Below are 173,100 nucleotides of genomic sequence, written 5' to 3'. Positions count from 1 at the left end.
CCGGATTCGCCGGCGGGGCTTTTTCAGATCCAGGCATCGTCACCGACGATGACGCCGCCATCGTCAAATAACGCGACGGACAACAACTTTGCCGGTCGGTGGTGGCGTTCTGTGATCGCTTGGGGCTAGTGCTGCTGTTCGTTAGTTCGTCGGGGGTCTTCTTTTGGACCCGCGTGGAGGCTGCTGGCAATGTTGAAGGCGTCTTCGGGGGCTTGTGTAGTGGTGCGGTCTGGGAAGTAGGCGTCGTCATGACTGGCGCGGTATGGAGCGAACGCCGGCGCGTGTGATTCGGACGTCGGTTCTCTCCCCGCGGTGAACCAAGCGGTTTACACCACTACCCTCTTGAGCGCGCCCGAGCAGGCCCCGGGATCTTGGCGTCCTGTACGAACGGTGAGGTCCAGGACCGTACGGCACTGTGCGCGCTCGCACGGGCCTGGACCTCAGCTTTGGCCGGACGCTGGCAGCTAGTGCAGCACTCCGCAGGCGACCGGGTCGGTTACCTCGGCGGGGAGGGTGGGGTCAAGCTCGCTCGCACCCTCGGGATCGCTGAGGTTGTACGTTCCGTTGCCGTCGTAGTCGTTTCCATGGATCACGACGACGCCTTCACCGTCGCGGATGGCCTCGGCGATGTCCGCAGCGGTGCCGGCGCCTCCTTGGTAGCCGGTTCCGGCCACGTCCGTGAAGCCGATGTTGGTCCGGAGGTACTTATAGGTACCGTTCTCTGAGACGGGGAACCGGGTAACGGCCAGGGCACTGGCCGGTGTGGTGTCTCCGCTGGTGGTCAGGGACACCACAATGGGGCCGTAGGCCGGAGTGCCTTCGACGGTGTTCAGCCGCCCGTCACCGTTGCTGTCGTTCATCGCCAGCGTGGGGCACTCGTTCATGGCATCCTCTCCGAAGTGGATGTGCTGGGCGTGCGGAGCATCGGGCGTCAAACCCCGCGCGCGGATTCCGATCGCCCTGATCGTCTCGCCGCGAACGACGGCGATGGCCTTACCCGACGCTCCGGAGTCGTTGAGCTCCGTGAGGTGGGCGGTCAGCACCACGTTACCGCGCACCGATGTCGGGACATGCGCGGACGCCGGCGCAGCGCCCAACGACACGGCGATCAGCGCGGCTGCACTCGCGCCGAGCACCAGTTTGCTGTTCTTCTTCACGATTGACTCCTATGTGTCCTCGCCCATCGGGACGATCCCGACGATTAATGCGACAGCGTTGATACGTAGCCCTCAGCCAAATGCATTGGCCTCGCACGCACGCCTGCGGCGCAGAGTATCCGCAAATTGAGCTTCCTGATAGTGGTGGTTGCCGACTTTTTCCGCTGGTTGCACATGCCCTTTGCCGCTCCTCGTTGCACGGGGTCTTGCCCCACCCTGTTCCGTGTCGGCCCGCGGTATCTCTGTGTGACGTCGCCATTTATCCGGACTTCGTCACTCGAATGCTCAGCGTTATCTCAGGGCGCGCGAGGTCGCTCGGAACATTCCGAGATCGCGCGCGACTTGCGCTGCTGTCTCTCCACCTTCTATGAGTCGGCGGGCATTGCGGATTCGGCTGTCAACGATGAGCTGCGGCCTCCCACCGCGATCCTTGCCGGCATTGCGGCGCTTCGTGATGGAGTCGATCACACGTTCTCGTTTGATTTCGTGTTCCATCTGTCCGAGTGCCGCCATGATCGTGAACAGCATGAACCCTATTGGTGTCGCTGTGTCGACGTCGCCGCCGCCTAGGTTGAGTACGCGGAGGCCAGATCCGCGGCCGTAGAGTTCCTCGACGAACGCGAGCATGTTCTGTGTCGATCGGCCCAGCCGGTCCAGGGTCGTGATAACGAGGGTGTAGCCGTTTTGGAGTGCGTCGAGCGCACGGTCGAACTGGGGCCGTGACGCTCGAACACCGGAGATGCCGTGGTCGACGTAGAGGTCGTCACGCCGGACGCCAGCGGCGAGGATGTCGATCTGTTGCCGGTCGGTGGACTGCTGTCACGTGGACACTCGCGCATAGCCGATCAGTTTCGTCATTTCTGCTCCCAGGGCGTCTCATAACCAATGGCGAGCATCACAGTTCAAGCATGCGGCTATGCGACGTAGTTATGAGAATCGGCGCATCGCAAGATTCCGACGATTCTGAGGAAGCTCAGGTCGCGGCGGTGAGACGTCTTATATCGCTAGGGTTTCGAGACAGCCGTTTCGTGGAATGGCGGAGTTTTCCAGGGCAGGGCAGTTGTCGCGACCGCAGTTGATGCCACGGTCGCGTTTACGCCGGCACGACAGTGTGCTTATGGGCCGAGAAATATTTCCGTCGTGAGGGGGGTGTTCGATTAACTGGCTGCGGCCGGTGGCCACTATGCGATCGCGGACATCGCAGGATCGAATAGGCCGCTTTTTGGCCTCCGGGCGAGGCACATCAAGGGCGACTTCTTGGCAGGTTCCTCTGACGAGTCAGACTACGGTGCTGACCAACGGGTGATAGCGGCAGCTAGCATAATTCTGCCGCATCACCGTGGGTCAGCATCCGCAGCCTGACAGGTGTTGTTCGTATCGGGCTAGATGAAGCTGTGTCGCGCGAGGCAGTCGAGGTAGTAGACGAAGGCTTCGTCGTTTACGTCGCCAGTTTTCATCGAGTAGTAATTTTGGTCAGTTTCTGTTCCAGTCTCTCTGTATCCGGTCAGCGCGGTCATGTACGTCGTTAGGTGGTCAGACATCCCATAAACCTTGGCACCAGTGACGAGGCCGTCTTCTTGCTCGAGCACGATGGAGGTGCGTTGGCCCACCAAATGTTGAGTGTTTAGAAGGTTGTATGCCAGCCAAGACGCGTCTCCAAGAGGCGCCGTTCCAAGATCGTCAGTGTCACTGCCCGAAGTTTCTTGAAGGAAGAGTCCCCGCCAGCTTTCATCGTACGTATCAGGACCAACATCTTTCATTTCCTTCTCTTCTGCGCTGTACAGGCGGGATAGGACGTCCGGATGAGTGATCGTGTAGAGCGAGTAGATCAAGTCCTCGCGGACTTCTCCATCGTTCGAATAGTCAGTGCGTGTAATGGCCTCGAGCGGGATTTCATATGCACAAAAACCCTGTTTCAAGTGTTCTTCAACGGCGTCCGTTGTCCATCGCTGAGGATTGGTCTTCTTCCACCGTGCCAGGAGGTCTGAACGGTCGTCAGCTTCGTGATTGTCCATCAATTGGGTAGTCCGAAAAAGGCGTGCATTGCGGGGGTGCGGTTGCTCGGGTGGAAGTGTGCGAATTTTCCGCGACCGCCCGAATCGCGCTCAGGTCCGACTACGGCCAGGCCGTTTTTGATTCCTTTCGCAACTGCGAGCGCGCCGGCCTCGCTGCGAGACCACGTGTCTTTCCCCCCGCGGCCCCATGTGATGGCCGCGGAAAGCGACATACCATTTGCAAGCACGAGTTTGCCGTTTAGAATCATTGCGCGGAAATGTTGGTAGCTTGATCCCTTTTTATTGAGGGCATCGATTGCGTTAGTGGCTGCGATCCACGTAACACCAGCGACGATGACAACTGCAGATGCCACCAGGAGTGTTTTCAAGATCTCTAGAGCGATAGGTATTCCCAGAACCAGTACTGGCACGAAGGCGGCATAGCCCACGTCATCGGCATATGATTCTGTCTCACCAGTGGCCAGGTCTGTCATGGTGAACGAGGTGGCTTCGTCGTTCAACTCTTGTATCTGGATGGAGTAGTTGGCGTTGTAGTCGGTGTCGATGCTCCCTAGAGAAAAAAGAGCGCTACTGTCCTCAAACGACAACGTTGTCAGCGCCGTGACAGGTTCGCCAGATCCCAAATCCGATGTCGTCTCGACTGAGATTTTAGTGAGCGAGGCGTCCACGTCTTCCAGTGTCAATCCTGCGTCGTTGAAAGCGGATTCAAGCTTTTCCTCGTCAACCATCCCGCTGCCTGAAGCTTCTACCGGGGCAGAGCTGGTCTCTGCGAACGCGGGCGAGTAAGCGAATCCAGAGAGCAGCAGCGCCGCTACGACTCCGATGGCGATCTTTTTCATTGATTGTCTTCCTTTGATTGGTGAGCGATCAGTGCGGACAGGGTGGAATCGGGTTTAGCTACGCCGAGCAAGCTTTTCAAGATTTGATTCGAGGTCATTGCTGCAGCCGCTGACGTCCCGGTGACAAGCTGCCGGGCCCCCGTGCGGTCGACCGCGGGAATGTCTTCACCGGGTGCGAAGTAATTCACATGGTCAATAGCCGAGAAGCTTGATGGATGGCCCGCGGCATCTAATGAGCCGACGGAAATAACTCCCGGGTATCGGGCGGGGTAGCCCGCCCCCATCCCTTGGTTGTTTCCAGCAGCCGCGACCACCACGATTCCCGATTCAACGGCGCGTTTCACCGAGTCACGTAAGGCCCGGGTGTCCGTCCCGATCGCGATGCTGACGTTAATGACGTCCACCTGGTCCCGGATAGCTTGCTCTATAGCGTCCGCAACGTCCTCCGCCGACGCGGTTCCTGCAGTGAAGACGGAGTAACTAATCCAAGTGACTCGATGGGCCCACGCAGGACAGCTATCCTCATCGATTCCTGCTGCGATCGATGCGACTAAAGTGCCGTGCCCTTGGTCGTCGGCGTCAGTATCGAAAACATGAAAACAGCTAAAGTCGACGTTTTCATCGTTGAGGCCGCTATCGACGAGAGCGATCGCGACCGTGTCTCGAACCGCCGGCGTGATCGATGCCGATGAGCAACCTATCAACAGAAGGGCTGTGACGACAATGATTGACGTCGAAAGGAACGCGGGGCGTCTGCGGGGACCCCCTCGGAGAGAGGTCAAAACATGCGTTGCGTTGACTTCACGCGCGGAACAATTACCCCGGGCAGCGGTTCATTAAATGGCTGGTCTCGCAGGCGATACGATCCACCCGCCCATTTTCGAAACATCATTTTCCCCCCGATGCTCACGAACCAGATGTCGTGTGAAACTCAGATTGGCGGAGATAACTCGCGGCGTCAACTCCATCCGGAAATAGTCAACGGAATTTTCATGTGGGCGACGATTAAGCGGCTATTTGAGTTCCGTCCTCGCCCAGCATGGGCATCTCTCTTTTTTCGATGTCGGTGAGTACTGAGTATTTGAGGACTTGAGCACCCACTCAATCGTGCGGTTCAGCACCTACCGGTATCAGTCCCTCGACCGTGCGCGACAGTCTGTCATTTACAGCCATGCCGACTTCTACAGATCCGACCATCTCGTCATTCAGTGGGCGAAACCCTGACGCCCGACGAGCGGGTCCAACTACTCCAAATCGTCAAAGGGACGGGGACGAGCAGCTCCGACTGAGAAGGTTCCACTGCGCGCTTGTGGGCACGCCGAGGGGCGCCGTCCCTTGGTTCGTCAGCTCGCGGAGGATCTCGATGTCGCTCCTGGCACCGTCGCTAAGGCGTACAAAGTGCTTGAATCCGAGGGCTACCTCACTGCCCGCACTGGCGGAGTAACCCGGGTCAGCCGGAGCACAACGACGTCGCTCCCAGTGCTGGAAGCCCCTCGCCAACTTGCCAAGACCAGCACCCGTGCAGGCACTAGCCTGGACGGCACCATCCGCATCCTCCGTGCGATCTCGCACGAAGAATACTCCGAACCGGGACTGACCTGATGCGCTCTCAAGGCTGCCCGCACCCATGGAGATCCCCTCTACTCTCGAGTCTTCCACACATAGAAATGCCTGTTCCAGGTCGACCAGGCTGCCCCAGTTCTCACGACTGTGGTGTCTCATAACTGACCTGTTTCGTATCGCACGAGATACAAGACCCTGACTGCCCTTTGACGCAACGCAGAGAACCGGGTCGATGCGCCAAACAGCGATCACAGAACGCCGCCACTAAGCGCTAACACTCAATCAATTCCCAGATTAATCTCGACACATCCTTGACATTCATTCTTGTGGGCGTGACCCTGCTGGCGATTGGTTAGGGCTATGCCGGGTGCGTAGAGGCGATAGATTCCATTCGGAAGGACAATCCGAACGATGGAACGCACGAGTTGCCTCCCACGCGTGTCTCACTCTCATGCCTGATGTCGGTGCTATTTCGGAGGTGATTAGCATCGCTGGTCGCCGCGCTGCTTCATGTTGCGCCTTGACCAGTCCGCTTTTGCGGAGTCGGCCCAAATCCGGCAGGCTCAGCCTTGGCACTTGAATGTCAAGTTGTTGTCGAGGGGGACAAATGCGCATTGTGGGTATTGAGCTAGAGGGTTTTCGCGGATATCTGACATCGAGTTACGTGTCGATCGATACGTTGACTGTGTTTGCCGGCAAGAATGACGCTGGAAAGAGCAGCATCCTGGAAGCTATGAGGCTGTTCCTGGACAAGGGAAAGCCGGACGTCTCTGACTATTCGGTTCATGGGCATGGAACGATTCGCATCACGTGCACATTCGCTGACCTTCCCCCTGAGCTGGTCATCGACCAGACTGCGGTGACGACCCTCCAGGATGAGAAACTCCTCGACGCTAACGGCCACTTGGTGATTAGCAAGACCTGGACCAGGGGGCGAGCCAACCCCGAGATTTTGGCGCATGCTCTACACCCGGTCGTCGATGGCGGCCCAACGCTTATCGGCCTGAAGCACGCGCAACTCAAATCCCTCGCCTCGACTCTTGATGTTGTCGCGGAGCTGGAGGATCGACGCGTGAACCTGAACTATAGGCAGGCGATCTGGCGCGCCTGGGAAGCCAAGGGGCTCTCGTCGCTGCAACCGACGATCATCCCGTTGAACTCAGAGGACGGGAAGCACGTTGCCAGCGCTCTGGAGAGTGTCTTTCCCCTGTTCCACCTCTTTCAAGCTGACCGGCTGGGGGCGGAGTCCGATGAGGTTGCCCAAGACCCAGCCAAGCTCATAGTCAAGGCCGTGCTCGATCGCCATACGGCTGAACTCACGAAGCTTACGAGCGATGTTAAGGCTGAGATTTCAGAACTTCTCCTGGAAGTCGTTGGGAAATTGGAGGAATTCGCACCAAATCTTGCGGCCAAGCTGATTCCGGCCAACCTAGACCCCGTATGGCAGAAGGCATTCTCGTCCCTACAATTTGTCGACGAGAACGATGTTCCCCTTGCGAAGCGTGGCAGCGGGACACGCAGACTGGTTCTCTTGAGCTTCTTTCGGGCGGAAGTTGAGCGAGGATATGAAGAAACGGATGAGTGGCGACGGGGCGTCATCATCGCAGTGGAGGAGCCCGAGACGGCTCTCCACCCGGATCTTCAGCGCGAAACTGTTTCCGCTCTAATTGAAGTTGCGGGGCTCGCAAACAGGCAGGTTTTGATGACGACGCACAGCTCGAACTTGGTGAGGAACATACCGATCGCAGCCGTGCGTTTCGTCGAGGAGCAGCAGGGGAAGCGCGTGTGGAGTTCCAGTGACACATCCAGCGAGCGGTTCGTTCTCCAGCAATTGAACAAGGCGATGGGGACTTTCGCGGATCACAATGTGCGTTGCTTCTTCATCGTTGAGGGCAAGAACGATATCGGCGGTCTACTGGCACTGAGCGATGCGCTACAAGCCGCCCGTCCCACTGAATATCCAGATCTTCGCCAAATGGAAACTGACGGTGAGCTTTGCTTCATACCTATCGGCGGCTGCGGCGCCGCTGCTCTTTGGGAGAGCCGCCTGTCGCCGTTTAGTAGGCCTGAGGTTCACCTTCTTGATTCCGATCGCTTGGTTGAAGGGTCGGCTCTGAAACCCGAGATATCCAAGTACCTAGCGCGCTACAACACCGACGATCACCTGTCGTCACACATGTTTGTTCTGACCCGGCGAGAGATGGAAAACTACCTCACTATTGAGGCGATCGAAGATGCTTTCAAGGGTGCAAACCCAATGTTCCCGAAACTATTCCGGGAAGCTGTCGAAGGCCACGACTGGGGATATGTCGACGTGCCGGAGACCGTCGCAAGAGTGCTTCACTCTCTCAATTCGGAGGTCGAATGGTCACTCGCTTCTGACAAGAAGCGCAGCGAGAAGGAGTCTGACGTGAAGAGGAAACTAGTCCCATGTTTCGGGCACCCGTCTGTGGCGGAGGCTCTTTTGGCCCTCGGTGCCGAGCGAGATCTTCTTTTGGCCGTTGCGACGGTGGCGGATGTGGCAGCGTGAATCCGGGGGCTTCGGCCACTACCCGCAACCAACAACTCCTTCTTGTAGCCAATGGATTCTTTGGAGCTCTTGCAGCGGAGGGCGTTGTCGAGTTCAACCCATCGATCATGGACTTTGAATTTGCGTTCGGGAAAGCCTGGCGAGCCTGGCGTTGCGCGAGCGTCTCGGAATTCCCGACGTTCGCACTGGGGAAGAATCGGTTTCGCGACGTTTTGTTCCGCGTCAGTCGATCCAGTTCTCCTTTTGCCACCTATCGTGACGGTATCGAAATGACGCCGAGTGGGCTCACGCCCCGCGAATACCTCGCAATCTGGGCGCCTGAAGTTACACCAGAAGACTGGATCGCGTTGGCCCAGCTGTATCTGTCAGGACGAGAAAGCAACAGGTGAATCTCAGCTTGATTTTGGGGCTGAGAGATGCTTTCGCCGTGAGGGAGAGCTCGGCCGACCAGGCAGGTTCGACCCAACTGTGAGGAAATCAAGAACTTGACATAATCCACACTATCGGCTAGTCGATTCAATCTCTCGGCTGTTGGACGAGCTATCCAAAGTGTAGATAGTGGCCCATTGCTAGCGCCGTGGCGCCGGTCAGGCGCAGGTCGACACCCCTGTCGATGGTCTCTCCGATGCGATTTATACCATGCATCTCACGCTGTATATGTACCCGCGACGCCCCTGACAGACCCCTTGGGTCAATCTGCGGGCGTGGCAACATTTTGGCAACGTTTGAACGAGATTGCTCCGTTTTCTAACATGGCCAAGTGATTGAAGAACCGCGTAATCATGCGAGTCTGAGGCTGGAGCCGCCGTTTGATTGGGGGTGCTTTAGGTTTCAAATCCCACCGGTACGTTCCTGTGGTGCGTGGGATCATCGATGATGCTGTTTATGGGCCTTATGGCTCATAACCATGTGTCTCGCGATTGACTTTCGTCGCCGTGAATTCGAGTGATCGATGGCGGCGACGGAACTTCGACTATGGGTCATCAGCAGTGACCGGGATGGACGGCAGAGCGTTCATTTCTGAAACCCCGCATAAACCCCGCATAAACCCCGCAGATTGGAATCCGTAGGGGCCTTAGAGTGTGATCACTTACCCAGCGTTTAACTGATATCCATGACTGTATGAGACCTCCGTGGCCCCGCTGAGGCTGGTTCACGATAATCGTGGTTTTGCGGGTAATAAACCGGCAACTACTGATCGGGATGGCGGGTGGACGCACGTATGTAAGCCTGCGCGATTCGCGCCGCCCAGTTCAGATGACCCTTGGCCCTGGGATGGTACGCGTGCACGACGAGGGAAGACTTGACGCACACACTTATATTCAACGTTTATTGCCACGAGACCCGCCGAGATGGGCCGAGGTGTTGAGATAATGGTGACGACATCTCACCCAAGAAGGTCCTGATCAGATCGAGAGAAGTCGAGATCAACCGAGGTATTAGTCCGCACTTCGTCTGGCCAAGAAAGCGCCCGGCGCAAACCGTCGGTCCCGGGTTCAAGTCCCGGCCGCCCTACTGTAAATTTGATCTGATCAGTGTTTTGGCTCTGTAAAGAGCAAGGCTTGAGTTGAAGATTGCCTCACCCTCAGGTCGCCTGCAGCTTACCCGGACGGGTGCACGGCATCGTGGCCCTCTGCAAGGCGGTCGGGCCGTACATTACATGGTGACAATTCCCATATCACTTTAGGCAGTCACAGTCACATAAACTTATTTGACAACGAGGGGAATTTCGGCGCAGAAAACGTGAGTGACTCTCTTGCCTCGGATGCGATCGTATGTCTCCGGCAGGTTCAGATCGACGTTGTCGGGGGGACAGCGGACGAGTGGTCAATGCGGCTGCTGGATGGCCGTCATCAAATGGTGACCGTTCGAGCATCGTCCAGGCCGCCATCGTTGAGCGCGTTGCACCGAGATCTAGCGGCCCATGCGAACGCGCGGCTCCTCATCGTCGTGCAACAGGCGACAGCATCCCTGCGGGCCCAAGCGCAATCGGGGCTTGTGGATCTCGTTGAAGTTGACAGCGGCGCCGTGACAATCGGCAGGCGAGACTGGGCAGACACACCAGCTCCGACTCAGGTCGCTAAACGTCGCTCTCGGCCGGCCTGGGGGCGCTGGGGTGTGATGCGTTCCCTGTGTTTGCTTGATCGCCCAGTCGACCAATCCGAGCTGGCGCTGCAAACGGGAATCGCGCAGTCGGCTGTGTCGCTGGCCCTGCATCGTCTGGATGGGGTTGCCCGAACGACGTTGAGCTGGGTTTCTATGGGCAGGGAGAAGCTTCTCCAGACATGGATTTCCGAGTATCCAGGACCAGGCGGCGTATCGACGCACTGGTACGGCCTCGATGCTCCCTTGGAGCAGGTCCAGGTGGCTGCGACGCTAGCAGCAGATTTGGAGGTGGACTGTCTGTTTTCAGGCGATGCCGCCGCTGACGTTTACGCACCGTGGCGGTTGCCGCAGAAGGCGTAGATGTATGTCGCTGAGATGATCGATTTCACCGTGGTCGGGCTTACTCCAGCACCACCGAGCGAAGCGACGCTGACCGTTGTGATTCCAGCTGATTTCACGATCTGGACGACCGCCCGCATCCTCTCGCTGCCCTCCCAATGCGTTGACCCACTTATCGCCTACTGGGATCTCGCTCATTCAGGGGGGCCCGATGCGAACGAGGCTGCAGACATGATCCTGCGCAAAATTCGATCGGCCTGGGATGCCTGACATCACACTGATCTCGACGTCGAACGCGTCGAACCTGGGCTACCGGGCGCTGGCTGACCTCGCCGCCGCGGCGGGGGACATGGACTACAGAGTCATCGGCGGTCACATGGTCCAGATTCTTCTGCACGTGTATCCACGCCAGCAGCGGCGCTGCGCGGAACCGCAGACGCCGATGCCGGCATCGAGCTTCCCGGCTGGAACCGAAGGACCTTGCGGATCTCGCTTCCCTGCTCGAAGTGGCCTACGCCCACCGCGGTAGCGGAATTCCTTGGGGCCTCGGAGACCCTCATCGTTTTGCACGCGGTGCGCGAATGGACACGGCCCGGGAGCTGTATGCACTGCTCGACAAGATTGAACACGGGCACAACGTCGTTAGTACGTCTGGAGTGAATCCGACCCGACTCGCTGCGCTAATCCGCACCCTGATCGCACAGCCACCCAGACAGCGATAATCGTCTCCGCCCGCAAACGCATCTGGACTGGTGGGCCTACCCGCGTAAAGACTTGACGCACACAGTTTTATTCAACTTTCAACAGACCCTTCAACGCGTCACAGACCAGAAAGAACGTGTCGGTCACACCACGGTTTTTGATGTCGGTCAGCACAGACATCCAGGACTTGGCACTCTCACGCCGGTACCGCCCCTCAACCCGAGAATGTCCTTATCGCCGCCCAGGGTCACGCTGATGGCCGCGTAGATGGGCCGGTCGGTGATCCGACCGCCGTCGCGGATCTTGACCGCGATCGCGTCCATGAAGATGGCTGAGTAGACGCGGGCTCCAACGGGCGCTGCTGCCATTCCAGGACCTCTTCCAGGACCCCGTCGGTGATCTTCGAGATCGTCTCCGGCGAGAGGTCGGTGCCGATCGTACTGACCAGGTGCTGCTGAATATCGCGGATTGTCATCCCGCCGGCATACAGCGAAATGATCATGTCATCGAGGCCGCCGAGGCGGCGTTGCCCCTTCGGCACCAGGCGTGGGATGAAGCTCCCGCTCCGGTCCCGGGGAATGTCCAGATCGAGTTCACCGACCTCAGCGTCGACCATTTTAGGTGTGAAGCCGTTACGAGAATTTGGGTAGAACCGCGCCTCAGGGTCGCCCTTCTCGTAGCCGAGGTGATCGGTCAGCTCGACCTGCAGCCCCCGCTCGAGGGCCGCCTTGATCAGGCCGGGTACGAACCCGCCCTCGCCCGTGAGCTGGATCTCGCCGGCATCGATCTTCGAGAACAACGAATCCAAAGCGCCGCTTTCGCGGAGCTCATCGATCGCTTTCGCCGCCTGCAGCTGAGACGGAGATCGTGGTGCCTTGTTCAACATACTTCGCTTCGTCATCACCATGAGTATCACTCCTTCGAGTAGTCGATCCGCAACCCCTTACACAGACCATCTGACACCCTCGGGGCGGCCAATGATCAGTGTAATTCTCAGCGGCTCGGCTATCCCGATTGACCATGCGGTGTTCACGACCTTGCTCGACAACTCCGTGGCAGGCACATACAAGGGCTATGAGCAGGCGCTTGAGATGGCGAGCATCAAGTACACCGACCTCGTCCGCCTATCGGAGAAGGGTGACATCCCGATCCCCTTGTTCTTCGCACCGTTGCCCCTTGTCCAGGTTCAGGTAGCTGCGAAGACGCAGAAACTTCTCGCCGGCGTCAGTAAGGATACGTTCTCGATTGGGTCCCGCGCGAAGGTGAATCTTCGGGACGTGGAGCTGATCGTCAAGGACCTGATTCGGAAACAGGAACTGCTCAGGAAACACGACCAATCGCTCGCGAGGAATAAAATTGTGGATCTTCTACGCAAACCTGACCCCTCGCCCGATACGGACGCGGCAAGGCTCATGCACGCCCTCGACCTCTCCCACGACAGCATCAGGGCGTGCCGAAAAAGAGAGGACGCGCTCGAGTTGATGATCGAGCGCATTGAAGCCAACCAAGTCCTCGTGTCCCGAAGTGTCCAGCACTACATGCCACAGCGCCTTACGCATGTGAGCTTCAGCGGCATGACGATCAGTGATAGCAAGGTCCCTTTCATCTTCCTCGCCGGAGGCGACCAAAGCGACCAGCAGGAACCTGTCGGCCGAACGGTGTTTACGCTCGCGCTGATGACGGTGCTGATTGCCCGCAGAATCTTTGCGCCGATGACCTGGGACGGGGGCAGCGCGGAGACCGAACTTGGAGACGAATATGACGTTGCCGGCGCGATGCTCATGCCAAAAGAGCGGCTCATGACGATCCGTCCCTCCTCACTCGATGATACGAAGAGGGCTTCCGATGAGTTCAAGGTCACGGCAAGCGCGGTGACTTTACGCGCGATGCGGCTCGGGATCGTTAGCAGGGACATCGCCCGGTCCCACCTAGAAGAGCTGCGAGTCGAATTCCTTGAGCGCCCTAAGGGGGGTCCTCTGGGCCAGATTCTGCCCGAGAACGCTGTGCGAAAGTACGGCGGGCGGGAGCTCTCTAAACGAATGCTGCGTGCCCTGGACTCGACGAGCATCTCACCGGGTGAGTTTTGTCGGGCCGTATGCTTGAACCGGCTCAAGCCGAACCGAATCGACAATCTCAGGAGGGTTGTCGCTTGAAGGGCTTCGGGCAGAGGTACGTGATCGACACGAACGTGCTTGGCCAGCTGAGGAGGCACCGACGGGCGAGCGCCTTCTTCAGGGAGAACGCGGTGATTCCGAGCGAGGTTCTGCGCGAAGCGCAAGGTTTTCCAGACATCGACGCGCTACGGAAGAACCGGCTTCCGACAACGCCTAAGGTCCTCAACTGGCTTGTCACGGTCATGGCAACCATTCCCGCTGCTGACACGAATCTGGTTAATCTCTACGCGAACCTCGGCGGTGCCGACCCCTTCGTCGTTGCGTGCGCCCTGAACGGCCAAGACGTGGACAGTGTGTATCTGGATGCACCCGAGTGGATTGTCGTAACTGGAGACGCCGCGGTGAGGGACAAGGCCGAGGAATTTGGACTGAAAGTATTCAGCAGCGGGGAGTTCGCCGCGATTGTCGACTCCGCAGAAGGAGGATAGGTCGAATTGAACCTAATAGCTTTCGCTGCCGTCGTGCCCGCGATTTGGGGTACGACATGGTGACCTGGATCGAGCGTACGTGATACCGGTGCCGGCAACGCGGACGTGGACGGGCTCTTGAGCTCCGCTCGGCGAGTAGGGTGGCTGGCAGAGCGGCTCGAGGTTGCTCAGTAGTAGCTGGCGCTGATTTCAGGGGGTTGGACGATGGCACGTGTGATTGAACGAGTGACTTGTCGACAGATATTTCAGGTCATCTGGACCGCGTTACGTGCACGAGCAGTTCCGTCCTTCACAACGTCTCGTGCTCGTTAGACATGCGTGATGCGCTACCGACCGTTGAAGATGTGCGTGCTATCTATTTCAAGGCGCAACGCAAGAAGAACATCATTCCGCAGCATGCGAACCTTACGCCGAGGTATAACCGAAAGATCCTAGAGCTTATTGAGAGTATCTCATTGGGGACAGACCCGATAGCGGATGCCGACAAGCAAACCGAGCTCGACAAGCTCTTACAAGTGAAGAAGGAATACGAGACTCAAGTTTTCGCTGGAATGCGGGATGCTCTCGAAGCCAGAATTCTCCGTGCTCCGACAGCCATTAGGCTTCGGTATCGCCAAATCGGTGACCGTGTCGTCACGGTTTTCAACAAGAACCGACCGACGCTAATGCTTCTGGATAGATTTTCGGCCTTGCACTTGTCGAGGGCATTTGGCATAAGGCCCGTGGGTCGCGATCAATGCGTGCGCGTCCTGACAAATACATTTCTAATTTCTTCTGGCGGGTCTGAGGCGCGCCAGGGCGTCCTAAAGCGAGACATTCAGGCGTTCTATGGGTCCATTGATCATGAACTCCTATTAGCCAAAGTTGATGGCCACGCGGGAGTCCCACGATTTGTGAAGCAACACGTCCGCGCCGTCGTGACTGCCTATGCGCGGCTGCACGGCGCATCTCGTGGCATACCGGACGGTGTCCCTTCTTCCGCGGCTCTCGCAGAAATCTATCTAGAGAACTTCGATTCAGCGATACGAGGGAATCCGGAAGTCGCGCTTTATGTGCGTTATGTAGATGACATCGTCATCGTTACTGAACCAGAGCGACTAACGGAAATTTCTGGGCAAATCGACAAACTGCTCAGCAAGGTCAAGCTCACGAAAAACGAGTCAAAATCGCAACAGCTAGTCCACCCAATGCTGCCTGAAACGTCCATTGACTACTTGGGATACAAGTTCGTCTTCGCGGAGGTGACCTCAAAGCTGACTATAATCGACCTCTCGGATGCCAAATTCAAACGATATGCAGAAGCGTTTGGTCGGATGTCGGCTTTTGCCGACGCGGTTGAATGCTGGTCATCATTGGACTCAGTCGACACGTATCTCGCGATGTTCGAGTATCTTTTTCGCCCGCACGCAACAGCGGACGTCGGGCACGGAATGCGAATCGTAACGGGCTTGGCCTACAGCGGGAGATTCTTGCGTATAGATAACAAGCAGCACTCGAATTTCGGCGATTTGCTGACATTCGCGCGGAAAGAAGTCGGAAAGCGATGGGGGCCAATGAATAAGGCTTTAGCGACGGGCCAGGTCCCGCAATGTGGGTGCTGCGGTAGGGATATACCCCGGTGGACCGAACTTGAGGCCGTTATCGCTGGGGCGGGCGTGGGATTTGAAGTGATGGGGTCTGCGGCCTTACCGCATGTAGATGAAGGGCTTCGGATCAAGGTAGGGAGGCTCCTGTGGAGCTAGCTCGAACCACCATGTCGCCCTTGCGCGCATTGGTGACGGAGTGCGTTCCGTACGAACTTCCCCTTGAAATGGCCGACCACTGGCTCTATGAGTGGATGGACGAACGCGCAACGACTGTTAGTCCAAAGGAGCTGCGGTTGCACGCAAGGAATCGCTTTGACCTGCTCTTGCTTGCATTGATCGGTGACGTCAATTTCGTGGGCCCGATTCGATATGGAGAGGTTGTCGACGCCCGCATCGCGGAATTCTCTCCATCCTGGCGCGCGCCTGCTTCATTCCGCGTCCGGAGAGACCGTTCGCGGACACGCGAACTCGACTTGTTGTCCATGCGATCGCAGTTGAACGTTGCGTTCCTCTACTACAGGCAGAAGGACCTGCTCCTTCACTACGCAAATAGGGATCGAGCTTCACTTCGCCATCCAGCGCGAGTGAACGAGTACGGTAAGCATCCTTTAAACAAATTCCGGCTTGGCAAGAGCTCGCAAGTAGTATCCGTTGAAACATCCTCACGTCGCTTAGGTTCTTACAACTCCTACTTTGTCTATGACAAGTACGCCTTTGTTGGTGAGTACTACGACTCACGGGAATGGCACGCCCTGGAAGCCAGATGGAGTTTCTTGCGGAGATTGGACGTCGCGAACTGTTTCCGTAGCATTTACACACACTCCGCATCGTGGAGCACGGGCACCGATTTCTTCAGCAAACAACACCTGTCAGGCAGCGGGGTAAAAGACCTGGGGCAGGTGCTCGACAAGACGATGCAGGCGGCAAACTGGGGCGAAACCCACGGAATATGCGTCGGCCCTGAATTTTCACGCATATTCGCTGAGATTGTCTTTCAACACCTCGGTATCGAAATTGAATCTCAACTCCGGAAACTGGAGATCGGCCGAAAAACATACGAGATTCTTCGATACGTAGACGACTACTTTGTCTTTGCAGCCGATGCGGTCACTCTTGACCGAGTTTCCAAAGTCGTCGAGACAACCCTCTCCGAACATAAGTTTGCAATTAATCCCGCTAAGACTCGCGACTATAAGACTCCATTTACCACCGCGATCTCCGTGAAAAAGGCCAATCTGAAAGCCTTCCTGAGAACGGCTCTGCCGTATGAGGGCGACCTCCCATCACTGGATGCTCGAGAGATCAGTGTGCATCTCAAAGCATTGCTGGTTGGCACTGAGGATGAATCTGCCACGGTTGGAACGTCGCTGAGTCAGATCGAGAAGAGACTGCTTAAGTTCGTGACCAAGCGGGCTCCGAGATGCGACACCAAAGAAGATGCTTTGGAGCTCTCGGCTTACATCTGGAGTTTCGTCCACGACATGCTTTTCCAGTACTTGTCTCATCCATCGGTGGCTTCGGCTATGAAAGTCGTCAAGGCGTTGAGAATGTACTTCCAGGCACCCGAACTTCTCGGAATTTCCGATAGTGAGAGGCCCGCGCTACAGTTTCGCGCTAATGAGTACGTCCATTTTGCAATTAACAAAGCTATAGAGCGACTTATCGAGGTCGAGAATGCTGACATCGAAATATGTCACTTCCTTTCCCTGGCCGGGGCATGTGAGATCCAGATTGCTCCTTCGTCAAAATTGACTAGCCTGCTGATGGAGAAGATCAATCGACCCGTTCCGAGGCCAAAGGGCAACCAAGCACTTACGTTTCTCTTACTGTCCACTGTGAAGTTCTATCTGAGTGATAAAAATTGTCCGGAACTTCTGCGTAAGGAAATAGTTGGTCGGTGTTTCGTCACAGGACGCGAGATTCTGAGCAGAGGGTATCTACCCGGCGCAGCTGTGAAACGGCACGCAATCCAGGAGACGTTTGTTCTTGCAATTTCTACGTGTCCATTTTTCAGCTTGGAAGAGAAGTTGAGGGTTCTGGACCAGCCGTGGCTGCTGGATCTCATTCAAGAGGCGTTCTTCGAAAAGGGCAAAACCTACAAGTCGAGCACTCGATTTCTGAGGCGATGCCTCCGCGAGATTGACGTGGCCCAGGACGACAGTGGAGCAGTACGGCCTTCAGTCTTCAGATGGACGAACGATCAATTCGACATTCTGCTCTACGAAAAACAGCCGCAGTTCATATACTGAGGCCTGTGCGCGTGTCAGACTTTCACTGCGTGCAGTGAAGTCCCATTCGATGCGGGCGGTTGGTCCGCGTGAAGTGCTCAGGCACTTTGACTCACACAATGAAAAATGGGGGAAGCGAACTCGTTCGGCTCGCCCGGTGTCTGGGGTGCCTCAGAATTTCGATCGTACGTACCGGTTCTGAGGTTCCAGACGCTCTTATCCGCAATGGCTTCCGCCAACCCGATGCATTTTGGAATGCGGCCGCTCGCTCTAATTCGGTATCCTGACCCGGGCATCGGACCCTAGCTGTGCCTCGTTTCACGGAGCCAGGAGCGCGATATTCGACACCAGCTTGGCTTCGACTTTCACGCCCTAGCGACTGCCCCCGATTACAGATTCAATTGCCACGCCTCTTGCAGATCGAGGCGGACACCTCCGAGCAATAAGGGAGCGGCGCGCGGTGACGGTGTCGATGCGGGTGATAAGTGCCGGCGACGACTACAAGTTCGGGCAGGGTTCGGCTGGCGCTGTAGGTCACGTCCCGCTGTGTAATTCATCGTCACCGTGCGGGTCAGCTGTTTTGATTATGCAGCACTGAGCTCGGGGATGGGAATCACCCCCGTGAGGGCGCTGGCGTCGGGGCTGGTGAGGGCGGTGTTGAAGGCGTCCAGCTGGCGCATGGAGTCCTCGGAGAGGTAGCGGCGGGACTCGGCCTCCCACTCGTCGTGCTGCTCGACGAGGACAGCTCCTGCGAGGCGGAGCACGGCCGCAGGGTTAGGGAACACGCCGACGACATCGGTGCGGCGTTTGATCTCCTTATTCAATCGTTCGATCGGGTTTGTCGACCAGATCTGACGCCAGTGCTTGGGCGGGAACCCGCAGAACGCAAGGATATCGGCGCGGGCATCGTGGAGCATCTTGGCGACTTTGGGGTGGGTGCCCTCGAGCATCCGGGTGACCTCATCGAACTGGGCCTGGATGTGCTTCGCGTCGGGCTGGGCGAAGATGGTGCGGATCACGGCGGCGACCATGTCCTGGCTGGCGCGCGGCACGATGGAGAGCACATTTCGCATGAAGTGCACCCGGCAACGCTGCCAGGCCGCGCCTTGGAACACGGTGCTGATGGCCTTCTTCAGTCCGGTGTGGGCGTCGGAGATGACGAGCTTGACGCCGTCGAGGCCGCGGGCTTTCAGGGCCCGGAGGAACTCGGTCCAGAAGGGCTCGTTTTCGCTGTCGCCGACGTCGAAGCCGAGGACTTCACGGCGGCCGTCGGCGGCGACGCCGATGGCGACGACCATCGCTTGGGAGATGACCCGGTGATTGACGCGGGCCTTGCAATACGTGGCGTCGAGAAAGACGTAGGGATAGCCGGTCGCGCCGAGGTCACGGTCACGGAAGGTGGTGACTTCACCGTCAAGATCCGCGCAAATCCGGGACACTTCGGACTTGGAGATGCCGGTATCGGCACCGAGGGCCTTGACTAAGTCGTCGACCTTCCGGGTCGAGACTCCGTGGAGGTAAGCCTCCATAACGACGGCGAACAGGGCCTGGTCAACGCGCCGGCGCCGCTCGAGGAGGGCGGGGAAGAACGACCCCTGACGGAGCTTCGGAATCTTGAGATTGAGGTCGCCGGCGGTGGTCGTCAAGACCCTCGGTCGAGTCCCGTTCCGCTGCGCGGTGCGGTCATCGGAACGTTCAAATCGGTCGGCGCCGATGTGCGCGGTGGCCTCGGCGTCGATGAGTTCTTGGTAGAGCGTTTCGGTCACCATTCGGATTCGATCGGTGACGTCGGTGAGCTTGAGTTCCGCGAGGAGCGCGAGCAGGGCAGACTGGTCTAAAGCCATCGTGTGATGTGTCTTTCTGTGAGTTCTTTGATCGGTACTCACTGACCATCGCACGATGGTTTCTTTCGTTGTGAATTCAACGATTCAGATGCCGGGAAATACACTCAAGGGGACGCAACCGGGCGCCGAAGTCTGTGGATGCCGTCGCAACCTTCTCGATTGCCGCATAGAGTGCCGTCTGAGCCGATTCTTTGGAAGCCATATCCACGTGCCTTTCATTCAACCCACGCCCAATGCGCCAGTACCCCGAACCTTAGCGCTGACCGAGACCCCAAGGAACATGGCATCCTCGTGAGGCCACAAGCCGGTTGGACGTGATTACCGCGCTGATCGTCGATTCCGTCAGCACCCGACCGGGCCCGGAATAGTCGACGTGTAGGGCCAGGGGCGGCCGAATCCCACTTGACGCACGTCGGCAACTCTCGCCGAATTTCAAGACTTGTTTTTGGCGTTTATTCGCACTGTCGAGCCCTAGAGCGTGGAATTCCGAGCGCACTTTCAGACCGGTGCAGAGCGAAGCGGCGCACCTTCGTCACGATGGCGGAGGTGACCGCGGTGACGGTATCGATGCGGGTAATGAGTGCCAGCGACGAGTACAAGTACCTGCTGCGCATGGTCGCCGCTGGTGGCGGTCAACGCCTGCGGTCGCTGACTGGCTACTACGCCGAGGTTGGTACGCCGCCGGGTCGGTGGATGGGCGGTGGGCCCCGGGGCATCGGCGGCGGACTAGTTGCCGAGGGCGACGTAGTCACGGAAGCGCAGCTGCAACTGCCACTGCTCATCGGATTGGGCCGTGACCCGGTCACCGACGAATCTCTTGGACGTGCCTACCTGGCATATCGCACCGCTGCCGACCGCGCCTTGGACGGGCCACAGGCCGACGGTGGCGGACTTACCGAGCGGGCCGCGGCATCCGCTTTGGAACAGCCGAACGAGAATTGCCGTCGGGCCGTTGCCGGCTATGATTTTACGTTTTCGATTCCGAAGTCGGCGAGCATCCTTTGAGGTGTTAGCGACGCGGCCACGCAGGAGCGCGTTGTGCAGGCGCACCATGCAGCGGTGGCCGAGGTACTGGCGTACATGGAGCGGGAGGTCGCGGCGACGCGCACCGGCACGACGGCGCAGGGCGGTGCCGTGGCGCAGGCCGATGTGACCGGACTGAGCGCGACAGCCTTCGATCACTTCGACAGCCAAGCCGGCGACCCGCACCTGCCTACGCACGTCGTGATCAGCAATAAGGTACAGACCGTGCTCGACGGCAAGTGGCGCTCCCTCGACGGGCGGCCGATGCACGAGGCCGTGGTGGCGCTCTCCGAACTGTACGAGGCCTTGTTTGCCGACGAGCTCACGCGATCGCTCGGCGTGCAGTGGGAGAGGCGGGAGCGGGAGCGGGGCGAGAGATTGCCTCCTCGCCGAGGCGATCGGCCTTGTTCCGGAAGCGCTCGTAGCGGCTTTCTCGACCCGGGCTCGGCAAATCGAGGTCGAGACGGTGAAGCAGGTGCACCCGCTGGAGGATCTCGACACGAGCTGGCGGGCACAGCAGGGGACCGAACCATATGTCAGGTCGAGTCGCGAGTACTGGCCCCAGATATCGCTGCTTTTCTTGCGCGAATTATGCTCCGATAGTGTTGCTACATGATTGATGACCGCATTCAAGCCCTAGTGAGAGATTTGGGCATCGTCCTCGATGATGAAACCACCGAGGCCCTCGAGCGCGAGATCCGACGCCAGCTCGTAAATCTCCAAACTACTGAGTTGAATCGTGAGCAGGCAGATCGTCGCGTTGCGCTCACGGAAGCTTTGGTCCGGATCCAACACGAGGGGGGTGCGCGGCTGGCGTCGACCGAACTGGTGACGCTTTCGCCCGGGGCCCTCGCCGAACTGGTAAAGCTGGCGGCTGGGCATACCGCGAGCGAGCAGAGTCCCGAGGAACGCATGCGTAAAGGAGTGCAAGTGGCGGCGACTCAGGCGCGCAAAGACTTTCGGAACTCGCGCACGCTCCCTCTTGCTGGGTTCGGTGCGTTGGTCGCCTTCGTCTGGGCACAGCGAGAGTCGTTTGGGATCGACCTGACCGGATCTGGTCAGGCTGTATTCGGTTGGGGAGCTCTAGTCGTGGTCGTCCTCGCGCTGGAAATCTACCTGTTCTCTTGGACAAGCCAACAGCATGACGCGAGGAGGCTCCGCTCGCTGTACCTCCCAGATGTTCAGGCGGGGGTACTTCAGGACTTCATCGATCGGCCAACGTTCATGCTGGGCGAATTCAGAGAAGGACTGGGGCACGCAGTCAACATTCGGGCGGGCAACTTAAGCGCGTCGCGTTTATTCAGCACGGTTGATCTTGAATCCGCACTTCATGATGCCTCGGAGATGGCCATCGAACGTTTCCTGAAGCTGGGCGTCATCGAACCTGTGGAGTCTTGGTCCGGTCTCGAGTACCGGTCCACGGGGAAGTTCTCCACCAACAAGAGTTGCTGAGAGCCAATTTCTTGAAGCTGGCACTCCGGTCCAGCGGATGGTCGACTAGACGCGCGCTACGACCCGGTGAAATTGGTTCTTTGCCTTCTGTAGCGCAGTCAGACTGTCGCGGGACCGAGATTTCCGCTCCCCCTGTCAGCGCCAACGGACTACTTTTCAAAAAGCGTCGACACCCCCAATGCCCGGTCTTCGTCGCGGATCGCGGCCCAACTAGTTGTGCAGTTTCACATGACGAGATGCCCGAGTGGGACGCTCTTGAGACCGAAATCACAAGGAGCATATCGTCGTTGCACTTCGAGACGGGCTTGAACGATTGGGTTGGAGTGCGGCGCGCACTGGGCGGCACAACCGAGCGGATGCGCCCGAACTCATCGACGTGCACCGCTTCGTAAACGAGTGGGAGAAGACCGCCTCCCTCGGACTACGCCAGGGAAATACCGACGTGATCGACCGTTATGCCGCGCATGCCCGCCTGCGCGATGGCAGCACCGAGGCGATGGCGGATGCTGCCTACGAGGCGTGGCGTGCGGACATCCGATCGGGTAAGTCGACCGTGCTGATCAGCGACTCGAACGAGGCTGTCGCGGCGCTGAATGTGCGCGCTCGCACGGAGCTGATTCTGGAGGGCCAGGTCGACGCGCTGCGCGAAGTCTCGCTGCACGATGGAACCCGTGCCGCCGTGGGTGACACGGTCATCACCCGCCGCAACGATCGGCGGCTGTATGCGTCGCGAAGCTGGGTGCGGAACGGCGACCGTTGGAACGTGATCGGCGTGCACCGGAATGGTTCGGTCGAGGTGCGGCGGCAGGGACGCCGCTGGGGGAGCACGGTGCTGCTGCCCGGGTCATACGTCGCTGAGCACGTCGAGCTGGGCTATGCGGTCACCTCGCACCGGGCGCAGGGAATCACGACCGACACCGCGCACGTTGTCGTCGCGCCGACCATGCCGCGCGAGAACTTGTACGTCGCGATGACGCGGGGTCGCGAGGCGAACACCGCCTACGTGGCTGTCGACCGGCCCGATGTTGACCACGTGGGGCCGCGGCCGGGTGACGCGGCGGACGTGACGGCGCGCAGCATCCTCTATGGCATTCTGCAGCACGTCGGCATCGCCGCGGTCGTGTAGCGGGATACCGGAGCCGGTCGTACGCGTCGCGCGCCACGTCTCGTCGCCGGTCTAATCCCTCGTGCGCTCAGGCCGATGGACGCGGCCATGCACCAGGCCTTGGTCGAGCGCGCCGACCTGATCGAGTCGCGAGCGGCCGCCGTGCTCGACCAGGCGGTGCTCGCGGGGGAGCCGTGGACTCAAACCCTCGGCGCCGCGCCCCGCGGGTCGGCCGCCGCCGCGTGGCACCAAAGCGGATGCACCGTCGCGGCCTACCGAGACCGATACGACATCACTGGTGCGAAGCCGCTCGGAGCTGCTCCGGAGACAACGGCACAGAGGCTCGACGCCGACCGTGCCTTTGTTGCGCTCAGGGCGGTCCAGCGCCTGGCGGAATACCGTCACGCCTTCGACGCTCGTACCCGGATACCCAGTGAAAGCCTCCATTTGCCTGCAGATATCCGCTTCTAGGTGTCGGTCGGTCTTTATAGGATGCACGTTCGGAAAATGGGCGACGTTCGAGTATCCGTGGAAACATATTGACACAGCCTCTTCGTCTCGTGGGCGAAAGTGAGCCATAGGAGTCCAGGTCTTGGCCCTCGCTGTCTTATTCGAGACGCGCAGTGCCCATATGTCAGTCAAGACCTGCTTTGAGGTTGGCTCTTGCCTGATGGGTGGCGACGGATCGTCGCTCATAAAGTGCCTCGAACGTGGGGTGCAATATGGATGGCCCTCGACCAGCAGGGCGGTAACGTTTGAAAGAGACTGCTTTGGGGGCGTAAAGAATGACGAGTGGACTGGTGCTCATTCTCGATTGCGCCGTAAATCCCGAGCTCCTTTCTTCTGAGCATTGGGCACAGGGTCCTCTTTGCCTGACCGCGACGGTACGTGGTGAACTGATCACTGCCGATGCTCCGACACGGCGAACGTTTTTCCAGGAGTCGGCTGGACGTGCTCTCTACGGAGGCAGAGATTCCTCTGGTCTGGGCGGGCGCTGGCACCGCGCTTGCCAATTCCCGACAGGCATCGATGGCGCCACAGTAGTCGGGATGGAAGTCCTTGAGGCAATTGTGGGACAGCCGGCTGCTCGCGGAGAACGTTGCGCGGCGGAACTTATCCTGCACATCACTCTCTCTAGTGCGGGAAGCCTGGCCGTCCTCAACGGGCTCCATCACTCGATTCGCACCCGCGCAGGAAGAGCGGCATTGGTGCAGCAGTTCGAGAATTTCATCGGCAGCCGCCATCTCGAGAAACTCCCACAGATCTCACCAGCCACGGCGATCAGTCTTTCTCCTGATGACCGGATGTATAGCGTCTACTTCGGCGAGGTAGCTGGTGACGGGCCTGATGCAAGAATGGCGCTGGAATTGGCGACGCTGACACCATCCACCACGCGCGAGGCCAGCGAGCAGGAGTTGGATTCCGCGCAGTCCGACCTTCTGCGCTCTTCGACGGATTGGATCGGGCTGATAAGGCGCGACGGGGCTGCTTTCTTGGCTAAGGAGAAGTCAAATTTCTCGCCAACCATGATGTTCTATGCGCGAACGATATACACGGATACCCTCGCACTCGGTCGTCTGCAGTCTCGATTGCTAGGCATTCTCTCGAGTCGGTTGTCAGAGGCGGCACTCGTTCCTGTTCTCCCGCTTCACAAAGTTCAATCGCTCGAGCACGACATCGTTATCTTCCGCGCGGCCTATGTCACGCGCTCAATTTCAGGGTCGCAGACAGCAAACGACATCATGTACGCCTATCAGGACCAACATGACCTCAACGAGGCGCTCAGCGAACTTCATTTCAACACTGTCGAACTCGCTCGGGCAGCTACCCTGAAAGCCGCAGCACTTGCCCAATTTTCTGCAGCCAGAACAAACGCCGCGCTGGGAGTGTTGACCGTGGTCGGCCTACCCCTTGGTGTTGCCCTCACGATTTGGAGTTCATTTGACGGCGGACTGTGGCAGCTGGGCACTGCGTTCCTCGGCGCCCTGGGCTCGTCGGGATTGGCACTGGTTTCTATGCCTGGTTTGCGAGACATGTTTCGCGCACTATTTGTGAGTGAGGAATGACGCTCCTCGTCTGGTGCACGGCCGCACTCATCGCGTACACAATAAAGGGATTCTCGGGATTCGGGCCAGCGCTCGTGGTGGTCCCTGTGCTTTCGGTCCTATATTCACCGGCTACAGCGCTTGGCACCTCGGCGTTGGTCGATGCTGTAGTCGGCGCATGCTTTATCGCTTATCTGGGCCTCAGTATGGCTCAACTCAAAATGCTGCGCCGAATGCTCGCCAGTCTGGTAATCGGGACTGTGATTGGCTCCATGTTAGTGGCGTACATTCCACGACAAATCTTGCTCATTTTGGTAGGACTATCCGTGCTTGGGTTGGCGATCCAGCTTCTTCGAACGGGCAAACCGGGTTTCACGGTTTCAGGGCGACAAATGCCATTGCAACTCAGTTGCTTCCTGGCGGGACTGTCGGGCGGCCTCGTGGGGGTGAGTGGTCCGTTTATGGTCGCAGGCACCGCGCGGTTCGAAAAGGCCGAGATGCGCCGCCTTCTCGTGGCGGTGTTCCTAGTCGAGGGAATTGTGAGAATTGCCACCTACGCGTTCATGGGCACGATTGAAATGCAATCGCTAGAGCTCGGAGCAATAGCCCTGCCTGCAATCGTCCTGGGCATGGTTTTGGGCATTTGGCTGCATACACGCGTATCTGAGAAGCGGTTCATAACGGTCATCGCTTGGTTTCTGATGGCAGTGGCGATTCAGCCTCTTGCCTCAGCCCTGTCCTAATCGAATTAGAGAAACAAGGTAACTCGCTTGAAAATGTCCCCCCAATACAGTGACTCTGGTACGCATTCAATGTTGAACTTCTTCACGGGTGCGTTGGACGTGGCGTACATGGGGTCCTCTCCGCTGGCCTTAGGGTATCTCTACGGACTGCCCATGAAAATAGTTGGCGTAGCCAACTCGCATCAGAATTCTCTAGCCGTCGTGCGCACCCATAGACCAATCAACCCGAACCCAAAACTGGGTACAGTTCTGGGGTCTGACGGTCAGGTCTTGTCTCACAAGTTCGGTATGACGCTTCCCGAGGGGGAACGTCCCATGATGATCAATCTTTCACCTGAAGAGTGCATCGGCGCTCTCAGATCAGGCATGCTGGACTATGTCAGCTTGTGGGAGCCGTTCGTCAGTCGCGCTGTGGCAGCTGGAGGAACAGTCGTCTTCACCGATCAAGATCTAGATTTCAAGCTTTACAGCTACGTGGCATGCACTCAACGGGCGCTGGACGAGAAGCACACGGAGATCGCGGCCATGTCGCAAGCGAATCTTGAAGCGGCGGGCCGCCTCGTTGCAAAACCATCGGCATACTCAGCGCGACTCAGAATGGTCTTCGGAAGTGAGGTCGACGCGCGGTCTTATGAGAGAGTAATTGGCGAGGGGTACCTTTGGCCCACGGCAGACCTACTTTCGGCGACACGCCTTCCCTCGGAAGTTGAGCAGTCTTTGATAGCCGTAGCGGATATCCACCAAAAGCTCCAGGCGACACACTTTTCTCGTGCACCCATCTCGCAACTCCTGCCCGGCTCATCGCGGCCCCCAAAATCCGGGTCCGAAACTCTCCAGCTCGGGTATTCGAATTCGCTGATGTGCGCAACCTTTCACGTGGCTGATTATGACGGCCTCTTTTTATCGCAGGGGCTTCAAGTTCAAGTGGGGAAACGGCGAATCGCCGATAGGATCGCCCGTCTAAGTGCCGATGTTCAGGAGGACCTCCGGCTTTGCCATGAGCTTCTCGCTCGCGACCCAGAACTCGTTATTCAAAAACTCGGCCGGATGAATGAGCAGATTTTTCGCGAATTGCTCAAGAACATTTCGGGTGAGGAACCAAAATCGGCCGGCGCAGCGATCGAGTCCTTGCGCCTACGTAAGGCTGCTCCGCCAGATATCCTTAGCTGGGCGGACTCTGTGCGTTCGATACGGAATGTAGCAACGCACCAGATCGAGACGCTCAACGTCGACGAGGCGCAAAATGTCTTCAACATCATGTTGAATATTGTTGAGTGGTACGACAGGCAATCGTCGGAAGTTTCGTTGCCGGTTAAGCGATGCAGGCGTTGCCATCTAGACCTACACGAAGATTGGATCGCATGCCCACAATGCGGCACGACGACCAGTGCTGACTGCTCGCAATGCAATAGTCCGTTGAGTCCAGGATGGAAGGTCTGCCCTAGTTGCGGTTGCATTATTCCGTAGCTCCAAGGCTTGGGAATTTGCTAGTTCTACGCAGCGCCGTTGTCGAGTCGCTGGGCCTCACCTCGGACCTCGCCGGTCCGCGCGAAGAAAGCCTGCCCAACATGGTGAAGCACTACCTCGTGATGCTCGACCCATATTGCTTGTCAACATCCAGGATGCCATCAGCCGGGCTGGCAAGTCAGCCGTGCAAGCGAGGCAGGCTGAGTCATATCGTGCAGTCAATCTTGGCGTCGATGTGGGGATGGGGGAGGTCGACGCATTGAAGCTCGATATGCAGAAAGCGACCGATAATCTGACTTCCCTTATTGGCGATATTGCCGCGCTGCCGCAGATTTTTTTCGGCACTCAGGAACCGGGGGACGGAGTCGATGGCGACATCTGGTTCAAGACTGAGGCGTAGGGGTCTCGTCGATAGGACCTCAGGCAGGCGGAGTATTTGATGCGCTGAGAGACACTGGGCCCGCTGAGAGGGAGCACAAGCGCGAAGCCCCCGCGGTGTGGGGGTACTTCCGCCAAGGGGCGTCCAGTTTTACAGTGTTTCTAGCCAACTCTATTGCGCGCTGTCGCTCGTTGCGATGGCATGACTTTTAGTCCTTTCAGGTTCTTGTTGCCGAACATCTGAAAGGCCGCGCCGTGTTCGAATTCATTTTGGCCGCCACCACCCGCAGCTACTTTTTCTTGCGCCGGTTCATGCCGACCTCCGTTGCGATCGACGCGATCAACACGCGGCGCGGGCTGAAGTGGGGCGTGCCGGCGATGCTACTCGCAATTCCGTATGCGCTTGCAGCTAGCTATTGCCGATCGCAGGTCGACGCCGGTGGGCCCGGTTGGCTGAACCTGCTCGTGATCTCGTGTCTCTGGAACACCCTCAAGTTTCTTTTGATCGGGCCCATCAGCCTGCTGAAGTTGATCGCGGTGCACGTTCGTGAAGCCGTAGCCCGCCGTCGCATGACGCGGGCGCTGCCCGCCGACGGCGTGGAGTGCTTCGACGGGCCGACGCTCGTGTCGGGGCGCGGAAGGCGGTGGCGGAGCATCCGTCTGGTGATGATGAGGTGGAGAAGCGGCGTCAGTATGTGGCGGCGAACCGCGACCGGATCCGCGAGCTGAATCGTCTCTGGCGGTCGGAACACCTCGACCGGGCCCGGGAGCTCAATCGTGATTCGATGCGTCGGGCCGCGGCTCGTCGGCAACGCGAGGCCGAGGTGCGGGCGCGGGGGAGGGAGTGGGCGAAGCGCTGGCGGGTGGAGCATCCGGAGCGCCGGCGGGAGTATCAGCAGCGGTGGGTGGCCGAGAATCGCGAGAAGGTGCGCGAGTACTACAACCGCTACTACGAAGCCCACCGTGACGAGGTGAACGCTCGAGCCGCGGCCAGGCGGGATGCTGACCCCGAGCGTACGAAGCAGATCACGCGGCATTGGGCCGAGCGCAACAAGGAGCGCCGGGCCGACTTGCAGCGCAGCCGACGCAGCGATCCGGAGATGTACCAGTCCGAGCTGGAGGCCAACGCTGACGCGCGACGTCTCAAGCGCAGCCGGAGTCGGGCCGGCCTTCCGCCGAATCGTATTCACGTGGCGACCGCCGCTGAGCGCCGGGCCACTGACCGCGACGCCGACGCCTACTTCAACGGCCCATCGCGGCCCGAACAGCTGCGGCAGTCCACAGCCTTCACTGAAGCGCTGACCGAGCACATGCTCAAGAACGGCGCCCGCTTGCGCGACGTCGCGGCAGCTGTGCGGAGTACGAAAGCTGAGGTACACCGGGAAGAGCGGCAGCAGCAGCTGGATGAGCCTATGAAGGCCATCGTGGTGCATTGTCACCAAGACAGGTGGCGGTTGAACGCCAAGGCAGAGATGGAGAACCGAGCGCGGGCACATCGGGGGGATGCCGCGGGTGCTGGCCGAGTCGTTGGTGGTACAGCTAGCGCTGCAGGACGTCATCGAGCGCGTGCCCACGAGCAGGTTGACCAAAGTGGATGCTTGGACCGCCGCCCGCATCGCGGGCCCGAACGACGCAACCTCGCTCAAATCTCGCGACGTGGTCGACCAATCGGTTCATCAACGGGCGCTCCCGTAGTCGATGGCGACGAAAGGTCCGAGCAAAACCGGCCCCTTCCGACTGCCGGTGCTGGACTCGGTGGAACCCACGCCAGACGATGGATTGAGCTCGTGAGGCATCTATGCGCTCTGGACTCCCAAGACCGACCTCTGATGCGTTACCCCTCGCGTTCACGGCGCTCTCCCGGCCGTAAACAGACACACAATCATGGGTACGCTCGATGAAGCGCGTTTGCAGAACTTGTTGACGTGCCGCTCGGCGGGCACTGTCCCGTCGTGCTCGGCCTGAACGTGAAGGAAACACCGTGTCTGATCACGCAAGAATCAAGGGGCACACCGTGACCCGCACCGTGCACATCGAAGCCTCACGCGCGAGCGTCTGGAAGGCGCTGACCGATCCCGAGGTGATGGTCAAGTGGTTTGGTGACGGTGTGGAGTTCGCCGCGCTCGAGCCCGGTGCAACGGGCAGCATCCACTGGGATGATTACGGCAGCTTTCCGATCGAAATCACCGAGGTCGTCCCCGACGGCTCATTCGGCTTCCGTTGGTCGGGAATCCCCGCCGAACAGCTCGACGAGTACGCGACGCACGTGCGCTTCACCATCGCCGATGCCGGTACCGGCACGGATGTCACGGTGATCGAATCGGGCTTCGACACACTTCCCGGCGGCACCCGATACCGTCGCGAACGTCTTGAGCAGAACCGAGAGGGCTGGGACGTCGAACTCGATGAGCTCGTGATTTTACTCGAGGGTGTCACTGAGTAGTCCATGATTTGTCCCTGCCAGGGAGGTTGTTTCACGGGAAAAGCGGCGGCCCCGATTGCGAGGTCGCCGTCAGGCCGGGATTAGAAGGGTTTGGTGGGGAGGTATTTTCCGTCGAGGGTGATTATGGCGCGTGAACCGCCTTCGGGGTCGTCGACCTTCTTGATGTCGAGTTTGAAGTTGATGGCACTCATGATGCCGTCTCCGAATTCTTCGTGGATCAGGGCCTTGAGGGTGGTGCCATAGACCTGGAGAATTTCGTAGAACCGGTAAACGGTGGGGTCGGTCGGGATGCCGCTGGGGATGCTGCCGCGCATCGGAATGGTCTGCAGCAGCATTGCGGCGTCAGCGCCTAGACCCAACCGTTCAGCGATGGTTTCCGCAGCGTTTTTGGGTAGCGGATGCTGGCCGAGCAGGGCGGCGGTGACGAAGACAACGCTCAGACCCGTGCCATCGGTCAGTTCCTGCCAAGAGAGGTCCTTGCGCATCTTGGCGTCGATGATGGCGGCGGTCAGTTCCTCGCGCGGAGCCTGGGTGTTCTGGGAATGAATCATGGTGTTTTCCATTTCTGTGGTGATATGAGGTGGTTAGGCAGCCATGCCGGATAGGGCCGGCGTGGCAAAGTACTGCGGATTGTCCGCGAGTGGGATAAAACGGCCGGTGCCACCGTTCAGGGTGTCGATGGAGCCGGTTTCGATGTCGTAAACCCAGCCGTGGAGGGTCACCCGGTTCTGGTCCAGGGCTAAGGCGACGGAGGGATAACTCAAGGATGACGGAAACTAGCTATAGTGTCTAAGACCTTTTTATGATGGAATCGATAAGTAATTCCTATAGTTGGAGAGTTATGACGTTGCGACACTTTCGTTACCTGGCCGCGGTTGCGGAACACCACAACTTCACCCGCGCGGCCGAGGCGCTTCACGTCTCCCAACCGACGCTGTCGCAACAGATCAAGCAACTGGAGAATTCGTTGCACGTTCAGCTCTTGGACCGGTCCGGACGGACCGTGCGGCTGACAGACGCCGGCGAGACCTTCCTGCGCTATACCCAACGTGCCCTTCGGGAACTTGACGCCGGAACCCGGGCTATCCACGACGTGCAGGACCTGAGCCGTGGATCGCTCCGGCTGGCGATGACGCCCACGTTCACCGCATACCTAATCGGTCCACTGGTCGAACGCTTTGGTAGCCGCTATCCCGGCATCACCTTGAGCCTGCAGAAGATGACCCAGGACCGCATGGAGGTGGCGCTGGGCGAGGACACCCTCGACCTCGGCATCGCATTTGCCGAGGTGCGTTCGTCCGAGATCGAGGCCCAGGCCTTGTTCGTCGAAACCCTCGGGTTGGTTGTTGGCAACAACCATCCCCGCGCCGGACAGCAGGCACCTCTGACCCTGCGGGAGTTGGAACAGGAGCAACTTGTGCTGCTCAGTAGCGACTTTGCGACCCGGCGCCACCTCGACCGGTATTTGCGGGACCACGACATTGCCCCGCGCATCGCGATCGAAGTGGACTCCGTCAGCGCGATCATGGAAATCGTTCGCCGCGGCCAGCTCGCCACCATGCTGCCCGAAGCGATAGCCCACGAACAGCACGGGCTCAACCCGGTTGCCGTACTGCCTGCCATTCCCCACCGCACCGCCGCCCTGCTCAGACGAAAGGGCGCGTACACGAGCGCAGCCAGCCGGGCGTTCACCGAAGTGATATCGACGTGGAGCTAGACGCCTGACCCTGCCGCGACCAACGTAGCCACCCTCAAAAGACACCGATACGTCACAGAGAAAACCAACGCGGGCGCTGGGCGGCGCGAATCATCATCGCGGGGCATGCGCAGATCCGATACCGCCATGCGCGGCCTCGATGGGCGCCCGAGGGCAGCTAGAGATGGTGGCGCCGGGAACATTTCCGCGGTCGCCGTCGTTGTCGTGACTATGACAACTATCGGAATCATCGGTGCAGGAAACATTGGCAGCCAGGTCGCGCGCAAGGCGATCGAGAGCGGTTATGACGTAGTAATCAGCAATTCACGCGCTCCGGAGACGCTCGCCGACCTCGTCGCCGAGCTCGGCCCGAAGGCGACCGCTGGCACTGCAGTGCAGGCAGCTCAAGCTGCCGACGTCGCGGTCGTGACTATACCGCTGAAAGCCTATGAGAACGTGCCTGTACAACAGCTCGCCGGAAAGATCGTCATCGACACCAATAACTACTACTTTGAACGCGACGGACACATTGCGGCCCTCGACAACGGCGAGACGACCGTGACGGGCATGCTGCAGAAGCACTTGCCGACCTCACGGGTAGCAAAGGGCTTCAATCACATCACGGCCGCCGACATCACCGCAGACTCGTTGCCCGCCGGCGACCCGACGCGGCGCGCGCTGGCCACGTCGTCCGACTTTCCGGATGCCTCCGCCTTCGTTACGAAGCTCTACGACGAATTCGGCTACGACACCGTGAACATCGGCGCTCTCGCAGAGAGCTGGCGCGTCGAGCGCGACCGCCCGGCGTATGGCATCCGTCAGACCGCTGCCGAGCTTGAGGCCAACCTGGCGAAGGCAACGCGCATCGTCTGATCCCCTCAATACGCATCTGATTCACCCGATGGGTGCAGTTCTTCTGCTGAAGCTGCACGCGTCGTTGCTCTCTTGCGGCTGGAACCTGTTGCAGGTGCACTCGTTCTCCTGATCAACGCGAGCTCTGATCGAGTGAGAGGATGCTCGTGAAGCTCACCTCGGCAGGTCGATCGCGTTCATGTTGGGGGCACTGGCCTAGGGTGGACGCATGGACGCTGACATCAACTTCTACTTTGACCCGGTCTGCCCCTTCGCCTGGATGACCAGCAAGTGGGTGCGACAGGTGCAAGCGCAGCGCGACTACACCGTGGACTGGCGGTTCATCTCGTTACGCCTGATCAATGCCGAGGTCGACTACGACGCGCACTTCCCTCCGGAGTACGAAGCTGGCCACACCGCCGGGCTCCGGCTTTTGCGGGTAGCCGCCCGGGCGCGAGCCGAGCACGGCCGCGAGGCGATGGCGCCACTGTACGCAGCGTTCGGGGCCCACATCTTCGACACCGCTCCCAGCCCGGACGACCATCGGACCGAGGCCGACCAGCGTGAGCTCCGCGGCACGCGTGCGTTTGTGGAGCCGATCCTCGCCGAGGCGGGCCTGCCGCTCGAACTGGCGGCAGCTCTCGACGATGAATCATGGGACCTAGAGATTCAGCAGGAGACGAACGAGGCACTCTCTCTGACGGGAAAAGACGTTGGCACGCCCATCATCCACTTCGAGCCACCCACCGGTGTGGCCTTCTTCGGACCGGTGATCAGCCGGCTGCCACCCGAGGACTCGGCGGTCGAGTTGTGGGACCACGTTGTCGGGCTGTCACGCTTCTCGGGTTTCGCCGAGCTCAAGCGCAGCCTGCGCGAGCAGCCACAGCTGGCCGCATTTGGAGTCGACGTGAACACGGTCGGTAAGCAAGAAGACTGGCACGGCGGCAGCCGGCGGCAGAAGAAGTGACGCCCTCCATTAGGGTAAATGCATGAATGAGACAAGCACCCTCAGCCACCAGGAGTCCGTCATCGTCGAGGCGTCAGCCGCGTTTCTCTATGACATGGTCTCTGACATCGCCCGCACCGGCGAATGGAGCCCGGTCTGTACGTCATGCTGGTGGGACGACGAAGCCGAGGCCGGTCGGGTCGGTGCCTGGTTCACCGGACACAACGAGCTGCCACACCGAACCTGGGAAACCCGGTCTCAGGTGGTGACGGCCGAGCATGGTCGCGAATTCGCCTGGATAGTGGGCGGCAGCTTCGTGCGATGGGGCTTCAGCTTCACCGCTGCAGAGACCGGAACGATGCTCACCGAGTCGTGGGAGTTTTTGCCAGACGGGATCGCCATGTTCACAGAGAAGTATGGCGACGACGCCCACATTCAAATCACCGACCGCACCCAGCAAGCCCTCGACGGCATTCCAAAAACTCTCGCCGCGATCAAGCGGATCGCCGAGGCCACCACCGCCGCAGGGCAACAAACCCAGTCATAACCGAGCCGCTCGGCGAGGGGCCGTCTCTGAAGCGGTGTTTCCAACTTTGCCACAGTCCGCAGGTATCGCGCGCGGCGGGCAGACACCTGAGACGGTCGATTTCTGCGTTGGTCATTGCCGCGTAGCTGCATAACCCGTCGCGGTAGCTGCCTTCTCAGCCGCACCGCGCTGGCTGCACTGTTCACAGGGAGTAACACCAGGGCGGTCTGGGCGCCGCGCCCGGGCCGCTACCAGCTCGGCAAAACCGATACCACGTGCGTGGAATCGGGTTACCATCAGGGTGCAGCTCGCCCCTGCTCGTGATCCCGCTCAATCTGTATTTGTCTCAAGGTTGGTTACCTCTCGCGGCGAAACTGTCAAAGTCACTACGGTGTCCCTTCTGAAGAAGGTATTTTGCGAGGAGCGTGTCAGGGTGACGAACGTTGATCGAAATAGAAAGCCGAACAGACTCTCGGTGCTGGCAGTCGTTCTTTCAAGCACTGCACTGGCCGTCTCCGTTCCAGCCGGTTTCACCTCTGTGTTGGAGCTGATCCATGCGCAATCGCCGTGGGTGATCGCTGCGCACGAAGAGAGAGCAATTGCATTTGTCAGATCGTTGCATAATTCCGATGACGCTGGAGTGAGGCGAACTCTTGCATATACGGAGTCCGGCTCAGTGGCAGAACGCCTAGCCCAGATCCAAATCGATCTCTACCGAGGTTTTATCGGGGAGCGAGCCTCGTATGACTTCCGCGAGTCTGCAGGGAGCGTTCTGGCGTGCTCAGCCGATGACAAAGACGATGAATGCGAAAAGTTTGGCGATTTCGAATTCAATTCTGAAAACGAAATTCGTGATCTCGCGATCAGTTCGATTCCCATAGCCGCTCTACTTCTCGAGGGAAGATCGACTGTCGAGCCCTACGAATCCAACCTTTCGGTCACTCTGGCGGGCGCCAGGATCAGTGCGAGTAACGACAACCCACGTGTGTGGGTTGGGCTTCGCATTGAGAACGCGGGCGCATCGAACGTAGTTCTGAATCTTCAAGGTGCCTTCTGTCAGGATGCGCTTGGCGAACAGACAGCCGGGGCACTTACGGCACCGCCAGCCCTTGGACCCGCACGACGCGCGTGGGCATATTTCACCGCACCGTGCGATGTCGGAGGATGGGTCGGCATCCCGACGACGCGCGATGGAGGGCCTGAAACTATTTCCTGGGTGAGGCTCGGCTAGATGCGATGACCATTCGTGTGGCATACCTCGCGCCGCAAGAGTGGTGTCGCTACACTGGCCGGCACACCTGACAGGGGAACCATCATCGAGAACGCTTCGGACCCGACTGACCGTCATCCGGGTAAGGCCCAGGCAGAGCCAGAGTCGAACAGCTCAAAAAATTCTGGCGCTGATGCCTTTAAAGTTAGTGGGCTGCGGGGAGTCCACAATGATATTAACTTCGCTCTACGTGCCGATTTCTCGCATTTTCATCCTGATTCTTGCACGACACGACGAATGAGATCGACTCGGAGCTGCGCGGTGATGCGAAGGACCTCATTCACATCGTTAACGACCTGCTCGAATCGGCGGAAATCGGCGGCGCTGCGGTGCAGCACGCTGTCGTCGTCGATCTGGTCGCTGCCGTTGCTGCCGCCGCGCGCTCGATGGCGCTCATTGCCGTCGATAAACGCGTCACCATCGAACTGAATGCGCCGCAGCCCGCGCCCGTGCGGGTGCCAGCATCCAGCATCACCCGGTGCATGGTGGCCCTGCTGGATAACGCTGTGCGGTTCGCTCCCCGCGACTCGGTCATCACGGTGGGGGTAGCCGTGACCAAGAAGACGGTGGCGGTCACCGTGCGCGATCACGGTCCGGGCGTCCACGGCATCGACCCCGCCCGAATTTTTGATCGGTTTGCCCACTCCGCCCCGCCGGATGCCGGTGGCGACGAGTCCCGCACCGGGTGTGGAATTGGCCTCTCCCTCGTGCGCGAAATCGTCGTACGCTACGGCGGATCCGTGCACGTCGTCGATAGCACTGCCGCGGGCATAGCAATCTGCCTGACCGTTCCCCGGGCGAAGCCGGCGTGATCCGCGCTGCGACCGAACGTCGTTCGTGGAACCAAAGACCATGAATTCGTGCATTTCCTCAACGTCGACCTCGGCGTGCCCCTGTGGGTGACAACGGCCGCCTTCGCCATCGCGTTGGTTGCCGTGACGAACTTCGTCTTCCACCTCAACGCTGGTGCTTCTGGATCGCCGACATCCTGACCCGACCGTTGGGCGCATCCACTGGCGACCTGCTCTCCCCTCCCCTCGCCGCCGGCGGTTTGGGGCTCGGACCCACGGAAACCCGCGTGCTCTTTTTGTCGGTGATCCTCGTCCTGATGATGGTGCTCACCCGCCGTACACGCACCACAGAATCACCTCTGCCGGCCACGGTCTAATCACCGCGCGCAGCAGCGGATGCCTGGCCCGTGCGGACCGAAACAGCGTGGAGTCGTGCCCTGTCTGGCTGAGGTGTCCGGGTTTCGTTGGCATCTATGCTTGGCGGAAGTACAGCCGGGCGGTGAGCTTGAGAAAGTGACACAACAACCGAATGTTGGGAGGGGTGACGACCATGCCGATGTGGTTTCAAGCTCTTTTTTGGGGAACACTTGCAGGCGGGGCACTGGTTCTTGGCGCTGCAATATCGTGGTGGTGGAGCATTCCCTCCAAGGTTGTTTCCCTGGTCATGTCTTTCGGCGCGGGAGTGCTCATTTCCGCCCTAGCCTTTGATTTGGTTGACGAAGCGGCCCGGGTGGGGGCCTCTGGCCCACAGCGGCCGGTTTCCTGGCGGGTGCATTGGTCTACGTCGCCGCGAACGCGCTGCTCACCCGGCAGGGAGCCAAACACCGCAAGCGCTCCGGGGGCAAGCAGCCCTCGGAACAGGACAGCCCCGGTAGCGGGACTGCCATTGCAGTGGGAGCCCTGCTCGACGGTATTCCCGAATCCGTCGTCCTCGGGCTCGGACTCGTCGCATTCATCACCGCGACGGCCGCCGGTGCCATTCTGGCCATGCTCGCCGACACCATGATTCCCGAGGCGTTCGAAGAGCATCACACCCTCACTGGACTCGTCGCCGCTCTGGGATTTCTTACCGCCTTCACGATCAGTCAGTCAGGTGTTTAGGCCCGCTGGATTTCTGCAAACGCGGCAGCGTCGGTGTCACGTCCGGCCAGCGCGAGACCAATTTTAGGATTTCATGGATTTCCTTCTAGCGCTGGGCACAGTGGCGACTTAGGCTGTGCGCATGGCAGCAGGTCCTATTCCTGCCGGGTTAGACGGAAAAGCGTCGGACACGATGTTGGCCCTTGGCCGTTTCTTTACCCGGTGGGAACACACAGATGACGGTCGGGCGGTATTTCGCGAAGGCGGCCGTAAGGGAGACGTGTTCTACCGTGACCGGTGGAGCCACGACAAGGTTGTTCGATCGACCCACGGAGTGAACTGCACCGGTAGCTGCTCCTGGAAGGTGTACGTCAAGGACGGCATCATTACCTGGGAAGCCCAGCAGACCGACTATCCCAGTGTCGGCCCGGACAGTCCCGAATACGAACCGCGTGGCTGCCCGCGCGGCGCCGCGTTCAGCTGGTACACCTACTCGCCAACTCGGGTGCGGTAACCGTACGCCCGCGGTGTGCTCGTCGAGATGTATCGCGAGGCGAAATCTCGTCTCAATGACCCCGTCTTGGCCTGGGCCGATGTTGTCAACGATCCAGAGCGCCGCCGCCGTTACCAGGAGGCACGCGGCAAGGGCGGTCTGATTCGCATTCCGTGGTCGGAAGCTGTCGAGATCACCGCTGCGGCTCACGTGCACACGATTAAGGCGTACGGTCCCGACCGCTGCTCGGGGTTTTCGCCGATCCCGGCCATGTCGATGGTCTCGCACGCCGTGGGAAACCGATTCATCCAGCTCATCGGCGGCGTCATGACGTCGTTCTACGATTGGTATGCCGACCTGCCGGTGGCGAGCCCACAGGTGTTTGGTGACCAGACGGATGTTCCGGAATCGGGGGACTGGTGGGACGCTACCTACCTCATGATGTGGGGTTCGAACGTTCCCGTCACCCGCACACCGGATGCCCACTGGATGACGGAGGTGCGCTACCGCGGCACCAAGGTGGTTGCTATCAGTCCCGACTACGCCGACAACACCAAGTTCGCCGACGAGTGGCTGCCGGCCCAGGCCGGAACCGACGCCGCACTCGCGATGGCGATGGGACACGTCATTCTCAAGGAGTTCTTTGTCGACCGCACGATCCCCTATTTCGAGGGCTATGTGCGCCGGTACACCGACCTGCCGTTTCTCGTTCGGCTCGAACAGCACTCCGACGGGCTCGGTCTGGTGCCGACCAAATTTTTGACCGCCGCTGACCTGCCGGATCAGGCTACGTCCGAGGGGGCGGCATTCAAGACCGTTCTCATGGATGCCGCAACGGGGCAGCCCGTCGTACCCAATGGTTCAATCGGCTTTCGCTACGGAGAGGCCGGGCAGGGCAAGTGGAACCTCGACCTGGAGGGGACCGACCCGGCCTTGACGCTGCTGGGGGTCGCGAACGGCGAGACCGCTAGCATCCGACTGCCCTGCTTTGAAGCGCCCTCCGGTGAGGGCTCGATTCTTACCCGCGGCGTCCCTGTGCGCCGGGTCGCCGGACATCTCGTCACGACCGTGTTTGACCTGATGTTGGCGCAGTACGGCGTGGGACGCCCGGGTCTTCCCGGCGACTGGGCCACGGGCTACGACGACGCTTCGACGCCATACACCCCGGCGTGGCAGGCCGAGATCACCAGTGTTCCGGCCGCGGCGTGCATTCGGGTGGCCCGAGAATTCGCCCGCAACGCCGAGCAGTCCAAGGGCCGTTCCATGATTATCATGGGGGCCGGCATCTGCCAGTGGTTCCATGGCGATGCCACATACCGGGCTGTGCTCTCGATGCTCATGCTGACAGGGTGCATGGGCCGCAATGGCGGCGGTTGGGCGCACTACGTCGGGCAGGAAAAGACCCGTCCGATCACCGGTTGGATCTCACTCGCCAATGCCCTCGACTGGAGCAGGCCGCCGCGCACGATGATCGGCACCGGCTACTGGTACATGCACACCGACCAGTGGCGTTCCGACGGATACAGCGCCGACTCCCTGAAATCCCCGCTGGCCGAGGGACACTTCGACGGCATGCACACCGCCGACACCCTCGCCCAATCGGCCCGGCTGGGGTGGATGCCCTTCTATCCGCAATTCGACCGCAACCCGCTCGACCTGGCCGACGAGGTGCAGGCGGCGATTGAGCGTGGTGAAACAACGGATGCCCCCGCCTACGTCGCAGCGGCCCTCAAGTCCGGCAGGCTGAAGAGCGCCATCGACGATGTCGATGCCCCCGAGAATTGGCCGCGAACCCTGGTGCTCTGGCGCTCAAATCTGTTTGGCTCCTCGGCCAAGGGCAACGAGTACTTTCTGAAGCACCTGTTGGGTACACACCACAATGTGCTGGGCCAGGACCACGTGAATGCGGCACGGCCTCGCGATGTGGTGTGGCATGAGAAAGCACCGGAGGGCAAACTCGATCTACTGGTCTCGGCCGACTTTCGCATGACCTCCACCACGCTGTTGTCCGATATCGTCTTCCCCGCTGCAACCTGGTACGAGAAACACGACCTATCGTCGACCGATATGCATCCGTTTGTGCACGCCTTCACTCCGGCGATCGATCCGCCGTGGGAAGCGAAAACCGATTTTGAGACGTTTCACCTGCTGGCCGAGGAATTCTCCCGGCAGGCCAGAACTCATCTCGGTACGCGTCGTGACCTGGTCAGCGTGCCGTTGCAGCACGACACCCCGGGCGAAGTCGCCCAGCCGGGTGGGGTGGTCAGGGACTGGCGTCAGAGTGATATTCCGGCGGTTCCCGGTCAGAACATGCCGGTCTTTCAGATCGTGGAGCGGGACTACACCCAGATCGCCGAGAAGCTGGCCACTGTCGGCCCCCTGGCGGAAGAACGTGGTTTCACTGTCAAAAACATCACCTACCGTATGGAGCACGAAATTCCGCGACTGGCCCACAGTAACGGTGTGATGCAGGGGGGTGCCGGTAACGGTCGACCAGCCATCGACACCGATGCGAAGTTCGCCCAGGCCATCCTGAGCTTCTCCGGCACTACCAACGGTGAGCTCGCCGTTCAGGGGTTCAAAGAGCTCGAGAAGCAAACTGGAATGCGACTGGTCGACCTGGCCGAAGGGTCAGCGGAGAAGCGCATCACGTTTGCGCAAACCCAAGCTGCCCCGGTACCGGTGATCACGTCGCCGGAGTGGTCGGGATCGGAAACCGGCGGCCGCCGCTACTCGCCGTTCACGATCAATGTGGAACGGCTGAAGCCCTGGCACACGCTGACCGGCCGGATGCACTTCTACCTAGACCACGATTGGATGATGGACCTAGGTGAAGCGCTACCCATCTACCGGCCTCCTCTTGACATGCAACGCCTGTTTGGCGAACCCAAATTCGGCCCGAACGGCGACACCGAGGTGACGGTGCGCTACCTGACCCCACATTCCAAATGGTCGATCCATTCCGAATACCAGGACAACCTGTTCATGCTCTCGCTTTCCCGTGGCGGGCCCACCGTCTGGATGAGTCCGCAAGATGCCGACTCGATCAAGGTCTTCGATAACGACTGGGTCGAATGCGTGAGTATGAACGGGGTTATGGTGGGCCGCGCAATCGTCAGTCACCGGATGCCGCAGGGAGTCGTCTACGTCTACCACGCTCAGGAACGCACGATCGATGTGCCCAAGTCAGAGGCCACCGGTCGACGTGGCGGAATCCACAATTCGGTCAGCCGCTTGCTGGTTAAGCCCACGCACCTCATCGGCGGCTACGCGCAGCTCTCCTACGCGTTCAACTATCTAGGACCGACCGGCAATCAGCGGGACATCGTCTCAACGATTCGTCGGCGATCACAGGAGGTAACGTACTGATGCGAGTGATGGCCCAGATGGGCATGGTGATGAATCTCGACAAGTGCATCGGCTGCCATACGTGCTCGGTCACGTGCAAGCAGGCCTGGACGAACCGCGCCGGTACCGAATACGTCTGGTTCAACAACGTCGAGACCAGGCCCGGCCAGGGATACCCGCGACGCTACGAAGATCAAGAGAAATGGCGTGGCGGCTGGCAGCTGAACAAGAAGGGCCGCCTGGTGCTCAAGAGCGGCGGCCGCGTCAAGAAGCTCTTCGGACTATTCGCAAGCCCAGTTCAGCCGGAGCTGAAGGATTACTACGAACCGTGGACCTACGACTACAAGACTCTCATCGACGCCCCGCTGGGCGATGATTTTCCGGTGGCCCGCCCGAAGTCGCTGATCACCGGCAAAGACACCAAAATTACCTGGTCGGCGAACTGGGATGATGACCTCGCCGGTGCCCCCGAGATGGGACACCTTGATCCCATCGTCGAAAAAGTGCGCAAGGAATCCGAAGACAAGATCAAATTCGCCTTCGAGCAGACCTTTATGTTCTATTTGCCGCGCATCTGCGAGCACTGCCTCAACCCCTCCTGCATGGCGTCCTGCCCGTCGGGAGCCATCTACAAGCGGGTCGAAGACGGCATTGTGCTTGTCGACCAAGACAAATGCCGCGGCTGGCGCCAGTGCATCACCGGATGCCCGTACAAGAAGATCTATTTCAACCACAAAACGGGTAAAGCCGAAAAGTGCACCTTCTGTTACCCGCGGGTGGAGATTGGTCTGCCAACGGTGTGTTCGGAAACCTGCGTCGGACGACTGCGTTACCTGGGCCTTTTCCTCTATGACGCCGACCGGGTCACCGACGCAGCCGCCGTCACCGACGTGAAAGACCTGTACCAGTCGCAAATGGATGTACTGCTCGACCCGAACGATCCCGACGTGGCGGCCGCGGCATCCGCTCAGGGAATTCCCCTCGACTGGCTGGACGCGGCCAGACGTTCGCCGGTGTACGCGCTCGCCAAGGTATACAAGGTCGCCCTGCCACTGCACCCCGAATACCGCACCATGCCCATGGTCTGGTACGTGCCGCCACTCTCACCCATCGTGGACCTGCTCACCGAACAAGGACACGACGGAGAAGACCGCGGCAATCTGTTCGGCGCTATCGACGCACTGCGCATTCCCGTTGAATATCTGGCCGAGCTCTTTACCGCCGGGGACACCGACATGATCACCGACGTGCTGCGCAAACTCGCCGCCATGCGCGCATACATGCGCGGAATCACCATGGGGGAGGAACCCGACCCCTCCATCCCCGAAGCCGTGGGAATGACTCCGGAGAGCATGTACGAGATGTATCGACTGATGGCCATCGCCAAGTACGAGGAACGCTACGTCATTCCGAAGGCCCACGTCGAACAGGCCCACGATCTCGAGGAGATGGGCTGTTCCGTTGATTTCGAGGGCGGACCCGGCATGTACGAAGACTCCCCGTTCGGTGAGGCCAGCGGACGGCCGACACCGGTTGCCGTGGAAAACTTCTATGCGCTCAAGGACCGGCAGACCTCCGACACCCCGGCCGGAGAACGCAGCATGCGCAACCGGGTCAATCTTCTCAACTGGGATGGCAACGGCGTCCCCGAAGGGCTCTTTCCCGACACCAGAGACCGGCCGCGCGCGGCGGCGCCCTCACCAGCTGACCTAGACCGTCGAGGGCCGGTCGTGGATTCGAGCGGCGATTCGACGGGAAGCACGACGGTATCTCCATGAAGCGTGATCACCGGGTTTTGTACCAGGCGGCTTCCTGGTGCCTGTCCTACCCTGATACCGAGTTCATCGGCCGCATCGGTCTCATGCGCGCTGCGCTCGCCGAACAGGGTCGACATACGCCGCAACTCACCGCGTTCCTGAGCCACGTGGCGGGAACAGACCTACAGACGTTGCAGCGCGGGTACGTCGACACCTTTGATCTCAGCAAACATCATCCGCTCTATCTGTCGTACTGGACCGATGGTGACACCCGGCGCCGCGGAAACGTTCTGGCGGCCTTTAAACAGGTTTACCGTGACAGTGACTTTCTGACCAACACGCACGGTGAACTGCCGGATTTTCTTCCCCTGGTGCTGGAGTTCGCGGCCATCGTTGACCCGGAAGCCGGCCGAGGGCTGCTGTTGAAATACCGCCCGAGCTTGGAACTGCTCAGGCTCGCCCTGGCCGAACACCGGTCACCATACGCCGAGGTGCTGACTGGCGTGTGCGCAACCTTGCCGGGGGCGTCACCGTTAGACCGTGAAGCGGTGCAGCGGATGGCCGGCTACGGACCACCCGCAGAATCGGTCGGCCTCGAGCCCTACGACCCACGCCTGTTGCCGTTGCGAGGAGCCTGAAAATGGACCTGTTGCTCTGGGGTGTGCTGCCGTATGTGATGGTGGCAATTCTGATTGGTGGGTCGATCTGGCGGTACCGTTACGACCAGTTTGGATGGACAACGCGATCGTCGCAACTGTACGAATCCAGGCTGCTGCGCATCGGATCACCGATCTTCCATTTTGGGATACTGGCCGTGGTTGCCGGCCATTTCTTCGGTCTCGTCATCCCGATGAGCTGGACGTTGTTCGTGGGAATGAGCCAAGAGTTTTACCATCTCAACGCCCTGCTGGTCGGCGGAATAGCGGGAATCGGAACGCTCGGCGGAATCGTTATTCTAATTTACCGACGGCGCAAGACCGGCCCGGTCTTCATGGCCACAACGAAGAACGACAAGATTATGTACGTCGTGCTCACGGCGGCGATCGTGTTCGGACTGTGGACGACACTCGCCAGCGTGTTCGAAGGCGAGAACGGCCACAACTATCGGGAGACGGTCGCGCCGTGGTTCCGATCGCTGTTCCTGTTTCAACCAGACATCGCCGCGATGGCTGCCGCACCATTTTCCTTCCACATCCACACCCTTGTTGGCATGCTTCTCTTCACCATCTGGCCGTTCACCCGGCTCGTGCACGCCTTCACCGCACCGTTGCACTATCTGTTCCGGCCATACGTTGTCTATCGTTCACGCGACAAGGTGCCGGGCGCAGTGAGACCGGTTCGACGTGGCTGGGCGCCGATCGGAACCGAGGACAGAGCGCGGGATAAACGATAGGCATGGCTACCGTTACGCTGCGGGAACGGGGCCGACGCAGTAAAGGGTTCAATCTCACTCTGGCGACCCTGGCATCAGTGGTGTGTTTCTGGGCCTGGACGAGCGTTGCCCCACTCGGGGTGCGCTACAGCCTGCAACTAGATTTGTCATCGACGCAGGCATCCGTTTTGGTGGCCATGCCCGTTTTTGTTGGTTCCATCGGTCGTATCCCGGTGGGAGTGCTCACGGATCGGTTCGGGGGTCGGATCATGTTCACCCTGGTGCTGCTCGCCACCGTTCCGGCGATTCTGCTCGTGGCACTCGCTGGAATGCTCGGGGTCTATTGGATCCTCGTACTGTGCGCGCTGCTACTCGGCATTGCCGGCACGGTCTTCGCCGTCGGGATTCCGTTTGTGAGCAACTGGTATCCGGTATCGCGGCGCGGCTTTGCGACGGGTGTTTTCGGTGCCGGTATGGGAGGCACTGCCCTCTCGGCCTTCTTCACGCCGCGGTTCGTGGACTGGTTCGGTTACCTCCCCACCCACCTGATTCTGGCGCTGCTGTTGATCGCGACCGCCGTGCTTGTGTGGACCTGCATGGGAAATGCACCACGTTGGGTTTCCAGTGCCCGGCCCTTCATACCGAAGCTCGTCGCGGCGGCGAAGCTCGGCGTGACCTGGCAGATGTGCTTTCTCTATGCGCTGGTTTTCGGCGGGTTCGTTGCGTTCTCCACGTATCTGCCGACCTATCTGCGGGACATCTACGACTTCGACCTGACCTCAGCTGGCACCCGAACCGCGGGATTCGCCGTCGCTGCGGTGCTGCTGCGCCCGGTCGGTGGAATTCTCGCCGATCGATTCGGTCCCAAACCGGTCGTTGTCGTTTCACTAGTCGCCGTCGCGGTGCTGGCCTGGGCGGTGAATCTGCGTCCAGACGGGGAGATTCCGGCTGGGCTGACGTTTGTTGCTATGGCGTCGGCCCTCGGGTTGGGAGCTGGGGGAGTCTTCGCGTGGCTGGGACGCAACGCGCCGCCAGACCAGGTCGGAGCAATCAGCGGTATTGTCAGTGCTGCCGGAGGTCTCGGGGGGTATTTCCCGCCGCTCGTGATGGGGATAACCTACAATGCGGCGGACAACAGCTACGCGATTGGCCTGCTGCTGTTGGCCGGAACGGCCGTCGTGGCCTTGGTCTTCACCATCGTCGCCGTGCACGAGAACCCTAGGCAGATCGCAGGGCCTAGAAGCTGATCACGCACCATCCGCGCCGTGCACAGGTTTCAGGCCGACTGCGCTTCCAAGGTGATCACGGCGAGAAATCCTCTCCCGAGAACTTCTGGTGCCGGATCGTGACCGCGAACTGCATCGAATTTTCGTAGCTCCGCGCTATCGACCTCTGCCTGACTGGCATCGACAGCTGCGCTGGTGACGACGGCACTGCCCTGCAGCAGGAGGGCGAATTGATCATGGAAGACCGGCTGGGCGCGGCGTTTGGACAACTCAACAATAGATATATACGCCTTGAAGCTTCCGCGTCGCGCCATCACGTTGAGGTCTGTTGTGTCGCCGGCGGGCAGTGCGGCGCTACTGGCGCTGTCACCCGAAAATCGAAATGGACGATATTTCTCCATGGGATGCTCCACGCCGTCGACGGTCACGACCAGAAGCTCTCCCTCGATCACGGTCAGGAGGCGTTCGACTCCCGCGTAAACGGAAAAATCACCCGCTTCGGTGACATCGGCAATGCTGATTCGCCAGTCGAAGTCAGCCGCTCCAACCGGGCTAGACACGAGCTCGCGGGTTCGACCGCCGCCGTTGCGCCAGGGGGTGGTTGGTATCTCGTGGTAGCGAATAATGTCCATGGTTTCTCAGAACAGGCTAGCAGTGTAAATTCTGACCACGTCCGTGCCCGGTGGCCTCACGTCCACGTTCAACACGATGCTCATCACGGTGGCCCTGGTTAGTGTCGGTTTCGGCCTCGATTTAACACGATTGCTGTGCAATACCGTTTTTGTGGGTATGGTGTGCCCGGCTGAACCATTCGAGATGGCATCTCGGGCCAATTCACGTACCACTCCATTACGCACCATCTCAGAGCAGTGCACCGAGAGAAGGAAGCAATCATGAACAGTACTATTTGGCATAAGGTCGGGCCCGTCGTCGGGGCGGTGGTGCTTAGCGTCCTCGCGTTGACCGGATGCTCGCAGGGTACGACGACGACGACGACGACGACGCCGGCGGCAGACACGTCGAGCTCGTCGAGCGAAGTCGCCGAACCGGCCGTCGACGCGACACTCGTGACCGCCGACAGTGGCCTCGGCACGATCGTCGTCGACAACGCCGGTATGACGCTGTACGTGTTCGACAAGGATGTCGCCGACTCGGGTACGAGTACCTGTGAGGGTGAGTGTCTGGTCAAGTGGCCGCCTGTTGTCGCGGAGTCGGATACGCCAACCGTTGACGGCGTCACCGGCACGGTCGGTGTGATCACTCGATCCGACAGCACCAAGCAGGTCACTCTCAACGGGCTTCCGCTGTATTACTGGGCGGGCGATGCTGCGACCGGTGACACTACCGGTCAAGGCGTTGGGGGCGTTTGGTGGGTAGTCGCACCCAACGGCGACAAAGTCGCCGGCTAGCGCGGGTATAGCAGCCAAGGCAACTCCACCATCGCGATCTTTCACACAGCACCGCGCCCATCGGCAGAACAAAGCCGATGGGCGCGGTGCTGTACCCGGCCGCCACCGGGCAGAATAGACAAGTGTATGTACTGGTTCGGCAAACAAACGGTGGCGACCTGCTGGTTGACACACTCGATGCCGCCGGCCTCCCCATCGAGACACCCGTCCGCCTCACCCCGACTGAGTTTCGATCGTTCGTAACATCGCACGAACCAACCACCCGGGCATCCGCCGCGCCCCGCTGGGTCTGGGAAGATACGGCGCGCATCTATCCGGTGCTGCTCACGGCGGGAATTCGAGTGCAGCGCTGCCAGGACTTGCGCTTGTGCCATGTGATCCTGAAGAATTCGGCGCTAACCGCCACGAGTGAGCTGGCCTTGGCCTCGCCCAACCGATGGGACGGCGCTCCGGTGGTGCACCTGGCCGAGCCGCAAGCCACACTGTTCGATTTTCACGCCGATCGTGATCTGCACCTCGAACGACCCGGCGATAGCGGCGTCGGTGCAAACGGTAGCGGCCGAAGCGTCGGGGAGGGCGCTGAGGGAGCGGTTGGTGAGACCGCTGGTGGTAGTAGCTCTGCCGCCCTCCTCACAGCAGTCAATTCAAGTACTGGGCAGGAATTTCAGCGCCAGCTGAGAGCGGTCGCTGGCTCCGCCGAACCCGGGCGACTACGGCTGCTGCTCGCCGCGGAGTCTGCGGGAGCGCTCGTGGCGGCGGAGATGCGACACGCGGGGTTGCCCTGGAGCGCAGACGTTCACGATCAGCTCCTGACCCGGGAACTCGGAGCGCGAGTCGCACCCGGTGTACGTCCGGAGCGGCTGGAACTGCTGGCCCGACGCATCCGCTTGGAGCTCAACGATTCTGCCCTCAACCCCGATTCGCCGCAGGAATTGTTCAAGGCGCTGCAGCGCGCCGGCCTCGCGGTCACGTCGACGCGAGGGTGGGAGCTGAAGAAGCTAAAGCATCCAGTGATCGAGCCCCTGTTGCAGTACAAAAAGCTGTCCAGGCTGTTCAGCGCCAATGGCTGGTCCTGGATGGAATCGTGGGTTGTGAATGGCCGTTTCCACCCCGATTATGTGCCGGGCGGCGTCGTGACCGGCCGCTGGGCTACAAGCGGCGGGGGAGCGCTTCAGCTGCCCAAGCACATCCGCGGCGCAGTCGTCGCCGACGACGGGTGGAAGCTCGTCGTCGCCGATGCCGCTCAGCTGGAACCGCGCATCCTCGCGGCGCTGTCGCAGGACGAACGCATGGCCACGGCCGGTCGCGGAACCGACCTCTATGCCGGCATCGTCGCGAGCGGAGTTGTGGAAACCCGCGACCATGCCAAGGTCGCCATGCTGGGGGCCATGTATGGTGCCACGACCGGGGAGAGTGGCCGGTTGATGCCGCGCCTGGCGCGTGCCTACCCGCGAGCGATTGCTCTGACCGAATCGGCGGCGCGGGCCGGAGAGCGTGGCGAGGTGGTGACGACCCGACTCGGGCGCTCGTCACCGGTACCAGGGCCGAGCTGGCATGAGGCGCAAGCGCGGGCTTACGATCCAGCGGCCACGGCGGCCGATGAACGCCGAGCCCGCAGCCAGGCTAGGGACTGGGGCCGCTTCACCCGCAACTTCATCGTGCAGGGCAGCGCTGCCGACTGGGCGCTGTGCTGGATGGCCGAAATTCGCCGCGAGCTCACCGCCCTGTCCATTCCTGATCCGTCCAACAGTGGTGCGGCCAGGCAAGCGGATGCCGTCACCGGGCGAGCCCGTGCGCCCTTTGACGCCTCGCCACATCTGGTCTTCTTCCTGCACGATGAGGTGATTGTGCACACGCCGGCGGAGCAGGCCGATGTCGTGGCGCAGATCATCGTGACAGCGGCCGAAACGGCCGGGCGCCTGCTCTTCGGTGCCTTTCCCGTCGACTTCATGTTGACCGTGGCGACGATCGACAACTACGCGCAGGCCAAATAGTCTCGAACGGCAGACGCGAAAATGCGGGGCCTGCCTGGTTCCTGCGCGGGAATTCTTGGTAAGACCAGCTCGGTATCGGCGATGATACATGCGGCGGCAGCAACGAGAGCGAGCCCGCTGCTTGTCAATCCGCAGGGAGCTGGGGCATAATGGCGCTATCGGCAATGGGCTCAGTTCGTTGCCGAACAATTTCATATTCGTCATCGCGCTCACAGCTTTGTGTTGGGAGTTCGATCGTTCCGAGGTCGTTGGGGAAGACGCACCTAGAGGAACGGAGAAACACGATGGATGTACTGTCAAGCCGTCGCGCGCCGATCGCGCGGGGGGTGCTTTTTGTGCACTCGTCCCCGCGGGCGGTGTGCGCGCACGTCGAGTGGGCGGCGGGGCGCGCGCTCGGCCAGGCGGTCAACTTCGACTGGTCTGAGCAACCGGCATTGCCCGGATCTCAGCGTGCCGAATTCTATTGGGAGGGCCCCCCGGGTACCGGCGCGACCCTCGCCTCGGCCATGCACGGGTGGGAACACCTGCGGTTCGAGGTCACCGAAGACGCCGGGCCGGGAACGGATGGCGGTCGCTGGCTGCACACGCCCGACCTGGGTATCTTTTACGCCCAGACCGATACTGTGGGCAATGTTGTCGTGCCGGAAGACCGCATCCGTTATGCCATGGAGGTAGCCGGTGCCAACGCGATCGAACTGCACCAGGAACTTCGGGTGGCACTTGGACAGTCCTGGGACGACGAACTCGAGCCGTTTCGGCAGGCCAGTGATCTCAACGCGGTGGTCTGGCTGCACCAGGTCGGCTGACCAGCATGGGCTGCCAAACGTGCTAATAGCCAGAGAGGATGACCCCGTCCGGACCGGACGGGGTCATTCTCTGTTTGCGAAAATTAGACCGAACGGAACGCGACAACGGCGTTGTGGCCGCCGAACCCGAACGAATTGCTCAGGGCGAGTAGGTCTCCGGCGGGCAGCGTGCGCGGAGTCGTGACAACGTCAAGCAGAATCTCCGGGTCCTGCGATGTGAGGTTAATGGTCGGCGGTGCGGTGCGCTCCGCGAGAGCCTTGACCGTGAAGAACGCTTCGAGGGCGCCGGCTCCGCCGAGCAGGTGGCCGGTAGAGGCCTTGGTCGCCGACACCGGGATGCCATCGAGCAGGTCTCCGAAAACACGCTTGAGGGCCTTGTATTCGGCGATATCACCGACCGGGGTGCTCGTGGCGTGGACGTTGATATGGGAAACGTCGCCCAGGGACGCGCCGGCATTCTCAATGGTTGAGTTCATCGCTCGTGCGGCGGCGCTTCCTTCGGGATCAGGCGCGGTCACGTGGTGCGCATCACTGTTGACGACACCACCGACCAGTTCGGCGTAGATGTGAGCGCCGCGAGCCTTGGCGTGTTCTTCGGTCTCGATCACGAGAGCAGCAGCGCCCTCGCCGAGCACGAATCCGTCGCGCGTTACGTCATAGGGGCGGCTCGCGGTCGCCGGGTCGTCATTACGCGTCGACAGGGCGTGCATCGCGGCGAAGGAGGCGATGGGCAGCGGGTGGATGGCCGCTTCGGAGCCGCCCGCGATGACGATGTCCGCGAGCCCGGCCTGCAAGCGGTTGTAGGCGTTGACCAGGGCTTCGGTGCTCGAGGCGCAGGCAGAGACCACCGTGGTTATGCCGGCACGGGCGTGCAGGTCCATTCCAATGGCAGCTCCCGGTCCGTTCGGCATGAGCATGGGGACGGTCATCGGAAGTACGCGGCGCGGGCCGCGTTCACGCAGGGTATCCCAGGCGTCGAGTAGCGTCCAGACTCCACCGATTCCGGTGGCCCAGTCCACGGCGAGGCGTTCAGGTTCAACCTCGGGAGCACCGGCATCCGCCCAGGCTTCACGCCCGGCTATTAATGCGAACTGGCTCGACGGGTCGAGGCGTTTGACCTCGAAGCGCTGCAGAACGTCCACGGCCTTGACACGAGCCTGTGCGGCGAAAGTTACGGGAATCGCTGTTTCAGCGACCCACGCCTGCTCGAGGGTGGTGGTGCCCGATTCTCCGGCCAGAAGGGCCGTCCAGGTGTCGACCGCCGTGCCGCCCAGGGGCGTAGTGGCACCGATGCCGGTGATAACGATTTTCTTGGTCATAAGTCAACTCTCCATGGAACGACAAACGTGTGGGCCGGCGCGATCTGCCACCAGCCCAATGAACAGGTCGGCCGAAGATCCGGCCGACCCGGTTCAGAACGGACCTAGTCCTGTGCCTTCACGATAAACTCGACGGCATCGCCGACGGTCTTGAGGTTCTTGACCTCTTCGTCAGGGATTTTCACGTCGAACTTCTCTTCTGCGTTGACGACAATAGTCATCATCGAGATGGAGTCGATGTCCAAGTCATCGGTGAACGACTTGCCAAGTTCAACCGTGTCGGTTGCAATTCCGGTCTCGTCGGTGATGAGCTCGGCCAGGCCGGTCAGAACTTCTTCGGTGGACAATGCCATGTTTTTCTCCTTGAGGGGTGTCTCGGTTGACCGAGAACTAGTTTAGGGGGTGGGTTGGTTAGGGCAGCACAACGACTTGCGCGCCGAAGACAAGTCCCGCACCAAAGCCGATCTGCAGTGCGAGGCCGCCGCTAAGCTCCGGGTGTTCCTCGAGCAGGCGGTGGGTGGCCAGGGGAATGGACGCCGAAGAGGTGTTACCGGTCGTGGCAACATCGCGCGCGATGACCACAGATTCTGGCAGCTTGAGCTGCTTGGCGAACTCATCGATGATGCGCATGTTGGCCTGGTGCGGAATAAACGCGGCCAGGTCGGCGCTTTCGATTCCCGCGACCTCGAGGGCCTTCTTGGCCACCTTTGCCATGTCCCAGACGGCCCAGCGGAAGACCGCAGGACCTTCCTGGCGCAGGGTGGGCCAGGCGACTTCCCCGCGGCGGTATTCCTGCATCGTGTGGTTCATCTGGATGGTCTCCGCCTTCGATCCATCAGAGCCCCAGACCGTGGTGGAGATGCCGGGGTACTCGCTCGGGCCGATAACCACGGCACCGGCGCCGTCACCGAGCAGAAAAGAGATGCTCCGATCGGTAGGGTCGACCAAGTCGGAGAGCTTTTCCGCGCCGATGACGAGTGCATAGTGCGCAGCACCGGTGCGAATCAGCGCGTCGGCCTGCGCCACGGCGTAGGCATAACCCGCGCACGCCGCGTTGATGTCGTAGGCTGCGGCCGGATTGGTCCCGACCCGGTCGGCAACAATGGCAGCAACCGAGGGCGTCTGTCGAATGTTGCTGATCGTAGCGACGATGACGGCGTCGATAAGAGCCGGATCGATGCCGCTACGCTCAATGGCCTCGCGGGCGGCGTCCGTTGCCAAGTCGATGGCGTTGATGTCCTGGCTGGCCCGGGTGCGGGTGATGATACCGGTGCGCTGCTGAATCCACTCGTCGGAGGAATCGATCGCTTCGACCAGTTCGTCGTTGGGTACAACGAGGTCACCGCGGGCCGCGCCGACCGACAGGATGCGGGTGTACTGCGGTCCGTGGGACTGCTTCAGTGTTGGCACAGTCACTTTTGTTGGGTTTGGCATTGTCTCTTTCATTACATTCAGTACTGCTGGTCGATCATGGCCCAGGCGGCGGGCAGGTCGTCCGGGGTCTTGATGGCGACGGTTGGGACGCCTTTCAGAGCTCGTTTCGCAAGGCCCACGAGCGCGCCAGCGGGCGCGACCTCGATGATTCCGGTGACCCCCGCAGCAGCGAAAGCCTCCATGCACGTGTCCCACCGTACCGGCGAGGACACCTGACCGACGAGTAGGTCCACAAAACGGATGCCGTCGCTCACCCGGCTCCCATCGCGGTTGGTCCAGATCGAGAGGGTCGGGTTGCTGGGGTGCAACGCGTTGGCGACCACGGTCATCCGGGGGGTGGCTGGCTGCATATACCGGGTGTGGAATGCGCCAGCGACCTGCAAGGGGATGACTCTAGCCCGGTGCGGGGGAGTCTCGGCCAAAGCGGCGAGGGCGTCGAGGGCGCCAGCGACGACGATCTGGCCGCTGCCGTTAAAATTGGCCGGTTCGAGTCCGAGCTCGGCGACTCGGGCGAGCAGTTCAGTTTCGTCGGCACCGATCACGGCGCTCATGCCGGTGGGTACGAGCGCGGATGCTGCCTGCATAGCCAGGCCGCGTTCGCGCACGAAGCGCACAGCTTCGGCGTTGGTCAGGATGCCGGCGCCGGCCGCTGCGGTCAGCTCTCCGACCGAATGTCCGGCGATACCGGCAATGCGGTCACGTCGTCCATCGCTGAACAGAGCCTCGAGGGTGAGGATTCCGGCGGCGACGATAAGCGGCTGAGCAATAGCGGTGTCGCGAATCGTATCGGCGTCGCTGACCGTGCCGTGGGCGACTAGGTCAAGTCCGACCTCGTCAGAAATTTGTTGGAGACCGGCGTTGAAGGCTGGTCGTGCCAGCCAGGGTTCAAGGAATCCGGGGGTTTGGGAGCCCTGACCCGGGCAGACGACAACGATCACTTGATTAGTCTTCCAATCTGACGAGGGGAATGGGTGTGTAAATCGCACTAAGTATCCGGGAAACCTTTGTTCGTAACGGCACATTCGTGCCGTGCACACGCGCGACCGTCAGCGGCGACGGGTGGAAGCGTCGTGATCGCTGATCGAGCCGATGATGAGCGCCGACTGCAGGATGAGCGCCTCGCGGGCTCCCGTGGCGTCGTAGCCGATCACTTCGGAGACGCGTTTGAGACGATAGCGCACCGTGTTGGGGTGCACGAACAGTTCCCGGGCAGTCGCTTCGAGCGAGCGACCGTTATCGAGGTAGCACCACAGGGTGGTGAGTAACTCGGTGGAATGTGCCTGGAGCGGCCGATAGATGCGATGGATGAGTGTGGCTCGCGCGAGCGGATCGCCGGCCAGAGCGCGCTCGGGCAGCAGATCGTCGGCCTGCACCGGGCGAGGTGCATTCCGCCACGAGCGGGCTACGGCGAAACCTGCCAAGGCCGCCTTGGCACTTTTTGACGCGTCGACGAGGTTGGGAACCTCGTGACCGAGCACGAGATGCCCGGGTCCGAAGATCGGCTCCAGCGCCATGGCAATCTCCATGAAGGTCAACGCTGCCGCTGTGCCGACGTCTTCGCTGTTGACCGGCGCCGGGCGCGCCCGGCCGATCACGAGTACGAGACGGTTGCCCTGCACGCCAATGAGCACGTCGGCCGCCATATGGCGGGCGGCACGGCGTAACTGGTCGACGTCGAGCATGTGCGGCGTTGTGCCGACCAGCACACAGACTTCACCGTGACCGTGCCAACCGAGGGCCGCGATGCGGCTGGGCAATTCGTCGTCATATTCTCCGCTGAGAATGGAGTCGACGACGAGAGCTTCTAGCCGCGCGTCCCAGAGTCCGCGGGCCTCGGCGGCGCGCGCGTAGACATCCGCTGCCCCAAACGCGATCTCCCGCGAGTACAGCAAAATGGCTTCGCGCAGGGATTCCCCGCCGTCTTTGACCCGCTCCTCGACTACCTCGACGGTCACGCGGATCAGTTGTAGCGTTTGTTGCAGGCTCACCGAGCGCAGCAGCTCGCGCGGGGCGGCGCCGAAGACGTCGGCGGCGATCCACGGCGTTGACCGGGGGTCGTCGAACCACGAGATGAAACTCGTGATGCCGGCCTGGGCGACCAGGCCGACCGCAGACCGCCGTCCTGGCGGCATATCGCCATACCAGGACAGCGTGTCTTCGAGTCGTTTGAGCGTCTGGGTTGACAACTCACCGGAGATGGTGCGCAGCCAGTTAAGAGTCTGCTCTTTCGTCTTGGGCGCCGGTGCCACGGTTTCTTAGCTCTCGCCCCCGGCAGAGCCGGTGGTGCCCGCGCTCACATCGTGCAGGCGATACTTGGCGATTGCCTGGCCGGCCAGGCTCCGGTCGACCTCGCCGCGACGGGCGAGCAGCTCGAGGGTGCGCACCACCATTGACGGGCCGTCGATCTTGAAGAACCGGCGAGCGGCGGGCCGGGTGTCCGAGAAACCGAAGCTGTCAGCGCCGAGCGTTGCGAAGTCGCTCGGAACGAACTGCCGAATCTGGTCTGGCACGGCGTGCATGAAGTCTGACACGGCCACAAACGGGCCGCTGGCACCGGCGAGCTTCGTGGTGACGTACGGAATGCGCGGCTCGTCGTCGGGATTGAGAAAGTTGTGCTCCTCGGCGGCGAGGCCCTCGCGGCGCAGCTCGGTCCACGACGTGACCGACCAGACGTCGGCCGAAACGCCCCAGTCGTCGGCGAGCAGCTTGGCAGCTTCCAGCGCCCACGGCACGGCAACACCGGAGGCGAGCAACTGCGCCTTCGGTCCGTTCACGGTCGACTCGCTCACGCGGTGAATACCGTGCAGGATGCCATCCACGTCGACGCCTTCGGGCTCAACCGGTTGCACGGCCGGCTCGTTGTAGACGGTGATGTAATACATGACGTTCGGGTCGATGTGGGCGCCGCCGTACATCCGCTCGAGGCCGGCGCGCACGATGTGGCCGATCTCGTAGCCGTAGGCGGGGTCGTAGGAGACCACGGCCGGGTTGGTCGAGGCCAGCAGCGGCGAGTGTCCATCGGCGTGCTGCAGACCTTCTCCGGTCAACGTCGTGCGTCCGGCTGTTGCACCGATGATGAAGCCGCGGGTCATCTGGTCGCCGGCCGCCCAGAGGGCGTCCCCCGTGCGCTGGAAGCCGAACATGGAGTAGAAGACATACACCGGAATGAGCGGTTCACTGTGGGTGGCATACGAGGTGCCGACGTTGGTGAATGCTGCGGCAGCGCCGGCCTCGTTGATGCCAACGTGCAGAATCTGGCCCTGAGGGCTCTCCTTGTAAGACAGTAGCTGGGCATGGTCAACGGACGTGTAGTGCTGACCATTGGGGTTGTAAATCTTGGCGGTGGGGAAGAACGCGTCGATACCGAAGGTACGTGCCTCGTCCGGGATGATCGGAACGATGCGATTGCCGAAGTCCTTCGCTCGCACGAGCTCCTTGAGGAGCCGAACGAATGACATCGTCGTAGCGATCTCCTGCGTACCGGAACCCTTCTTGGAAACCTTGTAGGTCTCGTCGCCCGGCAGGTTCAGTTTGGCGTGCGTGGTGCGGCGCTCCGGCAGGTAGCCGCCCAGCGCACGCCGGCGCTCGTGCATGTACTCGATCGCCTCGTCCTTGGCGCCGGGGGTGTAGTAGGGCGGAAGGTACGGGTTTTCCTCGAGCTGGGCATCCGTAATCGGCACGTGCATGCTGTCTCGGAACGACTTGAGGTTCTCGAGGGTCATTTTCTTCATCTGGTGGGTCGCGTTGCGGCCCTCGAAGCTCGGACCGAGGCCGTACCCTTTGACCGTCTTTGCCAGGATGACGGTCGGCTGGCCCGTATGCTCCGATGCGGCCTTGAACGCCGCGTAGACCTTGCGGTAGTCGTGGCCGCCGCGTTTGAGGTTCCAGACCTCGTCGTCACTCAAGTGTTCGACCAGCTTGAGTGCGCGCGGGTCGCGTCCGAAGAAGTTCTCGCGCACGTAGGCGCCGCTCTCCGCCTTGTAGGTCTGGTAGTCACCGTCGGGCGTGACGTTCATCAGGTTGATCAGCGCGCCGTCGACGTCGTTCTTGAGCAAGTTGTCCCACTCGCGACCCCAGACCACCTTGATGACGTTCCAGCCGGCACCGCGGAAGAAGCTTTCGAGTTCCTGAATGATCTTGCCGTTACCGCGCACGGGGCCGTCAAGGCGCTGCAGGTTGCAGTTGATGACGAAATTAAGGTTGTCGAGGCCCTCGTTGGCGGCGACCTGCAGCTGGCCACGGCTCTCCACCTCGTCCATTTCACCGTCGCCGAGGAACGCCCAGACCTGCTGGTCGCTGGCATCCTTGATGCCACGGTTGGTCAGGTAACGATTCAGCTGCGCCTGGTAAATCGCGTTGATCGGACCAAGACCCATCGACACGGTCGGGAACTGCCAAAAATCGGGCATGAGGCGTGGGTGCGGGTACGAGGAGATGCCATCGGGGGCGTGTGACTTTTCCTGACGGAATCCATCCAGCTGGTTCTCGGTCAACCGGCCCTCGAGATAGGCACGGGCGTAGGTGCCGGGGGAGGCGTGTCCCTGAATGAAGATTTGGTCGCCACCGCCCGGATGATCCTGGCCACGAAAGAAGTGGTTGAAACCGACCTCATACAGGGCAGCGGATGACGCATAAGTCGCGATATGACCGCCGACGGCGATACCGGGGCGCTGCGCTCGGTGCACCAGAACGGCAGCGTTCCAGCGGATCCAGGCGCGATAGCGGCGTTCGATGTCCTCGTCGCCGGGAAATTCGGGTTCGTTTTCGGGAGCGATGGTGTTGATATAGTCCGTCGTCGGTACCATCGGCACGCCGAGATGCAATTCCTTCGAGCGTTTCAACAAAGTGAGCATGATCTCGCGCCCGCGCTGGTGGCCGTGTTCGGCAACGAGCGAATCGAGGGATTGTGACCATTCGGCCGTTTCCTCCGGATCGGAGTCGGCGTTGTTCGTCGAATACGGGTCCTGGTCGTTGACCGTCACAGTCGACCTCTCTCTGTGGTTGATGCAGCCTGTCGTTGATGCAGCCTGGGGTTGATGCAGCGATGATGCCCCGCGGCGTGAAGACAACGGTGGCAAGTGCCGTACAAGAGCAAGTTCGAGTGCAACCGGCGGCACCCCGTAAGCCTACTGATTTCGCCACTCGTGCGCGTACGGGAATAGACGCAGGGCAAAACAGGGGTGCTGTGCGTGCGAGCAGGCTGCGGGGCTAGAGTGTGTCACCGGCCGTACGTTGCGTGTTGCACCGAGGAAAGGATCGCTTATGGCTCTCGAAAATGACACCCAGGCACCCGATTTCAAGCTCATTAATCAGTTCGGCGAGACCGTTCAGCTGAGCCAGTATCGGGGGATCAAGTCCGTCGCCTTGGTGTTCTTTCCACTGGCTTTCTCTGGCATCTGTAGTGGCGAACTGTGCGAGCTGCGCGATAACCTGGCCCTGTTCGAAGACGGTGGGGTGGAACTCATCGGCATCTCGGTTGACTCCCGACATGCCCTGCGCGTCTTCGGTGAGCAAGAAAAATACACCTTCGACCTCGTGGCCGATTTTTGGCCCCACGGCGCGGTCGCGAAAGAATACGGCGTCTTTTTGGAAGACAAGGGTTTTGCTAACCGCGCAACCTTCCTCATCGACCCGAGCGGCATCATCCGTGCCAGTTTCATCACCGCGCCGGGCGAAGCCCGATCGCTCGACGCCTACCGGGCGGCGCTCGGACTGCTCGAGCCCGTTCTCTGAGTCTTTCCCAATCCCAGCCGTCCCTGAAGCCGTTCAGCCTGACCTATACTGAACAGACCCGGTGACTACGCGTCGTCGTCGGGGCCTTTAGCTCAGTTGGTAGAGCGCCACGTTTACACCGTGGATGTCATCGGTTCGAGCCCGGTAGGGCCCACAGAGTTTTCTCGACAGCATGTGATCGTGAGGTCAAATGAGACGAACGATGCAGGTGCGTCTGGGTTGGGTTCGTGCTCAGTGAATGACCGGGTGGCCTTCGGCGCCGCGGCCCTGCAATTGTCGCTCTCGTTTGAGAGCCACACCAGCATCTGCGACCCCTTTCTGCAGGTGCTGCCGGTCAACGCCGCAGCGGTATGCACACTCGGTGCGCCGTTTGGATCCGAGACGGTCTGCGCGAGCAACTCGATGGCCGCCCATTTTGATGAACTGCAATTCGACCTCGGTGAGGGACCGTCCTGGGCAGCGTTGGCCACCCGTCGAGCAGTTCTCGTCGACAATTTTCCTACGTCCAGAGGTACGACCTGGCCTGCGCTGATGAAAGCATCTGAACACAGCGGTGTGCACGCCGTGTACGCCTTCCCGCTCATTCTCGGGTCGCTCGAAATCGGCGCCGTTTCCCTGCATTCGAACCGTTCCGGTGGGCTGTCTCCCGCGCAAATTCTCGATGCTGAAGTGCTCGTAAACCTTACGGCTGTACAGGTTTTGCGTCGGTCCCTCACGTTTCAAACACTGAAGACGAATCTGGAAGATAATGAAGGATATTCGAGGCGTGTCGTTCACCAAGCGACCGGAATGGTTCTGGCTCAGCTCAATCTTTCCGCGGCAGACGCGCTTCTGATAATTCATGGACATGCTTTTGCTCATGGAAGAACTGTTCGGGAAGTCGCCTCAGATGTAGTGACACGTCGACTGGATTTTGCGTCGATTTCCGAGTCTTAGAATGGAAATATGGTGACAAAAAGTCGGGAAGGTCAACTCGTTGAGGCCTTCGTTACCCTGGCCGACACGCTCGTCGCCGGCTATGACATTGTCGACCTTCTGCACACGCTTGTCGAAAAATGCGCGGCCCTGCTAGACGCTTCGGCAGCGGGAATTATCCTGTCGGACGGCGACGGTGAACTCGAAGTTGTGGCGTCGACCAATGAACGCAGCCGCTTGGTCGAAATTTTGCAGTTGCGTTCGGGAAGCGGACCGTGCGTCGAGAGCTTCATAACCGGCCTGGCCGTAGCCATTCCCGACATTGAGCGCACGGGTGAGAAGTGGCCGAAGTTTCGCAGAGGAGCCCTCGACCAGGGCTTCGCGTCAATGCACGCCGTGCCACTACGCTTGCGCGCAACGACCATTGGTTCACTCAATCTCTTCTGGGATCGCACCGGCGGGTTGAGTGCGTCAGACACCAACACGGTGCAGGCGTTAGCGGATGTCGCCACCATCGGCATTCTGCAGGAGCGCGCGATTCGCGAAAGCGACATCGTGCGCCAACAACTTCAGCATGCGCTGAGCAGCCGGGTGCTGATCGAGCAGGCCAAGGGTGTGGTCGCGTACACCCACGGCGTACACATGGGGGACGCCTTCGACAGAATTCGTGAATATGCTCGCAATAACGGCCTCCCACTGGCCGAAGTGGCCAATCGCATCGTCAGTCGGGCCCTTACCCTCTGACCTGTCAACGCTCGACCCGGTTAGTTGGGAACTGACCGTGATTTACCGCCCAACCTAACAACACGGGCTTATACTCACTGTGGCCGCCCCGGACCCTGGCAGTACACGCACCAAACGTGAGCTTGCGAGGGAAATCATGAAACGTATATTTCATCCCGGTGGGTCAGTAATTACCGGCAGCGATCTCGCTGATGCCGTATTGCTCTACGCCGAGGCGCTCTGCAATCGTCGACAAGTCGACGTCATCGATATTCCGGTCATGGGCGACGACGGTCGACTGCTGCGCGCCCAGTTTCTGATCGGCACAGCGAGTCAGCTGGTCAGCGTCACGGCCGATACCCTGTCCCCAGAACTGGTCGAGCCAGAAACCACCGATTTTCTGCACCGCAAGGCCCAAACCGGCGCGATGATCCCGGCCGCCTGGACCCGCGAGGAGTCGGCCGCCGCACAGTTCGACGACTTCGACTACTAACCTCACCTTTCACGCTGGCACGGCATATCGGGTTACGTCGTGCCAGCGCGAGTTCGCCGCCGGGCGCCCGGTCTCCCGGTAGGCTGAACGGGTGTCATACTCGCTCGCCGACGTTACTCGCGTCGCCCACACCCTGTGGCCGCTGGACGGTGCCGAAGCATGGGATGCGCCGGGGCTTGTCAGCGGAGATCCTGCCCGGCCGATTCGAAGCATCCACTTGGCCGTCGATGCCGTAGCCGACACCGTCGATGAGGCCATCGAGGCTGGCACCGATCTGCTCGTGACGCACCATCCATTGCTGCTGCGCGGTGTCACGACCGTGGCGGAAGATGGTTACAAGGGTGCCCTGCTCAGTCGGCTGATTCGCGCAAACTGTGCCCTGCTCGCCGCGCACACCAACGCCGACGTCGTTGCAGAGGGCGTGTCCGACGTCATCGCCACCCGACTCGGACTGATCGACACGCAGCCCATCACCAGCAACGCTGCTCCGGGCACCGGCGTCGGACGAGTCGGTCGCCTAGCCGCGCCGACGACGCTCGGACACCTCGCCCACACCATGCTGGCACTGCTGCCAGCCACGGCGTCGGGAGTTCGGGTTGCCGGGGACTATTGCGCTGTGATCAGCACGGTCGCGCTGTGCGGTGGCGCTGGGGATTCCCTGTTGCGGCATCCGTTGGTGCGCTCGGCCGACGTCTACATCACCTCCGACCTGCGCCACCACCCCGCGCAGGAAGCGCGCGAGCAGGCGCTGTGCGGTGGCGGCCCGGCCCTCGTGGACGTCGCCCACTGGGCCAGCGAATGGCTCTGGCTCGAACCGGCCGCCGAACAGCTGCGCAAGGCCCTGCCGGGGGTGTCGGTCACGGTGAGCGAACTGAACACCGACCCGTGGGATTTTGCCATCGTGCGCTAGTCGTCAATTTTTCTTTTTTCGTCAATACAATTCAATTCCAGCGTTAGGTCAGGACATCGTGAAGGCATCACCACTCCAGCAGAAAGAACTTCTGCGGCTTCAGGCCCTCGACATCAAGGTTCTTCAGCTCAGTCATCAGTCAAAGTCGCTCGTCGAGCACACTGAATTGGCCGCTCTCAACCGGGAGGCTGAGGCCAGCCGCATGAAGCTGCTCGGCCGGTCGGGCGAGCTCGACGACGTGCGCACCGAATTGGGACGCATTGAGAGCGACGTCGAGGTCGTCGAGAAACGCATTGCTCGCGACACCGATCGCCTGCAGCAGACCTCGTCGATCAAAGATATTCAGGCCCTCGACTCCGAGGTCGCCTCGCTCAAGAAGCGCCTGTTCGATCTCGAGGAGATTGAGATTGCCGTTTTGGAGCGCCAGGAGGAGCACGAAGCTGCCGTTGCCGTGGTGGAGCAGGAACGCGACGCCATTGCCGTGCGGGTCGCCGCGACCGAGTCGGCACGCGATGAGGTGCTGGTTGACCTCACCCGTCAGCTCGGCGAGCTGACCCGGGATCGCGCCACGATTGCGGCCACCATCTCCGACGACCTCGCTGCCCTGTATGAGCGTCTGCGTATCAGCGGCCATGGCAACGCCGCTGCTCTGCTGCGCGCGCGTACGTGCAGCGGATGCACGATGACGTTGACCGGAAGCGACCTCGCCGACGTGCGTCAGGCGCCCGAAGACGAGGTCATCTTCTGCCCCGACTGTGGCGCAGTGCTGGTACGCACCGAAGAGTCCGGCATCTAGCGCCGGTTCGGCGTCGACCTGCCCGCCCGGTAAGCTTGAATCTCGGAATGGGTCGGCAAGACGGTCGCGTCATTCGTGAGATCTTCGGATCAAGCGGATGCCGAGGAACGTCCGGGCTCCACAGAGCAGGATGGTGGGTAACACCCACCCGGGGTAACCCGCGAGACAGTGCCACAGAAAGTAGACCGCCACTTGCGTCGCGCCTTCGGGAACGGCGTCGGTGGTAAGGGTGAAACGGTGGTGTAAGAGACCACCAGAGGCCAGGGTGACCTGGTCGGCTTGGTAAACCTCGTCCGGAGCAAGGTCAGACAGAAAGCGTTGAGGCGGCTCGCCGAGCTTTCGGGTAGACCGCTAGAGGGCTGCGGCAACGTAGTCACGAGATAGATGGCCGTCGACGGTGTGCAAACACCTGAACAGAACCCGGCGTACTAGCCGGCCCATTCCCTCACCAATGAATGCGCCCGAATTCGACGCGAAGTTTCTGGCCTCGCGCCGGGTTCACGGCCTCGAGCCAGGAGAGACGCCCTAACAGGTGGGAGCGAAAATCCGGATGTGCACCCTGGTTCTGTGAATCAGGACCGTTTACGACGCAATTGTGCAGGATCGCCTTCAACTCGTCGATGTCCCGGCGAGACATATTCGTATGCTTGTTCACGACAACGCCGGTCACGGTCTGTTTTAGGCTCGCTCCGCGCACCCGGGTCTTGTGTGAGTTCAGCGTGTGGCCCTCGGACGTGACAATACGGTCCACGCCGCGGACGAAGGCATCGGCTCGCCGGGCGAGCGCCCCGCCGCCGCTAAAAGCAAGGTCGTCGGCGTACCGTGTGTATACGGCGCCCGCGGCGGACGACCAGCCTTCCAATCGAGCGTCGAGACGACGGATGGCGAGATTTGCGAGCATGGGCGAAGATGGTGCGCCTTGAGGTAGATGAGTGGCGGCTAGCGCCTTGCGCAGCGCGAACCGTTCGTCGAGATTTCCACCCGGGGGCATGGCGGCGATGACACGCGGGGGAGCGGCCGTGGTGCACAGCCCGGTGATCGTGTAGGCAACGGTCTCGGGTATCCCCGCCCGGCGCAGTGTCCCGTAGACGCGGGCGCCGCTTACTCTCGCGAAGAAGGACGTGAGGTCGGCGGAGATCACGACGTTCTTGCCGGTGTGGCGTGAGGCGCCTGTTACAGCGCTGCGGCCGGGTACGAACCCGTGCGCCGCATCGTGGGTCGGGATGAATCCGAGGACGCCGACCAATAGCTTCCGCTGTGTGGCTCGAAGTCGAGAGCCAGGAATCTCCAGTAGCCGCGGCGTGCGTCCCGGGCGGAGTCGCCACTCGTAGCGATAGTGCTGAAGCGCTCCCGCTGGTGCCCGCCGATTCCAGTGCTTTGTATCGGCGAACCAATCGAGGTCACCAACCGACAGGTCGAGCAACCGGGCGAGGCCGGACACGGTGTCAAGGAGGGGTGCAGGAGCCGGAGCCTCCCTCCCTCTGCTCTGTGCAACAAGATGATGCGTCACTTGCAGCGGTGCTCCCCGTGCATCGGCCCGATCCACGGCGGCCCGAAAGGCGTCCGACCCGCTAATGACCGTGGTGAGTTCGCGCGAAGCGTCGTGCGGCGGCTCCCGGTAAGCCGCCAGTACGTCGCGCACAAGCGGCCCCAGCCAGCGGCGACGCGCTCCGAGCACAAGACTGCCCGCCGCTGAGAGTCTGGTCGCTGACCAGTCATCCGCCGCCAGGAAGGCTAATGCCAATGCAGTCGCGACTCCTTCCGAAGACGGATGTGGCCTCCGAGCGAGTACGAGCGCGGCTCGGGTTGCTCCCGTCCTCTGCCCGGCCGTCATCGAGTTGCCCCAAAACTAGCGGCAAGCGTGCGATGGCTTTCGGGCGACTCGTCCCTTCGTGCAGGCGCCGTGCTGCGCGGAGCGCAGAGACGCGCCTGCGGCGCTCGTTCACAGATGACCTTCGTGCCCCGGGGTAGCCCCGGAGAAGGCAGCACAACGCGTGTACCACCCGCCTCGCCCGAAAACCATCGCACGTGCGTCACCCTACCAAGCTGACAGGCAGTGATGCACGCCATCACAGGCCTTCGAGGCGCGCCCTAAGGTCCCGTCACCGGGACTGTCGGAGGGGTCAGCTTTCGCAACAGAATAGATAACACGCTCAGAGCCCGGTGGCCACCGCTGACACTGGTACGGCTGACTGCAACCGAGTCCTTCGCTCCGTGAGTTGAGGTCCGCTTTGCTGCAACGGGTTCCACCGACGCTTCGGTGGCGGTTAGAACGGTGTGCTGGCCCAGTCATGGGTGTGGCCTACCTCGCTGTGGCGCGCTTGGCTGGTGCAGCCGAGGAAGCGGCAGATGCCGCCGCGGATCTCGAGCGATTTCTTCAAAACGGCACGACCATCTCGGCGAAGTGGATGCGCTGCTGACTGCCGTCCTCCGCCGCCGATAACTCGCGGCCAGCGCACTTTTTTCCGCCCAAGCGCGAGGCCCTCCGGTGAGCACGCCAGAACTAGCCGGGGAATCGGGCGGCGAGGGCTGCCGCACCGAGGATTCCGGCGTTGTTGCGGTGCACGGCCGGAATGATTCTGGTTTTTAGGCGCAGCAGCGGCAGAAAGTCCTCGTAGTGTTTGGACACCCCGCCGCCCACGATAAACAGGTCGGGGGAGAACAATAGCTCAAGGGTCGTGTAGTACTTCTGCAGGCGTACCGCCCATTTGTCCCAGGTCAGGTTCTCGCGTTCCTTGGCCGAGTATGCCGCCCGAGTCTCATAATCGTGACCATCGATTTGCAGGTGTCCGAGTTCCGTGTTGGGAACCAGCACGCCATCATTGAGCAGCGCCGAACCGATGCCAGTGCCGAGGGTCGTCAGCAGCACGACGCCGGCGACGTCCTTCGCCGCCCCGAACTGCGCTTCGGCGTAACCGGCGGCATCCGCGTCATTGACGAAATGAATGGGAAGGCCTAAGCCCTTTTCAAATAACGCCTCGGCCGGCAGACCGATCCATTTCGACGACACGTTTGCCGCGGACATGGTGTGGCCGTTCTTCACGACGGCGGGAAAACAGACGCCAACCGGTAGATCGCCGACGCCAGCAGAGACGGTGGCGAGCAGGGTGCGCGTTGTCTCGACGATGTCTTGCGGTCGACCACCCTTGGGAGTGGGCAGCTTCACCCGGTCCGAGAGCAGTTCACCGGTCGACAGATCGACCACAGCCCCCTTGATGCCGGTACCACCGATGTCAATGCCGATTGCCGTCGTTGCAGTCATGTACTGAACCTATCTGGTCGAGAGCGAGGTCAGGGCAGGGTCAGAATTTCGGCGCCACGTTCGGTCACCACGAGGGTGTGTTCGAACTGCGCCGTCATGCTGCGGTCGCGGGTCAGAACCGTCCAGTCGTCATCCCAGATGTCCCAGTCGCTCGTGCCGAGGGTGAGCATCGGTTCGATCGTGAAGACCATGCCGACCTCCATCACGGTGTCGTACTGCGGGGCGTCGTAGTGTGGAATGATGAGTCCGGAATGAAAGGCCTCACCGACGCCGTGCCCGGTGTAGTCGCGTATCACGCCATAGTTAAACCGCTTGGCATACGACTCGATCGTGCGACCAATGACGTTGACCTCCCGGCCGGGTGCGACGGCCTTGATGCCGCGGGCGAGGGCCTCCCGCGTGCGCTCGACCAGCAGGGTGACCTCCGCGCTCGCTTCGCCGACGACGAATGTGACGTTGCTATCGCCGTGCACGCCGTTCTTAAATGCGGTGATGTCGATGTTCACGATGTCACCGTTGTCCAGCACCGTGTTGTCGGGGATTCCGTGGCAAATGACCTCGTTTACCGAGCTGCACAGCGATTTCGGGTAGCCGCGGTAGCCGAGCGTCGACGGGTAGGCATCGTGCGCCACCATGAAGTCGTGCCCGATCCGATCGAGCTCCTCGGTGGTCACACCGGGCACGATCGCCGCGCCGACGGCGGCAATGGCCTGGGCAGCGATACGACCGGACTCACGAATGAGCGCGATCTTGTCCGGTGAATAAATATTAGAGCCGGTGTATTCTGCTGGCCCCTTCTTGCCCACGTACTCGGGGCGAACGATATGAGAGGGAACGGAACGCGTCGCTGAGACCGTTCCGGGGACGAGGTGACCGATTGAATCCTTAGGCATAGGATCAAGCTTATGGCCGAGGATAAAGAACACGCATTCTGGTACAACATGCGCACCGGTGAAGTGGAGCACGGCCTGCAGTCGTCGTCGCTCGATCGGGTCGGCCCCTTCACTACCCGTGACGAAGCAACACACGCCCTCGAGAAGCTGCGCGCGAACAGCGCTATGTGGTCAGAGGACGACGCACGAGACGCTCGCTAGAGCATGGACTGAACGGCCCGCTACTCGTAGCTGTGCTCTGGAGCCGGGTAGGCGCCGGAGGCGACATCGGCGGTGAACCGTTGCACGGCCTCCGTCAGTACCGATCTCATGTCGGCGTATTGGCGCACAAACTTGGGCACCCGACCGCTCGTCATTCCGGCGAAATCGGTCCAGACCAGCAACTGACCGTCAACGGACGGTCCGGCACCGACCCCGATAGTGGGGATCGACAGTTGTGCGGTCACGAGGGCAGCGACCGAAGCCGGCACCATTTCGAGCACAACGGCAAAGGCACCGGCCTCCTGCACAGCCAGGGCGTCGGCGATCAGGGCCTCGGCGGCGTCACCGCGGCCCTGAATGATGTGGCCGCCGAGTCCGTGCTCGCTCTGCGGGGTGAAGCCGATATGCCCCATCACCGGAATACCGGCCGACACGATTCGACGAATCTGTTTGTGGCTGCGCTGGCCACCTTCCAACTTGACGGCGTGCGCCTGAGCCTCTTTCATGAATCGCACGGCCGTGGCAAGGGCCTGATCCGGTCCGCTCTCATACGAGCCAAAGGGCATGTCCGCGACGACGAGTGCGCGGGTGACGGCTCGGGCCACGGCACGGGTCAGCGGAATGAGCTCGTCAACGGTGACGGGCAGGGTGGTCTCGTAGCCGTAGACGTTATTTCCGGCGGAATCGCCCACCAGGAGAAAATCGATACCGGCCGCATCGAAAATCTGTGCCGTGAGCATGTCGTAGCTGGTCAGACCCGTAATCGGGATGCCCTGCAGTTTGGCGTTCTGAAAATGTCTGGTGCGCACCCGCTTGGGGCCAGCTGGTGCCTGTCTGGATGAATGCTGAACCGACACGTCGGCGGGAGGGACCGTGGGCTCTGGCGCTGTCAACTCTGGCATGCCACAAGTGTAGTCAGGCAAGGAAACCTGATTGGAGCCAGTAGCCTAGACAGTACCTGTTGGAGCAATGAGAAAGAGCGTGAATGGACAAGCAGCGCGACTTCGTTCTTCGGACCATCGAGGAGCGAGGAATCAAGTTCGTGCGTCTCTGGTTCACCGACGTCGTCGGTACCCTGAAATCGGTTGCGATTGCGCCCGCCGAGGTGGAGGGTGCCTTCAATGAGGGCCTGGGGTTTGACGGTTCGGCCATCGAAGGCCTGACCCGATCCTTCGAAGCGGATGTCCTGGCTCACCCCGACCCCACCACTTTTCAGATTTTGCCCTGGCGCGGTGAGGTCGATCCGACCGCCCGCATGTTCTGCGACATTACGACGCCCGACGGGCAGCCGGCCGTGGCTGACCCGCGCAACGTGCTCAAGCGCACCCTCGCGAAGGCGGCTGACCGCGGCTTCACCTTCTATACCCACCCAGAGGTCGAGTTCTACCTGCTCAAGTCGTCGAAGTTCGGCAAGAACGGGCCGACTCCGGTCGACTCGGCCGGCTACTTCGACAACGTTCCCGGCGGCACAGCGCACGACTTTCGACGCCGCTCCGTGCGCATGCTCGAAGACCTCGGCATCTCGGTAGAGTTCAGCCACCACGAAGCCGGGCCAGGTCAGAACGAAATCGACCTGCGGTACGCCGATGCGCTGACCACGGCGGACAACATTATGACCTTCCGCACGGTGGTTAAAGAAGTGGCCATTGAGCAGGGCGTTTACGCGACTTTCATGCCCAAGCCCATGTCTGAGCACCCTGGTTCGGGGATGCACACCCACCTGTCCCTGTTTGAGGGTGACTCCAACGCGTTCTTCGAAGCCGGCGCTCAATACCAGCTATCCAAAATCGGTCGTCAGTTCATCGCCGGACTGCTCAAACACGCCCCGGAGATCACCGCGGTAACCAACCAGTTTGTTAACTCCTACAAACGGCTGTGGGGCGGCGACGAAGCACCGAGCTTCGTCTGCTGGGGCCACAACAATCGCTCAGCACTCGTGCGAGTGCCGCTGTACAAGCCCAACAAGGGGCAGAGCGCTCGAGTCGAGTACCGGGCGATTGACTCAGCAGCAAACCCGTACCTGGCCTACTCACTGATGCTCGCAGCGGGCCTCAAGGGCATCGAAGAGGGCTACGAGTTGCCGCCAGAAGCCGAAGACAACGTCTGGAGCCTGAGCGATTCCGAGCGCCGTGCCTTGGGTTACACGGCGCTTCCGGCCAGCCTTGACCACGCCATTCAATACATGGAGGAGTCCGAACTCGTAGCGGAGACGCTCGGCGAGCAGGTCTTCAACTATGTGTTGCTCAACAAACGACAAGAGTGGCGCGACTACCGGTCGCAGGTCACCCCGTTCGAGCTGAGAAAGAATCTGGAGATGCTCTAACTCGTTGAGTTAGGTCGACAACCGAAGGAACCACACGCGATGGAGCGCACGCAGTTAACCCTGACCGAGCTCGTGCGGGTTGGATTCGTCGACCTCGCCGAGGTGCGCGGCCGGCTCGACGAGGTCGCCGAGCTCGGGAAGAATAGCCAGCACAGTCGGTCGTCGCCGAACGATTGGGTCACCGATACCCGCACTCTGCTGCCGCTGCTGACCGGGGCGGCGAGTCCGGATGCAGCGCTCCTCGCTTTGGTGGAGCTGCTTCGGCAGGACTCAGCTGAGCTGTTCCACCTGCTCGGCTCACCGGCGGCGACCGCACGCCTGCTCACGGTTCTTGGCGCCTCCAGTGGGCTCGCCGAATTCTTTCTCCGGCATCCGGAGGAGTTGTCCGTTTTGACGGCTCCTCTGGTCGTCTTACCGGACGCCCCCGAGCTCGTCGCCGATCTGCTGGATGCCGTTGGCGCGTGCGATGGATTCTCCCAGCTGGTCGACGATGCCGCCTGGGTCGCCCTGCGGGTTCGCTACCGCCGGCGGCTGGCCCAGCTCGCAGCCTTCGACCTCGAACAAACCGATCCGGTCTCCGGACTTGACGGCATTGCGCGCACACTGTCCGACCTCGCAACGGCGGCGCTCGAAGCAGCCCTCACCGTTGCCCGCACCATGTCAAGCGGTGACACCGTCGGCCGCGGCGTCTTTCCAACCGAGCAGGTACGGGCCACCAAACTGGCCATCATCGGCATGGGCAAAGCCGGCGCCGGTGAACTCAACTACGTCAGTGATGTCGACGTGATCTTCGTCGCCGACGGCGACGACTCGGCCGGGCTCGACAGCTCCCGCGCCGTCGAAATCGCCACCCGGCTGGCCGTGCTGATCATGCGCGGCCTGAACGAGTCGGGCGTCGAGCCCGAGCTCTGGGAGGTGGACCCCAACCTGCGCCCGGAGGGCAAGAGCGGCGCCTTGGTACGGTCGATCGAATCGCACCTGGCCTACTACGATCGCTGGGCCAAGAGCTGGGAATTTCAGGCCCTGCTGAAGGCCCGCACCCTCGCCGGGGACAGTGAGCTCGGCACCCGCTATATCGATGCCGTTACCCCCAAGGTATGGAGCAGCGCGAGCCGGGAAAATTTCGTCGAATCCGTGCAGCGGATGCGAGAACGGGTCACCGATAACATCCCCGATGATGAGGTGGATGTGCAGCTCAAACTCGGCCCCGGAGGCCTGCGCGATATTGAGTTCACCGTGCAGCTGCTGCAACTCGTGCACGGCCAGACCGATCCAGAGGTACGCCAGGCCGGTACCCTGCCAGCACTGACGGCCTTGGCGACGGAGGGTTACGTCGGACGTGCCGAGGCGACCGAATTCGCCCAGGACTACCGCATGCTGCGCCTGATGGAGCATCGGTTGCAGCTGCAGAAGCTGCGGCGCACCCACCTGGTTCCTCGCGATGAGGCGAACCTGCGGGTACTGGCTCGTGCCACCGGCTTGGCGACGAGTGCCGCCGGGCTGACCATCCGCTGGTCAGAGACCAAACAACGCGTGCGCGGCTTGCACGAACGGTTGTTCTATCGCCCCCTGCTGTCGGCCGTGGCGTCGCTGTCCGCCGAGGGGCTGAACCTGACCAGCGCCCAGGCTGAGGCGCGTCTAGCCGCCATCGGCTTTCGCAACACCACGGGTGCGCTCGCGCACATCAGTGCCCTGTCGGGCGGAGTGTCGCGCCGGGCCGCGATCCAGCGTCACCTGCTGCCTGTGCTTTTGCAATGGTTCTCGCAGGGCGCGGATCCCGACTATGGGTTTCTTGCCTTTCGGCGACTCAGCGACAACCTGGGCTCTACTTACTGGTTTCTGCGCATGCTCCGGGACTCGTCTGGCGCCGCTGAACGACTCACTCGCGTGCTATCCGGCAGCCGGTATATCGGCGAACTGCTCGAGAAGATTCCCGAAGCTGTGGCCTGGCTCGAAGACGAGAACGACCTGCAACCGCGGCCGCTCAAGGCGTTGCAGGACGAGGCTAGGGCTGTGCTCGGCCGGCACGAAAGTCCGGATGCTGCCGCCACAATTTTGCGCGCCGCCCGGCGCCGCGAAATGCTCCGGCTGGCCTTCGCCTCGCTCCTCGGTCAGATCAGGCTCGACCAGCTCGGCCAGGGCCTCACCGACGTGAATGCGACCTACATTCAGGGTGTGATCGCCGCCATTCGTGGGGGAGAACTCGTCGATCAGAGCGAGGCTGGGGCATCCGTTTCACCGGATGGAATCGAGTTCGCGGTGATTGGCATGGGCCGGTTCGGCGGCGCAGAGCTTGGTTTCGGCTCCGATGCCGATGTTATGTACGTGTTTCGCCCCGGCACCGTCACCGGTGAAGCCGCCAACGAACGGGCCCGGTTCATCGTGCGGGAACTGAACCGCCTGACCGACGACGCTCGCCTGCCGTTGGATCTGGACATTGGATTGCGTCCAGAGGGTAGCAACGGCGCCGTGGTGCGGTCGTTGGAGTCCTACCAGGCCTATTACCGCCGCTGGTCGCTGACCTGGGAAGCTCAGGCGCTACTGCGCGGACGCGGAGTCGCCGGTGACGCAGCGCTACTGCGCGATTTTGCGGCCGTCGCTGATGAAGTGCGGTATCCGAGCGCAATCAACGAGCAAGCCGTTCGCGAAGTGCGCCGCATTAAGGCCAGGGTGGAGAACGAGCGCCTGCCCCAAGGCGCCGACCCGAACCGGCACCTCAAGCTGGGCCGTGGGTCGCTCAGCGACGTCGAATGGCTCGTACAATTGCTTCAGCTGCAGCACGGCGCAGCTATTCCGGCGTTGCGCACGACATCGACGCTGCACGCGCTGGCGGAGGCGGTTGCAGCGGGTTTGCTATCGGCAGCGGATGCCGCGGTGCTGCGCGCCGCCTGGCTCTTCGCGTCCCGCGCCCGGTCGGCCATCACGCTGTGGACCAATCACACCTCCAACGTGCTTCCGACCGATCGAGCAGCCCTCGAGGGCATAGCACGGGTCATGGAATATCCGCCGGGGTCTGGCAACCAGCTCGAGGATGACTACCTCTCGGTAACCCGGCGGGCCCGCGCGGTGTTTGAGCGCTTGTTCTACGGCCCCATTGAGCGGCCGGGCCCTACGGTCGGCTAAACCGGCCGCCACTCCAGGCACCATGCAACGAAAAGGACCGCATCCGAGGATGCGGTCCTTTTGCACACGTAGGGCTTAAACGCCGTAGTACAGTTCGAACTCAAACGGGTGCGGGCGCTGGGCGAGCGGCTTGATCTCGTTTTCGCGCTTGTATTCGATCCAGGTTTCGATCAGTTCCGGCGTGAACACGTTTCCGGCCAGCAGGAAATCATGGTCGGCTTCGAGGGCCTGCAGTGCTTCCTCGAGCGAGGCAGGAACCTGCGGGATATTCTTGGCTTCTTCGGGCGGCAGCTCGTAGAGGTCCTTGTCGACGGGCTCGTGCGGTTCAATCCGGTTCTTGATTCCGTCGAGGCCAGCCATCAGCTGCGCGGCGAACGCGAGGTAGGGGTTACCAGACGCATCGGGAGCGCGGAACTCGATGCGCTTGGCCTTCGGGTTGGTACCGGTGATCGGAATGCGGATCGCGGCCGAACGGTTTCCGGCCGAGTAGACCAGGTTGACCGGGGCTTCAAAGCCGGGAACGAGGCGGTGGTAGGAGTTGACCGTGGGGTTGGTGAAGGCGAGAACGGCCGGGGCGTGCTTGAGCAGCCCGCCGATGTACCAACGGGCCACGTCGGACAGTCCGCCGTAGCCGGCCTCGTCGTAGAACAACGGCTTGCCGTCGGCCCAGAGCGACTGGTGGGTGTGCATCCCGGAGCCGTTGTCACCGAATAGTGGCTTGGGCATGAAGGTGGCGGTCTTGCCCCAGTCGTGCGCGGTGTTCTTGACGATGTACTTGAACTTCAGCAGGTCGTCGGCCGCGTGCACCATGGTGTCGAACCTGTAGTTGATTTCGCCCTGGCCGCCGGTGCCGACCTCGTGGTGGCTGCGTTCCAGGATGAATCCGGCGTCGATCAGCTTGAGGCAGATGTCGTCGCGCATGTCGGCGTGCTGGTCGACCGGGCTGACTGGAAAGTATCCGCCCTTGAACGGAGTCTTGTTGGCGAGGTTTCCGCCTTCTTCCTTCCGGCCGGAGTTCCAGGCGCCTTCGCCAGAGTCGACGGAATAATAGCTCGTGTGCTGGTTCACTTCGTAGCGCACGTCGTCGAAGATGTAGAACTCGGCTTCGGAGCCGAAGGACGCCGTGTCGCCGATGCCGGTGGATGCGAGGTACTTTTCGGCCTTTTTCGCTACCTGACGCGGGTCCTTGGAGTAAATCTCGCCGTTACGCGGGTTGTAGATGTCGAACAGCATGATGAGGGTGCGCTCGGTGCGGAAGGCGTCGATGTAGGCCGTCGACACGTCGGGGATGAGCTGCATGTCCGATTCGTGGATGGACGCGAAACCGCGAATCGAGGAACCATCGAACATCTGACCGACGGTGAAGAACTCCTCATCGACAGTGGATGCCGGGATGTTGAAGTGCTGCTGCACGCCGGGAAGATCGGTGAAACGGATGTCAAGAAACTTGACGTCCGTATCCTTGATGAATTTGAGCACTTCGGACGAATCGCGGAACATGCGGTTTAACTCCAGACGACGAGGGCGTGGATACGGCCGAATCGGACACATCGGCTTTACTGAGGTTAGTGGCGCTGAGTTACTTATCCGTGACGCTTATGTTTCACACATGTTACGGGGGCATCTGATCGGTAGACTCATCGAGTGTCAGACTCCCACTCCCGCCCGAACACTTTTGGCCAGGTTCCGCCCAGCGCGTGGCCGGGGCAACGCCTTGGATTACCCCAGGTCGGGCCGAGTTCGATCGGTCGGCCTGGGCGACGAATTCTGGGCTTTGCCATCGACTGGGCCATCGCGATCGCGGTGTCGGCGACCTTCTTTCACTATGATCCGTTCGCGAACCTGATCATCTTCGTCATCATGCAGATCGTGTTCATTCCGACGATTGGGGCCAGTATCGGCCACCGCCTCGTTGGCCTGCGGCTGATTTCCATTCACGGTGGTTGGGTTGGTCTGTGGCGGCCCGTCGTGCGTTCGCTTCTGCTGGGAATCGCCTTTCCCGCGCTGGTGTGGGACTCGGATCAGCGCGGTTTTCACGACAAGATCGCCGGAACGGCGCTCATCCGTCGGTAGCTCTGATCTACAACGCAGGGCCGGACGCTTTCGCGTCCGGCCCTGCGTTGTCTGGTCTACGGTTAACCGCGCTGTGGGCGCGCCTTCATCGGGTCAACACCCTTGGGAATAGGCAGTTTCGTACCCATCGAATTCAACCGATTGTTGACGGCGAGAACCTCGGCCTTGGTCAGCGTTGGCTTGATCCGGGTCAACCGGCGGGCGAGCTTGTGTAGCGGCACAGCGTCTTCGTCCGGTCCGACCGAAATGACGGTCACGCCAACGTTGCCGCCGATGCGCACGATCTTGCGCTTTTCCTCGTCGAGCATGCGGGCAGTGCGTGTTTTTGGTCCCTCGCTGATCAGGACGACACCGCCACGCCCAACGGCGCGGTAGACCGCATCTTGGGTCTTGCCGTTGACGGCGACCGGCATTTCACTGCCGACCCACCCACGCTTGAGCGAGCTGCGCAGCACAGCCCCGACGGCGCCGGGCTGACCCTCAATCTGCGAATAGGCGGCCTTCTCGGCGCGCCGCCCCAGAATGATGAGCATCGCCAGAATTCCGGCCAGCACGCCGGCAACGATCCACAGCACCATCGTGAAAACGTTGCTGCCGGGGATGAGCAGGGCCAGAGCCAGGCTGACCAGAACGGGGATGAGGAAGGCCAGAACCAGAATCCACACGATATTCGAGTCATATCGTCTCGTCATCTGGAAAACCTGCCACATTTGCTTCAAGCGGCCGGGCTGTTTCGGTTTTTTGGGGGTCTTTTCCTTGCTGCGTGCCATGGGTATAAGACTACCTAGTCACCCCAATGCCGCGTGACCGAATTCGCATTTGCTCTCGCATCATGACGCGGCCTGGGCAAAGCCGAGCTGGGCATCCGCAAGCTGGCGTAGTTCGGCCGGAATCTCGCGACCGGTAGCGACCATGGACTGGGCCCACAGTCGGCCGGCACGATAGGACGAACGCACCAGCGGACCGGACAATACGCCGAGAAAGCCGATTTCCTTTGCTTCCTCGTTGAGCTCGACGAATTCCTCCGGGCGTACCCAGCGGGCGACGGGCAGGTGCCGGGCGCTCGGCCGCAGGTACTGCGTGATAGTGATGATGTCGGTGCCGGCGTCATAGAGATCGTGCAGAGCCTGGCTGACCTCTGCGCGTTCCTCGCCCATCCCCAAGATGAGATTGGACTTGGTGATCAGGCCAGCGTTGCGTCCCTGAGTGAGCACGTCGAGCGATCGGTCGTAGCGAAAGGCGGGGCGGATACGTTTGAAGATGCGTGGCACAGTCTCCACATTGTGTGCGAACACCTCCGGCTTGGCCGAAAACACCTGCGCGAGATGCTCCGGGTTGCCGGAGAAGTCGGGTACCAGAATCTCAACACCGGTACCGGGACTCTGCTGGTGGATCTGGCGGATGGTTTCGGCGTAGAGCCAGGCTCCTTCATCGGGCAAGTCATCCCTGGCCACACCGGTCACGGTGGCGTAGCGCAGGTTCATCGATACGACCGATTCGCCGACCCGGCGTGGTTCGTCGGTGTCATAGTCGGCGGGTTTGCCGGTGTCGATCTGGCAGAAGTCGCAGCGCCGCGTGCACTGCGAGCCGCCGATCAAGAAGGTCGCCTCGCGGTCCTCCCAGCATTCGAAGATGTTGGGGCAACCCGCCTCCTGGCAGACCGTGTGCAAGTTCTCGCTCTTGACCAGGCTCTGGAGCTTTTGGTATTCCGGTCCCATCTTGGCGACGGTCTTGATCCAGGAGGGCTTGCGTTCAATAGGAGTTTCGGCGTTACGAATTTCCAGGCGCAGGAGTTTGCGGCCTTCGGGTACTGCACTCATGCGTGTGTCCTGACGGGGTTCGAGGTGACGGTAGACGGGCTGGCCGGATTGAGAGCGACCGTGTTACGGAAGGCGGTGGTGATCGGGTCGATCAGTTCGCTCGGGTCGATCGTGCGTCCCAGTACGCGTGACATCGTGGTCACTCCCGCATCGCGTATTCCACAGGCGATGATGTGTTCGTAGGGCTCGAGGGAATTGCTGCAGTTGAGCGCGAAGCCGTGCATGGTGACGCCCTGGGCGACGCGAATTCCGATGGCGGCAATTTTGTCTTCGTGTCCGGCCGATCCGACCCAGACGCCGGAGCGTCCGGGTACCCGAACGGCGTCGATGCCGAAGTCGGTCAGCACCTCGATCAGCGCGCCCTCGAGGGCGCGAACGTAACCGACAACGTCGATCGGTTCTGCCAGGTGCAGGATGGGATAGCCAACCAGTTGCCCGGGTCCGTGCCAGGTGATTTTGCCGCCGCGGTCGACATCAATCACCGGAGTGTCGTCGATGGGGCGTTCCTCCGGCAGGGTGCGTTTACCTGCCGTGTACACGGCGAGATGCTCCAAGAGGAGAACGGTGTCCGGAAGCTCTCTGGCGACGACGGAACGGTGGACTGCGCGTTGGAGCTCTAGGCCCTCAACATACGGCACGGAGTTGGCGCTTAGCCCCGCGACGACAAAGTCGAGCATCTGCACAGTCTAGGGGTCTTGGGCCGCGGGCGCACCAGCGGCATCGGCAGCGGCATCGGCATACACGGCGTGACCGGGCAGCGGATGCCTCGCGCCAGACGAGCGGTCGGCTCCTCCTCCACAGCTGCTCGGTTTCACATCTCTCCACCGATTGGGGGCTGGCGCAGCGTGAGGGCGTCCAGACGGGAGATCATGATCGCGTGAAACGACTCGGCGCACGCTCTCCCAGTTCGACCTTGACATCGCCAAATACCGGCCGGTTGGCCCAGCCAGTCGGGAGCCCGGCAGCAATTGCCGGCTATCGGGTCGTGCGTATGTTGGGGAGTGGGGATCGATCCGAGGTCTACCTCGGATATTCCGGCGGCGGAACGGCCGTGGCCCTCAAGGTCTTTCGCGCCGACGCATCGCCGGAGGGTATCGAGCGAGACATCGCCATACTGACGTCGGCAGCAGCGCCACGGCTCGTTCGCCTGCTCGATGTCGCTCAGTACGACGTTGCTCAGTACAACGTTGCTCAGCACGACGCGGCCTTCTACGACGCGGCAGCATCCGGTGGCGGTAGCCCGTACGACAGGGAGCGGCACGACCCGTATCCGCGCGGTAGAAACCAGCCGGATTCATCCCGGTACCGTGGCGGTGATGATCACGGCAAGGAGCAGGACTTCGCAGCGCATGATGACATGCGAACGTGTCTGGTGCTGGAACGCCTTGGCGGGGGATCGCTGGCACGTTACTTGATAGAACACCCCCGGCTGACTCCGGGTGAAGTGGTGACTATGCTGGCCCCCATCACAATGGCCCTGGATTCGCTGCACTCGGCCGGTTTCGCCCACGGCGGCTTGAGCCAAGCCACGGTATTGCTCGACGCGACCGGGCGACCGGTCGTTACCGGCCTGGGTTCGGCGCGATGGCTCAACGATGCTCCGCGAGAGCGGATGCTGCTACTTCAGGCCGACTACGCCAGACTCACCATCATTCTGCAAGGTGCTGTGGACGCCATCGACGAGTCCGACCCGCACAGCCTGAGCGGCACCGGATTCATCCGCCAGTTTCAGGCCGCCGTGAGCCCGAAGAGCCTCCGCCTCGATGCCAACGGCGGCGCCCCGTTGAGATCGGTGCTGGCGGCCTTAGAACACGAACTCTTCGACTGGGCCGACGCCGCAGCGCTGCGCGGGTTTGAGCCGAGTGTCACAACCGAAGAGGAAACCTCGGCGTCCGCGGGGCGCGGTCGGAGCGTCGATAGCGTGCGGCTGCGCCGAAGCTTGGCCGCGCTGAACAGTCAGGGGGCGCACGGCCAGAGCGCGCACGGCCAAGGGGCGAATGGCCAGAAGGCGCTGGACCCAATGCTGGACGAGCCCCGTTCGAGTGGTGATGTGAAGGACGACGACGGCGACGACGACGTCAGTCTCGAAGTGCGGACGTACTGGCGATCCCGTCACCGCGAGTTGGCCGGCCGGCTGGCCGCTCGGGTGCGAACACCGTTCCGGCGGTTGCACCCGAGAGCCCTCGTGAACGGCCTGCTCGACACCGCACTGGACGCTCACCCGGTCCAGACGTTTGGCCACCTGCTGCGCAAACGAACACACGGGCGTCGCCGCCAGATCCTCATTGCGGGTCTCTCTGGGGCGAGCGTGCTCGTGGTCGCTCTGACCCTGCTTCCGCTCTCCGGACGGGACGGAGGCTCCGATCCAGCCTCCGGTACCATGCAGGCCGGTACGCCAGTACCAGCGACTGATGGTGGATCCGATGCTGCAGCAACGACGGACATCGCAGCCCGTGCCAGGGGTTCAACATCGGCCGATTCTGCGGTATCCGCTACCGAATCCGCAAACCTGGCCGCTGCCATTGCGGGGGATGACCCGGTCGCGGCGGTCGTCGCCCTCCTGGCCAGTCGGGCGAGTTGCCTGGCCGCTGCATCGCTGGTGTGCCTGGTCTCGGTAGATCAGACCGGGTCAGCCGTGCTGGCGCTTGACAGCTACGACGCTCGCCAGCGGCAGCAAGGCGGTTCACAGGCAGCTCTGCCGGACTACGCGGGGTTTGTGGCCACGCTCGCGGAACGCACCGGCAACCTCGCCGTCGTGGCATTGGACCCCGCTCCTACGACTACCGAGCCGACGAATGCCGGGCCAACGGATGCCGGGCCAACGGAGACTGCACCGATGAGCACCGTCGCCAGGGATGAAAAACGCCAGCCGGCCTCGGTCCTTGTGGTCAAGGGCGAGGACGGCTGGCGTCTCCGTGAAATATTCGACTACTGACCGATCCACTCACAACCGGTCAGACCCGGTCAGACCCGGTCGGATCTAGATTCCGAGGTTGCCCTCGAACGCTCCAGCTTCGAGGCGCGCTTTCATCGTGGTGAGGAAGCGGGCTGCGTCAGCACCGTCGATGATGCGGTGGTCGTACGACAGCGCCAGATACACGCTCGAACGAATCGCGATCGAGTCGAGGCCGTCATTGGTCACAACGAGCGGTTTCTTGTAGACAATGCCGGTGCCAAGGATGGCGCTCTGCGGCAGGAAGACCACGGGCGTGTCAAACAGCGCACCGCGCGAACCGGTGTTGGTCAGTGTGAAGGTGCCACCGCTCAACTCGTCGGGCTTGAGCTTGTTGTCTCGGGTGCGGGCAGCAAGGTCGGCGATCTGCGCGGCGAAACCGGCCAGGTCGAGTTCGCCGGCGTTGCGCACGACGGGAGTGAGCAGCCCACGTTCGGTGTCGACGGCGATGCTGATGTTTTCCTGCGCCGGATAGACGATGGTGTCGCCGTCAATCGTGGCGTTGACGATCGGGATGGCACGCAGTGCCTCGGCGGCGGCCAGGGCAAAGAACGGCAAGAACGACAGCTTGTTGCCGGTCTTCTCGTTGAAGGCAACCTTGACGCGGTCGCGCAGCATCGCCACACGGGTGACATCCACCTCGACCACGGTCGTGAGCTGAGCCGACGACTGCATCGAGATGACAGCGCGCTCGGCGACGACCTTGCGCAGTCGAGACATCGGCTGCGTTGTTCCGCGCAGCGGCGAGTTCTCCACGATCGGGGCAGCGGATGCTGCACCAACCGACGAAGCCGCTTGCACGATATCTTCCTTGCGGATGCGTCCGCCCACGCCCGTTCCGCTGACAGTCGACAGATCGACGCCGGCTTCATTGGCGAGCTTGCGCACGATCGGGGTGACGTATCCGCTGGTGCCGGCGTGCGAGCCACGTGTGACGGGAGCAGCTGTCGCGGGCGGTGCGACGGGTGCCGCAGCCGGTGCGGCCACGGGTGCCGGTGCAACCGGTGCAGGTGCGACGGGTGCCGGTGCAACCGGTGCCGGTGCGACGGGTGCCGCAACAGCAACCGGTGCGGCCGCGGGGGCCGGTGCTTCAGCAACGGGCGCGGGTGCAGCAACGGCGGCTGCTTCAACGACCGGAGCAGCGACTGGCGCAGCTTCCGGCGCCGCGGCAACAGCGCCGCTTCCGTCGCCGATCGTAACCAGCGGCGTTCCGACCTCAACGGTCTCGTCTTCCTGCACCAGGATGGCTTCAATAATGCCGGCGACCGGGGACGGGATTTCCGTGTCCACCTTGTCGGTCGACACTTCGAGCAGCGGCTCGTCGACCTCCACGCGGTCGCCCACGTTTTTGAGCCAGCGGGTGACCGTGCCCTCTGTAACACTCTCTCCGAGTGCCGGGAGGCTGACGGATTCGCTCATGCGCATGTCTCCTTCAAAACCGTTTGTTTGTCTAAAAGTGGAATAAGAGTGGCGGCAGACTACATCGCGTGCAGTGGCTTGCCGGCGAGAGCAAGGAATGCCTCACCCAGGGCTTCGTTCTGCGTCGGGTGAGCGTGCACGAACGGAGCGATGTCCTCCGGGTACGCTTCCCAGTTCACGACGAGCTGGCCTTCACCGATGAGCTCTCCAACGCGCGCACCGATCATGTGGATGCCCACGATGGGACCATCCTTGACCCGAACGAGCTTGACCGATCCGGCAGTACCGAGAATCGAGCTCTTGCCGTTTCCGCCGAGGTTGTACTCGTACGTCGAGATCTGGTCGGCGCCAAACTTGTCGCCGGCCTTGGCTTCGCTGTAGCCGACGGACGCAACTTCGGGATCGCAGTAGGTGACCTTGGGAATGTTGATGTCTTCGACGATGATCGGGTTGAGTCCGGCGATCTCTTCGGCGACGAAGATTCCCTGTTGGAAACCGCGGTGAGCGAGCTGCAGGCCGGGAACGATGTCGCCAACGGCGTAGACGCCGGGGATGTTCGTGGCGAGACGCTCGTCGGTGATGACGAAGCCACGATCCATGGTGATGCCGACCTCATCGTAGCCGAGTCCGGCGGTGACTGGGCCACGCCCGACGGCGACGAGCAGCAGGTCAGCCTCAACCGTTGCACCGTTTTCCAAGGTGACGACGACGCCAGAGTCGGACTGCGCAACACTCTGAAAGCGGATGCCGAGGGAATACTCGATACCGCGCTTGCGGAATGCACGCTCCAGCTGCTTCGAGATGGACTCTTCCTCGTTGGGCACGAGGTGCGGCAGGGCTTCGATGATCGTGACTTCGGCGCCAAAGGACTTCCAGACGCTCGCGAACTCGGCGCCGATGACGCCGCCGCCGAGCACGGCGACCTTCTTGGGCACATAATCCAGGGCGAGCGCGGTCTCGCTCGTGATGACGCGGCCGCCGATCTCGAGCCCAGGCAGCGACCGGGAGTAGGAACCGGTTGCGAGGATGACGTTCTTGCCGATGATCAGGTCGTCGCCAACCTGAACGGATGTGGGGGAGACCAGATGGCCTTCGCCCTCGATCACGGTGATGCCGCGGGCCTTGACCAGACCCTGGAGGCCCTTGTATTTGCTGGCGACGATGCCCTCGCGGAACGCGGTGACCGCGGCGATGTCAATACCCTCGAACGCAGTCTTGACGCCGTACTTGGCCGCTTCGCGGCTAACGTCGGCGACTTCGGCCGAGTGCAGGAGAGCCTTGGTCGGAATACAACCGACGTGCAGGCAAGTGCCGCCGAGTTTGCCCTTCTCGATCAGACCAACGGTGAATCCCAGCTGCACGGCACGCAACGCTGCTGCGTATCCACCGCTTCCACCACCGAGAACGACAATGTCAAAATTCTGATCCGACACTCAGCTACTCCCTCGCGCATTACGCTCCATCACGACGACCGATGGAATTGTGCTGATCGGCCGCGTGCTTTGACAAGCTTTTTCTTGCCCTTACGACTGTACTACGGGCGTGAAAAGTCCTCGGCCAGTCGCAGAAGTGTCCGTACAGCTACTCCGGTCGGGCCGGCGGCGGTGAAACCCCATGCGGCTCCCGAGTTCTGCGCCGGTCCGGCGATGTCCAGGTGAGCCCACGGGATCGTCGTTCCAGTTGCATCCGCGCCGATGAATTCGCGCAGAAACACCCCGGCGAGTAGCATGCCGCCGGCGGCACTGCCGATCTTCGCGTTGGCGATGTCGGCAACGTCGGAGTTGAGAGTTGCGCGCAGCTCTTCCGGGAACGGCATTGGCCACGCCGTTTCACCGACGGCCGTGCTGGCCGAGAGCACGCGCTGCACCAGCGCGTCATCGCCCATGGTGCCGAAGTACCGCGTGCCGAGGGCGACGACGGCGGCGCCGGTCAGGGTGGCGACGTCGATAATCGCGTCGGGGTATTCCTCGGCAGCGGCAACGAGACCGTCGGCGAGAACGAGGCGACCCTCGGCATCCGTATTGAGTACCTCGACCGTGCGTCCGCCGCGCATACGCAGCACGTCGTTGGGGCGAATGGCCGAACCTGACGGCATGTTTTCTGCGATGCACATCCAGGCGGTGATGCGCACGGGAAGCTCCAACCGGGCGGCGGCGAGCACGACGGCGAGCACGGTAGCCGCACCGGTCATGTCGTACTTCATACCGACCATGGATGCCGGCGGCTTGAGCGAGAGCCCGCCGGTGTCAAAGGTGATGCCCTTGCCGACGAGCGCAAGGTGCTTGTCGGCCCCTGTCGGTGTGTAGCTGAGCTTGACCAAGCGTGGCGGGCGGGTTGATCCAGCGCCAACGCCGGCGATGCCGCCGAAGCCGTCCGCGGCGAGCTGCTGCTCGTCCCAGACCGTCACGGCAATCGGAAGGCCGGTCGCGGCTTCAATTGCTGCAGCGGCGAGCGATGCGGGGTACAGGTCGAGCGGCGGCATGTTCACCAGATCTTTCACCAGGCGGATTGCCTCGGCGCTCGCGTTGGCTCGATCGAGCGCGGCAGGCGCTGCCGTCGAGGTGTGCACGGCGACGCTCGGCGCCGGCAGTTTGGTTGCGCCGAGGGAACTGTGGCGGTAAGCGGTATACGAATACCCGCCCAGGGCCGCGCCCTCGAGCACGGCTTCCACCTGATCGGTATCGGCTAGCGGAAGAGCGAAAGCCACCGACGCTATGCCGGTCAGCTGACGCACGACCGAACCGGCAGCGTGCCGCAGCGCGTCGGCGTTGATGGTCCGTCCGAGCCCGATGATCGCGATCGCGCGTGGTGAGCCGTCGCCACCCACCAACCGCACAACCTCGTCGCGCGCACCGGTCACGCCGAGCAGCGGAAATTGAGCCGCGATTGTAGTGATCAGCGTGTCGCCTAGGGTGACGTCCGCGACGAGGCGCGCGCCGTCATCCGTTTGTTGAGAAGCGACGATGAGAATCTCGGCGGGGGAGTTGACAGCGGACTCTTCGGATAGGTGCAGGGTAGGAACGGTCATACTTCGATGGTAGCCACGCCGAAGTAGGGGCGGAGCGCGGCCAGACATGCAGGATCGTGTTGTGTTCGCTCTCGGCGCTCGGTGGAAGCCACCCAAATGCGGAACTGCGGATTAGAGTTAAGGGATGTTAGACCCTGCTGAGCTGTACGAACTGACCTCGGATGCCGACGGCGTTCCGGAGGGATTACACCTGGTCGCTGGCTTGACCGGCTTCGCGGATGCCGGTGGTGCGGTCGCGCAATTTACTGACTATCTCCTCACCACGCTCGATCACACCGTCATTGCGTCGTTCGACACTGACGCCTTGCTCGACTTCCGGGCACGACGCCCGATCATCTACTTCGATCAAGACCACCTGACCAACTATCAGCCGCCGACGCTGCGTCTCTACCTGGCCCATGACGAGATCGGGCAGCCTTTCCTCTATCTGGCTGGGTTCGAACCCGACTTTCGTTGGGAGCAATTTACCGCAGCCGTGATGCAGCTAGTGGATCGATTCACGGTTGCCTCGACTACTTGGGTACACGCCATACCGATGCCTGTGCCGCACACGCGCCCGATCGGCGTGACCGTCAGCGGTAATCGATCCGACCTGATCGAGAACCGATCGGTGTGGCGTCCGCACACCCAGGTCGCCGCCAACGTGCTGCACCTGCTGGAGTATCGACTGCAGGAACGCGGCGCGTCAACGGTCGGCTACGTTCTGCTGGTGCCGCACTACCTGGGCGATACCGAATTTCCCGCAGCGGCGCTGAGCGCTCTGGAGAGCACGAGCGCGTCAACCGGATTGATCTTCCCCACCGATCGCCTGCGCGGAGCTAACCGTGAATTCGTCGCGCGCATCGACGATCAGGTGCGGGATAATCCCGAACTGGCCAAGCTCGTTGGCACCCTGGAGCAGCGCTACGATGCCTACATGGAAGGCAGCACGCTGCGGTCGCCGCTGACCGATGAAGACGGCGAGTTGCCCTCGGCCGACGAGATCGCCGCCGAACTCGAGAATTTTCTGGCCCTACGCCGCAGCCGCAGCCGCGACGACGGCGCTTCGGCCTAACAACCGTTGCCAGGCCGAATCAACACACACTCAAGCGCGGTAGGTTTAGACGAGTGAACTCTCGTCGATCCACCCTGATCTTTGTCATCGGGTCGTTCGCGTACCTGTCCGCCGTGCTGCAGCGCACCTCGATGGGAATCGCGGGGGTTGCCGCCACGGAGCGATTCGGCGGGTCTGCCGCGGTGCTCTCGAGCCTCGCCGTCGTGCAGCTCATTGTTTATGCCGGTGCGCAGATTCCGGTCGGCGTGTTGATCGACCGATTCGGTCCGCGCGTGCTCATGATCACCGGCACCGCGCTCATGGTGATCGGGCAAATCACGCTCGCTCTCGTTCCGGACATCACGCTCGCCGTCGTCGGCCGTATCTTGGTCGGGGCCGGCGACGCGACCATTTTCATTTCCATGATCCGGCTGATCAGCTCATGGTTCACCGGTCGCAACGTTCCCCTACTGTCGCAGTGGATGGGCAATATCGGTCAACTCGGGCAGGTGCTCTCCGCGGTGCCGCTGGCCTGGTTGCTGCACGCGAGCGGCTGGACGCCGGCCTTTCTCTCGGCGGCCTCCGTCGCCGTCATCGCATTGATTGTGATCATCATCTTTGTGCAAGACCGACCGGATGATATGACGGAGCAGGTGCGGGCCAACAGCCTTACCATCGCCCTGACCCAGCTTCGGCACAGTTTCAAACGCCCCGGCACCCAACTCGGCTTCTGGTCGCACTATGTGAGCCAATCGGCCGGCACAGTGTTCAGCCTGCTCTGGGGCTATCCGTTCATGGTCTTTGGTCTGGGCTACGAGCCGGCCTTCGCCGCGGCCATGCTGACCGTTCTGGTCGCCGCGGGGCTGGTCTTCGGCCCGATCCTGGGCCTGCTCTCGGCACGTTACCCCCTGCGCCGCAGCAACATTGTGCTCGGAATTGTCGCTGGCATCGCCGCGGCCTGGGCGCTCGTGCTGCTCTGGCCGGGGGTTCCGCCGCTCTGGACCATTGTGCTGCTTCTCGTCGTGCTGGGCATTGGCGGTCCTGGTGCGTTGATCGGCTTCGACTATGCGCGCACCTTCAACCCGCAGCGCAGTCTCGGTTCAGCCAACGGCGTGGTCAATGTTGGTGGGTTCACCGCGAGTTTCGTCATGATGTTCCTGGTCGGGCTACTGCTCGACCTGCAGAACGGATGGCGCGTCGCCGGGGGAGCAGCGAGCGACCTATATGCGCTGGACGCCTTCCGAGTGGCGTTCTCGGTGCAATACCTGGTGATCGGTACCGGCGTCGGTTTTCTGTTGCACGCTCGGCGGCGCACCCGGCGCCAGCTCTCCCACGAAGAGGGAATAGAAGTGGCACCGGTCTGGGTTGCACTATCACGCGCTTGGAAACGGCGTAACGAAAGATAGTAGTGCGTGGCGTGGCTTGTCGTCCAGACAAACCGTGCAATAATTATTTCTAGGACCCGTTCTGGTCTGGGGCATCTCTACACCGTGTGGTACTTACCGTGTTGATATGGGCATCCCCGGGCTTGACATGGGTCCAAGTTCTGCCCAAAAACGCATCTGGCACCGCCACTGGTTGCACAGACGCAGGTACGACTCCGCATGAGAGGTGCTCCAATGGCAACCACAGTTAAGACCGAGGCGACCGACGAGACCGTCACAGCGCCAGAAACTCCAGCAGTCAAGAAGGCCGCCACCAAGGCAGCAGCGGGAGCCGCCGCGACGAAGAAGTCCGCGGCCGCGAGTGCTGCAGCTGACAAGCCAGCCCCGAAGAAGCGTGTGACCAAGGCCAAGGTCGTCAAGAAAGACGACGAGGCCGATGTCGACTCCGGCCCCGCCGACGAGGAAGACGACTCGGACGACGAAGGCGCCAAGCGCACAGTTTCGACGGAGCCGCTGCCCAGCGGTGCTCTCGTGCTGTCGCTCGTCGACGACGACGATGAGGTACCGGTCTACTCCAGCGCCATCACCGGCGCAACGGCCGACCCCGTCAAGGACTACCTGAAGCAGATCGGTAAGGTTGCCCTGCTCAATGCGGCCGAAGAGGTCGAACTGGCCATGCGCATTGAAGCCGGGCTTTTCGCCGAAGACAAGCTGTCGGTCATGACCGATGTCGAGAAAAAGAACGCCCTCGGTCGCGAACTGCAGTGGGTGGCTAAGGATGGTGCACGAGCGAAGAGCCACCTGCTCGGCGCCAACCTTCGCCTGGTCGTCTCGCTCGCCAAGCGCTACACCGGGCGCGGCATGCAGTTTCTCGACCTGATTCAAGAAGGCAACCTGGGACTCATCCGTGCCGTCGAAAAGTTCGACTACACCAAGGGCTTCAAGTTCAGTACCTACGCCACCTGGTGGATTCGCCAGGCAATCACCCGCGCCATGGCCGACCAAGCACGCACCATCCGTATTCCGGTGCACATGGTCGAGGTCATCAACAAACTCGCCCGGGTACAGCGACAGATGCTGCAAGATCTCGGCCGCGAACCCACACCAGAAGAGCTCAGCCGCGAACTCGATATGACGCCCGAAAAAGTCGTCGAAGTGCAGAAGTATGGCCGTGAGCCGATCTCCCTGCACACCCCGCTCGGTGAAGACGGCGACAGCGAATTCGGTGACCTCATCGAAGACACCGAGGCCGTCGTACCAGCGGATGCCGTTGGCTTCACCATGCTGCAGAAGCAGCTCGAGAGCCTGCTCGACTCGCTCTCCGAGCGCGAAGCGGGCGTGATCCGCATGCGTTTCGGCCTGGGCGACGGCATGCCCAAGACGCTGGACCAGATCGGCGACACCTTCGGCGTGACGCGTGAGCGCATTCGCCAGATCGAGTCCAAGACGATGGCCAAGCTGCGCCACCCGTCCCGGTCGCAGTCCCTACGCGACTACCTCGAGTAGAGCATAACGATGGCAGTGACGTTGTCACAGCAGGCACGGCTTGAGACACCGCTCTCGTGAAGTCCGTTAAGTATGCTCCGGCCATTCTGATCGGTCGAGCAGTTCGGGTTCTGGCCCGCTGGCGCAAGCCGGGTGGTGGCTCGGCCATCCCTGGTGTCGTCGTCAATCGCATCGCGCCTCGCTTTTTGGCCGACACTCTCAACGGCTTTCCGCTCGGTCTGGTCATCGTGACCGGTTCGAGCGGCAAGTCGACGACGACGAAAATGCTGGTGGCCGTTCTGCGCGCACACGGTTTGACCGTCTTCACCAACCAGTCGACAGCCAATATCAGCCAGGGACTCACCAGCGCGTTGCTTGAACGGGTCAGTCTGACCGGGTACATTGCCGGTGACGTCGCCGTTCTCGAAATGGACGAGGGTCACGGAGCCTTCATCGCCGGGTCACTGACACCGCGCGTTGTCGCCCTGACCAACGTCATGGTCGACCAGATCGACCGGTTCCACGACTCCGAAATGGTTGCCGGTCTGCTCGCCAAGATCGCGGCGCGTGCCACCGAAACCGTCGTGCTCAACGCCGACGATCGCTACCTCGCCGACCTTGCACACACGCTCGGATCGAGCGTGCGGGTGTCTCGCTACGGCGTCACCGCCGACGTTCTGGCCCAGTACCCGCGCGGGCTCGGCTATGCCGACACCGCCACCGCGCGCTTGCCCAGTGGAATGGGACTCCAACTCACCGGTATGGCTGGGCGCACTGCCGAAGTGGAATTCCCTTCTAGTGGCCGTCACGGCGTTACACTGCCGGCCCGCGGCATCCACTACGCCGTTGACGCTCTTACCGCCCTCGGCGCCGCCGAGGCAACACTGGGGGAGAGCTTCGACCCGGCCGTTGCTTGTGCCGCTCTATCGGCCATGCCGGCTGTCTTTGGTCGGGGTGAGGTCGTCACGGTGGGCGGCAAGATCATCGAGTTCGTGCTCGTGCAGAATCCGTCGAGCTTTCAACTCAATGTGAACAGCCTCGAAGCCGGCACGGAGCAGATCATTGTGATCATCGGTTCCGACGTTCGTGACCCGTCGTATTTCTGGCCGGTCGATACTTCCGGACTCGGGCACGTGCTCATCGCCTCCGGGCTCAAAGCTCACGATATCGCGCTCCAGCTGGCGTACGACAACGTGCGGGTCGACCGCATCGAACCCGACGTTCCGACGGCGCTCGACGCCTTCCTGGCGCTGCCCGATCCCGCTTCCGGGGTGAAAACCATCATCTTCTCGGCCGACGGAATGCGGCGCACGCGCGCCCACCTCGGCCTGGTCTCGAACGCTGAGGAATCGGTATGACCGCTACGTCGATTGAGCGGCCGTTCACGGTCGTCTCGCTGCTGCCCCACCTCCTTGATACCAACGGCGATGCTGGCAATGCGCGTGTGCTCGCGCAACGTGCCCGGTGGGCCGGCCGCGCGGCGCAGGTAGTTGACGTCTCGACCAGGGCCGATCTGCCGGAACACGTTGACGCCGTATCGATCGGATCGGGAACGGATGCTGCGCTGCTCCCGGCGAGGGACGCCCTGCGTACCCTGGTGGAAGAGCTACGAATCTGGTCAAATTCGGGCGTGCCCATTCTCGCCGTCGGAACCGGCTGGGAACTGCTCAGCTGGGGGATCGACCTTGCCGACGGAGCGGTGATCGAGGGCCTCGGGCTCGTCGCCGGTCACGCGGTGCCTCGCGTCAGTCGGGCCACCGACGACATCATCGTGTCCTCGAAATATGGGCGACTGATCGGGTTCGAGAATCATGCCCGCGACTATGTCGGCGCCGAAGCCAGCCCGCTCGGCCGCGTGGTCTACGGGACTGGAAACGGAGATGCTCCCGCCAGCGGACCTCAGATTGAGGGACTGACCATGGGTGAGGTCTTTTGCACCCACCTGCATGGTCCGGTTCTGGCCCGAAACCCCGGGCTGGCCGATTATTTGCTCGAGGCGGCCTTCCGCCGCTCCGGGCTGAGCTACTCTCGCGGCGCCATGGCCACTTCCGTGGATGACACCGCGCAAACCGTACGTAACCAGGTTGCGGTGCGGCTGGGGCAGTCGGCGGAATAGCAGTCAACCAGACACCTGCCGGCTGCGTAGTCGCGGGCAGGTATCTGGCTGCGTGGCCGTTAACGAGAAAACCGCGCAACCCGGCTGGCCTGAGCCAGCCGCGCGCGCGGCATCCGTTCAACGTCAGCTCAGCGTGAACCGAGTCTGACGACCAGCTAGGAGCGCTGGTCTTCGAGCAAACGACTTGACTCGTCGTGCCAGCTCTCGGCAATGCTCGCGAGCTTCTCTTGGTGCTTGCGGCCGTGGTGTGCACAGAACAGCAATTCGCTATTCTTCACGACGACGCGAATATAAGCCTGGGCGCCGCACGCGTCGCAGCGGTCGGCTGCGGTGAGCTGGTGGGGGGCGTTCTGCTTGTTTACAGCACCGTTGTCTACGGCACTATTTTCGGTGGCGATCTGGGACATAATTATCCTCCTCCAGAGTTTATTACGTTAACCCTTTGACTAATGTAAACACGGTCGAGCTGGGTTTGCGCGCTGATTGGGTCGTATTTCGCTCACCGCGTAGCCGAGTAGCCGCGTTGCCAAGTTGCAGCATGCGCAAGACCGGGCGTGACGACCAGGTACCCGGGTCGGGACCGGTATTCTTGATTATTGTGAGTTCCGACTATTCCGCCCGCCACCTGTCAGTCCTCGAGGGACTGGAGGCAGTGCGTAAACGCCCCGGCATGTATATCGGCTCAACGGACTCGCGCGGTTTGATGCACTGCCTGTGGGAGATCATCGACAACTCGGTTGACGAGGCCCTCGGTGGCCACGGCACGAGCATCAATATCGAGCTGCATCCCGACCAGAGCGTAGAGGTGCGCGACACGGCCCGCGGTATTCCCGTCGACATTGAACCCAAGACCGGCTTGACCGGTGTCGAGGTTGTTTTCACCAAACTGCACGCCGGAGGCAAGTTCGGCAGCGGATCTTATGCTGCGTCTGGTGGACTGCACGGGGTGGGAGCCTCCGTCGTCAACGCCCTGTCCGAGCGTCTCGACGTCGAGGTCGATCGCGACGGTAAAACCTGGGCGATGTCCTTTCACCGTGGCGAGCCCGGGTTGTTCGCCGACTCAGGCGAGAAGAGCCCAGACGCTCCGTTCACGCCATTTGAAAACCAGAGCGAGCTGCGGGTGATCGGTAAGGTCAAACGCGGCGTTACCGGAACGCGCATTCGCTATTGGGCCGACCGGCAGATCTTCACCAAAGGAGCGGCGTTTCAGACCGACGAGGTTCTGAACCGCGCTCGTCAGACCGCCTTCCTCGTTCCAGGCCTCGCGATCGAGGTCGCCGACCGGCGCAACGACGAGCCCGTGGTCAGTCTGTTCCAGTTCGAGGGCGGAATCAGCGAATTCGTCGAGCACCTTGCAACGGATGCCCCGATCACCGATACCTGGCGGCTCACCGGAAACGGTACCTTCAGCGAAACCGTGCCGGTGCTCACCGATAAGGGTGCGATGGTGCCTACCGAACTCGTGCGGGATTGCGAGGTAGACATTGCCCTCCGCTGGGGGACAGGCTACGACACCATCGTGCAGAGTTTCGTCAACATTATTGCCACTCCTAAAGGCGGCACCCACCAGGCCGGCTTCGATGCCGGTCTACTCAAGTTTCTGCGCGGTCAGGTTGAACTAAACGCCCGGCGGCTCAAGGCCGGCAGCGACAAGCTCGACAAGGACGACGTGATGGCCGGCCTGACCGCCGTGCTCACGGTGCGCCTGCCCGAACCGCAGTTCGAGGGTCAGACCAAGGAAGTACTCGGCACGCCGGCGGTGCGGGCGATTGTCGCGAATGTCGTCGCCACAGCCATGACCGAGCGCTATGCATCGGTGAAACGCGACGACAAGACGCAGTCGGCGCTGCTACTAGACAAGATCGTCGCTGAAATGAAATCCCGCATCTCGGCCCGCGCGCACAAGGAGACCCAGCGACGCAAGAATGCCCTGGAGAGTTCCTCGCTTCCGGCCAAGCTGGTCGACTGCCGCAGCAACGATGTCTCGACCAGCGAACTGTTCATTGTCGAAGGCGACTCCGCCCTCGGCACCGCCAAGCTCGCCCGCGACAGCGAGCACCAGGCGCTGCTGCCGATTCGCGGCAAGATTCTGAACGTGCAGAAGGCATCCGTTGCCGACATGCTCTCCAACGCAGAGTGTGCCTCGATCATTCAGGTGATCGGCGCTGGCTCCGGCCGAAGCTTTGATCTCTCGGCGGCCCGTTACGGCAAGGTCATTATTATGAGTGATGCCGACGTCGACGGCGCCCACATTCGCACTCTGTTGCTCACCCTGTTCTTTCGCTACATGCGCCCGATGATCACCGAGGGACGGGTGTTCGCCGCTGTACCGCCGCTGCACCGCGTGGTGGTCATGAACCCGGGGAGCAAGCCCAATGAAACCATCTACACCTATTCCGAGAACGAACTGCACGGAGTGCTCAGCGCGCTGGAAAAGAAGAACCGGCGCTACCAGGACCCGATTCAACGCTACAAGGGCCTTGGTGAAATGGATGCCGACCAACTCGCCACCACGACCATGGAACGGGCCCACCGCACCCTGCGCCGGGTTCGTGTCGACGATGCCGAGTCCGCCGGCAAGGTCTTCGAGCTCCTCATGGGCAACGACGTAGCCCCCCGCAAGGAGTTCATCATCGACAGCTCCGACAAACTCTCCAGAGACCGCATCGACGTCTAACTGGACGCCCGATTCGGCTCAGAGGCCGGTCCATCGACTCGCGCCCGGGGCTAATTCAGGCCATCCTTCCGGTCGTCGAAATATTACCGAATGTTTTCGGGCCTTAAGAGTGGCGACGGCGCGTTCTACCTGAATTAGCGACGAGTCGGGCTAGACCCGACCAGCGAACGCGCCCGATGAGCTTAGATTTCGGTGCCGATGGCTCCGATTATTGCCTCGAGCATGACGCCGGAGGCGTCTCGGCGGGAACCCGTCTCGGGGAGTGTGCGGGGAGTGCCATCCGGTCCGACTGCTCGGGCCGGAGCGCGACCGACCCAGGCAACTTGCAGGATGTCTTCGCCCTTGAGAAAGCGCTGGGCGCGCACGCCGCCAGTGGCCCGACCCTTAGCCGGGTATTCGAAGAAGTCGCTCTGCTTGGCACTGCCGGGATCGGTCCCTGGCAACGTTTGGCTGCTGGCGGCAACCGTGGCGACGATGGCCGTCGCAACGTCCTCCACCGAGAGGCTCGTGAAAAACACGACGGTCTCGCCCGGCGTCAGCTTGATGCCGGCCATACCGCCGGCCGCGCGGCCCTGTGGACGCACACCTATCGCGGTGAATCGCAACAGCTGCGCATCCGTCGTGATGAAGACGAGCTCGTCGTCTTCGCCACCCTGCACCGCACCGACTACCTCGTCCTTGGGCTTCAGCGCGATGATTTCGAAGTCCGGCTTATTGGCCCAATCGCCGGGGGTGACCCGCTTGACGACGCCCTGCCGGGTACCGAGTGCGATCGCCCGATCGGAATCGAGTGAGACGATCGCGAGTACGCGCTCCTTCTTGTCTGATAGCAGAAGGTATTCACTGATCCGTACCCCGGCCGCAAGCTGAATGGACGTCGGTGGCATCACGGGCAAATCGACGGGGGAGAAGCGGATGAGCCGCCCCCGGTTGGTCACAGCACCCACTTCGGTGCGGCTCGTCGTGTCCAGCGTTGACAGCACAGCGTCGTGCTTGCTTCGGCGCTGCGGCGGCTGGATTCGCGGCGGCACGGCGTCGTCGACCGCGACGGGATCAACGCGGGCGATGCGCCCGGTGACGCTCAGGAAGATGCGCGTGGGAATATCCTGCACCTCGAGCACGGCTGCCTGGCGTTTGGCGGCGGCGGCCGACAGGCCGGCGATGCTGGGCTTCGCCTCGGTCAGCACCGTGCGACGTGGGGTACCGAATTTCTCGGCGACCGCTCCGAGTTCCTCGGAGACCAAGGTGCGGATGGCGGCCTTGGAGGAGAGCAACTTCTCGAGCTTGGCGATCTCGGCAAGCAACTGGTCCCGTTCGGCCTCGAGCTCGATACGCGAAAATTTGGTGAGGCGGCGCAGCCGCAGTTCGAGAATGTACTCGGCCTGGATTTGACTGAGGTCGAACACATCGATGAGTCTGGCTCGAGCCTGCTCGGTGTCGTCGCTCGCGCGAATCACCTGGATGACCTCGTCAATGTCGAGAATCGCCACGAGCAGACCGAGCACGAGGTGCAGGCGCTCCTTGCGGCGAGCCAGACGGTAGGCCGACCGACGGGTGACGACCTCGATGCGGTGGTTGACGTAAACGTGCAGCAGTTCGAGCAGGCCGAGAGTCTGCGGGGCTCCGTTGACCAGGGCAACGGCGTTGATGTTGAAGGAGTCTTCCAGTGGCGTGTAGCGATACAGCTGCTCAAGCACAGCGTCGGGGCTGAACCCCGTTTTGATACCAATCACCAAGCGCAAACCCTTGGTACGGTCGGTCAGGTCGGTGACGTCCGAGATGCCGCTGAGCTTTTTAGAATTGACGCCGTCCTTGATCTTCTCGATCACCTTTTCCGGGCCAACCAGATAGGGCAGTTCGGTCACGACAAGTCCGGTCTTGCGGGCGCTGATGGCCTCGACCGAGACTCGCGCTCGGGTCTTGAAGCTGCCACGACCGGTGCTGTAGGCATCCTTGATGCCGGCCAGGCCAACGATGGTGCCGCCGGTGGGTAGGTCGGGTCCCGGTACGAACTCCATCACGTCGTCGAGCGTCGCATTCGGGTGCGCCAGCAGGTGCCGGGCAGCGCCGACGACCTCGATCAGGTTATGCGGGGCCATGTTGGTGGCCATGCCCACTGCGATACCGCTCGTGCCGTTGACGAGCAGGTTGGGATAGGCCGCCGGCAGCACGTCGGGCTGGGTCAGCTGATTGTCGTAGTTGGGCACGAAGTCGACGACGTCTTCGTCGAGGTTCTCGGTCATGGCCAGGGCCGGGGCGGCGAGGCGAGCCTCGGTGTACCGCGGCGCGGCCGGTCCGTCGTCGAGCGAGCCAAAGTTGCCGTGGCCGTCGATCAGCGGCACGCGCAGCGAAAAAGACTGCGCCATGCGCACGAGGGCGTCGTAGATGGCGGTGTCACCGTGCGGGTGCAGCTTGCCCATGACCTCGCCGACAACTCGGGCGCTCTTCACATGCCCCCTGTCGGGGCGAAGCCCCATCTCGCTCATCTGGTAGAGGATGCGTCGCTGCACCGGCTTGAGCCCGTCCCGAGCGTCGGGAAGGGCACGCGAGTAGATCACCGAATAGGCATATTCGAGGAAGGACCCCTGCATCTCGACCGACACATCGACATCCTCGATGCGTTCGGTACTGGCTGTGCTGGCGGCTGGTGTGGTGCTGTCTGAGCGGCTCATTGGCGAATTCTGCTTCAAGCGCGCGGCGGCGACCGATCGATCCGGCCATCGCTGCACTACGTCTGGGGCGCTCCCGGGAGCGCTGGAGGGCTCGGGCTTGTCCCTGTGAAAGAATAAGACCCGATGCTCACCATGCTACCGGCCCGCCAATTCAGTGCCCTGCGCCTGGCCGATGTTCTCACCAGTTCCCTTGACGCCATCTCGGCACGTCCCAATGTGCTCGGGCTTCCGCCGGTTCATAAGGGGGTCGTAATTCTGGCCGACGGCCTTGGCGCCAGTTCCATCAGAGCGCGCGCCGGACACGCCCGGTTTTTCTCTGCCCGATTGAACAAGTCGAGCATCATCGACGGTGTCTTTCCGGCCACGACCGCCGCGGGGATCGCAACGTTGACCACCGGAACCCCGCCTGGCCAGCACGGTCTGGTCGGCTATCAGGTGCTCGATCGGGCGCGCGATCGGGTCGTCAACCAGCTCACAGGCTGGGATGACGGCATGCAGCCAGCCAGCTGGCAACGCGCACGCACGGTCTTCGACCGGGCCGCAGACGAGAATGTACCAAGCTTTGCGATCGGCCCCAAACGTTTCGTGGACTCCGGGTTCACCCAGGCGGTGTTACGCGGGGCGCAGTACGTGGCCGCGGACAAAATGGCCGATCGTTTTACGGCCGCGCGCAGCATCCTGAACGACAACCCCACCGCACTGATCTACCTGTATGTGGCTGAACTCGACGTTGCCGCGCACGCGTACGGGTGGGAATCAGATCGCTGGTTGGCCGTGCTCGAAAACCTCGACTCGGAGGTGAGCCGGTTCGCGGAGACGCTCCGCTCCGATGAGGGCCTGCTATTGACAGCCGACCACGGAGTGATCGACGTTCCGAGCACCAGGCACGTGCTCTTCGATACCGAGCCAGCACTCGTGGCTGGGGTGCGTCACGTGGCGGGGGACCCGCGCTGTGTGCAGCTCTACCTCGAGCCGGCGCAGTCCGCGGTCACCGCCGACACGCTAGCGGATGCCTGGCGGCAGTCGGAGTCCGATCGCGCCTGGGTCTACACGCGCGCTGAGGCCGTTGCCGCTGGCCTGTACGGGCGGGTCGCCGACGAGGTACTGCCGCGCATCGGCGACGTCATCGTGGCCGCCCGCAAGGCCATCGCCTACTACGATTCCCGGCCCGCGAACCAGAAAGCTCGGGGCATGATCGGCCAACACGGCTCCCTCACCGATGAGGAAGTGCGTGTACCGCTCATTCGTGCCGGCGCCTTCGCTCGATAACGCAGCCAGGCACAGGTTGCGGTTGGTTAGACCGGGTACTGGCGGCGCTTGACCTGCGGCTTGGGCAGGCGCATCGGCCGCAGCTGCAGCGCGCGCATGGCGGCATACCAGCGGATGCGTTCGGCCTTCTCCTTGCCGAACTTGGCTTCTATTTTCTTGGTCAGGATGAAGCCGAGCGCCACACAGTCGATGACGGCGAGGATGAAGAACGCCCAGAGCGCGAAGATTGCGTAGACATCGATGCCCGGAACCGTCGTGAGCAGGATCACCAGGAACATGATCGGAATCATCAGCTCACCGACGTTGAATCGTGCGTCGACATAGTCACGGGCGTAGCGCTTCTGCGGGCCGCGTTCACGTAGCGGCAGATACTTGTCGACACCGGCAGCCATACCAGCCCGAGCAACATCGCGAGCTGCGGTCGATTTGGCGCGGGCCTGCTTAGCGGCAAGCTTGCGGTCCTCCGGTACGAGCGGACGTTTGTTGGCCGCTTCCTGCTTCTTGCGGGTGGGGGTCGGCTGACCCTTGCCAGCGTTGTTTGTAAGACCGAGGCGCGCTGCGGTCTCGTCTGAACTTTCAATCGACGGCTGAGCGTCGGGGGTTACGGGAGTCTTAGCCACATCAAATCCTTGCAATTGGGTGCCTTAAGATTACCCGTATGACTGGTAACCCACAGACAAATTCCCACCCCACTGGCGCGACGCACGGCTTCGCTCCAGCTTCGCTCATCGAATCGGGTACGCAACAGGCACTCCGCGTTGCGGTCGAACAGGGACTGCCCACGACCATCGCCGACCTCTGCGCGCTGGTGCGCATCCCTTCGGTGTCCTGGGCAGCCTTCGACCGCGCGCAGGTCGTTGCCAGCGCCGATGCGGTCGCGGCTTTGGTGCGCGAACTCGGAGTGTTCGAATCCGTCGACATCGTGCAGGCTGGGATACCAGGCAGCACCGAACTCGGCCAGCCCGCCATTCTCGCGTCGCGCCCGGCCCGCAACGGACGACCGACCGTGCTGCTCTACGCGCACCACGATGTGCAACCTCCCGGAAAGGATGAGGACTGGGAGTCGGACCCGTTCACGCCAACCGTGCGCGGCGACCGGCTCTACGGGCGCGGCGCCGCCGACGACAAGGCCGGGGTGATGGCCCACATCGCATCCATTCGCGCTCTCGTCACCGCCGTCGGGCCGGACTTTGATCTCGGGCTCGCTGTGTTCATCGAGGGAGAGGAAGAGTTTGGCAGCCGCTCCTTCGCTACGTTCCTCGAGGAGAACCGCGAGGCGCTGCGCGGCGACGTCATCGTCGTGGCCGATTCGAACAACTGGGACATCAATACCCCGGCGATCACCACAGCGCTGCGCGGCAATGTCACCCTGCGCTTGACCGTGCGCACACTAGCCCATGCTTCGCACTCCGGTATGTTTGGCGGCGCGGTCCCCGACGCAATGCTCGCCACGATCAAATTGCTCGCGACCCTGTACGACGACGATGGCTCCGTCGCCGTGGCCGGTCTCACCAGCATCGACGTGCCCACCCCTGACTACTCCGAGGAGCAACTGCGTGCCGAGACTGGGCTACTTCCGGGCGTCACTCCGATCGGACACGGGTCTATTCTCAGCCGAATCTGGTCTCAGCCCGCCCTCACCGTCACAGGCATCGATGCTCCAAGCGTCGATAATGCATCGAACACGCTCACCCCAAGCGTGAGCGTTCGGATCAGCACGCGCATCGCTCCCGGCCAGTCCGCGGTGGACGCTGCAGAGGCCATCGAAGCTCACCTGCGCGAGCACGCCCCGTTCGGCGCGTCGCTCGAGATTGACGACGTCGACACCGGCGAACCCTTTCTGGTCGACACCAGCGGCTGGGCCGTGACCGAGGCGCGATCGGCCATGACGGATGCCTGGAGCACGCCGCCCGTTGACATCGGCGTCGGCGGATCAATACCCTTCATCGCCGATCTGGTGCGCGTTTTTCCGGCCGCCCAGATTCTCGTCACCGGGGTCGAGGATCCCGATTCTCGCGCCCACAGCCCGAATGAATCCCTGCATCTGGGAGTGTTCAAACGGGCAATACTGAGCGAAGCATTTCTGCTCGGCAGCCTGAATGAACGCACCGGACACTGATCCTTGAGAACGACGTTCAGCAAAATGTGAGAACGTAGGAATGCCTCGGTCGATTTTCTGGTTGATCCAGATAGACTTATCGCAACCGACACCTGCGTGCGAAGCAGCTACTGCGCGAACCAAGGAGAAGCATGACCGACACCATGACCCACACCGTCGCCGCCACGAAGGAGACTGTTAGTTCCGCTGACGTGGCCACTCCGAGCGCCGCGCACGGCATCGGCCTCACCGAGTTCGCCGCGCTCAAGGTGCGCAGCCTGCTCACCCAAGAAGGCCGCGAAGACCTCCGCCTGCGCGTCGCCGTGCAACCCGGTGGTTGCTCCGGTCTGATCTACCAGCTGTATTTCGACGAGCGCATGCTCGAGGGCGATGCCGTTGTTGATTTCGATGGCGTCGAGGTCGTCGTTGACAAGATGAGCGTTCCCTACCTGGATGGCGCCTCGATCAACTTCGAGGACACGATCGAGAAGCAGGGCTTCACCATCGATAACCCGAACGCCGGCGGCAGCTGCGCGTGTGGAGATTCCTTCCACTAACCACCTGCTCAAGAAAGTTCACGGGGCAGGGGCATCATCATGCGATGATGTCCCTGCCCTTTTTTGTACCAGCACATCTGCGCCGGCGTGGTTTCGGCCGTTTTTTACCGCACGCGATCGGATTTGGCCCACTATCGGCCCGTGGCGCTGCAGAAAAATCTGCGCGGCACGCCCCGCTGGTGCACTTCAGGCCTACTCGCGGAGTAGGCTAGGAATCGATCAAAACACTTCCTGAAAAGTGTCCTCGAATCTCCCGAAAGGTCTCCGGTGCGCTATAACCACCGCCTTCGTTGGGCTGCCATTCCGCTAGCAGCGACGTTAGCCGTTGTGCTGGCCGGATGCACGCAGGCCCAGCTCCACGGTTTCATGCCCGGCTTTAATGAAGAGGGTGAAGCACCGGTAAGCAACCACACCGATGCCATCGCTGCATTGTGGACCACGGGGTGGATCGTTCTCCTCATCGTTGGCCTCATCACGTGGGGCCTGATCATTTGGACCATCGTTGTATACCGGCGACGAAAGGGTCAGACCGGACTCCCGGTTCAGCTGCGCTACAACATGCCGATCGAGATTTTCTACACGGTCGTGCCGTTTATTCTCGTCATCGGGTTCTTTGCTTTCACGGTACGCGACCAGATCGCCATTGAAAGCCGGTTCGAAACCCCCGACGTTCAGATTGAGGTGCAGGCCAAGCAGTGGGCCTGGGACTTCAACTATGTCGACGAAGACGTCTACTCGCCCGGAATTCAGGGTCAGCCGGACCCCGACGGTGCCGCCGGCTCCCTGATCGAATCCGAGTTGCCGGTTCTCGTTCTGCCGGTCAACCAGAAGGTTGAAATCGCACTCGAATCTCGCGACGTTATTCACTCCTTCTGGGTCATCGACTTTTTGTATAAGAAAGACGTCGTTCCCGGCAAGACGAACTACATGTCGGTCATCCCCGAACGCATCGGCACGTTCAAGGGCAAGTGCGCGGAGCTGTGCGGCGAGTATCACTCGCTGATGTTGTTCAACGTCGAGGTTGTCTCGCAGGCTGACTACGACACCTACATTCAGTCTCTGCGAACTGCTGGCAACACCGGTCAACTCGACAACAACTACGACCGCAATCAGAATCAGCCGGGCACCAGCGCCCCGACGGCTCCGGAGGGTAACTAAGCCATGAGCACGACCATCGCAACCGTCGAGTCCCGCCCGGCGAACCCGATCGCTCCGTCCGCGGAGCGCAAGGGCAACATTCTCGTCCGGTGGATCACCTCCACGGACCACAAGGTCATCGGGTACATGTACCTGATCACGTCGTTCATCTACTTCTGCCTCGGCGGCGTCATGGCACTGATCATTCGTGCTCAGCTGTTTGCCCCCGGCCTCGACGTCGTGTCGACCAAGGAGCAGTACAACCAGCTATTCACGATGCACGGCACAATCATGCTGCTGATGTTCGCCACACCGCTGTTTTTCGGCTTCGCCAACGTGCTGATACCGTTGCAAATCGGTGCTCCCGACGTGGCCTTCCCTCGGCTGAACGCCCTCGCATACTGGTTCTTCAACTTCGGTAGCCTCATTGCGGTTGCTGGCTTCCTGACTCCTCAGGGTGCGGCATCCTTTGGTTGGTTCGCGTACCAGCCGCTGGCAAGTACGACATTCTCACCGGGAGTAGGTGGCAACCTGTGGATGGTGGGTCTCGGTCTCTCGGGGTTTGGTACCATTCTCGGCTCGGTCAACTTCATCACGACCATTATCACCATGCGCGCCCCCGGCATGACGATGTGGCGCATGCCGGTATTTACCTGGAATACTCTCATCACTGCGTTGCTCAGCCTGATGGTTTTCCCCGTCCTGGCCGCCGCCATGCTCGCCGCAGCGTCTGACCGTATCTTCGGTTCGCACATCTATGACCCGGCCAACGGTGGTGCGATCCTGTGGCAACACTTGTTCTGGTTCTTTGGGCACCCCGAGGTATACATCATCGCTCTGCCATTCTTCGGCATTGTGTCCGAGGTATTCCCGGTGTTTAGCCGCAAGCCGATGTTCGGGTACAAGACGCTCATTTATGCAACGATTTCTATCGCGGCGCTATCCGTCTCGGTGTGGGCGCACCACATGTACGTCACAGGTTCCGTGCTGCTGCCGTTCTTCTCGCTCATGACCATGCTCATTGCGGTGCCGACCGGGGTGAAGATCTTCAACTGGATCGGTACCATGTGGCGAGGGTCCATTACCTTCGAGACTCCGATGATCTGGGCCATTGGCTTTCTCGTGACCTTCACCTTTGGTGGTCTCACCGGCGTTATTCTTGCTTCGCCGCCGCTCGATTTCCACGTATCAGACACGTATTTCGTCGTGGCTCACTTCCACTACGTTGTCTTCGGTACCGTTGTATTCGCCATGTTCAGTGGGTTCTACTTCTGGTGGCCCAAGTGGACAGGCAAAATGCTCAACGAGAGCCTCGGCAAGTGGCACTTCTGGTTGCTGTTCATCGGTTTTCACACGACGTTCCTGATCCAGCACTGGCTGGGAGTTATGGGTATGCCCCGTCGGTATGCCACGTATTCGCCGGAGGACGGCTTCACCTGGATGAACCAGGTGTCCACCATTGGTGCCATGATCCTGGCCGTGTCGATGATTCCGTTCTTCCTGAACGTGTACATCACGGCCCGCAAAGCGCCCAAGGTCACGGTCAACGACCCATGGGGGTATGGTGCCTCACTGGAATGGGCCACGTCCTGCCCGCCGCCGCGGCACAACTTCACGTCGATTCCGCGCATTCGTTCCGAGCGCCCGGCGTTTGACCTCAATCACCCTGAAGCCGGCCTTCCCATTGGAATTGGCCCGGGCAAAGATGCGCCGGACGCACCAGTCGTCGACATCGACTCGAATCGGGTGAAATAAATGAAGACCAACGTCAATCTGCTCTGGGTACTGGCCGTATTCTTCGCGGTCGTCACGGCTGTTTATGTTGTGTGGAGCTTGGTGGATCCGTTCCACGGGCGAGTTGAATGGGCCGGCACCTTCATGCTTGGCCTATCCACGATTCTGATGGCTTTCGTCGCGTTCTACCTCGACAAGGTGCACGCCGCTCAGGGTGGGGAACTGCCCGAGGACCGTCTCGATGGCAACATCGATGATGGAGACCCTGAGATGGGTTTCTTCAGCCCGTGGAGCTGGTGGCCGATCTTTCTGGCCGCCTCGACCGCGTTGTTGTTCCTGGGACTAGCGGTCGGCTACTGGATCTCCTTCATTGGCGTTGGCCTGGGTCTGGTCGCTCTGACCGGCTGGGTCTACGAGTACTATCGAGGCCTGTTCGCCCGCTAAGTACGAGAACGACCGAAACCGATCTTCCCCCAGGGGTAGGTCGGTATCGGTCGTTAAAGGGCGTTGTGGAGCTGCCAAGGGCCGCGCATGAACCGGGACTAGCGGTCACGCCTCCGTGATGCATGACGCCGTCTCGCGGCGCCGGAACCCGAAGATGTCAAAGTCGATCGTAACGTCCTGCATCAGGGCTGGGTCGAGCACAATGCTCGACGCAGCCCTGTGGTGCGATGAGGGGCCCATTCCGATGAGCGACGCAATCTCGGAGGCCGGGAGGTGCACGGTTCGATCGAGCTGTTGGTGGCTCTCCTGGGCGAACCAGGAAGTCAGACTGGACCGGAGGTGCGCGGCCTTGTCTGCTTGCATCTGCACGGCCAGGCCAGCCTGACGGAGCTCGCGCAGATGGCTGGGCCGAGGTATAACGACGAGCAGCAGCCCTCCGGGACGCAGAACGCGGTGGAACTCCGCGGCGTTGCGGGGTGCGAAAACGTTCAAGATGACGTCCGCGGCTGCACCCTTCAAGGGTAGCGGGGACCAAACATCCGCTACCAGGCCATCAACTCGGTCGTGTGAGCGGATGGTGCGGCTTACGGCAGTGGGGGAGATGTCCATGCCGAGCGCTCGAGCTTCATCGCCGGGCGGTAGAGCGGCGCTCAGGTAGTAACCGGTTCCGCACCCGACGTCGAGGATGCGGTTGGGGTGCTCCTCGGCGATACAAGCCTGGATCGCGCTTTGAAGCGGCTCATACCAACCGGCGGCCAGAAAGCGAGCACGAGCGTCAAGCATAGTAACGCTGTCGCCGATGAATTTTGATGACCCAGTTAGCAGGTTGATGAAACCCCGTTTGTTGACGTCGAAGGAGTGCCCCGTGCGACAACCCAGCCGCAGCTCTGCGGTGTGAGTCAGGGGGAGAAAACAGTTCGGGCACCGAAGCCACTCCGATAACGTCTGGAGTGACATCGATGCCCGATCTGTGCGTGCTATAGAAAGACTGCTACTTATCTGTGATCTCCGACGGACGATCGCTGTCGGTGATCGCAGCAGGATGATCGCCGTGTGCGTGATCGAGCTCGGTCTGCGTGACCGGAGCGATCCGATCTTCGAAGAACCAACGGGTCAGTCCGGCTCGAATCTTCTCTGCCGCACCGATCTTGCCCTGCGCATTTGGACGCAGCATGAGCGGCTTGAAGTCGTTGTAGCTAACCAACTTCCAACGCTCGTACTCGTCGACGGGCTGGTGTACTTCGATGAATTCACCACCGGGCATGCGAACGATTCGGCCGGACTCGTAGCCGTGCAGCACGATCTCGCGGTCCTTCTTCTGCAGGGCGAGGCAGACCCGCTTGGCGATGAAGAAGGCCAGGAACGGGGCGAGTATCGTCGTGGCCTGGATGGTGTGAATGACCCCCTCCATAGTGACGTGGAAGTGCGTCGCGATGATGTCCGACGACGCAGCCGCCCAGAGAGAGGCATAGAACGTGACGCCGGCGGCCCCGATCGCGGTGCGGGTCGGAGCGTTACGCGGGCGATCCAGCAGGTGGTGCTCACGCTTATCTCCGGTGATCCACGCTTCAATAAACGGATAGACCATGACGAGCACAATGAACAGTCCAACTACCGCAAGGACCACGAGGATGTTGAGGGAGTACGTGTGGTTCAGCCACACGAACTCCCACCCCGGCGGGATCAGTCTCAAGGCGCCGTCGGCAAAGCCGATGTACCAGTCCGGCTGGGTACCAGCAGACACCGGTGATGGGTCGTATGGTCCGTAGTTCCAGATTGGGTTGATCGTGAACAACGAGGCGATCAGCATGACAACACCGAACACGATGAAGAAGAACCCACCGGCCTTGGCGGCGTAGACGGGGAGGACCGGGTAACCAACAACGTTCTGGTTGGTATGGCCAGCCGACGGGTACTGGGTGTGCTTGTGTACAACGACGAACAAGAGGTGCATGGCGATCAACGCGACGATGATGGCAGGCAATAGCAAAATGTGCAGCGAATACAAGCGTCCAACGATGTCGGTACCGGGGAACTCGCCGCCGAAGAGTAGGAATGAGGTCCAGGTTCCGATGACCGGAATACCCTTAAGCATTCCATCGATAATGCGTAGGCCGTTACCGGAGAGCAGGTCGTCGGGCAGAGAGTAACCGGTGAAGCCTTCGGCCATCGCGAGGATGAAGAGGATAAAGCCGATCACCCAGTTGAGCTCGCGCGGCTTGCGGAACGCACCGGTGAAGTAGATGCGAAGCATGTGCAGCCCAATGGCGGCCACGAACAGCAGTGCTGCCCAGTGGTGCACCTGGCGCATAAGCAACCCGCCCCGAATATCAAAGGAAATGTCCATCGTCGACGACATGGCCGCTGACATCGGTATTCCCTTGAGCGGAGGGTAGGAGCCTTCGTAGACGACTTCTGCCATCGATGCCTGGAAGAAGAAGGTCAGGAATGATCCGGACAGCAAGATGATGACGAAGCTGTACAGCGCCACCTCACCTAACAGGAACGACCAATGGTCGGGAAAAATTTTGCGGCCAAGTTCTTTGACCGCACCCGAGATACTCGTGCGCTCGTCAATGTAGTTGGCGGCCGCGGCCGTGAAGCCACCGGTCTTCTTCGTCTCGACGGTTTGACCGTTGGAGGGTGCTCGGGTACTTGTGGTTGTCATGCTCGCTCCCAGAAACTCGGGCCGACTGGTTCATTGAAATCGCTCTGTGCGATGAGATAACCTTCAGCGTCCACGGCGATCGGAAGCTGGGGTAGGGCACGCTTGGCTGGCCCGAAGATGACCTTGCAGTGGTCCTCCACATCAAACTGAGACTGATGGCACGGGCACAGCAGGTGATGCGTGTGCTGCTCATACAGTGCAACCGGGCATCCAACGTGGGTGCAGATCTTGGAGTATGCCACGATGCCGTCGTACGACCAGGTCTTGCGGGCTTCTTCTTCGACGAGATCTTTTGGATCCAGCCGGATGAGCAGCACGGCGGCTTTGGCCTTCTCTTCCAGACGACCGTGACCCATTTCGGACAAACCTTCCGGGATGACGTGGAAGGACGAGCCGAGCGTGACATCCGCTGCCTTGATCGGGGTTCCGCTCGGATCCATGGTCAGACGAACGCCCTTCTTCCACATGGTCTCCTTGAGCAGTTCGACCGGGTCCTGGTCCATCGGGCCGAGTCCACGAAACAGAACGACGGCGGGAAGCGGGAAGACGACCAAAGCGCCGATCAGGCTGTTCCTAATAAGTGTACGACGACCGAAGCCGGATTCGTCATTGGCCTGCTGAAAGATCTCAACGGCGCGGGCGCGAACGGGCTCTGTGCCACGCACGGGGTGGCGTTCGTCGATACCCTCGTGATCACTCATGAGTGCCTTGCCCCAATGCACAGCGCCAATGCCGATGGCGAGCAACGCGAGGGAGAGTCCGAGGCCGATGAACAGGTTGTTCAGGCGAACGGAACTTGGATCTTCGGGAACGATGGGGAAGGCCATGTAGGCGGCGATGGCGAAAACACTACCCACGATAGAAACGTAGAACAACGTGTAAACGGTGCGCTCCGCCTTGCGTTCTTCCTTGTGATCAAGGTCGGTGGCGCGCGGACGGTGCGGCGGAAGACCTGGGTTGCCCAGCGAATCCCGTGCGACGACGGCAGTGCTTGCGGCGACTGGAGCGAGCTCGTCGCCAGGCGAGTCGGCGGCGGTTACGTCCTCCGCGCCGTTATCGTCCTTGGCCATTGTTCTCCTTTATAGGCTGTGTTAATACTCGGCGCTGGCTTACTGCCCAGCGCGAAGTCGTTACTCTGCGCCGGGTCAAACCCGAATGCCGGTGGTTAGTGGGGCTGTAGTTCATTCGACGGTACTAATTTGATTTTGCGGTGATCCACACGGTTAGGGCCACGATGGCCCCCAAACCGAAGATCCAGATAAAGAGTCCCTCGGCAACCGGACCGATCGAGCCAAGTGCAAGTCCACCCGGGGACGGGTTGTTCTCCACGTACTTGAGGTACGTGATGATGTCGCGCTTGTTCTCGGGGGAGATGTTCATGTCGTTGAAGACCGGCATGTTCTGCGGGCCGGTGACCATGGCCTCGTAGATGTGCTGAGCCGACACGTTCTCGATCGCGGGAGCGAATTTGCCCTCGGTCAGGGCTCCACCGGCGCCAACGACGTTGTGGCACATGGCGCAGTTGATGCGGAACAGCTCGGCACCGACCGCAGCATCGCCAGCAGCATCGAGTAGTTCGGCCGCTGGAATGGCAGGTCCAGGGGCGAGCGAAGCAACGTATGCAGCGAGTGCTGCGATCTGCTCTGCGGTGAACTGCACGGGCTTCTTTTGGGCTTGCGGACCCTGCATCTGCATAGGCATGCGGCCCGTGCCAACTTGGAAGTCGACCGACGCTGCGCCAACTCCGATCAGGCTGGGACCCTCAGCAGAACCCTGAGCACTCAGCCCGTGGCAGGTGGCGCAGTTCGCTGCGAAGAGTTTTTCGCCCTCAGCGATGGTTTGCTGGGAGGACGCATCCGTTGTGGCAACGGCGGTGCTGGTGCTGAAGGCCGCGTACGCGCCTCCGGTGAACAGCAAGCCAATGGCGATAAGGGCGACACTGGCAAGTGGATGGCGACGTCCGCTTTTGCGTGTTTGACGAGCTTGGTGTGTTTTGATCGTGGTCATGCTGAAGTGGTCCGCTCCCGATTCTCAGTTAAAACTTCTATTTAAGAACGTAGACGACCAGGAAGAGCCCGATCCAGACAACGTCGACGAAGTGCCAGTAGTACGAAACCACAATGGCACTGGTGGCCTCTTTATGGCCAAAGTTTTTGACCGCGAAACCACGACCAATGATAAGAAGGAACGCGATCAATCCGGCCGTGACGTGAATACCGTGGAAGCCAGTCGTGATGTAGAACGCTGAACCGTAGGCATTGGAGGAGAGCGAGATTCCCTCGGACACCAAAGTGGCGTACTCGAACACCTGGCCGGTGACGAAGATCGCGCCAAGGGCGTAGGTCAGGAAGAACCACTCGATCATGCCCCACTGGCTCGGCTTCCAGCCGGTCGAACGAGCCTGTAATCGCTCGGCCGCAAACACCCCGAACTGACATGTCACCGACGATGACACCAACACGAGCGTGTTGATCAACGCAAAGGTGAAATTGTGCTTGTCCGCCTCGAAAAGCCATAACTCGGGGGAGGTTGAACGAAGCGTGAAGTAGATGGCGAACAACCCCGCGAAGAACATCACTTCGCTGCCCAACCACACAATGGTGCCCACAGCCACGCTGTTAGGCCGGTTCACAGCGGGCGCACTCGCCGTCTGAGTAATTGAGGTGCTGGTCACTCATCTATTATGACCGATATTCCCACAGGTTTTTCTCAATCAGGCGTGCAAGTGCCCTTTTATGCCCGGTAGAGTGATTCTTTTCTCTGGTCGTAGAGCCGTGTATTCGGGCGAGTCGGGCTCGTTCTTCTAAGATCGGGATCATGCTTGAATCGCAGTCTTGGCCCAACGTATTGAATTCCCTCCTTGAGGGGAGAGACCTGAGCGTGGCGGACGCCGCCTGGAGCATGGAACAAATCATGCTCGGTCAGGCAAGCCCGTCCCAGCTGGGGGCCTTTCTGGTTGCTCTGCGAGCAAAGGGGGAGACCGTCGATGAGATCGTCGGTTTCCGTGATGCTGTACTCGATCACGCGATTGCATTGCCGGTAAATCCCATGGCCTTGGACATTGTGGGCACCGGCGGCGACAAATTCGGCACCGTGAACATTTCAACCATGGCGTCGATTGTCTGTGCTGCCGCCGGAGTACCGGTGGTCAAGCACGGCAACCGTGCGGCGAGCTCAGCGTCTGGATCGTCGGACGTGCTGGGTGAATTGGGCATTGACCTCTCACGCGACGCCGCCAAGGTCGCTCAGGTGTTCGAGGAAACCGGAATTACGTTTGCCTTTGCTGCGGCTTTTCACCCGGGCTTTCGGCACGCGGCCCTTACCCGGAGCGAGCTGGGCATTCCCACCGTTTTTAACTATCTCGGCCCGCTGTGTAATCCGGCTCGGCCGGAGGCATCCGCTGTCGGTGTGGCAAGCCTGGATCGAGTTCCGCTTTTTGTGGGCGTGTTTCAGACCCGAGGGGCGACGGCCCTCGTTTTTCGCGGCGATGACGGCCTGGATGAACTGACCACGACCGGCCATAGTCACGTGTGGGAGGTGTCGCGCGGTCTGGTAACGGAGCACGATATTGATCCGCGTGACCTCGGTATTAAGCGGGCCCAAATGAGCGACCTGGTTGGCGGCTCACCGCGTCACAACGCCGACGTCGTGCACGCGGTGCTAGCGGGCGATCGAGGCCCGATTCGGGACATCGTGCTGCTGAACGCTGCTGCGGGTCTGGCCGCATTTGACCTCGCCAACGATCCTTCCCAGGTGCAGGTCGCTATCCTGGAACGTTTCCGCGCCAAAATGGCCGTGGCCGCCGAAGCCATTGACTCCGGTGATGCCACGGCCAAGCTGTTGGCGTGGGTTGCGGCTACCCGGGTCTGATCACGAGACGAGTAGGGGCAGCAGACTGTGCACGGTGCAGCTGGCTTGGCCACATCGACTACGTTGACCGTGGGAGTATTCGTTAGGCGCGAAGCGCTCAATCAAGTCCGTGGCATCACCGAGTGAATGGCTGGTCATGAAGAAGCTCATCAACGATCCGAAGAACGTCGTCAACGAGGCCGTCGTAGGGTTCGAGGTGGCTCACTCCGACATTGTGCGCGTTTCGCACGATCCCCTTTTCATTGTGCGAGCGGATGCACCGGTGCGCGGCAAGGTGGGAATCGTCAGTGGTGGAGGCAGTGGCCACGAACCACTGCACGGCGGATTCGTCGGTGTCGGAATGCTCGACGCTGCCGTACCAGGGCCGGTCTTCACCTCGCCGACACCAGACCCGATCCTGGCCGCTACGCAGGCCGTTGACGGCGGAGCCGGTGTGCTGCACATCGTGAAGAACTATACCGGCGACGTGTTGAACTTCGAGACGGCTGCCGATCTCGCATCCGCTGAAGGCATCGACGTTCGTACAGTCGTCATCAATGACGATGTCGCTGTAAAAGACTCGCTCTATACGGCCGGGCGCCGCGGTGTGGCTGGAACGGTGCTGGTCGAGAAGATCGCCGGCGCTGCTGCCGAACGCGGCGATGGTCTGGACGCCGTGGCTGCTGTGGCAGAGAAGGTGAATTCCCGGGTGCGCACGATGGGGGTCGCGTTGACCCCGTGCGTGGTACCGCACGCGAGCGAGCCGAGCTTCGTGCTCGCCAACGACGAAATTGAGATCGGCATTGGAATCCACGGTGAGCCCGGCCGGGAACGCATCAAGCTCGAGCCGGCCGACGCCATCGTCGATCGGTTGCTCGCCCCAATTTTAGAGGACCTGCCGTTTGAAAACGGTGACGATGTGCTTCTCCTTGTCAACGGTATGGGCGGCACGCCGCTGGTTGAGCTGTACATCGTATTTCGTCGTGCAGTCGAAGTGCTCACTGAGCAGGGAATTAAGGTGACCCGCAGCCTCGTGGGAAACTACACGACGAGTCTCGAAATGGCCGGAGCCTCCATTTCTGTGCTGAAGCTTGACGACGAATTGACATCCCTCTGGGATGCCCCTGTGCAAACAGCGGCGCTCCGGTGGGGACGGTAGAAGGAGAAGCAGATGAGCACAGATGCAAGTACAGACACTGGCCACACAAACGCTGACCGGCCCGATGGAGCACCGACCGTAGACACTGCCTGGACCGTGCGGTGGATCCAGACCAGTGCTGCGGTGCTGGCCACCGAACGCGCCGCACTGAACACGCTGGACCGCGATATCGGCGACGGTGATCATGGTGAAAACATGGATCGCGGTTTTCAAGCAGTTCTGCCTAAACTCGCCGGTCTGGCCGCCGACGCCAGCCCGGGATCGGTTCTCAAGCTGCTGGCCACGACGCTCATTTCAACCGTCGGCGGTGCCGCCGGTCCGCTGTACGGCACGGCATTTCTCAAGGCGGCCGGCGCTATCACCGGGGCGGACACCCTCGACGGTGCGGCGCTCGTTGCCCTGCTGACGGCGGCCAGGGACGGCATTGTGTTGCGCGGCAAGGCTGCGGTGGGCGACAAGACCATGATTGATGCCTGGACGCCCGCCGTGGATGCGGCCGTGGCCGCGCATGCGGCGGGTGCCAGCGCGGCGGCAGTGCTGACGGCTGCAGCGGATGCTGCTGCGCAGGGGGCCCAGAAGACCGAACCGCTTGTGGCGCATAAGGGCCGGGCGAGCTATCTCGGCGAGCGTGCCATCGGACATCGCGATCCGGGCGCACAATCGACATCGTTCCTGTTGCAGGCCGCGGCCGACAGCGCGGGTGACAGCGTGGCCGACGTGACCGGGGCAACCGAGTGACCGTGCCGGAATCCGCTGACCGGGTCGGGCTGGTTTTCGTCTCGCACAGCGCGAAAATCGCTACTGGCCTGGTTGAACTGGCACAGCAGATGGCACCGACCGTGCGTCTTGTCGCTGCCGGAGGCACGGACGACGGCGGCATAGGAACGAGCTTTGACAAAATCACTGCGGCATTATTCGAGGCCAGTAGTGGTGCAGGTGTGGTGATTTTATGCGATCTTGGCTCGGCGATTTTGACCACGGAAACGGCACGCGATTTTCTCGACGAGGCCGAGCGGGATCGGGTGCGATTCGTGGATGCTCCCCTTGTAGAGGGTGGCGTAGCGGCCGCGGTCGCCGCGGAGATTGGGGGAGACCTCGACGCTGTCGAGGCTGCCGCCCGCACTGCGTTGCAGCACTCACCCATCCCGCCTGCAGTCTCGGTCGGCGTTGGAGCGGTCTCCCGCACCGTGATCTTGGTGAACAAAGACGGTCTGCATGCCCGCCCGGCGGCGGAATTCGTGACCCTCGCGAGTACCTTCGACGTGCCAATCACGGTGAACGGATCGGACGCGACCAGCCTACTCAGCATCATGTCGCTCGGTCTGGCGCGGGGGAGCAGCGTGCAACTGGCCTCCACTGACCCCGCGGCCGGGCCCGCTATTCACGCCCTCGCGGCACTGCTGGAGTCCGGATTCGGCGAGGATTAAACCGAGCCAACGCATTCGCTATCAGTTCCGTGCCTTTTTGTCCAATCAGGCGTATCGTAATGGCATGACTCAGGCCAGGAACACCCTTCGCGGTCCAGAACAGTGCAGAGCGACCGATTTTCGGACGTGCCCGATCTGCGGTCACGCGATGCGCGAACACAGCATCGATCACTCGTCTCGAGACACCGTCGTCAATTGTCCCGTCGCGCACCCCGGAGCCTGGGACCGAGACGCCTTCGAACCGGTCAATGAATACGGCATGGTCATGCACCAAACGCGCGTCTAATCCGCAGGTCTCAGTGTTGGCTGGCGGGCGAGCGCTACGAATGCTGAACCGTGACGTGCACCTCGCTCGCCACCACCCGGCCGCTGCGGCTGCGGCTGGCCCACTAAACGCGGTTCAAGTCTGGTGCAAGGCGCACCGCGAGAACCGCGAGTCCCGTTCGTAGGTCTAGCCTGTGAGTATGGCGTCCGAACGAAGTGTGCAAATACGAGCCGCCGTACGCACGATGCCACCGGGATATTTCGCCATGGTCATGGCCACCGGCATCCTCTCGATCGGCATGAACCTGATCGGGGTGACAGGCCTCAGCTACGCGCTCCTGGTGGTCTGCGCCGGAGCTTATCTGGCGCTCCTGGTTCTGACTGCATGGCGGTTCGTGGCGTTCCGATCAGACTTTCTCGATGACTTGCACGACCCGAACCGGGGATTCCAGTTCTTCACCTTCGTCGCCGGCACCAATGTACTGGCTGCGCGTTTAGCCGTGGAAGGGTGGTTTCTTGCGGCAACGGTGCTCCTGGGCGTGTCTGGGGTGGCCTGGGTTGTGCTCGGTTACGCGGTGCCCTGGCTCGCCGTGCTAGGCCGCACGGCACGCCCCGTACTGGGGTCGGCAAACGGAACCTGGTTTATCTGGGTCGTAGCGAGCCAGTCGGTCGCCGTCGTGGCAGCGGCGCTCGAACCGGTCGCGGGCGATGCGAGGGCGCTGCTCGCTGTGCTGGCCATATTGTCGTGGTCGGTCGGCATTTTTCTTTATGGAGCCGCTGGGGTGTTCGTCGCACTGCGCCTGATGCTCTACACACTGCGGCCGGAAGATCTCGATCCGCCGTATTGGGTATCGATGGGCGCCTGCGCGATCACAGTTCTGGCCGGTGCCCGCATCGTCGAAATGGCGGATGCTCCGATGGTCAGCGCGACTCGCGGACTGGTCGGGGGCATATCCGTGATGTTCTGGGCCTTCGCGACCTGGCTCATCCCCGTGCTCATAGCCGTGGGAATTTGGCGTCACTTCAAACGCCACGTACCACTGCGCTATCAAGCGACGTTGTGGAGCATCGCGTTCCCCGCCGGGATGTACGCCGTCGCTGGAATCTATCTAGGTCAGGCCGACACGCTGCCGCTCGTCGGCCAGATTGGTACCGTCACGCTGTGGGGCGCTCTGGTCGTGTGGCTCCTTGTCTTCACAGCGATGGCGCGCCAACCGATCCAGGCAGGTCGCGTCCGACGTGATGCCCGGCGGCGGGAGAACGCCGCTCGGTAAGCGCCGGCCCCTTGGCAGAAGTCCGCCGGGTCTGTTCCGGGGGCGTTTCTACCTGAGCTGGAATGCGCACAGTGCGGGAGCGTGCTAGCACAGGCGAGAAGCCATCTTGGGCCCCGTGGTTGACTTTCATGGGGCCAGAAGTGGCATCTCGGCGCGGATCGGTCGAGCCGTGGCAGTTTTTGCGTCAGCAAAGGTCATTTATTGACATAATGTGCATTATCGGTCATGCAGCTAAGGTGGTCTTCGGGCCTGTTTTTTTACGCCCAGAATACGGCCCCGACGCCTTGGTACGTGGCCAAACCAAGGCGGGACCCCCAGCGCGTGCCGCGAGCGGGAATGCCACCCTCCGCTCGTGGAGGAGGAAATTGTCGGCGTCAACCGGGGCAAGCTTCAGCAGGAATTCATCCTCTTACTTGACATAACGCAGCCAATGAGCTCGGTGGTGTCTGCGGCCTCCGCAGTCGATGCAGCGTTGTGGTCTGTCGGGAGGCAACGCGCCCACCACTATTTCACAGCGCTGCAGTCGGTGCCGAGAACGACCGGTTCGGCTCAGATCGCGATTTGCCCCCCAAAAAGATAAGAGTTCGGTCGGCACTCCCCCGCGTTGCAACGCCGTGTAATACCGTTCCCCTGGGACAGAGGGCAGCGCAGATCCTCTGCCGAGTGGAGCACGAGCGCGGGAGCCATCGGAATGGATCGTCGGGTACGAGACCGAACCCAGCAGCGATAGATCGGCGGCCTTCGTGGCTTATCTTCCGTCGAACCCGGTGGTATCGCCGACATAGCGGGTGTTGCCCAGGGGAACCGGTTCGACAGCCGCCTGAACGATTTCCGCCGCGAATTCGCTCACATTGAAGAGGCGTCCGGCCGCATCTTTTCGGGCGCTGAGCGCCCCTGGGTTGGCCCGTTCCAGCAGTGTGGCGGTAATGGTGCCCTCAATCATGTCGCCGGAGACGACGACGAATCCGATGCCAGCTTGCTCGAGCTGCGGGATAACGGCACGCAGGGCGTCTTCGCCAGCTCGTTTACTGCGGGCCACGGGCTCGTATTCCGGCATGGTCGTCGTTGTCGCAATAAAGTGCGCCTGATGGCTCGTGACAAAGACCACTCGTGATTCATGGCCCAGCAGCGGGATGGCCTCGTTTAGTAGGTTTACCTGTGCATCACGGTTGAGGGTCATGGCGTAATCCTCGGCCATGCCGCTTTCCATTCCACCGGAAGCGTTCATGACGAGAATGTCGAGGCCGCCAAATTCCGCGCCAATGGTCTCGAACATCGCGGTAACGGATGCGGGGTCGGTCAAGTCGGCGCCAACCGTGATGGCCGTGCCACCGGCGGCGCGAATGGCGTCGGCGAGCTTGGTGGCGCGCGCCTCTTTATTACGGAAGTTGATGACGACGCGCGCTCCGGCGCCCGCGAAGTAGCCGACCGTGTCGGCGCCGATGCCACGGGACGAGCCGGTGACGAGTACACGCTTACCCTCGAGTGATCCTGCTGCAAGTGGGTTAGTCACGCGTGCTCCTCAAAATTCATTCTGCCAAATACGGTGGTGAGTTCCGACGTGGCCCGTCGCGATCTCGCTTCCGACCTTATCAATAAGCCGCGATCGCGCCCCGGCGTGTTGTCGCTGGTACCTGCTAGTTTCGAGGTGAAACGGATTGTGGAAGGAATCACCCATGGTCGATCTGACCGACTATCTCTGGATTTTGTGGCTCGTTTTCATTCTCGTGGCCATCACGATCGAGCTGCTGACCTTGGAATTCACGTTTTTGATGATTTCGATCGGCAGCCTGGGTGGTTTGGCCGCCAACCTCCTTGGCCTGGATTGGTGGGTGCAGATCGTCGTCGCTGCTGGCCTGTCTGTACTGCTGCTGTTGACGATTCGGCCATTTCTACTGCGCGCCCTGCGCAAGGGCGGCGATCCGGCCCTGAGCAATATCGACGCCCTGATCGGTATGAGTGGCCGCGTCATCTCGAGCGTCACCGAGACCGGTGGCCTGGTCAAGCTGGCGAACGGTGAAACCTGGACAGCCCGCCTCGTACTTCCGGGCGGAAGCGCTCCGAGCGGGAGTACCGAGCCGCAGCGTGACGCTGAACCGGGTGAGACCATTTCCGTGCACCTTATCGAAGGCTCCACTGCCGTCGTTTTCCCCGCCGAAAGGAACCAGAACAATGCTTGAGCCAGCGGCCTTCATTGGCCAGATCTTCGTGATCGCCCTGCTCGCCGTTTTAGTGGTGTTCGTCATCGTTATCCTCCTGCGCGCCATTCGCATTATTCCGCAAGGAAACGCCGGGGTGGTCGAACGTCTCGGTAAATATCACAAGACACTGCTCCCCGGACTGAACTTGCTCGTTCCGTTTGTCGACCGGGTGCGTCCGCTACTCGATATTCGCGAGCAAGTCGTTTCCTTTCCCCCTCAGCCGGTCATCACCGAGGACAACCTTGTTGTTTCCATTGACACGGTGGTCTATTTTCAGGTGACGGATGCCCGCGCTGCCACCTATGAAATCAACAACTACCTCGGTGCGGTCGAGCAGCTCACGACAACCACCCTGCGTAACGTGGTCGGCGGGTTAAACCTCGAAGAGGCACTGACCAGCCGCGACAACATCAACAGCCAGCTGCGCATCGTGCTCGACGAAGCCACCGGAAAATGGGGCATTCGCGTCGGCCGGGTCGAGCTCAAGGCGATTGAGCCGCCCCACTCCATTCAGGACTCGATGGAAAAGCAGATGCGCGCCGAACGTGACCGTCGTGCGCTCATTCTGACCGCCGAGGGAACTAAGCAGTCCGCGATTCTGACCGCCGAGGGAGCACGTCAGGCCGCGATTCTCGAAGCTGAAGGTGACGCCAAGGCAGCCGTGCTGCGCGCGCAGGGCGAGGCCGAGGCCATCACGACCGTTTTCAAGGCCATTCACGACGGTGACCCCGATCCGAAGCTGCTCGCGTACCAGTACCTGCTGACCCTGCCCAAGCTCGCCGAGGGCAGCGCCAACAAACTGTGGATTGTTCCGAGCGAACTGACCGAGGCGATGAAGGGCATCGGCAGCGCGTTCAGTGCAACTTCGGGCGGTGCAACTTCGGGGGGCTCACCTGCTGGCGCCGCGACTTCCGCCGGTGCGAGCGCAGCGGCGGCACCGACAGCCGCGCCGCCAGCATCCGCTTCATCCGCTTCACCGCAGGTCTAGGCGGTGACCGACAGCACCCCGTCGGTATTTCTCGCCGGACCATACCCGCGCGTGTTCGCGCACCGCGGTCTGGCACAGGGCGCCCCGGAGAACACGCTCCTCGCCTTTGTCAAGGCCCTAGCGAGTGGGGCAACTCACCTCGAGACTGACGTGCACGTCTCCCTCGACGGTATCGCAGTGATCAGCCACGACCCGGACCTCTCTCGCCTGGGCCGAGACCTACGCATCGACCAGCTGACCATGGCCGAACTCAAGCGCATCAATCTGGGCGACGGGCAGTCGTTTACGTCGCTGAGTGACGCCCTCGAAGCCTTTCCAACGGCCCTGTTCAACATCGATGTCAAAACGGATGCCTCGGCCGAGCCAGCCGCGCGCGCGATCCTCGAGCAGCGCGCCACCGACCGGGTCTTGGTGACCTCGTTCAACGAGCAACGCCGTCGCCGCGTGGTGAACCTCTTACCGAACGTGGTGTCCTCGGCGTCATCGGTACTCGTGGCGCAGGCTGTGACGGCGACAAGTTTGGGGCTGACTCAGGCGGTTCGCCGCGCCCTGCGTGGCTGCGTTGCAGTGCAGGTACCCGAACGGCAGGGCCCCATTCGCATTGTCACTGGCCGGTTCATCGCGATGATGCATCGGGTGAATGTCGAGGTGCACGTGTGGACAGTGAACGATCCGATCGACATGGTTCGTTTACTCGAGCTCGGTGTGGACGGTCTCGTCACAGACCGCACCGATCTGGCTGTATCCGCCAGTACTCGTCGAGCCTGAGAATTCGCTGCCAAGACGGGATGTGGGGAAGGTTAACGCCCAGCTTGATGGTTTAAAAATGTAAGAGTGTCGTGATCGAACTATGATCGCGACCGAGAGGAGACCACACTATGGCTGACCGCAGTTTGCGTGGCATGAGACTAGGCGCACAAAGCCTACAGACCGAAGAAGGCGTTACCTTCTCCCCCCGAGTCGCTCACACCTACCGGTGTGAATCTTGTGGGCGCGAGACGGTAATGATTTTTTCGGCAGACGCCGAAGCTCCGGACGAGTGGGAATGCAAGTACTGTGCACGGACGGCGACCAGACTCGTCGACTCCATGCCGGTCGTCGTTGACCACTCCGACGAGAAGATTGCTCGGACCCACTGGGACATGTTGCTGGAACGTCGCACCAGAGACGAACTGGAAGAGTTGCTCGAAGAGCGCCTCACCGTGTTGCGTCTGCGGCGCGGTGGCCAGCAGAAGATCGGTGCCTGAGCAGATTAGAGCCTAACGACGATTTTCACCCAACGACGACCCCACACCTTCCGGTGACGGGGTCGTCGCTGGTTAACGGACCGCGTTAGCCGATCGCCGACGCCCTGCCCAAATGACGCACAGCGCCAGACCGGCCAGGCCGAGCCCGGACACCAGCCATTCCACGCCTCGCCCGACGGCCATGGCCGGGGTGATTGTGTCGCTGAGAGGCACGGTCTGCACCATGGCACCGGCCGTGAAGGTCGGCAGGCTGTCGAGTGTCTGCCCGTCTGGGGTGATGATCGCGCTCGATCCAACGGTCGAGATATTCACGACGGTGCGACCGGCTTCAATCGCTCGCAGACGCGCGATCGCGAGCTGTTGTACGCTCTCATCGGTATGTCCGAAGTCGGCATTGTTGGTTTGGGCGAGAATGATCTGCGCGTGGCCGTCGATCATTTCGTGTACGAGCTGATCATCGGCAATGTCAAAACAGATGGCGATGCCGGCCAGCACCCCGTTGATGTCAAAAATGTTGTCTCGCGAGCCGATACCGTAGTCACGCCCGATCAGGTCGATCAGCTCCGGTGCGAACGGCCGCCAGAATGCCCGATCCGGCATGTATTCCGCGAACGGAACCGGGTGGATCTTGTCGTAGACATCGACCGCGCCCCGCCCGGCTTCCCAGAGCAGGGAGCTGTTGAAGTACGTGTCCTCAGGTTTGGTGATCGTGCCGGTGACCAGCGGAACATCCATCTCGCTGCTGATGTAGTCGAGCACCCGAGCGGCGTCCGCCGACCGGGTCGGGTCAATGTCGCTCGAGTTCTCCGGCCAGACCACAAAGTCGACACTTTCGTCGATGATAGGGAGGGTCGCAGAGGTGTGGTCCTGCAGAATTTGTCCGGGTGAATATTCGGCAAACAGACCGGCATCCGCGTTGCCCTGCACGGCAGCCAGCCGGGTGGTCCCGGTCTGGATGGTCGGCCACGCCGGAATGGCTAGAACCAGGGCGACGGCACCGAGAGCAACACTCGCGCGGAGCGTTCGAGTCAGGTCGGGTTCGCGACACAACTGCACGGCGAGGGCGCTCAGCCACACCATGATGAAGCTGAGACCCGACAAGCCAACCCAGGCGACAAGCGAATTGAACGGGCTCTCCGACTGCGACAGCGCAACCCTCCCCCAGGCAAAGCCGCCGTAGGGCCAGACCGCACTGATCGCCTCCCTAGCCGTCCACAGACCGGCCACGATGACCGGCACTACGCCAAGCCGACCCCAAACGCTCGGCCAGACGCGGGGGCCGTGCCGCAGTACGACGGCGATGAGAGCGAGCCCGGCAGCAAAGAACAGACTCTGCAGCCCGCCGAGCGCGAACCAGGGCACGAGACCGAGGTACAGCGTGATCCAAAATATATGGGTCAGCCAAAACGATAATCCGGCGACCAGGCCCACCAGTAGCCCCGTACCGAAGCTGCGACCAAGCACGGCCACGAGCATGAGCGCAACGCCGACCGGTGCAAGAAACCACCAGTTTCGATCCGGAAAACCGGCGTCGAGAACCGCCCCGGCACCGGCTGCGACCAGAACGGATGCCCACAACGGCAGGCTGAACGCGCGCTCACTCCCCCACATGCTGGTTCAGGCCACCGACGAGTACGCGACGATGCCGCGACGAATCGCGTCCATCGCCTCGCGCGCGGTGGGCCCAACCCGTCCGTCGCCGGCAATGCTGAGTTGGTCGAGCAGGTCGATGGTCTGTTTGGTCCAGCGTACAAAATCGCCAGCGGCCATCTCGGCCTCGTAGAGTACGTCGGCCAGCGATGCGCCGCGCGCCCACTTCCACATGGCGAGGCACAGGCCAACGGCGAGAGGGTTGCTGCCGGGAAGTTTGTGCTCGCGTTCGAAGTCGTCGATGCGGCTCCACAATTCTTGCGTGTTGTCGAGCGCTGGCCGGAACGGTCCCTTCGGCAGGTAACGGGCGTCAATCAAGCCTTCTTCGCGGCGCGGTTCGAAGACGAGCGCGCAGGCCATCGCGGCCAGGCTCGCGGCGTCGAGGTCGTTCCACAGGCCGCGGCGCAGCGACTCGGCCACGAGTAGGTCGCGTTCGGCGTAGATGCGGCGCAGGATGCGTCCACTTTCGCTCAAGGTGATGGCCCCGCCCTGACCGGATTCGAGGTAGCCGTAGCCGAGTAGAACGTCACTGACGCGGTCGAAAACGCGGGCGATGGCTCCGGTACGCTGCGCGATCTGCTGGCTGAGCGCATCCGTTTGACGTCTGAGCTTGAACCAGCGTTCCGCCCAGCGCGAGTGTGCCTCCCGGTCTACGCAGTGGTGGCAGCCGTGCGCTCGCATCTGCTTGCGCAGGCTTGCCACCTCGCGTTGGCGTTTGTCGCGCTCTCCACGCAACGAATTGTCTGCTTTGGTACCCTCGCGTTCCACTTCGGTCAGGCGTCGACGAATGGCCGAGTACTCCTCGAAATTGCCCAGGTGGCAGGTCATGCTGGTCTTGAATCCGGCGAGGGACTCCTCCTGCTGACGCACGGAGCGGGCCAGGTCGACGACGGCGCGATCGGCCTGGAACTGGGCGAAGGAGGACTCGAGAACCCCGCGGGTGCGGCTGACACCGAACTGGTCGATCAGATTGACGGCCATGTTGTAGGTCGGCTTGAAACTCGAATTGAGCGGATAGGTGCGCCGGGAGGCGAGCGAGGCGACGGCCTGCGGGTCAAGGCCCTGTGCCCATTGGATGACCGAGTGCCCGAGGGTATCGATGCCGCGGCGACCAGCCCGACCGGTGAGCTGGGTGTACTCGCCAGGGGTGATCGGCACGCGGGCTTCTCCATTGAACTTCTCGAGCTTGTCGAGCACGACAGTGCGGGCCGGCATGTTGATACCGAGGGCGAGCGTTTCGGTCGCAAACACCGCCTTGACCAGCTTCTTCTGAAACAGTTCCTCCACGACCTCCTTGAAGGCGGGAAGCAGACCGGCGTGGTGGGCCGCCACCCCGCGCTCGAGCCCGTCTAACCATTCGAAATATCCGAGAACGCCGAGGTCTTCGTCGAGCAGGGTGCGGCACCGGTCGTCGACAATCTGACGAATCTCATCGCGCTCATGTTCCTGCGTCAGACGAACACCGGAGCGGAGTACCTGCCGCACGGCTTGGTCGCAGCCGACGCGGCTAAAGATGAAGAAGATTGCTGGCAGCAGATGTTTACCGTCGAGCATGCGCACAATGTCGCCGCGATCCAGGCGTCCAGTGTCGACCGCACGCTGCTTGTCATGCCCGCGATACCCGCCGGATGGGCCGTTTTGGCGGCCAGAACCCCGTGCGCGCCCACCGGTTGAACGCCCTCCGGCATGGGCTAAGCGCACCAGTTCTGGATTGACGCGATGGGCGCCGATCAACCCGGAGGAATCGAACAGATCGAGCATGTTGTTTCTAACCAGGACGTGCTGTTCGAGAGGAACTGGGCGTTCCTCCGAGACGACGACGTCCGTCTCTCCGCGCACCGCTTGCAGCCAGTCGCCGAACTCTTCGGCATTCGACACGGTCGCGCTCAGTGACACCATGCGTACCGACTGCGGGAGGTGGATGATGACTTCCTCCCAAACTGCGCCGCGAAAACGGTCGGCGAGATAGTGCACCTCGTCCATGACGACGAACGCGAGGTCGGTCAACAGATCGGAGTCGGCGTAGAGCATATTGCGCAGCACCTCTGTCGTCATGACCACGATGCGCGCTCCCGGATTGACGTTGCTGTCGCCGGTGAGCAATCCAACCTGCTCCTGGCCGTATTCCGCAACAAACTCCTGGAATTTCTGGTTGCTGAGCGCCTTCATCGGCGCGGTGTAGAACACCTTGGCGCGGGTACGTTGCATCGCCAGGTAGATCGCGAACTCGGCAACGATGGTCTTGCCTGCACCGGTCGGTGCGGCGACGAGCACGCTGTTTCCGGCCTCGAGGCAGGCGCAGGCCTCGCGTTGGAACGGGTCCAGGTCGAACGTGAGGGCGCTCTCAAACGCCTGTAGTTTGGGCTGGCCGGCCCGGGTGCGCGAGGCCGAATAGCGTTCGGCCGGCGATAGCGTGTGCGTCACGTGTTTCCTAACAATTGCTTCGTCCCGGTTTCGCCGAGACTAGAGCGGCAGTTCTTTCTCGAATGCGAGTGTCTTCTTGGCGACATGTCGGTCGTGCAGCCAAGCGATTCCGTAGGCGGTGAAGTACAACATGACCATGGGAATGGCCAGGATAAACATCGACACGACGTCGGCGGGTGGGGTGGCGATCGCGGTGAACAACACGATGACCAGAATGGCAATTCGCCATGACTTGATGATCGATTGGGCGCTGATGACCCCGGCGAAGTTGAGAAGCACGATGAAAACCGGAACCACGAAGGCGACACCGATAGCGACAACGAGCTTGAGAACGAAATCGAAGTAGCCCGCCGCGTTGATAAAAGCGGAGTCCTCGACCGGGGCAAAACTCGTCATAAGCTCTACCACGTGCGGCAGAACAATCCACCCCGCTGCACAGCCGGCCAGAAATAGCGGAATCGCCGTGAATAGAAAGCCAAAGGTGTATTTTTTCTCCGTACGGGTCAGCCCGGGGACCAAAAACGCGAAGACCTGGTAGAGCCAGACCGGACTGGACACGATCAAACCGACATACAACGAGATCTTGAGCTTCAGGTCAAAGGCGCTCGTAATGTCGGGGTAGTTGATCTGCGCGTTGCGATGCTGAGCATTGATGATGGCGTAGATGGGTTCACGAAGCTGATCCCAGACAAAGTCCGACAGAAACCATCCAGCAATGGCGCCGACCAACAGACCAGCGGCAGCGAAGTAGAGACGCTTGCGCAGTTCGATCAGATGCTGGCCCAGCGACATCTTGCCTTCAACGGGTGAACTCCGACGGGTGCGGACCGCCATGATGGCTAGGGCTTCGCTGCGGTATCGGTCGGGCCGGAGGTCTTCGACGAGTCAGTGCCGGCGGTGTTTCCTGACGACTGTGCCGGAGCATTGGGATCAGCATCGACGTTATCGCTCTTGATTTCACTCTTGAAGATCTTCATCGACTGACCGAGGCTACGCGCGAGTCCGGGTAGCTTGGGAGCACCAAAAAGGAGCAGTACAACAACGAGGATGATCAGGAAATGCCATCCGGTCAGGTTTTGCAGCATGAGGGTATGTCCTCTTGTCTCAGCGGGTTACATAGCGGGCGTTTCGCAATAGCTTACCTCGCACGATCCGCGCATCGCGACGTAGCTGGCGGTGGTGTTCACGGTCGGCTCGATGACGCTGCGCGTTATGGTGCAGCTCCTCCGGATCGGCAAACACGGCCAAGTGTTGTGGAACGGGCGCGGAGACGTCTGCAGCGAGTTCCAATGCAGCAACCTGGTCGGTCACGTCGCCGAGGGCGCGTAGAACTCGCCGGGCTTTGCGATACAGGCCGACCGCGGACCAGACGAGCATGCCGAGGAAGGCCAGCACCAGCGCGCCCCAGATCAAGAACCACGACCACCACGGCATCCGCTACCCCTCACCGGACAGCGACGAGGGGTCGTCGTCGTATTGTGCGACCCCGGCAGCAGCCCAATCTGCGACGATCCGGCGGGACTGCGCGGGTTCCAAGACGGTGACGATACCGGCCAGACCGGTGACGAGCCGTTTGAGCGCATGCGGGTGCGCGACGCGCAGCGTGGTGCGGGTGCGGGTGCCGACGGGCTCCGACCGCTCTGGTCGATAATCGGCCAGCAGGGGTAGTGCCGTGGTGGCCAGTTCCAGACGAACGTCGAGGTCTTCGGCTGACGCCTGGAACAGAGTGGTCGTCAGGAGGGACTCGGCGCCGTGGTGGCTTCGCGGGGTACTAATCATGCTTGGGGAACTCATCCGGTCAAGGCGGAAGGTGCGCACGGCGTTACGCAGGTGGCACCAGCCCCTCATGTACCAGTCGTTGTCAACAGATTCGATGCGCATCGGGTCGACGCGGCGATGCTCCAGCTCGCCACGACCATTGAGATAATCGAACTCCACCTGCCTGTCGTTGGCCAGGCCGGCCTGCATGATGCCGATGGTGGAACCGGCATCGCGCTGCGCTACGGCAAGTTGCGTTGGCGGAGCAGACGCTCCCCTGGTCAACTTGGCCATGAGGGACGAGATCGCGTTCGTGTCGGCGTTGTGCGGAAGTGCGGAGAGGTATTGCAACCCGGCAATCAGGGCGGCCGCTTCCCGAGCGGAGAACCGCGGCGAGTCGTCGATGGCAACCTGGTGGGTGAGCACGATCCGGTCGTTGGTCTCGAATTCATCCCAGAGGATGTCGAACAGGTCGCCGTGCAGGTACTGCCGAGTCTCCCCGGGAATTCCAGACAGGGCGATGAGGCTGACCATGGCGCGGACGCGGTCCGGGGGCAGATCAAAATGCTCGGCCACTTCGGTGACGGTGACACGTCCCTGATCAATCAGATACGGTACCAGCGAGAGCAGCAGGGTGAGCTGATCGCTGGCCACGTGTGACGTTGCGATTGCTTTAGCCGGTTGCGAGCTGAGGCTGGTTCGGCGCCGCGGCACGACTCGAGGGTTCGATCGCACCGGGAGATCGCGAGCATGTTGGTCGCGCACGATAATTAACCGGCTTTTCACGGCGGTGCGGAGCGTCAATGGATGGGCCACAAACACCTCGGGCCCGAAGCTGGCGAGCTCGTCTGCGAACACGTTCAGGTCGGTGAAGTGCAGTTCGAGTGCTGTCGGATCTTCCGCGTCAGCGGAAAGATTTCTCTCGGCAGAGTCATTTTGCGCGGCCTGACGGGTGCCCAGCCGTACAGCGGCGTCGCTGCCGGGCTTTACCAGTACGTGCGCGATGTTGCTCGTGAAGAGGGTCTTGAGCTCAGCGAGGGCGAGAGCACTGTCGGTCGACGCTATGGATGCGCCCTCGTCCGTTCCACCGTCAGTGTGTAGTGCGAATGCCCCGCTAGCTACAACAGCGCCCGATGAGACGGTGACAGTACCGACAATGCGCGAAAGCAGGAATGTGCGCGAAGCGTGAGCGATCTCATCCGTTGCGAAGAGATGCCAGCGGCCCTCATGCTGCACGAGCGCTCGGGGGGCGACCTGGCGCCGTCGCGGCTTGGTGTCGCCCGGTTTGAGGTAGAGAAAAGCGACTGCTTGCCGGCGGTCCAGCGCCTTGCTGAGCGGTTCGAAGCTTGCGTCCTTGGTGCGCAAAAGCGGTGCGTAGCCGAGCACCGGCTCACTTGACGGGGCGCCGAGAGAGTTCAATTTAATGAGGGCGCGTCGTGACTCGCCAGACAGTGACCCCTCGCGCCAGACCGTTCCTGCTAATTTGAGCAGCGCGAGCTCGTCGGGCGTGAAGGTCACATCAGCTGGCAGGTCGTAGAGCCCCTTCGGAATGCGGTATCGAAGCGAGTGATTGCTACCCGGCTCCTCCGGCGGCTCGATCGTCTCGAGCGGAATACCCAACTCGCGGATATCGTCTTTGTCACGTTCGAATTGACGCTCGAGACTGTCATTGCCACCGTTGGTCACATAGCGCTGGCGATAGCCTTGCACGTTTGCGAGAATATCGGCCTTGGTCAGCCCGGACTCGGTAGCGATGAGTGCCAGAACAAGACTGAACAGGCGCTCTGGTGCCGTGATCGGGCGTGGCTTAGCCGGTGCCGGGTTTACGATCTTGTCCGGCGGCGTTTTTGGCTGTAGGTCAGGCTGAGCAGGCATCGATGTCACGCTGTGATTCTACCGTTTCGCCCCGAACGGAGCCGTCGCGTCGTCCGCCCGGTGCACACACATCGGGCGGAGCGGCCGGACGTCAGTTGACGCCGAGGATATCGAAAACGAAGACCAGGGTGGAATTGGCTGGAATCGTCGCGGTTGCGGTATCACCATAGGCTTGCTCTGGCGGAATGACGACGACGATCTGAGAGCCGACGGTCTGACCAATGAGCGCTGTGGCCATTCCCTCGATTAGCCCGGCCTGGGTTTGGGATCCGACGGCGGCGACGAATTCGACCGGGGAACCATTAGTCCAGCTGGATTCGAAGACGGTTTTCTCTTTCCAGAGAACACCGGTGTAGTTCACTGTGACGGTCGCGCCTTCGGCTACCTTGACCCCGTCGCCCTTCTTGAGTACCCCGATCTCGAGCGAGGTGGGAGCGTCACCGGAGGGGACGACGATGCCAGGAGTGCCGTTTTCGTCGAGTACGACGGCCGGCAGGCCATTTGCTACGGGCTGGTCTACGCCATCCGCGCGCAGCAGGAAAGCCTTCACGACGTCGATGACGAGTACGAGGGAGTCCGTCGGTTGGATGGCGAGCTGCTCATTGCCTGCGGCACCGAACGCATCCGCCGGCGGGACAACGATCGCCACACGTTCGCCGACCTGTGAGCAGGTCAGCCCCGTTGCGATTCCCGTCAGGGTTGACTCGTTCAGCACGACCTTGAGTACGTTAGTGCCGTCGTACGCGCCGGCCTGGATGAGGTCGCCGGTGGTTGCGTTATAGACGTTGAGCTCAATGGCCAGCTTCTGGTCGGCCATCATCTTCGTGCCGCTTCCGGCGATAATCTGACTAACCTGCGTTGTCGTCGACTTCAGCGGGGTCGGAAAGGTGACGTCGGGAGCTTCACCTATTTTGCCGGAAACCGAGACCAGTTCTGATGCTGCACCAGAGGCGATCGGCGCAGTGCACGAAGCCTCGGCTGTGCCGGGGCTGGCGCAGGCGGTGAGTGCCGCCATCACGAGTCCGGCGGTGACGATCAGCGCGGATGCTTTGCGCACAAGTCCTTCTTTCGATACGGGGTTGCTGCAGCGTGAACGTGCTGCGCGGTTTGTGGGGGTGTGTTGTGTGGTACGGGCACAACGGGCCGGGGCCTATCCTAACCGGCGTCAAGGTCGCGAGCCTTGGAGAGCTGCGCGCTCGTGCCGGCTATGCGCACGCGCTTCCGCATCACCTTGGCGCTGACGTTGCGTTCGCCGAGTGCTCCAGGGGTCCAAGCCTCAACGTCGGCATCACTGAAGTCAGTCTTTGAGGGACGTCGTTTCAGCTCGGGCAGGATTGTGTCTGGCGCCAGTCGGCGGGCCGTGATGAGAAAGCCGGTGTGCCCGATCATTCGGTGGTCGGGACGCACCGCCAGACCCTCGACGTGCCAGCCGCGGATCATGGTCTCGTTGGAGTCCGGATTGGTGTAAAAACCGGTACCGCGAATGGCTTCGGCGACCCGGGAGAGCTGCGTCACAGTTGCGACGTAGCAGAGCAAGACTCCGCCGGGCTTGAGCGCATCAGAGACCGCGCCGAGGCACTCCCAGGGTGCCAGCATGTCGAGTACCACCCGGTCGACGCTTCCGGCCGGCATCGTCTCCGGCAGGGTATCAGCGAGGTCGCCCAGGGTGATGGTCCAATTGCTGGGATCGTCGCCGAGGAACGTCGCAATGTTGTCGCGCGCAACGTCGGCAAATTCTTCGCGGCGTTCAAAGGATGCCAGTCGGCCGGCCGGGCCGATAGCGCGCAGCAGCCACAGCGACAATGCACCGGATCCAACGCCGGCTTCAACGACGGTGGCACCGGGAAAGATGTCGGCCTGCGCGAGAATTTGGGCGGCATCCTTCGGGTAGATGATGGCCGCGCCTCGCGGCATGCTCATCACGAAGTCCACCAGCAGCGGACGCAAGGCCAGGTGTTCAACGCCGACGTTATTGGTCACGACCGAACCGTCGGGCTGGCCGATGATGTCATCGTGGGCCAGGATGCCACGGTGGGTGTGAAAGGTGAGCCCGGCCTGCAAAGTGATGGTGTTCATTCGCCCCTTCGGCCCGGTGAGTTGAACTCGGTCACCGACACGAAAGGGGCCGCTGTTCTGAACGATCTGGCTACTGCTCATGCGCGTGGTGCACTTTCGGTATCGCCACGCCCGTGAGGCGCGAGCTCGGGATCGGGATCGGGGTGGATCGAATCAGGGCTGGTCGAGTCGACGGTGGCCGACTGCTGATACAGGGTGATGAGATCATCGATGGTTCTGCCGACCAGCGTCGGCCAGCGGGTGTACGAATCGCTGTCGGGCAGGTCGATCTGGTGCGGTACTGCGATGGCGATGGTACCGGCCGCGACTGCGGATGCGACGCCGGGAGCAGAATCTTCAATGGCGATGCACCGGCGCGGGTCGACGCCGAGTCGGGCGGCGGCCAACAGGTACGGCTCGGGATGTGGCTTGCTGTTGGCGACCATGTCGCCGGCGACAACGATGTCGAAAGCTGGAAAATCGATGAGGTCGATGATTTGGCGGGCCATGCGTTCGACCGACATCGTCACAAGCGCAGTTGGCACCCCGGCAACTTTCAGCGACTGTAGGAGTTCGCGCGATCCTGGCCGCCAGGGAACGCCGTGCTCGGCGAGCTGTTCCTGCACTCGGTCGGTAAGTCGAGCCACGATCTCGTCCGTCGACAGGTCAACACCGCGAGATTGCAGGATTGCCGCTGAAGTCCACAGTCCGGAACCGACCATCAGCATGCCGTCGTCGTGAGTCCACACGCCACCCCAGGAGGCGACCAGCTCGGTTTGGGCCTGCATCCAATACGGTTCGGTGTCGACAATGGTGCCATCCATGTCCCACAATACGGCGGCGGGAAGGGTGGCGGGAGCGGGGAGCGGGAGCGCAGGAACATTCACGGGGTTCAAGTCTAGGGGCACCGCCTATCCTTGACTAAGGCCGTCCGCGTGGGACGCCACAAGATTTGAGGACAAACACGGTGACAGACGGTAATGGATTTCTGGGCGGGAGGCTTCTCGTCGTCGCATTTGAAGGCTGGAACGATGCCGGTGAGGCCGCGACGGGAGCTGTTCGCGCCCTGAAAGACCTGCTCGACGTTGAGACCATCACCGAGATCGATCCTGAGCTGTATTTCGACTACCAATTCAATCGGCCGACCGTGTCGACCAATGAAGACGGCGTGCGCACCATCAGCTGGCCGAGCGCCATCATGTACGGGCCGACCGCGCCGATCAACTCCAGTGTTCCCCTGGCCGAGGATGCCCAGCTTCGGGTCAGTGGCACGAACGTCGGCAATATTTACCTACTCCTCGGCACCGAGCCGTCGCGCAGCTGGAAGAGTTTCGCCGCGGAAATTCTCGACGCGGCCCTCGCGGCCGATGTGAGCGGCGTGGTTTTTTTGGGGGCTATGCTCGCCGATGTTCCACACACCCGACCGATTTCCATCTTCGTCTCCAGTGACAACGCCCAGGTGCGCGGCGAACTGCTGATTGAGCGCAGCAACTACGAGGGTCCGGTCGGGATTCTCAGTGTGCTCTCAGATGCCGCGGAGAAGGCGGGAATTCCCAGCCTGTCGATTTGGGCATCCGTTCCGCACTACGTGCACAATGCGCCGTCGCCCAAGGCGATGCTCGCCCTGATCGACAAGCTGGAAGAGGTCATCGATGTGGTGATTCCTCGCGGCGCGCTCGTCACCGAGGCAGCTGACTGGGAAACCGGAATCGATGTGTTGGCCGGTGAAGACGAAGAAATGGCCGCGTACATCGCCCAGCTCGAGCAGGCCCGCGACACCGTCGACTCGCCGGAGGCGAGCGGTGAGGCGATCGCCCAGGAGTTCGAGAAATACCTACGTAAGCGCGGCACCGATGGGCGTGAGGGCCGCGATGGCCGCTCGGATGGGCCGACCGGTCGTCCGGACGGACCACGACACTAGCTGACGCCGGCGGCCCTCACGCAGTGGGTCAGGGCGGAACGGCGCTCGAAACGTACCGTTCTCGACGCCCCGAGCGTGTTCTGGTTCTAGAGGGCAACGCCCAGCAGCGCGCTGATCGCCCGGTTGAGCAATTCGGGTTCGTCGATCACGCTGACCGTCTCGACAGCGGCGTCAAGAATGCTGATTGCCTCCGGTGTATCGAGGTCGTGGCGCAGTGCTGTGCGCAGGTCCTGCACGAGCGAAGCGGCAGATACTGTGGTGTGCCCTGCCAGTACTGTGCGGGTGGCTAGTGCGGTCGTGCCGAAAGCCGTCGACCACCGGGCCAGGCGTTCCACCGCCTCCTCCAGCAACGCAGTGGTCCACTCCCAGTCGGTGCGGTAGTGGCGCGCGAGCAGCGCCAGCCGGATCGCCCGTGGGTCGACGCTTTGAGCGAGCAACCCAGAGACCAGCACGAGGTTCCCGAGCGACTTGCTCATCTTCTCGCCCTGGTAGGCGACCATGCCGGTGTGGCTGTACACGCCGGCGAGCGGATGCGCCGACAACGCTTCCGCATGGCCAGCGCTCATGTCGTGGTGCGGGAAGATGAGGTCTGACCCGCCGCCCTGAACAGTGAAGTCGGTTCCGAGCTCCATCAGCGCGATCACCGAGCACTCGATGTGCCAGCCGGGGCGTCCAGCGCCGACGGGCGATTCCCAGGCAGGTTCGCCGGCACGGGCAGCACGCCAGAGCAGCGGATCGAGCACATCACGCTTACCGAGGCGGTCGGGGTCTCCCCCACGCTCAGCGAACAACTGAAGCATCGTGGCGCGGTCGAGGTTGCTTTCATCGCCAAGCGTCCAGTCTGTGCTGGCTTCCGCTGCGGCGATGTCAAAGTACACGTCGGCAGCAACCTGGCCGTTCGCACCCGCGACGGCGTCATCGGTGGGCACCGTGTAGGCGAGCCCGGCGCCCTGCAGTTTCGCGACTGCGCGGGCCACCTCGTCGATGACCTCGGTGACGGCGATGAAATCACTCGGTGGCAGTATGTTCAGCGCCACCATATCGTTGCGGAACAGCTCAATCTGTGACTCGGCCAGGTCTCGCCAATCGACGCCGGTGGCGGTCGCCCGCTCGAGCAGTGGGTCATCAACATCCGTTATATTTTGCGCGTAGTGCACGCTCAAGCCGGCGTCCAGCCAGACCCGCTGCAGGGTGTCGAAGGCAAGGTAGGTGTTTGCATGCCCCAGGTGGGTAGCGTCGTACGGGGTGATCCCACAGACATACAGTCGGGCGGCATCGTTTGGTTGGGCCAGCACCAGACTGTTGGTTTTGGTGTCATGCAGCCACGGGGCACCCGATTCCCCAGGGACAGAGACAATTTCGGGTCGTTCCCATGCACGCATGGAACCAGCCTAGCTTTGCTGGCTAGGCGGAAATGACGTTCGTGCCGAGCAGCACGAACAGCACGATCCCCAGGACGATGCGATAGATCACGAACGGCAGAAAACTGTGCTTGGAAATGTAGTTCATGAAGAAGGCGATCACTGCGAGGGCCACGACGAAGGCGACGATCGTTGCCACGAGCGTTTCGAGCGGTCCGAAGACTTCGGCGGTGCAGTTGGTTGCGCCGGCCAGGCAGGGATCGGCGATGGACTTGTAGACCTGAAAAAAGCCGCTGCCGAGCACGGCGGGAATCGCCAGCAGAAAGGCGTAGCGGGCCGCTGCCGCCCGCTCGTAGCCGAGGAACAGCCCGGCGGTAATGGTTCCACCAGACCGCGACACGCCGGGGATCAGCGCGAGCGCTTGTGCGAATCCATAGATCGTGCCGTGGCCGACGGTGATGTCCTGCACCTGACGCCGTTTCGCACCGACGTGGTCGGCAATGCCGAGCACGACACCAAAGACGATGAGCATCGTGGCGGTGATCCAGAGTGAGCGCAACACCGTTTCGATCTGGTCTTGGAACAACAGCCCGAGAATAATGATCGGCAGCGAGCCCAGAATGATCAACCACCCCAGACGGGCATCCGGATCTTTACGGGAGACTCGGCCCGTGAGAGATTTCGCCCACTGGCCGATGATGCGCACGATGTCGCGCCAAAAGAAGATGATGACGGCTGCTTCGGTGCCGATCTGCGTGATGGCAGTGAATCGGGCCCCTGGGTCCTCTCCGGTGCCAAGAAACTGGCCGACGATCGTGATGTGGGCGCTCGACGATACCGGAAGAAACTCGGTCAGTCCCTGAACCAGGCCCAGGATGATCGCATTCAGAAATTCCACACGCTTCGCTCTCTCATTTTTCACTCATTGATCAGCGACAGCCCGAACCCTTCCGGATCGAAGCTGGTGCTAGTAGCTGGTGAGCAAGTCGGTCAAAACCTGCCTGCCAAACACTAATGCGTCCAGCGGCACCCGCTCGTCCACTCCGTGGAACATGGCAGGAAAATCCAAGTCGGCGGGCAAACGCAATGGCGCAAAACCGTATCCCTTGATACCGAGGGTGCTGAGCGCCTTGTTATCGGTGCCCGCTGACAGCAGGTAGGGCAGTACCGGCGCACCGGGGTCGTGCCGACCCAGCGTCTCAACGACGGCCTCAATGAGCGGCCCACTGAACTCCGTCTCCAAGCCGATATCACGATGCATGGTGACGATTTCGATGTCGTCGCCGACGATCTGTTGAATTTGGGCGAGGACGAGGTCTTCCTCCCCCGGCAGCGAGCGAATGTCGATGAGGGCCTCGGCCCTGTCCGGGATGACGTTGTGTTTGTAGCCGGCGGTGAGGCCGGTCGGGTTGGTCGTTGTGCGCAGGCTGGCCTGGATGAAGCCCGACGCAGTTCCGGTTGCCAGTGCCAGCTCGTCTGGGCCCACTTGTTGCGGATCAACGTCGAGAATGCGCGCGATCTCGCCGAGCAGCTGTTCGGTCGTGTCGGTGAGGCGAATCGGCCATTCGTGTCGACCCAGTTTGGCAACGGCCTCGGCTAGCCGGGTGGTGGCGTTGTTCGGGTGTATGCGGGAACCGTGTCCAGCCTCGCCGCGGGCCACGAGCTTGATCCAGATCAGGGCTTTCTCACCGGTTTGCAGCAGGTACGCCCGTTTGCCGCCGAGTGTGATCGAATAGCCGCCGACCTCGCTGATCGCTTCGGTCGCACCCTCAAAAAGGTGCGGGTGCTCCTCGACCAGAAAATGCGATCCAAGCACACCGCCGGCCTCCTCATCGGCGAAGAAGGCGATCACAAGGTCGCGCTCAGGAGCTCCGCCGGTACCGATCACATCTTGCAGGGAGGCCAGGATCATGGCGTCCATGTTTTTCATGTCAACCGCGCCGCGGCCCCAGAGCAGACCGTCCTTGATAACGCCGGCGAAGGGATCGACGCTCCAGTTGGCCGGGTCGGCCGGGACAACGTCCAGGTGGCCGTGCACGACGAGCGCGGAACGGGAACGGTCCCGGCCAGCTACCCGTGCCACGACGCTGGTGCGGCCGGGCTCGGAATCGAATAGTTCGGGCGTCAGTCCGAGGGCGCGCAGCTTCTCGGCAACGTACTCGGCGGCATCCGTTTCGCCGTTGGAACGGCCCTCGCCATAATTGGTGGTGTCAAAACGGATGAGATCACGCGCGATTTCGGCGGTGAGGTCGAGTTGGTCCGCGGTCTCACCGGGTGCAGAACCCCGTGAATCAGCGGAACTATTGGCCGGAAGCGCGTTCGAAGTGGATGGCATAATCAAACGCTACCCGCCCGGCTGGTGGCAGTGACACAACGGGCGTTCTAATCCGTGCTAAGTTATTACCTCGGCAGCCGGTTCATCCGGAGGCCGTTTCACCCAGTCCGGGTGGCGGAATTGGTAGACGCGCTGGCTTGAGGTGCCAGTGCCCGTTAAGGGCGTGTGGGTTCAATTCCCATCTCGGACACGGAGATTTCTTTCGAGAGATCAACGAGGACTGGTTGAGACAGTTCACAAGGCCGGATCCTTTGGATCCGGCCTTGTCTCGTTAACGTGCGTTCAAATCAGGACAGAATGTCTTTGGTGACGAACCGGCTGTAGGCCAATGCCCCAAACACGGCGAGGTATCCCGCCTGCAGGATGGCATTGTGCGCGAACGAGCCCAGGTCGAGCGGTTGCCGGAGCAGGTCGGCGAAGCCGAGCCAGTAGTGGCTGAATAGCCAGGGGTGCAGCCAGTCGAGCTGCGGGATGACGTCGAGAATCTGCGCGATAACCGAGACCACGATCGTCGCCGCCATGGCTCCGACGGGCACATCGGTGAGTGTGGAGATGAACAGTCCGATCATGGCCAGTCCGAGGAGCGACACCGTGACATAGGCGGCCACCAGCAGGGACCGCAACAGCGATTCGGTCACGCTGATGGTGTCACCGGAGAGCAGCGTCACCGGCCCGACCGGGAACAGGGCTGCGCCAACGAGAGCGCCAGACACCGTCAGCGTCAGCGTCGCCACCAGGCAGAATAGGGCGGCGCCGGCGTACTTGACCAGCAGCAGCCGTACGCGACCGGCTGGCGCTACCAGGAGGTAGCGCAGGGTGCCGAGGCCGGCCTCCCCCGCGATGGTATCTCCGGCGACGACACCGATGGTCAGCGGCAGAAACAGGGGAATGGCGACCACCATGGCGGTGAAGCCGACGAACAGGCCGTTTTGGGTGACCCGGTCCAGGAACGGCGGTCCCTCCCCCGGGTCAAGTGTCGACGATGACAGGCGCACGGCCACGGCGAGCAGGATCGGGATGAGCGCCACCGCGACGAGCATGGCCCAGGTTCGGCGGCGACGAAACAGCACGGAGATCTCCGAGCCGAGTAGATCCCAGCTTCCGCCGTGGCGTACGTGTGGCCCACCCTCCGTTTCCGGCGGCCGGGTTTCACTGGGCGACATCAAAGCCCTCCCCGGTCAGTGCGACGAAACGTTCTTCCAGGCTGGGTTCTTCGATGGCGAAACCACGGATGCGCACTCCGCCGGCCACGAGAGCCGTCACGATGGCCTCCGGCTGCCAGTTTGTGTCCCCAAGCGGTGCGACGACGACCGCGTCGGCAGCATCGTTTGTCGCACGTGCCGGCTCGAGCCCGAGGCGGGTGAGCACCCGGAGCGCGCCGGCGGCATCCGGTGTGCGCAGGTGGACCCGTGTTTCGCCGACCTGGCGCAGCGCTGCCAGGGTGCCCTGGGCGACGAGGCTGCCCACACTCATCACGGCGGCGTGGGTGCACATCTGCTCGACCTCGGCGAGCAGATGGCTGGAGACGAACACGGTCGTGCCCTCGGCGGCCAGCGAGCGCACGAGGCTGCGCACTTCGCGGGTGCCCTGTGGGTCGAGCCCATTAGTGGGTTCATCGAGCACTAGTAGCTCACGTGGCAGGAGGAGGGCGTTGGCGATGCCGAGCCGCTGCTTCATGCCCAGCGAGTAGGCGTGCACTTTTTTTTCGGCAGCGTGGGAGAGGCCGACCCGCTCAAGGGCGCCCTGCACCCTCGCCCGGCGGGTGCGGCGTGGAGCAAATGGATCGGCGGTGTCGAGGCGTCGCAAGTTGGCGGCGCCGGAGAGAAACGGGTAGAAGGCCGGACCCTCGACGAGGGCGCCGACGCGCGGCAGTACCTCACTCAGTCGGGTGGGCATGGACTGACCGAGCACGCTGATGCTGCCGCTTGATGCCTGGGTGAGTCCGAGCAGCATACGGATACTCGTGGTCTTACCCGATCCGTTTGGTCCGAGAAAGCCGAAGACCGCGCCGCGCGGCACCCGGAGGTGGATGCCGTTCACTGCCGTTTGCGAGCCGAACTTCTTGGTGAGCGCCCGGGTCTCGATCGCAAGGCCCTGAGCCTGGTGTGCGCCGGTGCCAGCGCCGGTCATAGTGTCGCGCGCAGGACGGCGTTCCCTGACACCGTTGTCACTGTGCGGCTGCCTGAAGCGCAGCGAGCGGAACCGCGCCGGCAAACACCCGCCCGTCGTTGCTCTGGAACACCGTTACGAGCGACGTGGTCAGCGCACGGCCACCGTCAACGGCCGTGGTGAGCTGGTCGAGCAGGGGGTTGTCGCCCAGCTCGGCCGGCACGGCCGCTGCCGGTACCTCGACGATGGTGGACCAGCCGGTTCCCGTCACAACCGGCACCTCGCCCACCGCCGGGCTGTGATCACCCGAATGGTCGCCGGTAGAGCCCTCGGGCTTGGCCGGCAGGGTCTGCTCCGTCACGGAGGCATTGGCCGGGGGTACAAAGTTGAACAGGTCGGTGTTCGGTGCCGCGAAGTCGATGGCGGTGAAGCCGACCTGGAATGCCGGCGCGCTCTGGCCCTGGGCCAGCACGGTCACCTGGAGCGGCAGCCCGGTCTCCGAGTCAACGGCGATGGAAACGGATGCGACGAGCGTGTCGCTCGTGAGCATCTCGTTTGTTCGTGGGGTGAGTAAGAGCTGGTAGACGCTGCGCCCGGCGATGCGGGCGTCGGTGCCGACCGAGACCGTCGTGCTCGGGTCGAGCTCGCTCAGGAAACGCTCGGCGAGCTGCGCCGGAGTCGCGAGGTCAGTCGGCAACTGCGAGTGCAGTTCGGCGGACTTCGCCTGGGCGGTCGCTTCGAGGTCAGCGGGAAGACTCAGATGGGTCGCCGCGTTGGTGCTGGAATCGTACAGCCAGATGTCGCTGCCGTTGTGCACAACATTACGTTCGGCCATGCGGTCCTTGACCTGCACCCGGGACTGACCTTCGCCGCCGACATACACGCGAAATTCGTGCGATCCGCTCAGCAATTCGAGGACCGTGGTCAATCCCAGGGGACTGGTGCTGTCGTTGCCTTCGGGCAGGGCTTCCGTCAGGTTGAGCGACGGAAGGCCCAGGTCGGATGATTGGTCAACGGTTCCCGAGAAGGCCGACACCGTGCTGTCGTTCACCAGAAGGAGAACCTGCTCGGGTGTCTTGTCGGGCAGATCGACGGCGGCACCGGCCTGCAACGGCACAGCGATGACGGCGGTAACCACGACCGCCGGAACGACGAAAGCCGGGAGCCAGCGGAGAGCATTGCGAGACACGAGTTTCATACCGCGATCGTACGCCTCGGCGCCGCGCCCGAGCGGTGGGATCAGCGTATTTACAGGTCCCCGGAATCGGGGATATCGCGGTTCGGTTCGCTCCGGCTTGGGGCCTCATCGGTGATCCCGATGAACTGGCTGCCGATGCCGTCGCACTCGGTGCGCCCGAGCCCAGCGGCCGGCTCCGGCAGTTCATCGGCGCCGTGGTTTGAACAGGTGATGTAGGTAAACGTCGGCCACCACTTCTTGGGCCGCACGGCCTCGGTGTAGCCACAGATCGTGCAGGTCAGTTGCACCCAGACCGGCTTCTTTCCGGTGCGGTTCGCGCGCGACTGCACCAGCCAGGCGGGCGGTTCGGCTTCCAGTTTGGCCAGCTGCCCCTCGCTTAGGCGCGAGGGGATGCCGTGCCGGGTGGCCATTTCCAAGGGAATATCCAGGCGCAGTGCTACTTCTCGTCGCGTAATCATCTCGAACAAGGATAGGCGCTTTGCGTGCGCCGCGCGCAGCATCCGCTCACGGCATGCGTCTATCGCTGTGGGAGAATAATCCAATGCCTACTATTCCGTCTCCGCTGGGGTTGCTCCTTGATGTGGATGGGCCGATTGCGAGCCCGATCACCCGCACGATCAGCACGCCGAGCATTGTGACCGACCTGATTTCTTTGGCCGGAGCGCACGTGCCGATCGCCTTCATTACTGGGCGATCGGCCGACTTTATTCGCGATCAGGTCGTTGCGCCGCTCGTGGCGGCTGGCCTGCCCAAGAATTTTCGCATGTACGGGGTCTGTGAAAAGGGTGCTGTCTGGTTTCCCATCGGCGCTGCTGGCATGGGCGAGGTCGTCGTGGACCGAGATGTCGCCCTGCCGCCGGCCGTCGTCGACGAGGTGCGTCAGTTGGTCGCGGACTCGTTCGCCGCCGAGATGTTCTTCGACGAAACCAAGCAGGCGATGATCTCGGTCGAGCAGCGCACCGATGTCAGCCGGGAGGCCTTTCAGTCCCGCCAACCGGCGTTCAACGACGCCGCCTTCGCCATCATGGTCGAGCACGGGCTCGGCGTTCGGTTCGCGGATCGCGAATGCGCGGATACCTCCGGGCAGATTCCTTTTCGGCTGGATGCGACGATCATTTCGACGGACATTGAATCGGTCACCCTCGACAAGGACCACGCCGCCGAGCGGGCCCTCGCCTTCTTCTCCGAGAGCGGTCCGCTCCCCCGGTTGTGGCGGTCGGTGGGCGATTCCCGCAGCGACTACCGCATGGCTGACCACCTGCACGAGGCCGGCTATGACGTTTCGCACGTCGACGTGCGCCCGGCCGATGGAATCCTCGACCGGCCGTACCCGATCATTGTGATCGACGACCAAATTCACGATGAAGCCGGGGCAACCTTTCTGCACTATTGGGCCCAGAAACTGGCCCTGACCCCGTGATCCTTTAGGCACTGACGAAGCGGATGCCGTTCTGCAGGGTGTTGCGCAGCTCGAAAACCTTTTCAAAGCTGCCGCGTTCCATGCCGGCGAGGCCGCCCCGCAGCACACCGACCAGCCGCGACCTGGGGATGCCGATGATCATCGGGCGGCGGCCGCGCTTCGGCAACGACACCGCCTCGTCGAGCGCGCCGTCTGGCAGCACGACGATGAGCGCGGTAAAGCGCACCTTGAGGGCACGCGTGAGCGACCGGGCGGCGTCCTCGAACTGGTGAATCGGGCGATCGTCGGCCTCAAGGTCGTCACCGACCAGTTCGCCGCGGCGCAGTTGCACCTGGCCACCCCAGTCTTCGGAGAGGATGCCGAATAGTCCGGCCGGCCCCAGGATGATGTGATCGAGTTTGTCGGTCTGGCCGCCGGTGTCGATGTCGTGCCAGGCGGTGAAACCGATGCCCAGATTGGCCACCAGCTGGGCGGTGGCCTCCTCGGCGAGGGCCTTGGCGAGGCAGTGCCGCACGGGACGGGGGGCACTGCGGATCAGGGCTGGGGCGTACGGGTCGTCAATGACGGTGCCACGGCCGGCCCATTCGCGCACTAGATCGAGGTATCTCAGGCGCGCTTGGCCGCCGGGGTGACCGTGCATGCGGGTTTTCAGGCTGGATTTCGTGGCCGGGCCGCGGGCGGCTGGCGCGGTGTAGGCATCCGCTGACTGGGCCAGGTCTGGCTCACCGAACCGGCGGCGGTCGTAGACTGCGCGATTCTCTGGGCTGCCGACGCGTTCCCAGGCGATCTGCACAGCGTGAAATTTGGTAGCGTTGCCACCGACATCGGGGTGGGTCTGTCGCAGGAGCAACCGGTAGGCGCGGCGTAACTCCTCGTTGCTCGCGCTCGGACTCACGCCGAGAACTTCGTAGGGGGTGGATGCGGCGGGACTGTCGTGCATCCTGGGTGGGACCTTCCTGCAGATGCGAAAAGATCGTCGCGACGACGATCAGGAGATCAACCGTATCGCGGCAATCTGACTTCCTGCCGAGGGAGCCGGTCGGAGGCTAACGATCCTCCGGTAGCCGCGCTAGTCGCGCAGCAGGTGGAACGGGATAGCCATGGCAAGGGCCACGCACAGAATTCCGGCAACGAAAGTCACTCCCATCAGCGACGTGATCGAGAACGCCAGGCCGAACAGCCAGAGACCGAGAATGAAGATCGCGAACGCGACGACGAAGGCGGCAATGTGCATGGGGAATCCTTTCACGGCAGCGCCCGGCAATATCGCCCAGCCACTGGTTTGAACGTACTCATTTGAGCGTACCGGCTGGGACGGGTCGGGATTACAGCGAATCGCTAGCAGTCGGCTCGATCGGCTCGATTAGTTCGGGGCCGTTGCCCGTTACCGGTGCGACTTCGTAGAAGTTGAGTGATGCCACGACCTCGCGGGATGCGGCAACGGCAGCATCGACAAGTGCCTGGTTACCCTCGGTGGCGGGGTCAAGCCACTGATCCCACCATTCCTCGGGCAGGGGAACCGGCGTACGGTCATGAATCTGCGCGAGCGGGCCCTGCGCATCCGTCGTGAGAATCGTGGCGGACAGCACCCATCGGGCCGGATCGTTCTCGGCAATCGCCGGATTCTTCCACCACGAATAGAGCCCGGCGAAGGCAAGGGGCATGCCGTCATCTGAGTGGATGAAGTAGGGCTTTTTCGTGGTTCCCTCGGTCTGCCACTCGAAGTAGCCGGTAGCAGGCACGAGAGCACGCCGTGACCGCACCGACGCCGTGAAGGTCGGCTTCTCGGCGGCGGTTTCTGCCCGCGCGTTGAAAGTCGGGAACTTCGAGGTGGACTCGGTGGCAAAAGATGGGATCAGGGACCAGCGCGCCGATTCCAGCCGGCGCACGGCGGGATCGGTGCGCGCCGACTCGAGCACGATTGGAATCTGCTCCGTTGGCCGGATATTCCACGAGGGTTCAGGCAGGTTCTCACCTTCATGCTCGACGTCGAACATGGCAGCCAGATCAGGCGCCGTATCGGTAATGATGAATCGACCACACATGACTCCAGAATACCGTGGCCTGCGGGGCGAAAGAGCGGGCGTCGGCTAGCGTCGATGCAATGGACGATCGATATAGCGCAGACGTACTCTCTCCAGGCTGGCGCGAGGCCGGTCGCATCATCATTCCCACCCAGGAAGCCAGCCGCGACCTCGTGGTGGAGGAAATCGCGACGGGGTTTTGCGGCGCCGTCATTCGGGTTGAGAAGAAGATCGTCACCCTTGAGGACCGGCACGGAAAATTGCGCCTGTTTCCGCTTGGCTCTGGTTTTCTCATCGATGGCGAGCCCGTCACGCTGATCGCACCGACCATGGCGGCAGCCCTCGGCCGGGTGCGTACCGCGTCTGGCTCAACGGCGGTTCCGGATGCTCCGGCGCGCGTCGCCCGGGCCAGTCGCATCTTCGTCGAGGGGCGTCACGATGCCGAACTCGTCGAAAAGATCTGGGGCGCCGACCTGCGCATCGAGGGTGTCGTGGTCGAGTACATCGAGGGCGTGGACAACCTCGATGAGATCCTTCGGTCGTGGCGGCCTGGCGCCGGTCGCCGAGTCGGCGTGCTCGTCGACCACCTCGTTCCGGGGTCCAAGGAGAGCCGCATTGCGCAGGCCGTGGCACGCGGGCCGTTTGCGGCGAGTGTGCTGGTGGTGGGGCATCCGTTCGTGGACGTCTGGCAATCGGTGAAACCGGCGCGCGTGGGCTTGACGGCCTGGCCAGAAATACCTCGGAGCATGGAGTGGAAACACGGGATCTGCGAGGCACTCGGCTGGCCACACGAGGAGCAAGCCGACATCGCCAGGGCGTGGCAGCGAATTCTCGGTCAGGTGCGTACTTTTGCCGACCTGGAGCCGCAACTTCTGGGTCGGGTGGAACACCTGATCGACTTTGTGACAGCGGAATGACGGAATTTTCGCGGGTTCGGGCAATCTCGACATCGTAGTCATTCACTGTGGTAGACCCGGAGTTCACCCGTTTTTTACCGTAAACGATACGCTTTCGGGCAATAAATGCCGTGAAATCCCGAAACCATCCAGACTTGTGGGCTAGTGTTGGACTTGAAGTTGTAGTGCTTGCACGTCTTAAACGCTCTCAATGTTATTCATCTGAATTTTAGTGAGTGCGCCACATTCCTTTCGGAAGCGGACGACGAATACCGCGACGAACGGTCCCGACAGTCGGGGCCGGTCTAACACTCCTGGAGGAGTTTTACAAATGGCAACAGGTACCGTGAAATGGTTCAACGCTGAAAAGGGCTTCGGCTTTATCGCACCCGACGACGGAAGCGCCGATGTTTTCGCGCACTACTCCGCGATCGCGTCGAATGGCTACAAGTCCCTCGATGAGAACCAGAAGGTCGAGTTCGAGGTAACCCAGGGCCCCAAGGGTCCCCAGGCCGAGAACATCCGCGCCCTCTAAATAGAGCTTGCGAAGCACGCCTCCCGCTTCGGCGGGAGGCGTGCTTGTTTTAAGCACACGATGCCGACCGTTCGATGCTATTTCACCAGGTCTTGCCAGCCGTCTCCGTCGACATACTCAAAGATCAAGTTGGTCTCGGTGTGGGCGACGGCGGGATGCTCAGCCAGATGCTCGAGCACGAAGTCGCGCAGATGCGAGGCGTCCGCTGCCGCAACGTGCAGTAAATAGTCGTCGGCACCGGCGGTATGGAACAGCCCGATCACGCCGGGCCAGTGCGGTGCTGCGTTGCGAAAATCGTCGATCTGTACCCGGGCATGCTTGGCCAACCGCACCGAGATGAGAGCCTGCAAGCTCGCTCCGAGGGCGGCGAGGTCAATGTTGGCCCGGTAGCCGCGAATGTGGCCAAGCTGCTGCAGCCGCCGTAGGCGCAGCGATACGGTTGACTCGGCAACGCCGATTTCGGTTGCGAGTGCAGCTCCGGACGCTCTGGCGTTGACCGACAGCGCGCGCAGGAGCGCACGGTCGACCCGGTCAAGTTCTGGCTTCTTCGGTTCCATCAGCAGACTCCCTTTTCACTCAGCAGTTTATGCGATTCCTCTAGGAAATTTGCAAGGGTCTGCACGCTCCCTTGCATTCTTAGGCGGACTCTGTTTCTGTGAGGTCATGTTGCCACCGTTGTCACATTTAGAAACCCTCGCCGTGCACGCCGGAATGGACGGTCTCACGGAGGCCGGTACCCACGTTCCTGGAATCGATCTGTCCACCACCAATCCACTGCGCGGAGTGGAATGTGGCGGTGATTCTTACGAAAATCTCGCCACCGGCGGTACGCCGGAGCCCGGCGATTCCGCGGTCTATCAGCGCCTATGGCAACCGGGCGTCGCTCGCTTCGAGAACGCGCTGTCGGCCCTGGAACGAACGAAAGGCACCGTTGCCTTTGCCACCGGAATGGCCGCCCTGTCCGCAACACTGATGGCAACGGTAACCGCCGGAAAGCCGCATGTTGTAGCACTGCGTCCCGTGTACGGCGGAACAGATCACGTTCTCGCGAGCGGCCTGCTCGGCACGACGGTCACCTGGACCGATCTCGCCGGAGTGGCAGCCGCCATCCGCTCGAACACGGGCCTGGTGATCCTCGAGTCTCCGGCGAACCCGACACTCGAACTGACCGACATTCGGGCAGTAGCGGATGCTGCCGGAACGATTCCCGTGTTGGTGGACAACACCTTTGCGACGCCGGTCTTGCAGCGCCCGGTCGAATCGGGGGCCACGCTCGTGCTACACAGTGCGACCAAGTTTCTCGGCGGGCACGGTGATGCCATGGGCGGCACGGTCTCCGGACCAGAAGAGTGGATGGTGCGCCTGCGTCAGGTGCGCGCACTGACCGGCGGCCTGCTGCAGCCATTCAACGCCTACCTCCTGCATCGAGGGCTGCGCACCCTGCCGATCCGGGTGCGTGCCCAACAGAAATCGGCCGGTGAGATTGCTGCCCGGCTCAGCGTGCACCCCGCAGTGACCCGGGTGCTCTACCCGGGTCTGCCCGGCCAGGATCCGGACGGCCTGATTGGTCGGCAAAGCGCCGGCGCCGGTTCGCTGATCGCCTTAGACCTCGGGTCCTGTGCCGCCGCCGTGCGTTTCACGGAGGCGCTCCGCCTGATCACGCACGCCGTGTCCCTCGGCGGAGTCGATTCCCTCGTGCAGCACCCGGCGTCGCTGACGCACCGCCCCGTGGCGGCCGAGGCACGCCCGGCCGCCGGCATCGTGCGGCTCTCGATCGGGCTGGAACACGTCGAGGACCTGATGGACGACATTCTCGCTGCCCTCACGTTCGCTAGGGAGCCGGTCGGCGCTCTGGCGGGGTCGGCCACGTTGCACTAACGAGCGCTGCGGCCTAGCTGCGACCCAGCCTGCGACGTAGCAGGTCAATGCGCATCTGCAACTGGGTAACGCTGGCCTGGGCTACTGCCGGCCCGCCACAGATCCGACGCATCTCGGCATGAATCATGCCGTGGGGTTCGCCTGCGAGTTTGGACCACATACCGACCAAGCTCGCCAGCAGGGTGCGCTGTTCCTTGAGCGTGCGATACAGCGGCGGTGGTTCGAGCGGAGCGATCTCACCCGTTACCGGGTTCTTTCGCTTATCGGTTGACCGTTTGGACTGCCGTGACTGACGTTGTCGCAGCAGCTCCGACACCTGTTCCGGTTCAAGCAAGCCTGGAATACCGATGAAATCGAACTCCTCATCGGTGCCAGGTTCGGCGAGTTCACCAAACTCGTCACCATCGAACATGACCATGTCAAACGTCGCCTGGGAGTCAAGAGCCTGCCAGGTGAAGTCGTCAAGGCCGAGATCATCGGATGCCTTGTCTTCCTTGTTCGCCGCGGCGACCATGGCGTCTTCAGGGTTGAACATGCCGTCATCGCCGTCGTCACGATTACTGCGATCGAGTGCGTGGTCGCGTTCTTGTTCAAGCGCGTTGGCCAGGCTGAGAAGTCCGGGAACATTCGGCAAAAATATGGATGCCGTTTCGCCGCGCCGGCGGGCCCGCACAAACCGGCCGACCGCCTGAGCGAAGTAAAGCGGCGTAGCGGCACTGGTCGCGTAGACGCCGACGGCGAGCCGCGGTACGTCGACCCCCTCGGACACCATGCGCACGGCGACCATCCACCGCCGGGTGTTCTTGGAGAACTCGTCGATACGGTCGCTCGCCTCCTTCTCATCGGAGAGCACGATGGTGACCGGCTCGCCGCAGATGTCCTCCAGAATGACGGCGTATGCACGTGCGGTGGTCTGGTCGGTGGCGATGACCAGGCCACCGGCATCCGGGATGCCATGCCGAACCTCGGTCAGTCGGGAGTTCGCTGCGCGCAAGACCGAGGGAATCCACTGGCCGCTGGGCTCAAGCGCCGTACGCCAGGCTTGGCTCGTGATGTCTTTGGTGTTGCCCTCGCCGAGTTTCGCTTCCATCTCGTCGCCAGCCCTGGTGCGCCACTTCATGTGCCCGGCGTAAACCATGAACATCACCGGACGAACGACGCCGTCGGAGAGGGCGCGACCGTAGCCGTAGGCGTAGTCGCTCTGTGACATGCGGATGCCGTGTTTGTCGGGCAGGTAGCTCACGAACGGGATCGGCGAGGTGTCGGAGCGGAATGGGGTGCCGGTGAGCGACAGGCGCCGGGTGGCCGGACCGAACGCTACACGAATCGCATCTCCCCAACTCAGGGCGTCTCCGCCGTGATGAATCTCGTCGAGGATCACCAGGGTACGGCTGGACTCGGTGAGCTGTTTGTGCAGCGCGGCCCGCGCCGCAACCTGCGCGTAGGTCACGACGACGCCGTGGTAGTGGCTGCCGTAACTTTTATCGGCGTTCTTGAACATGGGATCGAGACGGATGCCTGCTCGCGCCGCAGCATCCGCCCACTGGTTCTTTAGGTGTTCGGTCGGGGCCACGACCGTGATGCGATCGATCGTGCGCCGGGAACGCAGCTCGGCGGCCAGCCGCAGTGCAAACGTGGTCTTGCCGGCACCCGGCGTTGCCGCGGCGAGAAAATCGCGCGGTTCGTGCACGAAATAGGCCTCAAGCGCCTCGGCCTGCCAGGCGCGCAGTTTGCCTGCGGTACCCCAGGCCGCGCGTTCGGGGAAAGACGGCGATAGGTGTTCTGCTGCACTCGTCCCCTGCGCGGGACCGAAAACGGATGGAGTATTCACTTCTATCAAATCTACCAAAGGCCGCCGACGTTCGTAGCCGATGGCACCGCTGACACAGGGTTCAGACAGAATGGTTTCATGACGAAGCAACAGCATCCATGGTCGCGCTACGTCGCGCTCGGCGACTCGTTCACCGAGGGAATCGGCGATCCTGAGCAGCAGAGTCCCGGTGGACACCGCGGCTGGACCGACCGGGTGGCCGAGGTATTGAGCGACGGCACCGACGATTTCGCCTATGCCAATCTGGCCGTGCGCGGCAAACTCATCCGGCAGATTGCCGACGAGCAGATCGAGCCGGCACTGGCATTACGGCCGGACCTGATCACGATCTCGGCTGGCGGCAACGATGTGATTCGACCCGGTACCGACCCGGATTTCATCGCGGCACGGTGTGAAGAGGCAATTTCCGGGCTCAGCAGGGACGGAGCGACGATCGTGTTGTTCACCGGAGCAGACGTCGGCTTTTCCCCCGTCTTTCGCAGCATCCGCGGCAAGGTCGCGATCTACAACGAGAATATTCGGGCCATCGCCACGAAGTACGACTGCATCGTGGCCGATATGTGGCAGTTGACCGAGATTCAGGATCCGCGCATGTGGGCCGCGGACCGGCTGCACCTGAACGCGCTTGGGCACCACACTGTGGCGCGCATGGTGCTCCAGACCCTAAACGTGAAAAACTCGCTCGAACCAAGCGTTCCCGAGCCGATGCCCGGCATCAGCTGGCGGCAGGCCCGTACCGAAGACTTCGCCTGGGCGCGAGAATACCTGGTGCCGTGGGTGCTGCGCCGGATACGCCACCAGTCCTCCGGCGATCACGTGCTGCCCAAACGTCCCGACGCCGGCCCGTTCACGCTCTCTCGCGACTGACTCTCATTTCGGGCCGGACCCGGGCCCGGACTGTGGAGGTGGCGCGGGTCAGCCGGCTAAGAGCTCTCCGGGGTGCGCGATGCGCCAGGCGGGGCCGGGATCGGCGACTGTGTCCTGGAGCTCGAGCGGCACCGTCACGGGCAACCCCGTGCCGATCGTGAACGACACCTCGCCAACCTCGTCACCGGCCCGGCCCAGTTGCAGATCGGTGGCCGTTACTGAACCCGTGATCGGTGAGTCCGACCAGACCAGAACGGATGCGGCCCGCTCGGCGACAATATCGCTCACGTCACCCCACTGGGTCGTGTAACTGCCGAACACGGCTCCAGCTTCGGCCAGAACGACGTCGTGAAACCCGGGTTGCACGCTCTCGATCAGCGCCGCGATGGCCGCATTGAGTTCGGAGTGGGTGTCGCCACCGAGCACGACGCCCACGAGAGTGACCGTGTTGTCGCCCACGGTGAAATCGGTGGAAAAGAGCAAGCAGGCGCCAGCGACATCCGTTGTCCCGGTTTTGATGCCGTCGACGCCGCCTTGGCCGAGCAGCTTGTTGGTGTTGGTGATGGTGCCAATCACGGGCAACAACGCCGACGGCAAGGCTACGATTTCGGCCAGCACTGGGTGGCCAACGACGAGCTTGCCGATCTCGACGAGTTCGGCCGGGGTGCTCACACTGAACGTTGACAAGCCACTCGTGTCGGCGACGCTGGTCTGGGTCAGGGCGTTGTTGGCCAGCCAGGTTGTCGCTGCCGCCAGGTAGTTGTCGACGGACCCGAATGCCCAGACCGCGAGGGACGCCGCATAGTTATTAGCCGAGGGCAGCAGCATCGCTTCGAAAGCCTGCCGCTGGGTGAGCACCATTCCGGAAACCACCGGCGCGACCGAACCGTTCTCGGCGACTGAGTGATAATAAATGTCGACGTCGGCGTCCGTGAAGGTGATCGAGGGGCCGTCCTCGCCCGCACCGAGCGGTTTCGCATCGAGAATGACGAGGGCGGTGATCATCTTGGCGATACTCGCGATCGGCACCGTGCCCTGCTTACCGTTTCCGGCCAGAACGCCCGGAAAACCGACCGCCCCGATGGCACTTTCACCGAAGGCAGGCCAGACGGGTGCTGCCGCTGGCTGGGTCAGCACCACCGGCTGCACCAGAGCCGGCGCGCTGTCGGGAACGGGCGCGAAGGTGGTGACGCTGACGTAGCCGACACTGCCGAATGCAACGAGCAGAACGCTAGCAACGGCGAGTCGCCGCCGCTGAAAGAGGACACGGCGAGAGGGAGACATTCGTTCAGCCTAACTTCTTCGTTCGGCGCATCGGGGCGGCGCGCTCACACCCGCGTGCGCAGCGCGTACAGTGCGACGGCGCTTGCGGAGGCGACGTTGAGCGAGTCGACGCCGTGCAGCATCGGAATCGTCACGACCGTGTCGGCGGCCTCGAGCGCGTGTCGGCTGAGCCCGTCACCTTCTGCACCGAGGACGATCGCAAGCCGTTCGGGTGCCGCCTCGGCGAACACGTCGAGAGAGACCGCGTTGTCGGCCAGGGCCAGGGCGGCCAGGTGAAAGCCGGCGGCGTGCAGCAGTGGCGTGGCCACGCTCCACTCCGGCAGTCGAGTCCACGGCACCTGCAGCACTGTCCCCATGCTCACGCGCACGCTGCGCCGGTAAAGCGGGTCGGCGCAGCGCGGGGTGATGAGCACGGCGTCGGCGCCGAGTCCGGCGACTGAGCGAAAGATAGCACCGACATTGGTGTGGTCAACGATGTCCTCGAGGATCACAATGCGCCGGGCATTCTCGATCAGCGCTTCAACCGGTTCGAGCGCGGGTCGATGCATGGCAGCGAGGGCGCCGCGGTGCACGTTGTACCCGGTGAGCTGTTCCACAACGGTCGCGTCGCCGACATAGACCGGAACGTCTGGCCAATCAGCGAGCAGTCGCTCGGCGTCGGCCAGCCACTGTTCCTGAATGAGCAGGGACCGCGGCCGATGCCCGGCTGCCAATGCCCTGCCGATGACCTTGGGCGACTCGGCGATATACAGGCCACCGGCCGGTTCCAGAATTCGTCGAAGGGCGACATCTGTCAGACGTGAATAATCGGCAAGACCCGCGCTGGACAGGTCGGTAATACGGGTGATTTGCACGAAAAAGTGCCTTTCAAGAAGGAGAATTAAGTCCAAGCCTGACAGGTGAATAGTCAAACGAGAAAACAGACGAGTTTAGAATCAGAGGGTGAGCTTTTTCTTGACTCGCCCCTGCCCATGTCTGCTCGAAAGGAGCGCCGATGACAGCCGAATCGGTTCTGCCCACCGAAACGGAGTTGGCCGCGGGGCGCATCGATGCGCTTGAGCCTGCGGACGCTCCCGATTCCGCTACCGCGCTCGCCTCGACCGTCGCCCTCGATTCCGAACGAGCAGTGGATGCTGTCGCAACGTTGCTGCGCGGCAAGCGTGCCGCCGTGCTCACCGGCGCCGGCCTCAGTACCGATTCCGGTATTCCGGACTATCGCGGCGAGGGCGCTCCGAAGCGCACCCCGATGACATTTCAGAACTTTGTCGCGGACGAGCGTTCGCGCAAACGGTATTGGGCCGGCAGCCACCTGGGCTGGAGCGTTTTTCGACGGGCGCAGCCCAACCTCGGGCACCGGTCGCTGGTGCAACTGGAATACGCTGGTGCCATCGCCGGCGTCATCACCCAAAACGTCGACGGATTGCACACCCGAGCGGGTTCTCGCCACGTGGTCGAGCTGCACGGGTCCCTGGACCGCGTGATTTGCCTGGCCTGCGGGCAGGCGTTCGGCCGGGACAGCATTGCCGCCCGGCTCGAGGCGGCGAATCCCGTCCTGCGCAATCCAGAGAGCATCCGGATCGCTCCTGATGGCGATGCCGATGTGGGCAACATCGACGACTTCGTGGTGCCGGCCTGCACCGTCTGCGGCGGAATGCTCAAGCCGAACGTCGTATTTTTCGGTGAATTGGTGCCGACGGAAACGTTTCTGGAGGCATCCGCTCTGATTCAGGCTGCTGACGCCCTGATCGTTGCTGGGTCCTCGCTGGCAGTCAATTCCGGTATCCGTCTGGTGGAACAGGCACGCCGGCGTAAATTGCCGATCATCGTGATCAACCGTGGCGCGACCAAGGGCGATGGGCGCGCGCTGCACAAGCTCGAAGCTGGAACCTCTGAAACCCTCGCCGCGCTCGCTGACCGTCTGCTCGGCTGATCGCGCTTGTGCGCGGAACAGCACATCACCGTTGAATCGGGGCAATCACTCGTGACCAGGTTCTCGATTGTGCGTCACGGCCAGACCGACTGGAATTTAAACCAGCGGATCCAGGGCCGCACCGACATTCCCCTCAACGCGACCGGGCGCGCCGAGGCCGTCGCCACCGCTGAGCGTCTGCAGAGCAGGCGGTGGGATGCGATCGTGACCAGTCCGCTGCTGCGCGCGGCAGAATCGGCCAGGATCATTGCCGCAGAGCTCGGTCTGGGGGAACCCGAGGTGGTTCCCGCCCTGACCGAACGTCACCACGGCGCCATCGAAGGGCTCACCTTTGCGGAGCGTCAACATTGTTTTCCCGACGGTGTGGCCGTTCCCGGACTTGAGACCCGCAGCGACGTCATCGACCGAGTGCTCGCTGCGCTGTCCGGGTTGGCCGCCGGTCGTGCCGGCCAATCCGTGCTCGTGTTGAGCCACGGTGGCATCATCGGAACGCTGCTGCGGCACCTCACGAACGGCGACCATCCCCGGCACGGCGAGTACATCGCCAATGGCTCCGTGCACGATTTCTCCTGGTCGAACGAGGAGCTGCTGCTGACCCACTTCGATGCGGCGATGCGCGAACCGGGCGGCCGCGGCTCGTCGCCGGCGCGCTGACGCGACCCGCACCCTCGGGCCGGTCGCGCGCCACGCGTCGCGCGGGACCTGCGCCCGTGCGCGGGACCTCGGGCATCGGGCATCCGTTCAGCCGCTACGTGTTGCGCGGGACCTGCGCCGCTGCGCGGGAGTTCGGGCTCCAGGCCGGTGCTGCCCGAGCACGCTGCGCGGGTGTTGCGCCAGTGCGCGGGAGTTCCGGCATGACCAGAAATCCCGCGTAACGTGTTGCGCGGGACCTGCGCCAGTGCGCGGGAGTTGGGGCTCGCGCGCAGCGGCGCAAGTCCCGCGCGCCGCGCAGGTGCTGCGCACGGGCTACGCCGACGGCGCTTCCAACACCTCAAGCAACGTACGGGCCGATCCCGCCCACGTGAACCGGGCCGCCTGATCGACCGACAGGGCAGACCTGGCCGCCCACTCCCCCGCTGCGCCCAGTCGCCGAACGGTTGCGGCGATGCTGTCGGCACTCTTCGGGTCAAAATACAGGGCCGCGTCTGCGCCGATCTCTCGAAAAATAGGAATGTCGCTGACCACAACGGGAATGCCGAGACTCATCGCCTCGACCAGCGGAATTCCAAAGCCCTCATCGAGTGAGGCGGTCACCAGCGCGGTCGCCGAGCGCAGCAGGCTCTGGTATTCGTCATCGCTGACTCCGTCGTGAAAGACCAGGCGGGCCTGCGGGGCCCTGCGGCTCAGGCGGTCACGTTCGGCTTGGGACACCCGGCTGAGCAGGTGCAGCTCATACTCTGGCAGGTCGGCCATGGCCAACACGAGGGTGTCGAGGTTTTTGTAAGGCATGAACGATCCCATGTAGACCAGACGAGTGGTCTCCGGAATGCTGCGATGACGAAGGGGACCGGGAACGCGATCGGCCGCATTGGCCACGACAATGACTGGACGCCGGGTGAGCCGGTGCTCACTGATCAGCGCGCGGGTGGTCTCGGACACGGTAATAACGCCGTCGGCGCCGTTCAGCAGCATCCGTTGTGGCCACCAGGAGAGATGGTAGGCCCGCCACAGCAGCCGGATGAACTCTGGTAAGTCACGCGGTGGGGTGCGATTGCGATAGTAGATCAAATCGTGCACGGTTAAAAAAAGGCGGTATTTGCGGCCCCACGAGCCCATTGTCTGCATCGGGCTGAACACCACATCGGGCTTCAACCGATTGACAGACAGGGCGATCAGGGGTTCGAGCAGGCTGGTGGGTGCCCGCACGATTTGCCACGGCAAGGCCGGTAGCATCGTGAGTTGCCGATGGTCGCTGATCAGCATGGTGAGCGGATGCAGCCGCCCCAGTTCGGTGACCAGCCCGGCGGTATACCGGCTGATGCCATCGTGCTGATCCAGCCGCACGTACCGGCAATCAACCACGATTCTCATACCGGTCGCTCCGGCACGAGAAACTCCCGAATGTACGTTGCCGCCGGTTTCGGCGTTTCATAGTGGATGAGATGGCCCACGTTGTCGATGACGCGCAGGGTCGCATTTGGAAACAGGCCCTGCAGCCGGTGTTGCGCGGCCAGCGGGGTGATGTCGTCACGGTCGGCCGCGATGAGCAGGGTTGGTTGCCGAATGCGCGCCGCGAATTCGCTGACGTCGTGACTGACCGAGGCGGTGAAGGCGGCCATGACTACCTGACGGTTCGCGAATGCGCTGAAATATCGATCGTGCTGGTTGTGAATCCAGCGCCGCAGTGTCGGGTCCCGCGTCTTGGCCATGCTCACACTCATGACGCGCACGATAGCCCGGTTTTGCAGCAACGCGTAGCCCAACCGTTCCGGCAGCGTTGCTGCGGCCCAGTAGTAGAACACGGCCAGCCGGGTCAGGATTCCGCGCGGCCCGGACAACGCCGGAGCCGCGATCGGATTGACCAGAACAACGTCATCGGCGGCCAGACCGTCGGCGATGGCCGCGGCGACCACGATCGACCCGAAGGAATGCCCGAGCATGACCAGGCGCCCGGTCGGAGCCAGAACACGCAGAAATTCCCGCAGCCAGCTGGCATACCCGGCCAGGGAATGATCCCCATCGCCCAGCGGCTCCGACTGGCCGAATCCGGGTAGATCAGGCGCGATGATGCGCAGTGCGGGAGGGGTGGCATCCACTGCACCGCCGGGGATTTCGACCGCACTCAGCAACTCAGCCACGACCAGCTGTAATCCGTGGTGATCGCCGCGAAACCCGTGCACGAGCACGAGGGTGGTGGCCGCAGCGGGATCGCCGTACTCCCAATATTTGGTGGTACTCCCGCTGGTGCCGAAAGCGGATGCCGTGCGCTCGCGCACAGTCAGGCCAGCCAGGACTTTGTCGTAGGAAGAGGAAACGATCATCGGGCCTAGTTTAGGTGGCAGACTTGCACAAAGCTGGACCTCTACCGCGTCGGCCGTTCTAAACTCAAACCACGACTTGGATCGAGATAGAGCCCTTTGCCGGGACGGAAGGACAGCCGTGAGTTTCACCGCCCCCATTCAGTTACCCGGTTTGGCACTCGATCCGCTCTGGTATCGCCGTGCCGTCTTCTACGAGGTGATGGTTCGCTCGTTCGTCGACAGCAATGCCGACGGTTCCGGCGATCTCTCTGGGCTGGTGTCGAAGCTGGACTACTTGCAGTGGCTTGGTATCGACGCCCTGTGGATTCCGCCGTTCTTCAATTCTCCGCTCAAGGATGGCGGCTACGACGTGGCCGACTACCGCACAATTCTGCCGGAGTTTGGAACACTGGAGGAATTCAAAGACCTCGTCACTAAGGCGCACGAACGCAATATGCGTATCGTGATCGATTTTCCGCTCAACCACACCTCAGACCAGCACGAGTGGTTCCAACAGTCCCGCGCAGATCCAGACGGCCCGTACGGTGACTTCTACGTCTGGAGCGACACCGACGAGCGCTATCCCAACGTCCGCATCATTTTCACCGACACCGAGGAATCGAACTGGGCCTTCGACCCGGTGCGACGCCAATTCTTCTTTCACCGCTTCTTCTCGCACCAGCCCGACCTGAACTTCGAGAACCCGGCCGTGCAGGAAGCGATCTTCGACGTCGTGAGATTCTGGCTTGACTTGGGGGTAGACGGTTTCCGGCTCGATGCGATCCCCTACCTGTTCGAGTCCGACGAGGGCAACGGCGAGGGCGAGCCACCCACCCACGAGTACGTTAAGCGGCTTCGTGCCATGGTTGATCGGGAGTACCCCGGACGAGTCATGATCGCTGAAGCGAATCAGTGGCCGCGCGAGGTCGCCGCGTTCTTCGGCACCGAGGAAGAACCGGAATGCCATATGGCCTTCGATTTTCCGGTAATGCCGCGCATCTTCTACTCCCTGCGCTCGCAGCAGGCCAACGAGCTCGTGCGCGTGCTCTCCGAGACCACCGACATTCCGGACGGCGCCGGCTGGGGCGTCTTCCTGCGCAACCATGACGAGCTCACGCTCGAGATGGTGAGCGAAGAATATCGGCAGGCCATGTACGGCTGGTATGCCTACGACCCACGGATGCGCGCCAATATCGGCATCCGCAGGCGGCTGGCTCCGCTGCTCGACAATTCACGGGCCGAGCTGGAACTGGCTCACGCTTTACTCTTTGCCCTGCCGGGCAGTCCGTTTCTCTATTACGGCGACGAGATTGGCATGGGCGACAATATTTGGCTCCCCGACCGGGACAGTTCACGCACGCCGATGCAGTGGACCCCCGACCGTAATGCCGGTTTCTCGGATGCCGATCCCGGCAAGCTCTTTTTGCCCGTTGTGCAATCCCTCGTCTACAACTTCACCCAAACCAACGTGGAATCGCAGCTGGCGCAGTCCGGTTCGCTGCTGCACTGGATTCGCAATGTCATCCACGTGCGCAAGGCACACCAGACCTTCGGACTCGGCACGATCCGCGTACTCACAACCAACCACGAATCCGTGCTCGTGTTCACACGCAGTTACGCGGGCTCCGGCTCGATGTTCGGCGACCAGCCGGAAACGGTCATGTGCGTGTTCAGCTTCTCGCACAACCCGGTCGCCTTCACGATCGACGACGCTGACATGGCCGGAACGCGGCTGTATGACCTGTTCGGCGGAGCTGTATTTCCGAGCTTTGACGACGAGGGCGCCTTGACGCTCACCCTCGGCGCCCAGAGCTTCTACTGGCTGCATTGCGGCTGAGGAATGCCTGTGACTGACCCGGTGGCGCCGTCATTATGACCGAGCAGAACTGCCAGTACATTTCACTTCGGAAACTGAGTAATTTATACGAAAAATCATAAAATTCCCTCATGGCCGCTCGCATTCGCGCCTCACTGGTGAGCTGCGCCTTAGTGAAGATGACGGACACCCCAGTGGGCGAATATGACGTTCTCGAGGTGTCGCGCACTCTCCTCAAGGAATGCGTCGAGGTGCTCAACGCCTCCGCAGCTGGCCTTCTGCTGGCCGACCCGAGCGGCGAATTACAGGTCGTCGCGTCGACCATCGAGGCGAGCGACCTCGTCGAAGTTTACGCAACAGCGGGTTGAGCCGGCCCGTGTGTCGATTGCAGCCTCACCGGCAAGGTCGTCATGATCGGAGACATTGCGATGTCCGGTGACATCTACCCCGCCACCATCAATACCCTCGCCACCCGCGACTGGGTCCGGCGAGGTCAGCTTTGTCTCATCGGCGACTCCGGCAGAGGCTGCCGACGAGAAGAACCTGGCCCGGACCATCGCCCGTTACGGCCGCGTCGATCTGCTCATGATCGACGAACTCGGCTACAGGGAACTCGACCGTCGCGGCGCCGAACTGCTCTTCCAAGCCCGCACAGAACGGGAGGAAAACAACTCCATCGCGATCGGGTCCTCTCCGGCTAGACGACAACATTCACAGACCCGAGGCTCTGCGCCGCGATCGTTGACCGGTTGACGTTCAACGGCACCATCATCGAGACCGGCACGCACTCTTATCGACTCGGCATACGCAGAATCGGCACGACCGTCTGTAGCCGTGAAACTCGTCGCGGCGCTCTGCAGGATCAACTCCCGTGTTGAGCCGCCGATGGCCAAACGTCATCCTCGGCGAAAGCTGCGGCCCAGTAGTAAGGATTCACGGCGAGCAGAGGACGACTCGACCAACCCGACGAGCTGCTGGCGTCACTGACACCGACCTCTACCGTCGGACCCCAGATGGCGAGCCTTTCCTGGCATGCTCCACACGGTGACAACACCGTGAAACCATCCCTGCCAGGTTCGCGGCTGACACAGATCGACGCGACGATTCGTCGACCCTGGGAATAGGCCTCGCAGATGGGACCCGTTTCGGCACACAAGTTCATAGCCGCGTTGAAGTTGTCCAACGAAACCCCCGTGAGGATAGACCCGTCATCCAAATAAGCCGCCGCCGCCACCGCTTCGGAAGCACCTGGCCAGCGGAGCGTCATCTGATCCACGGCGCGGTCAAACAAATTCTGGTCAGCTTCCATCATCCAAGAAGTATCCCAGAGATCCCTACCCCGCCGAGGGGTCCCGCTTGGGCTGATTAAGCGTTCGCCAACCGGACAGCCGCAGTGATCCAGGACCGACCGATAGACGACACTCGGTCTTGTCCCATATCCGAACCCTCTACAGGACACCGTGTACGTGATAGGTGCACACGCTCTGTTGCGCTTGATTCGAGGCCCCACCCTCATCGACCTGACCGCTGATCAGGTCGTGTCGCCCGCGCTAATTCGTGGATCGTGTCCAGGGGCTCACGCTTTTCAGCTGGACGTTGACGACGCTGGGGCCAGCGAGAAGAGTTCCAACAGCCGTGAAGTCTTGTTGAGGGAGGATGCTGTCGGTCGGATCGATGCCGTTGAACTGTCGAACGTTGACCCGCCCCGAGTTTGTGGACGAGAAGATGACCGGTTGCTCCGCGCCCGCATACAGATAGGCGTCGTAGCCGCCGGTCTCGGGTAGTGCTGGAAGTGCTGAAATGGGCGATACGGTAATGGACCAGTCGCCCGCGCCGGGCCCGACGGTGATCCAGCCTGCCGGGCCAACGGTGGTGTCCAAGCCATACGCGACACTGGCGACATCGCCTTGATAATCTGCCATGCCAGCCTCGTGGTACGTGCCGTCTTCACCATAAACCTGCGCGCCGGACTGCTCATCGGCCCAGTGGCCGGGCGCCCACGAGATGGTGTAAAAGCCTGATTTAGCGTCATCGGGAAAGACAATTTCATCAGCACCGCTACCGGTGACGGTGAAAGCCTCGAACGTTCCGAAAGTCTTATCCGCCCACGCCTGAGCAGATTCCTGCGCAGTGGGTTCATGCGTCTGGGCGGGGGTCGAAGAAACCGACGCTGACGAAACAGGCGCAACGGGTTGCTCCGCTTGGCAGCCTGACAAGATAACAGCCGTTGCGGTCGCTACGGCCAATAAGTTTGTCACACGCTTCATAAAATCCCCTTGGTGTTTATCGTCTTCTTTGCGTTGAGATGACATCGTCGGGCTGCGTCGCGGCGACCCACTGTTTCAGATTGAGTCGACTAGAACCGGGGGTACTGGCGGAATCCCGGGTCGCTTCCATGCATGCCAACAACGATCATCGCGAGGTCGGTGCGGTCGTGAAGAAGTTCCAAGGCGCTCTCACGCTTCACTCAATCGTCTAGTGATTTCCCGAATGCCGAATTTGATTATGCGGATATGGACGGTGATGGCGTACGCAGAGACGCCCGTGACAGTCCCTATCCCCGGGCGGCGGAAGAGTGTCGGTGGTCGGCCCTAGGGTTGACGTATGAGCACCTGGAGCGATCACCTCGCCGTATTCGACCTTGAGACCACCGGCATCGACGTAGAGACCTGCCGCATTGTGTCGGCCACCGTCGCCGTTCTCGACGCGAGCGGTGCCGCCGTCGAGCGCATCGACTGGCTCGTCGATCCGGGCGTCGAGATTCCCGTCGGCGCGACCAACGTGCACGGCATCACGACGGAGCACGCCGTGCAGCACGGACGCGTCGCCACAGAGGCCGTGGCCGAGATCGTTGCTGCCCTCCGCAGGCATTTGGCCGACGGGTTGCCTATCGTGGCATACAACGCGCCATATGACCTCACCTTGCTCGATCGCGAAGCCGTGCGCTACGGCATCGCGCCGCTGGTCTCCCCCAGCCCCGTAGTCGACCCCTTGGTCATCGATAAGGCTGTCGACAAATACCGTAAGGGTAAGCGCACTCTCGAAGTCACGAGTGCGTTCTACGGTGTTACGCTCGACGACGCGCACGATGCCGGTGCGGATGCAATTGCCGCCGGCCGGGTGGCGCAAGCGATCCACCGCGCGCACGGCGGCGCGCTACCCAGCTCCCTTGGTGAGCTGCATGACTTGCAAATCACCTGGTATCGGCAACAGGCGGAAAGCTTCCAGGAATACATGCGCCGCGGCCGCGATCCCGAATTTCTGGCCGACACCTCCTGGCCGCAGCGCTGATTGACCAGCTCCAGACACAAAAAAGCGACCAGCCGGAGCTGGTCGCTTTTTTGTTGAGAGAAGCTGAAGTTATTTGCCGAAGCCCTTGTAGCGCGAGTTGAACTTCTCCACGCGTCCGGCGGAGTCCATGATGCGCTGCTTGCCCGTGTAAAACGGGTGCGACTCGGAGGAGATTTCCACGTCGATGACCGGGTACGTGGTTCCGTCTTCCCACTCGATGGTCTTCTTACTGGAGACCGTCGAACGAGTCAGGAAGGTCGCGCCGGAGGCAAGGTCGCGGAACACGACGGCAGCGTACTCGGGGTGGATGTCAGACTTCATGAAGATTTCCTTTTGCACTTCTGGTGAACAGACTTGTAACTGGTCACAGTGCTGTTCGATTGTTGGGCCCACTCGCCGTGCAACGGTACAACGACGACAAGCTGGTTGACCAGACGGCCAGCCACTAACTTTAGCAGAAAGCTGTGGCAGTAAAGCGCTGCACGGAAGGCGAGTTTCCGGCCTAGATTGCTCGTGCAGCGTAGCGACCGTCGGTCTCGGTGAGTTCGATGGTGAGACCGAAGGTTTGGCTGAGGGTTTCGGCGGTGAGCGCCTCGGCGATCGGGCCAGAGGCAACGATCTTGCCCTGCGCCAACAGCAGTACGTGGGTGAATCCGAGGGGAATTTCTTCGACGTGATGGGTCACCATGATAATGGCTGGCGAGTTGGCCTCGCGGGCGAAACCGCCCAGCAGCTGCAGCAGGGATTCCCGGGCGCCGAGGTCAAGGCTCGCGGCCGGTTCGTCGAGCAGGAGAATCTCCGGGTCGGTCATGACCGAGCGGGCGATCTGCACCCGTTTCTGTTCCCCGTCACTGAGGGTGCCGAACTTGCGACCGGCAAGATGGTCGAGGTTCCATTCCTGCAGCACGCGCTGGGCGCGGCGCTCGTCGATTGCCTCATACTCTTCATTCCATCGGCCGGTCACGGAATACGCGGCCGTCATCACGACGTCTAATACCTTTTCGGTGCCGGGTACCCTACGCGCCAAAGCGGTTGAGGCGAAGCCGATGCGGGGACGCAGCTCGAAGACATCCGTTCCGCCGAGCGTCTCGTCGAGCACATGAGCCTGCCCGCTCGACGGGTGCAGGAATGCGGCAGCGATCTGCAGCAGCGTCGTCTTGCCGGCACCATTGGGGCCGAGAATCACCCACCGTTGGTCATCGTCGACGCTCCAATTCACAGAGTTGAGAATGGCGGTGCCACCGCGGACGACGGAGACGTCGGTGAAATGCAAAACGTTGACCATACAGCCATGTTATCGGGCGCCGCGCCTGCCGACACACCGTGCAGCCGTGCGTGCCGGGAGATGCGGCCAGGTCAGAGGAGGCCTGCGTAAATCTCCCTGGTGCGGGTGGCGATCTGGGCCCACCCGAATACTTTCTCAGCCCGCACTCGCCCGGCGCGCCCCATTTCGGCTGCGCGGGTCGGATCGCTCACCACCTCGGTGAGGGTGCGGGCGAGGTCGGCGACGAACTTGTCGGGGTTCAGCGGCGTACCGGTGCCGTCAGTGATTTGCTCGATCGGCACGAGGCGCCCGGTTGCGCCGTCGGAGACGACCTCGGGGATTCCTCCGGTGGCGGTACCCACCACGGCGAGGCCGCAGGCCATGGCCTCCAGATTGACGATTCCGAGGGGCTCGTAAATGGACGGACAGACAAAGGCTGTGCCCTGAGTCAGTACAGCGGCGAGTTCGTGCTGGGCCAACAGACGGTTGATCCAGACAACACCGGAGCGTTGCTGTTGCAGTGCCTCGACTCCAGCGGTGACCTCGTCGAGAATGGCAGGGGTGTCTGGCGCGCCAGCGCACAGTATGAGTTGCACCTCGGGCGGCAGCAGTGCGGCCGCCCGTAGAAGGTAGGGCAGGCCCTTCTGCCGGGTGATGCGCCCCACGAAGACCACGGACGGACGGTCAGGATCTATTCCTAGCCCGCGCACGAAACCTTCATCCCGGGTTGGTTTCCACTGCTCGAGATCGATGCCGTTGTAGACCGTGTGCACCCGGCTCGGGTCGAGGGCCGGGTAGCTGCGCAGGATGTCCCGACGCATGCCGTCGCTGACGGCGATCACAGCATCCGCTGCTTCAAATGCGGTTTTCTCGATCCAGCTTGACACGCGATATCCACCGCCGAGTTGCTCGGCCTTCCACGGGCGCAGCGGTTCCAGGCTGTGCGCGGTAACGACATGAGGGATGCCGTGGAGCATTTTGGCGAGATGTCCGGCGGCATTCGCGTACCAGGTGTGAGAGTGCACCAGGTCGGCGCCGACGGCATCCTGCGCCATTTGCAGGTCAACGCCGAGGGTTCCGAGTGTCGCGTTCGCGTCGGCCAATTGGGCTGGAACGTCGTAGGCGAACGTGAGGGGGGCGTTGCGCGGCGCGCCGAAGCACCGAACGTTCACCTCAATGTCATGTCGAAGAGCGCGCACCAGCTCGGTCACGTGTACACCGGCTCCCCCATAGATTTCCGGGGGGTATTCCTTGGTCATCAGATCCACTCGCATGGAGCAAAGGTAGCGCAGGGCGACACGAGACATAGACATAGTGCTCCTCGCCCTGCCGGGGAGGCCCTACTGTGTACACATGAAGGCCAAGAAGATTTTTGGAATCGTACTCGCGGGTGGTGAGGGAAAGCGGCTGATGCCGCTGACCGAGGACAGGGCCAAGCCGGCGGTGCCCTTTGGTGGGCATTACCGTCTGGTGGATTTCGCCCTCTCCAATCTCATTAACTCGGGTGTGACCCAGATCGTCGTGTTGACGCAATACAAGTCACACAGCCTGGACCGTCACGTCTCGCAAACCTGGCATGTCTCTGGCGGGTTGTTCAACTCGTACATCGCCTCGGTGCCGGCGCAGCAGCGTCTCGGCAAGCGTTGGTTCAGCGGCTCAGCTGACGCCATCTTGCAGAGCCTCAATCTCATTCACGATGAAAAACCTGACATCGTCGTCGTGGTCGGTGCCGACCACGTTTACCGCATGGACTTCAGTCAGATGATTGACGCCCACATCGCGTCTGGACTGTCGGCTACCGTCGCGGCCATTCGCCAGCCGATCGGTCTCGCCGACCAGTTCGGCGTCATCGAAGTGGATGCCAAAACGCCGGATCGAATCTCGGACTTTCGGGAGAAACCCAAGGATGCCGTCGGCCTCGCCGACGCCCCGCACGAGGTGTTCGCCTCCATGGGCAACTACGTCTTCAACACCGATGCGCTGATCGAAGCCGTACTGCGTGACGGTGAGCGCACCGACTCCAGTCACGACATGGGTGGCGACATCATTCCCGATTTCGTGTCGCGCGGCGACGCCGGCGTCTATGACCTGCAACGCAATGAGGTGCCGGGATCAACGGATCGTGACCGATACTACTGGCGTGACGTCGGAACGATCGATTCGTTCTTTGAAGCGCACCAAGACCTCATTTCGGCGCTGCCAGTGTTCAACCTGTACAACCAGGACTGGCCGATTTTTAGCATGCAGCTCAACTCGCCGCCAGCCAAGTTTGTTCGCGACGGCAAGGGCGCCCTCGGCACCATGATCGACTCGATCGTGTCGCTGGGCTGTGTCATCTCTGGCGCTCACATTGAGCGCAGCGTGCTTGGACCCTGGACCTCGATCGGCTCCGCCTGCGAGGTTGTCGACTCCATCATCTTCGACCGGGTGCAGATTAGGCCCGGAGCCATCGTGCGGCGCGCAGTCCTCGACAAGGAAGTCATCGTCGAACCCGGCGCCACCGTCGGGGTCGACCGGGACCGTGACCGTGCCCGAGGCTTCAGCGTGACCGAATCCGGCATCACCGTGGTCGGTAAGGGTGTGCTCGTTACTCCGTGATCCACGCTACCGCTGCACGTTTTCTCGTCGTCCTCGACGCCGACTCCACCCTGATTCAAGACGAGGTGATCGAGCTGCTGGCGGATGCCGCTGGCGCACGCGATCGCGTCGCCGAGGTGACCGACCGCGCCATGCGCGGTGAGCTCGACTTTGCCGAGAGTCTCCGCGAGCGGGTGTTGACCCTGGCGGGGCTGCCGGAGAACGTCTTTGCCGACGTGGGGCGACGCATCCGCCCGACCGACGGAGTGCACGAACTGATCGTGGGCATTCACGCCGGCGGCGGTGTTGTCGGCGTGGTGTCAGGCGGCTTTCATGAGCTGCTTGACCCGCTTGCCGCAGACCTGCGGCTTGATTACTGGCGAGCCAATCGGCTCGAGGCGCAGGGCGGCTTTCTGACCGGTCGCGTAATCGGCCCGATCATTGACGCCGACGCAAAGGCGGTGGCCCTGCGGGAATGGGCAGCCGCGGAACAGCTCCCACTCGCGCAGACCATTGCGGTCGGTGACGGAGCGAACGACCTCCGCATGATGGACGCGGCCGGACTCGCCGTCGCGTTCAACGCTAAACCGCGGGTGAAGCGTGAGGCTGACCTCGTGATCGACGTCTGCAACCTCAGCCAGGTACTGCCACTGCTCGGCCTGCGCGGCTGAACGAGCAGCCCGACCGGGGTTCGCTTGCGATGGCCTGATCGGTCAGTGCCCCATGCCGAGGCCACCGTCGACGGGAATGACTGCCCCGGAAATGTAGGCAGCGTCGTCACCGGCTAGCCAAGCGACCACGCGCGCAACTTCACCGGGAGTCGCGAACCGGCCCGCCGGAATATTTCGCTTGTAGTCGACCTGCTGGGCTTCGGGCAGGGCAGCGGTCATGTCGGTTTCAATGAATCCGGGAGCGACAACGTTTGCGGTAATACCGCGGGCACCGAGCTCGCGGGTGATCGAGCGGGCCAATCCGATCAGGCCGCTCTTCGACGCCGAATAATTCACCTGCCCGGCGGAGCCATAGAGCCCAACCACGCTGGAAATCAGCACGATGCGGCCGAACCTGGCCTTCAGCATGCCCTTGCTTGCGCGCTTGACCACGCGGAAGGCGCCGCTGAGGTTGGTATCGATAACGGAGGTGAAGTCGTCCTCTGACATACGCATGAGCAGGGTGTCGCGGGTGATTCCCGCGTTGGCCACGACGACCTCGACCGGCCCGTAGGTTGCCTCGATCTCGGTGAACGCGGCATCAACGGATGCGGCGTCGGTCACGTCTGCCCGCACCGTGAGGCTCCCGGACGGCCCATGCCCGGACCGGCTCGTCACGGCCACCCGGTGCCCTTGGGCGAGGAACTCTTCGGCGATGGCAAAGCCAATTCCGCGGTTACCGCCGGTGACCAGCACCGTTCTAGTCGTTGTCATGAGATTCCTGTCCTGGTGCGCTGGGCGTTGGGTCGTTAATCGGGTTCGGGAAATACCCGGCAGATTCAAGTTTAAGGCGTGTCACAACGGCGCCGTACAGTCGTAGGCTTGACCTAGTGGAGTTTCCACCTCAGACGAATCCGATGGACCCATGAAGCAGCAGTCGATCACCTCACTCCCCGCCTCCCCCGAGGTTGAACGCCGCAATCGGATGATCAAATATTCACTTGCCATGGGAATTCGTGTCATCTGCATTGTGCTCATGCTGTTCGTGCACGGCTGGTGGTTGGTGGTCTGCGCGCTCGGCGCGATTCTGCTGCCATACTTCGCCGTGGTCGTTGCGAACGTAAAGATTTCTCCGCCCCCAGCCGAAGTACTGCGGCCGGGCGGCGTCGAGGTTTACCGCGGCGACAACGAGGTCAAGTGAGTGCTCTCGCGGGTGCGCGTGTCGGCGCGATGATCGGGGAGTTGCGATGATCGGCTTGGGACGGCCCCTGGACCAGACGACCTGTTCCCGGGCAGACTGCCGCGCTGCGGGACGCTGGCGGCTGGACTGGCGTAACCCGCGCATCCATTCAACGGATCGGGTGAAAATCTGGCTGGCGTGCAATGAACACGTTGACTATTTGCGCGAGTTTCTTTCCGCGCGGGACTTTCCACTGACGGTACGCGCACTCGAGCCGTGCGCGCAAGACTCTCTCGGAGACCAGCAATGACGGGATGGAAGTTCGCGTTCAGTCGCCGCTGGGCCGGATACCTCGCGTTGACCATGCTCTTTGCCGCTGTGTGTTCCGGCTTGGGCGTCTGGCAGCTGGCTCGCCGCGACGAAGCCCTGACCGAATTGTTCAAGATCGATTCCAATTTTGACTCACAGCCCGTCCCCGTCACTGCGGCGCTGCCCGACCTGACTGGCTTCACCGAGTCCCAAAAGTGGATGCCGGTGGAACTGACCGGCACCTATCTCACCGACGACGAGATGCTTGCGCGCAACCGCCCCCTCAACGTCAACCCGGGTTTCGAAGTGCTGACGCCATTGCTGCTATCCGATGGCACGATTTTCATCGTCAACCGGGGCTGGCTCCCCACTGGGCAGGAGCAGGATGCTCCCGACACCGTTCCGGCACCGCCGAACGGAACGGTTACCGTTGTCGCCCGTCTCAAGGCCACCGAACCCGACCTGCCCGGTCGCACCGCGAGCGGTAACCAGGTTGCGACGATCAACCTCAGCACCATTGCCGAACGGTTCGATCAGCCGACCTATACCGGGGCCTACGGTCTGATGGACACCGAGAGTCCCGCCGCGACGGAGAAACGCCCGGTCGCTGTCGTGAAACCGATCCGGGACGAGGGCCCGCACCTCTCCTACGCCTTCCAGTGGTTCGTGTTCGGGCTGCTCGCCTTCATCGGCCTGGGCTGGGCACTGCGCGAGGAGTACCGAAGCGTCAATGCCGAAGACCCCGACGAACGCGAACGAGCCGATGAGCGGGCCCGAAAGCGCGCCGCCAAACCGCTCAATGACGCCGAAATTGAAGACGCATTGCTGGATCGTCAACTGAGCTAGCGCGCCGCCGCTCGCCTGATACAGACAGTCGAGCGGCGTACCGAGCTGTTAGGACAGTTCGATGAGGTCGAGGTAGTCCTTGTTCCAGTGGTCTTCTGTACCCTCTGGCATGATCAGCACGCGCTCGGGGTTGAGGGCTTGCACTGCGCCTTCATCGTGGCTGACCAGAACGACAGCTCCGGCATAGTGCGCGAGAGCATCGAGGATCTCCTCACGGCTAGCGGGGTCGAGGTTGTTAGTGGGCTCATCGAGCAGCAGCACGTTGGCGCCCGAGACCACGATCATGGCCAAGGCCAGCCGTGTCTTCTCGCCACCGGACAGCACGCCGGCCGGCTTGTTGGAATCGTCGCCCGTGAACAGGAACGAGCCGAGAACTCGGCGGGCTTCCATCTCGGTGATGCTCGGTGAGGAGGAAACCATGTTCTCCAGTACCGAACGCTTGACGTCAATGGTCTCGTGTTCCTGCGCGTAGTAGCCAATGCGCAGGCCGTGACCGGGCTCGATCGAACCGGTGTCTGATTCGTCGACGCCAGCGAGCATTCGCAGCAGGGTTGTCTTCCCAGCACCGTTGAGGCCGAGAATGACCACCTTGGAGCCGCGGTCGATCGCTAGGTCGACGGCGGTGAAGATCTCGAGGGAACCGTAGCTCTTCGAGAGGTCCTTGGCCATGAGCGGTGTGCGGCCACACGGTGCTGGCTCGGGGAAGCGCAGTTTGGCGACGCGTTCGACGGCTCGCACGGCATCGAGCCCGGAGAGGAGTTTCGCGGCGCGGGCGACCATCTGGTGGGCTGCGGCGGCTTTGCTGGCCTTGGCCCCGAACTTTGCGGCCTGCAGCTGCAGTGTTGAGGCCTTCTTCTCCGCGTTGGAGCGTTCCTTCTTGCGACGGTCGGCATCAGCTGTGCGCTGGAGCAGGTAGTTCTTCCAGTTCATGTTGTAGATGTCGATCATCATGCGGTTGGCATCCAGATAGAACACCCGGTTGACCGTTTCACCGACAAGTTCGATGTCGTGGCTGATGATGATACAGCCGCCCTTATAGTTCTTCACGAACTCGCGCAGCCACGCCACCGAGTCGGCGTCGAGGTGGTTGGTGGGCTCATCGAGGATCATCATCTCGGCGGCCGAGAACAGGATACGAGCGAGTTCGATGCGACGACGCTGACCACCGGACAGGGTGCTCAGGGCCTGGTCAAGAATATGGTCCGGCAGTTTCAGGTTGCTGGCGATGGATGCCGCTTCGGCTTCGGCGGAGTAGCCGCCGAGGCCGTTGAACTCGTCGGTCAGACGTCCGTACTTCTTCATGGCCGCGGCGGCGATCTTGGGATCGGGGTCGGCCATGGCCATGCTGGACTCCTGCATGCCCAGGGCGATGGTGCCGAGCCCGCGGGCATCGAGGATGCGAGTGCGGGCAAGCATAGTGGGATCACCGGCGCGCGGGTCCTGCGGAAGGTAGCCGATCTCACCCGAGTGGCTGATCGATCCCTTGGTCGGGTTGGTCTCCCCCGCAAGGGTCTTCGTCAGTGTCGTCTTGCCAGCGCCGTTACGGCCGACGAGGCCGATTTTGTCGCCGCTCGCGACGCGAAAGCTGACGCCCTCCATGAGCACGCGGGCTCCAACGCGGATTTCGAGATCTTGCACGTTGAGCACAGCAATAGTCCATTCGAAGAGTTTGTACGGGTGTGAAGTGCGAGCGAGCCAGAGGCCCAACTCACTAGTATATTTGCCTTCAGGCTGTGCTCGGCACACTGGCACTGGATCGGCACTACAGCAGGGCGGCCAGGAGTGACTTTTCCAACCAATTCAGGTACGCATCACGCGACCAGCCGAGTGACAACACGAGTGTGCGAAAGGTATGCGGATGGGCCAGTGCCCACATGGTCGCCGCGGCTTCATGATCGCTCGGGCCACCACTATAAATCGGGCCGCCGCGCAGGCCGCGCTTTTCGCGTAGCGCAGCAGCCACCTCGCCAAAGCCGTGCAGTCGGGCCGCGTCGCGCTTCTGCTCGAACTCTCCCACATCAGGGTCGACGACGGCGGCTTCGCTGACTATTCGCAGAATTCCCGAGGTTCGGTCATTCACGAGCGCGCTTGACCGGGCCAAGATGCGGATGACTTCGGTCGCGGTGCGCGCCTCATTAATGCGTTCGCGAGTGGCCCCGGACAGCAGCGACGGCGCATCCGGTTCTTCGGCGACACGATCGAGCACCGCTGCGAGCAGCTCGGCCTTAGACCCGACCGAGTTGTAGATGGTCTGCACCACCACACCAGCTTCCGCGGCTATGGCCACGACCGATGTGCCGACATATCCGCGCTCGAGCATCAGCCGCCCGGCGGCCATGACGATCTCGGCCCGCGTCGCCGCAGCCTGTGCCGCACGGCGACGAACAGCCCCATTTTCCCCGTTTTCCATACAACTAGCATAACGTTCTACTGAATAGATTGATCTGCTAATAACGCGGAGGACTGTGACGCTCGCGGAGCAGCTGACCCACCAAATTCTTTTTGAGGAGTACATACCGTTAAATTAGAGGATACGCGCAAGTAAGAAGCAGGAGATGGGCACGAATGTGCTGTGGAACGCACTCCAACGCCGTTGTGCGCGCCCTGCTTGTCACATGGGGGACGGTATGGATACGAATTCGGCTGATCGAAATATTCCGGCAGCAGACATCGGGGCCGGTGGCACGCGAAGAAGCTGTCGGGAGGAACTGGACAGCAATCGGTATCACGTGGTGGATGACCACTGGGCAGGCCGTGTTCCGGCACAGTACGGCGTCGCCCCGCGGGTGCGCATCGGCAAGAACAAATGGTTTAACCTGCTGTGGTTGATTCCCATCGGTCTGGTTTGAGCCTGCAGCAATTGCGGGGCCTCGCCTATCACGATCAGATCACCCAGCACTTCTGCATTCGGGGTTGGTCTGGAGTGGCAAAGTGGGGCGGCGTCTCGATGCAGATCATTCTCAACCGGGTACAGCCGAAACCGGACGCCAAATGGGTCATCTTCTACTCATTCGCGGTCGGTTTAAACGGTGGCGCATATTATGACGCTCAGCCCATCGAGCAGATGAGCTACAAACTGACCATGCTGGCCTACGACCTGAACGGTGAAACCGTGTCATTCGGGCACGGCGCACCGCTGCGGTTGCGCAACGAAACCTAGTTGGGATTCAAGATGGTGAAGTGGATCAAGGGAATCGAATTCGTCGAGGACTTTTTCGAAATCGGTGCGGGATTTGGCGGCTACCACAACGACCACGACGTCTTCGGATACCGGCAGTCCATCTAGACGGCTGGTTGCTGGGCGGATCACGCAAAAACCCCGACTTCTGGAAGAAGTCGGGGTTTTTGCGTACGTTCACGGTGGAGCTACATGGCGAAGCCGAGGGCTCGCATCATGTCGCGACCATCGTCGGTGATCTTCTCCGGCCCCCACGGCGGCATCCAGACCCAGTTGATGCGGAACTGCTCAACGACGCCATCGAGCGCTTCAGCCGTCTGCTCCTCAAGTACATCGGTCAGCGGGCAGCCGGCCGACGTGAGGGTCATGTGAATGATGAGCGCGTTATTCTCGTCGTCCCAACCGAGATCATAGATGAGTCCGAGGTCGACGACATTGATGCCGAGTTCCGGGTCCATAACATCTTTGAGGGCCTCTTCGATCTCGTCGAAGCGAGCCGGACTGAGTGTTGAGACCATGTGGCTAGCCTACGTTCGACGGCACGAGAAAGCGATCGTAGCCCTCGTCTTCAAGGCGGTCGGCGAGCTCGGGGCCGCCCTGTTCGGCGATCCGACCGTTGACGAACACGTGCACGAAGTCAGGGTGGATGTAGCGCAGAATGCGGGTGTAGTGCGTGATCAAGAGCAAACCAAGGCCCGTGTTGGCCTTGGCGCGGTTGACGCCCTCCGACACGATCTTGAGCGCGTCAACGTCGAGGCCGGAGTCGGTCTCGTCGAGCACGGCGAACTTCGGCTTGAGGAGTTCCAGCTGGAGAATCTCGTTGCGCTTCTTTTCGCCACCGGAGAAGCCCTCGTTGACGTTGCGCTCGGCGAAAGCCTTGTCCATTTTCAGACCGGTCATCGCCTCACGCACATCCTTGATCCAACTGCGAATCGGCGGCGCTTCGCCCTCGATGGCCGTCTTGGCGGTGCGGAGGAAGTTGGTGACGGTCACTCCAGGAATCTCGACGGGGTACTGCATGGCGAGGAACAGGCCGGCGCGGGCTCTGGCATCCACTGTCATTTTGAGCACGTCGACGCCGTCGAGCAGGATGGAGCCGCTCTCGACGTGATATTTGGGGTGGCCGGCGATCGTGTAGGCGAGGGTGGACTTGCCGGAGCCGTTCGGGCCCATGATGGCGTGGATTTCGCCCTCGTTGATGGTGAGGTTGACACCGCGCAAAATCTGCTTGGTGCCCTGGTCGGTCTCGACGCTGACGTGCAGGTCGATTATTTCAAGAACAGACATGACTGCCTTATCCCTTTCTCAAGTTTCTGAAGATTCTAAAATTCGCTGGTGTGGCGGGTGCGTTAGACGGACGTCATACCGCGACGGTGACGGAAGGATCGACGAAGACGAACCCGTCGATGAGCTCAACGTTGTAAACCGGAACCGGGTCGTAGGCCGGCAGCGAGAGCGGCTTGCCCGTGGTGAGGGAGAACATCGACCCGTGAGCCCAGCACTCGAGAGTCTGGCCTTCCACGAATCCCTCGGACAGCGAAATGTCGCCGTGCGTACAGGTGTCACCAATGGCGAACACGTCGCCGGCTGCGTCACGCACGAGAGCGATGGCGACGCCATCGATTTCGATCTTGACGGCCTGGTTTACTTCGAGCTCATCGAGAGCGCAGATCTTCGTTGCGGTCATGCTTACTTGTCGTCCGTTCCAATAAGTTCGGCTTCGATTGCGAGCTGCAACCGAGCTTCAAGTTCGGGGGAACCAATCTGCTGCACGACCTCGGTGAGGAATCCACGCACGACGAGCCTGCGCGCTTCGTCTTCGCTGACGCCGCGAGACTGCAAGTAGAACAGCTGCTCGTCGTCGAACCGGCCGGTTGCGCTGGCGTGACCGGCCCCGACGATATCGCCGGTCTCGATTTCCAGGTTCGGGATGGAATCTGCGCGGGTGCCCTCGCTGAGTACAAGGTTGCGGTTCTGTTCGTAGCTGTCGGTGCCGGCGGCATTGTTGCCGATCAGCACATCGCCGATCCAGACCGTGCGGGCGTCCTGACCCTGCAGCGCACCCTTGTAGTTGACGCGGCTGCGGCTCTTCGGCGCGTCGTGAAAGACGTATACCTGCTGCTCCAGGTGCTGACCAGCATCCGCGAAGTACAGACCGAGCAGCAGCGTGTCGGAGCCTGGCCCGGCCAGACGCACCGAGGGGTTCACCCGAACGATGCTGCCGCCGAGGGATACCACGACGTGCTTCAGACGTGCGTCCCGACCGATGGATGCGAAATGGTTGGCCAGGTGCACCGCGGAGTCGTTCCACTCCTGCAGCGAGACAACAGTGAGGTTGGCGGATTCACCGAGGATGATCTCGACGTTTTCGCTCAACCGGGCGTCGCCCGTGTTCTGCAGGATGATCGTGGCTTGGCTAAATGGCTTGGCCTCGATGATGGTGTGGGCGCCGCGGGCGGAGTTACCGAGGCTCGATCGCGTGACCGTGATCTCCTTGGCTTCTTCGCCGCTCACCGTGATAGCAAGGGCATCGTCAAAAACGCTCCAGGCGTTCGCCGCGGCGCGTTCTTCCGGCAGACCGGCGGTGCCGATGCGGGCATCCGTTCTGGGTACCCATTCGACGGACACATCCGTTGAGACCGTGGACTCGATCTCGTAGCGCGATCCGTCGAGCGAGCCGGCGGTGAGGTCGGTGAATTTCGCGATGGGCGAGTGCTTCCAGACGGCTTCGCGACCGGTGACGGTCTCGAAGTCGGCGACCTGAACACTTTTGAAGCGATCCGAGCGGGTTTGTACGGGCACGTAGCCGAAACGTCCGTCGGAGTGTTCTTTAATTCCGTGCTGGCCGGCCGGTATAACCGACTTTGCGGCAGTTGGATCGGCTAGTGCGGGTGTGGTTGATTCGGGCATAGTTTTTGAAGCGCTCTTCGAAAGCGCTGAAGCGGCGGACATTTAGCCGACGGATCCTTCCATGCCCATTTCAATGAGCTTGTTGAGTTCGAGGGCGTACTCCATCGGGAGCTCCCGGGCGATTGGTTCGATGAATCCGCGAACGATCATGGCCATGGCCTCGTCTTCGGGCATACCGCGGCTCATCAGGTAGAACAGCTGCTCTGCACTGACGCGGGAGACGGTGGCCTCGTGGCCGAGCTGCACGTCATCCACACGGATGTCGATGGATGGGTAGGTATCAGAACGCGATGCGGTGTCGACCAAGAGTGCATCACAGCGCACAGTGTTGGCGGAGTGGTGCGCGGAGGCATCCATTCGGACCTCGCCGCGGTATCCGCTGCGTCCGCCGCCGCGGGCGATGGACTTGGAGACGATAGACGACTGCGTGTACGGCGCCATGTGGATCATCTTGGCGCCGGCATCCTGGTGCTGACCGGGGCCAGCAAAGGCGACGGAGAGCGTCTCGCCCTTGGCGTGCTCGCCCATCAGGTAAATGGACGGGTACTTCATGGTGACCCTCGAACCGATGTTGCCATCGATCCACTCCATGGTGGCACCCTCAGCGGCCGTTGCCCGCTTGGTGACGAGGTTATAGACGTTGTTTGACCAGTTTTGAATGGTCGTGTACCGAACGCGGGCGTTCTTCTTTACGACGATCTCAACCACGGCGGAGTGCAGCGAATCTGACTTGTAAATGGGGGCGGTGCAACCCTCGATGTAGTGTACGTAACTGCCCTCGTCGGCAATGATCAGCGTGCGCTCAAACTGGCCCATGTTTTCCGTGTTGATACGGAAGTAAGCCTGGAGCGGGATCTCTACGTGCACGCCGGGCGGCACGTAGACGAACGATCCGCCCGACCAGGCGGCCGTGTTGAGCGCGGCGAACTTGTTGTCGCCGGAGGGGATGATGGTGCCGAAGTACTCCTCAAAGAACTCCGGGTGCTCCTTGAGCGCTGTGTCGGTGTCCATGAAGATGACGCCCTGGGCTGCGAGTTCTTCGTTGATCTGGTGGTACACCACTTCGGACTCGTACTGGGCAGCCACACCGGAAACGAGGCGCTGGCGCTCAGCTTCGGGGATACCGAGCTTCTCGTACGTGTTCTTGATGTCATCTGGCAGGTCTTCCCAGGTCTGGGCCTGCTTCTCCGTGGACCGCACGAAGTACTTGATGTTGTCGAAGTCGATCTCGGAGAGGTCGGCGCCCCAGGTGGGCATGGGCTTGCGCTCAAACAGCTGCAGCGCCTTCAAGCGTCGTTGCAGCATCCACTCCGGCTCGGATTTCAGGTTCGAGATGTCCTTAACAACCTCGGGAGAAATACCACGACGAGCGGATGCTCCGGCCTTGTCTGAGTCGGCCCATCCAAATTCGTAGGTGCCAATCCCCTCAAGGTCGGGACGGTCAAGCAGGACATCCGACATATTAACCTCTTCTCTACCCATCGCAACCCGGATATTAGTCCGGTCATTCTCGGGCCACCTAGTGGAGACCACGGGGAACGGGTTGTGTGGACAGCTACGTTGCGTACCTAGAATATTCATGGAGCATCACGTTAAACCCCAGCCCTGCGGCTCGGATTGAATCCTGCGATCGGATGACCGCCGGAAGGATCTCCATGGAGATCTCAATTCTACAGGTGATCAGCGGGATTTGCGTGCTTGCCGGTCGATTCACATCTGAACCCGGCACGATTAGAAAGCACGTCATTATGAGAAAGACAGTGGGAGCAGAACCGGTGAAGCCGAAATACCAGTGGATACCCAGCGCCATTGACGCACGAATTAGAGTGATCGCCTGGCTGTCACTCGTGACCGAGGTTGTGATCATCGGCACCGGCGGAGCCGTTCGCCTGACCGGGTCAGGGCTCGGCTGCCCCACCTGGCCGACCTGCGTCGCCGGCTCGCTGGTGCCGACTTCGGAAATGGGAATCCACGGCGTCATCGAATTCGGCAACCGTCTCATGAGCGGGGTCGTGGGCATCGTCGCGGTCCTGGCTGTCGTCTTGCTTTGGCGTCTGCGTCGTGAGCGCAAGGATCTGTTCACCCTCTCCATCATTCTCGTCGTCGGCGTGCTCGCCCAGGCGCTGGTTGGCGGCGTCACCGTGCTGACCGGACTCAACCCATTCATTGTGGGGTTTCACTTCATGGCGTCGCTTATTATGGTGTGCATTTCCGCTGTGCTGGTGCACCGCGTCTACGTCGCGCCGGGGCCGCGCGTGCGCGTCGTTCCGGTCGCCTTCGCTGGGCTAGCCCATGCCACGAGTTTCGTCGTCGCGTTGACAGTGCTGATGGGAGTGGTAACCACCGCCTCCGGACCGCACTCGGGTGACGCCGCGGCGGGTCGCACGGGCTTTAACGCTGAACTGCTTGAGCACCTGCATGCCTGGCCGGGCTACGCGACGCTGGTTTTGACGATCGTGCTGCTGGGGGCATCCGTTCGTGGCAAGCTGCCCATTCGATTCTTCGTTCTGACCTTGTTCCTGATCGAGCTCGTTCAGATAGTTGTTGGCCTGCTCCAGGCGAACCTGGGCCTGCCGCCGGTGCTCGTGGGTGTGCACATGGTGCTCGCGTCTATACTTGCCGCGGCCATGACCGTCGTCGTGCTGAACCTCAAGGCTCCGAGTCGCTCGTCCGCCGACGTGGCACAGATGGCCATGAACGCGACCGGTAGGAATTAGTCGGTACGGCCCTCCCCCTCTGGTGCATGCCGGTGTACTCTCCAGGCATGCACCTCGCGCCGGGAGCCAAGTCGAAGCCGCCAGATGACGCGGCGCGCCTTGCCCTGTTCGGCCCGCCGGTGTTCGGGTTTGTGCCGCAACGGCGCGTCCAGGAACGCGGCTGGAGTTGGTATGGCAATCATGGCCACACCTTGGAAGCGCAGGCGCATTACTGGCTCGCGGACCCCTCGGGCAATTTCTGGTTCGAAGACTCCCCGGTCGGCCCGATCGGCATTGCCGAACTGCGCGGATTCGTCTTCACCGACGTGCCCGGCTCCACCAACCGCGGCGGCGATCCCATTCGGGACGCCCTCAACCAGCATCTGCAGTACATCGTGATGAATTACGCCAAGAACCCGTACGAGTTCGGGTCTGAACTGTGGGCAGGTCGACACACGCAGCAGCAGGCGGAAATTGAACTCACACTGGCGCACCGGTCAAACTTGATCGTCGACGACGCTGTATTGCCGGCCATCACGGTGACGGCCTCCGATTTCACGGCCACGGCGATGGTTCTGGCCGGACGCGTGGTGACGGTCGTGATTCATTCGGCCGACGTCGGGAAGATCGACATCCGGCTCACCCGGCGGGTCTAACCCTGCCGGCCAGCACGTCGCCGGTCAGTCGGTGCCCGGCCGACACGTTGCCGGGCAGCACTTCTGGTGGCCGAGTCAGAACGGCAGCAACGGGTCGACTCCGACGGCCACGAACAGCAGCGTCAGGTAGGCGATCGAACCGTGGAAGACGCGCATCGGTGACACGTGCTCGTGTCGGATGGCGAGGCTGTACAGTCGGTGAGTTTCGTAGATGAACCAGCCACCGACCACGAGCGCGACGAAGGTGTACAGCAGGCCCATCTCGCCGATCGGAATCAGCAGCAGCGAGCAGGCGACGGTTGCCCAGGCGTACAGGATGACCTGCAGGCCCACCTGGGCACGGCCACGCACCACAGCCAGCATCGGAACTCCGGCGGCCTGGTAGTCGCTGCGGTACTTCATCGACAACGGCCAGTAGTGCGGCGGCGTCCAGAGGAAGACAATCATGAACAGAATGACCGGCGACCACGCCAGATCGCCGGTCACGGCTGCCCAGCCGATCAGCACCGGCATACAGCCGGCGACGCCGCCCCAGACAATATTCTGCGGCGTACGACGTTTGAGAATGATCGTATAAAACA

The 173,100-nt window shown here is 61.8% G+C and carries 157 protein-coding genes, 2 tRNA genes, 1 other RNA gene and 7 pseudogenes (1 of these 167 cut by a window edge); 91 read left to right on the top strand and 76 right to left on the bottom strand.

Annotated features, from left to right (window positions below; all coding sequences use genetic code 11):
• Positions 1-464: 464 nt before the first annotated feature.
• From CXY75_RS10645 to CXY75_RS10625, 5 genes and pseudogenes are all read right to left on the bottom strand, one after another.
• Positions 465-1,157 (bottom strand): hypothetical protein, encoded by a 693-nt coding sequence (locus tag CXY75_RS10645; protein WP_104082779.1) that lies wholly within the window; start codon positions 1,155-1,157, stop codon positions 465-467.
• Positions 1,158-1,448: 291 nt separating this feature from the next.
• A pseudogene (locus tag CXY75_RS10640) lies at positions 1,449-2,015 on the bottom strand (recombinase family protein).
• 524 nt (positions 2,016-2,539) lie between these two features.
• On the bottom strand, positions 2,540-3,172 hold the full coding sequence (locus CXY75_RS10635) for a hypothetical protein (protein WP_092452073.1): 633 nt from the start codon (positions 3,170-3,172) through the stop codon (positions 2,540-2,542).
• Positions 3,172-4,011 (bottom strand): hypothetical protein, encoded by an 840-nt coding sequence (locus tag CXY75_RS10630; protein ID WP_104082778.1) that lies wholly within the window; start codon positions 4,009-4,011, stop codon positions 3,172-3,174. The genes CXY75_RS10635 and CXY75_RS10630 overlap by 1 nt, the downstream gene beginning before the upstream one ends.
• Complete coding sequence (locus CXY75_RS10625; protein ID WP_158251185.1) at positions 4,008-4,715, bottom strand: S8 family serine peptidase; 708 nt, start codon at positions 4,713-4,715, stop codon at positions 4,008-4,010. Before CXY75_RS10625 ends, CXY75_RS10630 begins: the two co-directional genes overlap by 4 nt.
• Positions 4,716-5,409: 694 nt before the next feature.
• Between CXY75_RS10625 and CXY75_RS10620 the strand changes: the two genes are divergently transcribed.
• The 5 genes from CXY75_RS10620 (at position 5,410) to CXY75_RS10600 (ending at position 10,819) form a co-directional block, all read left to right on the top strand.
• Positions 5,410-5,613, top strand: coding sequence for a hypothetical protein (locus CXY75_RS10620; RefSeq protein WP_233193068.1), 204 nt, complete (start codon positions 5,410-5,412; stop codon positions 5,611-5,613).
• A gap of 568 nt (positions 5,614-6,181) precedes the next feature.
• Positions 6,182-8,104, top strand: a complete 1,923-nt coding sequence (locus tag CXY75_RS10615) for an ATP-binding protein (protein WP_158251184.1) — start codon at positions 6,182-6,184, stop codon at positions 8,102-8,104.
• Positions 8,101-8,493 (top strand): hypothetical protein, encoded by a 393-nt coding sequence (locus tag CXY75_RS10610; protein WP_104082774.1) that lies wholly within the window; start codon positions 8,101-8,103, stop codon positions 8,491-8,493. The genes CXY75_RS10615 and CXY75_RS10610 overlap by 4 nt, the downstream gene beginning before the upstream one ends.
• A gap of 1,729 nt (positions 8,494-10,222) precedes the next feature.
• Positions 10,223-10,570: a hypothetical protein gene (locus tag CXY75_RS19485; RefSeq protein WP_146069444.1), complete on the top strand. Its 348-nt coding sequence runs from the start codon at positions 10,223-10,225 to the stop codon at positions 10,568-10,570.
• A 15-nt stretch (positions 10,571-10,585) separates the two neighbouring features.
• Complete coding sequence (locus tag CXY75_RS10600) at positions 10,586-10,819, top strand: hypothetical protein (RefSeq protein ID WP_146069443.1); 234 nt, start codon at positions 10,586-10,588, stop codon at positions 10,817-10,819.
• A gap of 534 nt (positions 10,820-11,353) precedes the next feature.
• Here the strand turns inward: CXY75_RS10600 and CXY75_RS10595 are convergent.
• Positions 11,354-12,137, bottom strand: a pseudogene (locus CXY75_RS10595) (IS256 family transposase); the annotation flags it as partial.
• A 91-nt stretch (positions 12,138-12,228) separates the two neighbouring features.
• Here CXY75_RS10595 and CXY75_RS10590 point away from each other — a divergent pair.
• The 4 genes from CXY75_RS10590 (at position 12,229) to CXY75_RS10575 (ending at position 17,688) form a co-directional block, all read left to right on the top strand.
• On the top strand, positions 12,229-13,404 hold the full coding sequence (locus CXY75_RS10590) for a hypothetical protein (RefSeq protein ID WP_104082771.1): 1,176 nt from the start codon (positions 12,229-12,231) through the stop codon (positions 13,402-13,404).
• Positions 13,401-13,853 (top strand): hypothetical protein, encoded by a 453-nt coding sequence (locus tag CXY75_RS10585; RefSeq protein ID WP_104082770.1) that lies wholly within the window; start codon positions 13,401-13,403, stop codon positions 13,851-13,853. The genes CXY75_RS10590 and CXY75_RS10585 overlap by 4 nt, the downstream gene beginning before the upstream one ends.
• A gap of 314 nt (positions 13,854-14,167) precedes the next feature.
• On the top strand, positions 14,168-15,595 hold the full coding sequence (locus CXY75_RS10580) for an RNA-directed DNA polymerase (RefSeq protein ID WP_104082769.1): 1,428 nt from the start codon (positions 14,168-14,170) through the stop codon (positions 15,593-15,595).
• Between the two features lie 20 nt (positions 15,596-15,615).
• Positions 15,616-17,688, top strand: coding sequence for an RNA-directed DNA polymerase (locus CXY75_RS10575; RefSeq protein ID WP_158251182.1), 2,073 nt, complete (start codon positions 15,616-15,618; stop codon positions 17,686-17,688).
• A gap of 563 nt (positions 17,689-18,251) precedes the next feature.
• Here the strand turns inward: CXY75_RS10575 and CXY75_RS10570 are convergent.
• Entirely contained in the window at positions 18,252-19,511 is a 1,260-nt protein-coding gene (locus CXY75_RS10570; protein WP_104082767.1) for an IS256 family transposase, read from the bottom strand.
• A gap of 567 nt (positions 19,512-20,078) precedes the next feature.
• On the opposite strand from CXY75_RS10570, the pseudogene mobF reads away from it, so the two are divergent.
• From mobF to CXY75_RS10515, 10 genes and pseudogenes are all read left to right on the top strand, one after another.
• Positions 20,079-20,997 (top strand): annotated as a pseudogene (mobF, locus tag CXY75_RS10565) (MobF family relaxase); the annotation flags it as partial.
• A 149-nt stretch (positions 20,998-21,146) separates the two neighbouring features.
• Positions 21,147-21,986, top strand: coding sequence for a hypothetical protein (locus tag CXY75_RS10560; protein ID WP_104082766.1), 840 nt, complete (start codon positions 21,147-21,149; stop codon positions 21,984-21,986).
• 313 nt (positions 21,987-22,299) lie between these two features.
• Positions 22,300-23,112, top strand: coding sequence for a hypothetical protein (locus tag CXY75_RS10555; protein WP_104082765.1), 813 nt, complete (start codon positions 22,300-22,302; stop codon positions 23,110-23,112).
• A gap of 87 nt (positions 23,113-23,199) precedes the next feature.
• Positions 23,200-23,562 carry a hypothetical protein gene (locus CXY75_RS10550; protein ID WP_104082764.1) on the top strand — a complete coding sequence of 121 codons (363 nt, stop codon included), beginning with the start codon at positions 23,200-23,202 and terminating at the stop codon, positions 23,560-23,562.
• Between the two features lie 578 nt (positions 23,563-24,140).
• On the top strand, positions 24,141-25,157 hold the full coding sequence (locus tag CXY75_RS10545; RefSeq protein ID WP_104082763.1) for a hypothetical protein: 1,017 nt from the start codon (positions 24,141-24,143) through the stop codon (positions 25,155-25,157).
• Positions 25,154-25,879: a sulfite exporter TauE/SafE family protein gene (locus tag CXY75_RS10540; protein ID WP_104082762.1), complete on the top strand. Its 726-nt coding sequence runs from the start codon at positions 25,154-25,156 to the stop codon at positions 25,877-25,879. Before CXY75_RS10545 ends, CXY75_RS10540 begins: the two co-directional genes overlap by 4 nt.
• Before the next feature lie 315 nt (positions 25,880-26,194).
• A complete protein-coding gene (locus CXY75_RS10535) occupies positions 26,195-27,346 on the top strand; it encodes a zinc ribbon domain-containing protein (RefSeq protein WP_158251181.1) in 1,152 nt (383 codons plus the stop codon).
• A 136-nt stretch (positions 27,347-27,482) separates the two neighbouring features.
• Positions 27,483-27,746, top strand: coding sequence for a hypothetical protein (locus CXY75_RS10530; protein WP_104082760.1), 264 nt, complete (start codon positions 27,483-27,485; stop codon positions 27,744-27,746).
• A gap of 233 nt (positions 27,747-27,979) precedes the next feature.
• Positions 27,980-28,453, top strand: a complete 474-nt coding sequence (locus tag CXY75_RS21030) for a hypothetical protein (protein ID WP_369826709.1) — start codon at positions 27,980-27,982, stop codon at positions 28,451-28,453.
• Between the two features lie 1,252 nt (positions 28,454-29,705).
• The gene (locus CXY75_RS10515; RefSeq protein ID WP_158251180.1) at positions 29,706-30,167 is read left to right on the top strand and encodes an SRPBCC domain-containing protein; all 462 of its coding nucleotides are present in this window, start codon (positions 29,706-29,708) and stop codon (positions 30,165-30,167) included.
• 80 nt (positions 30,168-30,247) lie between these two features.
• Here CXY75_RS10515 and cynS read toward each other — a convergent pair whose 3' ends face one another.
• Positions 30,248-30,718, bottom strand: coding sequence for a cyanase (cynS, locus tag CXY75_RS10510; protein WP_104082806.1), 471 nt, complete (start codon positions 30,716-30,718; stop codon positions 30,248-30,250).
• Positions 30,719-30,751: 33 nt separating this feature from the next.
• A complete protein-coding gene (locus CXY75_RS19475) occupies positions 30,752-30,931 on the bottom strand; it encodes a hypothetical protein (RefSeq protein WP_146069438.1) in 180 nt (59 codons plus the stop codon).
• 77 nt (positions 30,932-31,008) lie between these two features.
• On the opposite strand from CXY75_RS19475, the gene cynR reads away from it, so the two are divergent.
• From cynR to CXY75_RS10450, 14 genes and pseudogenes are all read left to right on the top strand, one after another.
• The gene (cynR, locus tag CXY75_RS10505; RefSeq protein ID WP_104082757.1) at positions 31,009-31,884 is read left to right on the top strand and encodes a transcriptional regulator CynR; all 876 of its coding nucleotides are present in this window, start codon (positions 31,009-31,011) and stop codon (positions 31,882-31,884) included.
• A 105-nt stretch (positions 31,885-31,989) separates the two neighbouring features.
• Positions 31,990-32,736, top strand: a complete 747-nt coding sequence (locus tag CXY75_RS10500; protein ID WP_255411783.1) for an NADPH-dependent F420 reductase — start codon at positions 31,990-31,992, stop codon at positions 32,734-32,736.
• A 208-nt stretch (positions 32,737-32,944) separates the two neighbouring features.
• Complete coding sequence (locus tag CXY75_RS10495) at positions 32,945-33,682, top strand: hypothetical protein (RefSeq protein ID WP_104082756.1); 738 nt, start codon at positions 32,945-32,947, stop codon at positions 33,680-33,682.
• Between the two features lie 22 nt (positions 33,683-33,704).
• On the top strand, positions 33,705-34,208 hold the full coding sequence (locus CXY75_RS10490) for an SRPBCC family protein (RefSeq protein WP_104082755.1): 504 nt from the start codon (positions 33,705-33,707) through the stop codon (positions 34,206-34,208).
• Between the two features lie 370 nt (positions 34,209-34,578).
• Positions 34,579-35,418, top strand: a complete 840-nt coding sequence (locus CXY75_RS10485; RefSeq protein ID WP_146069437.1) for a hypothetical protein — start codon at positions 34,579-34,581, stop codon at positions 35,416-35,418.
• A 260-nt stretch (positions 35,419-35,678) separates the two neighbouring features.
• Positions 35,679-36,269 carry a sensor histidine kinase KdpD gene (locus tag CXY75_RS10480; RefSeq protein ID WP_104082753.1) on the top strand — a complete coding sequence of 197 codons (591 nt, stop codon included), beginning with the start codon at positions 35,679-35,681 and terminating at the stop codon, positions 36,267-36,269.
• Positions 36,270-36,317: 48 nt separating this feature from the next.
• Positions 36,318-36,449, top strand: a complete 132-nt coding sequence (locus tag CXY75_RS20745; protein WP_255411782.1) for a hypothetical protein — start codon at positions 36,318-36,320, stop codon at positions 36,447-36,449.
• A gap of 8 nt (positions 36,450-36,457) precedes the next feature.
• Entirely contained in the window at positions 36,458-36,625 is a 168-nt protein-coding gene (locus tag CXY75_RS20515) for a hypothetical protein (RefSeq protein WP_233201839.1), read from the top strand.
• A 173-nt stretch (positions 36,626-36,798) separates the two neighbouring features.
• Positions 36,799-37,349: pseudogene (locus CXY75_RS10475) on the top strand (ZIP family metal transporter).
• Between the two features lie 121 nt (positions 37,350-37,470).
• Positions 37,471-41,190, top strand: a pseudogene (locus CXY75_RS10470) (nitrate reductase subunit alpha).
• Entirely contained in the window at positions 41,190-42,947 is a 1,758-nt protein-coding gene (gene narH / locus CXY75_RS10465; RefSeq protein ID WP_104082752.1) for a nitrate reductase subunit beta, read from the top strand. The pseudogene CXY75_RS10470 and the gene narH overlap by 1 nt, the downstream one beginning before the upstream one ends.
• Positions 42,944-43,564 carry a nitrate reductase molybdenum cofactor assembly chaperone gene (gene narJ, locus CXY75_RS10460; RefSeq protein WP_104082751.1) on the top strand — a complete coding sequence of 207 codons (621 nt, stop codon included), beginning with the start codon at positions 42,944-42,946 and terminating at the stop codon, positions 43,562-43,564. The genes narH and narJ overlap by 4 nt, the downstream gene beginning before the upstream one ends.
• A gap of 2 nt (positions 43,565-43,566) precedes the next feature.
• The gene (narI, locus tag CXY75_RS10455) at positions 43,567-44,319 is read left to right on the top strand and encodes a respiratory nitrate reductase subunit gamma (RefSeq protein ID WP_104082750.1); all 753 of its coding nucleotides are present in this window, start codon (positions 43,567-43,569) and stop codon (positions 44,317-44,319) included.
• Between the two features lie 2 nt (positions 44,320-44,321).
• On the top strand, positions 44,322-45,545 hold the full coding sequence (locus CXY75_RS10450) for a NarK/NasA family nitrate transporter (protein WP_104082749.1): 1,224 nt from the start codon (positions 44,322-44,324) through the stop codon (positions 45,543-45,545).
• A gap of 29 nt (positions 45,546-45,574) precedes the next feature.
• Here CXY75_RS10450 and CXY75_RS10445 read toward each other — a convergent pair whose 3' ends face one another.
• Complete coding sequence (locus CXY75_RS10445; RefSeq protein ID WP_104082748.1) at positions 45,575-46,156, bottom strand: HutD family protein; 582 nt, start codon at positions 46,154-46,156, stop codon at positions 45,575-45,577.
• A 261-nt stretch (positions 46,157-46,417) separates the two neighbouring features.
• On the opposite strand from CXY75_RS10445, the gene CXY75_RS10440 reads away from it, so the two are divergent.
• From CXY75_RS10440 to CXY75_RS10430, 3 genes are all read left to right on the top strand, one after another.
• Positions 46,418-46,933, top strand: coding sequence for a hypothetical protein (locus CXY75_RS10440; RefSeq protein ID WP_104082747.1), 516 nt, complete (start codon positions 46,418-46,420; stop codon positions 46,931-46,933).
• Between the two features lie 122 nt (positions 46,934-47,055).
• Positions 47,056-48,927, top strand: coding sequence for a bifunctional 3'-5' exonuclease/DNA polymerase (locus tag CXY75_RS10435; RefSeq protein ID WP_233201838.1), 1,872 nt, complete (start codon positions 47,056-47,058; stop codon positions 48,925-48,927).
• Positions 48,928-49,211: 284 nt separating this feature from the next.
• On the top strand, positions 49,212-49,733 hold the full coding sequence (locus tag CXY75_RS10430; RefSeq protein ID WP_104082745.1) for a DUF3145 domain-containing protein: 522 nt from the start codon (positions 49,212-49,214) through the stop codon (positions 49,731-49,733).
• Between the two features lie 83 nt (positions 49,734-49,816).
• Here the strand turns inward: CXY75_RS10430 and CXY75_RS10425 are convergent, their stop codons facing one another.
• The 6 genes from CXY75_RS10425 to aceE form a co-directional block, all read right to left on the bottom strand.
• Entirely contained in the window at positions 49,817-51,052 is a 1,236-nt protein-coding gene (locus tag CXY75_RS10425) for a beta-ketoacyl synthase (RefSeq protein ID WP_104082744.1), read from the bottom strand.
• Between the two features lie 104 nt (positions 51,053-51,156).
• Positions 51,157-51,405, bottom strand: a complete 249-nt coding sequence (locus CXY75_RS10420) for an acyl carrier protein (RefSeq protein WP_104082743.1) — start codon at positions 51,403-51,405, stop codon at positions 51,157-51,159.
• Positions 51,406-51,463: 58 nt separating this feature from the next.
• The gene (locus CXY75_RS10415) at positions 51,464-52,486 is read right to left on the bottom strand and encodes a beta-ketoacyl-ACP synthase III (RefSeq protein WP_104082742.1); all 1,023 of its coding nucleotides are present in this window, start codon (positions 52,484-52,486) and stop codon (positions 51,464-51,466) included.
• Between the two features lie 17 nt (positions 52,487-52,503).
• Positions 52,504-53,424 carry an ACP S-malonyltransferase gene (locus tag CXY75_RS10410; RefSeq protein WP_104082741.1) on the bottom strand — a complete coding sequence of 307 codons (921 nt, stop codon included), beginning with the start codon at positions 53,422-53,424 and terminating at the stop codon, positions 52,504-52,506.
• 108 nt (positions 53,425-53,532) lie between these two features.
• Positions 53,533-54,735, bottom strand: coding sequence for a CdaR family transcriptional regulator (locus CXY75_RS10405; RefSeq protein ID WP_233201837.1), 1,203 nt, complete (start codon positions 54,733-54,735; stop codon positions 53,533-53,535).
• 6 nt (positions 54,736-54,741) lie between these two features.
• Positions 54,742-57,468, bottom strand: coding sequence for a pyruvate dehydrogenase (acetyl-transferring), homodimeric type (gene aceE / locus CXY75_RS10400; protein WP_104082740.1), 2,727 nt, complete (start codon positions 57,466-57,468; stop codon positions 54,742-54,744).
• 280 nt (positions 57,469-57,748) lie between these two features.
• Here aceE and CXY75_RS10395 point away from each other — a divergent pair, with 280 nt between their 5' ends.
• The 8 genes from CXY75_RS10395 to rnpB all read left to right on the top strand — a co-directional run bounded on the left by CXY75_RS10395 (position 57,749) and on the right by rnpB (position 62,500).
• On the top strand, positions 57,749-58,219 hold the full coding sequence (locus CXY75_RS10395; protein ID WP_104082739.1) for a peroxiredoxin: 471 nt from the start codon (positions 57,749-57,751) through the stop codon (positions 58,217-58,219).
• Positions 58,220-58,300: 81 nt separating this feature from the next.
• Positions 58,301-58,373 (top strand) — tRNA-Val (locus tag CXY75_RS10390).
• A 92-nt stretch (positions 58,374-58,465) separates the two neighbouring features.
• On the top strand, positions 58,466-59,155 hold the full coding sequence (locus CXY75_RS10385; protein ID WP_104082738.1) for a GAF and ANTAR domain-containing protein: 690 nt from the start codon (positions 58,466-58,468) through the stop codon (positions 59,153-59,155).
• A 9-nt stretch (positions 59,156-59,164) separates the two neighbouring features.
• On the top strand, positions 59,165-59,878 hold the full coding sequence (locus CXY75_RS10380) for a GAF and ANTAR domain-containing protein (RefSeq protein WP_104082737.1): 714 nt from the start codon (positions 59,165-59,167) through the stop codon (positions 59,876-59,878).
• 136 nt (positions 59,879-60,014) lie between these two features.
• The gene (locus tag CXY75_RS10375; RefSeq protein WP_104082736.1) at positions 60,015-60,350 is read left to right on the top strand and encodes a hypothetical protein; all 336 of its coding nucleotides are present in this window, start codon (positions 60,015-60,017) and stop codon (positions 60,348-60,350) included.
• Between the two features lie 91 nt (positions 60,351-60,441).
• Entirely contained in the window at positions 60,442-61,260 is an 819-nt protein-coding gene (locus tag CXY75_RS10370; RefSeq protein WP_104082735.1) for a Nif3-like dinuclear metal center hexameric protein, read from the top strand.
• Positions 61,261-61,318: 58 nt separating this feature from the next.
• Positions 61,319-62,056 (top strand): zinc ribbon domain-containing protein, encoded by a 738-nt coding sequence (locus CXY75_RS10365; protein WP_104082734.1) that lies wholly within the window; start codon positions 61,319-61,321, stop codon positions 62,054-62,056.
• A 48-nt stretch (positions 62,057-62,104) separates the two neighbouring features.
• An RNA gene (gene rnpB, locus CXY75_RS10360) (RNase P RNA component class A) lies at positions 62,105-62,500 on the top strand.
• Position 62,501: 1 nt separating this feature from the next.
• Here the strand turns inward: rnpB and CXY75_RS10355 are convergent.
• The 3 genes from CXY75_RS10355 to map all read right to left on the bottom strand — a co-directional run bounded on the left by CXY75_RS10355 (position 62,502) and on the right by map (position 66,211).
• Complete coding sequence (locus CXY75_RS10355; RefSeq protein ID WP_158251179.1) at positions 62,502-63,800, bottom strand: reverse transcriptase family protein; 1,299 nt, start codon at positions 63,798-63,800, stop codon at positions 62,502-62,504.
• A 759-nt stretch (positions 63,801-64,559) separates the two neighbouring features.
• Entirely contained in the window at positions 64,560-65,318 is a 759-nt protein-coding gene (gene ppgK / locus CXY75_RS10350) for a polyphosphate--glucose phosphotransferase (protein WP_104082732.1), read from the bottom strand.
• Between the two features lie 29 nt (positions 65,319-65,347).
• A complete protein-coding gene (gene map, locus CXY75_RS10345; RefSeq protein ID WP_104082731.1) occupies positions 65,348-66,211 on the bottom strand; it encodes a type I methionyl aminopeptidase in 864 nt (287 codons plus the stop codon).
• 12 nt (positions 66,212-66,223) lie between these two features.
• Between map and CXY75_RS10340 the strand changes: the two genes are divergently transcribed.
• Positions 66,224-66,412, top strand: coding sequence for an SPOR domain-containing protein (locus tag CXY75_RS10340; RefSeq protein WP_104082730.1), 189 nt, complete (start codon positions 66,224-66,226; stop codon positions 66,410-66,412).
• 20 nt (positions 66,413-66,432) lie between these two features.
• On the opposite strand, the gene panB is transcribed toward CXY75_RS10340, so the two are convergent.
• Positions 66,433-67,314, bottom strand: a complete 882-nt coding sequence (panB, locus tag CXY75_RS10335) for a 3-methyl-2-oxobutanoate hydroxymethyltransferase (RefSeq protein ID WP_104082729.1) — start codon at positions 67,312-67,314, stop codon at positions 66,433-66,435.
• Between the two features lie 83 nt (positions 67,315-67,397).
• On the opposite strand from panB, the gene CXY75_RS10330 reads away from it, so the two are divergent.
• Together CXY75_RS10330 and CXY75_RS10325 are read left to right on the top strand one after the other, a co-directional pair.
• Positions 67,398-68,735, top strand: a complete 1,338-nt coding sequence (locus CXY75_RS10330) for a glutamine synthetase family protein (protein WP_104082728.1) — start codon at positions 67,398-67,400, stop codon at positions 68,733-68,735.
• Between the two features lie 39 nt (positions 68,736-68,774).
• Positions 68,775-71,858, top strand: a complete 3,084-nt coding sequence (locus CXY75_RS10325; RefSeq protein ID WP_104082727.1) for a bifunctional [glutamine synthetase] adenylyltransferase/[glutamine synthetase]-adenylyl-L-tyrosine phosphorylase — start codon at positions 68,775-68,777, stop codon at positions 71,856-71,858.
• 75 nt (positions 71,859-71,933) lie between these two features.
• On the opposite strand, the gene glnA is transcribed toward CXY75_RS10325, so the two are convergent.
• A complete protein-coding gene (gene glnA / locus CXY75_RS10320; RefSeq protein ID WP_104082726.1) occupies positions 71,934-73,358 on the bottom strand; it encodes a type I glutamate--ammonia ligase in 1,425 nt (474 codons plus the stop codon).
• A gap of 144 nt (positions 73,359-73,502) precedes the next feature.
• Between glnA and CXY75_RS10315 the strand changes: the two genes are divergently transcribed.
• Positions 73,503-73,931 carry an RDD family protein gene (locus CXY75_RS10315; protein ID WP_104082725.1) on the top strand — a complete coding sequence of 143 codons (429 nt, stop codon included), beginning with the start codon at positions 73,503-73,505 and terminating at the stop codon, positions 73,929-73,931.
• Positions 73,932-73,993: 62 nt separating this feature from the next.
• On the opposite strand, the gene CXY75_RS10310 is transcribed toward CXY75_RS10315, so the two are convergent.
• The 3 genes from CXY75_RS10310 to lipB are packed head-to-tail and all read right to left on the bottom strand — an operon-like array spanning position 73,994 to position 76,428.
• Entirely contained in the window at positions 73,994-74,701 is a 708-nt protein-coding gene (locus CXY75_RS10310; protein WP_104082724.1) for a DUF4191 domain-containing protein, read from the bottom strand.
• 60 nt (positions 74,702-74,761) lie between these two features.
• Positions 74,762-75,751, bottom strand: coding sequence for a lipoyl synthase (lipA, locus tag CXY75_RS10305; RefSeq protein WP_104082723.1), 990 nt, complete (start codon positions 75,749-75,751; stop codon positions 74,762-74,764).
• Entirely contained in the window at positions 75,748-76,428 is a 681-nt protein-coding gene (lipB, locus tag CXY75_RS10300; protein ID WP_104082722.1) for a lipoyl(octanoyl) transferase LipB, read from the bottom strand. Before lipB ends, lipA begins: the two co-directional genes overlap by 4 nt.
• Positions 76,429-76,664: 236 nt before the next feature.
• On the opposite strand from lipB, the gene CXY75_RS10295 reads away from it, so the two are divergent.
• Complete coding sequence (locus CXY75_RS10295; protein WP_146069435.1) at positions 76,665-78,686, top strand: hypothetical protein; 2,022 nt, start codon at positions 76,665-76,667, stop codon at positions 78,684-78,686.
• 45 nt (positions 78,687-78,731) lie between these two features.
• On the opposite strand, the gene CXY75_RS10290 is transcribed toward CXY75_RS10295, so the two are convergent.
• From CXY75_RS10290 to CXY75_RS10280, 3 genes are all read right to left on the bottom strand, one after another.
• Positions 78,732-80,123: a 2-oxo acid dehydrogenase subunit E2 gene (locus CXY75_RS10290; protein ID WP_104082803.1), complete on the bottom strand. Its 1,392-nt coding sequence runs from the start codon at positions 80,121-80,123 to the stop codon at positions 78,732-78,734.
• Positions 80,124-80,182: 59 nt separating this feature from the next.
• Complete coding sequence (lpdA, locus tag CXY75_RS10285; RefSeq protein ID WP_104082720.1) at positions 80,183-81,556, bottom strand: dihydrolipoyl dehydrogenase; 1,374 nt, start codon at positions 81,554-81,556, stop codon at positions 80,183-80,185.
• A 101-nt stretch (positions 81,557-81,657) separates the two neighbouring features.
• Complete coding sequence (locus tag CXY75_RS10280; RefSeq protein WP_104082719.1) at positions 81,658-83,151, bottom strand: leucyl aminopeptidase; 1,494 nt, start codon at positions 83,149-83,151, stop codon at positions 81,658-81,660.
• Between the two features lie 124 nt (positions 83,152-83,275).
• Between CXY75_RS10280 and CXY75_RS10275 the strand changes: the two genes are divergently transcribed.
• From CXY75_RS10275 to CXY75_RS10255, 5 genes are all read left to right on the top strand, one after another.
• Complete coding sequence (locus CXY75_RS10275; protein ID WP_104082718.1) at positions 83,276-84,205, top strand: proteasome assembly chaperone family protein; 930 nt, start codon at positions 83,276-83,278, stop codon at positions 84,203-84,205.
• A 53-nt stretch (positions 84,206-84,258) separates the two neighbouring features.
• Positions 84,259-85,590 carry a nitrate/nitrite transporter gene (locus tag CXY75_RS10270; protein ID WP_104082717.1) on the top strand — a complete coding sequence of 444 codons (1,332 nt, stop codon included), beginning with the start codon at positions 84,259-84,261 and terminating at the stop codon, positions 85,588-85,590.
• A 198-nt stretch (positions 85,591-85,788) separates the two neighbouring features.
• Positions 85,789-87,075, top strand: a complete 1,287-nt coding sequence (locus tag CXY75_RS10265; RefSeq protein WP_369826708.1) for an RNA polymerase sigma factor — start codon at positions 85,789-85,791, stop codon at positions 87,073-87,075.
• Between the two features lie 56 nt (positions 87,076-87,131).
• Complete coding sequence (locus CXY75_RS10260; RefSeq protein ID WP_104082715.1) at positions 87,132-88,412, top strand: MurT ligase domain-containing protein; 1,281 nt, start codon at positions 87,132-87,134, stop codon at positions 88,410-88,412.
• Positions 88,409-89,170, top strand: coding sequence for a type 1 glutamine amidotransferase (locus CXY75_RS10255; protein ID WP_104082714.1), 762 nt, complete (start codon positions 88,409-88,411; stop codon positions 89,168-89,170). The genes CXY75_RS10260 and CXY75_RS10255 overlap by 4 nt, the downstream gene beginning before the upstream one ends.
• Positions 89,171-89,325: 155 nt before the next feature.
• On the opposite strand, the gene CXY75_RS10250 is transcribed toward CXY75_RS10255, so the two are convergent.
• Positions 89,326-89,577, bottom strand: a complete 252-nt coding sequence (locus tag CXY75_RS10250) for a hypothetical protein (protein ID WP_233201836.1) — start codon at positions 89,575-89,577, stop codon at positions 89,326-89,328.
• 188 nt (positions 89,578-89,765) lie between these two features.
• On the opposite strand from CXY75_RS10250, the gene CXY75_RS10245 reads away from it, so the two are divergent.
• Positions 89,766-91,847, top strand: a complete 2,082-nt coding sequence (locus CXY75_RS10245) for a type IIA DNA topoisomerase subunit B (RefSeq protein WP_104082801.1) — start codon at positions 89,766-89,768, stop codon at positions 91,845-91,847.
• Between the two features lie 182 nt (positions 91,848-92,029).
• Here the strand turns inward: CXY75_RS10245 and CXY75_RS10240 are convergent, their stop codons facing one another.
• Positions 92,030-94,519 (bottom strand): DNA topoisomerase (ATP-hydrolyzing) subunit A, encoded by a 2,490-nt coding sequence (locus CXY75_RS10240; protein ID WP_104082713.1) that lies wholly within the window; start codon positions 94,517-94,519, stop codon positions 92,030-92,032.
• A gap of 123 nt (positions 94,520-94,642) precedes the next feature.
• Between CXY75_RS10240 and CXY75_RS10235 the strand changes: the two genes are divergently transcribed.
• Positions 94,643-95,788: an alkaline phosphatase family protein gene (locus CXY75_RS10235; RefSeq protein WP_199182423.1), complete on the top strand. Its 1,146-nt coding sequence runs from the start codon at positions 94,643-94,645 to the stop codon at positions 95,786-95,788.
• A gap of 26 nt (positions 95,789-95,814) precedes the next feature.
• Here CXY75_RS10235 and CXY75_RS10230 read toward each other — a convergent pair whose 3' ends face one another.
• The gene (locus CXY75_RS10230) at positions 95,815-96,408 is read right to left on the bottom strand and encodes a DUF3043 domain-containing protein (RefSeq protein WP_104082712.1); all 594 of its coding nucleotides are present in this window, start codon (positions 96,406-96,408) and stop codon (positions 95,815-95,817) included.
• A 38-nt stretch (positions 96,409-96,446) separates the two neighbouring features.
• Between CXY75_RS10230 and CXY75_RS10225 the strand changes: the two genes are divergently transcribed.
• The 5 genes from CXY75_RS10225 to CXY75_RS10205 all read left to right on the top strand — a co-directional run bounded on the left by CXY75_RS10225 (position 96,447) and on the right by CXY75_RS10205 (position 101,758).
• Positions 96,447-97,907 (top strand): dipeptidase, encoded by a 1,461-nt coding sequence (locus CXY75_RS10225; protein ID WP_104082711.1) that lies wholly within the window; start codon positions 96,447-96,449, stop codon positions 97,905-97,907.
• Positions 97,908-98,050: 143 nt separating this feature from the next.
• A complete protein-coding gene (locus CXY75_RS10220) occupies positions 98,051-98,443 on the top strand; it encodes a HesB/IscA family protein (RefSeq protein WP_369826711.1) in 393 nt (130 codons plus the stop codon).
• Positions 98,444-98,710: 267 nt separating this feature from the next.
• Positions 98,711-99,601: a cytochrome c oxidase subunit II gene (gene coxB, locus CXY75_RS10215; RefSeq protein WP_104082709.1), complete on the top strand. Its 891-nt coding sequence runs from the start codon at positions 98,711-98,713 to the stop codon at positions 99,599-99,601.
• Positions 99,602-99,604: 3 nt separating this feature from the next.
• The gene (gene ctaD / locus CXY75_RS10210; RefSeq protein WP_104082708.1) at positions 99,605-101,335 is read left to right on the top strand and encodes a cytochrome c oxidase subunit I; all 1,731 of its coding nucleotides are present in this window, start codon (positions 99,605-99,607) and stop codon (positions 101,333-101,335) included.
• Positions 101,336-101,758 (top strand): cytochrome c oxidase subunit 4, encoded by a 423-nt coding sequence (locus CXY75_RS10205; RefSeq protein ID WP_104082707.1) that lies wholly within the window; start codon positions 101,336-101,338, stop codon positions 101,756-101,758.
• Positions 101,759-101,863: 105 nt separating this feature from the next.
• On the opposite strand, the gene CXY75_RS10200 is transcribed toward CXY75_RS10205, so the two are convergent.
• The 6 genes and pseudogenes from CXY75_RS10200 to CXY75_RS10180 form a co-directional block, all read right to left on the bottom strand.
• Complete coding sequence (locus CXY75_RS10200; protein ID WP_158251178.1) at positions 101,864-102,541, bottom strand: methyltransferase domain-containing protein; 678 nt, start codon at positions 102,539-102,541, stop codon at positions 101,864-101,866.
• A 48-nt stretch (positions 102,542-102,589) separates the two neighbouring features.
• Positions 102,590-102,715 (bottom strand): annotated as a pseudogene (locus CXY75_RS21025) (SAM-dependent methyltransferase); the annotation flags it as partial.
• A gap of 34 nt (positions 102,716-102,749) precedes the next feature.
• Positions 102,750-104,426: a ubiquinol-cytochrome c reductase cytochrome b subunit gene (locus tag CXY75_RS10195; RefSeq protein WP_104082705.1), complete on the bottom strand. Its 1,677-nt coding sequence runs from the start codon at positions 104,424-104,426 to the stop codon at positions 102,750-102,752.
• Positions 104,423-105,496, bottom strand: a complete 1,074-nt coding sequence (locus CXY75_RS10190; protein ID WP_104082704.1) for a ubiquinol-cytochrome c reductase iron-sulfur subunit — start codon at positions 105,494-105,496, stop codon at positions 104,423-104,425. Before CXY75_RS10190 ends, CXY75_RS10195 begins: the two co-directional genes overlap by 4 nt.
• 124 nt (positions 105,497-105,620) lie before the next feature.
• Positions 105,621-106,433, bottom strand: a complete 813-nt coding sequence (locus CXY75_RS10185; protein WP_104082703.1) for a cytochrome c — start codon at positions 106,431-106,433, stop codon at positions 105,621-105,623.
• 37 nt (positions 106,434-106,470) lie between these two features.
• Positions 106,471-107,100, bottom strand: coding sequence for a heme-copper oxidase subunit III (locus CXY75_RS10180; RefSeq protein WP_233201835.1), 630 nt, complete (start codon positions 107,098-107,100; stop codon positions 106,471-106,473).
• Positions 107,101-107,243: 143 nt separating this feature from the next.
• Here CXY75_RS10180 and trpD point away from each other — a divergent pair, with 143 nt between their 5' ends.
• From trpD to CXY75_RS10155, 5 genes are all read left to right on the top strand, one after another.
• The gene (trpD, locus tag CXY75_RS10175) at positions 107,244-108,296 is read left to right on the top strand and encodes an anthranilate phosphoribosyltransferase (RefSeq protein ID WP_104082702.1); all 1,053 of its coding nucleotides are present in this window, start codon (positions 107,244-107,246) and stop codon (positions 108,294-108,296) included.
• 136 nt (positions 108,297-108,432) lie between these two features.
• Positions 108,433-109,434 carry a dihydroxyacetone kinase subunit DhaK gene (gene dhaK, locus CXY75_RS10170; protein WP_104082701.1) on the top strand — a complete coding sequence of 334 codons (1,002 nt, stop codon included), beginning with the start codon at positions 108,433-108,435 and terminating at the stop codon, positions 109,432-109,434.
• Between the two features lie 12 nt (positions 109,435-109,446).
• Positions 109,447-110,172 (top strand): dihydroxyacetone kinase subunit DhaL, encoded by a 726-nt coding sequence (gene dhaL / locus CXY75_RS10165; RefSeq protein ID WP_104082700.1) that lies wholly within the window; start codon positions 109,447-109,449, stop codon positions 110,170-110,172.
• Positions 110,169-110,861 carry a dihydroxyacetone kinase phosphoryl donor subunit DhaM gene (gene dhaM, locus CXY75_RS10160; protein WP_104082699.1) on the top strand — a complete coding sequence of 231 codons (693 nt, stop codon included), beginning with the start codon at positions 110,169-110,171 and terminating at the stop codon, positions 110,859-110,861. The genes dhaL and dhaM overlap by 4 nt, the downstream gene beginning before the upstream one ends.
• Positions 110,862-111,325: 464 nt before the next feature.
• On the top strand, positions 111,326-112,399 hold the full coding sequence (locus tag CXY75_RS10155) for a tellurite resistance/C4-dicarboxylate transporter family protein (protein WP_104082698.1): 1,074 nt from the start codon (positions 111,326-111,328) through the stop codon (positions 112,397-112,399).
• Between the two features lie 748 nt (positions 112,400-113,147).
• On the opposite strand, the gene CXY75_RS10150 is transcribed toward CXY75_RS10155, so the two are convergent.
• Positions 113,148-113,912: an SDR family oxidoreductase gene (locus tag CXY75_RS10150; RefSeq protein WP_104082697.1), complete on the bottom strand. Its 765-nt coding sequence runs from the start codon at positions 113,910-113,912 to the stop codon at positions 113,148-113,150.
• Positions 113,913-114,075: 163 nt separating this feature from the next.
• On the opposite strand from CXY75_RS10150, the gene CXY75_RS10145 reads away from it, so the two are divergent.
• The 4 genes from CXY75_RS10145 to CXY75_RS10130 all read left to right on the top strand — a co-directional run bounded on the left by CXY75_RS10145 (position 114,076) and on the right by CXY75_RS10130 (position 116,835).
• Positions 114,076-114,579 (top strand): NfeD family protein, encoded by a 504-nt coding sequence (locus CXY75_RS10145; RefSeq protein ID WP_104082696.1) that lies wholly within the window; start codon positions 114,076-114,078, stop codon positions 114,577-114,579.
• Positions 114,572-115,588 (top strand): SPFH domain-containing protein, encoded by a 1,017-nt coding sequence (locus tag CXY75_RS10140; RefSeq protein WP_104082695.1) that lies wholly within the window; start codon positions 114,572-114,574, stop codon positions 115,586-115,588. Before CXY75_RS10145 ends, CXY75_RS10140 begins: the two co-directional genes overlap by 8 nt.
• A 3-nt stretch (positions 115,589-115,591) precedes the next feature.
• Entirely contained in the window at positions 115,592-116,356 is a 765-nt protein-coding gene (locus tag CXY75_RS10135; RefSeq protein ID WP_104082694.1) for a glycerophosphodiester phosphodiesterase family protein, read from the top strand.
• 110 nt (positions 116,357-116,466) lie between these two features.
• Positions 116,467-116,835 carry an RNA polymerase-binding protein RbpA gene (locus CXY75_RS10130; RefSeq protein ID WP_104082693.1) on the top strand — a complete coding sequence of 123 codons (369 nt, stop codon included), beginning with the start codon at positions 116,467-116,469 and terminating at the stop codon, positions 116,833-116,835.
• A 72-nt stretch (positions 116,836-116,907) separates the two neighbouring features.
• On the opposite strand, the gene lnt is transcribed toward CXY75_RS10130, so the two are convergent.
• From lnt to CXY75_RS10080, 9 genes are all read right to left on the bottom strand, one after another.
• Entirely contained in the window at positions 116,908-118,446 is a 1,539-nt protein-coding gene (lnt, locus tag CXY75_RS10125; RefSeq protein WP_104082692.1) for an apolipoprotein N-acyltransferase, read from the bottom strand.
• Positions 118,447-118,452: 6 nt separating this feature from the next.
• Positions 118,453-120,909, bottom strand: a complete 2,457-nt coding sequence (locus CXY75_RS10120; RefSeq protein WP_104082691.1) for an RNA helicase — start codon at positions 120,907-120,909, stop codon at positions 118,453-118,455.
• A gap of 39 nt (positions 120,910-120,948) precedes the next feature.
• Positions 120,949-121,701: a twin-arginine translocase subunit TatC gene (gene tatC, locus CXY75_RS10115; RefSeq protein ID WP_104082690.1), complete on the bottom strand. Its 753-nt coding sequence runs from the start codon at positions 121,699-121,701 to the stop codon at positions 120,949-120,951.
• Positions 121,702-121,748: 47 nt separating this feature from the next.
• Positions 121,749-121,994, bottom strand: coding sequence for a Sec-independent protein translocase subunit TatA (tatA, locus tag CXY75_RS10110; RefSeq protein WP_104082689.1), 246 nt, complete (start codon positions 121,992-121,994; stop codon positions 121,749-121,751).
• Between the two features lie 19 nt (positions 121,995-122,013).
• A complete protein-coding gene (locus CXY75_RS10105; protein ID WP_104082688.1) occupies positions 122,014-122,343 on the bottom strand; it encodes a hypothetical protein in 330 nt (109 codons plus the stop codon).
• A gap of 3 nt (positions 122,344-122,346) precedes the next feature.
• Positions 122,347-124,542 (bottom strand): helix-turn-helix transcriptional regulator, encoded by a 2,196-nt coding sequence (locus CXY75_RS21020; RefSeq protein ID WP_369826710.1) that lies wholly within the window; start codon positions 124,540-124,542, stop codon positions 122,347-122,349.
• A gap of 91 nt (positions 124,543-124,633) precedes the next feature.
• On the bottom strand, positions 124,634-125,599 hold the full coding sequence (locus CXY75_RS10090) for an FKBP-type peptidyl-prolyl cis-trans isomerase (RefSeq protein WP_104082687.1): 966 nt from the start codon (positions 125,597-125,599) through the stop codon (positions 124,634-124,636).
• Between the two features lie 98 nt (positions 125,600-125,697).
• A complete protein-coding gene (locus CXY75_RS10085; RefSeq protein ID WP_104082686.1) occupies positions 125,698-126,699 on the bottom strand; it encodes a tRNA (adenine-N1)-methyltransferase in 1,002 nt (333 codons plus the stop codon).
• The gene (locus tag CXY75_RS10080; protein ID WP_255411781.1) at positions 126,696-127,484 is read right to left on the bottom strand and encodes an HAD family phosphatase; all 789 of its coding nucleotides are present in this window, start codon (positions 127,482-127,484) and stop codon (positions 126,696-126,698) included. Before CXY75_RS10080 ends, CXY75_RS10085 begins: the two co-directional genes overlap by 4 nt.
• Before the next feature lie 80 nt (positions 127,485-127,564).
• Between CXY75_RS10080 and CXY75_RS10075 the strand changes: the two genes are divergently transcribed.
• Positions 127,565-128,518, top strand: a complete 954-nt coding sequence (locus tag CXY75_RS10075) for a PAC2 family protein (RefSeq protein WP_104082684.1) — start codon at positions 127,565-127,567, stop codon at positions 128,516-128,518.
• An 86-nt stretch (positions 128,519-128,604) separates the two neighbouring features.
• Here CXY75_RS10075 and mshC read toward each other — a convergent pair whose 3' ends face one another.
• The 3 genes from mshC to CXY75_RS10060 all read right to left on the bottom strand — a co-directional run bounded on the left by mshC (position 128,605) and on the right by CXY75_RS10060 (position 132,214).
• Positions 128,605-129,900 carry a cysteine--1-D-myo-inosityl 2-amino-2-deoxy-alpha-D-glucopyranoside ligase gene (gene mshC, locus CXY75_RS10070; RefSeq protein ID WP_104082683.1) on the bottom strand — a complete coding sequence of 432 codons (1,296 nt, stop codon included), beginning with the start codon at positions 129,898-129,900 and terminating at the stop codon, positions 128,605-128,607.
• A 22-nt stretch (positions 129,901-129,922) separates the two neighbouring features.
• On the bottom strand, positions 129,923-130,777 hold the full coding sequence (locus CXY75_RS10065) for an undecaprenyl-diphosphate phosphatase (RefSeq protein WP_104082682.1): 855 nt from the start codon (positions 130,775-130,777) through the stop codon (positions 129,923-129,925).
• A gap of 69 nt (positions 130,778-130,846) precedes the next feature.
• The gene (locus CXY75_RS10060) at positions 130,847-132,214 is read right to left on the bottom strand and encodes a M20/M25/M40 family metallo-hydrolase (protein WP_104082681.1); all 1,368 of its coding nucleotides are present in this window, start codon (positions 132,212-132,214) and stop codon (positions 130,847-130,849) included.
• A gap of 105 nt (positions 132,215-132,319) precedes the next feature.
• Here CXY75_RS10060 and CXY75_RS10055 point away from each other — a divergent pair.
• Positions 132,320-132,404, top strand: a tRNA-Leu gene (locus CXY75_RS10055).
• A gap of 97 nt (positions 132,405-132,501) precedes the next feature.
• Here the strand turns inward: CXY75_RS10055 and CXY75_RS10050 are convergent.
• Genes CXY75_RS10050 through CXY75_RS10035 form a run of 4 tightly spaced genes read right to left on the bottom strand, consistent with a single transcriptional unit; the run spans position 132,502 to position 135,979 of the window.
• The gene (locus CXY75_RS10050; protein WP_104082680.1) at positions 132,502-133,377 is read right to left on the bottom strand and encodes an ABC transporter permease; all 876 of its coding nucleotides are present in this window, start codon (positions 133,375-133,377) and stop codon (positions 132,502-132,504) included.
• On the bottom strand, positions 133,364-134,344 hold the full coding sequence (locus CXY75_RS10045) for an ATP-binding cassette domain-containing protein (RefSeq protein WP_104082679.1): 981 nt from the start codon (positions 134,342-134,344) through the stop codon (positions 133,364-133,366). Before CXY75_RS10045 ends, CXY75_RS10050 begins: the two co-directional genes overlap by 14 nt.
• 37 nt (positions 134,345-134,381) lie before the next feature.
• Complete coding sequence (locus CXY75_RS10040) at positions 134,382-135,521, bottom strand: DUF2092 domain-containing protein (RefSeq protein WP_104082678.1); 1,140 nt, start codon at positions 135,519-135,521, stop codon at positions 134,382-134,384.
• 50 nt (positions 135,522-135,571) lie between these two features.
• Positions 135,572-135,979 carry a hypothetical protein gene (locus tag CXY75_RS10035; protein ID WP_104082797.1) on the bottom strand — a complete coding sequence of 136 codons (408 nt, stop codon included), beginning with the start codon at positions 135,977-135,979 and terminating at the stop codon, positions 135,572-135,574.
• Positions 135,980-136,062: 83 nt separating this feature from the next.
• Between CXY75_RS10035 and CXY75_RS10030 the strand changes: the two genes are divergently transcribed.
• A complete protein-coding gene (locus CXY75_RS10030) occupies positions 136,063-136,941 on the top strand; it encodes a hypothetical protein (protein WP_104082677.1) in 879 nt (292 codons plus the stop codon).
• Positions 136,942-136,945: 4 nt separating this feature from the next.
• Here CXY75_RS10030 and CXY75_RS10025 read toward each other — a convergent pair whose 3' ends face one another.
• From CXY75_RS10025 to CXY75_RS10020, 3 genes are all read right to left on the bottom strand, one after another.
• A complete protein-coding gene (locus CXY75_RS10025) occupies positions 136,946-137,881 on the bottom strand; it encodes a DnaJ domain-containing protein (protein WP_104082676.1) in 936 nt (311 codons plus the stop codon).
• A 129-nt stretch (positions 137,882-138,010) separates the two neighbouring features.
• Positions 138,011-138,175: a hypothetical protein gene (locus CXY75_RS19830; RefSeq protein ID WP_158251177.1), complete on the bottom strand. Its 165-nt coding sequence runs from the start codon at positions 138,173-138,175 to the stop codon at positions 138,011-138,013.
• 91 nt (positions 138,176-138,266) lie between these two features.
• Positions 138,267-138,986, bottom strand: a complete 720-nt coding sequence (locus tag CXY75_RS10020) for an SOS response-associated peptidase (protein WP_104082675.1) — start codon at positions 138,984-138,986, stop codon at positions 138,267-138,269.
• Positions 138,987-139,045: 59 nt separating this feature from the next.
• Between CXY75_RS10020 and CXY75_RS10015 the strand changes: the two genes are divergently transcribed.
• Entirely contained in the window at positions 139,046-139,882 is an 837-nt protein-coding gene (locus CXY75_RS10015; RefSeq protein WP_104082674.1) for a DUF3097 domain-containing protein, read from the top strand.
• Positions 139,883-140,192: 310 nt separating this feature from the next.
• The gene (locus tag CXY75_RS10010) at positions 140,193-140,396 is read left to right on the top strand and encodes a cold-shock protein (RefSeq protein ID WP_035840308.1); all 204 of its coding nucleotides are present in this window, start codon (positions 140,193-140,195) and stop codon (positions 140,394-140,396) included.
• 77 nt (positions 140,397-140,473) lie between these two features.
• Here the strand turns inward: CXY75_RS10010 and CXY75_RS10005 are convergent, their stop codons facing one another.
• The gene (locus CXY75_RS10005) at positions 140,474-140,953 is read right to left on the bottom strand and encodes an Lrp/AsnC family transcriptional regulator (protein ID WP_104082673.1); all 480 of its coding nucleotides are present in this window, start codon (positions 140,951-140,953) and stop codon (positions 140,474-140,476) included.
• A gap of 106 nt (positions 140,954-141,059) precedes the next feature.
• On the opposite strand from CXY75_RS10005, the gene CXY75_RS10000 reads away from it, so the two are divergent.
• Positions 141,060-142,274: a PLP-dependent aspartate aminotransferase family protein gene (locus CXY75_RS10000; RefSeq protein WP_104082672.1), complete on the top strand. Its 1,215-nt coding sequence runs from the start codon at positions 141,060-141,062 to the stop codon at positions 142,272-142,274.
• A gap of 13 nt (positions 142,275-142,287) precedes the next feature.
• Here the strand turns inward: CXY75_RS10000 and CXY75_RS09995 are convergent, their stop codons facing one another.
• Positions 142,288-144,105, bottom strand: a complete 1,818-nt coding sequence (locus tag CXY75_RS09995; protein ID WP_233201834.1) for a DEAD/DEAH box helicase — start codon at positions 144,103-144,105, stop codon at positions 142,288-142,290.
• Positions 144,106-144,183: 78 nt separating this feature from the next.
• On the opposite strand from CXY75_RS09995, the gene CXY75_RS09990 reads away from it, so the two are divergent.
• Positions 144,184-144,972 carry an SGNH/GDSL hydrolase family protein gene (locus CXY75_RS09990; protein WP_104082670.1) on the top strand — a complete coding sequence of 263 codons (789 nt, stop codon included), beginning with the start codon at positions 144,184-144,186 and terminating at the stop codon, positions 144,970-144,972.
• A 48-nt stretch (positions 144,973-145,020) separates the two neighbouring features.
• Here CXY75_RS09990 and CXY75_RS09985 read toward each other — a convergent pair whose 3' ends face one another.
• Positions 145,021-146,256, bottom strand: coding sequence for a D-alanyl-D-alanine carboxypeptidase family protein (locus CXY75_RS09985; RefSeq protein WP_104082669.1), 1,236 nt, complete (start codon positions 146,254-146,256; stop codon positions 145,021-145,023).
• A 44-nt stretch (positions 146,257-146,300) separates the two neighbouring features.
• On the bottom strand, positions 146,301-147,110 hold the full coding sequence (locus CXY75_RS09980; protein WP_104082668.1) for an RNA methyltransferase: 810 nt from the start codon (positions 147,108-147,110) through the stop codon (positions 146,301-146,303).
• A gap of 140 nt (positions 147,111-147,250) precedes the next feature.
• Between CXY75_RS09980 and CXY75_RS09975 the strand changes: the two genes are divergently transcribed.
• Both CXY75_RS09975 and CXY75_RS09970 read left to right on the top strand, forming a co-directional pair.
• Positions 147,251-148,186, top strand: coding sequence for a Sir2 family NAD-dependent protein deacetylase (locus tag CXY75_RS09975; RefSeq protein ID WP_104082667.1), 936 nt, complete (start codon positions 147,251-147,253; stop codon positions 148,184-148,186).
• A gap of 51 nt (positions 148,187-148,237) precedes the next feature.
• A complete protein-coding gene (locus CXY75_RS09970; RefSeq protein ID WP_104082666.1) occupies positions 148,238-148,840 on the top strand; it encodes a histidine phosphatase family protein in 603 nt (200 codons plus the stop codon).
• A 312-nt stretch (positions 148,841-149,152) separates the two neighbouring features.
• Here the strand turns inward: CXY75_RS09970 and CXY75_RS09965 are convergent, their stop codons facing one another.
• Complete coding sequence (locus CXY75_RS09965) at positions 149,153-150,217, bottom strand: glycosyltransferase family 1 protein (RefSeq protein ID WP_104082665.1); 1,065 nt, start codon at positions 150,215-150,217, stop codon at positions 149,153-149,155.
• On the bottom strand, positions 150,214-151,167 hold the full coding sequence (locus tag CXY75_RS09960; RefSeq protein ID WP_104082664.1) for an alpha/beta fold hydrolase: 954 nt from the start codon (positions 151,165-151,167) through the stop codon (positions 150,214-150,216). Before CXY75_RS09960 ends, CXY75_RS09965 begins: the two co-directional genes overlap by 4 nt.
• 118 nt (positions 151,168-151,285) lie before the next feature.
• On the opposite strand from CXY75_RS09960, the gene treS reads away from it, so the two are divergent.
• The 3 genes and pseudogenes from treS to CXY75_RS09945 all read left to right on the top strand — a co-directional run.
• A complete protein-coding gene (gene treS / locus CXY75_RS09955) occupies positions 151,286-152,983 on the top strand; it encodes a maltose alpha-D-glucosyltransferase (RefSeq protein ID WP_104082663.1) in 1,698 nt (565 codons plus the stop codon).
• 110 nt (positions 152,984-153,093) lie between these two features.
• Complete coding sequence (locus tag CXY75_RS09950) at positions 153,094-153,330, top strand: hypothetical protein (protein ID WP_104082662.1); 237 nt, start codon at positions 153,094-153,096, stop codon at positions 153,328-153,330.
• A gap of 51 nt (positions 153,331-153,381) precedes the next feature.
• Positions 153,382-153,840 (top strand): annotated as a pseudogene (locus CXY75_RS09945) (ATP-binding protein); the annotation flags it as partial.
• Here the strand turns inward: CXY75_RS09945 and CXY75_RS09940 are convergent.
• Both CXY75_RS09940 and CXY75_RS09935 read right to left on the bottom strand, forming a co-directional pair.
• Positions 153,825-154,274: a cytidine deaminase gene (locus CXY75_RS09940; protein WP_199182422.1), complete on the bottom strand. Its 450-nt coding sequence runs from the start codon at positions 154,272-154,274 to the stop codon at positions 153,825-153,827. The pseudogene CXY75_RS09945 and the gene CXY75_RS09940 sit on opposite strands and share 16 nt — an antisense overlap.
• A 238-nt stretch (positions 154,275-154,512) precedes the next feature.
• Positions 154,513-155,229, bottom strand: coding sequence for a hypothetical protein (locus CXY75_RS09935; RefSeq protein WP_104082660.1), 717 nt, complete (start codon positions 155,227-155,229; stop codon positions 154,513-154,515).
• Positions 155,230-155,566: 337 nt separating this feature from the next.
• On the opposite strand from CXY75_RS09935, the gene CXY75_RS09930 reads away from it, so the two are divergent.
• Positions 155,567-156,253: an exonuclease domain-containing protein gene (locus tag CXY75_RS09930; RefSeq protein ID WP_104082659.1), complete on the top strand. Its 687-nt coding sequence runs from the start codon at positions 155,567-155,569 to the stop codon at positions 156,251-156,253.
• A 69-nt stretch (positions 156,254-156,322) separates the two neighbouring features.
• On the opposite strand, the gene CXY75_RS09925 is transcribed toward CXY75_RS09930, so the two are convergent.
• The 3 genes from CXY75_RS09925 to glgA form a co-directional block, all read right to left on the bottom strand.
• Positions 156,323-156,574 carry a type B 50S ribosomal protein L31 gene (locus CXY75_RS09925; protein WP_092107894.1) on the bottom strand — a complete coding sequence of 84 codons (252 nt, stop codon included), beginning with the start codon at positions 156,572-156,574 and terminating at the stop codon, positions 156,323-156,325.
• Positions 156,575-156,755: 181 nt separating this feature from the next.
• Entirely contained in the window at positions 156,756-157,538 is a 783-nt protein-coding gene (locus tag CXY75_RS09920; protein WP_104082658.1) for an ABC transporter ATP-binding protein, read from the bottom strand.
• Between the two features lie 71 nt (positions 157,539-157,609).
• On the bottom strand, positions 157,610-158,791 hold the full coding sequence (glgA, locus tag CXY75_RS09915; RefSeq protein ID WP_104082796.1) for a glycogen synthase: 1,182 nt from the start codon (positions 158,789-158,791) through the stop codon (positions 157,610-157,612).
• A 79-nt stretch (positions 158,792-158,870) separates the two neighbouring features.
• On the opposite strand from glgA, the gene CXY75_RS09910 reads away from it, so the two are divergent.
• Together CXY75_RS09910 and serB are read left to right on the top strand one after the other, a co-directional pair.
• Positions 158,871-160,115 (top strand): glucose-1-phosphate adenylyltransferase, encoded by a 1,245-nt coding sequence (locus CXY75_RS09910; protein WP_104082657.1) that lies wholly within the window; start codon positions 158,871-158,873, stop codon positions 160,113-160,115.
• On the top strand, positions 160,112-160,765 hold the full coding sequence (gene serB, locus CXY75_RS09905) for a phosphoserine phosphatase SerB (RefSeq protein ID WP_104082656.1): 654 nt from the start codon (positions 160,112-160,114) through the stop codon (positions 160,763-160,765). Before CXY75_RS09910 ends, serB begins: the two co-directional genes overlap by 4 nt.
• A gap of 42 nt (positions 160,766-160,807) precedes the next feature.
• Here serB and CXY75_RS09900 read toward each other — a convergent pair whose 3' ends face one another.
• Entirely contained in the window at positions 160,808-161,518 is a 711-nt protein-coding gene (locus CXY75_RS09900; RefSeq protein ID WP_104082655.1) for a beta-ketoacyl-ACP reductase, read from the bottom strand.
• Between the two features lie 151 nt (positions 161,519-161,669).
• Here CXY75_RS09900 and CXY75_RS09895 point away from each other — a divergent pair, with 151 nt between their 5' ends.
• Positions 161,670-161,945 carry a DUF3099 domain-containing protein gene (locus tag CXY75_RS09895; RefSeq protein WP_104082654.1) on the top strand — a complete coding sequence of 92 codons (276 nt, stop codon included), beginning with the start codon at positions 161,670-161,672 and terminating at the stop codon, positions 161,943-161,945.
• A 285-nt stretch (positions 161,946-162,230) separates the two neighbouring features.
• Positions 162,231-163,079, top strand: coding sequence for an SURF1 family protein (locus tag CXY75_RS09885; protein ID WP_104082652.1), 849 nt, complete (start codon positions 162,231-162,233; stop codon positions 163,077-163,079).
• A gap of 48 nt (positions 163,080-163,127) precedes the next feature.
• Here the strand turns inward: CXY75_RS09885 and CXY75_RS09880 are convergent, their stop codons facing one another.
• Positions 163,128-164,726 (bottom strand): ABC-F family ATP-binding cassette domain-containing protein, encoded by a 1,599-nt coding sequence (locus CXY75_RS09880; protein WP_104082795.1) that lies wholly within the window; start codon positions 164,724-164,726, stop codon positions 163,128-163,130.
• 115 nt (positions 164,727-164,841) lie between these two features.
• Complete coding sequence (locus tag CXY75_RS09875; protein WP_104082651.1) at positions 164,842-165,489, bottom strand: TetR/AcrR family transcriptional regulator; 648 nt, start codon at positions 165,487-165,489, stop codon at positions 164,842-164,844.
• Positions 165,490-165,634: 145 nt separating this feature from the next.
• Here CXY75_RS09875 and CXY75_RS09870 point away from each other — a divergent pair, with 145 nt between their 5' ends.
• On the top strand, positions 165,635-165,928 hold the full coding sequence (locus CXY75_RS09870; protein ID WP_146069433.1) for a hypothetical protein: 294 nt from the start codon (positions 165,635-165,637) through the stop codon (positions 165,926-165,928).
• Positions 165,901-166,239 carry a molybdopterin-dependent oxidoreductase gene (locus CXY75_RS09865; RefSeq protein WP_199182421.1) on the top strand — a complete coding sequence of 113 codons (339 nt, stop codon included), beginning with the start codon at positions 165,901-165,903 and terminating at the stop codon, positions 166,237-166,239. The genes CXY75_RS09870 and CXY75_RS09865 overlap by 28 nt, the downstream gene beginning before the upstream one ends.
• A gap of 206 nt (positions 166,240-166,445) precedes the next feature.
• Here CXY75_RS09865 and CXY75_RS09860 read toward each other — a convergent pair whose 3' ends face one another.
• The 5 genes from CXY75_RS09860 to sufB form a co-directional block, all read right to left on the bottom strand.
• Positions 166,446-166,775 carry a metal-sulfur cluster assembly factor gene (locus tag CXY75_RS09860; protein ID WP_104082649.1) on the bottom strand — a complete coding sequence of 110 codons (330 nt, stop codon included), beginning with the start codon at positions 166,773-166,775 and terminating at the stop codon, positions 166,446-166,448.
• Between the two features lie 4 nt (positions 166,776-166,779).
• Entirely contained in the window at positions 166,780-167,544 is a 765-nt protein-coding gene (sufC, locus tag CXY75_RS09855; protein ID WP_104082648.1) for a Fe-S cluster assembly ATPase SufC, read from the bottom strand.
• A 73-nt stretch (positions 167,545-167,617) separates the two neighbouring features.
• Positions 167,618-167,944 (bottom strand): non-heme iron oxygenase ferredoxin subunit, encoded by a 327-nt coding sequence (locus tag CXY75_RS09850; protein ID WP_104082647.1) that lies wholly within the window; start codon positions 167,942-167,944, stop codon positions 167,618-167,620.
• Between the two features lie 2 nt (positions 167,945-167,946).
• Positions 167,947-169,167, bottom strand: a complete 1,221-nt coding sequence (sufD, locus tag CXY75_RS09845) for a Fe-S cluster assembly protein SufD (RefSeq protein WP_104082794.1) — start codon at positions 169,165-169,167, stop codon at positions 167,947-167,949.
• A 42-nt stretch (positions 169,168-169,209) separates the two neighbouring features.
• Positions 169,210-170,628: a Fe-S cluster assembly protein SufB gene (gene sufB, locus CXY75_RS09840; protein ID WP_104082646.1), complete on the bottom strand. Its 1,419-nt coding sequence runs from the start codon at positions 170,626-170,628 to the stop codon at positions 169,210-169,212.
• 287 nt (positions 170,629-170,915) lie between these two features.
• Between sufB and CXY75_RS09835 the strand changes: the two genes are divergently transcribed.
• The gene (locus CXY75_RS09835; RefSeq protein WP_104082793.1) at positions 170,916-171,884 is read left to right on the top strand and encodes a heme A synthase; all 969 of its coding nucleotides are present in this window, start codon (positions 170,916-170,918) and stop codon (positions 171,882-171,884) included.
• A gap of 47 nt (positions 171,885-171,931) precedes the next feature.
• The gene (locus CXY75_RS09830; protein WP_146069432.1) at positions 171,932-172,519 is read left to right on the top strand and encodes a hypothetical protein; all 588 of its coding nucleotides are present in this window, start codon (positions 171,932-171,934) and stop codon (positions 172,517-172,519) included.
• A gap of 75 nt (positions 172,520-172,594) precedes the next feature.
• On the opposite strand, the gene CXY75_RS09825 is transcribed toward CXY75_RS09830, so the two are convergent.
• Positions 172,595-173,100: the 3' portion of a heme o synthase gene (locus CXY75_RS09825; protein ID WP_104082644.1), read on the bottom strand. Its footprint extends 412 nt past the window's final position; only the last 506 of its 918 coding nucleotides appear in the window; its start codon lies off the right edge, out of view; its stop codon occupies positions 172,595-172,597.

Source organism: Cryobacterium sp. Y11 (assembly GCF_002929535.1).
Classification (GTDB): Bacteria; Actinomycetota; Actinomycetes; order Actinomycetales; family Microbacteriaceae; genus Cryobacterium.
Note: the sequence above shows the minus strand (reverse complement) of the source record. Positions and strands in the feature narration are given on the sequence as shown.

Bases quoted from the DNA above. Each gene is read 5' to 3' on its own strand.
- CXY75_RS10635 (WP_092452073.1), bottom strand. From the start codon at position 3,172: ATGGACAATCACGAAGCTGACGACCGTTCAGACCTCCTGGCACGGTGG.
- CXY75_RS10630 (WP_104082778.1), bottom strand. From the start codon at position 4,011: ATGAAAAAGATCGCCATCGGAGTCGTAGCGGCGCTGCTGCTCTCTGGA.
- CXY75_RS10615 (WP_158251184.1), top strand. From the start codon at position 6,182: ATGCGCATTGTGGGTATTGAGCTAGAGGGTTTTCGCGGATATCTGACA.
- CXY75_RS10600 (WP_146069443.1), top strand. From the start codon at position 10,586: ATGATCGATTTCACCGTGGTCGGGCTTACTCCAGCACCACCGAGCGAA.
- CXY75_RS10590 (WP_104082771.1), top strand. From the start codon at position 12,229: ATGATCAGTGTAATTCTCAGCGGCTCGGCTATCCCGATTGACCATGCG.
- CXY75_RS10580 (WP_104082769.1), top strand. From the start codon at position 14,168: ATGCGTGATGCGCTACCGACCGTTGAAGATGTGCGTGCTATCTATTTC.
- CXY75_RS10570 (WP_104082767.1), bottom strand. From the start codon at position 19,511: ATGGCTTTAGACCAGTCTGCCCTGCTCGCGCTCCTCGCGGAACTCAAG.
- CXY75_RS10560 (WP_104082766.1), top strand. From the start codon at position 21,147: ATGATTGATGACCGCATTCAAGCCCTAGTGAGAGATTTGGGCATCGTC.
- CXY75_RS10550 (WP_104082764.1), top strand. From the start codon at position 23,200: ATGCACCAGGCCTTGGTCGAGCGCGCCGACCTGATCGAGTCGCGAGCG.
- CXY75_RS10545 (WP_104082763.1), top strand. From the start codon at position 24,141: ATGGAAGTCCTTGAGGCAATTGTGGGACAGCCGGCTGCTCGCGGAGAA.
- CXY75_RS10540 (WP_104082762.1), top strand. From the start codon at position 25,154: ATGACGCTCCTCGTCTGGTGCACGGCCGCACTCATCGCGTACACAATA.
- CXY75_RS10535 (WP_158251181.1), top strand. From the start codon at position 26,195: ATGATGATCAATCTTTCACCTGAAGAGTGCATCGGCGCTCTCAGATCA.
- cynS (WP_104082806.1), bottom strand. From the start codon at position 30,718: ATGATTCATTCCCAGAACACCCAGGCTCCGCGCGAGGAACTGACCGCC.
- cynR (WP_104082757.1), top strand. From the start codon at position 31,009: ATGACGTTGCGACACTTTCGTTACCTGGCCGCGGTTGCGGAACACCAC.
- CXY75_RS10500 (WP_255411783.1), top strand. From the start codon at position 31,990: ATGCGCAGATCCGATACCGCCATGCGCGGCCTCGATGGGCGCCCGAGG.
- CXY75_RS10495 (WP_104082756.1), top strand. From the start codon at position 32,945: ATGGACGCTGACATCAACTTCTACTTTGACCCGGTCTGCCCCTTCGCC.
- CXY75_RS10490 (WP_104082755.1), top strand. From the start codon at position 33,705: ATGAATGAGACAAGCACCCTCAGCCACCAGGAGTCCGTCATCGTCGAG.
- narH (WP_104082752.1), top strand. From the start codon at position 41,190: ATGCGAGTGATGGCCCAGATGGGCATGGTGATGAATCTCGACAAGTGC.
- narJ (WP_104082751.1), top strand. From the start codon at position 42,944: ATGAAGCGTGATCACCGGGTTTTGTACCAGGCGGCTTCCTGGTGCCTG.
- narI (WP_104082750.1), top strand. From the start codon at position 43,567: ATGGACCTGTTGCTCTGGGGTGTGCTGCCGTATGTGATGGTGGCAATT.
- CXY75_RS10450 (WP_104082749.1), top strand. From the start codon at position 44,322: ATGGCTACCGTTACGCTGCGGGAACGGGGCCGACGCAGTAAAGGGTTC.
- CXY75_RS10445 (WP_104082748.1), bottom strand. From the start codon at position 46,156: ATGGACATTATTCGCTACCACGAGATACCAACCACCCCCTGGCGCAAC.
- CXY75_RS10440 (WP_104082747.1), top strand. From the start codon at position 46,418: ATGAACAGTACTATTTGGCATAAGGTCGGGCCCGTCGTCGGGGCGGTG.
- CXY75_RS10430 (WP_104082745.1), top strand. From the start codon at position 49,212: ATGGATGTACTGTCAAGCCGTCGCGCGCCGATCGCGCGGGGGGTGCTT.
- CXY75_RS10425 (WP_104082744.1), bottom strand. From the start codon at position 51,052: ATGACCAAGAAAATCGTTATCACCGGCATCGGTGCCACTACGCCCCTG.
- CXY75_RS10420 (WP_104082743.1), bottom strand. From the start codon at position 51,405: ATGGCATTGTCCACCGAAGAAGTTCTGACCGGCCTGGCCGAGCTCATC.
- CXY75_RS10415 (WP_104082742.1), bottom strand. From the start codon at position 52,486: ATGCCAAACCCAACAAAAGTGACTGTGCCAACACTGAAGCAGTCCCAC.
- CXY75_RS10395 (WP_104082739.1), top strand. From the start codon at position 57,749: ATGGCTCTCGAAAATGACACCCAGGCACCCGATTTCAAGCTCATTAAT.
- CXY75_RS10380 (WP_104082737.1), top strand. From the start codon at position 59,165: ATGGTGACAAAAAGTCGGGAAGGTCAACTCGTTGAGGCCTTCGTTACC.
- CXY75_RS10375 (WP_104082736.1), top strand. From the start codon at position 60,015: ATGAAACGTATATTTCATCCCGGTGGGTCAGTAATTACCGGCAGCGAT.
- ppgK (WP_104082732.1), bottom strand. From the start codon at position 65,318: ATGACTGCAACGACGGCAATCGGCATTGACATCGGTGGTACCGGCATC.
- map (WP_104082731.1), bottom strand. From the start codon at position 66,211: ATGCCTAAGGATTCAATCGGTCACCTCGTCCCCGGAACGGTCTCAGCG.
- CXY75_RS10340 (WP_104082730.1), top strand. From the start codon at position 66,224: ATGGCCGAGGATAAAGAACACGCATTCTGGTACAACATGCGCACCGGT.
- panB (WP_104082729.1), bottom strand. From the start codon at position 67,314: ATGCCAGAGTTGACAGCGCCAGAGCCCACGGTCCCTCCCGCCGACGTG.
- CXY75_RS10330 (WP_104082728.1), top strand. From the start codon at position 67,398: ATGGACAAGCAGCGCGACTTCGTTCTTCGGACCATCGAGGAGCGAGGA.
- CXY75_RS10325 (WP_104082727.1), top strand. From the start codon at position 68,775: ATGGAGCGCACGCAGTTAACCCTGACCGAGCTCGTGCGGGTTGGATTC.
- glnA (WP_104082726.1), bottom strand. From the start codon at position 73,358: ATGTTCCGCGATTCGTCCGAAGTGCTCAAATTCATCAAGGATACGGAC.
- CXY75_RS10310 (WP_104082724.1), bottom strand. From the start codon at position 74,701: ATGGCACGCAGCAAGGAAAAGACCCCCAAAAAACCGAAACAGCCCGGC.
- lipA (WP_104082723.1), bottom strand. From the start codon at position 75,751: ATGAGTGCAGTACCCGAAGGCCGCAAACTCCTGCGCCTGGAAATTCGT.
- lipB (WP_104082722.1), bottom strand. From the start codon at position 76,428: ATGCTCGACTTTGTCGTCGCGGGGCTAAGCGCCAACTCCGTGCCGTAT.
- CXY75_RS10290 (WP_104082803.1), bottom strand. From the start codon at position 80,123: ATGAGCGAATCCGTCAGCCTCCCGGCACTCGGAGAGAGTGTTACAGAG.
- CXY75_RS10280 (WP_104082719.1), bottom strand. From the start codon at position 83,151: ATGACCGTTCCTACCCTGCACCTATCCGAAGAGTCCGCTGTCAACTCC.
- CXY75_RS10275 (WP_104082718.1), top strand. From the start codon at position 83,276: ATGTTAGACCCTGCTGAGCTGTACGAACTGACCTCGGATGCCGACGGC.
- CXY75_RS10265 (WP_369826708.1), top strand. From the start codon at position 85,789: ATGAGAGGTGCTCCAATGGCAACCACAGTTAAGACCGAGGCGACCGAC.
- CXY75_RS10255 (WP_104082714.1), top strand. From the start codon at position 88,409: ATGACCGCTACGTCGATTGAGCGGCCGTTCACGGTCGTCTCGCTGCTG.
- CXY75_RS10250 (WP_233201836.1), bottom strand. From the start codon at position 89,577: ATGTCCCAGATCGCCACCGAAAATAGTGCCGTAGACAACGGTGCTGTA.
- CXY75_RS10240 (WP_104082713.1), bottom strand. From the start codon at position 94,519: ATGAGCCGCTCAGACAGCACCACACCAGCCGCCAGCACAGCCAGTACC.
- CXY75_RS10235 (WP_199182423.1), top strand. From the start codon at position 94,643: ATGCTCACCATGCTACCGGCCCGCCAATTCAGTGCCCTGCGCCTGGCC.
- CXY75_RS10225 (WP_104082711.1), top strand. From the start codon at position 96,447: ATGACTGGTAACCCACAGACAAATTCCCACCCCACTGGCGCGACGCAC.
- CXY75_RS10220 (WP_369826711.1), top strand. From the start codon at position 98,051: ATGACCCACACCGTCGCCGCCACGAAGGAGACTGTTAGTTCCGCTGAC.
- ctaD (WP_104082708.1), top strand. From the start codon at position 99,605: ATGAGCACGACCATCGCAACCGTCGAGTCCCGCCCGGCGAACCCGATC.
- CXY75_RS10205 (WP_104082707.1), top strand. From the start codon at position 101,336: ATGAAGACCAACGTCAATCTGCTCTGGGTACTGGCCGTATTCTTCGCG.
- CXY75_RS10200 (WP_158251178.1), bottom strand. From the start codon at position 102,541: ATGCTTGACGCTCGTGCTCGCTTTCTGGCCGCCGGTTGGTATGAGCCG.
- CXY75_RS10195 (WP_104082705.1), bottom strand. From the start codon at position 104,426: ATGACAACCACAAGTACCCGAGCACCCTCCAACGGTCAAACCGTCGAG.
- CXY75_RS10190 (WP_104082704.1), bottom strand. From the start codon at position 105,496: ATGGCCAAGGACGATAACGGCGCGGAGGACGTAACCGCCGCCGACTCG.
- CXY75_RS10185 (WP_104082703.1), bottom strand. From the start codon at position 106,433: ATGACCACGATCAAAACACACCAAGCTCGTCAAACACGCAAAAGCGGA.
- trpD (WP_104082702.1), top strand. From the start codon at position 107,244: ATGCTTGAATCGCAGTCTTGGCCCAACGTATTGAATTCCCTCCTTGAG.
- dhaK (WP_104082701.1), top strand. From the start codon at position 108,433: ATGAAGAAGCTCATCAACGATCCGAAGAACGTCGTCAACGAGGCCGTC.
- dhaL (WP_104082700.1), top strand. From the start codon at position 109,447: ATGAGCACAGATGCAAGTACAGACACTGGCCACACAAACGCTGACCGG.
- CXY75_RS10155 (WP_104082698.1), top strand. From the start codon at position 111,326: ATGGCGTCCGAACGAAGTGTGCAAATACGAGCCGCCGTACGCACGATG.
- CXY75_RS10145 (WP_104082696.1), top strand. From the start codon at position 114,076: ATGGTCGATCTGACCGACTATCTCTGGATTTTGTGGCTCGTTTTCATT.
- CXY75_RS10140 (WP_104082695.1), top strand. From the start codon at position 114,572: ATGCTTGAGCCAGCGGCCTTCATTGGCCAGATCTTCGTGATCGCCCTG.
- CXY75_RS10130 (WP_104082693.1), top strand. From the start codon at position 116,467: ATGGCTGACCGCAGTTTGCGTGGCATGAGACTAGGCGCACAAAGCCTA.
- lnt (WP_104082692.1), bottom strand. From the start codon at position 118,446: ATGTGGGGGAGTGAGCGCGCGTTCAGCCTGCCGTTGTGGGCATCCGTT.
- tatC (WP_104082690.1), bottom strand. From the start codon at position 121,701: ATGTCGCTGGGCCAGCATCTGATCGAACTGCGCAAGCGTCTCTACTTC.
- tatA (WP_104082689.1), bottom strand. From the start codon at position 121,994: ATGCTGCAAAACCTGACCGGATGGCATTTCCTGATCATCCTCGTTGTT.
- CXY75_RS10105 (WP_104082688.1), bottom strand. From the start codon at position 122,343: ATGCCGTGGTGGTCGTGGTTCTTGATCTGGGGCGCGCTGGTGCTGGCC.
- CXY75_RS21020 (WP_369826710.1), bottom strand. From the start codon at position 124,542: ATGCCTGCTCAGCCTGACCTACAGCCAAAAACGCCGCCGGACAAGATC.
- CXY75_RS10085 (WP_104082686.1), bottom strand. From the start codon at position 126,699: ATGAGCAGTAGCCAGATCGTTCAGAACAGCGGCCCCTTTCGTGTCGGT.
- mshC (WP_104082683.1), bottom strand. From the start codon at position 129,900: ATGCGTGCATGGGAACGACCCGAAATTGTCTCTGTCCCTGGGGAATCG.
- CXY75_RS10060 (WP_104082681.1), bottom strand. From the start codon at position 132,214: ATGCCATCCACTTCGAACGCGCTTCCGGCCAATAGTTCCGCTGATTCA.
- CXY75_RS10050 (WP_104082680.1), bottom strand. From the start codon at position 133,377: ATGTCGCCCAGTGAAACCCGGCCGCCGGAAACGGAGGGTGGGCCACAC.
- CXY75_RS10045 (WP_104082679.1), bottom strand. From the start codon at position 134,344: ATGACCGGCGCTGGCACCGGCGCACACCAGGCTCAGGGCCTTGCGATC.
- CXY75_RS10040 (WP_104082678.1), bottom strand. From the start codon at position 135,521: ATGAAACTCGTGTCTCGCAATGCTCTCCGCTGGCTCCCGGCTTTCGTC.
- CXY75_RS10035 (WP_104082797.1), bottom strand. From the start codon at position 135,979: ATGATTACGCGACGAGAAGTAGCACTGCGCCTGGATATTCCCTTGGAA.
- CXY75_RS10030 (WP_104082677.1), top strand. From the start codon at position 136,063: ATGCCTACTATTCCGTCTCCGCTGGGGTTGCTCCTTGATGTGGATGGG.
- CXY75_RS10025 (WP_104082676.1), bottom strand. From the start codon at position 137,881: ATGCACGACAGTCCCGCCGCATCCACCCCCTACGAAGTTCTCGGCGTG.
- CXY75_RS19830 (WP_158251177.1), bottom strand. From the start codon at position 138,175: ATGCACATTGCCGCCTTCGTCGTCGCGTTCGCGATCTTCATTCTCGGT.
- CXY75_RS10020 (WP_104082675.1), bottom strand. From the start codon at position 138,986: ATGTGTGGTCGATTCATCATTACCGATACGGCGCCTGATCTGGCTGCC.
- CXY75_RS10015 (WP_104082674.1), top strand. From the start codon at position 139,046: ATGGACGATCGATATAGCGCAGACGTACTCTCTCCAGGCTGGCGCGAG.
- CXY75_RS10010 (WP_035840308.1), top strand. From the start codon at position 140,193: ATGGCAACAGGTACCGTGAAATGGTTCAACGCTGAAAAGGGCTTCGGC.
- CXY75_RS10005 (WP_104082673.1), bottom strand. From the start codon at position 140,953: ATGGAACCGAAGAAGCCAGAACTTGACCGGGTCGACCGTGCGCTCCTG.
- CXY75_RS10000 (WP_104082672.1), top strand. From the start codon at position 141,060: ATGTTGCCACCGTTGTCACATTTAGAAACCCTCGCCGTGCACGCCGGA.
- CXY75_RS09990 (WP_104082670.1), top strand. From the start codon at position 144,184: ATGACGAAGCAACAGCATCCATGGTCGCGCTACGTCGCGCTCGGCGAC.
- CXY75_RS09985 (WP_104082669.1), bottom strand. From the start codon at position 146,256: ATGTCTCCCTCTCGCCGTGTCCTCTTTCAGCGGCGGCGACTCGCCGTT.
- CXY75_RS09975 (WP_104082667.1), top strand. From the start codon at position 147,251: ATGACAGCCGAATCGGTTCTGCCCACCGAAACGGAGTTGGCCGCGGGG.
- CXY75_RS09965 (WP_104082665.1), bottom strand. From the start codon at position 150,217: ATGAGAATCGTGGTTGATTGCCGGTACGTGCGGCTGGATCAGCACGAT.
- CXY75_RS09960 (WP_104082664.1), bottom strand. From the start codon at position 151,167: ATGATCGTTTCCTCTTCCTACGACAAAGTCCTGGCTGGCCTGACTGTG.
- CXY75_RS09950 (WP_104082662.1), top strand. From the start codon at position 153,094: ATGGCCGCTCGCATTCGCGCCTCACTGGTGAGCTGCGCCTTAGTGAAG.
- CXY75_RS09940 (WP_199182422.1), bottom strand. From the start codon at position 154,274: ATGATGGAAGCTGACCAGAATTTGTTTGACCGCGCCGTGGATCAGATG.
- CXY75_RS09935 (WP_104082660.1), bottom strand. From the start codon at position 155,229: ATGAAGCGTGTGACAAACTTATTGGCCGTAGCGACCGCAACGGCTGTT.
- CXY75_RS09930 (WP_104082659.1), top strand. From the start codon at position 155,567: ATGAGCACCTGGAGCGATCACCTCGCCGTATTCGACCTTGAGACCACC.
- CXY75_RS09925 (WP_092107894.1), bottom strand. From the start codon at position 156,574: ATGAAGTCTGACATCCACCCCGAGTACGCTGCCGTCGTGTTCCGCGAC.
- CXY75_RS09920 (WP_104082658.1), bottom strand. From the start codon at position 157,538: ATGGTCAACGTTTTGCATTTCACCGACGTCTCCGTCGTCCGCGGTGGC.
- glgA (WP_104082796.1), bottom strand. From the start codon at position 158,791: ATGCGAGTGGATCTGATGACCAAGGAATACCCCCCGGAAATCTATGGG.
- CXY75_RS09910 (WP_104082657.1), top strand. From the start codon at position 158,871: ATGAAGGCCAAGAAGATTTTTGGAATCGTACTCGCGGGTGGTGAGGGA.
- CXY75_RS09900 (WP_104082655.1), bottom strand. From the start codon at position 161,518: ATGACAACGACTAGAACGGTGCTGGTCACCGGCGGTAACCGCGGAATT.
- CXY75_RS09895 (WP_104082654.1), top strand. From the start codon at position 161,670: ATGAAGCAGCAGTCGATCACCTCACTCCCCGCCTCCCCCGAGGTTGAA.
- CXY75_RS09885 (WP_104082652.1), top strand. From the start codon at position 162,231: ATGACGGGATGGAAGTTCGCGTTCAGTCGCCGCTGGGCCGGATACCTC.
- CXY75_RS09875 (WP_104082651.1), bottom strand. From the start codon at position 165,489: ATGGAAAACGGGGAAAATGGGGCTGTTCGTCGCCGTGCGGCACAGGCT.
- CXY75_RS09870 (WP_146069433.1), top strand. From the start codon at position 165,635: ATGGGCACGAATGTGCTGTGGAACGCACTCCAACGCCGTTGTGCGCGC.
- CXY75_RS09860 (WP_104082649.1), bottom strand. From the start codon at position 166,775: ATGGTCTCAACACTCAGTCCGGCTCGCTTCGACGAGATCGAAGAGGCC.
- sufC (WP_104082648.1), bottom strand. From the start codon at position 167,544: ATGTCTGTTCTTGAAATAATCGACCTGCACGTCAGCGTCGAGACCGAC.
- CXY75_RS09850 (WP_104082647.1), bottom strand. From the start codon at position 167,944: ATGACCGCAACGAAGATCTGCGCTCTCGATGAGCTCGAAGTAAACCAG.
- sufD (WP_104082794.1), bottom strand. From the start codon at position 169,167: ATGCCCGAATCAACCACACCCGCACTAGCCGATCCAACTGCCGCAAAG.
- sufB (WP_104082646.1), bottom strand. From the start codon at position 170,628: ATGTCGGATGTCCTGCTTGACCGTCCCGACCTTGAGGGGATTGGCACC.
- CXY75_RS09835 (WP_104082793.1), top strand. From the start codon at position 170,916: ATGAGAAAGACAGTGGGAGCAGAACCGGTGAAGCCGAAATACCAGTGG.
- CXY75_RS09830 (WP_146069432.1), top strand. From the start codon at position 171,932: ATGCACCTCGCGCCGGGAGCCAAGTCGAAGCCGCCAGATGACGCGGCG.